The following is a 230,686-nucleotide window of genomic DNA, read 5'->3' as shown; positions in this document are numbered from 1 at the left end:
ACAGGGGCCACCAACAGCACGCCGCGCGCATAGGCCGGCTCGATGCTGACCAGATGCATGGGCTGCGACACCGCCATGGTGCCCAGTTTGTCCGCCCGCTCAAGGGTGGCGCGGCGCATCGGCTGGGCCAGCAAGTCGTACCCCAGCGGCGAGCCCAGTCGACTTTGCGTCTGGCTGTACAGCACCGCCACGTATTCATCGCGCTCGGCGGCCAATTGCAGTTGACCGTTGCCGTCGAGCTCACGAAGGGTGAAATTGCTGAAGCCCTCGTCCCGCACCTTTTGTTCGAATGCCGCGCGCTCGGCACGAGTCACTCGGGCCGCGAAGGAATAGGCCTGGGTTCGGTGCAACAGGGGTTGGGTGTAACCGTCGAACTCCTCGCGGGAGACCGAGTCGGAATTGACGAAGAACCGGCGCAGACCGTCGAGGCGCTGCTCCTGGTCTTCGAAACGTTCTTCAATGCGGCTGTAACGCTCACTGGCCAGCAGTTGAAAGCGTTGTTTGAGTTGATGGTGAAACACATTGACCGTCGACCAGGCCAGTAACCCGGTGAGCACGCCGCCCATGAGCAATACCAGCAACGCGACCAGCCAGGCCGACACATCTTCGCTGATAAAACCCAGGATCTTGGGGCGTACGGCCTGAAACGACATAAAGGCAACTCACAATGCCAGGTGCCGGAAAAGCCCATTGGCCATGAGTGAGTTATAGCCATTAGCCACTAATTTGGCCAGCACTGAAATGACCCAAGAGCCTTTAAAAATCAAGGCTCTGTGGATCCAATCAGCTCAAGTGTCAACGCGCAGTGATTTTCCAGGCACGGTGGATCTTACCGTTACGGGCGAAATCCGGATCGATGGTCTGGGCGGTGATTTCTTCAACGGCGTAACGCTCGGCGAGGTTTTCCTCAAGGGTGAACTTGCGGAAGTTGTTGGAGAAGTACAACACCCCACCGGGTGCCAGACGCGCCATGGCCAGGTCGATCAACTGCACCTGATCGCGTTGCACGTCGAAGATCCCTTCCATGCGTTTGGAGTTGGAGAACGTCGGCGGATCGATGAAGATCAGGTCGTACTCGTCACGGCAGGCCTCGAGCCAGGCCATCACGTCGCCCTGCTCCAGGCGGTTTTTGTCAGAGAAACCGTTCAGCGACAGATTACGACGCGCCCAGTCGAGGTAGGTTTTCGACAGGTCAACGCTGGTGGTGGTGCGTGCGCCGCCCTTGGCCGCGTGAACACTGGCCGTTGCGGTGTAGCAGTACAGGTTGAGGAAGCGCTTGCCGGCCGCCTCTTTCTGAATGCGCATGCGCATTGGGCGGTGGTCGAGGAACAGCCCGGTGTCGAGGTAGTCGGTGAGATTGACCAGCAGCTTCACGCCACCTTCATTGACTTCGACGAACTTGCCCTGCGCAGCCTGACGCTCGTACTGCTTGGTGCCGCTCTGGCGTTCGCGACGCTTGACCACCACACGGCTCTTGTCGATGTTCAAGGCCTGCGGAATCGCGGCCAGGGCATCGAACATGCGGGCCGAGGCTTTTTCCGGATCGATGGATTTCGGCGCGGCGTATTCCTGGACGTGGACCCAATCCTGATACAGGTCGATGGCCATGGAGTATTCCGGCATGTCGGCGTCATACACGCGATAGCAGTCGATGCCTTCACGCTTGACCCACTTGCCCAACGCCTTGAGGTTTTTCTGCAGGCGATTGGCAAACATCTGCCCGCCCTCGCTCAAGCGCGGTTGCTCGATCACCACCGGGGCCGGTTTGATCGGATTGCCGTTCTTGTTGTACTTCTCGTACTTGCCCGGTGCCACGTCGTTGTCGGCGACTTCGACTTCAGCCTGCTCGCGCTCGACCTGACGCTGTTCCGGGGTGCGACGTTCGCCGGTGACGAACTGGTCGGGCGTGACCTTGATCAGCAGCAGCTTGCACGGCAACGCGCCGTTCCAGAACGAATACTGTTTGTGGCTGCGAATGCCCATGCGCTTGCCCAGGTCCGGGGCGCCGGTGAACACCGCGGCTTCCCAGTTCAGGCAGGCCTGACGCAGACGTTCGCCGAGGTTCTGGTAGAGGTAGAGCAAGCTCGCCTCATCGCCCAGACGCTCGCCGTACGGCGGGTTGCAGATGACCAGGCCTTTCTGGTTCTGGTCCGGACGCGGCTCGAACGTACCGACTTCGCCCTGGTAGATCTTGATCCACTCGCTCAGGCCGGCACGCTCGACGTTGTTGCGGCCCGGTTGAATCAGGCGCGGGTCGGCTTCGTAACCGCGAATCCACAGCGGTGGCTTGGCCAGGCCGGCCGCACAGCGCTCGGTGGCTTCTTCGTGAAGTTTTTTCCACAGCGCCGGGACGTGACCGAGCCAGGCGGTGAAGCCCCATTGCTCGCGACGCAGGTTCGGCGCCATGTCGGCGGCGATCATCGCTGCTTCAACGAGGAACGTACCGACACCGCACATCGGGTCAGCCAGCGCGCCGCCTTCGGCCGCAATGCGTGGCCAGCCGGAACGGATCAGGATCGCGGCCGCGAGGTTTTCCTTCAGCGGCGCCGCGCCTTGCTGCAAGCGATAACCACGCTGGTGCAGGCTGTGACCGGACAGGTCGAGGGACAGAATCGCTTCGCCACGGTCCAGGCGCAGGTGAATACGCAGGTCCGGGTTGAGCTTGTCGATCGACGGACGGTCGCCTTGCGGGGTGCGTAGTTTGTCGACGATGGCGTCTTTGACTTTCAGGGCACCAAAGTGAGTGTTGTCGATGCCCGAGCCATGCCCGCTGAACTCGACGGCCAGGGTGCCGTCGTTGAGCATGTGGTCTTGCCACTCGATGTCCAGCACGCCGTGGTACAGGTCTTCAGCGTCTTTCATCGGGAAACGCTTGAGCACCAGCAACACCCGGTTCGCCAGACGTGACCACAGGCACAGGCGATAAGCGGTTTCCATGGTCGCCATGCCGCGCACGGCAGAGGTGTGCTCACGTGCTTCTTCAAGGCCAAGCCCGACGGCTTCCTCGATCAGCAGGCCTTCAAGGCCTTTGGGGCAAGTGAGGAAGATTTCGAATTGATCGGACATTGGAATTTCAGAGCCTTTAGCTAAGTGAACCGACAACGCATTGCCGATCCGGTTTTCAATCAGGCGCTTTTCTAAAAGAGCGCCCGCGTGGCACGAAGGTGTGCCGTCCCACCTGTGCTGCTCAGGTTAGAAGAGCTTAGATGCACAGGCAGATAAAAAAGTTGATGCAACAAAATGTCATAAGTCGACCCTTCGTCGAATAATGCTTCTGCGCAACAGAAGTCATTCTCACTAAAGGATTAACCCCGTCATCCTGCGGGGGGCCGATCATACAGGGCTTTGGCCAATAAACACGGGCAAACATCGTGTTACTTATGGCCATAGCATCTTTATGGTTACGTCCTTATGACAAAACGATCATTCCCTCGATGTGACGCATTGGTTAGAACTCAACACAGGTTGACGCCGCAACGACGTCGACACCTTGGCTCGCGACGCCGGCAGCGGGCCCCAACGGCAGAAGTTTTTTTCTGCCAGACCTCGATTGAGGTCTACGCGATAAATACAGTCAACAAGTGAGGGCAACACCCTATGAGAAGACTTAAGCGTGATCCGTTGGAAAGAGCATTTTTGCGCGGATATCAATATGGCGTTGGTGGCAAATCCCGTGAGCTTTGCCCATTTACTCTACCGTCAGTACGCCAAGCCTGGATTAACGGCTGGCGCGAGGGACGCGGCGACAACTGGGACGGTATGACCGGCACTGCGGGAATCCACAGACTCAACGAACTTCACGCCGTCGGCTAATTTACAGGGCCTAACACTCCGACACGACAATCTGATGACTGAATGAATTAACCACGCACGTCCCATCCGGACGGCGGGCTCCGGCCCAGGGGCTCCTTCGAGGAGCCCTTTTTTATGCCTGTCTTTCGCCGAAACGTGTAGCAGCTGTCGAGCCTGCGAGGCTCGACAGCTGCTACACGTCAGCGCTGGGCGGCTATGGCGTCTACCGACTCACGAATCAGCGCCGGACCTTTGTAGATAAAGCCGGAGTAGATCTGCACCAGGCTCGCACCCGCAGCGATTTTCTCTGCGGCGTGTTTGCCTTCGGTGATCCCGCCCACGGCGATGATCGGCAAGCGACCGGCCAGCTCCGAGGCCAGCACCTTCACGGTGTGGGTGCTCTTGTCACGAACCGGTGCGCCGGACAGACCGCCCGCCTCGTCACCGTGCTCCATACCTTCTACACCGACGCGGCTCAGGGTGGTGTTGGTGGCGATCACCGCGTCCATCCCGGTTTCAATCAGCGCTTGTGCGACCTGCTCGGTTTCTTCGTCGGTCATGTCCGGTGCGATCTTGATCGCCAGCGGGACATGTTTACCGTGACGCAACGCCAACTCGGCGCGGCGCGTGGCCAGGTCAGCGAGCAACTGCTTGAGCGAATCGCCGAACTGCAGGCTGCGCAGGCCCGGGGTGTTCGGCGAGCTGACGTTGACCGTCACATAGCTGGCGTGGGCGTAGACCTTGTCCAGGCAGATCAGGTAATCATCGACCGCGCGCTCGACCGGGGTGTCGAAGTTCTTGCCGATGTTGATGCCCAGCACGCCCTTGTATTTGGCGGCGGCTACACGCGCCAGCAGGTGATCGACGCCAAGGTTGTTGAACCCCATGCGGTTGATGATCGCCTCGGCTTCCGGCAGGCGGAAAATCCGTGGTTTCGGGTTGCCCGGTTGCGGACGCGGGGTGATGGTGCCGATTTCGACAAAACCAAAACCCAACTGGGCGAAACCGTCGATGGCCGCGCCGTTCTTGTCCAGACCCGCCGCCAAGCCCACCGGGTTCGGGAAGTCCAGGCCCATGACCGACACCGGCATTTTCGCCGGGGCCTTGCACAGCAAGCCGTTGAGGCCCAAACGTCCGCCCGCGCCGATCAGGTCCAGAGACAGATCGTGGGAGGTTTCCGGGGAAAGTTTGAACAACAGCTGACGGGCCAGGGTGTACATGGGCGGGTTTGACTCTGGGCTACGAAAAGTGGCGGCAATTATAGCCGCGCATCGGGGCCGCAGGCGAGGCGCGCGACAAAATCAGCGAGCGATGGCATATGCCTTGCACCACCACCGGTATCAGCACTCATGCCAACGGCGGAATGGGTCGAAAGACAACGGCGTCGTCACTGGCCCTTGCTCTGGCAAGGCGCCTGGTACGGCGTTTTTTATGCAAGGTGCTTATCGATGATTGAAGTTCCAGCCAACCCTCTGGCGTGGGTCAATGGCAGCGATGCCCCGGAAAAGACCGACATCAACCTCGGCTTCATGGCCCTGAGCGACTGCGCCTCGGTGGTGGTCGCCGCCACTCAGGGGTTCGCCCAGCCTTACGGCCTGACCCTGAACCTCAAGCGCCAGTCGTCCTGGGCCAACCTGCGGGACAAACTGGTCAGCGGCGAACTCGACGCCGCCCACAGCCTGTATGGTCTTATTTATGCCGTCCATCTGGGCATCGGCGGCGTGGCCTCGACCGACATGGCCGTGCTGATGGGCCTGAACCAGAATGGCCAGAGCATCAATCTCTCCCACGGTTTGCAGGCGCTGAGCGTGACCAGTCCTGATGCACTCGAGCGCCACGTGCACCAATCTCGCCCGAAACTCACCTTCGCCCAGACCTTTCCGACCGGCACCCACGCCATGTGGCTGTATTACTGGCTGGCGAGTCAGGGCATCCACCCGCTGCAAGATGTCGACAGCGTGGTGGTACCGCCCCCGCAAATGGTCGCGCACCTGCAAGCCGGGCGTATCGACGGCTTTTGCGTGGGTGAACCGTGGTCCGCCAGCGCAGTGCAACAGAATCTCGGCTTTACCCTGGCGACGACCCAGACCATCTGGCCCGATCACCCGGAAAAAGTCCTCGGCTGCACCCGTGCGTTTGTCGAGCAGTATCCCAACACCGCGCGGGCCTTGGTGATGGCGATCCTGGAAGCCAGCCGGTTCATTGAACAAAGCACGGAAAACCGCCGCAGCACCGCGCAGCTGTTGAGCGCGCCCGACTACCTCGACGCCCCCCTCGACTGCATCGAACCGCGCCTGTTGGGCGACTACGCCGACGGCCTGGGCCATCGCTGGCAGGACCCGCACGCGTTGCGCTTCCATGCGGGCGGCGAGGTCAACGTGCCGTACCTGTCCGACGGCATGTGGTTCATGACCCAGTTCCGGCGCTGGGGCTTGTTGCGCGACGATCCGGATTACCTCGGCGTGGCCCGTCAGGTCCAGCAACTGGATCTGTACCGCGAAGCCGCCAGTGCCGTCGGTGTCGATATCCGGGGGCAGGACATGCGCAGCAGCCAGTTGATCGACGGCAAAGTCTGGGACGGTTCCGACCCGGCCGGTTATGCCCGCAGCTTCAAGTTACACGCCCTGAGCGACAGCTCGCACCGATTCGCCCAGCGCTGACAGGAGACTGCGAACATGCTGCGTATCCTGCTGATCAACGACACTGCGAAGAAAGTCGGTCGACTGAAAGCCGCCCTGACCGAAGCCGGGTTCGAGGTAATCGACGAATCGGGCCTGACCATCGACCTGCCCGAACGCGTCGAAACGGTGCGTCCGGACGTGATCCTGATCGATACCGAGTCACCGAGCCGCGATGTGCTGGAACAAGTGGTGCTGGTGACCCGTGACCAGCCACGACCGATTGTCATGTTTACCGATGAACACGACCCCGGCGTGATGCGTCAGGCGATCAAGTCCGGGGTCAGTGCCTACATCGTCGAAGGCATTCACGCACAGCGCCTGCAGCCGATTCTCGACGTGGCCATGGCGCGGTTTGAAAGTGACCAGGCCCTGCGCGCCCAGCTGTATGCCCGCGACCAGCAACTGGCCGAGCGCAAGCGCATCGAACTGGCCAAGGGGCTGTTGATGAAGATGAAAAGTTGCAACGAGGAAGAGGCCTACACCCTGATGCGCCGACAGGCGATGAGCCGGCAACAGAAGTTGATCCAGGTTGCCGAGCAGATCATTGCCATGAGTGAGTTGCTCGGGTAACCGATCGTTCCCACGCTCCTCGTTACAGCTTGAAGCGGACGTGGAGCGTCCATGGCGGCATTACCACGCTCCGCGTGGGAACGATCTCCTGAAACTGGCACAAATCTGGCTAAGTAATCACCACAGGTAACCAACGGCGGTTGCCCCACCTACGACAAAGACGTCGCTCACCTCATTTGCCCTTGGCGAATCCGGTAGCGGCGTTTTTTCGTTTTGGCCCCACAGCCCGGGGCCGGTGGTGCGGCCCACAGGCGCCCCACCTGCTAGCTCATGACTCCTTCTCGAGACTCTTCACAGCTGAGGTGCGCGATGAATTCAAGCTTCTGGAAATCCGGCCATACGCCGACACTGTTTGCGGCCTTCCTCTATTTCGACCTGAGCTTCATGGTCTGGTACCTGCTCGGCCCGTTGGCCGTGCAGATCGCCGCCGACCTGCACCTGACCACCCAACAACGCGGGCTGGTGGTGGCCACGCCGATCCTGGCCGGGGCCGTGCTGCGCTTTATCATGGGCATGCTGGCGGATCGTCTGTCGCCCAAAACCGCCGGACTGATAGGCCAGGTGATTGTCATCTGCGCGCTGTTCGGCGCCTGGAAACTCGGGATTCACAGCTATGAGCAAGCGCTGGTGCTGGGCCTGTTCCTCGGCATGGCCGGGGCGTCCTTCGCCGTCGCCCTGCCGCTGGCCTCGCAGTGGTATCCGCCACAGCATCAAGGCAAAGCCATGGGCATCGCCGGTGCCGGTAACTCGGGCACCGTGCTTGCCGCACTGATTGCTCCGGTATTGGCCGCTGCGTTCGGCTGGAGCAACGTGTTCGGCTTCGCCCTGATCCCGCTGATCCTGACACTCATCGTTTTTGCCTGGCTGGCGAAAAACGCGCCGGAACGGCCGAAAGCCAAGTCGATGGCCGACTACTTCAAGGCCCTGGGCGATCGCGACAGCTGGTGGTTCATGTTTTTCTACAGCGTGACCTTCGGCGGCTTCATCGGCCTGGCCAGCGCCCTGCCCGGCTATTTCAACGACCAGTACGGCCTGAGCCCGGTGACGGCCGGTTACTACACGGCGGCCTGTGTGTTCGGTGGCAGCCTGATGCGCCCATTGGGTGGTGCCCTGGCAGATCGCTTCGGCGGGATACGCACGCTGCTGGCGATGTACACGGTGGCGGCGCTCTGCATTGCAGCGGTGGGTTTCAATCTTCCGAATTCCTACGCGGCGCTGGCGCTTTTCGTCTGCACCATGCTCGGTTTGGGTGCAGGCAACGGCGCGGTGTTCCAGTTGGTGCCGCAGCGTTTTCGTCGAGAGATCGGCGTGATGACCGGTTTGATCGGCATGGCCGGTGGTATCGGTGGCTTTGCGCTGGCGGCAGGCATGGGCGCGATCAAACAGAGCACTGGCAGTTATCAACTGGCCCTGTGGTTGTTCGCCAGCCTCGGCGTCCTGGCCTGGTTCGGTCTGCACGGGGTAAAACGTCGCTGGAGAACCACCTGGGGTTCGGCCGCTGTGACGGCGGCGCGAGTCTGAGGCCTCAATGAGCCTGCAACTGAGTTTCGCCGAAGCCAGCGCCATTGGCCCGCGCGAGGAAAACCAGGACGCCCTGCGCCTCGTGACGCCCGCCCCGGCGCTGGCGGCCAGCAAAGGCTACTTATTCGCCATTGCCGACGGCGTCAGCCAATGCGCCGACGGCGGTCTCGCCGCCCGCTCGACCTTGCAGGCGCTGGCGCTGGACTATTACGCCACCCCGGAAACCTGGGGTGTCGCTCAGGCACTGGACCGCCTGCTGCTGGCGCAAAATCGCTGGCTGCAGGCCAATGGTGGCGGGCAACCGCTGCTGACCACGGTCAGCGCATTGGTCATGCGCGGCAGGCGTTTTACCCTGGCCCATGTCGGCGATTGCCGGGTGTATCGCTGGCACGCGGATCAATTGCAGCGCGTCAGCGAGGACCATGTCTGGGACCAGCCGGGCATGCAGCACGTGCTGAAACGGGCACTGGGACTGGATCAGCATCTGGTGCTGGACTTTCTCGATGGCGAATTGCGCCTGAATGAGAGTTTCGTGCTGCTCAGCGACGGCATCTGGGCTGTGCTGGGTGACACCGCGATTGCCGCCATTCTGCGAGATCAGCCCGATCTGGAGAGCGCGGCACAGACCCTCGTCAACGCTGCGCACCTGGCCGGCAGCCAGGACAACGCAAGTGCCTTGCTGGTACGAGTCGATGCCCTGGGTGAAACGAGCATTGGTGATGCGCTGATTCACTTACAGCAATGGCCGTTGCCACCGGCGCTGAAACCCGGTCAATCCTTCGAAGGCTGGCACGTTGACGGGATACTCGGCCAGAGCCAGCAATCGCTGCTCTATCGGGTTCGCGACGGACAACAGCAACCCTGGCTATTGAAAACCTTGCCCGCCGCGCTGCACGACGATCACCTGGCCGGGCAAGCGTTGCTGTCGGAGGAATGGTTTCTCAAGCGCGTGGCGGGACGGCATTTTCCTGAAGTCCATGCCGCCAGTCAGCGTCAGCATTTGTACTACGTGATGCGCGAATATTCCGGAACGACGCTGGCAGCTCTGCACACCCGTGTCGGACCTCTGCCGTTGGCGCAATGGCAAGATCTGGCCGAGCGCCTGCTTCGCGCGGTTGGCCTCCTGCATCGACGGCAGATTCTGCACCGCGACATCAAGCCGGAAAACCTGCTGCTGGGTGACGACGGCGAATTACGTCTGCTGGATTTCGGCCTCGCGTATTGCCCAGGCTTGTCAGAGGATCAAACCTCTGCCCTGCCTGGAACGCCCAGTTACCTTGCGCCGGAAGCCTTTCGCGGGGACATCCCGACGCCGCAACAAGACCTGTACGCGGTGGGCGTGACCCTGTATTTCCTGCTGACCGGGCATTATCCCTACGGTGAAATCGAAGCGTTCCAGCGACCACGGTTTGGTGTACCGGTCAGCGCCAGTCGCTATCGTCCGGATTTGCCGGAATGGATTGCGCAATGCCTGGAACGTGCCGTTGTGGCGGATCCGGGTCAGCGGTTTGAAACGGCGGAAGAATGGTTGCTGCTGCTGGAACAGGGCGAGCGGCGCAGCTTGAGCGTGCGGCCCAGACCGTTGATGGAGCGTGAGCCGTTGAAAGTTTGGCGGACATTGGCGCTGATGTCATTGCTGCTGAATCTGGTGCTGCTGGTTCTTGTATTTCATCGCTGATTCAAATCCCCTGTAGCCGCTGGCGAAGTCTGCTGCTACAGAATCCGCGCCAAATGCGGGCATCGCGCATTGATTCGGTGCGAAAAAACCTATTTCACATTCCAAGTCTTCGACCAAACCCAGTAAATCCGGCCACCTGAAGCACTTGGCACAACCACTGCATTACCCTTTCCACCACACATAAAGCCCAGCCTTCAACGATGAAGACTGCGCTTCCCGAGAGAACGGGACCAGGACAAAGGCGTCCTCGCTAGGCAACTAGCGGGACGCCTTTTTTTGTTTGCGCAAAATTTGTCGAGCCAGACCTGAAGCCCTGATGAGGCGGGTCACCGCTCCCCCGGAGAACCTGATGAAAAAATTAAAACTGGTGATGATCGGCAACGGCATGGCCGGGGTTCGCACCCTGGAAGAACTGCTCAAGTTGAGCAACGAGCTGTACGACATCACGGTCTTCGGCGCCGAACCCCACACCAACTACAACCGCATCCTGTTGTCGCCGGTACTGGCCGGCGAACAAACGTTCGAAGAGATCGTGCTCAACGACCTCGACTGGTACCTGGATAACAACATCAAGCTGCTGCTCAACCGCAAAGTGGTGGAGATCGATCGGGTCAAACGCCGGGTCATCGCCGAAGACGGCACCGAGGCCGAATACGATCGCCTGTTGATCGCCACCGGCTCGACCCCGTTCATCCTGCCGATCCCGGGCAACACCTTGCAGGGCGTGATCGGTTACCGTGACATCGCCGACACCCAGGCCATGATCAACACCGCCAAGACCCACAAGCACGCCGTGGTCATCGGCGGCGGATTGCTCGGTCTGGAAGCCGCAAATGGCTTGATGCTGCGCGGCATGCACGTGACCGTGGTGCACCTCGGTGAATGGTTGTTGGAACGACAACTCGACAAGACCAGCGGCCAGTTGCTGCAAACCGCCCTTGAAGCGCGTGGCCTGCACTTTCGCCTCTGCGAACAAACCCAGGCCCTGCACGATGCCGGCAATGGCCGGGTCGGCTCGGTTGAATTCAAGAACGGCGACATAATTCCCGCCGACCTGGTGGTCATGGCCGCCGGCATCCGCCCCAACACCGAACTCGCGGAAAAATCCGGCATTCCCTGCAATCGCGGGATTCTGGTCAACGACACGATGCAAACCTACGACCCACGGGTCTACGCCATCGGCGAGTGCGCCAGCCATCGCGGCATCGCCTACGGCCTGGTTGCACCGCTGTTCGAGCAAGCCAAGGTTTGCGCCAATCACCTCGCCCAATTGGGCTTCGCCCGTTATCAAGGTTCGGTGACGTCGACCAAACTGAAAGTCACCGGCATTGACCTGTTCTCCGCCGGCGACTTCATGGGTGGCGAAGGCACCGAAACCATCACCCTCTCCGACCCGATCGGTGGCGTCTACAAAAAACTGGTGATCAAGGATGACGTGCTGGTCGGTGCCTGTCTGTACGGCGATACGGCAGATGGCGGTTGGTATTTCCGGCAGATTCGTGAGAATCACGCCATTGGCGAGATCCGCGATCACCTCATGTTTGGTGAAAACGCATTAGGCGACGTAGGACATCAGGGCCAGGACAAGGCCATGAGCATGGCCGACACCGCCGAAGTCTGCGGCTGCAACGGCGTGTGCAAAGGCACCATCGTCAAGGCGATTCAGGAACACGGGCTGTTCAGTGTCGACGAGGTGAAAAAACACACCAAGGCTGCCAGCTCTTGCGGTTCGTGCGCCGGCCTCGTCGAGCAGATCCTGATCAACACCGTGGGCGGCGCGGCAGACGTGAAGCCGAAAAGCGAAAAAGCCATCTGCGGTTGCAGCGACCTCAACCACGGGCAAATCCGCCAGGCCATTCGCGAACAACATCTGCTCACCATCGCCGGCACCCAGAGCTACCTGAACTGGCGCACCCCGAACGGCTGTGCCACCTGCCGCCCGGCGCTGAACTACTACCTGATTTCCACCTGGCCGGGCGAAGCCAAGGATGATCCGCAATCGCGCCTGATCAACGAACGCGCCCACGCCAACATCCAGAAAGACGGCACCTACTCGGTGGTTCCACGGATGTGGGGAGGCGTGACCAACCCTTCGGAATTGCGCCGCATCGCCGACGTCGCCGACAAGTACAACGTGCCGATGGTCAAGGTCACCGGCGGTCAGCGCATCGACTTGCTGGGGATCAAGAAACAGGACCTGCCGGGCGTCTGGAAAGACCTCGACATGCCGTCCGGCCACGCCTACGGCAAATCCATCCGCACCGTGAAGACCTGCGTCGGCAGTGAGTTCTGCCGTTTCGGCACGCAAAATTCCACGCAGCTGGGCATCGAACTGGAGCATGACCTGTTCAACATGTGGTCGCCGCACAAAGTCAAACTGGCCGTCTCCGGTTGCCCGCGCAACTGTTCGGAAGCAGGCATCAAGGACGTCGGCATCATCGGCGTGGATTCCGGCTGGGAGATGTACATCGGCGGCAACGGTGGGATCAAAACCGAAGTCGCCGAGTTTTTCGTCAAATTGAAAACCGCTGAAGAGGTGCGCGAATACAACGGCGCGTTTTTGCAGCTCTATCGCGAAGAAGCCTTCTACCTCGAACGCACCGTGCATTACCTGCAACGGGTCGGCATGGACCACATCAAGAAAGCCGTGCTGGAAGACCCGGAACGGCGCAAGGCGCTCAATGACCGGCTGCAATTCTCGCTGTCGTTCGAACAGGATCCGTGGAAAGAACGCCTGACGCAGCCATTGCTGAAAAAAGAATTCGACGTCATTCCCGTGAAGAACCTGGAGGTGCTGGCATGAACTGGCTGGATATCTGCGCACTGGAAGAAATCAACGCCCTGGGCTCGCGGATCATTGCCGGCCCCAAAGGTGACATCGCGATTTTTCGCACCAGCGATGATGAAGTGTTCGCCCTCGATGACCGTTGCCCACACAAGGGCGGACCGTTGTCCCAAGGTTTGATCTACGGCAAGCGAGTGGCCTGTCCGCTGCACAACTGGCAAATCGACCTGGAAAGCGGCGAAGCCCAGGCCCCGGACATCGGCTGCGCCCATCACCACCCGGCGCGGGTCGAAAATGGCCGAGTGATGCTGGCCCTGCGGGACGCAGGCTGATGGACCGCCAGATCACCGCGTCCACCTGCTGTTATTGCGGGGTCGGCTGCGGCGTGCTGATCGAACATGACGGCGAGCGCATCCTCGGCGTCAGCGGCGATCCGGCGCACCCGGCAAATTTCGGCAAATTGTGCAGCAAGGGATCAACCCTGCATCTGACCGGCGACTTGACGGCACGGGCGCTGTACCCGGAACTGCGCCTGGGCAAAGGCCTGGCGCGCAGCCGCACCGACTGGGACACCGCACTTGATCACGCCGCCAGCGTTTTCGCCAAAACCATTGCCGAACATGGCCCGGACAGCGTGGCGTTCTACATCTCCGGGCAGTTGCTGACGGAGGACTACTACGCCTTCAACAAACTGGCGCGGGCGCTGGTGGGCACCAATAACATCGACAGTAATTCGCGGCTGTGCATGTCGTCGGCGGTGGTCGGCTACAAGCGCAGCCTGGGCGCCGATGCACCACCGTGCAGCTATGAAGACCTGGAATTGAGCGACTGCGTGATGATCGTCGGCAGCAACATGGCCTACGCCCACCCGGTACTGTTTCGCCGCCTCGAAGAAGCCAAATCCCGCCGACCACAGATGAAAGTCATCGTCATCGACCCGCGTCGTACTGACACCTGCGATTTGGCTGACCTGCACCTGGCGATTCTTCCGGGGACCGATGTCGCCTTGTTCCATGGGATTTTGCACCTGCTGCTGTGGGAAGACTGGATCGACCGCGACTACATCAAGGCCCACACCGACGGCTTGCCCGAGCTGAAGACTCTGGTGCGCGACTACACCCCGCAGATGGTGTCGCAACTGTGCGGAATCAGCGTTGAGCAACTGCAGCAATGCGCCGAATGGGTCGGTACTTCACCGAGTTTCCTGTCGTTGTGGTGCATGGGGCTGAACCAGTCCACCGCCGGCAGTGCAAAGAACAGCGCACTGATCAATTTGCACCTGGCGACCGGACAAATCGGCCGTCCTGGTGCAGGACCTTTCTCTTTGACCGGTCAGCCGAACGCCATGGGCGGCCGGGAAACCGGCAGTCTGTCGAACCTGTTGCCGGGCCATCGCGATGCCGCCAATGCCGAGCACCGCGCTGACGTGGCGGCTTATTGGGGTGTCGATCAACTGCCGGAAAACCCGGGGCTGACGGCCATTGAGTTGTTTGAGCAGGTGGGCAGCGGAAAGATCAAAGCCTTGTGGATCGCCTGCACCAACCCCGCTCAGTCGCTTCCCGATCAGACGGCCGTGCGCGCGGCACTGCAAGCCTGCCCGTTCGTGGTGTTGCAGGAGGCCTTTCGCACCACTGAAACCGTGAGGTTTGCCGACCTGTTGTTGCCCGCCGCCAGTTGGGGCGAGAAGGACGGTACGGTAACCAACTCCGAGCGGCGCATTTCCCACGTCCGTCAGGCAATCGTCGCACCGGGTGAAGCACGTCCGGACTGGGCGATCACCGTGGATTTCGCACAGCGTCTGGAAAAACGTCTACGCCCGGAAGCCACCAGCCTGTTCGCCTTTGAAACCCCGGCGCAGGTGTTCGACGAATACAAACAACTGACCCGTGGTCGGGATCTGGATTTGTCCGGGATCAGCCACGCATTGATCGACAAGCTCGGCCCGCAACAATGGCCCTTTCCTGCGGGCGCCAGCGCAGGCACTGCACGTCTCTATCTCGACGGTGTTTTCCCGACTGTCAGCGGCCGCGCGCAGTTCGTGGCTGATCCATATCGCGCCGCCAAGGAACAGCGCGATGCACGTTTCCCGCTGACGCTGATCACCGGTCGCCTGCGCGATCAATGGCACGGCATGAGCCGCACCGGCACTTCGGCGCAGCTGTTCGGTCATGTCAGCGAAGCCGTATTGGGCCTGCACCCGGATGAACTGCGCCGGCATCGCCTGCAATCCGGGGATTTGATCAGCCTGAAAAGCCGCCGCGGCGCGGTGATCGTGCCGGTCGCCAGTGACGACAGCGTGCGCCCGGGCCAAGCCTTTTTGCCGATGCATTTTGGTGACCGTTTCTTCAAGGGGGGGGTGAACAGCCTCACCCTGCCCGCCTTCGACCCGTTGTCGAAACAACCTGAGCTCAAGCACAGTGGCGTGCGCCTCGAGCCAGTGCAGTTGCCCTGGCACCTTTTCGCGCTGGTAGAGGGTGATGTCCAACAGCATTTTGAGACGCTACGACCCCTTTGCCAGGCGTTTTCCTACGTCAGTCTCAGCCTGGCAGGCCGTGAGCGCCCTGCACTGCTGATACGCGCTGCCAACGCCACCGCGCCAGACCCACAACTGCTGCGCGATATCGATCAAGGCCTGGGGCTCAACGACGGTCCGGTGCTGGCCTACGACGATCCACGGCGTTCCATCGGTAAACGCGTGCGGATCGAGAACGGACGGATCACCGCGATCCGCTTGGCGGGTGAAACCCTTGCCCGGCACTGGTTGCAAAACCTCTGGCTCGAAGGTCGCGCCGATGAACAACTGCGACGCTGGCTGCTCGCCCCACTGAGTGCACCGCCGGGCCAGGTCGACGCCGAAGCCATCGGCAACAAAACCCTGTGCAACTGCAAAAACGTCAGCCAAAACGCGGTCTGCGCCGGCATCCGCCGCGGCCTGGACTTGCAGGGTTTGAAACAGGAATTGGGTTGCGGCACGCAATGCGGCTCCTGCGTCCCGGAAATCAAGCGTTTGCTGGCCGCCACCGCGCAGCCGGTCGCCATCATCTCGTGAGGAAAACACAATGAACGCAAAAGTCTGGCTGGTGGGCGCGGGTCCCGGTGACCCTGAATTGCTGACCCTTAAAGCTGTTCGAGCGTTGAGAGAAGCGGATGTGGTGCTGATCGACGATCTGGTCAACGACGCGGTGCTTGAGCACTGCCCCGGCGCGCGCATTATTCCGGTGGGTAAACGCGGTGGCTGCCGCTCTACGCCACAGGAATTCATTCATCGTTTGATGCTGCGTTATGCCCGTCAGGGCAAATGCGTCGTGCGGCTCAAGGGGGGTGACCCGTGCATCTTCGGGCGTGGCGGTGAAGAAGCGCAGTGGTTGCGTGAGCGCGGGGTCGAGGCCGAGCTGGTCAATGGCATCACCGCCGGCCTGGCTGGCGCGACTCAATGCGATATTCCGTTGACCCTGCGCGGTGTCGCGCGAGGCGTGACGCTGGTGACCGCCCACACTCAGGATGGCAGCAGCCTGAACTGGCAAGCACTCGCTCAAGGTGGCACGACGCTGGTGATCTACATGGGTGTTGCGAAGCTCAGCGAGATCCGTGAGCAACTGCTGGCGGGCGCAATGTCAGCAGATACGCCGGTGGCGATGATCGAAAATGCATCGTTGCCGCATCAACGGGAATGTCGGAGCAGCCTGATGGCGATGGAAGAAGATGCCTTGGCCTTCGCGTTGAAAAGCCCGGCCATCCTGGTGATTGGAGCAGTTGCCGGCAACTGTGCGAGCGAGCCTGCTCGCGAAGAGGCCCTGTCCGTCGACATTAACGTCGGATATCAACGCGCCTGACACATCCCGGTTCACCAAATCGCAGACAAAGAAAAGCCCGGCCTAAGCCGGGCTTTTCTCAGAGCGGCGGGTAATTACTTACCTTGGGCTTCAACCTGCGCTTCTACGCGACGGTTTACAGCGCGGCCAGCTTCAGTTTTGTTGTCAGCAACTGGGCGAGTTTCGCCGTAGCCGATCGACTGAACGCGGGACGATTCAACACCGTACTGGTTGGTCAGAACTTGTTTAACGGCGTTTGCACGACGCTCGGACAGTTTCTGGTTGTAAGCGTCAGGACCGACGGAGTCAGTGTGACCTTCAACAGTAGTGGTGGTGGATGGGTACTGCTTCATGAAATCAGCCAGGTTCTTGATGTCGCCGTAGCTGTTTGGCTTGACTACCGACTTGTCGAAGTCGAATTTCACGTCCAGCTCAACACGAACAACTTCAGCAACTGCCGGGCAGCCATCAGCGTCAACAGTTACGTTGGCTGGGGTGTCTGGGCACTTGTCAACGTTGTCGCAAACGCCATCGTTGTCGCTGTCGGAGCAGACTTCTGGAGCTGGAGCAGCAGCGACTGGCTTGTTGCCGCCACCGAAGTTCACGCCCAGACCAACGGATGGGATGTAGTCCCACTTGCCGTTGTCCAGTTTGTAGTCAGCTTCTACGCCAGCACGAGCGTAGACGTTTTCCAGGAAGTAGTACTTCAGACCAGCGCCAGCAGTCAGGAAAGTCGACTGGTCACGACCGGTGTGGCCATCAGCGGCTACGTTGGTCATGCTGCCGTGCTTAACGCCACCTTGAACGTAAGGACGCAGAGCGTCGCCAGCGTTGTTGAAGTGGTACTGAGCGTTCAGACCGAACTGGTCGCCTTCAATTTTCTGAGAACCGGTACCGTTGTTCGAACGGGTGTGGTCGTCAGCATTGTAGGTCAGGTTCAACGATACGTCGTCGGTCAAGAAGTAACCGATGGAGGCGCCAGGAGTGTAGCCGTCTTCAACGTTCTTAACGCTGTCGTTGTACTTCTTCCCGTAGTTGAGCTCGCCTTCAACTGCGCCTTGGCCTTGTGCCAGAACGCCGAACGAAGTAGCGGCAATAAGAGTACCAATGGCCAAGCCCAAGGTGTTTTTCAGTTTCATCCGTTAAATCCCCATCTGGTGATTGTAAAGCAGTCCCTCAAACCGGGGGACAACTCGGCGGCTAGTCTATCAGAACTAGCCTACACGTAAGAGATATTTGCGCTGAACTAAGTTTCAGCAATGCCTGCAAATTTCTCACGCAATTTATCAAGAGCACGTTTGTACCGCATTTTTGTCGCACTCAAACCCATATGCATGATATCCGCGATCTCTTGAAATTCCAGCTCTGCGACAAAACGTAGCACCAGAATTTCACGGTCAATCGGGTTTACATACACCAGCCAGCGATCAAGTCCACCCTTATCCTCGGGTTTCGGCGCCTTTTCTTCAGACGCTTCCTCAAGGGGGTCCAGACTCAAAGCGTCCATCAAGCGACGCTTTCGCCGTTCCTTCCGATACTGTGTGATGCATTCGTTGTACGTGATGCTATATAGCCATGTCTTGAACTTCGATTTCCCCTCGAAGTTCTTCAAGCCGTACAGCACCTTCAACATCACTTCCTGACAGACATCGTCTGCGTCGCGATCGTTCCCAAGGTATCGGGCACAGACGTTAAATAATGTTCGCTGGTAACGCCGCATCAGTTCTTCATAGGCGCGCGTTACGTGAAACAGCTCGGTATGCGAGCGCGCGACCAACTCCTCATCAGAGAGCTCGCGGGGGTCGTAGCGCGTGGAGAGCGATTGAGCTTTATTCAAAACAAGTCGGGCCGACAGTCAGGTCAATGTCCGCCGCTGCCCTTTCGGGGCAATTCGCGGCGGCATACATTAGCAGGGTTTGCCGGGTTAGCGGCTACTCACATGCTGCTCCAAGAGAATCCGATTGGAGAGAGAGACTAGCTCACCCTCATCGGTCAGCAATGTGGTTTTAACCGTGCCGATCTCTTCGATCTGACCTTCGACCTCGCCAACACGCACTTGTTGCCCAACCTGATACAGCTCACGCACATAGATTCCCGCAAGAATCTGACCGGCAATTTCCCGGCTTCCCAGCCCCATGGCCAGCGCAACCGCCAGACCAACGGTGATCAATACGATGACAATCACATGGTTGAGCAGGTCTGTCTTGACCTCCAACTGGCTGATCGCTACCGAGATACTGATGATTATCACCAGGCCCTGAGCAATTCGTCCCAACCCCGAAGCATAGTCCAGCCCTACGCCTTCTGCCGCGCCGCGCACCAGCCCATTGGCCAATTGCGCCAGCAACACACCCACCAGCAACACCAGCGCTGCGCCAAATACCTTGGGCAGATACAAAGCCAGCATATCCAGCGTAGCTGAAACTCGTTCAAGTCCAAGGGATTCTGCTGCAGAAACCAGAAAAATCAGCAGGACGAACCAATAGACGATCTTGCCGATCAAGGTCGATATCGGTACTTGAAGGCCGGCCCGGGACAATAATTTAGTCAGACCGGTGCCGCCCATCAGGCGATCGAGACCCAGCTTGGCGAGCAGCTTGGACAATAAAGTGTCCAAAAGTTTCGCCACGACAAAACCCAACAGCAGCACAACCAATGCGCCGAACAGGTTCGGAATGAAGTTCGCAACCTTTGTCCATAACGCAGTCATTGCAGTGACGAGGCTCTGAGTCCAGAGATCAAGTTCCATATTCAATCAGCCTTATCAGCAGTGCGAACGGTAGGTTTACGGTGGCGGGAGACTGGCGCGACGTGGGCCGAGCCGTTGTTGAGGGCAATCATCAGCGCGGGCAACCAGCGGCCCAGCAGGCTGAACAGATCGCCAGCGCCGACCTGGCGATTGGCGGTTTTCAGTACACGCCCAAGGCACGCATCGTCGTCCCGGGTGGACGGTGATGCATTGAGCATGTCGCGCAAAGACTGTTCAAACGGATCGTGCATACGCACCTCTCGTGATGTCTGTGAAAGACGCGATCAAATTTGCCCGGGTCACATGACGCATGCTCACACCCAACGCAAACGTCGAAATAACCACCACTGCCCGAGCGCCACCGAGACCATCATCAGGCACGCAATCAGGAAGCCATACGGGCTCGCCGAGAACGGAATACCACCGACGTTGATCCCCAAAAGACCGGTCAGGAAACTCATCGGCAAAAAGATCCCGGTGATGATCCCGAAGCGGTACATCGTGCGGTTCATGCGCACGCTCAAACGTCTGTCTTCAGCCTCGAGGACCAGCCCCACCCGCTCCCGGGTCAATTCCAGCTCCTCAAGGTAGCGGGTCAGGCTGTTGTTCAATTCGTTCCAGTAATCGCCATCGTCTTCGACAAACCAGGGCAATTTTATACGCGTCAGTTGCCCGAAAATATCCCGCTGAGGTGCAAGAAAACGTTTCAGCGCCGCTGCCCTGCGACGGATCTGCAATATGGCGCCGTGCTCGGGAGTATACCGTTCGTCGGCATCCAGTTTTTCTTCTTCCTCATCGACCACTTCCGAGAGGCAACTGACCAGATCCTGCACTTTATTGGTGAGGTACTGCGCCATATACAGGACGAGTTCGGACGCGGTTTTCGGCCCTTTGCCGTCGGCGAGTTGCACCAACAATTCATCGGTGGCGCGCAATGGACGCAAACGCAGGGAAATAACCCGCTTGGCCGAGGCGAAAATCCGCACCGAAACCATGTCTTCCGGTTCTGCGCCGGGATTCAAATTGACCCCACGCAAAAATAGCAGCAGTTCGCTGTCCGAAAGCTGTAGAAGACGCGGTCGGGTATTTTCTTCGAGCAGGAGGTCGCAACTGAATTCACTCAGACCGCTGGTTTTACGCAGCCAGGTCTGGGTTTGCGGATGACTGCGATCCCAATGCAGCCACAGGCTCTCATGGGCCTGAAGCTGCAAGTCATCGAGTTCAGTCCGGGCTATCGAACGCGCACTGCCTTTACCGTCCAGTACCAGGGCATGCACCAGGCCCCACTGCGCGTTTTCTTCCTCGAACATCCGCATCCCTTTGTTGGTTTCTGGTTATTCAGGCATTTTCAGCGGGCTTGGCGAGATGATCACGCCGTTGTTGTCCGCGTAAATGTAATGGCCTGGATGGAACGTCACGCCGGCAAAGGTCACCGCGACGTTCAGATCGCCAATGCCGCGCTTGTCGGTTTTCATCGGGTGGCTGGCCAGGGCCTGAACCCCCAGGTCGGTTTGTGCAATGACGTCGACGTCACGGATGCAACCGTAGATCACCAGCCCTTCCCAACCGTTTTTCGCGGCCTTCTCGGCGATCATGTCGCCCAGTAGCGCACGACGCAGCGAACCACCACCGTCGACCACCAACACCTTGCCATTGCCCTTGAGCTCGGCTTGCTCCTTGACCAACGAGTTGTCTTCGAAGCACTTGATGGTCACGATTTCGCCGCCGAAAGAATCACGGCCACCGAAATTGCTGAACATCGGTTCCAGCACCTGCACCAGCTCCGGATAGGCGTCGCACAGGTCAGGCGTGAGGTAATGATTCATCGAGAAACTCCTGTAAAGAGGAAGACAATCGAGGGTGTCGAAACGTGACCAAAACTGCTTAATGCGTCATATCTTAGCCGCAAGCCGATCAGAGCGAAATGCCCTTGTTAGAGCATCAGGCTCAAACTGCCGTCGCCAGATCCGGCTTATCGCCCATCAAGGGCGTCTGTTGATCACCCAACCACCGCGCCACCAACGGCCAGACCTCGGCTTGAGCCGCTTTGCTGACCAGCATCTCTACGTGGCCAAAATTATCGCCAAAGCCCTGTTCGCGGCCAAGGTTGATGAACTGCTTGTGCTCGGAACCGATCTGCTCGAACAATTTACGGCACGCCCACGCCGGGTCCTGATGATCGCCAACAGCGCTCACGGCCAACACTGGCATCGCCACATTGGCCAATCCGGCCCACCAGTCTTTGTCGGCATCGCCAAAACGCCCGAACAATCCGTACCAACGCATGCTTTCCAGGGCCAGGCCAATCGGCTCGTCCTCCGGTCCGCGCTTGAGCCGTGATCCCGACAGTTGCGCAAAACGCTTGAGAATAAAGCGCCCGCTCCACTCCACCGGGGGAATCTTCAACGGCCAATAGGTGCGGCTGACCTGCGTGCCAAAAAACGCCGCAGACGCCACCACAGGTTCACCGATGTACTCACCGCCCAATGCTGCCGCCAACGTAATTCCGCCCAGCGAGTGACCGATCCAGTGCGGGACCTGGCCACTTTGCTCACGCACGAACGCGCCAATGGCGGGCAGATCGTAACGCGCGTAGTCGGCGACACGGTTCTTGCGGTAGTTCTGGTTACGCTGGGACAGGCCATGGCCGCGCATTTCGGGAATCCACACATCGAATCCCAGACGCGTCAGATAGGCGCCCAACCCCAACCCTTTCGGGGAAAACCAGAAGCGGCGATTGGAGAAGCTGCCGTGCAACAGGATCACCGGCACGCCACGTACCGCCGGCTCATCGGCCATGCCCAACCGGGTAACGGCCAGCTCGACGCTGACGTCGGGACTGTTTGCCGGCTTCAAACGGTAAACATCTTCGCTCAGATCACCGCGCCGTTCGGCGCTGATCAGGGCGACAGGAAATAGGTTGCTGCTGCTTTGCATAATGCTCTTGCACAAAAAAGGGCGGCATCCAGAGGAGCCCGCCCTACTCAATTCTTAAAGCCCCGGCCACTTGACCGGGGCTTCATTCACATCACGCCGAGGCTTGACCTTCAGCCAGGAAGAACCAGGTTTCCAGTACGGAGTCCGGGTTCAACGAAACGCTTTCAATGCCCTGCTCCATCAGCCACTTGGCCAGGTCCGGGTGGTCCGAAGGACCCTGACCGCAAATGCCGATGTACTTGCCTGCCTTGTTACACGCGGCAATGGCGTTCGCCAGCAGCTTCTTGACCGCCGGATTACGCTCGTCGAACAGGTGCGCGATGATCCCGGAGTCACGGTCCAGGCCCAGCGTCAGCTGAGTCAGGTCGTTGGAACCGATCGAGAAGCCGTCGAAGAATTCGAGGAACTCTTCAGCGAGGATCGCGTTAGATGGCAGTTCGCACATCATGATGATGCGCAGACCGTTTTCGCCGCGAGCCAGACCGTTTTCGGCCAGCAGATCGATCACCTGGCTGGCTTCGCCCAAAGTACGGACGAACGGCACCATGATTTCGACGTTGGTCAGGCCCATCTCGTTGCGCACGCGCTTGAGGGCACGGCACTCGAGTTCGAAGCAGTCACGGAACGATTCGCTGATGTAACGCGAAGCACCACGGAAGCCCAGCATCGGGTTTTCTTCTTCCGGCTCGTAGAGCTTGCCGCCGATCAGGTTTGCGTATTCGTTGGACTTGAAGTCCGACAGACGCACGATGACCTTTTTCGGTGTAAACGCTGCAGCCAGGGTACTGATGCCTTCGACCAGTTTGTCGACGTAGAAGTCGACCGGGTCGTTGTAACCGGCAATGCGCTTGTCGACGCTGTCCTTGATGTCCTGCGGCAGACCGTCATAGTTCAACAGCGCTTTAGGGTGAACACCGATCATGCGGTTGATGATGAATTCCAGACGGGCCAGGCCCACACCGGCGTTCGGCAGCTGTGCGAAATCGAAGGCGCGGTCCGGGTTGCCGACGTTCATCATGATCTTGAACGGCAGGTCCGGCATGGCGTCAACGGAGTTCTTCTTGATGTCGAAGCCCAGTTCGCCTTCGAAGATGTAACCGGTGTCGCCTTCAGCGCAGGAAACGGTCACGCCCTGGCCGTCTTTCAACAACTGGGTGGCGTTGCCGCAACCGACCACGGCCGGGATGCCCAGCTCGCGAGCGATGATCGCCGCGTGGCAGGTACGACCGCCACGGTTGGTGACGATGGCGCTGGCGCGTTTCATGACCGGTTCCCAGTCCGGGTCGGTCATGTCGGAGACCAGAACGTCGCCTGGCTGGACTTTGTCCATCTCGGACACGTCCTTGATGATGCGGACCTTGCCGGCGCCGATGCGCTGGCCGATGGCGCGACCTTCAACCAGCACAGTGCCGGTTTCTTTCAGCAGGTAACGTTCCATGACGTTGGCCTGGGTGCGGCTCTTCACGGTTTCAGGACGGGCCTGAACGATGTAGAGCTTGCCGTCGTCACCGTCTTTGGCCCATTCGATGTCCATTGGGCACTGGTAGTGCTTCTCGATGATCATCGCTTGCTTGGCCAGTTCGCTGACTTCGGCGTCGGTCAGGCAGAAACGTGCGCGATCAGCCTTGTCGACGTCGATGGTCTTGACCGATTTACCGGCCGTGGCGACTTCGCCGTAGATCATCTTGATGGCTTTGCTGCCCAGGTTGCGGCGCAGGATGGCTGGGCGACCAGCGGCCAGCGTGCCTTTGTGGACGTAGAACTCATCCGGGTTCACCGCGCCTTGTACGACGGTTTCACCCAGGCCGTAGGCGCCGGTGATGAACACCACGTCACGGAAGCCTGATTCAGTATCGAGGGTGAACATCACGCCGGCGGTGCCGGTTTCGGAGCGGACCATGCGCTGAACGCCAGCCGACAGGGCCACCAGCTTGTGGTCGAAGCCCTGGTGCACGCGGTAGGAAATCGCACGGTCGTTGAACAGCGAAGCGAACACCTCTTTGGCGGCGCGAATGACGTTTTCGACACCACGGATGTTCAGGAAGGTTTCCTGCTGACCGGCGAAAGAAGCGTCCGGCAAGTCTTCGGCGGTAGCGGAAGAGCGCACGGCCACGGCCATGTCAGGGTTGCCGGCCGACAGCGTGGCGAACGCGGTGCGGATTTCGGCGTTGAGCTTCTCGGGGAACTCGGCTTCCATGATCCATTGACGAATCTGGGCACCGGTACGGGCCAGGGCGTTGACATCGTCGACATCCAGGGCGTCGAGGGCGGCATGGATCTGATCGTTGAGACCGCTCAGTTCCAGAAAATCACGATAAGCCTGAGCTGTCGTGGCGAAGCCACCGGGCACCGATACACCGGCACCTGCGAGGTTACTGATCATCTCGCCCAGGGATGCGTTCTTGCCCCCCACATGCTCAACATCGTGTTTGCCGAGCTTATCGAGGGAAACTACGTACTCTACCAAGGTGATCTCTCCACTAACTGTGTTGGAAAAGCTCAGAAGCCGGCTGCTCGGGGGAGCGTTTGCCAGCTGTATGGCCTGGACCTGGAAAATAAGTGAGAATGCGGGCCACTGGCGGCCGACAAACCGCGCCTATCATATCCAAGATTCGTCATTAGCTTAAGGCCCAAGGTGCAAATGAAACGATCTGCTTTCTTTATTTCCGACGGTACCGGCATCACGGCCGAAACCCTGGGTCAAAGCCTCCTGGCGCAGTTCGAAAACATTACCTTCAGCAAATTCACGCGACCGTACATCGACAACGTGGATAAAGCGCGGGCCATGGTACAACAAATCAACAAAGCCGCCGAAACCGACGGCTTCCGGCCGATTATTTTCGACACGATCGTCAATCAGGACATTCGTGAGATCCTCGCGACTTCCAATGGTTTCATGATCGACATTTTCTCGACCTTCCTGGCGCCGCTTGAGCAGGAATTGACCGAGCATTCTTCCTACACCGTCGGCAAGTCCCACTCCATTGGTGCCAACACCAATTACATGGAACGCATCGAGGCGGTGAACTTCGCCCTCGACAACGACGACGGCGCCCGCACGCACTACTACGACAAGGCCGATCTGATCCTGGTCGGCGTGTCGCGTTGCGGCAAGACCCCGACCTGCCTGTACATGGCCATGCAATTCGGTATCCGCGCGGCCAACTACCCGCTGACCGAAGACGACATGGAACGCCTGACCCTGCCCAGCGCCCTGCGCGCCCACCAGCACAAGCTGTTTGGCCTGACGATCGACCCGGACCGCCTCACTGCGATCCGCAATGAGCGCAAACCCAACAGCCGTTATTCGAGCTATGCCCAGTGCGAATTTGAAGTGCGCGAGGTGGAGAATCTGTTCCGCCGCGAGAACATTCCGCACATCAACTCCACGCATTTTTCGGTGGAAGAGATTTCGGCGAAGATTCTTGTTGAGAAGGGTGTGGAGCGGCGGTTCAAGTAGCCCCCCAGTGCCTGTGCTGTCGCCATCGCGGGCAAGCCACACCCCCACAGGGGATCTTTGTCGTGCACAAACGTTGTGTTCACTGAAGATCCACTGTGGGAGCGTGGCTTGCCCGCGATGAACGATTACGCGGTCTCGGCCAGCGCCCCGGCCAATGCTTCAAACCCTCGCAGCAACAACCGATCATCCCCCGCCGAATTGCACACACTCGCCCGAATGAACTGCGGCACCGCCCCATGCCCCACCGCAAACGCCTCGGCAGTCGCCACCCGATAATTATTCTCCTTGAGCTCCGCTGCGATCTGCGATGCCCGCCATGGCTCGGGCACTTCGATCCAGAAGTGCGGGCTGTGGGAATGAGTCTTGTAAACCAACCCATCCAGCAATCCCGCGACCAGTGACTTACGTCGACTGATCTCGACCCTCTGCTGCCCCAACAACTGCTCGGCAACGCCGTTTTCGATCCACTGACTCGCCACTTCCAGCGTTAGCGGACTGGCCATCCAGCACGTCCCGCGCACGGCTGCGCTCAAGCGTCCGATCAACGGATGCGGCGCATGCAGATAACCGACGCGCAAACCCGCAGAAACAGCCTTGCTCAAGCTGCCAATCAACACCGAACGCTCCGGGGCAAAATGGCTCAGGGGCAGCGGTCGCTGCGGCGCCAAAACCGCGTGGGCTTCATCCTCAAAAATCAGCAGATTGTGTTGTCGGCAGACCGCTGCAATGGCCTCGCGCCGTGGAACGGACATCACCGCCGCCGTAGGATTCTGGATCGTCGGCGTGCAATACAACGCCGACACACGATGGTTACGGCAAACGTCCCCCAGCGCATCCGGCATCAGCCCTTCATCATCCATCGCGACACCGATCAACTTGATTCCGAGCATGCGCGCGACACTGATCAAACCCGGATACGTCAAATGTTCCGTGACCACGGTATCGCCCGCTTTGAGCAACGCCATCAAGGCACACAACAGACCGTGCTGACCGCCGTTGACGCAAACGATCTGCTCGGCATTCGGCTCGAATGCCTGGTGCCGCAACCAGTGCGCACCCGCGACACGATGACGCGGTAATCCGGCGTCGGCGATGTAGCCGCAGAGGTGTTGCAACGCCCCCGGATCAAGGGCCAACGCTTGCAGGCTCTGACTCAGAAACAGCGCCTCTCGCCCCGGTATCGGCTGGTTGCGGCTCATGTCAAAAAAGCCCTGCGGCTCATCGCTGACATTGCGAAACCCACCGTCACGCGGACGCTCCATTCCGCGCTGACGCACATAGGTGCCGTCACCCACACGAGCGAGGACCAGGCCCACGCGTTCAAGCTCGCCATACGCGCGACTGATGGTACCGATGGTCACGCCCAGGCTGTCCGCCAACAACCGATGAGGCGGCAACTTGCTGCCGGGTTCGATCACCCCCTCGACGATGGCTTTTTCGACGGCATCCGCCAGACGCTTGTACTTCACGCCCACCCCGCTGGCGAGGCCATCGCGCAGGATTGACACCATGGCAATACTTGCTTTGACAGTCATTGAATCCCCGAATAGCGTGCTTGAAACAGGTGCAATCAGGGATAGACCTTTTGCGGTTGCAGGTCAATTTCGACGACAAGGGAGCCGAGTCATGTCCATCGCCATCAGTGCCTCTTCAAGTGTTAGAAAACCCTGGCTGGCGGCATTGGTCACCAGCGTGCTGTTCCTGATCGTGTGCCTGAGCTGGGGCACGACGTGGCTGGGGATCAAGATTGCCGTCGAAACCGTGCCGCCGCTGACGGCTGCCGGCCTGCGCTTTTTGATCGCGTTTCCGTTATTCCTCGGCTTCACCCTGATGCGGCGTGAACCGCTATTGTTTCCCAAGGAAAGCCGCTGGTTTTTTGTGTTCGTCACCCTGTCGTATTTCAGCTTGCCGTATTACTTGCTCAACTACGGCGAGATGCACGTTTCGTCGGGGCTGACAGCGCTGCTGTTCAGTTGTATGCCTGTGTTCATCCTGTTGTTTTCGGCGCTGTTTCTGCGCGAGAAAATCTACCCGTCGCAAGTGCTCGGTATCGCCATCGGCTTTGGCAGTCTGTTCATGATTATCCGCAGCCAGGGCCTGCATCTGGACCATGCCGAATTGTTCGGGGTGTTGGCGATTCTCTGCGCGGCGGTGATGCATGCGTTGTGTTACGTGGTGACCAAAAAACACGGCACCGCGATCAGCGTGATCACCTACAACACGCTGCCCATCGGCATCGCCGGGGTGATGTTGTTTCTCGCTGGTTTGCAGGTTGAGGCGCCGATTTTTACGGCTATCAGCGCGCGGTCGTGGAGTGCCCTGCTCTATCTGGGGCTGGTCGCATCGGTGGGCGGGTTCATCGTTTATTTCCTGCTGCTCAAACGCCTGAGCCCGATCATTTTGTCCTTCGTGTTTATCATCTTTCCGGTGTTCGCCGTGATCATCGGCGCCTGGTACGAGGGGCAACCCTTGTCCCAGGAACTGATGATGTATTCGGCGATTCTGCTGACCGGGTTTGCGATCACCAAATTGCCGATGGAAAAGTGGCTCAGAGCACGAACAGGTCCACGAAGCGATTGACCGGCGTAGCTTCCAGAGCAGCCTGATCTGTGCACAACGCAACAATCTGCGCACTGCGCTGGGCGGTAAAACGCGTGGCCAGGTTGGCCTTGAATTTGTCTTCCAGCAGCGGGATACCGTCGGCGCGACGGCGGCGATGGCCGATCGGGTATTCGACCACCACGTTCTCGGTGCTGGAGCCGTCCTTGAAGAACACTTGCACCGCATTGGCGATGGAGCGTTTGTCGGCTTCGAGGTATTCGCGGGTGAAGCGCGGGTCTTCGACGATGACCATTTTCTCGCGCAGCACATCGATGATCGGATGCGCTGCGTGGAAGTCGTCTTCGTAGTACTCAGCCACCAGATTGCCGAACGCCAGCGGCACGGCGGTCATGTACTGGATGCAGTGATCGCGATCCGCCGCATTGGCCAGCGGACCGACTTTGGAAATGATGCGGATCGCCGACTCGTGAGTGGTGATGACGATGCGGTCGATTTCATGCAGCCGATTGCGAACCTGCGGGTGCAATGTCACGGCTGCTTCGCAGGCGGTTTGCGCATGAAACTCCGCCGGAAAACTGATTTTGAACAGCACGTTTTCCATCACATAACTGCCGTACGGCCGCGAGAAACTGAAGGCCCGTTTGTCTTCGGGTTTGAGCGCCAGATCATTGTTGGTGTGGCTGAACAAAACATCGTAAAAGCCCCACTGCCTGGCCGTCAGCACGCCGGGAATGCCCATCTCGCCCCGCATGGCGATGTCTGCCAATCGGACGCCGCGACTGGTCGCATCGCCGGCGGCCCAGGATTTGCGCGAGCCGGCATTGGGCGCATGCCGATACGTGCGCAGCGCCTGGCCGTCGGCGAACGCATGGGACAACGCCGACAGCAACTGCTCGCGACTGGCGCCCATGAGTTTGGCGGTGACCGCCGTCGAGGCGACTTTCACCAGGATGACGTGATCGAGGCCGACGCGATTGAAGGAATTTTCCAGGGCAATCACGCCTTGAATTTCGTGGGCCATGATCATCGCTTCGAGCACCGCGCGAACGGTCAGCGGCGCCTCGCCATTGGCCAGGCTCTTTTGCGACAGGTGATCGGCCACCGCGAGAATGGCGCCAAGGTTATCCGACGGATGCCCCCACTCGGCGGCGAGCCAAGTGTCGTTGTAATCGAGCCAGCGCACGATGCAGCCGATGTCCCACGCGGCTTTGACCGGATCAAGGCGATAGCTGGTGCCGGGCACGCGGGCACCGAACGGCACGACGGTGCCTTCGACGATAGGGCCCAGGTGTTTGGTGCATTCGGGAAATCGCAGCGCCAGAAGACCGCAGCCCAGCGTGTCCATCAGGCAGTTGCGGGCGGTGTCGAGGGCTTCTTGGGATTGGATGTTGAAGGTGAGGACGTAGTCGGCAATGTCCTGCAGGACACGGTCGTACTCGGGGCGAATGTTCTGGTCGACGTTGGCACTCATGTTCGATTCACTCTTGAAGTGGTTCGTTGATGGGACCTCGGTTCAGGGTCAATCTCAGTCGAGTAAAGCTTTCTTATTTTGAAATGCAGTCAACTGTGGGAGCGACGGTGCGACGATTCGACTTGCTCGCGATAGCGGTGAGTCAGCCAACAAAGATGTTGAATGTGTAAGCCTCATCGCGAGCAAGCTCGCCCCCAACAGGGTTTTCGGTGATTTCTGAATTTACGTCAGAAGGAATCACCTGGTACGCGAACATAACCTTCCATCAACACCCGCGCACTGCGGCTCATGATGGCTTTGTTCACGGTCCACTCACCGTTGACCAGGCTGGCTTCTGCGCCCACACGCAGCGTGCCGGATGGATGACCGAAACGTACGGCATTGCGTTCGACACCGCCCGCGGCGAGGTTCACCAACGTCCCGGTAATCGCTGCTGCCGTGCCGATCGCCACCGCCGCCGTGCCCATCATCGCGTGGTGCAATTTACCCATCGACAACGCCCGAACCAGCAAGTCGACATCCCCTGCTGCAATGGCTTTGCCACTGGACGACACGTAGTCCGCCGGCTTGGCCACGAAGGCCACTTTCGGGGTGTGTTGACGCTTGGCCGCTTCGTCGATGTTCGAGATCAGGCCCATGCGCAATGCGCCGTAGGCACGGATGGTTTCGAACATCAGCAACGCTTTCGGGTCGCTGTTGATCGCGCCCTGCAACTCGGTGCCGGTGTAACCGATGTCTTCGGCATTGACGAAAATCGTCGGGATGCCGGCGTTGATCATGGTCGCCTTGAAGGTTCCGACGCCGGGTACTTCGAGGTCGTCCACCAGGTTGCCGGTAGGGAACATCGAACCACCGCCGCCCTCTTCTTCCGCCGCCGGGTCCATGAATTCGACCTGCACTTCGGCGGCCGGAAAAGTCACGCCATCGAGTTCGAAATCACCGGTTTCCTGCACTTCACCGTTGGTGATCGGCACGTGGGCGATGATGGTCTTGCCGATGTTGGCCTGCCACACGCGAACCACGGCAACGCCGTTGTGCGGAATGCGGCTGGCGTCGACCAGGCCGTTGCTGATCGCGAACGAACCGACCGCTGCCGACAGGTTGCCGCAGTTGCCGCTCCAGTCCACGAAAGGCTTGTCGATGGACACCTGACCGAACAGGTAATCGACGTCGTGATCGGCCTTGAGGCTTTTCGACAGGATCACGGTTTTGCTGGTGCTGGAGGTCGCACCGCCCATGCCGTCGATTTGCTTGTCGTACGGGTCGGGGCTGCCGATCACGCGCAGCAACAAAGCGTCGCGGGCCGGGCCTGGAATTTGTGCGGATTCAGGCAAGTCTTTGAGGCTGAAAAACACGCCTTTGCTGGTGCCGCCACGCATGTAGGTGGCAGGGATTTTGATCTGAGCTGCGTGAGCCATGTGCTCGTTACTCCTTACCTTGAAAACAGACACGGGACTTGAAGTCCCGTGTCTGTACAGCGTGTGTTAGACGGCGACTGCCGACTCTTCGAGGAAGTCCTGGGCAAAGCGTTGCAACACGCCACCGGCTTCGTAGATCGACACTTCTTCGGCGGTGTCGAGGCGGCACATCACCGGCACATCGACGCGTTCGCCGTTCTTGCGATGGATCACCAGCGTCAGCTCGGCGCGCGGTGTGCGCTCGCCGATCACGTCGTAGGTTTCACTGCCGTCGATGGCCAGGGTGTGACGGTTGGTGCCAGCCTTGAACTCCAGCGGCAACACGCCCATGCCCACCAGGTTGGTGCGGTGAATGCGCTCGAAACCTTCGGCGGCAATCGCTTCCACCCCTGCCAGGCGCACGCCCTTCGCCGCCCAGTCGCGGGACGAACCCTGACCGTAGTCGGCGCCGGCAATGATGATCAGCGGCTGCTTGCGTTCCATGTAGGTTTCGATGGCTTCCCACATGCGCATCACTTTGCCTTCCGGCTCGACGCGCGCCAGCGAACCCTGTTTGACCTTGCCGTTTTCCAGAACCATTTCGTTGAACAGTTTCGGGTTGGCAAAGGTGGCGCGCTGTGCAGTCAGGTGGTCACCGCGGTGAGTCGCGTAAGAGTTGAAGTCCTCTTCCGGCAGGCCCATTTTCGCCAGGTATTCACCGGCGGCGCTGTCCAGCATGATCGCATTCGATGGCGACAGGTGATCGGTGGTGATGTTGTCCGGCAGCACCGCCAACGGGCGCATACCCTTGAGCGGACGTGCGCCGGCCAACGCGCCTTCCCAGTACGGCGGACGGCGGATGTAGGTGCTCATCTCGCGCCACTCGTACAGCGGCGCTACTTTCGGGCCGGTGTCTTCGTGGATGGCGAACATCGGGATGTAGACCTGACGGAACTGCTCAGGCTTCACCGAGGCCTTGACCACGGCGTCGATTTCTTCGTCGCTCGGCCAGATGTCTTTCAGGCGGATTTCCTTGCCATCGACCACGGCCAGCACATCTTTTTCGATGTCGAAACGGATGGTCCCGGCGATGGCGTAAGCGACCACCAGTGGCGGCGAAGCGAGGAACGCTTGCTTGGCGTACGGGTGAATCCGGCCGTCGAAGTTGCGGTTACCGGACAGCACGGCAGTGGCGTACAGGTCGCGGTCGATGATCTCTTGCTGGATCACCGGGTCCAGTGCGCCGGACATGCCGTTGCACGTGGTGCAGGCGAAGGCGACGACGCCGAAACCGAGCTGTTCCAGCTCGTCGGTCAGACCGGCTTCATCCAGGTACAGCGCGACGGTTTTCGAACCCGGTGCCAGGGACGATTTGACCCATGGCTTGCGGGTCAGGCCGAGCTTGTTGGCGTTGCGCGCCAGCAGGCCGGCAGCGATCACGTTGCGCGGGTTGCTGGTGTTGGTGCAGCTGGTGATGGCGGCGATGATCACGGCGCCATCCGGCATTTGGCCAGGCACGTCATCCCACTTGCCGGAGATGCCTTTGGCGGCCAGATCGGAAACCGCGACACGGGCGTGCGGGTTGCTCGGGCCAGCCATGTTGCGCACCACGGTGGACAGGTCGAAGGTCAAGCCGCGCTCGTATTGCGCGCCCTTCAGGCTGTCGGCCCACAGGCCGGTGGTCTTGGCATATTGCTCCACAAGCTGCACCTGATCGTCTTCACGACCGGTGAGCTTGAGGTAGTCGATGGTCTGCTGGTCGATGTAGAACATCGCCGCGGTGGCGCCATATTCAGGTGCCATGTTGGAGATGGTTGCGCGGTCCCCGAGGGTCAGCGCAGCGGCGCCTTCACCGAAGAACTCCAGCCATGCGCCCACGACTTTTTGCTTGCGCAGGAACTCGGTCAGCGCCAGCACCATGTCGGTGGCGGTGATGCCCGGTTGCAGCTTGCCGGTCAGCTCGACGCCGACGCTTTCTGGCAGACGCATCCAGGACGCACGACCGAGCATCACGCTCTCGGCTTCGAGACCACCCACGCCGATGGCGATCACGCCCAATGCATCAACGTGCGGGGTGTGGCTGTCGGTGCCGACGCAGGTGTCGGGGAACGCCACGCCGTCACGCACCTGGATCACCGGAGACATTTTCTCCAGGTTGATCTGGTGCATGATGCCGTTGCCTGGTGGGATCACGTCGACGTTCTTGAACGCTTTCTTGGTCCAGTTGATGAAGTGAAAACGGTCTTCGTTGCGACGGTCTTCGATGGCGCGGTTCTTCTCGAACGCCTCAGGATCAAAACCACCGCGTTCGACGGCCAGGGAGTGATCGACGATCAATTGCGTCGGCACCACCGGGTTCACTTGCGCCGGGTCGCCGCCTTGCAGGGCGATGGCGTCACGCAGGCCGGCGAGGTCGACCAGTGCGGTCTGGCCGAGAATGTCGTGGCACACCACACGGGCCGGAAACCACGGGAAATCGAGGTCGCGTTTGCGTTCGATGAATTGCTTCAGGGATTCGGTGAGCGTGGCCGGGTCGCAGCGACGCACAAGGTTTTCCGCCAGCACGCGGGAGGTGTACGGCAGGGTGTCGTAGGCGCCAGGTTGAATGGCTTCGACAGCCGCGCGGACGTCGAAGTAATCCAGATGGCTGCCGGGCAGCTGTTTGCGAAATTCTGTGTTCATCGTCAGGACTCGGGTCACGGTAGTTTCAAAAGGCGGGGCCAGACGCAAGACTTGAACTGAACACAATCCACTGTAGGAGTGAGCCTGCTCGCGATAGCGATGTAACTGCCGACACTGATGTCGCATGTCAGTCCGTCATCGCGAGCAGGCTCGCTCCTACAGGGATCTGCGTTGCATTTAGATCCCTGCGTCGGCCCCCACCATTCAGCGTTGTTCGATTGGCACGAACTTGCGCTGTTCAACGCCGACGTACTCGGCGCTCGGGCGGATGATGCGATTGTTGGCGCGCTGTTCGAACACGTGGGCAGCCCAGCCGGTCAGGCGCGAGCAGACGAAAATCGGTGTGAACAACTTGGTCGGGATGCCCATGAAGTGGTACGCCGAGGCATGGTAGAAGTCGGCGTTCGGGAACAGTTTCTTTTGCTCCCACATGGTCTTGTCGATGGCTTCGGAAACCGGGAACAACACCTTGTCGCCCACTTCGTCAGCGAGTTTTTTCGACCAGCCCTTGATCACTTCATTGCGCGGATCGTTGTCTTTGTAGATCGCGTGACCGAAGCCCATGATCTTGTCTTTGCGCTCGAGCATGCCGAGGGTGCCTTCGATCGCCGCTTGCGGCGAGCTGAAGCGCTCGATCATTTCCATTGCCGCTTCGTTGGCGCCGCCGTGCAGTGGACCGCGCAGCGAACCGATGGCCGCCGTGATGCAGGAGAACAGATCCGACAGTGTGGATGCGCAAACACGTGCGGTGAAGGTCGACGCGTTGAACTCGTGCTCTGCGTAGAGGATCAGCGAAACGTTCATCACCTTGACGTGCAACTCGCTTGGCTTCTCGCCGTGCAGCAGGTGCAGGAAATGACCGCCGATGGTCGGCTCGTCAGTCACGCAGTTGATGCGCTTGCCGTCGTGGCTGAAGCGATACCAGTAGGTCATGATCGCCGGGAATGCGGCCAGCAGACGGTCGGTCTTGTCGTGTTGCTCGGAGAAGTTGTTCTCCGGCTCCAGGTTGCCCAGGAACGAGCAGCCGGTACGCATCACGTCCATCGGGTGGGCGTCGGCGGGGATGCGTTCCAGTACTTCTTTCAACGCTTGTGGCAGGTCACGCAGCTTGCTCAGCTTGCTGACGTAGGCATCCAGTTGCGCTTTGCTCGGCAGTTCGCCGTACAGCAGCAGGTAGGCGACCTCTTCGAACTGCGCGTCAGCCGCCAGTTCGCGAACGTCGTAGCCACGATAGGTCAGGCCTGCGCCCGATTGCCCCACGGTGGACAGTGCGGTTTGCCCGGCAACCTGACCACGGAGCCCGGCGCCACTGAGTACTTTTGCTTCGGCCATTTCTGCCTCCAGTTTCTTGAATTTATTAGGGAGTTATTCGACTTACTTTTTCGCAGCGAACAACGCATCGAGCTTCTGCTCGAAGGTGTGGTAGTCGATGCGATCGTAAAGCTCCATGCGGGTCTGCATGGTGTCGATGACGTTCTGTTGCGTGCCGTCGCGGCGGATGGCGGTGTAGACGTTTTCCGCGGCTTTGTTCATCGCGCGGAAAGCGGACAGCGGATACAGCACCAGCGATACATCGGCACCGGCGAGTTGCTCGGTGGTGTACAGCGGTGTTGCGCCGAATTCGGTGATGTTGGCCAGGATCGGCGCTTTCACACGGCTGGCGAACAGCTTGTACATGTCCAGTTCAGTGATGGCTTCCGGGAAGATCATGTCGGCGCCGGCCTCGATGCACGCAGCGGCGCGATCCAGGGCAGATTCCAGACCTTCGACCGCCAGGGCGTCGGTACGCGCCATGATCACGAAGCTGTCATCGGTACGCGCATCCACCGCGGCTTTGATGCGGTCGACCATTTCCTGCAGCGAGACGATTTCTTTGTTCGGACGGTGGCCGCAACGCTTGGCGCCGACCTGGTCTTCGATGTGAACGGCGGCAGCGCCGAACTTGATCATCGATTTCACGGTACGGGCGACGTTGAACGCCGAGGAACCGAAACCGGTGTCCACGTCCACCAGCAGCGGCAGGTCGCAAACATCGGTGATGCGACGCACGTCAGTCAGCACGTCATCCAGGCCAGTGATGCCCAGGTCCGGCACGCCGAGGGAGCCCGCGGCCACACCGCCACCGGACAGGTAAATCGCCTTGAAACCGGCGCGCTTGGCCAGCAGCGCGTGGTTGGCGTTGATCGCGCCGACCACTTGCAATGGATGCTCGCTGGCGACCGCATCGCGGAAACGCTGGCCTGGAGTGCTCTTGTTCAAACTCATGACTCACCTCGTTTGGCTGTCGGGTTAGCGCCGTCCTGGTAATGACGGGCGATATTGCGTTTGGAGGCGCCGATGTGGCGGCGCATCAACAACTCGGCCAGTTCACCGTCACGGTCGGCGATGGCATCGAGAATTCGGTGGTGCTCGGCAAATGCCTGGTGTGGGCGATTGGGCGTGGTGGAAAACTGGATGCGGTACATGCGCACCAGTTGATACAGCTCGCCGCAAAGCATTTGCGTCAGGGTGCGGTTACCGCTGCCCTGGATAATCCGGTAGTGGAAGTCGAAATCACCTTCCTGCTGGTAGTAGCCTCGGCCAGCCTGGAACGCTTCGTCACGCTCGTGGGTTTCGAGGACGCGGCGCAGTTCGTCGATTTCTTCGAGCGTCATGCGCTCGGCGGCCAGGCGGCAGGCCATGCCTTCAAGGGATTCACGGATTTCGTAGAGCTCAAGCAGCTCGGCATGATTGAGCGAGACCACCCGTGCCCCGACATGCGGAATGCGCACCAGCAGGCGCTGACCTTCCAGGCGGTGGATCGCTTCACGCAGCGGCCCGCGGCTGATGCCGTAGGTGCGCGCCAGCTCTGGCTCGGAGATCTTGCTGCCCGGGGCGATCTCGCCCTTGACGATGGCCGCCTGAATACGCCGGAAGACGTTTTCGGAAAGTGTCTCCGAATCGTCTTGGGTAATGAGTGGGGGATCCAGTTGATCCAACATATTGTCGACACCTTGAAAGCTGATGCCGCAAAAACTAGCGAAAACAGGCGCCGCAGTCAAAGGATAATTCGATATTGTCGACAATCGTCTAATAACCCGCCGCACCATAACAAAGCAGCACAGTGGTTTATAGCCGCCCGCCAGCGGTGGCGCCAGCAAACCACCGTGCTAGAATGCCGCCCGCATTTGTTTGTGACATCTGCACTGTTTGTCACAAATAGCTGATAGGCATACGAGGGAGCTTGCGCAGCAATGCCAGGGCCTTGAATCGACGTACGGACCGCTGCGCGCCAGGATTTATGAGACTCAAGCCCTTCCCGACATTCCTTTATCTACTGTGTCTGCCCGGTTTTGCCGCGGCGGGGGAAAAGACGGTGTACGGCCTCAACGAGTACGCCTCCCTGGATGGCATCGACCTGGAAGTCGCGGCCAAGCTCGACACAGGGGCGAAAACTGCCTCACTGAGTGCCCGCGACATCAAACGCTTCAAACGCAACGGTGAGTCCTGGGTACGCTTTTACCTGGCCATCGACGCCGCCCATTCGCACCCGATCGAACGGCCGCTGGCCCGTGTCAGCAAGATCAAGCGCCGGGCCGGTGACTACGACCCGGAAGAAGGCAAGAAGTACACGGCCCGCCCGGTAATCGAGCTGGACATCTGCATGGGTTCGGCATTACGCAGCATCGAAGTGAACCTGACCGACCGCAGCGCCTTCCAATACCCGCTGTTGATCGGCTCCGAAGCGCTCAAACGCTTCGACGCGCTGGTCGACCCCAGTCTTAAATACGCTGCTGGCAAACCCGCCTGCGCCACCGCCGCTCATACCGCAGAGTAATTCCAATGCGCTCTCTTAACCTCCATCTGAAAATGCTGATCGCCATCCTGGTGGTGCTGGGCATTTCAGTTACGGCCTATCAGATCTTCGTGCTCGGCATTCCCGTGACCGAAGACGCCACCGACGACTTGTGGAACATCGACGCCAAGGTCGAGTTCGTCGCCAGTGCCAAGGACCCGGTCAAGATCCAGATGTTCGTGCCGCCACTGAGTCGCGACTTCGTCAGCCTCAACGAGAGCTTCATCTCCAATAACTACGGCGTGGCAGTGAATCGGGTCGACGGCAACCGCAAGGTCACCTGGTCGGCGCGTCGGGCCAAGGGCAATCAAACCCTTTATTACCGTCTGGTGCTGACCAAGCGTTACTCCGGCGAAAAATCCAAGGTCAAGGGCCCGACCTTCCGTGACAGTATCGCCGTCGAAGGCCCGGAAAAAATCGCCGCCGAAGCCCTGCTCGCACCGATTCGCCAGCACTCGGCTGACGTCGAGACCTTCATTGGCGAAGCGATCAAGCGGGTCAACAATCTAAGCGACGACAATGTGAAACTGCTGCTGGCCGGCGATCCGTCCACCGCGAACAAAGCCAAAATCGTCGAGCTGGTCCTGTCCATCGCCCACGTGCCGGTGGAAAAGGTCCACACCATTCGTCTGGTGGCCGACCAGCCGCAACTGCCTGAACTCTGGTTGCGCAGCTTCAACGGCACTGACTGGCTGTACTTCAACCCGGAAACCGGTGAGCAAGGCCTGCCGACCGATCGCCTGCTGTGGTGGACCGGCGACGAAAACCTGATCACCGTCGATGGCGGCAAAAAAGCCAACGTGACCTTCAGCCTCAACAACAGCGAAATGAACGCCATTCGCCTGGCCAAGCTGACCGACGAAAACACCGACGCCAACTTCCTCGAATACTCGCTGTACGGTTTGCCGCTGCAAACCCAGCAGACGTTCATGATCATGGTGATGATCCCGATTGGCGTGCTGGTGATCCTGATCCTGCGCAACCTGATCGGCATCCAGACCCTCGGCACCTTCACCCCGGTGCTGATCGCCCTCGCCTTCCGCGAAACCGGGCTCGGCTTCGGCATCGTGCTGTTCACGATCATCACCGCGCTGGGGCTGTCGCTGCGTTCCTACCTTGAACACCTGAAGCTGCAAATGCTGCCAAGGCTGTCGGTGGTGCTGACCTTCGTGGTGGTGCTGATCGCGGCGATCAGCCTGTTCAGCCATAAACTTGGCCTCGAACGCGGGCTGTCGGTGGCGCTGTTCCCGATGGTGATCCTGACCATGACCATCGAACGCCTGTCGATTACCTGGGAAGAACGCGGTTCGGGCCATGCCATGAAAGTGGCGATCGGCACGCTGTTCGCCGCGTCCCTGGCGCACTTGATCATGACCGTGCCGGAGCTGGTGTACTTCGTGTTCACGTTCCCGGCGATCCTGCTGATCCTGGTGGGCTTCATGCTGGCAATGGGTCGCTATCGCGGCTACCGCCTGACCGAACTGGTGCGATTCAAGGCGTTCCTGAAGGCGGACGTCTGATGTTCGGTTTCTGGAAGACCTGGAAGGCCCTGGAAGCCCGGGGCATCATGGGCATCAACCGGCGTAACGCCGACTACGTGCTCAAGTACAACAAGCGCAGCCTGTACCCGATTGTCGATGACAAGATCATCACCAAGGAGCGCGCCATTGCCGCTGGCATTCATGTGCCGCAACTGTATGGCGTGATCTCCACCGAGAAGGAAATCGACAACCTCGATTCCATCATCGGCGACCGTACCGACTTCGTGATAAAACCCGCGCAGGGCGCGGGTGGCGACGGCATCATTGTGGTCGCCGACCGTTTCGAGGGCCGCTATCGCACGGTGTCCGGCAAGATCATCAGCCATGAGGAAATCGAGCACCATGTCTCCAGTATCCTCACCGGCCTGTATTCCCTGGGTGGTCATCGCGACCGCGCGCTGATCGAATACCGGGTGATCCCGGACCAGATCTTCAAGAGCATCAGCTATGAAGGCGTGCCGGACATTCGCATCATCGTGTTGATGGGGTATCCAGTGATGGCCATGCTGCGCCTGCCGACCCGGCAATCCGGCGGCAAGGCCAACCTGCACCAGGGCGCCATCGGCGTCGGTGTCGACCTCGCGACCGGGGAAACATTGCGCGGCACCTGGCTGAACAACATCATCACCAAACACCCCGACACCACCAACGCCGTCGATGGCGTGCAACTGCCCTACTGGGACGGTTTCATGAAACTCGCGGCCGGCTGTTATGAGCTGTGCGGGTTGGGTTACATCGGCGTTGATATGGTCCTGGACCAGGAAAAAGGCCCGTTGATCCTCGAGCTCAATGCCCGCCCTGGGTTGAACATCCAGATCGCCAACGATTGCGGGCTGACCTTGCGTACACATGCGGTTGAAGCGCGGTTGGAAGAGTTGAAGGCTCGCGGGGTTACCGAGACGGTGAAAGAGCGCGTGGAGTTTGTTCAGGAGATGTTTGGGCATATTCCGGCGGTTGAGGGCTGATCTGAAACCGAGTCGCGGCCATCGCGAGCTTGCTCGCGATGGCGGACTGACAGTCACTAAAGCACTCAACTTGCCAATCCCCGACATCCCCTCTAGGAGCAAATCCTGCAGAGGACTACAATCGCCACCCCGCCTCGATGGCTGACCCGCCCCGCCCATGTTGACCTGTTCCGTACACCCGCTCCCTTATCGCGCCAACCCCGCCGACTACTTCGCGGCGATTCGTCACGCGCCCGGCGCTGTGCTGCTCGACAGTGGCCGGCCAAGTGCCGAGCGTGGGCGTTTTGATTTGCTCAGCGCCTGGCCGCTGGCGCAACTGGCTGTATTACCCGACGAAAGCGGCAGCGATTTCCTGCAACGCCTGCGCGAAAACCTGACACGACTCGGTAAAGCGCAAGTGCCTGATGAACTGCCCTTCGCCGGCGGCCTGATCGGTTACCTGAGCTACGACTTCGGTCGGCACCTGGAAAACCTGCCGAGCCAGGCGCAAGACGATCTGCAATTGCCCGATGCGCGTTTCGGGTTATATGACTGGGCCTTGATCAGCGATCACCACGTGAAGACCAGTCAACTGGTGTTTCACCCGTCGTTGGTCAATAGCGAACGCCAGCGTCTGATCACACTGTTCAGTCAGCCGCCGGCCGAAACCCTTGAACCTTTCACCCTGAAAGCGCCGATGCGTGCCGACCTGAGCGCCGACCAGTATCGCCAGGCGCTGGAACGCATTCAGAACTACATCCAGGCCGGTGACTGCTACCAGGTCAACTTCGCCCAGCGCTTCCGGGCGGAGTGCCAAGGCGATCCATGGGCAGCGTACGTCGCGTTGCGCGCCGCGTGCCCGACGCCATTTTCCGGTTTCCAGAGCCTGCCCGAGGGCGGCGCGGTGCTGAGCCTGTCGCCGGAGCGCTTCGTCAAAGTCAGCGAACGGCAGGTGGAAACCCGTCCGATCAAAGGCACCCGCCCTCGCGGCCTGACCGCTGCCGAAGACGCGGCGAATGCCGCCGAACTGCTCGCCAGCCCCAAGGATCGCGCGGAAAACCTGATGATTGTCGACCTGCTGCGCAATGACCTCGGGCGCACCTGCCGCATTGGTTCGGTGCGAGTGCCGGAGTTGTTCAGCCTGGAAAGCTATCCGAACGTGCATCATCTGGTGAGCAGCGTGACCGGTGAACTGGCGGATGACCGCGATGCGCTGGACCTGATTGCCGGCAGCTTCCCCGGCGGCTCGATCACTGGTGCGCCGAAGATTCGGGCGATGCAGATTATTGATGAGCTGGAGCCGACCCGGCGTGGATTGTACTGCGGGTCATTGCTGTATCTGGATGTGCGCGGCGAGATGGACAGTTCCATCGCGATTCGCAGCTTGCTGGTCAAGGATGGGCAAGTGTGTTGCTGGGGCGGTGGCGGAATCGTCGCTGACTCCGAGTGGCAGGCCGAGTATCAGGAATCGATAACCAAGGTCAAAGTCCTGCTCGATACCCTGCAAAACCTTTAAAAGCATCGTCGGAACGCCGCCCGGACCCAGCCCGGCTCCCACAGGTTTAGCGCAATACCTGTAGGCGCCGGGCTTGCCCGCGATGGGGCCCTTCCAGACGACTAAAGGCTCAACGCCCGATTAGAAGCCTTGATGAACTCCTGCTTTAGCGCCTCAAACGTATGCACCGCCGGGAACTGTGGAAACTCGCGAATCACATTGTCCGGCGCATGGAACAGAATCCCCGCATCCGCCTCACCCAGCATCGTCGTGTCGTTGTACGAATCCCCCGCCGCGATCACCCGATAGTAGAGGCTCTTGAAGGACAGAACCGACTGACGCTTGGGATCTTTCTGACGCAGCTGATAGCTGGTCACCCGACCGGAATCATCGGTAATCAAGCGATGGCACAGCAACGTCGGAAAACCCAGCTGGCGCATCAACGGCTGCGAAAACTCATAGAACGTGTCTGACAGGATCACCACCTGGAAGCGTTCGCGCAGCCAATTAACGAACTCGATGGCGCCATCGAGCGGCTTGAGCGTGGCAATCACTTCCTGGATATCGGCGAGTTTCAGGCCGTGTTCATCGAGAATTCGCAGGCGTTGCTTCATCAGCACGTCATAGTCAGGAATGTCCCGGGTGGTAGCCCGCAGGGATTCGATTCCGGTTTTTTCGGCAAACGCGATCCATATTTCCGGGACCAGTACACCTTCAAGATCCAGACAGGCAATTTCCACAAGACACTCCCATTTGTATTGATTATTGAGTCGAGCGAGCAAAAAGACTGCCGAACTCTAGCGATTCGGGCTGACCGGCGCAACGCAGAGGGCGCGCCAGCGGCTGCAGGATTTTGTTACCATCGCAGCCATATAGAGCGCCCAGCGCCACCGACCTGTAGGAAGCCGCCCTGATGAGCCCAACGTTCGACGTCGTGGAACTCGCCACGACCTATGCCAATAAGTCCGCCCAGGACATCCTGAAACTCGCCTTTGCCGAGTTTGGCGATGACCTGTGGATATCTTTCAGCGGCGCCGAAGACGTGGTGCTGGTAGACATGGCCTGGAAGCTGAACAAGAACGTCAAGGTGTTCAGCCTCGATACCGGCCGCTTGCACCCGGAAACCTACCGTTTCATCGATCAGGTGCGCGAGCACTACAAGATCGACATCGAACTGGTGTCGCCGGACTACACGAAACTTGAACCCTTCGTGAAGGAAAAAGGCCTGTTCAGTTTCTACAAGGACGGCCATGGCGAATGCTGCGGCATCCGCAAGATCGAGCCGCTGCGCCGCAAGTTGTCCGGCGTCACCGCCTGGGCCACCGGCCAGCGCCGGGACCAGAGCCCGGGTACCCGCAGCGCCGTCGCGGTGCTGGAAATCGACACCGCGTTCTCGACGCCCGAGCGCACCCTGTACAAATTCAATCCGCTGGCGCAAATGACCAGCGAAGAGATCTGGGGCTACATCCGCATGCTGGAGCTGCCCTACAACAGCCTGCATGAGCGCGGGTTCATCAGCATTGGCTGCGAACCGTGCACCCGTCCGGTGCTGCCGAACCAGCATGAGCGCGAAGGTCGCTGGTGGTGGGAAGAGGCGACGCAGAAAGAATGCGGGTTGCATGCAGGCAACATCATCAGCAAATCCAAGGCCTGATCCCGAGCCTTGTGAGATCCCCTGTGGGAGCGGCAGACCGCGATGACAGCAACTCGGCCCCAAGCCGAACTCAAACCGCACTAAACCGCTGCCCCAGCCCCTGCTCCGCAAACTGCTCAATGATGAAATCCACAAACGCCCGGGTCTTGCCCGGCAACAGTTTGTGTTCCGCGTAATAGATCGAAATGTTGCCATCGTCGACATACCAGTCCGGCAGCACCCGCTGTAGCTTCCCGCTCTCCAGAAACCCCGAGGCGAACGGCATGCTGACCAGCGCAATCCCCAGCCCCTGGGCCGCCGTCGCGCACGCGGCTTCCGAATCACTCATGGTCATCCGCGCCTTCAATGTCAGCGGACTGTGTTGCTGCGTGCGACTGGTCAACTGCCAGGAACGCACCCGGCCGGTCTGCGGCGAACGAATCAGAATGCCGTCGTGGTGCTTGAGATCATCGGGCTCGGCGATCGCATCATGCGCCTCCAGATAACCGGCTGACGCCACCAACACCCGATGCGCCGGCGCCAGTTTGCGCGCCACCACCCCTTGGGGCAGTTCGAAACCACCGCCAATGGCCGCATCGAACCCCTGCGCAATCAAATCGACCTGACGGTTATCGAAATGCCAGTCCGGGTTGATCGCGGGGAAGCGCCGCAAAAACTCCCCCAGCAACGGCACGACATACAAGCGCCCAAACACCGTGCCCATGCTGACCTTCAGTGTCCCCGCCGGTCGGCCTTCGGCGCTGGCCAGATTGGCCACCGCATTCTGGATCGTGTGCAGGCTGGAACTGACCTCGCCAAGGAACAGCTGACCGGCCTCGGTCAACGTCAGGCTGCGGGTGCTGCGCTGAAATAGCCGCACACCAAGCCGTGCCTCGAGCTTTGCCACACTCTTGCCTACGGCGGCCGGGGTCAAACTCAAGCGCCGCGCGGCTTCGGCAAAGCTGCCGACCTCTGCACTGCGCACAAAGCATTCGATACTGCTGAAGGTTTCCATAGGTGCCACTATAAACTTTTGGTTTACACAGACTATCGCAATTGCCGGCTACTCATCGCCTGATCCTCAATCGATACTAGGCTCCATCAACCGAGGCATCTCGCCTCGGGATTTTGGAGATCGTTATGACTACTCAGAACCTCAGCGGCAAAGTGGCTTTGATTCAAGGCGGTTCCCGCGGTATCGGCGCCGCCATCGTCAAACGTCTGGCCGCTGAAGGCGCAACCGTTGCCTTCACCTACGTCAGCTCCACGGCCAAAGCCGAAGAATTGCAAAACAGCATCACCGGCAGCGGCGGCAAAGCCCTGGCCATCAAGGCGGACAGCGCCGACGCTGAAGCCATCCGCAACGCCGTGAGCGCTACGGTTAAAGCCTTCGGTCGCCTCGACATCCTCGTCAACAACGCTGGCGTGCTGGCCGTTGCACCACTGGAGGATTTCAAACTCGAAGATTTCGACCAGACCCTGGCCATCAACGTGCGCAGCGTGTTCATCGCCACCCAGGCCGCCGCCAAACACATGACTGAAGGCGGTCGCATCATCAACATCGGCAGCACCAACGCCGACCGCATGCCCTTCGCCGGTGGCGGCCCTTACGCCATGAGCAAATCAGCGCTGGTAGGTCTGACCAAAGGCTTGGCCCGCGACCTCGGCCCGCGCGGCATCACCATTAATAATGTGCAGCCCGGCCCGGTCGACACCGACATGAACCCGGCTGACGGTGACTTTGCGGAAAGCCTGATCCCGTTGATGGCAGTGGGTCGCTACGGCAAAGCCGAAGAGATCGCCAGCTTCGTGGCCTACCTCGTTGGTCCGGAAGCCGGTTACATCACCGGGGCCAGCCTGACCATCGACGGTGGTTTCGGCGCCTGATGCGCTAGACATAAACAAAATGTGGGAGCGAGCCTGTTCGCTCCCACTTTTGCTTACGGGTGCGTTAAGCCCATTCGAGGGCGGGTAAACCACACGCGCTCGGTGTGAACGCTTTCAGCGTACGAAGAATGCCATCGGCATGTGCGTATTTCTCATCCGCCATGGCTGCATCCGGGATCGCTATCGCGGTCATCCCCGCCGCTTTCGCCGCGGTGACGCCAAACGGCGAATCCTCAAACACCAGGCAGTCCTCAGGCGCAACGCCCAGGCGCCGCGCTGCGGTGAGGAAAATATCCGGCGCCGGTTTAGCTGCGCCGACCTCCGGGTCATCGGCCGTCACAACGAAATCGAACAGCGCAAACCAGTCACGGTGCAACGTGGTCTTCTGCCCGAACGACTGACGCGAGGAACTGGTACCCACGGCAATCGGAATGTTGTTGGCCTTCAAGTGCCGCACCAGTTCCTCAGCACCCGGCATCGCCAGCGCGGCAGGAAAACGCTCGCGCATCAATGGTTCGCGGATCACCAGGAACTCTTCGGCAGTGATCGGCAAATCGAGCGCCTCGACCACGTATCGCGCCAGATCACCGGCCCCACGGCCAATGATGTTTTGCTTGATGCTCCAGTCGAAAACCCGACCGTAACGCGCGGCAATCAGCGACGTGACCTCGGTGTAAATGCCCTCGGTGTCCAGCAACAAGCCGTCCATGTCGAAAATCACAGCCTTGATCGGGCCGAACTGATTGAGCGGTGCATTCATCGCATCGGATCCGTTTTCTAATGACATCCCAGAGGCGGCGCAGGTGTGGCCGGGTCCGTGATCGATTAAAGGATTCAGCAGCATAGCGAGCGCGGCTGACATTGAGCAACGGGCAATGCCCGACCGTTACAAAAAGTGCTGACCGTCATTTAGCGACTTTCCCTACATAAAACGCCTCTTTTCCCGACTTCTTTAGCCGCTGATCCCAAGCAAAGTCTCGCGCTCACATCTGATCTGCGCGAGGGACTGCGAATGTTCGAACCTGACAAGGTTCTGGCCTTGAACAACACCATCGGACTGCTGGTGGTCGCTGCCATGGACCCTGAGCAGCCGAATGTCGAAGGGTTGCTGGCTGACTTTCGACTGTGCCTCAACGACTACGATGCCTGGGCGGAGAGTTTCTGGACCGGCAAGGCGCTGGATATCGAGCAGGTGTTCAAGGTCGGCAACGAAGTCCGGCTGGTCGCGCCAAAGCATTCCACTGCGCCTGTCAGCTCCACCGTCGGGGCGTGCCCGGCCAGCGGCTCGTTGACGCTGGTACACATGTTCGACGCGGCGCAATTCGTCCCCATCGGCAATACGCCGGTGATGCTCGAGCCGTTGAATGCTGATGGCACCTATGGCGAGCCGGTCAACCACGAGATCGGCCCCAGCGGCATTCTCGAAATCCCCAAGTGCGAACGCGGCCAACGTTACCGCATCACCTTCTTTCCGAATGTTTCCACCGATCATGTCAAAGCACTCTACGCCTCCTATCAAGGCGTCATCGACGGCCTGGAAGACTGGCTGCGCAATGAGTGGACGACTGAATTCGAAGCGCCATGGGCCGAGTATGCACAAGCCGGATTCCTCAAGCGATACGGCCTGTTGCAACAAGCTGACTGGCTCGGTGTTGAGACGTCGCTAAACGGTTTGTGGGATGACGTGAAGCAGATTTACGAGCTGATCACCGACCTGCAGGCCAACAGCGAAAAACTCCTTGAGTACCTGACCGAAGTAGAACTTGAAACGCTGCTGCAGGCCTCGGCTGAATCGATTGCCAATCTGTTGCTGGTGTTGAGTGACGAGCCGTTGATGTTCATCCATCTGGCGGCGTTCACCAGTTGGCTGCGGATGATGCCACCGCAGCACATCGCCGAAGTTGTGGCAGAAATTCGTACAGGGGTATTGATTGGATTCCTGCTGGCACGCTTCACGGGGCCTGTAGGGCTGAGGTTCGGTATCAGTGCGAAGGTGCTGGGCAAAATCAAATCGGAGCGAGCGCGTAAATGGCTGGCAGCCGCGAGTTTGCGCCTGGCCGCTCTATCCGACTTGACGCCCCATACGGGCGTATTCAAACCCCTCGCGGTCAACATCCGCACTGTTCCGCTGAACCCTGCGCCTGCGGTGCCGCTACAGATCAGTGCAGGCTCTGCACCGGTTGTATGGGTGAACAACCCGGTCGCCATTGCTCGCAACAAATCCGCACCCAAGACTCGCCTGAGCCGGCACGAACAGCGCGACGACGCCCCCGAGCAGGCGAAAAACCCCAACGGCGACAGCGCCGATTGCGGGCCACTGACCTGCACCAATGGCTGTCCGGTGTCGATGGTCACCGGCGAAGAGTTGCTGACCCTGGACGATGGATCGCTCAACGGTTTGTTGCCGTTTGCGTTTACCCGGTTGTACCGAAGCAGCGCGGTGGAAATCGATTGCGGGCTGGGCTGGGGCTGGAGTCATTCGCTGGCGCATCGGCTGGAGCTGAACGCAGAGCACGTCGTCTGGATCGACCATGAAAACCGCCGCACGACATTTCCGCTGCCCAGCCAGAAACGCCCGGCCATTCACAACAGCCTGTCGCGGGCGGCGATTTATTCAGGGGATCAACCAGAAGAACTGGTGCTCGCCCTCGCTGGCGAAACCGCGCGGTTCTATCACTTTCGCAATGGCCGGCTGACCACGATCAGCGATGCCTATAACAACAGGCTGCACATCACCCGTGACCGGCAGGATCGCATTCAGCGCCTCGACAACGGCGCCGGTCGTTCGCTGCTGTTGCGCTACGAGCGCCGGCACATCGTCGCCGTCGAGTACCAGTCGTTTCACCCCGCCGATACGGCGGCTGACGCCTGGCGTACCGAGCAAACGCTGATTGCCTACCGCTACGACGCCCGACAGCGACTGATCGAAGCGACCAATGCCGCCGGGGAAAGCGAACGGTACGACTACGACGACCGACACGTGATTCTCCAGCGGCAATTGGCCGGTGGGGCCAGTTTTTTTTGGGAGTGGGAGCGGTCCGGCAAAGCGGCCCGATGCACAAGGCACTGGGCGACGTTCGCGCAAATGGATACGCGCTATGCCTGGGACGACAACGGCGCAGTGCTGGTTAAAAACGTCGATGGCAGCGAGGAGGTTTACGTCCATGACGATACGGCGCGGTTGGTGCGCCGGGTCGGGCCGGATGGCGCCGAGCACCTCAAGACTTATGACCACAAGGGTCAGCTGATTGCCGAACAGGGGCCGTTGGGGGCCATTACTCAATACCGCTACGACGATCTCGGGCGGCTGATTGCGCTGATTCCACCTGAAGATGAGCCAACGTCCTACGAATACCGCAACGGTTTCCTGCATGCGCGTTATCGCGGTCAGGCGGTATGGAAATATCAACGCAACGCTCAGGGTGATGTCACCGAATCCATCGACCCCGACGGCCAGGTCACTCACTACCACTACGACACTCAAGGACGACTGGCATCGATCCGTTTTCCGGACAGCAGTCGTCATGTTTTCGTTCGGGATGCTATCGGGCAACTGATCGAGGAGACCTTGCCGGACGGCGGTCAGCGGCGGTTTTCCTACGACGCTCTGGGACGGCAGATTACCCGTCAGGATGAACATGGCGCTGTCACTCACTACCAATGGGACGCCGTTGGCCGACTGCTCCAGACGACTCTTCCTACTGGTGCCAGCCGAGCCTTCAGCTACAACGCCTACGGCAAAATCACCGCCGAACGCGATGAATTGGGGCGTGTCACGCGCTTTGAGTACGACGATGACCTGCACCTGGTCAGCCGCCGGATCAACCCCGACGGCACGCATCTGCACTATCGCTATGACAACGCACGGCTTCTGCTGACCGAAATCGAGAACGAGTCCGGCGAACACTATCGACTGGACTACACAGCTAGTGGATTGATCCGACAGGAAGTCGGATTTGACGGTCGACGCACTGCGTATGCCTACGACCTCAATGGTCATCTGCTGGAAAAAATCGAGTTCGGCGATGACGGCTCGCAACTGATGACCCGTTACCAACGGGACTCAACCGGTCGCCTGCTGATCAAAACCCTGCCCGACGGCAACAACGTCGAATACCACTACGACAGCCTGGGCCGCTTGGTCAGTGTCGACGACAACCACGATCACCCACTGGAATTCGAATACGACACTCAGAACCGGCTGATCACAGAACACCAGAGCTGGGCCACATTGCGCTATGGCTACGACGCGTGCGGCCGACTCAACCACCTGCGCCTGCCAGACAACAGCAAAATCGATTACCACCGCGCCAAGGGTGGCGCACTGACAGCCATCGACCTCAACGGCACCCGGCTCACAAGCCACACCTATCAATTCGGCCGCGAACTAAAGCGCCAGCAAGGCTTGTTACACAGCCAGTACGACCACGACGAACAAGGTCGTCTGAAGGCCCATGCCGTCAGCCAACACCCGCAATCGCTGTATCGACGCGATTATGCCTACAGCGCCAACGGCAACCTCGACACCCTCGCGGACACCCGCCATGGCCAACGCAACTACCAATACGATCCGCTCAACCGCCTGATCCGCGTCCGTCACTCCCGCGACCAACAACCCGAAAGCTTCGCCCACGACCCCGCCGGTAACCTGCTGATGCAGGATCGCCCCGGCCCGGCCGCCGTCAAAGGCAATCGCCTGTTGATGCAAGGCGACCGCCACTTCGACTACGACGCCTTCGGCAACCTGATCCGCGAACGCCGCGGCACCGGGCAAAAACTCGTCACCGAATACCACTACGACTGCCAACACCGGTTAATCAGCGCCACGCTGCCCAACGGCACCTGCGCGACCTACCGCTACGACGCCTTCGGCCGCCGCATCCGCAAAACCGTCGACGGCAAAACCACCGAGTTTTTCTGGCAAGGCGACCAGCTCATCGCCGAACACAGCCAGGACCACCACCGCAGCTACCTCTACGAACCCGGCACTTTCCGCCCACTCGCCATGCTCGACGGCAAAGGCCCACGCCAGGCCTGCCCGTTCTACTACCAACTCGACCACCTTGGCACCCCCCAAGAACTCACCGACTACAGCGGCGACATCATCTGGGCCGCGCAATACACCGCCTACGGCCGCCTGACCCGGTTGAATCGCGATACCCATCAGGTGCTGGATCAACCGTTGAGGTTTCAAGGGCAGTATTTCGACGCGGAGACAGGGCTGCATTACAACCGGCATCGTTATTACAACCCGGATCTGGGACGGTATTTGACGCCGGACCCGAGTGGGTTAGCGGGTGGGTTGAACGGGTATCAGTACACGCGGAACCCGACGGGGTGGGTTGATCCGTTGGGGTTGAATGAGTGTCCTGGGGGGGATGGGTGTAAGAGGCCGGCGTTTGGGGAGGAGGATCCGGCCAGTAAGGTAGCGATTAAAAATCGTGAACCCCAATTACCAAAACCCAAAAAAGAGGACGACTTCTTATATCGCGGAGACGAAAGGGAGCCTCACGATGTATTTGAAAATGGTTTTAAAAGCAAAGGAAAAAGCAACGACCTACTACTACACTCATTAGACAGTCGGGATCCACCGAGCAATTTTATTAGCACATCCACTTCTAGGGAAGCCGGGAAATTTTTCGCCACTGAATACAACACAAAACCGGGCTATCTATATACACTCAACAAAATCCCCGGACACGATCTAAATATAGAACTAGGATCTTTGTACGAGTTTGGTAGAGAAAAAGAAATTGCCATTCCAAGCCGCATTGAAAAAGAGGACGTACTTGGAGCAACCCTAATTCTTGATAATGGCAAAGACTTTGGTTATTCCATACCAAACCCTAACAGGAGAATTAAAAAATGATACGGACAGTAGAAATAACGATTGAAAACAATGGACTTAAAGAAACGGCTCGATTGACATGCGACAATAAAGCTGGAAACGGAGATGTAACCATCATATTCACGATGCAAAACGGATTATCTAAAACCTATTCTGACTCTGATTTTTATAGATGCTTCGCTCGCACTAGAGAAGACAACACTGGAATAAAATTCCTATGCAAAGGATCAAAAGTAAATGTTCATACGTCCAGCATGTCATCACAGATGTCTCTTGGATTGAAAGCATACGAATTAACTTTAGGTAAAGCCTCATCATTCGATGACGTGATTTACATATTCGATTACGATGAACACAACTTAACTAACGACTCAGCCAAACAGCGAGCCTTTTATAGAAAATGGATTGAGACTGAAAAAACCCACGATGAGGACTAGTCGTAACTAAATACCAAAAGCCCGGCGCATTACCCGGGCTTTTTACCGCTTTAACTACCAGTCTCTTTCTTTCTCCCATCAGCCTCTTCTCCAGAGCTGTCCGATCCTCCAGCCCCACTCCCACCACTCACCGCCCCACTCCCCTTCCCCGGACTAGTACTACTCCCATTCGCATCCCCCCCATTCCCACCATTAATACTCCCCGGCGGCAACGCATCACCATCAGCAGAATTCGCATTCATTTCAGTCGACGGAGGCATCCCCCCTTTATCCACAGGCGCATCATTCCCATTGGATAGAGCCAGCGCACTCAACGAGCCGACAGACAACAGCCCTGCAATGATCAGGGCTGTGAGTTTTGAACTGACCATGACGCATCTCCTTTAAAAAAGGTGCATACCTGATCTGGCAGCGCTCTGTTTTTAAAGGTGCCACACAACCGACGAGCGGCTTGACTCAGCTCGGCTCGCCTGAGTAATCCTCACCGGCAATGTCCGGATCTTCAGGGTCCGCCTCGACATCACCGCGCCTCACATCATCCTCAGGCACTTGCTCCACCGCCGTATCGTCATCGGGCGGACGTTGATCACGACTCAACGAATCGGTCGGTGACGGCAGCGGATATTCAGGTGTGTCGTCGGTGTCGGTGTCTTTCGGATCAGCGTTCATAAGCACCTCTCAAAGGGCCTGAAAAGCAGGCCCTGATAGTTCGAGGGGTGATGCAGGGTGGTGTTCGATCAGAGAGACGATCGGTTAAACAAAACACATCAATCTACGTCTTCATCCTCTTCTTCGTACTCGAGGTTCCCCACATCGCCCGCGTCATCAGAGTCGTTGAGGGGCACCGTGGCGTCGTCCATGAGTGAACCCGGATCTTCATTGCCAGGGTCGTTGATGAATGGAAGTCCGCTTGGGCCTTTTTGTTCTTTGCCTTCGGTTTCTGGCGTCATGGCATGCCTCGCATTATTGGGGGGTGTATGAAGTTCGAGACCGCCTGTGGCCAATCGTTCCGGTTTGCGAATTGCAGACACAAAAAACCCGGCACCAGGCCGGGTTTCTATTCGAGAGCGTATTAGTGATGCTTGTTTTTGTGCTTATGCTTGTGACCGTTCCCGTGGCCGGAATGTGAGCTGCCATTGTTGCCGTCGTCGCCCAGGTTGTTCCCGACTGCACCACCCGCGGCACCGCCAAGGCCCGCGCCGATGGTCGAACCGGTCGAGCCGCCGAGGCTGTTGCCAACCACTGAGCCACCTGCTGCACCTAAACCACCGCCAATAGCCGCCTCGTTGCGATTGCCTTTACTCGCCCCGACTGCGCTACCGGCCGCACCACCAACGCCCGCGCCAATAGCGGCGCCTGTGCTGCCGCCCAATTGTCCGCCGACGACGTTACCCAACGCACCACCCAGACCGCCGCCCACTGCAGCGGTGCCGTCGCCGGCCGCCATTGCACCTTGAGCCGCGAACAGTCCAACCACAAACGCAGACAGCACCAAACGTCGAGCAATGATGTTTCTACACTTTTTGCCGTTGTTAACCGGAGTCATGGGAAGCCTCTTATTCTACGGGGGTATACGACCTTTGAGGCTTGGGTCAAAGAATCGTTCATTAACGAAAAAGCCCGGCGTTTAGCCGGGCTCTTCGATGCTGATCGATCAGGATCAGTGACGCTTGTGACCGTTGGCCAGGTTGCTGCCAACGCCGCCGCCCAAAGCACCACCCAAACCAGCGCCGATGGTGGAACCGCTCTTGCCACCCAGGCTGTTGCCGATCACCGAACCGCCGGCCGCGCCAACGCCACCACCAATGGCAGCGGAAGTACGGTGGCCTTTGCGTGCTGTAACAGCACTGCCGGCTGCGCCCGCTACGCCCGCACCAATCGCTGCGCCGGTGCTGCCGCCCATGCTTTGGCCGACCACATTACCCAGCGCACCGCCCAGACCGCCGCCAATTGCCGCGGTGCCATCACTGGCAGCCATCGCACCTTGAGCAACCAGAAGCCCAAGAACCAGTGCAGGCAGAGTTAAACGCATGACGAAAACCTCAAAAATAGGGAGATAAATGAAAGGCGGGGATTGAATGCTTTAGCGCACGAAACGTCCACACAAAAACCTCCGCACCTCGCAATTAGCGACGGTTGGACAGCGTTTATGGAAAAGGTTTTATGGCAGGCAAAAAAAAGCCCGCTGGGGAACGGGCCAGGTACTGCTTTCTAACGGATGGTTTGAGCCTACGGGCGATGCTGTGAAAAGTTTGTGAAAAAACAAACGACCAACACCACCGAGCGTCTGCCGCCGGGTTTTCAACCGACAATGGGTGCTGCAACAACGAAAAACCCCGCTGAATGGCGGGGTTTGTGCGGTTAACGGTTACTTCCTGGAAGGCGCTGCCACTCTCGGTAGAAATTTCGACTTCGGCCCTCTGGGCACGGTGGATTTCACTTTGCCGACCTGGACCGGGTCTTCCCCGAAGCCCGCCACATACTCTGTCTGGCCGCATTTAACGCAATTGTTGATTGGAAATTCAGCCCCGTCGTCTTCGATATACGGATCAGCCATACCTCTTCCCCTCTCAAAAAGGGTCGACACCGGCAAAGCCATTTGCCTGAAAAATATCGACCACCAAGGCTTTTGAGACTAGTCGGTCATTACCGGACTTGTAATTCAGATTGTTGCGTGCCCGACGAATGGCCCGCGCTGCGACCGATAAAACACCTCGCGATCAAACAAATCGAATCACTTCAATCTGACCGCTGTCCCCGTCACAAACACCACGACCATCCCGCCCTTGCCAGCCGGCATGCTGATCTCAAAATCGAGCCCTACCACTGCGTCCGCCTGAAGCGCTCGCGCCCGCTCCTTGATCTCGTCAGTCGCCTGAATCCGCGCTTCCTTCAACGCCCGCTCCAACGTCTGGGAACGCCCGCCGAAAAAATCCCGCATCCCGGCAAACACGTCGCGGATAACGTTCACGCCCTGCACTGACTCGGCACTGACGATGTCCAGGTAGGCGGTGATCTGACGGCCTTCGATGGCGTGGGTTGTGGTGGTGATCATAGGAATTCCTTCTTTATAAACAGCGAATCAAGGCAACTTGGACAAAAACGCGGCCAACGCATCAAACGCCGGCAGCGTCACCGGATCATTCGCCGAGTTACTGGCAACCGGGTGCGAGGCATAACGAACAATCACCATCTCGGCTTTCGGATCGACATAGATGCGCTGGCCATGAACGCCGCGCGCCATGAATGCCCCGTCCTCCTTGCCCGTCACCCACCACATCGAGCGGTAACTCCAGCCCTTCAACAAGTCATAACCGGCCTTGGCGAAAACCTGTTTGTCGCCACCACGACGAATGTCATCCACGACGGCTTTGGGCACGATCTGCTGGCCGTTGAACTGGCCGTCATTGCGCAGCATCTCGCCAAACCGGGCGAGGTCTCGCAAGCCGGTGTTCAAGCCACCGCCAGCAAACGGCGTGCCGATGGCGTCCACGGTGAAATAGGCATCCTGCTCGGCGCCCAAACGACTCCAGATGCGCTCCGATAATAACTGCGCAACGTTGCGGCCGGTCGCTCGGGCGATGATCCAGCCGAGGGCGTCGGTGTTGACGGTCTTGTAGCCAAACGCGCTGCCGTGTTCGCCTTGCAGTTGAACGGTCTGCAAAAACTCGTAGTAACTCCGCGGCCCGGTGTAGTCCTTGGGCTTGGGCAATGGACTGCCAGCCTTTGCGTGCGCCCAGACTTCGGCGTTCGGGTCGGCATAGTCTTCGCTGTATTTGAGTGCGGTGGTCATGTCGAGGACCTGACGTACCGTGGCGCTGCCGAACGCGGAGGCCGCCAGTTCGGGAACGTAATCGGCGACAGGCTTGTTCGCATCGATTCGCCCCTCAGCCACCAACATTGCACCCAGCGTGCCGACCACGGATTTGGTCACTGACATCGCCGCGTGCTGACCTTCGGGTTTCAGCACACCGAAGTAGCGCTCATAGACCACCTTGCCCCTGTGCATCACCACAATTCCGTCGGTGTAAGTGGCGGCGAGGGATTGATTCCAGGTCATCGCCTGCGTTGCGCCAAGCGGCGTGAAGCTGACGGCATCGATATCGTTGCGCAGCGCAGAAGTCAGCGGGACCGGGGCGCCGAGGCCTCGTGAAACGTTGATTGTCGGCATGAGCTGCCGGAAGTTCGAAACGCTCCAGCGCATAGCCGGGAACTGGAAGTAACTGCCGTCCTCGAAGCGCACGGTGCGATCGGCAGGAGGTGGCGAACCGACCATCCAGCCCAGTTTGGCGGGGTCACTGGCTTCGGCGTCAGGGAATGTGGTTGCGGTGACGAGTGGTGACAGGGCGCATGCCAACACCGCAGTGAGGGACCTGACAGTGCGGCGGTGAACAGCGCGAAGGTGAGGCATTGTGTCGATTCCATTCGAGGGGTTCGGCAGTCTAGCAGGCCCGACTTATCACTAATGCGACGAAACATAAAAGGACGGCGTGGACGGCGCAGGCAACGCATAGGTCGCCTTCATCCACTCAATCTCAGCCTGGGGCGTTCGGCCGAAGAAGCGTTTGAACTCCCGACTGAATTGCGAGGCGCTTTCGTAGCCCACATTGAACGCCGCAGCCGAAGCGGTCATCGCGTTGTGCAACATCAGCAATCGAGCCTGATGCAAGCGTGTCGACTTGAGGTATTGCATCGGAGACGAGTCCGTCACGCTACGAAAATGCAGGTGAAAGCTGGGCACGCTCATGCTTGCTTCCTGGGCAAGGGACTCCACATCCAGGTGCTCGTGGTAGCAACTGTGGATCTTGCGGATGGCCCGAGTGACCTTGCCAAAGTGCCCCTGGCGATTAAGCGCCGCGCGCATTGAGCCACCCTGCTCGCCCGTCAGGATGCGGTAGTAGACTTCCCGCATCAGCGACGGGCCGAGTATGTGCGCATCACCCGGTCGACTCATGGCGTCAAGGAAACGCAGCGTCGAGGTACGTAACAAGTCGTCCATTGGCGACGCGTACATGCCTTTGGGCTGGGCATCACTGGGTCCTAGTGCTTCATCGACTTGCAGCAGCAACTCGCTGGCCAGCTGGAAGTTCAGGCGCATGTAAACCGCCAGCATCGGCTCCGCTTCGCTGGCATCGGTCTCCATGGTGAACGGAACGGGGACGGAGACCACGAGATAATGCTGGGCGTCGTAAAGGTAGACATCATCGCCCAGATACCCGCGCTTGCGTCCTTGGCACAGGATCACGATGCCGGGGTCGTACAAAACCGGAGTGCGGGTCAGCGGGCGGTTTGAACGCAAAAAGCGCACGTCCTCCAGCGCGCTCAGGTTGTAGCCTTCAACCGGAGCGAGCTTTTCCATCAACTGCACCATGCGCGAGGTGCGTGAGTCGACCTGAGTCATTAATGCTCCCTGTACTTGCCGATCAGCCATCGGTTGAACGGGTCACCGCTTCCCATTGATCTATTTCACTGGCAGCGCTGGCAAGCTTGTCACGCACCAGGCTCAATGCATCGCTACCCAACAACACGTGCGCAGGCGGCGTCGGACTGGCAATGACCTGCAACATCGCTTGTGCTGCTTTTCGCGGGTCGCCCAGCTGTTTGCCGCTCTTCTCTTCGCGTGCCTTACGTACCGGGTCGAAACTGGCGTCATAGTCGGCAATGCTTCGCGGCGTGCGTTGCATCGAACGTCCTGCCCAGTCAGTGCGAAACGAGCCAGGTGCCACCGCCGTGACGAAGATATTGAAAGGCCGTAGCTCTTTGCTGAGTGTGTCCGAGATACCTTCGAGAGCAAACTTGCTGGCGCAATAGTAGGCGATACCCGGCATTGTGATGGTGCCGCCCATGGACGTGATATTGAGAATGTGACCGGCCCGACGCTTGCGGAAATAAGGCAGGAAGGCCTTGATCACCGCTACCGCGCCGAAGACATTGACGTCGAACTGATGACGCATCTCATCCAGCGGCGACTCCTCGAGGATGCCCTCATGTCCGTAGCCGGCATTGTTGACCAATACATCGACCGGGCCGTGGTTTGCTTCAACCTCCGCTATGACGCTGTCGATGCGATCAAAGTCCGTTACATCCAGGATGACCCCATGAACACTGTCCGGGGAAAGAGCCTGAAAAGCTTGCAACGCGCTTTCACTGCGAACGGTGCCGATGACGCGATGGCCCGCTGCAAGCGCTTCTTGCGCCAGGGCGTTGCCGAAGCCGCTGCTGACCCCGGTGATGAAGAGGGTTTTTCTGCTGATCATGGCCATCTCCGACAAGTAGGTGTGGTGCCATGGTAGCTATCGCAAACCAGGCGACCTATGCCGATTTGTCTTCGAGCATTGCCTATTCGTATCAGGGGCAAGAGTGAGGTGAGCGCAGTTAGCCATTCGGCAGTTGTTTGTCGTGCGCTTTCGATGGGGCACTGGCCAGACTCTTTTTCAGCCCCCGGAAACCACAAAACCCCTGATTTCTCTCGAAATCAGGGGTTCTGGTTACATCGAATTTGGCGGTGAAGGAGAGATTCGAACTCTCGATACAATTTCTTGTATACACACTTTCCAGGCGTGCTCCTTAAGCCACTCGGACACTTCACCGTATCTCGTCAAACAAGTTCTGTCTGTCGAGGCGCGCTAATGTAGTCGAAACCATTTCCGATGGCAAACTTTTTTTGCAGAATTTTCATGCGCTTAGCGTTTTAGTCGTTCCACCGGGTTTGGCGTCATGGCAAACCTGCCAATCTCCGGCTTCGCGCCTGCTTCTATATAGAAGGGAACGCGCCGCGGATGTGGCGGGCTACGCTTGTGCGGCGGGGAAAGGGTGACTGGCGGGTCAGTCACGGCGCTTTACCTGGCCTGTCGCGGTGGGTAACGTCTGCCCCAACTTTCATACAAGGAATAGCGTCATGAGTGAGTTGATTTCCTACCATCTCGAAGACGGTATCGCGACCCTGACCCTGAGCAATGGCAAGGTCAATGCCATCTCGCCCGACGTGATTGCCGCGTTTAACGCTGCGCTGGATCAGGCAGTGACTGATCGTGCGGTGGTGATCATTACCGGTACGCCGGGGATTCTGTCCGGTGGTTATGACTTGAAGGTGATGACGTCCGGTCCGAAAGAAGCCGTGGCATTGGTCACTGCCGGTTCGACGCTGGCCCGTCGCCTGCTGTCGCACCCGTTCCCGGTGATCGTGGCGTGCCCTGGGCATGCCGTGGCCAAGGGTGCGTTCCTGCTGTTGTCGGCGGATTACCGCATTGGGGTTGATGGCCCGTTCAGCATTGGTCTGAACGAAGTGCAGATCGGCATGACCATGCACCACGCCGGTATCGAGATTGCCCGTGATCGCCTGAGCAAGGCTGCGCTGCATCGCTCGGTGATCAATGGCGAGATGTTCACTCCGAAGAGCGCCGTAGACGCAGGTTTCCTCGACGTGGTGGTCTCGGCCGAAGAGCTGGAGGGCGCCGCGCTGGCGGCCGCTCGTCAATTGAAGAAGATCAACATGACCGCGCACAAGAACACCAAGTTGAAAGTACGCAAGGCGCTGCTGGAGACGCTGGATAACGCAATCATCCTCGATCAGCAACACTTGGGTTAAGCCCAGACTCGCAGCGTTGAAAAGCCCGACCGTCGAGTCGGGCTTTTTCTTACCCATGATGTTGAAAAGTCTGTAACCGCTCTAGAACGCGTCTGACCCACAAGTCGGAAACATGCGCACAAACATCGCCTATCTCCCTCCTCTATAGCGGCAATTGCCGAAAACAGTGCACATCCGTACACTGCGCCACCTTTTGTCCCGGTGGGGCCTGTAAATGCTGTTTGTGTTTCGTATGTTCTTGATGGGCCTGCACTTTATTCTGGCCGGTGTGCTTGGGGTGATTCTGGGCCTGTGTCGCCCGTTCAACCCGGACAACAGCCGTTTGTGCGCACGTCTCTATGCGTGGCCGGCGATGTGTATTTTGCGTTTACGGGTGAAGGCCGATGTCGGGCCGTTGATGAACAAGCCTGACAGCTGCGTGATCATCGCCAATCACCAATCCAACTACGACCTGTTTGTATTCGGCAACGTGGTGCCCCGCCGTACCGTGTGCATTGGCAAAAAGAGCCTGAAGTGGGTGCCGCTGTTCGGGCAGTTGTTCTGGCTGGCCGGCAACGTGTTGATCGATCGCGGCAATGCGCACAAGGCGCGCCAGTCGATGTTGACCACCACGCACACCTTGCAGCATGAAGACACGTCGATCTGGGTCTTTCCGGAAGGCACGCGCAACCTGGGCGAAGAGTTGCTGCCGTTCAAGAAAGGCGCGTTCCAAATGGCGATTGCTGCCGGCGTACCAATCGTGCCCGTGTGCGTCAGCAGTTACGTCAAACACATGCGATTGAACCGCTGGCGCAGTGGGAAAATTCTGATTCGCTCGCTGCCGGCGATTCCGACAGCAGGATTGAGTCTGGACGACATGCCCCTGCTGATGGCCCAGTGCCGCGAACAGATGCGCGAGTGCATCGCTTCGATGGATCGGCAACTGCAAGCCGCTTAAAAAAGAAACCCGCCTGGTGCGGGTTTTCTTTTGCCTTCGAACTTTCACCTTCGAACTCTGCAGAGTTCGCTCACTCTGAAGCATCAGACAAGGCTAAGCTGAAGATTGCCTGCCACTGCCACCTGCTAATAAGAAGTGAACCTGAATCATGGGTAGAGTTGTTGCTGCTGCGGTTTACAGCGCCGGTAAGAAAGTCACCAACATCACCCTCGACGAGGGCGCAGCCTGGGCCGCAAAACCCGGCCACTTTGTCTGGATCGGCCTCGAAGAGCCGGACGCCCAGGAGCTGGCCAACCTGCAACGCCAGTTCAACCTGCACGAACTGGCCATCGAAGATGCCCTGGAAAAACACAGCCGGCCGAAACTCGAAACCTTTGGCGACGCATTGTTTATCGTCACGTATTCGCCCATTCGTAACGAAGGCAAACTGCAGTTCATCGAGACGCATATCTTTGCCGGTAACGGCTACATCATCACTGCACGCAATGGTCATTCGGCGTCCTATGCCTATGTCCGGCAACGCTGTGAGGCGCGCCCATTGTTGCTTGAACACGGGGAGGACTTCGTTCTCTATGCCCTCCTCGACTTTGTGATCGAAAACTACCAGCCCGTGGGCGAAGCGATCCACGCCGAGATCGATGAGCTGGAGCGCAACGTGTTGTGCAGTGCGTTGAATGAACATGACATCCAGAAACTGCACGGCCTGCGCCGGGACGTATTGCGCCTGCGTCGTTATGCGGCGCCGATGGTGGAGATTGGTGAGGAATTGCAGAAACTGAGCTTCCCGTTCATCGACAAGAACATGCGCCCGTACTTCCGGGATGTGCAGATTCACGTGACGCGGCAGATGGAAGACCTGACGACCCTGGCCGACATTGCCAGCCAGACGATTGAGGTGGGGGTGTTGCTGGAGGCTTCACGCCAGAGCGTGGTGCAGCGCAAATTTGCCGCGTGGGCGGCGATTTTGGCGTTTCCGACGGCGGTGGCCGGGATTTACGGGATGAACTTTCAAAACATGCCGGAGCTGGCGTGGCACTACGGGTACTTCGGGGTGTTGGGGTTTATTGCGGTGGGATGCACAAGTTTGTGGGCGAGTTTCAAGAAGTCGGGGTGGTTGTAGCCACTACCCAGGTGTCAGTGACAATCGCGAGCAAGCTCGCTCCCACAAGGGTATCTCCATTGTGGGTGCGAGCTTGAATCAGGTTTTAAACCGTTTCTGGCTTGTGCGCAACAAACCGCATCATCCACTCCGCTACCGTAGCGCCATGATGCTCATGCTCAAGGCTCTTCACGCCTTTGGAGTAGATCTGCTCGCCCAGCGCTTCCTGACGAATGTCCAGCAGCGCTCGCGAATAGTCGTGAATGAATTCCGGATGACCCTGGAAGCACAGCACTTGATCATTGATGTGATAAGCCGCGAACGGGCAGAAATCGCTGGAGGCGATGACCGTGGCGTTTTCCGGTAGCGACGTCACTTGGTCCTGGTGGCTGATCAACAAGGTCAACTCTTCCCTGACCGGGCTCATCCACGGCGCCTTGGCCGCGAGTTTGTAACTGTGGGTGCCGACACCCCAGCCTTGGGTGGCACGTTCGCTTTTGCCGCCCAGCAACAACGCCAGCAACTGATGGCCGAAACACACGCCCAAGAGTTTGTCGCCGCGTTCGTAGCGGGTCAGCAGGTATTTCCTGAGGGTTTCGATCCACGGGTCGGTGCCGAAGGAATCGGCCTTGCTGCCGGTGACCAGATAAGCGTCGAAGGTCAGGTCATCGCTTGGGTATTCGCCCTGCATCACGTTGTAGACCGTGAACTCGGCCGCGATAGGTTGCTGCGAAAACAGGTGCTTGAACATCTGCCCGTAGCCCTGATATTGGTCGACCAATTCTGGACGCAGGATGTCGGTTTCCAGAATGCAGATGCGTAACGACATAAAAAATACCTGACACGTGATGGGAATAATGCACACCCCAGAGCCTGCCTCGAAACACCGTTCCAAGGCAAGCCCCGCGAAGCGTCACCGGTCCCTTAAAACGTCTCCCCTTTGGCGGCTTTTTCCAGCAACAACGCTGGCGGATTGAAGCGTTCGCCATACTGCGCGGCCAGGTATTGGGCGCGGGCGACGAAGTCTTGCACGCCGTACTGATTGATGAATTGCAGTGCACCGCCGGTCCAGGCCGCGAAACCGATGCCGAAGATCGAACCGACGTTGGCGTCCGCCGTCGACGTCAGCACACCCTCCTCCACACAGCGCACGGTTTCGATGGCTTGCACGAACAGCAGGCGATCACGCACATCCTTGGGCGAAATCTGCCCGTCAGGCTTTTCGAAACGGCTTTTCAGCTCTGGCCACAGATGCTTCTGGCCAGCGGCCGGGTATTCGTAAAAGCCGCCTCCTGCCGCTTTACCGGGGCGTTTGTATTCGTTGAGCAGCAAGTCGATCACCGCAAAGGCCGGATGCTCTGTCAGCGGTTTCCCTTCGGCTTGCAGGTCTTTGGCCGTTTGCTGACGGATATGGCTCATGAGACTGAGGGAAACCTCATCAGAAATCGCCAGCGGCCCGATGGGCATGCCGGCCTTGCGTGCTTCGGTCTCGATCATCGGCGCGCTGACGCCTTCGCCGAGCATGGCGATGCCCTCGTTGGTGAAGGTGCCAAACACCCGCGAGGTAAAGAAGCCGCGACTGTCGTTGACCACGATCGGGGTTTTCTTGATTTGCAGGACGAAATCGAAGCCTCGAGCCAGGGTTTCGTCGCTGGTATTGGCGCCTTTGATGATTTCCACCAGCGGCATTTTTTCCACGGGACTGAAGAAGTGCAGGCCGATGAATTTGCTCTGGTCCGGCACCGCGGTGGCCAGGCCGCTGATCGGCAACGTCGAGGTGTTGGAAGCGATCACCGCATCCGGCCCGACGACTGTTTGCGCAGCCGATGAGACCCTGGCTTTGAGCTCGCGATCTTCGAACACCGCTTCGATGATCAGGTCGCAACCCGCCAGGTCGGCATCGTTTTCCGTGGTACGGATCCGCGCCAGAATCGCCTCACGCTGCTCGGCAATCATCTGGCCGCGCGCGACTTTCTTGTCCAGCAACGCTGCCGAATGGGCCTTGCCCTTCTCCGCCGCCGCCAGCGTGATGTCCTTGAGCACCACCTCGATGCCTGCCGATGCGCTGACAAACGCGATGCCCGCGCCCATCATCCCGGCGCCGAGTACCCCGACTTTTTGCGTCACACAAGGCGCAAAACCTTGCGGCCGCGAACCGCCGGCATTGATCTCGTTGAGTTGGAACCAGAAAGTGCCAATCAGGTTTTTCGAGACCTGGCCCGTGGTCAGCTCAGTGAAGTAGCGAGTTTCGATCAGGTGCGCAGTGTCGAAATCCACCTGGGCGCCCTCAACCGCCGCGCAGAGGATTTTCTCCGGCGCAGGCATGCAGCCTTGGGTCTTGCTGCGCAGGATCGATGGCGCGATGGCGAGCATCTGCGCGACTTTCGGGCTGGACGGGGTGCCGCCGGGGATCTGATAACCCTTCACGTCCCAACGTTGTACCGCCGTCGGATTGGCCAGAATCCAGGCCCGCGCCTTGCTCAGCAGTTCATCAGGATCCTTCGCCAACTCGTCAATCAACCCGGCCTGCAACGCCTGTTGTGGCCGGACTTTTTTGCCTTCGAGCAGATACGGCAAGGCTTTCTCGATGCCCAGCATCCGCACCATGCGCACCACCCCGCCGCCGCCCGGCAGCAAGCCGAGGGTGACTTCCGGCAGGCCGAGTTGCACGGATGGATTGTCCAGCGCCACGCGATGATGACACGCCAGGCAGATTTCCCAACCACCGCCCAATGCGGCGCCGTTGATCGCGGCCACCACCGGTTTGCCGAGGGTTTCCAGGGTGCGCAATTGACCTTTTAGGGTCAGCACCATGTCGTAGAACGCTTTGGCCTCTGGCTTGCCGACCTTGATCAGTTCATTGAGGTCGCCGCCAGCGAAGAACGTCTTCTTCGCCGAGGTGATGATCACCCCGGCGATGCTGTCTTTTTCAGCGACCAGACGGGCGACGCAGGCGGCCATGGCTTCGCGGTAGACCGCGTTCATGGTGTTGGCGCTCTGGCCCGGCATGTCGATGGTCAGGACAACGATCCGGTCCTGACCTTTTTCGTAACGAATGGCTTCAGTCATGAACATGTTTCCTTGGAAGTCGGGGGCTCAGAGGCGTTCGATGATGGTGGCAATGCCCATGCCGCCACCGACACACAACGTCGCCAGGCCATAGCGCAGGCGTCGGGTTTCCAGCTCATCGAGCAGCGTGCCGAGAATCGCGCAGCCCGTGGCGCCCAGCGGATGACCCATGGCGATGGAGCCGCCGTTGACGTTGACCTTGTCCGGATCGATGGCCATGTCCTTGATGAATTTGAGCACCACCGAGGCGAACGCTTCGTTGACCTCGAACAGGTCGATGTCTTCCACCCGCAGCCCGGCCTTGGCCAGCGCTTTACGGGTAGCCGGCGCCGGGCCGGTGAGCATGATGGTCGGATCGGTGCTGGTGACCGCCGTGGCAACGATCCGCGCCCGTGGCTGCAGGCCAAGCGCCCGGCCCTTGGCTTCGGAACCAATCAGCATCAGCGCCGCACCATCGACGATCCCGGAGCTGTTGCCCGGCGTGTGCACGTGATTGATCCGTTCGACATGGCTGTAGACGCGCAACGCCGTGGCGTCGAAGCCCATTTGCCCCATCATCTCGAAACTCGGCTTGAGCTTGCCCAAGCCTTCCAGGGTGGAGTCGGCGCGAATGAACTCATCGTGATCGAGCAAGATGATGCCGTTCTGATCCTGCACCGGCACCAGCGACTTGTTGAACGAACCGTTCGCCCGTGCCCGCGCCGCTTTCTGTTGCGAGTGCAGCGCGTAGGCATCCACGTCCTGACGGCTGAACCCTTCGAGGGTGGCAATCAGGTCGGCGCCCACGCCTTGCGGTGTGAAATGGCTGTGCAGATTGGTTTCCGGGTCCAGCGCCCAAGCCCCACCGTCGCTGCCCATGGGCACGCGAGACATCGACTCGACACCGCCGACCACCACCAGGTCTTCGAAACCGGAGCGCACCTTCATCGCGCCGAGGTTCACCGCTTCAAGCCCCGAAGCGCAGAAGCGGTTGATCTGCACGCCCGAGACGCTGACGTCCCAATCCGCCACTTGGGTCGCGGTTTTGGCGATATCGGAGCCTTGATCACCAATCGGCGTCACGCAGCCGAGCACCACGTCATCGACCTGGCTGGTATCGAGCGACGTGCGCTGTTGCAGCGCCGTGAGCAAGCCGGCCACCAGATTGACCGGTTTGACGCTGTGCAAGGCGCCATCGGCCTTGCCTTTGCCACGGGGCGTGCGTAACGCGTCGAAAATCAAAGCTTGGGTCATGACGTCCTCGAACCTGGGCGGTGAGTAAATACTGAGTGCTCACTCTTATGCCGGGCCGCCGCGGATTCAATGACCGCAGTGCTCACTGACGTTGACTGACGTGCTCAGACGGACGGTAGTGAGCGATGGGATTAACCGATTCAGGACACGGAGCTGTCTAGCAAAAGGGCGCCCAAGAAGCTGGCAATAGGCCTCATGCTTTTTAAGAGCATTTGTCGATAGTTCCATACGAAATGGATCTAAGTCACGAGTGACGCGGGCTCTAAGGTGAAGTGTACGAAGTTGTCGTCGGGTTTTGCCGAGGCACTCGTCTGACAGGAAGTGCAACGCTCTGCCGTCATGGAGATATGCAGGCAGGCATCAGGAAATAACAAAAAAGGCGGTCAAGCCATGTTCAAACATTCGAAAGTACGTCAAGCCGGGCTCATTCTTTTCGCCACCACGCTGTTGTTGATTTTGCCGAATCTGACCAAGGTGATTGGCTAGTCGGTAAAAGAAAACGGTGTCAGGTATTTATATCGTCATTCTAAAAATGTGACTGGCCCGCTACCCGGGCCAGCGTGGGTGTGCCAACCTTTGGGCACTTCCACGACATGGACGGCGATCTATTGAAAACGCTCATTCTGTTCGGGGCCTTGCTGCTCAGCACGCCTCTGTTTGCCGCACAGCTGAACCTCGAGCTGGGCGCGACCACTCGCACCTGGCAGACCGAAGAACTGCTCAAGCACCCGCAAGTCCAGACCCTCCATATTGCCGACGACGTTTCCTACAAACGGGACATGAGTTATCAAGCGGTGCCGCTGGCGGCGCTGTTGACCGGCATCAAGCCCGATGACCATTTGCAAGCCGTGGCGCTGGACGGATTTGCCGCCGAGTTGGCCGCGGCGCCTTTGCTCAACACCCAAGGTGCGCGGGCGTGGCTGGCGATTGAAGACCCGGCCAAACCTTGGCCGGCATTGTCAGAAGGCAAGCCGGGGGCCGGGCCGTTTTATCTGGTCTGGACGGATCCGCAGGCCGGCAATATCAGCCCGGAACAATGGCCGTTTCAGGTGTCCAGCATCAAGCGCCTGGCGCCGGTCGCTGCGCGCTTCCCTGCCCTGCTGCCTGATCCGGCGTTGAAGGCGGGCGATCCGGTGAATCAAGGCTTTGCGTTGTTTCAGAAGAACTGCCTGGCTTGCCATCGATTGAACGGTGCCGGGGATGCGCAGTTCGGGCCGGATTTGAATATTCCGTTTAGTCCGACCGAGTATTTCGGGGCGGAGTTCTTGAAGCGCTATATCCGTGATCCGCAGAGCTTGCGCCAGTGGCCGCAGGCGAAGATGCCGGGGTTTACGGCGCAGGTATTGCCAGATGCGGATCTGGACATGCTGGTGGGGTATTTGAAGCACATGGCCGGGCGCAAAATTAAGCCCTGATACCCATCCCCACTGTAGGAGTGCCTGCTCGCGATAGCGGTGCGTCAGTTACAGATTTGCTGACTGGAAGACCGCTATCGCGAGCAGGCTCACTCCTACAAGGGATTTGTAAGGCGCCTGATTATTGTTGCTGGACGGAGATAACCGGCATCGGCGTCGGCGACACAAACACCTTCGCATGCATCTGCTCACACCCACCGCCCCGGCGCATTCCGCGTACCGGACAGGCGTCCAGATAATCCAGGCCCACGGCAAGCTTCAAATGGCGCTCGGGCCGGGCCAATTCATTGGTCACATCAAAGCTGTACCACGCATCATCGAGCCAGGCTTCCGCCCAGGCGTGACTGGCCAGGTGTTCGCTGTTCTCGCTGTACAGATAACCCGACACATAACGCGACGGAATGCCCAGGCTTCGCGCACAGGCGAGAAACGCATGGGTATGGTCCTGACAGACGCCGGAACGTCCGGCAAAGGCCTGGGCCGCGCTGGTGTCGACTTCGGTCGAGCCTGGCGTGTAGGTCATGTGCTGGTTCAGGCCATGCATCAAGTCGATCAGTGCGGTGCGATCCCGACGGGTCTTGCATTCCTTTTGCGCGAACGCTCGCAAGGCTTCGTCGGCTTCGGTCAGCCGGGTGAAACGCAGGAACGGCAGCGCCGACTGGCTCTCATGTTCGGCTTCGCGCAGTTCATCGATATCCACCTGACCACGGGCGCCAATGATGATCGCCTCGTGCGGCTCGTCCATGGTCAGTACATGCAGGATGTTGCCGAACGGATCGAGTTGCGCGCGCACCGGGCGCGGCAGGTCGAGTTGCCAACTGAGCACGTGCTGACGCTCGCTGTCATGGGGTGTCAGTCGCAAATACTGGATGCTCGCCCGCACCTGATCTTCATAGTGATAGGTGGTTTCGTGGCTTATGGAAAGTCTCATGCAGCCTCCAGGTAAGAACTGTGAATGGCGTTGCCCAACTGGCGCACCAGCGGGATGAATTCGGTCAGCCAGGCATGCAGGCCTTCGTCGAGAATTTCGTTGATGCCGGTGTAGCGCAGGCGTGCGTCGATCTCGGCGGCCAGGCGCTGCGCGGGGCGGCCGTTGGCCCCCGGCAGGCTGGCGAGAATCTGGTCGATTTCTTCGGTGCACGCGCGCAAGGAACGCGGTACATCCGCGCGCAGCAACAGCAACTCGGCCACATGCCGGGCACCGGGGGCGTCGCGGTAGATCTCGGTGTACGCCTCGAACGACGACAGCGCTCGCAACAAGGCGCTCCACTGGTAATAGGCGTGCGCCGTGCTGTCACTGACCGCTTCGGCTTGATCGCCGGCCATTTCGTAGCGTGCATCGAGCAGGCGCAGCGTGTTGTCGGCCCTTTCGATAAACGTCCCCAGACGAATGAAGCGGAACGCATCGTTACGCATGATGGTGCCGTAGGACGCGCCCCGGAACAGGTGGGAACGTTCCTTGATCCACTCGCAAAAACGGCTCATGCCATAGCGGCTCAAGCCCTGTTCGGCGATCCCGCGAATTTCCAGCCAGGTGGCGTTTATGTTTTCCCACATGTCGGCGGTGATTCGCCCACGCACCGCATGGGCACTGGCTCGCGCCGAACCGAGGCAGCTGTAGATGCTCGCCGGGTTGGCCGCATCGAGGGCGAAGAAATGCAACAGCCGTTCGGCATGCAACTCGCCGTGGCGCTCCAGGTAATCGTCCAGGGTGCCGGTGATCAGCAGCGGCATGGCGAGTTCGTGCAGCCCGTTGCCGCGACCATCCTGCGGCATCAGCGACAGCGAATAACTGATGTCGAGCATCCGTGCGAGGTTTTCCGCCCGCTCCAGGTAACGCGACATCCAATACAAATCCGAGGCAGTTCTACTTAACATGGCAGGCTTCCTTCAATCCTCGACCACCCAGGTGTCCTTGGTTCCGCCACCCTGGGAGGAATTCACCACCAGAGAGCCTTCACGCAAAGCAACACGGGTCAAACCGCCGGGCACGACCCGGGTTTCGCGGCCAGACAATACAAACGGACGCAGGTCGATGTGGCGTGGCGCAATGCCGTTTTCGACAAAGGTCGGACAGGTCGACAGGGACAACGTCGGTTGCGCGATGTACGCGTGGGGCTTGGCTTTGATCCGTGCACGGAACGATTCGATTTCCGCCGCCGTCGCCGCCGGCCCCACCAGCATTCCGTAACCGCCAGAGCCCTGGGTTTCCTTGACCACCAGATCCGGAAGATTGGCCAGCACGTGGGACAGTTCGGAGGGATTGCGACACTGGAACGTCGGCACGTTCTTCAGGATCGGCTCCTCGTCGAGGTAGAAACGGATCATGTCGGTGACAAACGGGTACACCGACTTGTCGTCCGCCACCCCGGTGCCGATGGCATTCGCCAGCACGACGTTGCCGGAACGGTACGACGACAGCAGCCCCGGAACACCCAGCATCGAATCCGGATTGAACGCCAGCGGATCGAGGAACGCATCGTCGAGGCGACGGTAGATCACGTCGACAGCTTTCGGCCCGTCCGTGGTGCGCATGAACACCTTGTCATCGCGCACGAACAGGTCCGCGCCCTCCACCAGTTCAACCCCCATTTCCCGAGCCAGAAAGGCATGCTCGAAAAATGCGCTGTTGAAGCGACCCGGCGTCAACACCACCACGCTCGGGTTATCGATCGGGCTGGAGCTTTTCAGGGTATCCAGAAGCAGATTCGGATAGTGATCGATAGGCGCAATGCGTTGCGCCGCAAACAGTTCGGGGAACAGGCGCATCATCATCTTGCGGTCTTCGAGCATGTAGCTGACGCCGCTCGGTGTACGCAGGTTGTCTTCGAGCACGTAGTACGTGCCGTCGCCGTCGCGCACCAGATCGACACCTGAGATGTGCGAATAGATGTCCCGGTGCAGATCCAGCCCTTGCATCGCCAACTGGTATTGCTCGTTGGCCAGCACTTGCTCGGCCGGGATGATGCCGGCCTTGATGATGCGCTGCTCGTGATAGAGGTCGGCAAGGAACATGTTCAGTGCCTTGACCCGCTGAATGCAGCCGCGCTCGACGACCCGCCATTCGCTGGCAGGAATGCTGCGGGGGATGGTGTCGAAGGGAATCAGGCGCTCTGTCCCCTGCTCGTCCCCGTAGAGCGTGAAGGTTATCCCGGCGCGATGAAATAACAGATCGGCCTCGCGTCGCCGTTGTGCCAGAAGCTCGTCAGGCGTTTCGGCCAGCCAACGGGCAAACTCCCGATAATGCGGGCGGACCTGGCCGCCGGCATCGTACATTTCATCAAAATAGGTGCGGATCATGCCGTACTCCTTGTCACCCGGACATCTAGGCTTCGCAAGGCCCGTGCCAGCGGCAGAAACGCTTTGATATCAATCGGTTGGATAATCGCTCCGTTTTCACCGCACCATTCCTGTGCAGCAAACGCCCCAACCTGACAGCCCCCGCTTCATTGCAAGGCGACGTTGTCGCCTATCACCAGCATAGTCAGAGTTGATTTCACTGCCCGGGCGCCGGCGGGGATAATCCGCGCATTCGCTGGATAAACAGCCCGAACTTCCCTTTAGCCGCCTGCTCAGGCGGCTTTTTTTTTGCGCCGGATTCTTGTTTCAGGGTTTTGCCGGACGTGTTTTACGACCCTCCGCAAACTAAAACGGCCAACCCGAAGGTCAGCCGTTAGTGCGTGTCACTGTTCATAGGATTATGCGAGTAGCCCTCGTACCTCCTGCTTGACGCCCCATCCTTCGATGATGCCGCCCAGAGGCTCGACCACCGCCTCGAAGCCTTGCTCGAAATCGCCGATGTCATCGTAAGTGGCGTACATGACTTTGCTCAGTTCGAGCGCCCATGCCCCGTCGTCGCGCACACTGATTTGCGCATTCAGGGATTCGCCACGGTAATGACCTGCTGCTCTGCGGGCCCGCTCCTCGTCGGGAAAAATGGCGTAGAACTCGATGGGGTGGAATCTTGAAAAGTCGAAACCGCCTTCTTTCATGCGGCGCAGCACCGAGCTGCTGATGTCTTCTTGATAGGCTGTGCTCATGAAACGTCCCCCTCATATAGTGATGGATAGACTTTCCGTATTCCCGGCACGCGCAACCGAGTGGTGCGCGCGATGCGGCAACCTCGTTGCCGGTGGGAAGCAAGCATGTAGCTGACAAGACCAGACCTTAGCGATCCGTTCGCTGATCTCGATTGCAGAGTAGCCTCAAGAGAGAGCCGCTGCCAAGGCCTGAATGAGAATGAGACAGGAGAGGTTCAGATTGGCGTGATGCCGAGGATTTGTATGCTGTTCTGGGCTTTGAGACTTTTGACGCTCGCATCAGCAGTTCGCCCTTCCAGATCATTCAGATCCAGTTTGGCAGCGACGGGAAGAAGTCGGGCCTTGATGAGTTTGGCGGCGTGCTCGTTATCCGGACACTCGTTGCACTCAAAGACTTCATCGACTGTTTCACCGTGATCATCCACGAAAGTGATTTTCCACTTTTGCATCAGTGCCTCCTCGATAAAGCCCATGGATGGGCCTACATGCATCTGGACTTTTGCGCTGACTGATCGTTCAAACGAATTGCGATGTTCTGACAGGAAACCGGTTGCCGTTTTTGTAGGAGTGAGCCTGCTCGCGATAGCAATCTGTCAGTCAATAATCATGTGACTGACACACCGCTATCGCGAGCAGGCTCACTCCTACACAGGGGGTGTGTACAACCCTTAGTCGTTGCTTGGCTTGTTCACCGCTTGCAGCACGTATTGCGGCAAGGCGAAGGCGCCGATGTGGATCTCTGGATTGTAGTAGCGGGTGATGATGCCGCTGCCGGCGAAACGCTGTTGCAGGGTTTCACGGGACAATTTGCGATAAGCGGTATCGGTCGCGCCCCAGGCAAATGTCATCGAGCCACCGATGTAGGTCGGCACGGCCGCCTGATAGAAGTGCCAGTCCGGGAACAGGCTGCGCAGACGCCCGGCGGTGGTTTTGACTTCTTCGATCTGCATGAACGGGGTGCCGTTCTGGGTGACCAGGATACCGCCTTCGTTCAGGCAGCGACGGCAGGCCTGGTAGAAGTTTTCCGAGAACAGCACTTCACCCGGACCGATCGGGTCGGTGGAATCAGAAATGATCACGTCGAACTTTTCAGTCGTGGTGGCGACGAAACGCATGCCGTCGTCGATCACCAGGTTCAGACGAGGATCTTCGAACGCACCTTTGGAGTGGTTTGGCAGGAATTCCTTGCACATGTCGACCACGGTGCCATCGATCTCGACCATGGTGATGTGTTCGATGCTGCGGTGCTTGGCCACTTCACGCAGCATGCCGCCGTCGCCGCCACCGATGATCAGCACGCGCTTGGCGCTGCCGTGCGCCAGGATCGGCACGTGGGTGAGCATTTCGTGATAGATGAATTCGTCGGCTTCGGTGGTCTGGATCACGCCGTCCAGCGCCATCACCCGACCCATTCGCGGGTTTTCGAAGATGACCAGGTGCTGGTGTTCGGTGCGCACTTCGTGCAGCAGTTTTTCCATGCGAAAACGCTGGCCATAGCCTTCGTAGAGGGTTTCCAGGTATTCGCTGGCAGGGGTAGTGCTCATGGGAAGTGCTCCGATGAATGCGGGTGGCAACGGACGGTTACCCGCCCATGATGGCCAATCGAGCAGCTCGATTAACCGGGAAAGGCGCGCATTCTACGTCGCGGAAGATGACAGGTCGAACCTCACTTGATAAGTCGACACATTCCTCTGTGGGAGCGGCGGTGCGACGTCTCGACTTGCCTGCGATGCGGACGGCTCGGTCCAGGTAGACCGCAGCGATTCCATCGCAGGCAAGCCGCGCTCCCACTGGTTCAGTGTCGGTTGTGAGGACGCACTCAGATGCGGACGTTGCCCCGTGGCCCGGCGATGGCCCAGATGATCAGGCCCAATACCGGCAGGAACGCGATCAACAGCACCCAGAGGATTTTCATCCCGGTGGTGGCGCCACTTTTTATCACGTTGATGATGGCCCAGATATCCAGCACGAAAATGATCAAGGCGACCAGGCTGTTGAACGTAGAACCCATGGTGACGCTCCCTAAGAGTGATATGCACCCTTAGGATAGCCGGGCCTTGCGAGGGTTCCGCTTTTTAAACGTGAATCGCGATCTTCAGCGCTTCCAGCGACGGCGCAGCGGCGATGCCGAGTTTGGCACACAGCTCAAGCACACGCGGCACATCGTTGCCGTAGACCAGCACCACTTGCAGCTCGTCGTCGAGCAGCTGGCTGAAGTTCATCAGCGTGTAACCACCGTTTTCCTTATTCATGCTACCCATTTGCACCTGAATGCGATTGAGTGCGGTCAGGGCTTCGGTCTTGGCCAGCTGCTTGGGTTTGATATTGAAATCAACGCCAGGGCCGAACGAGGCGACGATCTGGGCGAACAGGTCCATGTAGGTGTCGGCCTGGAACAGCACCGTCTCCGGCAGACTGCCGACCACCACCCATTCACCCAACGGGATCGGGAAGGTGTCGTCGTAGTTGATATCCGGGTTGGCCGTGAGAAAAGCCTGCGGATCGGCGTAGGCTTGAGCCGCTTCGTCAGCAACTTTCAGGATTTCGTCATCGCTCATGCACCCGGAGCTGATTTTGCTGATGAGTTCGACGAGTGCGGCTTTCATGAGGCGGATCCTGTAGCGAGTGAATTTTGAGGGCGCGAAGGATAGCGCATTCGCAGAAAGTTACCGAGCGTGAGGAGACCTGTGGCGAGGGAGCATGCCCCTCACCACAAAGCATCATCCCAGCAGTTTTTCCAGCTGCGCGGTGGTGTCGACGGCGCCCATCGTTTTAGCGGCATCGAGGGCCGACACGCCGTTGGCGTCCTTGGCTTTCGGATCGGCCCCTTTGCTGATCAGGTAGTCGACGATGGCGACGCGGTTGAACATCGCCGCCATCATCAGCGCGGTACGGCCATCAAACGACGAACCTTCCACTTGCGCGCCGCCCTCGACCAAGGCCGTGACCACCGCCAGGTCGCCCTTGAACGCGGCACCGGCAATCGGGCTTTGGCCGTTGTCGTTGCGGATTTCCGGGTCGGCCTTGTGTTCGAGTAGAACTTTCACGGTGTCCACGTGGCCGTGGTAGGCGGCCAGCATCAGCAAGGTGTCGCCCTTGTGGTTACGCAGGTTGGGCGGCAGGCCTTTGGTCAACAGCGCTGCCATCATGGCCGCATCGCCCTCGCGCGCCTTGTTGAATACCTGTTCGGCAAATTCAGCGGCTTCTTCGGGGGTCATCTGGCGGCTTTGATCTGACATCGGGGGCTCCCTGTTCGGTTATTCGTAAAGCCGACAGTTTCCCGAGCAGCCCCCGCGCTGTCACTTGTTTTTTCTCAAGGGCCGCCATAGGCACATTCAATAGCGGTACTTGCCGCTGTGAATATCCGCCAGCACCTGCTCGGTAACCTGCACATAAGTCTGGGTGCCGGGCAACCAGGCGTAGATCGGGTCATCGCCGGTCTTGCCAGGGTCGAAGGCTTCGTCCTTGAGCCGGGTCTTCTGGTATTTGAAGGTCCCGGTGGTCTCCATTTTCACTTTCACCCGCAAAAACAGCGGCACCGCATAGGTCGGCATTTGCTGGCGAGCAAACTCCAGCAGTTCGCTGAAGTCCAGGGTGGCCAGGGATTCGGCCGGAGTAATCGCCGCCATGCCGGCACGCCCGTTGGTGTTGTGGACTTCCACGCCATACGCCACGGCTTCCGCGATGTGCGGGTGTTGCAGGAGGATGTTTTCCACTTCCGTGGTCGAGACGTTCTCGCCCTTCCAGCGGTAGGTGTCGCCCAAGCGGTCGACGAACTGTGCATGGCCAAAACCAATGTTGCGCAGCAAGTCACCGGTGTTGAAGTACCGATCGCCCTTCTTGAACACGTCATGCAGCACGACTTTTTCGGTCTTTTGCGGATCGGTGTAGCCGTCCAGCGGCGCCTTGTCGTCGATTCTCGCCAGCAACAAACCCTGCACGCCCTTGGGCACTTTGTTCATGAAACCCTTGGCGTTGCGAATCGGCTGGCCGCTGTCGTGGTCGTAGGCCACCAGCTCCCAGGCCATCAGCGAGAAACCGATGGTGTGGTCAAAATTGAGAATGTTGGTGAAGCCGATGTTGCCGTCGCTGGCCGCATACAGTTCACAGATATGCTCGACGCCGAAGCGGGTCTTGAAGGCGTCCCACGCGCCGGGGCGCAAACCGTTGCCGATCATCTTCGTCACGCCGTGCTGGCTGTCTTCGGCGCTGGTAGGTTGATCCACCAGATAGCGGCACAACTCGCCCACGTAACCGAGGGTGGTCGCGTGGTATTTGCGTACGTCATTCCAGAACTGGCTGGCGCTGAATTTGCGGCGGATGGCAAAGCCCGAAGCACCGTTGATGGCCGAGCCCCAGCACACGCAGAGCCCGGTGGCGTGATACAGCGGCAAGGTGCAATAGACGATGTCGTGCGGCTGCATGTCCAGGGCGATCAGGCCGAAACTGGCGGAGCTGCGCATCCAGCGTCCGTGCTTGAAGACGCCGGCCTTGGGCAATCCGGTGGTGCCCGAGGTGTAGATATAGAAACAAGGATCGTCGAAAAAAACCTGCTGGCTGCTGACAGGGTTTTCCTCGGACGCGTCGGCACTCGCCGCCATCAGGTTGATGAAACCGTCGGGGGCAACGCCCGGATGGTTGCAGGTGTCTTGATCGGCGACGAACCAGGTTCGCGCCGGCGCGATGGACACCCGCTCGCGGACCTGGGAAAACGCCGGGACCAGTTCGCCGCCGACAATGATCGCCACGGGGGCTACCAAATTCAGGCTGTGCGCGAGGGTATCGCGGGTTTGCGAGGTGTTGAGCAACGCGCTGATCGCGCCGACCTTGGCCACGGCCAGAATCGTCACCAGCAGTTCTGGACGGTTCTCGATGAAGACCGCGACCACGTCACCCTTGCCGATGCCTTGGGCAATCAGATGATGAGCAATGCGATTCGCCCACTGGTTGACCTGCGTATAGGTCAGCGTCACGTCGCCCTGCAGTAACGCGGGGCCATCGGGATTGCGCAACGTCGCCTGTTCGAAACACCAGCCCAGGCCACACGGTTGGGTCGGATCCTTGACGTTGGCGACTTTCAGGCCCTTCACCACACGGGGAATGGTTCTGGCGATCGTCGGCAGTTTGCGGAGCATCATGCCCCAGGTAATCGTGTCGTTTGGCCTGCGTTTCATCTGTGCTCCCGCTGATTTTTTTATTGTCGGGCGGCGTTCCATGAGCTCGAAAATACGTCAGCGGTTCTTGGCCTGTACACGCGGATTTTGCAATGTTTTGTATCCGCAACCCGGATAAACGAACGATGAACCCCGAGGTGCGGATTGGTTCCATCGAAGCAGCAACAATCTTTCAAAATGCAGGATGCACGATGGCCATTCATGCAGATTGCACGAAATCGAAAACCCGACCGAAAATTAACTTATTGATTTATAAGGATTTTATTAAATTCAAATACTGGCACAATCGCTGCAACTACCTCTCCATGCTTGCCAATCTCGTGCAAACGGAGCTGATAGACATGAGCCTGATCCAAGAAAAATTTACCTCCCTGTTCTCCAACTTCGAAGTCACCACCCAAGCGCGTCCTGACGGCGGAATTTTGCTGACCTTGCGCAGCAGCGAAGGCCGTGTGTTCAAGCGTTCGATTTCCTACCAGCAATTGCACGCGGGTGATCAGTTGACTTGGGTGATCAGTGCGATTCGCCGTGACCTTGCCGAACAGGCGAGTGAACTGCCGCAGATCTCCATGCTGCAAAGCCAGCAACGATTTGCCTTGCCGACTTATCACACGGCGTAAATCGTTGCAGTGCTGAAAACAAACAGGCCGTGAGCTTTCGCTTCACGGCCTGAGTTGTTATGTGGTGTGCTTTATAAGGTGGAGGGGTTGATTCGCGCGAAGCTGTCGACGGTCAGATGGCCTGCCAACTCCCCACCCTCTCGCGCCAGCCCGCAGGTCGCCATCCCGGCCGTGCGTGCAGCGTCCAGCTCTTCGACGATGTCGGACAGAAACAGAATCTGCGCAGGCTCAAGCCCGATGGCCTGAGTGATGCGTTGGTAAGACTGCGCTTCCCGCTTGGGCCCCGACGTGGTGTCGAAATAGCCGCTGAACAGTGGCGACAAATCCCCAGCCTCGGAACAACCGAAGATCAGTTTTTGCGCCTGGATCGAGCCCGAGGAGTACACAAACAGTTGATAGCCTTCCTGATGCCAGCGCTTGAGCGCTTCAACGGCGTCCAGGTAAACGTGGCCCTTCAACTGCCCGGTCTGATAACCCTGCTCCCAGACCATGCCTTGCAACGCCTTGAGCGGCGTGGCTTTGCGGTCTTCGGCGATCCAGCTCAGCAGAATGGCGATCACCCGCTCAACGTCGGCATCCGGCTCGGCGCTGTCGCGACGCACGGCCGACAGTTGCTCCGCCACATCGGCGCGCGCGGCGTGCTGACGGACAAACTCCGGCAGGTGTTTCGCGGCGTAGGGAAACAGCACGTCGAACACAAAACTCACCGCGCTGGTGGTGCCTTCGATGTCGGTGAGAATCGCTTTGATCGGCATCGGTTCAGTCCTCAAGACGCGGGAAGCGGCTGGCGATGTCTTCGCCGGTGAAATTGGCCACCCAGCCTTCAGGGTTGTTGAACAGGCGGATCGCGACGAAATGCGGATGCTCGCCCATGTCAAACCAGTGCGGCGTGCCGGCCGGGACCGAGATCAGGTCGTTCTTTTCGCACAGCACCGCGTAGACGTAATCGTCGATGTGCAGGGTAAACAGGCCACGACCCGCCACGAAAAATCGCACTTCATCTTCGCCATGACGGTGTTCGTCGAGGAACTTGGCGCGCAGTTCGGCTTTTTGCGGGTGATCGCTGTTCAGGCTGATGACGTCGACCGTGATGTAACCGCGCTCGGTCATCAGCTTGTCGATCTGCTCCTGATACGCGGCGATCACTTCTTCCTGACTGGCGCCGGGCTGGATCTTCGCCGCCGCTTGCCAGCGGTCGAAACGCACGCCCTGTTCGGCCAGGGTCGAGGCGATGTCTTCAAAATGGGTCAGCACCTTGTTCGGCAGTTCAGGGCTTGAGACGTGGTAAACGGACAGGCTGCTCATCAGGGCAACTCCTTAACGGTTCATGCGTTACGGTTGAAGAGCGCGCGCGTCTTCAACTCGCACTCGAACAAAAATTCAAAGGCCTCGATCTGCCGCAGCGCATCACTCATGCGCGCGCCCCAGGTGTAGAGGCCATGGCCGCGAATCAAGTAGCCGACGCATTCGGGATGGGCGTCCAGCCAAGGCTGAACCTTGGCGGCGAGGCGCGCAATATCCTGATCGTTGTCGAAAATCGGCACGCGCACCCGGGATTCGTGGGTCGATACGCCACTGAAGGCTTTTTGCAGTTCGTAGTCTTCGAACTCGATGAAATCTTCCGGGGTCAGGCGCGACAGCACCGTGGCGTTCACCGAATGGGTGTGCAGCACCGCGCCGATGTCCGCGCGCCAGCTGTAGAGCTGGGTGTGCAGCAGGGTTTCGGCGGACGGCTTTTTACCCGGTTCCAGGCTGTTGCCCGACAAATCGGTGGCGAGCACATCGTCGAGCCCCAACTGACCTTTGTGCTTGCCGGACACCGTCAGCAGCGCTTCGCTCGGCGACAGACGCGTCGAGTAGTTGCTGCTGGTGGCCGGTGACCAGCCGCGGCCATACAGAAAACGCCCGGCGTCGATGATTTCCTGGGCGAGGTGTTCACGGGTAAGGCTCATGGCCTGTCCTCTTGCAGTCGTGTGGCAATGATAACGGCAGCCGCCAGGGCTGCGAGGCTTGCAATACTAAAGGTCAACGGTGCGCCGAGGGCATTCCAGCTGTAACCGGAATACAACGCGCCCAATGCGCCGCCGGTGCCGGCCAGCGCGGCGTAAAGCGCCTGGCCCTGCCCTTGCTGGCGTGCGCCGAAACTACGTTGCACGAACTGGATGGCAGCCGCGTGAAAGCTGCCGAACGTGGCCGCGTGCAGCACCTGGGCAAACAGCAACACCCAGAGAAATTCGGCAAACGAACCAAGCAGCACCCAACGCAGGGCGGCCAACAGGAAACTCGCCAGCAGCACCCGGCGCACCGAGAAGCGCGCGAGGATTTTACTCATGGCCAAAAACATCAGCACTTCAGCAACCACACCAACTGCCCAGAGCATGCCGATCACGCCGCGGCTGTAGCCCAACCGTTCAAGGTGCAAGGTCAAAAACGTGTAATACGGGCCATGGCTCATCTGCATCAGCGCCACGCAGCCATAAAACGCCAATACACCGGGGCTGCGCAATTGCTTGAGAAACCCGTCCCCCGCTTCACGAAGGCCCTGAACTGGTTGGGCATTCGGCACCCACAGGCTGCTGACGACGATACCGGCCATGATCAACACCAACGCCACCGGATAGATGTCGAGGCTGAGCCATTCGAACAATCGGCCCAGTAACACCACGGTGATGATGAAACCGATGGAGCCCCAAAGGCGAATCTGACTGTAGCGCGAGGTCTGGCCTTTCAAGTGCGCCAGGGTTATGACTTCGAACTGCGGCAATACCGCGTGCCAGAAGAACGCGTGCAACGCCATGACCATCGCCAGCCAGGCGTAGGTCTTACTGACAAAAATCAGCGAGAACGTCAGCAGCGTACACACCGCGCCGAAGCGCACGATGGCCAGGCGCCGGCCGGTGTAATCCCCCAGCCAGCCCCAGATGTTCGGCGCGACGCAGCGCATCAGCATCGGGATTGCCACCAGTTCGCCGATGCGCGCACTGGAAAACCCCAGGTGATCGAAGTACAGCGCCAGAAACGGCGCCGTCGAACCGAGCAAGGCGAAATAGAACAGATAGAAACTGGAGAGCCGCCAGTACGGGAGCGCCGCCACGCTCGTCAGACCGCAGCGGCGTTAAGGTCAGCCATTAAAGCTGACCCAGCACCGGTGTGCTCACGCGCACATCGGCGTTCTGACCACGGTGACGCAACAGGTGATCCATCAACACGATGGCCATCATCGCTTCAGCGATGGGCGTAGCGCGGATGCCGACGCATGGGTCGTGACGGCCCTTGGTGATGACGTCCACCGGGTTGCCATGAATGTCGATGGAACGGCCCGGCGTGGTGATACTCGACGTTGGCTTCAGCGCCAGGTGCGCGACGATCGGCTGGCCGGACGAAATACCACCGAGAATGCCGCCGGCATTGTTGCTGAGGAAACCTTCCGGGGTCATTTCATCGCGGTGTTCAGTGCCGCGCTGGGCAACACTGGCGAAACCGGCGCCGATTTCCACGCCTTTCACCGCGTTGATGCTCATCAGCGCATGGGCCAGCTCGGCATCGAGGCGGTCGAAAATCGGCTCGCCGAGGCCAGGCATCACGCCTTCAGCCACCACCGTGATCTTCGCGCCGACCGAATCCTGGTCGCGACGCAACTGGTCCATATAGGCTTCCAGCTCCGGGACTTTGTCCGGGTCAGGACTGAAGAAAGCGTTCTCTTCCACCGAATCCCAGGTCTTGAACGGAATTTCAATCGGGCCGAGCTGGCTCATGTAGCCGCGAATGACGATGCCCTGGGTGGCCAGGTATTTCTTGGCAATTGCACCAGCCGCTACGCGCATCGCGGTTTCCCGGGCCGAGCTGCGACCGCCGCCACGGTAATCACGCTCACCGTATTTATGGTGGTAGGTGTAGTCGGCGTGGGCCGGGCGGAACAGATCCTTGATCGCCGAGTAGTCCTTGGACTTCTGGTCGGTGTTGCGGATCAGCAGACCAATGGAGCACCCGGTGGTGCGACCTTCGAACACGCCAGAGAGGATTTCGACTTCGTCGGCTTCCTGGCGTTGCGTGGTGTGACGGCTGGTGCCCGGCTTGCGGCGATCCAGGTCACGCTGCAAATCCTCCAGAGAAATCTCCAGCCCCGGCGGGCAGCCGTCGACAATGGCGACCAACGCCGGACCATGGCTTTCGCCCGCGGTGGTGACAGTGAACAGCTTGCCGTAGGTATTGCCGGACATGCAGGACGCTCCGTGAAATAGAACCTGAATACGAATGCGCGCCAGTATACGCAGGCTACCCAAGTAGTTCATCCTCGAACCTTATGGGTGCCCGCGAGTCCAACCGGCACCTTTGTGAATGATGGCGTGATGATGCTGCGAGTTTTAGCCTTGAGCCTGACCTTGTTTACCGGCTACGTGCAGGCCACCGTCCTGCAACGACCTATTACGCTGGATACCGGCACCGGTGAGCTTTTCGGCTCGCTGTTGCTGCCAAAATCCGACAATCCTGTGCCAGTCGTCCTGATCATTTCCGGCTCCGGTCCTACAGATCGTGACGGCAATAACACCGACGGCGGACGCAATGACAGCCTCAAACGGCTCGCCTGGGTGCTGGCCAAACACAACATCGCCAGCGTGCGTTACGACAAACGCGGTGTGGCAGCGAGCCTTGCCGCCACGCCGGATGAACGCAATCTGTCGGTAGAGGCCTATGTGGCCGATGCCGAAGCCTGGGGCCAGAAGCTGAAAAGTGATCCGCGTTTCGGCCCGCTGATTCTGCTCGGCCACAGCGAAGGCGCCTTGATCGCCACCCTGGCGGCGCCAAGTGTAAACGCCGCGGCGGTCATCTCGCTGTCCGGCAGCGCTCGCCCGGTTGATCAGGTGTTGCGTCAACAGTTGAGCAATCAACTGCCACCGGCGCTGATGCTGCGCAGCAATGAGCTGCTCGACAGCCTCAAGGCCGGTCACACCGACGACAACGTGCCGCCGCAGCTTCAGACGATTTTCCGTCCGAGTGTGCAGCCATACCTGATTTCTCTGTTCCGGCAGGACCCGGCGGCAGCGTTCGCCAGGTTGAAGATGCCGGCGTTGATCATTCAGGGCAGCAACGACATTCAGGTTGGAGTCGGTGACGCCAGGCTGCTGAAAGCCGCCAAACCGGACGCCGAGCTGGCGCTGATCGAAGGCATGAACCACGTCATGCGCATTGTGCCCAACGACGTCAAACGGCAATTGGCCTCTTATAAAGACCCGCAATTGCCACTGGCGGCCGAGCTTGGCACCCGCATCCTCGGGTTTATTGACGGACTTCGCCCCAGTTAAGCGCTGTTGGCCCTCCAGTCCTGTCAAAAACGGCCGATAAGCCTTTGTCGCCAGCGCAATGGCTGGCGGCAGGGCTTGGACAGGATCTCGCCGTTATGACTGATACCCAGACTTCACCCGACACCACCGCTGAAAAAGACGCACCGCCAGCGGTTGAGCTGCCGTGGGCGGACGTCCACGTCGAGCACCACAAGATGCTCCGTCTGGCGCCGCTGAAAACAGACCGCAACACCGGCGGGCGACCGCAGCGCTTTGTCGAATTCGGCTATGCCGAACGCAACAGCAAGGAGCAGAGCCTGATGCGCATGAGCATCACCTTGCCCGGTCAGCGCGTGCGCAAAGAACAGAATCACCTCGACGTGTGGGTCGATCACACCGCCAAGCGTGTGCATTTCGGCCCCGACAGCGGCTTGCAGATTGAACCGATGAACCGTGGCATCGGCCGCTTCATGGCCGCTCAAGGCATCACGTGGGCGAAGAAGCGCTGGTCCGGTTACACCGTCGACGGCACGGACCTGAACAATAAAGATGCGCTGAACGAAGACACCCGCCTGCGCCGCGATCACTTCCTCAAGGCCCATGGTTTTGAGGTGGTGTATGCCGATGCCCAGCATTTGAAGGGCAGCGTCAAAGACGTGCAGGTCGGTGACCTGTCGGGCGAGTGGAACACTGAAAAGCTGCAACTGGTGGAAATTCTCGAAGCGGCGCAGATGCTTCAGCAGGCCGAGCAAAACCTGGCCGAGCAAGAAGTAAAGCTGAAGACGCACGAAGAAAAAGTCAGCAAGTACAAGCGGGAAGACGCCGGGCTGCGCTTTACCATTACGTGTCTGGTGGCGTTTGCGATGTTTCAGGCGGGGTTGTTGATCTGGATTGCTACGCATCGGTAAACGTCTGAGACCGACGTGCGGCCATCGCGGGCAAGCCACGCTCCCACAGGTTCTGTGTCGTACCCGAATGGTGCGACACATTCTGAACCTGTAGGAGCGAGGCTTGCCCGCGATGGCTTTCTAAAGTCAGACGCGAGAAGCGAACAGTGCCTGATGATCGCGGCACTGTTCAGCCGTCAACATGAACACCCCATGCCCGCCGCGCTCGAAATCGAGCCACGCAAAATCGACTTCCGGGTACAGTGCGTCGACGTGAACCTGACTGTTGCCCACTTCGACAATCAGCAAGCCCTTCTCGGTCAGATGATCCGCCGCTTCCGCCAGCATGCGGCGCACCAGGTTCAAACCGTCATCGCCACAGGCCAGGCCCAGCTCCGGCTCGTGCTGATACTCGTCCGGCATATCGGCGAAATCTTCCGCATCGACGTAGGGCGGGTTCGACACGATCAGGTCGAAACGTTGACCCGGTAAACCATCAAAGCCATCGCCCTGAACCGTGTACACCCGTTCATCGACACCGTGACGCTCGATGTTCTGGTTGGCCACTTCCAGCGCTTCAAACGACAGATCGGCCAGCACTACTTCGGCGTTCTGGAACTCGTAGGCGCAGGCGATACCGATGCAACCGGAACCGGTGCACAGGTCGAGAATGCGCGCTGGCTCGGCCCCCAACCATGGCTCGAAGCGTTTTTCAATCAGTTCGCCAATCGGTGAACGCGGGATCAGCACGCGCTCGTCGACGATGAAGGACATGCCGCAAAACCACGCTTCGCCCAACAGGTAAGCGGTCGGAATGCGTTCTTCGATGCGGCGCTTGAGCAAGCGCTGCAGATTGACCAGCTCATCATCTTCCAGCGCACAGTCGAGGTAGCTGTCGGCGATTTCCCACGGCAAGTGCAAGGCACCCAACACCAGTTGACGGGCTTCGTCCCAGGCGTTGTCGGTCCCATGGCCGAAAAACAGATCCTCCCCATGGAAGCGGCTGACGGCCCAACGGATATGGTCACGCAGGGTACGAAGGCGGGAAGTGATCACGACGGCAAACTCCAGAAAAAACGACTGGCGATTCTAACAGCCAAAACGCGCCACGACGACGCAGGAAAAACACCGGGCCGAATGTAGGATCGATCCCTTTTTGCCGCTGGCTATTGAACAAAACCCGCAACTTGACAAGGCTGAGAGCCAGTAATGACGGCGTCTACGATAGTAGCGATTCACAGAACCGCTCAGCCAGAGGACAATGTCGCAAAAGCCCCACTCCAAGGAGCCCCAGAATGTCCGTTCCAAAAACGATGTTTCAACTCAGCGGCCGCGGTTACGCAGCAGCCAATCTGAGCCATGCGACCCTCGTCATCATCGATGCCCAGAAGGAATACCTCAGCGGTCCACTGGCCCTGAGCGGCATGGACGCTGCCGTCGCGAACATCAAGCAATTGCTGGCGGCTGCCCGTGCGGCCGGCCGCCCCATCGTGCATGTACGCCACCTCGGTACGGTCGGCGGGCTGTTCGACCCACAAGGCGAGCGCGGTGAGTTCATCCCCGGCCTTGAACCACAGGCCGACGAAACCATCCTCGGCAAATTGCTGCCAAGTGCGTTCCACGGCACCGAACTGGCCAAACGCCTGGAAGACCTCGGCGCCCTTGACCTGATCGTCTGCGGCTTCATGAGCCACTCCAGCGTCAGCACCACAGTGCGTGCCGCCAAGAACCTGGGTTTCCGTTGCACGCTGGTGGAAGACGCCTGCGCCACGCGCGACTTGCCTTACAAGGGCGGCGTACTGAGTGCCGAGCACGTTCAGCAGACCGAAATGGCGATCATGGCGGACAACTTCGCCACCCTCGCGCTCACTCACGATCTGATTTGATCGGCCCGTGATGAGCGGCCAATAGCGCCGCTCATCTGCAAAAGCCTCTCGTTTGCCGCAATTGTCTTAGCCTCAGGAACATCCCGGTCAACTCCCGGTCGAAGGGCCGATACCCATTGAGGAAGGTCGGAATGAAGTTATCCGATGGTTTTGACGCTCGCCGCTTGCGGCCCAAAGGCCAACGCAACTGGCGTTTTCGTATTGGCGCGGCGTTTGCCGCGTTGCTGGCAACGTGCGGTGTATTGCTCGCCATGGCCGCTGCCGCCAGCCTGCTCGGCCACGCACCTGCGCTGGGCGAACTGAATACCAGCCGCACCGGTGCGGCAGTGGTCCTGGCGGTCGGCCTGTTCGTGCTGTACCTCGGCGTGTGGCTGTGGCGTCGCTGCCGACGCCGGTCGCGTCAGTCGCGTGAGCTGAACATGTCCCCGCACCTGATGAAAAAACACGATTGAACCGAGGCCTGGCATCTGCCGGGCCTCAATTGTTATGGATAGCGCCTCGACTTGGGTAAACTGGCCGACCTTCGCGGAGGCTGACATGCAAGACGACGATTTTTCCCTGTTCAAAAGTGCGATCCAAGGCGTCAAGCCGATCAAGCACGATCGCGCCGAAACCGGCAAACCCAAGGCCGACCGCGCGCAAATCGCCAAGCTGCGTCAAGCCGCAACCATTCGTACCGATGCCACCACCGTGGATGGGCTGTCCGATCAGTTCGTCATCGATGTCGGCCCGGAAGACGAATTGATGTGGGCCCGTGACGGTGTCCAGGAAAGCCAGATGCGCAAGCTCAAGATCGGGCAGATTCCGTTCGAGGGCAGCCTCGACCTGCACGGCATGAGCGTGGAAAAGGCCCGGGAAACCCTCTGGGCGTTTCTGGCCGAAGCGACCAGGTTCGAAATTCGCTGCGTGCGCGTCACTCACGGCAAAGCCGTGCGTCTGGACGGCAAGCGGCCGATGATCAAGAGTCACGTCAACACGTGGTTGCGCCAGCATTCACAGGTGCTCGGCTTCACCTCGTGCCAGGCTAAACATGGCGGCGCCGGGGCGGTTTATGTGATGCTCAAACGCACCATGATGGAAGGTCGCGACGAGTAAAGCTGTCGCGTCATGCTTGCAGCGCCGTGTTTGCCACCGTACCCTTGCCCTTTGCGAAAATCCCCACAGGTAGTTTCATGTCCCTGGAACAGAATTACACCGCGATTCTCGGCCAACTGGGCGAGGACGTCTCCCGCGAGGGCCTGCTCGACACGCCAAAACGTGCCGCCAAAGCCATGCAGTACCTCTGCCGCGGTTATGAACAGACGCTCGAAGAAGTCACCAACGGTGCCTTGTTCAGCTCCGACAACAGCGAAATGGTGCTGGTCAAGGACATCGAGTTGTACTCGTTGTGCGAACACCACCTGCTTCCGTTCATCGGCAAGGCACACGTCGCTTACATCCCGAGCGGCAAAGTATTGGGCCTGTCGAAAGTGGCGCGAATCGTCGACATGTACGCTCGCCGCCTGCAGATCCAGGAAAACCTCAGCCGCCAGATCGCCGATGCGGTCCAGCAAGTCACCGGCGCCCTGGGCGTTGCGGTGGTGATCGAGGCCAAGCACATGTGCATGATGATGCGCGGTGTGGAGAAACAGAATTCGTCGATGATCACTTCGGTGATGCTCGGTGAGTTCCGCGAAAACGCCGCCACCCGCAGCGAGTTTCTCAGCCTGATCAAGTAACGTGCGGCACGAAGAAAACCGGCATTCATCGCCGGTTTTTTTTCGTCTGAAAAAATCAGGTAAGCTGCGCGCCCTTCTTCATTCGCACCGTGAGGCTTTCAACGTGTTCGTAAAAGCGCTTCGTGTCGGCCTTGGCCAACTGATCATCTTCATCGACTTCATCACCCGTCCGGGCAAGAAGCAGCGCCCCGCCGAGGCTCAGGCCAAGGTCAACTCCGCTGCCAAGGACCTGACCCTGTACCAATTCCACGCCTGCCCGTTCTGCGTGAAAACCCGCCGCAGCCTGCGTCGCCTGAATGTGCCGGTGACACTGCGTGATGCAAAGAACAACGAACAGGATCGCCAGGCCCTGCTGGAGCAAGGTGGCAAGATCAAGGTGCCGTGCCTGCGCATTGAAGAAAATGGCCAGACCACTTGGATGTATGAGTCCAAGGTGATCATTGATTATCTGGACAAGCGGTTTGCGGCTGCTTGATGGCTTTGTGGTGAGCTGACTGACGCCATCGCGAGCAGGCTCGCGATGGCGCCGATACAGTCACCACAACCCCCAGTCAAAAATAAACCGGCCCTTGCGCCGGTTTATTTGTTTCTGCCCTCCCCTCAGACCGCTTCAGCCGCCCACTTTTAGTGGCGGGTCTGGCCCCTTCGCGAGCAGGCTCGCTCCCACAGGTGACCGAGTTCTTTCAGGGAAATGCAATTAACTGTGAGAGCGAGCCTGCTCGCGAAGGGGTCCGCACAGGCGATATATCCCTATCGCCAACATTTTCGTAAACAAAATCAAAAACATTATTTGCTTTCTTTGTATACAAAAGCATAATCCACTTCGTGCGAGTTCCTGACCAGCCGGTCAACATATTCGCAAGTGCCTCAAAGGTCCGCTGCCACCCTCATGGGTCCGGTCCTGGAAATAACAATAAAACTCTTGAGGAGTACTCGCTGTGGAAAGCCGCAAATCCGAAGCATCGACGCTGGAACTCTCGCCGCCGTTACGCAATGGCTTGCTTGAGCGCATCTTCAAACTCACCTTGCATGGCACCACGGTGAAGACCGAGCTGATTGCCGGTCTGACAACCTTCATCACCATGGCTTACATCATCTTCGTCAACCCTAACATCATGGCCGACGCCGGGATCGATCACGGCGCCGCATTTGTGGCGACCTGCATCGCCGCCGCACTGGGTTGCCTGTTGATGGGCCTCTACGCCAACTGGCCCGTCGGCCTGGCACCAGGCATGGGCCTGAACGCTTTCTTTACCTACACCGTGGTCGGCACCATGGGCTACAACTGGGAAACCGCCCTCGGCGCGGTGTTTGTCTCCGGTGTGTTGTTCATGATCCTGACCTTTTCCAGGATTCGCGAATGGCTGCTGAATAGCATTCCCGTGAGCCTGCGCTTCGCCATGGGCGCCGGCGTCGGTTTGTTCCTGGGACTGATCGGCCTGAAGACTGCGGGCATCGTCGTCGATAGCCCGGCCACCCTGATCAAACTCGGCTCCCTGCGCGAACCCGGCCCGTTGCTCGCCGCCATCTGCTTCCTGATGATCGCCATTCTCAGCTACCACAAAGTGTTCGGCGCGATCCTCATCAGCATCATCACCGTGACCCTGGCCGGTTGGGGCCTGGGCCTGGTGCACTACGAGGGCATCATGTCGGCCCCGCCGAGCCTGGCCCCGACCTGGATGGCGATGAACCTGGCCGGCGTGTTCAACGTCAGCATGATCAGCGTGGTCCTGGCGTTCCTCTTCGTGCACATGTTCGACACCGCCGGCACCCTGATGGGCGTAGCCCAGCGCGCCAACCTGGTCGGCGCCGACGGGCGGATCGAAAACCTCTCCCGCGCCATGAAAGCCGACAGTGCATCCAGCGTCTTTGGTGCGATTGTGGGTGTTCCGCCGGTCACCAGTTATGTTGAAAGTGCCGCGGGTGTTGCCGCGGGTGGTCGGACAGGTCTTACCGCCGTGACCGTGGGTGTGCTATTTATTGCGGCGATGTTCTTCGCACCACTGGCCGGCATGATTCCCGCCTATGCCACCGCCGGCGCGCTGATTTATGTGGCGATGCTGATGATGGGCGGTATGAAGCACATCGAATGGGACGAAGCAACCGACAGCATTCCGGCCATCGTGACCGCGATCATGATGCCGCTGACCTTCTCGGTCGCTGACGGTATTGCGCTGGGTTTCATCACCTACGTGGCGTTGAAGGCCGGCACCGGTAAGTACAAGGAAATCTCCGTCAGCTTGTGGGTGCTTTGCGCGATCTTCATCGCCAAGTTCATTTTCTTGTAAGCCGCCTACGTTTCACAAACAGTGTTTCAAAACAGCCTCACTCCACCGGGTGGGGCTTTTGCACAAATGGAGGAAAGTGATGAGTCTGGAAACCTGGCTGCTGTTCAGCGGCGCTGCGCTGGTGGTAATCCTGATCCCTGGGCCCCTGTCATTGCTAATGATCAGCAACAGTCTGAATTACGGTTTGCGCCGTTCTTACCCAGCATTTCTCGGTGGCGTGATTGCTTCGATCTGCTTGCTCAGTGCTTCCGCGCTGGGTCTGGGCGCCTTGCTGCTGGCGTCGGAACAGTTGTTCAGCGCGTTGAAAATCGTCGGCGCGCTCTACCTGTTCTACCTCGCCTGGCAGAGCTGGCAACAATCGCGTCAGCCATCGGTGGGTGCCGAAGTGCCTCAGGCGGCGCCGGTGCCACGTTTTCGTGCGCTGTTCGGCCGAGCGTTTGTGCTGGGTGCGAGCAATCCGAAAGACATTCTGTTTTTTGCCGCTTTCTTACCGCAGTTTTTGAACGCGGAACAAGCGTTTTTGCCGCAGTTGCTGGTGATGATTGCGACCTGGACCGTGCTCGATCTGTTGTGCAAATTGGCTTATGGGCTGGGCGCTCATGGTGCAGCCAGGTATTTACGCAGTGGCAAAGGACAAAGTTGGTTTAACCGGGTGAGCGCAGGACTTTTCAGTGGAGCGGGCGCGGCCTCCTTATTAAGCAACCACTGATCGGATCGTATTAACCCGGCGATTCAACTCAACAGGCGTTTATTAACACCACCGCACTAAGAATTGATTGCCAAGGATGGCAACACTTCAACCACGCCCCGCAACAAACCGCAACACGCGATATACATATATATCGTTGTCTTTTCAGAACTCCTCCTACCATGGCACTGCGATTTTGCACACAACGCCAGGAAAAGGAAGTTCCTATGGCAATGGTTTTCCAATCCCCCGATCCCGATCACTACAATGCTGTCGAAGTGACGGATATTAACCTGCAGGCCAATGAGCACTCCCCAACCACTATTGATTTCGACAAAGTAAGCATCGCCTCCGCCCCGCAACAAACAAACGCCAATAAAAGCCAGCTACGCGTCATTGATGAGTTGTTCGGCCCTATAAAAATAGGCGCCCATTCGATCACCCGGTGCGCACTGGATGCACTGGGCGCGACCTCAAATGGTCAGGGATTGAACGGTCAAAACACGTTCTTTCGGCACCCCAAGCGGTCTTTTATCAACGCCTTGCAATTTGACCCTGTGTTTATTGAAGCGCGTATGCGCTTCACCGGCGCCAGGGATGATTACGCCCTGCCTTCCTTGCTGTTTGAAATGGCGTCTCAACGCCCACTAACGGCTCCGCCCCTGTTAAGAGAATTACCTGATCTACTTGCCGATCCTGAACAGTACCGCCAGAAACTGGACAAGCTGCTGAACGCGGCGCAGAGGCTTGATATACGCCACGCGCACTTGTCCAAAACCACACCTCCCTGGGTGAATCGGATCAAAAGTAGCAGCATGGTCAGCATGGGGACCGGGCTTCAGGCCTTCGGCATTTACAGCGGTCTGCGCGGCCTGCAAGACGCCATTGCAAGAAAAGATCATGGCGAAGTCGTATTCAACAGCCTCAGCACTTCAGCGGAAGTCACTTCATTAGCCGTCGAAGTGGCGGTCACCAAGCAAGCAAAATACATGATCGACGCTGGGCAAAAAGCCTACGGGGATTTTGCCAAAACCAGCTTCGGCGTTCGACTGGGGCGTAGCGCGGGTCTGATCGCGAGCGCACTGACATTGCCCTTCGATGTCATGTCCGCCATCAAATCCTTTAATAGCGCCGCGGCAACCACAGGCAAAGAAGCCATTGATCACTATGTCGCCGCTGGCTTGAGCGTGACCAGCGCGGCCATGACGTTGATTCTGGGTGCTGCCGCATTGGCAGGCTTCTCCTTTATCGGCCCGGTGGGGCTGACGGCCGGACTTCTGCTGGTGGCAGGTTCTCAGGTCTATGCGGCGGTACGCGTTGTCGACGATATCGATGATTACATTGAACTTACTACCCATGAGCGCCTGCGCACGGGCTGGTTCGCCTTTTGGGGAATCACCCCGGACGACAACATACAAACCCGCCATGCAATTGCCAAATCAACCGTTGAGCATTCGAGACTGTTACAAGCGACCGCTCGAAAATTACTGGAAGGAAAATTAAAAGACAGTACAGAAGTCATTGTAAACGGCAAGTTCAAGGTCGAGTTAAAGCCGACACAGGTGCCTAGCTTCGATTGGGAGGCGCAACAGTACCTATATAAAACCGTACAGAAACCGCACGTCATTCATAGTAACGACACGATTGATGCTCGGGACGGTGTGACTGACGACATGCCCGGCGCCGAGTTCGGAACGCCAGGAGAAAACAAAGGTGCGGTGTGGTTTATGGGGGGCGGCGACGACACCATCGTGGGTGTTGAAAAAAAGCCAAACAGATTCTATTACGGCGCAGGCATCAAGCAACTGACCGGGGGTGAGAAAGACGATGAGTTCATCTTCGAAGGCGCCGCCGAACTTCTCAAAAACGGTCCAAAAGACCCTCTGCCCACGCTTCTGAAAGGTGGTTTGGGCAGCGATACGCTAGTCGTTACCGGAAGCTACCTTGAGGGCAACCGGCAAAGATTCGGGTATTTCATCGATCTGAACGATGGACGACTGTCCATCATTACCCGTGACCAGGCCAACGAGGGCCATTTCAACTATCGGCACACGCTTCTGGAGAGCATCGAGAACGTTGAAACCCTGGCCGGTGCGCAAAACAGGGTCATCGGTACAGGCGGTCCGAATGTCATCAAATCGCGCGGGCGCGACACCATTGAGGCGGGCGCCGGGGATGACAAAATCTATCTCCTGAACAATGAAGGTAGTGCCTCTGGTGGTCCCGGAAAGGATCACTACACGGTGTCCCATAAGTCCGGCAACGTATTCATTACTGAAGATGGCGTGGACGAGAGCGTCATTGCACTTGACTGGAGAATGGACCTGATAAAAAGCTGGAAAATCGACAATCACGAACTGGTCATCACTTCAGGCTTTGATCTCGACGATCTTAAAGAGAGGGATGTCTACATCAAGGGCGTCTATAAAACAGCCAACAATCGACGGCAACTGCAGAACAGGAAACTGACGTTCGTTACAAAGGACGGGTTTCATTTGATGCCTGAACTCCCCGAAACCATCGAGACTGCTGGCTCCCTCGAAATTGAAACAGTCATTACCCAGCAGGGAAAAACTCAAAACCCGGTGATACTTTACAACCGCGAATACACGATCGCACATGACGAGAACACGAGTTATTTTGTTTCGCGACTCAATAACCATACGGTCCTGACAGTAAAACAACGAAGCATAAATACGCTGGCAACCCTTTATCTGGAATATGCCAGCCATGAACTGACGCGGGTCGAGGCTTACTTCAAGGTAGACCTGATACGCCAACGTGACTTTGATCGCATCCTGTATAAAGAATGCGCTGTGACCTTTCACTTTGACAGTCAGCGATTGACTATCAACAACCTCGCCAGTTCTATCGGGGGCGGCGACCAGAGAATCACAAGCCGACTGACGCGCCCCTCCAACGTGTTGAACCAACCTGTTCTTCTGATCATGAATGACGGTGTTTCGTATAGAGTCGCCCCCCCCTCCCTGCCCGATTCGGTTTTTTCCAACGATCAGTTCGAGATAAACGGTCCAATGGAGCGCACCCGTCAAGTGCCGCTGCCACTGGCGGCCAGAGATGGAACGTCTATTTATTGTCAGCCCCTGGACAACGAAGCCCATCAGCTGGGCGACCGAGAGAAGTGCGTCAAACTGGTCGCTTACCCTGAACAAACAACCATCGAACATCTGGAGGGTGGCGGCTCGACGTACCTTGTCCACCTCAGCTCCGAAATGACGCTAGGCATTTCAACGCCAGGTGCTCGAGCGAACGCCATCCTCAAATCGCCTTCGGCGTCTACCTGGGAATTCGATGCAACGAGCCTCGCTTACACCAGAATCAAACGAGTGGACGACTGTTTGCTGATCGGACATACCGTTATCCACCTTCCGCGCTACAACGACCCACAAGATTTGATCGATCAGATACGGGTCATCACGCCCGATGGCGTTGTCTATAAAATCGATCTGGATTTCGACGAGGTCTACATTGACTCACTGGATGGCCGGTACTTCAAAGGTGACGTTCTGAACGAAGGCGCCCTATTGGCAGAACTGAGGGCCTTGGAAATGGAAGACCTCGTCGTTCGAAACATAGCCCTGAGAGACGGTACTGCCGGCAGTCTGTCTTACAACGTGACGGACCGTCGCTGGATACTTGATACAGACAAGTCCCGCACGATCCTTTACGCCGACCTGGTGCCTTTACACCGGTGCGCCCACCAACTCGCACACTGTTATGAGTTGATAGAGTTAGGCACCCGTTCCACCCCTCCGGTAAGCGCCGCCGATCTGCGGATACTTTTAGACAACTGCAAACGTTTATAGCACTAGCACAAGACATCAAACCTCAGGATCAGGCGGACGTCTTTTGTAGCAAATACCGCCACACCCTATACATATCTATAGCCTCTCGACGGCTGATCCAATCAAAACTAACCACCGTGTTTTCCGGGGCCGTGCCTTCTCAAGAGAGAAAATCCCCAGCCCCAATACGCCTGGCACTTCATCGTCCTCCCCCAGACGCGCTCCTGAGGATGATGTGGCCAGGGTCGGCCGGCCCCCATTATCAAACGCCCGGTATCGGGCCTCCGATACTTATTGTTTAAACATTACCCACTTATATAAACATCCAGGAATACGTCCGATGGCCAAACCGCCAAAAAGAGTTTCAACGTCCAATACGCCTGACTCCTCGACAACACTTCCAAGGTCTTCGTCAGAAGACAGCCGGGTACGAGGAGACAATCACGCCGCAACGGTTGGCACATCGCGGGGAGACGCCAATCCCGTTTCCGACGTCAACGTGCCAGGTTCGTCGCACAGTACCTTGCCTCGTCAGCCTGTCGTCGTTCACGACATGCCGGCTAACGCTACAAGCGATGCCGAGATGGCTACCCGCATGATTTCCTGGCCTCGGAACAAGGTCGACGAACTATTCAACATCGCCGACACCGGGCTTTTCATGAGCCGCCAGCAACAGCTTTACGCCGATATTGGAGAGGAAGGCATTTTTCTGATCAGGGCAAACGCGAGGGGCGACTACCAGGTGCCCCTTCCATTTGCCCCGGGCCAACCCGGCCCGGTCCTCACGAAGGTGCCTGGCCAGCCACAGTGGAGAATCACTCGCGAGGGCATGGTCCTTCCCATCGCAAGCGTACCCGCGAGGTCGGAAACGCTGGAGATCATTCCTCGGCACCTGGCCGACAAACTGACGCAGCCCGACGCCAAAGGCCTTCGTTACGACAAGCTGAAAAGAACCTATGTCGACGTGACGGAAGAAGGCGCGGTCATGGTCCGCAAAAATACGGACGGCCACTATCAGGCCTCCTCGACGAGCGAATTGATCCCTTCGGGCCCGTTACTCGAAAATATTGAAGGGATGACACTTTGGCAACGCAAGGCAACCAACACCCCAGCCTCAGACGCCGAAGATTCAGGCCCCATGCCAGGCAAGCGTCCTCGCCTGGGCGAACAGGTCGAGGCGGCCAATCCCGTGGCCGATAACAACCCTCCTGCTGCCACCTTGAATGACAACCCGTATTTATGGGCCTCCTGGGGGAAAATAACCAAGCCTGATTCGGTGGAATCCATAATGATCGGCCAACTGCATTATCCGATCGTGCCAAAGGGGCCGATGGCCGATCAGCTCCCCCTCGTTTTCATTCAACACCCGGGATTTGCGCCCTCGCGCTTCGAGGCCTTCGAGCGCATGTTGCAGGAAGCACCTTCGTTGCAACCCGTCGCCACCAGCTACCACGCCGGTACAAATACCCGGAAAGTCGACGGTGCTGCTCGGCTCTTCGAAAAAACACTGACGCAACAGGTTGCGGATGTTTACAAAGGCTTCACCGAGCCGACATCCCGCGCTGTCGCCAAGCGACTATTCGAGCTATCCAGCGAGTCGGCGGAGTTCAACGGCAGCGGTTTGGCCCGAATGAAGCAGACCTTTCGCTACTGGGAGGGCAACTCGACACTGGGCGTGCCGCGGCTCGGCGACCCTTTGGACATGTTGCCTGTGGCGTCCGGCAATGATGGCGCCAGACGAATCGTCGAATTACACACTCCGGATTCCGTGACGCCCTTACAGCAGTTGAACTTCAACCCCGAGGGCACTCATGCCTGGCAGTTCTACGTCGAGTTGCCCAACGCGCCGGGGCGACTTTCGTTGTTGCTCGCTTCGATACTGGGCCACAGCGGTTACAAGGTCTTTCTTCCCGCACACGTAGAGAGTGTTCAGCTCACGCCCCCAACACTGGTATTTAAAAGGCCTAATCACGACAAGGTGTACTTTTTGAAACTGGGACGTGTGGAGACCGATGCGATTGAAATCCTGCCGCCGTCCATTCCAGAGCTTGACGACCCTCTGCTGAAGACGCGAGTCGGCGCCGAAGCCCACCAGTCGCTGGTTGCCGCCGATGCGAAGGGTGATGTGGTATGGCTCATAGGCGGTGTCCAGCACCTGCTCGCTGGACGTCCTTCGGTGTTTATCATCAAGGAACGCTGATAGCGAAACGTGCGCACCTCGCCTTCCGACAGCGGGGTGCAGCCCAAAGGTATCCGTGCCGAACACAAGATAAAAAAAGCCCGCAGTGTGAGCGGGCGAAAGACCAAAGAAGCTATATGCGCAGTCGCTTCCAGGTTGAGGCAGCTGCTTGGGGGATCAGCTGCCGCGATACGTGGAATAGCTGTATGGCGAAATCAGCAGCGGCACATGGTAGTGATCCTGTTCCGCAGAGATGCCGAAACGCAGCACCACTACATCGAGAAACGCCGGCTCGGGCAACTGAACGCCACGGGCGCGATAGTAATCGCCCGCATGGAACTGAACCTGATAGACCCCGGTGCGGTAGTCATCGCCTTGCAGCAGCGGTGCATCGACACGGCCATCGCTGTTGGTTGTCGCGCTGGCGACCAATTCCAGGTGCGAACCTTCAACGCGGTACAGCTCGACCTTGATCGAGCTGCCCGGGCAACCGTGTGCAGCGTCTAAAACGTGTGTAGTCAAACGTCCCATTGATTCTGCGCGCCTGCCTGCGTGGAGCAGTCAGGCCTCGCGCCTCCCGAAGTCAGTTGAAAAGGAGACCGCACCGATTCGGAGCACGAATCACTGCGGCGAGCGACTGATTAAGACACTTTTAAAAAAAATTGTACACAATAAAAACGACATATTTCCCGCCATGCCCGCCAGTCGGGAATCTGCGGCAAATTTATGGCCACGCCATACGATCAGCGGAGCTTCTTTCCTATAGCTGACCAGTCAGGCAGGTTTCTTGCAATACCAGCTATTCATGACAGTTCGCGAAAAATGCAGAAATTCAGGCTTACAAATCGAATATAAAGTTGTATACAATCAGCCCATCGCTGTGACGCCAGCCTGTCATTTCACCGCCAGGCGCCACACAACCTGTCAACGAACAAGAAGGAAGACTGCAGTGAGCGCTGACTACCCACGCGACCTGATCGGTTACGGCAGTAACCCTCCTCACCCACACTGGCCGGGCAATGCCCGCATCGCTCTGTCTTTCGTGCTCAATTACGAGGAAGGTGGCGAACGCAATATCCTGCACGGCGACAAAGAATCTGAAGCCTTCCTCTCCGAGATGGTTTCGGCGCAGCCGCTGCAAGGCGCGCGCAACATGAGCATGGAATCCCTTTACGAGTATGGCAGCCGTGCCGGCGTCTGGCGGATTCTGAAACTGTTCAAGGAATTCGATATTCCGCTGACCATCTTCGCCGTCGCCATGGCCGCCCAGCGCCACCCGGACGTGATCCGCGCGATGGTCGATGCCGGCCATGAAATTTGCAGCCACGGTTACCGCTGGATCGACTACCAGTACATGGACGAAGCGCAGGAACGCGAGCACATGCTTGAAGCGATCCGCGTCCTGACCGAAATCACCGGTGAACGCCCGCTGGGCTGGTACACCGGCCGCACCGGACCGAACACCCGTCGCCTGGTGATGGAAGAAGGCGGTTTCCTCTACGACTGCGACACCTACGACGACGACCTGCCCTACTGGGAACCCAACAATCCGACCGGCAAGCCGCACCTGGTGATCCCGTACACGCTGGACACCAACGACATGCGTTTTACCCAGGTTCAGGGTTTCAACAAGGGCGACGACTTTTTTGAATACCTCAAGGACGCCTTTGACGTCCTGTACGCCGAAGGCGCCGAAGCACCGAAGATGCTGTCGATCGGCCTGCACTGCCGCCTGATCGGCCGTCCGGCGCGTCTGGCTTCGCTCAAACGCTTTATCGAATACGCTAAAAGTCATGAACAGGTGTGGTTCAGCCGTCGCGTCGACATCGCTCGCCACTGGCACGAAACCCACCCGTACCAAGGGGCTGCCCAATGAGCACCTTTCAAACGCTGAAGCCATCGAGCCTGAGCCGCGATGCATTCGTCGCCGCCTTCGCCGACATCTACGAACATTCGCCATGGGTGGCCGAAAAGGCCTTCGACCTGGGCCAGGACGCCTCGATCGACGAAATCGAAACCCTGCACCAGCGCATGAGCGACATCCTGTTGAGCGCCGATCATCAAAGCCAACTGGCCTTGATCAACGCTCACCCGGACCTGGCCGGCAAAGCCGCCGTCCAGGGCCAACTGACCGAAGCCAGCACCAACGAACAGGCTGGCGCCGGTATTCACCAATGCACGGCCGAAGAGTTCCAGCGCTTCACCGAGCTGAACGACGCCTACAAAGCCAAGTTCAAGTTTCCCTTCATCATGGCGGTAAAAGGCAGCAACCGGCATCAGATCCTCGCGGCGTTCGAAACGCGCATTCACAACTCGGCAGAGACCGAATTCAAATGCGCGCTGGCAGAGATCAACAAGATTGCGTTGTTCCGTTTACTGACCCTATAGCGAGCAGCCCTTGTAAAAAGCCCGGGCGAAATTGAACGCAGCAATCGCCCAAGGCGCTGCAAGCATCCCAAGCCAACTTATTAAAGGCAGACAAGAAGAATGAAAGCTTACGCCGTACCTTTCGAGAAGTTCGTCAACCTGGCCGACGCCCGCCTGGGCACCAAAATCATCTCGGTCACCGATGACTGGTTCGCTGATGCCAACCGCCTGTTCCAGCCGACCCCGGCTGTGTGGAAAGAAGGCGTGTTCGATGACAACGGCAAGTGGATGGACGGCTGGGAGTCGCGCCGCAAGCGCTTCGAAGGCTACGACAGCGCCGTGATTCGCCTCGGTGTACCGGGCTCGATCAAAGGCGTGGACATCGACACTTCATTCTTCACCGGCAACTTCCCGCCGTCGGCCTCCCTGGAAGCCTGTTTCCTGGCTGAAGGCGAGCCGACTGAAAACACCCAGTGGGTTGAAGTGCTGTCGGCCGTCGAGCTGCAAGGCAACAGCCACCACTTCCACGAAATCAACAACGATCAGGCGTTCAGCCACCTGCGTTTCAACATCTACCCGGATGGCGGCGTGGCCCGTCTGCGCGTGTACGGCGTGCCGCACCGCGACTGGTCCGCGGTGGGCGACAATGAGCAAATCGACCTGGCCGCCGCCCTGAATGGTGGCCGCGCCCTCGCCTGCTCCGACGAACACTTCGGTCGCATGAGCAACATCCTCAACCCTGGCCGTGGCATCAACATGGGCGACGGCTGGGAAACTGCACGTCGTCGTACCCCGGGCAATGACTGGGTGATTGTCGCATTGGGCCATGCCGGTGAAGTCGAGAAAGTCATCGTCGACACCCTGCACTTCAAGGGCAACTACCCGGACACCTGCTCGATCCAAGGCGCATTCGTCAAAGGTGGCACCGACAGCCAGATCGAAACCCAATCGTTGTTCTGGCGCGAACTGCTGCCAGCGCAGAAACTGGAAATGCACGCCGAACACACCTTCGCCGAGCAGATCAAGGCGCTGGGCCCGATCACCCACATTCGCCTGAACGTGTTCCCGGATGGGGGTGTGAGCCGCCTGCGTATTCTCGGCAAGGTCGCTAAATAAGCGCCGCCTCTAATCGCGGGCAAGCCCGCTCCCACAAGGAGTTGTGGTGTACACACAACCTGTGGGAGCTGGCTTGCCAGCGATGACGATAGAACCAACAACACAGAATTCGGATAAGAACAGCATGCGCACACTGACGATTGAACCGCTGACCAAAGAAGCCTTCGCCCCTTTCGGTGACGTGATCGAAACCGACGGCAGCGATCACTTCATGATCAACAACGGTTCGACCATGCGCTTCCATAAACTGGCCACGGTGGAAACCGCGAAACCAGAGGACAACGCGATCATCAGCATCTTCCGCGCCGACGCGCAGGACATGCCGCTGACCGTCAGCATGCTGGAGCGTCACCCGCTGGGCAGCCAGGCGTTTATTCCGCTGCTCGGCAACCCTTTTCTGATCGTGGTCGCGCCACTTGGCGATGAACCTGTATCAGGCTTGGTCCGCGCCTTCGTCACCAACGGCAGGCAGGGCATTAATTACCATCGCGGCGTCTGGCACCACCCGGTGCTGACGATCGAAAAGCGGGATGACTTCCTGGTGGTTGATCGCAGTGGCACAGGCAATAACTGCGATGAGCATTTTTTCAAAGAGGATGAGCGTTTGATCCTCGCCCCCCACCAATAAGAGAAGGTCTGATCACTCGACAACAGAGTGACAGGCGAGAGGTAAAGACTGTGGAAGCACATCTGTTGGAATGGCTGAACCTGAGCGTGCGCTGGGTTCACATGATTACTGGCGTGGCCTGGATCGGTGCGTCGTTCTATTTCGTCTGGCTGGAAAACAACCTCAATCGGGTCAACCCGAAAAGTGGTCTGGCGGGCGATCTGTGGGCGATCCACGGCGGCGGTATCTATCACCTGGAAAAATACAAACTGGCTCCACCGACCATGCCGGACAACCTGCACTGGTTCAAATGGGAAGCCTACTTCACCTGGATGTCAGGCATCGCGCTGCTGTGTGTGGTGTTCTACTCCAACCCGACGCTGTACCTGCTGGCACCGGGCAGCAGCCTGACCGGCCCTGAAGGGGTCCTGCTGGGTATCGGTTCGTTGTTCGCCGGCTGGTTCATTTACTCCTTCCTGTGCGACTCGGCCCTGGGCAAACGCCCTGCCCTGCTAGGCGCAATCCTGTTCGTGCTGATCATCGGTGCGGCCTACGGCTTCAGCAAAGTGTTCAGCGGTCGTGGCGCGTACCTGCACGTCGGCGCGATCATCGGCACCATCATGGTCGGCAACGTGTTCCGCATCATCATGCCGGCGCAACGCGCACTGGTCGCGGCGATTGCCGAGAACCGCACGCCGGATCCGGCACTGCCAGCCAAAGGCTTGCTGCGTTCGCGTCACAACAACTACTTCACCTTGCCGGTGCTGTTCATCATGATCAGCAACCACTTCCCGAGCACCTACGGCAGCCAATACAACTGGCTGATCCTGGCCGGGATCGCAGTGCTGGCGGTGTTGGTGCGTCACTACTTCAACACCCGCCACGACAGCCACAAATTTGCCTGGACCTTGCCCGTGGCAGCGGTCGGCATGATCAGCCTGGCTTACGTCACCGGCCCTGCGCCGATGACCAGCCCGGACGTGGCCAAGGCGCCTGCGAAGATCGAATACCAACCGCTGCCGGAAACGGCTGTGGGCGGTGGCTTGAAACCCGCTGAAGCCAAACCCGCAGAAGCACCCGCCGCGGCACCGGCTCAGGCCTCTAACGCCGGCCCTGGTTTCGACAAGGTCCACAGTGTGATTCAGGAGCGTTGCGCGGTTTGCCACTCGGCCAAACCGACCAGCCCGCTGTTCAGTGCCGCCCCTGCCGGTGTGATGTTCGATACCCCCGAGCAGATCCGCCAGAACGCGCCGCGCATCCAGGCTCAGGCTGTCACCAGCCAGATCATGCCACTGGGCAACATCACGCAGATGACCCAGCAGGAACGTGACCTGATCGGTGCGTGGATTGTGCAGGGAGCCCAGACCAATTAATCGTTGAAAAGCTTCGCGAGCAGGCTCGCTTCCACATGGGTAGTGCAATACCTGTGGGAGCGATCCTGCTCGCGAATAGCCGCAACGCGGTTTCCCTGATGCAAAAACAGCTGTGAGCAACCCGGCAGCTGTTCAATCACAAGAATAAAAAAGATCCGAGGTGTTGCATGTCCGAGCTATCCGAAGCGCGCATCCCCGACGCACCCGCCATTCAGCGTTTGCCCCTTTTGCAGCTGATCCTGGTCGGTCTGCAACATGTTTTGCTGATGTACGGCGGCGCCATCGCGGTGCCGCTGATCATCGGACAGGCCGCAGGCCTGAGTCGTGAAGAAATCGCCTTTCTGATTAACGCCGACTTGCTGGTGGCCGGGATCGCGACCATCGTGCAATCGCTGGGCATCGGCCCGATGGGCATCCGCATGCCGGTGATGATGGGCGCCAGTTTCGCCGCCGTCGGCAGCATGGTCGCCATGGCCGGCATGCCCGGGATCGGTCTGCAAGGGATCTTCGGCGCGACCATCGCCGCGGGGTTCTTCGGCATGATCATCGCGCCGTTCATGTCCAAAGTCGTGCGCTTCTTCCCGCCTCTGGTGACCGGCACGGTCATCACCTCCATCGGTTTGTCGCTGTTCCCCGTGGCCGTCAATTGGGCTGGTGGCGGTGCGGGCGCCACACAATTCGGTTCACCTATTTACCTGACCATTGCCGCGCTGGTGCTGGGCACCATTTTGCTGGTGCACCGTTTCATGCGCGGGTTCTGGGTCAATATTTCAGTGCTGATCGGCATGTGCCTGGGCTACGTGCTCTGCGGCCTGATCGGCATGGTCGACCTCAGCGGCATGGCGCAAGCGCCGTGGCTGCAATTCGTCACCCCGCTGCATTTCGGCATGCCCAGGTTTGAACTCGCGCCGATTTTGTCGATGTGCCTGGTGGTGGTGATCATCTTTGTCGAGTCCACCGGGATGTTCCTCGCCCTTGGCAAGATTACCGGCCAGGAAGTCTGCCCACGGATGCTGCGTCGCGGCTTGCTGTGTGATGCCGGCGCCTCGTTCTTCGCCGGGTTCTTCAACACCTTCACCCACTCCTCTTTCGCGCAGAACATCGGCCTGGTGCAGATGACCGGCGTGCGCTGCCGTTCGGTGACCATCGTCGCCGGTGGCTTGTTGATCGTCTTGAGCCTGCTGCCCAAAGCCGCCTTCCTGGTGGCGTCGATTCCGCCAGCGGTCCTCGGCGGTGCGGCGATTGCGATGTTCGGCATGGTTGCCGCGACCGGGATCAAGATTCTTCAGGAAGCCGACATCGGTGATCGGCGGAATCAACTGTTGGTGGCCGTCAGCATCGGCATGGGGTTGATCCCGGTGGTGCGCCCCGAGTTCTTTGCCCACCTGCCGGTATGGATGAGCCCGATTACCCACAGCGGTATCGCCATGGCCACGATCAGCGCCCTGACGCTGAACCTGCTGTTCAACATTCTGGGTGGCGCCGAGCGCGCGGCCATGAACGACTGCACCGCACACACGCACTGATCAACCCCCATGAACAGGGCTGCCTTCTGGCAGCCCATGGCTGCCTGCGCCTCAACAATAAAAACAAGAGGAAGCAACAGATGGTTTTTAACGACTCAAGCCGCTCGTTTTGCGACGAGCGACCAACCTCCGCCAACCGTGCCCCACACCTGTCGTCGGTGCGCTGTTGCGGGGCACTTGAGACCTGGCCGAGTAGTCAGTATTCTCCGCGGCCGCCTGAATCCGCTTTAAAAAAAAGCCCGGATTTAATTCCTGACCAGAAAGCCAGTTTATCCCGGCTCTGGACGGTACCAAGGCACTCCACACCCCCTCTCAATCGACTGTTTTTGAGCAGCCGAGCGGGCGTTTTTTTGCTTTTTGAAAGCCTTGGCGCAGCTCTTGCTAACAGCATTAAAGCTGACCGATTGGATGATTTTTTACCGCTACAGAAACAGGCGCCACACCAGAGCGCCGATCTTAAAAAAATAACGTGGAACCACCTACTTTTTGGGAGCAACCGAATGAAACGTACGTGCACCAGCCTGATGCTCGCGGGATCTTTACTGGCCGGCGGCCAGGCCATGGCCGGCGACCTGCTGCAATGGCAGACCAACAGCCTGACTTACCTGTACGGTAAGGATTTCCAGGTCAACCCGAACATCCAGCAGACAGTGACCTTCGAGCACGCCGATGGCTGGAAGTACGGCGACAACTTCTTCTTCATCGACAAAATCTTCTACAACGGCAAGGAAGACGCCTTCGCGGGGAAGAACACCCACTACGGTGAATTCAGCCCGCGTTTGTCGTTCGGCAAGATTTTCGACCAGAAGCTGGAGTTCGGCCCGATCAAGGACGTCCTGCTGGCGATGACCTATGAGTTCGGCGAAGACGACACCGAGTCGTACCTGATCGGTCCGGGTTTCGACCTGTCCATCCCGGGCTTCGACTACTTCCAGTTGAACTTCTACAACCGTCACACCGAAGGCGGCCGCGCGGGTGACAACGTCTGGCAGATCACTCCGGTCTGGTCCTACACCATCCCGATGGGCAGCTCGGACGTCGTGATCGACGGGTTCATGGACTGGGTGGTCGACAACGACGTGAACAAGGAAGGTCAGTACCACGCCAACCTGCACTTCAACCCACAGATCAAATATGACCTGGGCAAGGCACTGAAGCTGGGCGAGAAGCAGTTGTACGTCGGCGTCGAGTATGACTACTGGAAAAACAAATACGGTATCGAAGACAGCCAGGGCTTCAAGACCGATCAGAGCGCGACCAGCTTGCTGGTCAAGGTTCACTTCTGATCCGGCTGTAAGTGGCGTCTGCAAGGACGCCATCGCGGGCAAGCCACGCTCCCACAGGGTTTCAGGTCGTTCTCAAATGATGTAAACGACACAAAACCCTGTGGGAGCGTGGCTTGCCCGCGATAGCCGCACCGCCAATCTCAAGCTGTAACCACAGACTCCGCCAACCCGAGAAACCGGCAAAGCTCTTCACGCTTGGCCAACGCATCCCGCCGCCCCAGATCGATCAATTCGCTGCAATACCCCGCCTCGAACAGCAGGTAACTCAACACCCCCGCCCCGCTCGTCTTCGTTGCCCCCGGCCCACGCAGAAACAGGCGCAACGCTGCCGGCAATTCCTGCCGATGCCGCGCCGCAATCTCATCGATCGGCTGACTCGGCGAAATCACCAACACCTCCACCGGCGCCACGCCCAGCGCACGGGTCGGCGTACCCGCGGGCATCAAGTGGCTGAACTGGTTCAGACGCTGCAACAACTCGATATCGCTTTCCAGGCTGTCAATGAATGTACTGTTGAGCAGGTGCCCACCGATCTGCGCCAGCGTCGGCTGTTGCCCGGTGTAGGCGCGTTGCAGCGGCTGCTGCGGGTCGACACCACGCGGGTTGCCGCTGACACCCACCACCAGCACGCGACTGGCGCCCAGGTGCAGGGCCGGGCTGATCGGCGCGGATTGGCGCACCGCACCGTCGCCGAAGTATTCCTCGCCAATTTTCACCGGGGCGAACAACAACGGAATGGCCGAACTGGCCAGCAAATGCTCGACGCTCAATTGAGTCGGAACGCCGATGCGGCGATGGCGCAGCCACGAATCGATGGTGCCGCCGCCCTGATAGAAAGTGACCGCCTGACCGGACTCGTAGCCGAACGCCGTCACCGCGACCGCCTGTAATTGCTTGTGGGCAATGGATTCGGCAATGCCGGCCATGTTCAGTTTGTCATTGAGTAAACCGCGCAGCGGCGAACTGTTGAGCAACGCCACCGGCACATGAGCGCCCAGCCCGAGCAAACTGTGACTGACAAACCGGCTGGCCTGATGGATGACGCCGGGCCAGTCACTGCGCAACACCAGATGGCTGCGAAAGCCCTGCCAGAACGCGGTCAAACGCTCGATGGCGCCACGAAAATCCATCGCGCCACTGGCGAGGCTGACCGCGTTGATCGCCCCGGCCGAAGTACCGACGATCACGGGAAACGGGTTCGCCGCGCCCATCGGCAGCAACTCGGCAATCGCCGCCAGCACGCCCACCTGATACGCCGCTCGAGCCCCGCCGCCGGAAAGAATCAACCCTGTAACCGGTTCAGCAGGACTCATCGCAACACTCCATGGCGCTTAAAGGGGTCAACCGCGTTTTTTGTACAACTTGGGCTCGCCGGGTGGCCGGCTCTTGAAGCGGCGATGGGCCCAGAGGTATTGCTCCGGACATTCACGCAAGGCACCTTCGACCCACTGATTGATGCGGATGCAATCGGCCTCTTCGGTCTCGCCGGGGAAACCTTCGAGCGGTGCATGGATCACCAGTCGATAGCCACTGCCGTCCGCCAGGCGCTCCTGAGTGAACGGCACCACCAACGCCTTGCCCAGCCGCGCAAATTTGCTGGTAGCGGTCACGGTAGCCGCCTGAATGCCGAACAGCGGCACGAAAATACTTTGCTTGGCGCCGTAGTCCTGATCCGGTGCGTACCAGATCGCGCGGCCGGCGCGCAGCAGCTTGAGCATGCCGCGCACATCGTCGCGCTCGACCGCCAGCGAATCGAGGTTGTGCCGTTCGCGCCCCCGGCGCTGGACGTAGTCGAACAGCGGGTTCTTGTGCTCACGGTACATGCCGTCGATGGTGTGCTGCTGCCCCAACAGTGCCGCGCCGATTTCCAGCGTAGTGAAATGCAACGCCATCAGGATCACGCCCTTGCCGTCGTGCTGGGCCTTTTTCAGGTGTTCCAGGCCTTCGACATGGGCCAGTCTGGCCAGGCGCTGACGCGACCACCACCAGCTCATGGCCATTTCGAAGAAGGCGATGCCGGTGGAGGCAAAGTTTTCCTTGAGCAAGCGCTTGCGCTCGGCAGCCGACTTTTCAGGGAAACACAGCTCAAGGTTGCGTTTGGCGATGCGCCGTCGGTCGCCGGCCACCCGATACATCAAGGCACCGAGCAGGCGACCGATGAACAGCAACGCCGGATACGGCAACTGAACAATCAGCCACAACAGCCCCAAGCCACACCACAGCGGCCAGAAACGCGGCATTAGAAATGTTTTTCGAAAACGCGGGCGATCCATTAAAGGTTCCGGAAAGACAATGGCCGCGCATTCTACATCGTTCGACCCGGCTTGCGGCTTGCGGGCGTTCTCGTTATAAGTCTCGGCACTTTTAGTGACAAGCCGTTGTATGCCGACCATGAGCCAAACCGAACCGCAAGACCAGGATCCCGTGTTCCAGTTGAAGGGCAGCATGCTCGCCATTACGGTGCTGGAACTGGCCCGCAACGACCTCGAGAACCTTGATCGGCAATTGGCCGCCAAGGTCGCACAGGCGCCTAACTTTTTCAGCAATGCCCCGCTGGTGCTGGCCCTGGACAAGCTCCCGGCCAGCGAAGGCTCGGTGGATTTGCCGGGGCTGATGCGCGTCTGTCGCCAGCATGGCTTGCGCACCCTGGCCATCCGCGCCAGCCGCATCGAAGACATCGCGGCCGCCATTGCCGTCGATCTGCCGGTGCTGCCGCCGTCCGGCGCCCGTGAGCGTGCGCTGGATCCTCTCGAAGGCCAGGTGAAGAAAAAACCGGAAAAACCGCCGGAACCGACCATCAAACCGACGAAAATCATTACGTCGCCAGTACGGGGTGGCCAGCAGATTTATGCCCAGGGTTGCGATTTGGTGGTGATCTCCTCGGTCAGCCCGGGCGCGGAACTTCTCGCCGATGGGAACATCCATGTATACGGCCCGATGCGCGGTCGAGTGCTGGCCGGCGTCAAGGGCGACACGAAAGCCAGGATTTTCTGTCAGCAAATGAGCGCTGAACTGGTGTCCATCGCAGGCCACTACAAGGTCTCCGAGGATCTGCGTCGCGACCCGTTGTGGGGCGCGGGTGTACAAGTCAGCCTGTCCGGCGACGTGTTGAACATCATTCGGCTTTAACGGATACTGCCGCATTTTCCAAGCATCTCTAAAACGTAGCGAAAACGGCTCAAACGAAGTAGGAAAACGGCCAAAAGCAGTGTTTACCGGAGGTAAGCCCCGCCCAGGACCGGATTCCAGCCAAGGCTGTCCGACTGCAGTAGTTTTTCAAGAGATGTTTTTCAGGGGCTAAAAGTCCTTTTTCCTTAGGGGTGAAACACCTTGGCCAAGATTCTCGTGGTTACATCCGGCAAGGGTGGTGTGGGTAAGACCACCACCAGCGCCGCTATCGGTACCGGCCTCGCTCTGCGTGGTCACAAAACAGTGATCGTCGACTTCGACGTCGGCCTGCGTAACCTCGACCTGATCATGGGTTGCGAGCGTCGCGTGGTGTATGACTTCGTCAACGTGGTAAACGGCGAAGCCAACCTGCAACAGGCCCTGATCAAAGACAAGCGCCTGGAAAACCTCTACGTCCTGGCCGCCAGCCAGACCCGCGACAAAGACGCGCTGACGGTGGAAGGCGTGGAAAGAGTCCTGATGGCGTTGAAAGAAGACTTCGAATTCGTGGTCTGCGACTCTCCGGCCGGCATCGAGAAAGGCGCCCACCTGGCCATGTACTTCGCTGATGAAGCGATTGTCGTGACCAACCCGGAAGTGTCCTCGGTACGTGACTCGGACCGTATGCTGGGCCTGCTGGCCAGCAAATCCCGTCGCGCCGAACGTGGCGAAGAGCAGATCAAGGAACACCTGCTGATTACCCGCTACCACCCGGAGCGGGTCGAGAAAGGCGAGATGCTCAGCGTTGAAGACGTCAAGGAAATCCTCTCGATCAAATTGCTCGGCGTGATCCCGGAATCCCAGGCGGTCCTCAAAGCCTCCAACCAGGGTGTGCCAGTGATTCTCGACGACCAAAGCGACGCGGGCCAGGCCTATAGCGATACGGTTGATCGCCTCCTGGGCAAAGAAAAGGAACATCGTTTCCTCGATGTCACGAAGAAGGGATTCTTCGAGCGCCTGTTTGGAGGTAGGTAATGAACATTTTTGACTTCTTTCGTGCCAACAAGAAGCCAAGTACCGCATCGGTAGCGAAAGAGCGTCTACAGATCATCGTGGCGCATGAACGCGGCCAACGCAGTACGCCGGACTACCTGCCAGCCTTGCAGAAGGAACTGGTTGAAGTGATCCGCAAGTACGTCAATATCGGGTCCGATGACGTGCACGTCGCTCTGGAAAACCAGGGCAGCTGCTCGATTCTGGAACTCAATATCACCCTGCCGGATCGTTAATCGATCCGGTCGGAGCCACGGCGGCTCAGGGCCCTTCTAACACTGGAAGGGACTTGAGCCGCCGTTGGCGTTTGTTACGAGGCTGTTTTAATGCCGTTGTCCAATGTCCACATCCTTCATCAGGACGCCGCCGTACTGGTGGTGAACAAACCGACCCTGTTGCTCTCCGTCCCTGGCCGGGCCGATGACAACAAGGACTGCCTGATTACCCGCCTGCAAGAAAACGGCTACCCGGAAGCGCGAATCGTCCATCGCCTGGACTGGGAAACCTCCGGCATCATTCTTCTCGCCCGAGACCCGGACACTCATCGCGAGTTATCTCGGCAATTTCACGACCGCGAAACCGAAAAAGCCTACACAGCGCTGTGCTGGGGTCAGCCGGAACTGGACAGCGGCAGCATCGACCTGCCCTTGCGCTATGACCCGCCGACCAAGCCACGCCATGTGGTCGACCACGAATTCGGCAAGCATGCCCTGACGTTCTGGCGTGTGCTGGAACGCTGTGGCGACTGGTGCCGTGTCGAGCTGACGCCGATCACCGGCCGCTCGCACCAACTGCGCGTACACATGCTTTCCATCGGCCACCCGCTGCTGGGTGACGGGCTCTACGCCCACGAGCAGGCCCTGGCCGCCTGGCCGCGCCTGTGTCTGCACGCCAGCATGCTCAGCTTCACCCACCCGCAAACCGGTGAACGCTTGCGTTTCGAGTGCCCTGCACCGTTCTAAGTGATTGAGCGCAAAACCTGTGGGAACGGGCAAGCCCGCTCCCACAGGGTTCTCCGACAAATCCAATATCGGAGCCTACCCCAACATCAGTCACCGCCAATTCTCCGACCAATACGTTAAACTGGCGCCATTGCTGTCTGGAGCTTCTTATGCGCGAAGAGTTGAACCAAGGCCTGATCGACTTCCTCAAGGCCTCCCCTACCCCGTTCCATGCCACTGCCAGCCTCGTCCAGCGCCTGGAAGCGGCCGGTTTCGTGCGACTCGATGAGCGCGAGCCCTGGACCACCGAAGCCAATGGCCGTTACTACGTCACCCGTAACGACTCCTCCATCGTCGCGATCAAGATGGGCCGTCATTCGCCGCTGCATGGCGGTATTCGCCTGGTGGGCGCGCACACAGACAGCCCGTGCCTGCGGGTCAAGCCCCAGCCTGAACTGCAGCGCCAGGGTTTCTGGCAATTGGGCGTCGAAGTCTACGGCGGTGCATTGCTGGCGCCGTGGTTCGACCGTGACTTGTCCCTCGCCGGCCGCGTGACCTTCCGCCGAGATGGCAAGGTCGAGAGCCAGTTGATCGACTTCAAGGCGCCCATCGCGACCATTCCCAACCTGGCGATTCACCTTAACCGTGAAGCCAACATGGGCTGGGCGATCAACGCACAGACCGAATTGCCGCCGATCCTCGCGCAATTCGCCGGTGACGAGCGCGTGGATTTCCGCGCTGTGCTCACCAACCAGTTGGCGCTGGAACACGGTTTGAACGCCGACGTCGTGCTGGATTACGAACTGAGTTTCTACGACACCCAAAGCGCTGCGATCATCGGCCTGCACGGTGATTTCATCGCCGGTGCGCGCCTGGACAACCTGCTGTCGTGCTACGCCGGCCTGCAAGCGTTGCTGACTGCAGAAACCGACGAAACCTGCGTGCTGGTGTGCAACGACCACGAAGAAGTCGGCTCCTGTTCGGCGTGCGGCGCTGATGGCCCGATGCTCGAGCAGACGCTGCGCCGCCTGTTGCCTGAAGGTGACGAGTTCGTGCGCACCATCCAGAAATCCCTGTTGGTTTCCGCCGACAACGCCCACGGCGTGCACCCCAACTACGCGGAAAAGCATGACGCCAACCACGGCCCGAAACTCAACGCCGGCCCGGTGATCAAGGTCAACAGCAACCAGCGCTACGCCACCAACAGCGAAACCGCCGGTTTCTTCCGTCATCTGTGCATGGCCGAAGAAGTGCCCGTGCAAAGCTTTGTGGTGCGCAGCGACATGGGCTGTGGCTCGACCATCGGTCCGATCACCGCCAGCCACCTGGGCGTGCGCACCGTGGACATCGGCCTGCCGACGTTCGCCATGCACTCGATCCGTGAACTGTGCGGCAGCCACGACCTGGCGCACCTGGTCAAAGTGCTGAGCGCGTTCTACGCCTGCCAGGAATTGCCGTAATTCCCGACAGCTTCGCGAGCAGGCTCGCTCCTACAGTTGGAACGCATTTCAATTGTAGGAGTGAGCCTGCTCGCGAAGTACTTTGCTTGATTCACATCACTCTCGGTCACCCAAAGCCATCTAAACTTTAATTATTCCTTTAGACAAGGCAGTCTCCATGATCTCGATGTCTTCGTTTCACGCCATGCTGATCCCGATCCTCGTCGGGATGATCATGCTGGCCATCGGCTTCAACTTTCGCGACAAAAACGCCGGTGTATTCGCCATGTGGATTGGCATGCTGATCATTTTCGGCACCGTGGTTTTCAAGATCCTCGCCAAACTCAACGAATAAATCCGACCTCCGACTCGCATTGATTTAGACGGGCTCGTACACTCGGTCGATCCGCTCATCCCGAGGTTGACCGCCTAGTGCTCGCTCGTCTGTTCGCCCTGCCGTGTTTCTTCCTTGTCTGCCTCATGACGTTGCTGCCGATGGCGCCTGCCCAGGCAGTCGGTTTGCCAAGCTTGCTCAGCGGCTCGACGAAAGCCCAGCCAGAGGCGCAAGAACCGTTGGGGCAATCGCTGGACGAAGTGATCAAGTCGCTGGAAAACGACCAGCAGCGCAGCAAACTGCTGGCCGACCTGAAGAAGTTGCGCGACGCCACCAAAAAGGCTCAGCCGGCCGCCGAAGAAGGCGTGCTCGGCTTGATCGGCGGCACGCTGGCCTCGTTCGAAAAACAATTCTCCGGGGCCGACAGCCCGATCAATCGCTGGTCTGAAGAGTTTGGACTGGCGAGAGACGAACTGTCAGCCTTGATCATGCCGGCCAGCGAGTGGCTGCCGATCATCTTCGCGTTCGCCATGATCCTGATGGTCTGGAGCCTGCTGGCAGCGGCGCTGATTTGGGTCGGTCATCGGGTGCGCATGCGCTTTGGCCTGACCGAAGAACTGCCGCAACACCCCAAGGCCGTGGACATGTTGCGCTTCGCCCTGCGCAAGCTCGGGCCCTGGCTGATCGCCCTGGTGATCACGGTCTATATGAGCTACGCCCTGCCCTCGTCGCTGGGCAAAAGCCTGGCGATGGTGCTGGCTTACGCGCTGGTGGTCGGCACGTGCTTCTCGGCGATCTGCGTGATCGCGTTCTCCCTGCTCGATGGTCCGCATCGTCACCGCGCCTTGTATATCCTGCGCCACCAGGCGTTTCGGCCGTTGTGGCTGATCGGCAGTTTCGCCGCATTTGGTGAAGCGCTGAGCGATCCGCGACTGGTCGCCGGGCTTGGCAGCCACCTGGCGCATACGGCGGCGACGGCGGCCAATGTGCTGGCGGCGATTTCTACCGGGTTGTTCATCTTGCGGTTCCGCCGGCCAATCGCGCACTTGATCCGCAATCAGCCGTTGTCCCGGCGCCTGACCCGCCGCGCCCTCAGCGACACCATCGACATTCTCGGCACCTATTGGTACCTCCCGGCACTGGTGCTGGTGGGCGTCTCGCTGTTCGCCACGTTCGTTTCGGCCGGCGACACCAGCACTGCCCTGCGACAGTCGCTGATCTGCACCGTGTTGCTGGTGTTGTGCATGGTCATCAACGGACTGGTCCGCCGTCACGCCCTTAAACCGCAACGCGGTGTGAAGCGCCATGCGCTGTACTCGGAACGCCTGAAAAACTTTTTCTACACCCTCGCTCACTTGCTGGTGTGGCTGGCGTTCATTGAGCTCGGTCTGCGCGTCTGGGGCATGTCGCTGATCACGTTCACCGAAGGTGAAGGCCATGAGGTCAGCGTCAAACTGTTCAGCCTTGCCGGCACGCTGATTTTCGCCTGGCTGATCTGGATCCTCAGCGACACCGCCGTGCACCACGCACTCACCCGCTCACGCAAAGGCCTGGCCAATGCCCGTGCGCAGACGATGATGCCGCTGATCCGCAACGTGCTGTTCGTGGCGATTTTCATTGTCGCGCTGATCGTCGCGCTGGCGAACATGGGCATGAACGTCACGCCACTGCTGGCCGGTGCGGGTGTAATCGGTCTGGCCATCGGTTTCGGTGCGCAGTCATTGGTCGCGGACTTGATCACCGGTTTGTTCATCATCATCGAAGACTCCCTGGCCATCGACGACTACGTGGACGTCGGCGGCCACCTGGGCACCGTCGAAGGGTTGACCATCCGCACCGTGCGCCTGCGGGACATCGACGGCATCGTCCACACCATTCCGTTCAGCGAAATCAAAAGCATCAAGAACTACTCCCGGGAATTCGGCTACGCGATCTTCCGGGTGGCGGTGCCGTCCGACATGGACATTGATAGCGCGATCAAACTGATGCGCGAAGTCGGTCAGAAGATGCGCACCGACCCGCTGCAACGGCGCAATATCTGGTCGCCGCTGGAGTTCCAGGGGGTCGAGAGTTTCGAGTCGGGTAATGCGATCCTGCGCGCGCGGTTCAAGACTGCACCGATCAAGCAGTGGGAGGTTTCGCGGGCGTTCAACCTGTCGCTGAAGCGGCATCTGGATGAGGCGGGGCTGGATCTGGCGATGCCACGCATGAGTGTTCAGGTGGCTACGGCGGCGGGTGACGCGCAGAAGGAAAAATAGCCCCGAGAGAATGGGGGTTTGTAAGGCCGCCATCGCGGGCAAGCCCGCTCCCACAAGGAAGTCATTGAACTCTGTGGGATCGGGCTTGCCCGCGATAGGATCGAAGCGGTTTCAGCGAGCTAAACCACATCCACCCCGACATGAATCGCATCATGCCGCCAAAACTCCAGGTCACAATCGATCAACCGTTCATGCTGATCATAATTGACCCGCGCAATCCGCAACCCCGGGCTACCCACCGACACCCGCAGCGCCGCTGCCGCATCCACCGACAGCGACGTCGGCACAATTTCGAACCGCACCCGCCCGTAATGCAAATCGTAATGCCGTGCGTACAACTCGGTAATCGACTGATTCAAATCAAACTCGAGAATCCCCGGAAAATACTGCGGATTCAAATAGTGCTCCACGTACAACACCAGCCGCTCATCAATGCGCCGCGCGCGGCAGATCTGGATCACGCTCGACAGCGCCGGCAATTGCAACCACGCGCACACCGCCGCCGAGGCGGGTTGCAACCGCGCTGAAATCACCTCGGTCGACGGCACCCGCCCCTGCGCGCTGACCATCGCGTGAAAATGGCTGCGCTGCATCAGGTTGTAAGCCAGGCGCGGTGGCGAAACGAACCAGCCGCGGCGCTCTTCGCGATAAATCTGCCCTTGCGCCTCCAACTGTAACAACGCCTCGCGCACGGTAATCCGTGTGGTCCCGAACAACTCACTGAGCTTGCGCTCGGCCGGTAGCTTGCTGCCGGGCGCCAACAGGCCGTGGTCGAGCTGTTCCTGCAGGACCTGACCGATGGCTGTCACCGCTTTCGTTGCCTCATCACGCATCAACGTTACCTATCTGGACTAGACCAGCACTGTTTCGGGGCAGAACCGCGCTGAAAACCGGCTCTTTTTTCATCCTGCAAGCGTAGGCAGTGCAGATGACTGATAGATGACAAAGCTACCCAACGGTCATCCGATCGTTCGCCTCAAACCCTGCAATACATCGGCCAAGTCCCTTGTGTGCCGGGCCTTTGCCCATGGTCTACGCTTACCGGGCACCTGCCAATACCGGGCAAATAATTGTGCTGCCGGGCGACGACCGACATGAAAGTGTCATCGAGCCCGCCTAAATTGGCTCAGGTATTGCTGACCTAGACCAACACAACCGCAATCGCAGCGTTGAAAACGCCCAAAGGAGCTTCGGATGAAAAAGCTTTTCCTGGCATCACTGTTAGGCTCGACCATCGCCATGTGCACCGCCGCCATGGCGGCTGATGATTTGAAAACCCTCGAAGCCGCTGCGAAAGCGGAAGGCGCAGTCAACAGCGTCGGCATGCCCGATGACTGGGCCAACTGGAAAGGCACCTGGGAAGACCTGGCTAAAACCTACGGCCTCAAGCACATCGACACCGACATGAGCTCGGCCCAGGAAATCGCCAAATTCGCCGCTGAAAAAGACAACGCCAGCGCTGACATCGGCGACGTCGGCGCAGCCTTCGGCCCGATCGCGGTCAAGCAAGGCGTGGTGCAACCGTACAAGCCGACGACCTGGGCGCAGGTGCCAGACTGGGCTAAAGACAAGGACGGCAACTGGGCTTTGGCCTACACCGGTACCATCGCGTTTATCGTCAACAAAAAGCTGCTGCACGGTTCGGAAGCACCCACCAAGTGGGCAGACCTCAAGACCGGTAAATACAAGGTGTCCATCGGTGACGTGAGCACCGCGGCCCAGGCGGCCAACGGCGTACTGGCGGCGGCCCTGGCCAATGGCGGCGACGAGAAAAACCTGCAACCGGCCCTGCTGCTGTTCGCAGACATCGCCAAACAGGGTCGCCTGTCCATGGCCAACCCGACGATTGCCACCATGGAAAAGGGTGAAATCGAAGTCGGCGTGGTCTGGGACTTCAACGGTCTGAGCTACAAAGCGAAGATGGCCAATCCGGATGACTACGTCGTGCTGATTCCATCCGATGGTTCGGTGATCTCCGGCTACACCACCATCATCAACAAGTACGCGAAAAACCCGAACGCCGCCAAGCTGACCCGCGAATACATCTTCAGCGACGCCGGCCAGATCAACCTGGCAAAAGGCAACGCGCGCCCGATCCGTGCAGAGCACATCAAACTGCCAGAAGACGTGAAGGCCAAGCTGCTGCCGAACGAGCAGTACAAAAAAGTCACGCCGATCAAAGACGCCGATGCATGGGAAAAGACCTCCAAAGCCCTTCCTCAGAAGTGGAACGAAGAAGTCATCGTCAACATGCAGTAACCCGGTAGATCCCTACATTGGATAACCCAACGGAAATCCAATGCAGGAGTGAGCCTGCTCGCGATAGCGGTTGAGCATTCAGCATCAATGTTGACTGGCCCACCGCTATCGCGAGCAGGCTCACTCCTACAAGGGGGAATGGGTTTGTATTTGAAATAACTGTTCGCGGAGTTTTTGCCCCTATGAAGCACAACGTCATCCTTGTCGTGCTCGACGGCCTCAATTACGAGGTCGCGCGCCACACCATGGGGCACCTGCAGGCCTACGTCGGCGCAGGACGCGCGGCACTCTACAAACTGGAGTGCGAACTGCCGTCCCTGTCCCGTCCCCTTTATGAATGCATTCTCACCGGCGTCCCGCCCATCGAGAGCGGCATCGTTCACAACAACGTCTCGCGTCTGTCCAATCAGCGCAGCATTTATCACTACGCCACGGACGCCGGTCTGAAAACCGCTGCGGCGGCGTATCACTGGGTCAGCGAGCTGTACAACCGCTCACCGTTCGTGGCGGCCCGGGATCGTCACACCGACGATGAAGCCTTGCCGATCCAGCACGGTCACTTCTACTGGAACGACCACTACCCGGATTCACACCTGTTCGCCGACGCCGAAAGCCTGCGCCTGCGGCATGCGCCGAATTTTCTGTTGATCCACCCGATGAACATCGACGACGCCGGGCACAAGCACGGTCTCGACACCCCGCAATACCGCAACAGTGCGCGCTCGGCCGATATCATCCTTGCCGATTACCTGCGCACCTGGCTCGACGCCGGTTATCAGGTGCTGGTGACTGCCGACCACGGCATGAACAACGACCGCTCCCACAACGGCTTGTTGTCGGAAGAACGCGAAGTGCCGTTGTTTGTCCTCGGTGACGCGTTCAGCTTCAACGCCAGTGCTGCGCCGAAACAGATTGAAATCTGCGGCACGGTCTGCGAACTGTTGGGCGTGGCCCACGACAAACCTGTGTGCCGGGAGCTGCTCAAGTGAATGCCAATACCCGTAGCAAGTGGCTGGCAGCCTTGTGCCTCGTACCGTTCGCCCTGTTCTTTATCGTGTTCGAAATCGCCCCGCTGGTCTGGGTGATGATCAACAGCCTGCAATCGGAAGAGTTCGGCTGGGGGTTGGCCAACTTCACCAAAATCTTCAATTCGAAGTTCTACTTGCAGGCGATCCAGTACAGCCTCGAGATCAGTTTCTGGTCCAGTGTATTCGGGATCATTATTGCGGTGCTCGGCGCTTACTCCTTGCGCCGGGTCGACTCGAAACTGCGCAACTTCGTCAACGCCTTCGCCAACATGACCAGCAACTTTGCCGGCGTGCCCCTGGCCTTCGCCTTCATCATCCTGCTGGGCTTCAACGGCAGCTTCACCATCATGCTCAAGCAGGCCGGGATCATTCAGGATTTCAACCTGTACTCGAAGACCGGGCTGATCATTCTCTATACGTACTTCCAGATTCCACTTGGCGTGTTGCTGCTCTACCCCGCCTTCGACGCCCTGCGCGAAGACTGGCGCGAGTCTGCCGAGCTGCTCGGTGCCAACGGCTGGCAGTTCTGGCGGCACATCGGTTTGCCGGTGCTGACACCGGCGCTGCTCGGTACGTTCGTGATCCTGCTGGCCAACGCCCTTGGCGCCTACGCGACGGTGTATGCGTTGACCACCGGCAACTTCAACGTGCTGCCGATCCGCATCGCGGCGATGGTGTCCGGTGATATTTCCCTCGACCCGAACCTCGCCAGTGCCCTGGCCGTGGTGCTGGTGGCGTTGATGACCCTGGTGACCATCGTGCATCAGTTGCTGTTGAAGAGGAGCTACCATGTCTCGCGCTGAACTGGGCCCCGCCGGTGTCTACCACCGCGTCGTGGTGTACCTGCTGTTTGCCATTCTGTTGTTGCCGCTGTTCGGGACGTTGATCTACTCGATTGCCAGCAGTTGGTCGGCGACCATCCTGCCCAGCGGCTTTACCTTCAAGTGGTACATCCAGCTGTGGAGCGATCCGCGCTTTCTCAACGCGTTTGGCCAGTCACTGCTGGTCTGCGTCGGCGCATTGATTTTGTCGGTGGTGCTGATTCTGCCGCTGCTGTTCGTGGTGCATTACCACTTCCCGAAACTCGATGCGCTGATGAATATCCTGATCTTGCTGCCCTTTGCGGTGCCGCCGGTGGTGTCGTCGGTGGGGCTGTTGCAGCTCTACGGTTCCGGGCCGTTCGCGATGGTCGGCACGCCGTGGATTCTGATTGGTTGCTACTTCACCATTGCGCTGCCGTTCATGTACCGGGCAATCACCAACAACCTGCAAGCGATCAACCTGCGCGACCTGATGGACGCCGCCCAACTGCTCGGCGCCAGCACCTTTCAAGCGGCGTTCCTGGTGGTGCTACCGAACCTGCGCAAGGGCTTGATGGTGGCGCTGCTGCTGTCGTTCTCGTTCCTGTTCGGGGAGTTCGTGTTCGCCAACATCCTCGTCGGCACCCGCTACGAAACCCTGCAGGTCTACCTCAACAACATGCGTAACAGCAGCGGCCACTTCACCAGTGCGCTGGTGATTTCCTATTTCTTCTTTGTGCTGGTTCTGACCTGGGCGGCCAATATCTTGAACAAGGACAAAAGCGAATGAGCTATGTCAGCGTCCAACATCTGCAAAAAAATTACGCGGGTACAACAGTATTCAGCGACATCAACTGCGAGATCCAGAAGGGCGAATTCGTCACCCTGCTCGGTCCGTCCGGTTGCGGTAAATCCACGCTGCTGCGCTGCATCGCGGGCCTGACCTCGGTCGATGGCGGCAAGATCCTGCTGGAGGGTGTCGACCTGGTGCCAATGAGCCCGCAAAAGCGCGGCATCGGCATGGTGTTCCAGAGCTACGCACTGTTCCCCAACATGACCGTGGAGCAGAACATCGCCTTCGGATTGCGCATGCAAAAGGTCAACGCCGACGACAGTCACAAACGTGTCGCCGAAGTGTTGAAACTGGTGGAGCTGAACGACTTCGCCTCGCGTTATCCGCATCAACTCTCTGGCGGCCAATGCCAGCGTGTAGCCCTCGCCCGTTCACTGGTCACCCGGCCACGGCTATTATTGCTGGACGAACCGCTGTCGGCCCTGGACGCGCGGATTCGCAAGCACTTGCGCGAACAGATCCGTGCGATCCAGCGTGAACTGGGCCTGACCACAATCTTCGTCACACACGATCAGGAAGAAGCGCTGACCATGTCTGACCGAATTTTCCTGATGAATCAGGGAAAAATCGTACAGAGTGGCGACGCCGAAACCCTGTATACCGCGCCAGTCGACGTGTTTGCCGCCGGTTTTATCGGCAACTACAACCTGCTGGACGCCGACAGCGCTTCGAAGCTGCTGCAACGGCCGATCAGCCACCGCATCGCGATTCGCCCGGAAGCCATCGAGCTGAGCCTCAACGGCCAACTCGACGCGCAAATCCGCAGTCACAGCCTGCTGGGTAATGTGATTCGCTACCGGGTCGAAGCCCGCGGCGTGGAATTGGTGGTGGATGTGCTCAACCGCTCGGCGGCCGACCTGCACCCCGATGGTCAGCGTCTGGCGCTTTCCATCGATCCGACGGCCCTCTGTGAGGTAGCCTGATGCCTTTGCTGATGTTGAAGAGAGAACTGCACTGATGGCCCTGGCAATTTTTGATCTGGACGAAACCCTGATCCACGGCGACTGCGCCACCCTCTGGAGCGAGCAAATGGGCCGCCTGGGCTGGGTCGACCCTGAGTCGTTCATGCGTCAGAACAACGAACTGATGGACGCCTACAGTCACGGCAAGCTGCGGATGGAGGAGTACATGACCTTCAGCCTGGAGCCGATGATCGGGCGCACACCGGAAGAGATCGAGCATTTGGTCGGGCCCTGGGTGGAAGACTTCATCGAGCCGATCATCTTCAGTGACGCCACCAAAGCCATCGCCGCCCATCGCAAGGCCGGAGACAGGATTTTGGTGATCTCGGCCTCGGGCACTCACCTGGTCAAGCCGATTGCCGACCGTCTGGGCATCGACGAGATTCTCGGCATCGAACTGGAAGTGATGCACGGCGTTTATAGCGGTCAGACCGTCGGCACCCTGACCTACCGCGAAGGCAAGATTGCCCGGTTGCTGGAATGGCTGGATGCGGAAGAGGAAAACCTCGAAGGCGCGAGTTTTTATTCCGACTCACGCAATGATCTGCCGTTGTTGCTGAAGGTGGATTTCCCACACGTGGTGAACCCGGATCCGGTGCTGCTTGAGCACGCCGAAACGGCCGGCTGGCCGATCCATCTCTGGAAGTAACGCATTGCGCCTGTAGGCGCATGGCTTGCCCGCGATGAACGATGACGCGGTCTGACTGATACACCGCGTCGCCTGAATCGCGGGCAAGCCACGCTCCCACAGGTTTTGTGTTGTCAGATCAGGCTTTCGTCAATCACCAACACCAGTTTCCCCGCCACGGTATTGCTCGCCAACTCGGCAAACGCCGCTTCGGCATCCTTGATCGGGAACGTCCTGGCCAACTGCGGGCTCAGTCGCCCCTCGGCAAACAGCGGCCAGACGTGCTGGCTCAAATCACTGAACAAATCCGCCTTGAACTGATCGTCGCGGCTGCGCAAGGTCGAACCCAATAGCTGCACGCGCTTGGCCAGCACCTGCGCCAGGTCCAGCTGTGCCTCACGGCCGCCCATCAGGCCGATCAGCACCCAACGACCATCAGGGGCCAGCAACTTCAGATTCAACGCGGCGTACTGACCGCCCACCGGGTCGAGGATCACATCGAATGGCCCAAGGTCATTCAAACTGTCCAGATCGCCCTTTCGCACCACCCCACCCTGCGCGCCCAGAGCTTCACAGTAAGCCAATCGCTCGGTGGAACCGACGCTGACCCAGCACGGGTTGCCAAACGCCTTGCACAGCTGAATGGCAGCTGAACCAATTCCACTTGCTCCGGCGTGCAGAAGAACTTTCTCACCCGGTTTGAGCGCAGCGAGTTGAAACACATTCAGCCAGACGGTCGCATACACTTCCGGCAGCGCTGCCGCCTCGACCAGCGACAAACCTTCAGGAACCGGCAACACATGCCGTCCGTCGACAACTACCTCTTCGGCCATCCCGCCCCCGGCCAGCAAGGCGCAAACTCGATCACCGACCTGCCAGGAAGACCCCGCGCCTACCTCGCTGATCACCCCTGAACACTCAAGACCCAGTACGTGACTGGCTCCCGGCGGTGGCGGATAGAGGCCCGCTTTCTGTAATAAATCGGCGCGATTGAGCCCCGCTGCCGCCACTCGGATACGAACTTGTCCTACATCACATGTAGGACCGGGCTCTTCAAGCCACTCCACTTGACCTTCAACGCCTTGCAATGCTTTCACAGTGCCTCCATAGTGAGTCTGGACTGAGCCCGTAGCTGTAGCGCCGGGCTTTCTTGCATTATGCGACCGGCCCTCGTGGATCCGGCGACTTCAAAGACGGCCTAATATGCGTGATCAATTGTCCCCGCGTCGAATCAGCATGAAGCATTTTTTCCCTGGCACCGCCCTAGCCCTTTTCATCGGTATCGGTCTGTTACCGATATCGACCAATACGTTTGCAGCCAATAGCTGGGACAAGCTTCAGCCTGATCGTGACGAAGTAATCGCCAGTCTGAACGTCGTCGAATTGCTCAAGCGCCACCACTACAGCAAGCCGCCGCTCGATGACGCGCGCTCCGTGATCATCTACGACAGCTACCTCAAGCTGCTGGACCCGTCGCGCAGCTACTTCATGGCCAGCGACATTGCGGAATTCGACAAGTGGAAAACCCAGTTTGACGACTTCCTCAAAAGCGGCGACCTGAACGCCGGGTTCACCATCTACAAGCGCTACCTGGACCGCGTCAAGGCGCGTCTGGACTTCGCCCTTGCCGAGCTGAACAAAGGCGTCGACAAGATCGACTTCACCACCAAGGAAACCTTGCTGATCGATCGCAAGGACGCCCCTTGGCTCAAGTCCACCGCTGAACTCGACGACCTGTGGCGCAAACGCGTCAAGGACGAAGTGCTGCGGCAGAAGATCGCGGGCAAGGATTCCAAGCAGATCCAGGAAACCCTGACCAAGCGCTACAAGAACCAGTTGGCGCGCCTGGACCAGACCCGTGCGGAAGATATCTTCCAGGCGTACATCAACACCTTCGCCATGTCCTACGACCCGCATACCAACTATCTGTCGCCAGATAACGCGGAAAACTTCGACATCAACATGAGCCTGTCCCTGGAGGGCATCGGCGCCGTGTTGCAGAGCGATAACGACCAGGTGAAAGTCGTGCGTCTGGTGCCGGCAGGCCCGGCCGACAAGACCAAGCAGGTTGCACCGGCCGACAAGATCATCGGCGTTGCCCAAGGCAACAAAGAGATGGTCGACGTGGTCGGCTGGCGCCTGGACGAAGTGGTCAAGCTGATCCGCGGTCCGAAAGGCACCGTGGTGCGTCTGGAAGTGATTCCGGCCAGCAATGCGCCAAACGACCAGACCACCAAGATCGTGCCGATTACCCGCGAAGCGGTGAAGCTTGAAGATCAGGCCGTGAAGAAGTCGGTCCTCAACCTGAAACAGGATGGCAAGGACTACAAGCTCGGCGTCATCGAGATCCCGGCCTTCTACCTCGACTTCAAGGCATTCCGTGCCGGCGATCCGGACTACAAGAGCACCACGCGTGACGTCAAGAAACTGCTGACCGAGTTGCAGAAAGACAAGGTCGACGGCGTGGTCATCGACCTGCGCAACAACGGCGGCGGCTCCTTGCAGGAAGCCACCGAGCTGACCAGTCTGTTCATCGACAAGGGCCCTACCGTTCTCGTGCGTAACGCCGATGGCCGGGTTGATGTGCTGGAAGATGAGAACCCAGGCGCGTTCTACAAAGGCCCGATGGCGTTGCTGGTCAACCGCCTGTCCGCCTCGGCTTCGGAGATTTTTGCCGGCGCCATGCAGGACTACCACCGTGCGCTGATCATCGGCGGCCAGACCTTCGGTAAAGGCACCGTGCAGACCATTCAGCCGCTGAACCACGGCGAACTGAAACTGACCCTGGCCAAGTTCTACCGGGTTTCCGGCCAGAGCACCCAGCATCAGGGCGTGCTGCCGGACATCGATTACCCGTCGATCATCGACACCAAGGAAATCGGCGAAAGCGCCCTGCCTGAAGCCATGCCATGGGACACCATCCATGCGGCCATCAAGCCTGCGGTAGATCCGTTCAAACCGTACCTGGCGCAGCTCAAGTCAGAGCACGATACGCGCTCGTCCAAGGATGCGGAGTTCGTGTTCATCCGCGACAAGCTGGCCCTGGCGCAGAAACTGATGGAAGAAAAAACCGTCAGCCTCAATGAAGCCGACCGTCGGGCGCAGCACACCGATATCGAAGCCAAGCAGCTGGTGATGGAAAACCTCCGTCGCAAAGCCAAAGGCGAAGAACCGCTCAAAGAGCTGAAGAAAGAAGACGAAGACGCCCTTGCGGCCGAACCGGACAAGACCAAGCCAGAAGACGACGCTTACCTGAGCGAGACCGGTCGGATTCTGCTGGACTACCTGAAACTCAACACCGCGGTTGCCAAGCACTAAGTGGTGACACGCAACATGATGGCAATTTAATGCTGACGCTCCCCGGAGCGTCATCAAACAGTCATCATTCTGTCGTGAAATAAAGGACTGGGAGCACCTCTGACAAGAGGCTGCTCCCAGTCCTTTTTTATCGCCCCGAGATTGCCATGACCACGACAGAACAGCTGAGTGCCTTGAGTTCCATTCTGGCTCAAAGCGGCTTGCACAGCCTGTTCCAGCCGATCATTTCCCTCTCCGAGCGACGCATTGTCGGCTATGAAGCCCTCACCCGCGGCCCGTCCAACAGTCCGCTGCACTCCCCTATCGCATTGTTCTCCGTGGCCCGCCAGGCCGGTCGCTTGAGCGAGCTGGAAATTGCTTGCCGCGAAAGCGCTTGCCGACGTTTCAACGAACAGCAACTGCCGGGCAAACTGTTCCTCAATGTCTCCCCGGAATCCCTGCTTGAAGCGGCCCATCAACCCGGCCGCACCCTGCAACTGCTGCAGGATTTCGGCATTCCGCCGAGCCAGGTAGTGATCGAACTCACCGAACAAACCCCGACCGATGACTTCCAGTTGCTGCAAAACGCGCTGCATCACTATCGGGCGATGGGATTTTCCATTGCGCTGGATGATCTGGGCGCGGGATATTCCAGCTTGCGGTTGTGGTCGGAGCTGCGCCCGGATTACGTGAAGATTGATCGTCACTTCATCGACGGTATTCACCAGGACGCACTCAAGCGAGAGTTTGTCGGTTCAATCCTGCAGATTGCCAAAGCCTCACGAGCTCAAGTGATTGCCGAAGGCATTGAATTGCAGGAAGAGCTCGCGGTGCTGACCGAGATGGGCGTTGATCTGGTCCAGGGCTATCTGCTGTGCCGTCCTCAGGAACATCCGCCCCGGGATGCTCGCGCCCTGATGCCCAAACACGACAGCACCGCCGTTGCGCTGAATGACGAAGGCAGCGACCTCTGCCCCCTGCTCAACGACCAACCGGCCGTTGCGCACGACACACCGACCGCCACCGTGCTCGAAGCGTTCCGCCGCCAGGCCAATCTGAACTCCCTGGCAGTGCTCGACAATCAAGGCCACCCCTGTGGCATCGTTCACCGGCATTCGCTGTCGGACGCGCTGCTGAAACCGTTTGCCACCGACCTGTTCGCCCGCAAACCGATCAGTCGCTTGATGAACGATGACTTTCTCGCCGTGGAAATGAGCCAGTCGCTGCAACAGGTCAGCCGCCTGATCACCAGCCGCGCGCGCCAACGCATTGAAGAAGACTTCATCATCACCCTCAATGGCAGCTATCTGGGACTGGGTCGGGTGATGGATGTCCTCAAGCTGATTACCGAGCTGAAAATCCAGCAGGCCCGCTACGCCAACCCGTTGACCCTGTTGCCCGGCAACGTACCGATCCAGCAATGCCTGACACGTTTGCTGCAACAGGAACGGGAGTCGGTGATCTGTTATGTCGACATCGACAGCTTCAAGCCCTTCAACGACATTTACGGCTACGGCCGAGGGGATGAAGTCCTGCTCTGCCTGGCGCAATGCCTGAATGATCGCGTCGACCCTTCCCGTGATTTCGTCGGCCATATCGGCGGTGACGACTTCCTGCTGGTGCTCGGCCCGGAAGACTGGCGTAAACGGTTGAACCAGTTGCTGGACGACTTCCAGAGCCAATGCCGACGCTTTTACCGCAGCGAACACCTGGAAGCCGGGTGCTTTATCGCGCCGAACCGTCAGGGGGTGCGACAGGAGTTTCCGTTGTTGTCATTGTCGATCGGCGTAGTGCATTTGCATCCACAGGCCTGTGGACAACTCGATGCGAGCCAGTTGGCGGAGATGGCATCGCAGGCTAAACACCATGCGAAGAATGTGCAGGGGTATAGCGTGCATGTGATTGATAGTCTGGCGGTGTCTGGGGCAGAGAATGCATTGCTGGAAGGGCAGCGCTGAATATTCTGGCTCGCGATAGCGTCCGCTCAGTCAACACAGGTTGGGGTTATTGCCCCTCACCCCGAGCCGCCAATTCTTTCAACTTGAGCTCTGCCAATGGATGCCCCGCCTTCACGGCCATGCCCCACCAGCGCGCAGCTTCAACCAGGTCCGGCGCCTTGCTCGGCGTTCCTGCCAGACAGATCACCCCAACCTGATACGCCGCCTTGCCATCCCCCGCCAACGCCGCCAGGCGCAGCAATCGCACGCCCTCCTCGCGAGCCCCAAGGCCGACGCCGCGAAAGGTCAGGATGTGGCCATAGAAGCTCTGGGCACCGACGTCACCCAAATTCGCCATGCGCGCGAACTGGCCTTCGAGCCAGCTCCAGCCGCGCGGTTGGCGCACGAACCATGACCAATGAAACAACCGGCGGGCCAGCCAGTAACCAGCCCGGGCCTTGAGTTTTAAAAACACTCAGGCCTCGGCCGATTCGGGGTATTCGTATTCGAACACACGCACCACTTCCGAAGCATGCCAGGACGCGGCGGCGACACCGTCAGATGGCCCGGAGAAACGCCCCAGACGCTCGACACATTCAAAGAAGCCGGTGCGCGGCAAACGACTGGCGCCCTGGCTGATCACCAGCGAGCTGCGCAACGGTTGCTCGGCCCTGGCATCCAGAGCAGCCAGATGTTCGAGCGCAGCGGTCAGGGTTTGCATGGCTGGCGTGGGCAATTGCAAACGCTCCAGCAACGCTCGATAGGTCAGAAGATGACGCTGACGACGCGCCTGATCCAGTTCACCCAGCAACCCGTCCCAATGTTGACGACTGATGCGTACGCTCACGATTCATCCCTCCACCCTGGCACCGTCAATTCCCAGGCCAGGCTGCGGCGAATCGCAGCGTCGGGCAGACGCTCGCCACTTTCGATCAAGGCCAGATAAGACGGGCTGATGCCTACCGTGCGGGCCAGCGCCTCGATGGCGATGCCCTTCCCTTCGCGCAAACTGCGTAGTTGATCCAGACCTGGAAGAATCTGGTCTGGTGTTGCCGTGCGATGCACTGGCGCGTCTGGCGCCGGTTTCTCGTTGATGCCTGCTGCTTTCAGTAGAGCCTGGTACTGAGCCCACGGTAAAACTGCATACTCGGGCTCGCCTTCGCGTGTGATTATCTGAATATCCATGACTTCCCCGTAGGACAACGACACTTTGCGAGTCGGCACTTTTCCCTAGAAGTGTAATCCTAACAGCGGCCAAGGTCGCGCGGGGGTATCAATAAATTGGATCCTCAGTCGCCCTTATGCCAATGAGTCAAGCCAAGACGCGATCGGTAGCAGTTGGCGAAGCCTGCGTTCGGCTGCGTAGCAGTCGTGAAATCAGGCGACGCAGTGTTTCAGAAAGACCATAAATACAGATATTACGACTGCTGCGCAGCCGAATGCAGGCTGCTCCAGCTGCTAGAGGAATTGCGTTGCGGCAAAAACGGGTTGGCTGATCTGCATCCTTCAATCACCCCGTATTTTTTGGGGGCCCTGGAGCTGAAGTTTCTCCGGGGTATCGGGCAGGCGTTCGACCACCGCCAGCTTCTCCGGCACCTGTCGCCTGCGCCAGGCGCGGAAGGCATTGAGTTCGTCGTCGAGGACTTTCATCAGCCAGGCCAGCACCGCGATGTCATCGAGCATGCCGAACACCGGAATGAAATCCGGGATGGCATCCACCGGGCTGAGGAAATACATCAGGCCGGCGACCACCGAGACCAACGCCTTCGGGCTGACGGCACGGTACTCCCCACGCCAGTAGGCCAGGCACAGCGCCTGCAACAGGCGCAAATCGTCTTTGACCTTGCCCAGGCGATTGCCTTGGCTGGCGCCTTTGCTGGCGACGGCAAACAGCAACGTCGGCAAGCGCCCGCGCGCGAGCAGGCGCCCGGCGAGGGGTAAGAATCGAGCGAAATTCCAGGGTGCTTTCATCATTCCTCCCACTGAAATGTTATCCACACAAATTGTGGATAACCTTGTGAACAGAGCTGCTTTTCACGGCTGAAAGCCCCGTTTCATAAGGGTCCGGCTCAGATCGGGCGTTTTTTACTCACATAAAAAAACCCAAGATTTCATTGACTTGGCGCGCCGGCGCGGCTAGCACGGGCGTCTTCAATGGCTATGACTCCAGCGTACAGCAACCGTTCGCTTTGTTTACCTGCGCCGAACCCCGGATGCAACAACGCCCCGCATAAGCGAGGCGTTGTTGTCAAAGCAGAAGCTGATTACTTGGCGGCGTCTTCTTTGGCTGGATCTTTGATCCCCAGCAGCTCCAGGTCGAATACCAGCACCGAGTTGGCTGGGATCGCCGGGCTTGGGCTTTGGGCGCCATAAGCCAGTTCGCTAGGGATGTACAACTTGTACTTCTCACCAACGTGCATCAGTTGCAGGCCTTCGACCCAACCCGGAATCACACCGCTGACCGGCAGATCAATCGGGCTGCCGCGCTCGACGGAGCTGTCGAAGACGGTGCCGTTGGTCAGCTTGCCGGTGTAGTGAACAGTCACTACGTCGGTCGGCTTAGGCTGTGGGCCATCGGCTTTCTTTTCCACTTCGTATTGCAAGCCCGAGGCGGTGGTCACTACGCCGGCTTTCTTGGCGTTTTCTTCGAGGAATTTCTTGCCGGCAGCCGCCGACTCTTCGCTCATCTTGGCCATACGCTCTTCCGCACGCTTCTGCAGTGCGGCGAAGGCTTCGACCAGTTCCTCGTCTTTGAGCTTCTGCTCTTTCTTGCCAACGGCATCTTCGATGCCTTGGGCTACGGCTTTGGAATCCAGGTCATCCATGCCTTCCTGAGCCAGGCTTTTGCCCATGTTCAGGCCAATGCCGTAGGAAGCTTTTTGCGCCGGAGTTTTCAGCTCTACACTGGTCTGCGAATCACAACCCGCAAGTACCAGGCTAACCAGGGCTACCGCCGCCGCCAACCGATGCTGTTTCATGCTATTTCCTTGTTCATGCGCCTAAAGGGCAATCGAGTAAAGCCGCGAGCTTATCAGGCGGCCACGACCAATGGCTACCGGCATGAGAGCTGGAAACTTCTGATAAGTTCAGGTGTTTTAACGCATTTCAGGATTGGCATCATGAAGCATCTGTCATCTGGCACCTACAGCAGCTGATCCTATATCCCACAACATCTGGCGTAATGGCCACTTGCCGCACCCCGTCCCCTGCGGCATAAGAGAGCCACAACTCGACAAGGATGTTTATCTTGCGCCTCTTATTTCGCCTGCTGATGCTGGTGGCTGTGCTGCTGGGACTCGGCCTGGCCGTGGTTCTGTATTACGTCGCCAATCCGAAACTGCCGACCTGGTCGCCCGCGCAACAGGTGCATTACCTGGAACAATGGAGCGCCGAAGATCGCCAGACTTACTACTTCACGCCTCAGGGAACCCAGGTCAAAGGCTTGCGCTATGCCTGGTTCAACGCCCTCGAACTGCCCTTCTCGCAACAACGATTCGCATCGCCCGAGTACCTCGCCCGCTTTGGTTTCCTGATCGATCCCGGGCAGAAAGCCACGCCAGACAACCCTGGGAATTTGCCGGTAGGTTTTGCCCGCCACCAAAATCCCGGCAGTCAGGACGAATTTCTCGACATCTCGTGCGCCGCTTGCCACACCGGTGAGTTGCGCTTCAACGGCCAGGCGATCCGCATTGACGGCGGTTCGGCGCAGCACGTTTTGCCTTCCAGTGTTCCTACGTTGAAAGGGGGCAGTTTCGGACAAGCGTTGGTCGCCAGTCTGACCTCGACTTACCTCAACCCGTGGAAATTCGAACGCTTCGCCCGCAACGTGCTGGGCGATGACTACGACGCCCGGCACCCACAATTGCGTGAAGAGTTCAAAGCGTCCCTCGTTACCTTCGTCAAAGTTGCCTGGAACGATACCCATCGCGGGCTCTACCCCACCGAGGAAGGACCGGGCCGTACCGACGCCTTCGGACGCATTGCCAACGCCACGTTCGGTGATGCGATTTCAGCCGACAACTACCGTGTGGCCAATGCCCCGGTGGATTACCCGCAATTGTGGGACATGTGGACGTTCGACTGGGTGCAGTGGAACGGTTCGGCGCAACAACCCATGGCTCGCAACATCGGCGAATCCCTGGGTGTGGGCGCCACACTGAGTTTCTTCGATGCCAACGGCCAACCGCTCAAAGGTGACGGACGTTATCCGTCGAGTGTGCGATTACGCGACCTGCACCAGATCGAGGAAACCCTGCAACGGCTCAAACCACCCGCATGGCCTGAAGAGTTACTCGGCGCTGTCGACAAGCCGTTGGCAGCCAAAGGTCGCGAGTTGTTCCGCGAAAACTGCGCCGGTTGCCATTTGCCACGCACAGTCGAGAGTGACGGGCGCTGGGTGCAACATTTGAAAATGCTACCGGTCGATTTCATTGGCACCGACCCGGGCGCCGCCAACAACATTGCCGACCATCGCTTCGACCTCTCCGCCTTGCAATGGGACCTGGCGGAACTCAAGCAGCTGGACGTGCACTTGCAGCCAGCACCCGCTGAACCGCTGGATTTGAGCCAGCTGTCATCGGCCAAGGGGCTGGCATACATCACGGCTTTCGTCGGAAACCGCGCTTACCGTGACGCGAACATTCCTGCCGCCGAACAACCGGCCATGAATGGCTTCGGCCTGCCAATTGGCGTGCGTGAGCTGCGGGCCTATAAGGCACGGCCACTGGCAGGCGTCTGGGCCACTGCGCCGTTTCTGCACAACGGTTCGGTACCGAGCATTTATCAGCTGCTCTCACCTCAAGATGAACGCGCAACGACCTTCTATAAAGGTACGTTCGAGTACGACCCGCAACATCTTGGCTATCGTACCGAGGCCTTTACCAATGGCTTTGTGTTCGACACGCGCATCACCGGCAATCACAACAGCGGCCACGAGTTCCGTGCCGGCCAGCGCGGCAACGGCGTGATTGGCCGCTTGCTGCAACCGCAGGAGCGCTGGGCACTGCTGGAATATCTGAAGGTATTGGGCGGCCCGCTGGAGGCGCAATTGCCATGAGCAGACTCTGGATGCGCCTTGGCGCTTTTCTTGGCAAGACCCTCCTGTGGTTGATCGGCCTGGGTGTGCTCGGTTATGCGCTAGCCATGGCGTGGTTCGCCTGGCAGCACAGCGGACCTGTTTCAGCGCAAGAAGTGATACCGGATGGCGAAGCCGCCATGACTCAGGACGTCATTCAGACGGCGGTGCGCATCGTCGATCAACACCGTGAGAACACCCGCTACCTGCGCGATGCACATGCCAAGGCCCATGGCTGCGTGAAGGCCGAGGTTCAAGTGCTGGCGGATCTGACCGAGGAACTGCGCCAGGGCGTGTTCAGCCAACCCGGCAAAACCTGGCAAGCGACAATGCGCCTGTCCAATGGCAATGCGTATCCGCAATTCGACAGCATTCGAGACGCCCGGGGCATGGCAATCAAATTGCTCGATGTGCCCGGCAAACAGCTGCTCGCCGATCAACAGACTCGTGGCGAACAGGATTTTGTGATGTTCAGCCACGCGAATTTCTTCGTCAGCGATGTCGCCGAGTACCGTCAGAATGTAGCGGCCCAGGCTGACGGCAAAAAGCTGATGGCGTTTTTCCCGGGTTGGGACCCACGGACCTGGCAGGTTCGGCACCTGTTTATCGCCTTGGCAACCCTGTCACCCGCCCCGGAAAGTCCGACGAAGACCACTTACTTTTCGGTTTCGCCCTACAAGTTTGGTGCCACCAATGCCAAATTCCGAGTGATGCCGGACCCTGATAGCTGCCCGGCCTACACCCTGCCCGCGCAGAACCAGAAGTTGCCAAACTTCCTGCGCAATGCGCTGAACCAGCAATTGTCGACCGACCGGGTGCCGGCCTGCTTCGTCCTGCAAATTCAGCGTCAGGACCCAAGCCAGTACATGCCCATAGAAGACACCAGCATCGAATGACGTGAAAACGCGGCGCCATTCCAGACCGTGGCGCGAATCAAAGTACCCGCGCAAGATTTCGACACGCCGGCATTGAATATCCAATGCGACAACCAGTCGTTCAATCCATGGTTTGGTCTTGAGGCTCATCGGCCAATTGGCGGCATCAACCGACTTCGCAAAGCGGTGTATGAAGCCGTAAGCGACTACCGACACAGTCGTAACGCCGAGCAATAAACGCAATTGCCAAACGCCAGACAGCAAAAAGCCCGCATTAAGCGGGCTTTCTGTGTGGTACCTGGCGTTCAGCGTTCCAGGTAACCGAATATGGCGCAGCGGACGGGACTCGAACCCGCGACCCCCGGCGTGACAGGCCGGTATTCTAACCGACTGAACTACCGCTGCGCGTAGCGTTGAAAGTGGTGGGTGATGACGGGATCGAACCGCCGACATTCTGCTTGTAAGGCAGACGCTCTCCCAGCTGAGCTAATCACCCTTTACCTTCGTTGCGGGGCACATTATGCCACAGGTTTTCGTAAAGTGTTGATTTAATTGAATTATTTTTCAAATAAATCCGAAAACCGGTGAAACGATGCAACCTGCAGGAACAACGGACAATCTACAGACAGAAAAAAACCCGCGTGAGCGGGCTTTTCCGTGGTGACCTGGCGTTCAGCGTTCCAGGTAACCGAATATGGCGCAGCGGACGGGACTCGAACCCGCGACCCCCGGCGTGACAGGCCGGTATTCTAACCGACTGAACTACCGCTGCGCGTAACACTGAATGCGAATGGTGGGTGATGACGGGATCGAACCGCCGACATTCTGCTTGTAAGGCAGACGCTCTCCCAGCTGAGCTAATCACCCTTCACGTTCGGTGTGGCGCGCATTCTACGGAGCGACCTCACCTCTGGCAAGCACTTTTTTAAATAATTTTCTCAGGCCTTCCAAAGGCTTAGCGAAGGGTTGGCCTATGGCGCCGCTAAGAGAATAATGCCCCCCTTTGTATATAAGGAGAGACTTACCCCATGTGGTTCAAAAACCTGCTTATCTATCGCCTGACCCAAGATCTGCCTGTTGATGCCGAGGCGTTGGAAACTGCACTGGCCACCAAACTGGCGCGTCCATGTGCAAGCCAGGAGTTGACCACCTACGGTTTCGTCGCGCCATTCGGCAAGGGCGAAGATGCACCGCTGGTCCACGTCAGCGGCGACTTCCTGCTGATTTCTGCGCGTAAAGAAGAACGCATCCTGCCGGGCAGCGTCGTGCGTGACGCCGTAAAGGAAAAGGTCGACGAGATCGAAGCCGAGCAAATGCGTAAGGTCTATAAGAAAGAACGCGACCAGATCAAGGATGAAATCATCCAGGCGTTCCTGCCGCGCGCCTTTATTCGTCGCTCGTCGACCTTCGCCGCCATTGCGCCGAAACAAGGCCTGATCCTCGTCAACTCGGCCAGCCCGAAACGTGCCGAAGACCTGCTGTCCACCCTGCGTGAAGTGATCGGCACCCTGCCGGTACGTCCACTGACCGTAAAAATGTCGCCAACCGCCACCATGACCGAATGGGTCACCACCCAGAAAGCCGCAGACGACTTCTTTGTGCTGGACGAATGCGAGCTGCGTGATACCCACGAAGACGGCGGCATCGTGCGATGCAAGCGTCAGGACCTGACCAGCGAAGAAATCCAGCTGCACCTGAGCACCGGCAAAGTGGTCACTCAGCTGTCCTTGGCCTGGCAAGACAAACTGTCTTTCGTCCTCGACGACAAGATGGTGGTCAAGCGTCTGAAGTTCGAAGACCTGCTGCAAGATCAGGCGGAACAGGACGGCGGCGAAGAGGCCCTGGGCCAACTGGACGCCAGCTTCACCCTGATGATGCTGACCTTCGGCGACTTCCTGCCGGCGCTGGTTGAAGCGCTGGGCGGCGAAGAGACTCCGCAGGGGATCTAAAGCAAAACCGATTTCCCCTGAAGAAACCGGATCAACTGTGGGAGCCGGGCTTGCTCCGGGCGGCGTTCCGACGATGGCGCTATGTCAGTCTACAGATCAGCTGACTGACACACCGCCATCGCAGGCAAGCCGGCTCCCACATTGATTGGATTCCACCTTGGGATCGTTACTCATAATAAGGATCAAGCCATGCGTGCATTGGCAGCATTGAGTCGTTTTGTCGGGAACACCTTCGCTTACTGGGTACTGATTTTCGCGGTTCTGGCCTTCCTGCAACCGGCGTGGTTCATCGGCCTCAAGGGCGCAATCGTGCCACTGCTCGGGTTGGTGATGTTCGGCATGGGCCTGACCCTCAAACTTGAAGACTTCGCCGAAGTCGCCCGCCATCCGTGGCGCGTTGCGTTAGGCGTGGTTGCCCATTTCGTGATCATGCCCGGCGTGGCGTGGTTGCTCTGCCAGGCGTTTCACCTGCCGCCGGAAATTGCCGTCGGCGTGATTCTGGTCGGGTGCTGCCCAAGCGGCACCTCGTCGAACGTGATGACCTGGCTGGCACGCGGCGATCTGGCCCTGTCGGTGGCCATCGCCGCCGTCACCACCCTCCTCGCTCCGCTGCTGACTCCAGCGCTGATCTGGCTGTTGGCCTCGGCCTGGTTGCCGGTGTCGTTCATGGAGCTGTTCTGGTCGATTCTGCAAGTGGTGCTGTTGCCGATCATCCTCGGCGTGGTGGCGCAACGCGTGCTCGGTACCAAGGTTCGCCACGCGGTAGAAGTGTTGCCACTGATTTCGGTGGTGAGCATCGTGATCATCGTCACCGCCGTGGTCGCCGCCAGCCAGGCGAAGATTGCCGAGTCCGGCCTGCTGATCATGGCCGTGGTGATGTTGCACAACAGCTTCGGTTATCTGCTGGGCTACTTCACCGGCCGCCTGTTCAAGCTGCCTTTGGCCCAACGCAAATCGCTGGCGCTGGAAGTCGGCATGCAGAATTCCGGGCTGGGCGCCGCGTTGGCCAGTGCCCACTTCTCGCCGCTGGCGGCGGTGCCGAGTGCGTTGTTCAGCGTGTGGCACAATATTTCCGGGGCGCTGCTCTCGACGTATTTCCGTCGAATGAGCGAGAAACAAGACCGGGAAACCGCTGCGCGACAGGCCACCGAATAAGCCGCAAACTTGATCCCCGGATTAATGATGGGCACTCTATGGCGCAACGCGAGGACGACCTCGCGGCTCGATCGAGTCATTAATCTGGGGACGACCCCGTCAATCGATGGAGGTCTTTCATGTCCTGGATCATCCTGTTTTTCGCCGGCCTGTTCGAAGTCGGCTGGGCCGTTGGCCTGAAGTACACCGACGGTTTCAGCCGTCCCCTGCCCACCGCATTGACTGTTGCAGCCATGGCCATCAGCCTTGGCTTGCTGGGCCTTGCGATGAAGGAATTGCCGCTGGGCACGGCGTATGCGATCTGGACGGGGGTGGGTGCAGTCGGCACGGTGATTGCCGGGATCATTCTGTTTGGTGAGTCGATGGCGCTGTTTCGGCTGGCCAGTGTGGCGTTAATCATCGCTGGGTTGGTTGGGCTCAAAGTCAGCGCCTGACTTTAGACCGCCATCGCGAGCAGGCTTACTCCTACAGGTGATCTATGTTGGTCACAAATCACCTGTAGGAGTTAGCCTGCTCGCGATGCGGCCAGCACATTCACCCACTATCTGACGGTGCCGCGCAACTCGCCAACCAGCGCTTGCAACTTGGCCGGCTCCGCCGCTTCAACCGCCACTGCCGGCCCCGCCACCAACGTTACCCGCGACCACAACCGGCGAAACAGCCCCTTGCCCGGATCACGACTGAAGAAACTCCCCCACAACCCCTGCAACGCCAGTGGAATCACCGGCACCGGCGTTTCTTCCAGTATTCGCGTCAGCCCCCCCTTGAACTCATTGATCTCCCCGTCAGCCGTCAATTTGCCTTCCGGAAAGATACACACCAACTCGCCATCCTTTAGATACTGCGCAATCCGCTTGAAGGCTCTTTCGTAGATTTGAATGTCTTCCTGACGCCCCGCGATCGGAATCGTCCCGGCCGTGCGAAAGATAAAGTTCAGCACCGGCAGGTTGTAGATTTTGTAGTACATCACAAAGCGAATCGGCCGACGCACCGCGCCGCCAATCAGCAGCGCATCGACAAAGGACACGTGATTGCACACCAGCAGCGCCGCGCCTTCATCGGGAATCAGCTCCAGATTGCGATGCTCCACGCGGTACATGGAGTGGCTGAGCAGCCAGATCATGAAGCGCATGCTGAATTCGGGGACGATCTTGAAGATGTAGGCGTTGACGCCGATGTTCAGCAGCGACACCACCAGGAACAGCTGCGGAATCGACAGTTTGACCAGGCTCAACAAGATGATCGAGACAATCGCCGACACCACCATGAACAACGCATTGAGAATGTTGTTGGCGGCAATCACCCGCGCCCGCTCGTTCTCGGCGGTGCGCGACTGGATCAGCGCATACAGCGGCACGATGTAGAAACCACCAAAGATCCCCAGGCCAAGGATGTCGATCAACACCAGCCAGGTGTGACCAAAGCCGAGAACTTCAACCCAGCCGTGGCCGGTCGCGCTGTCCGGAATACCGCCCGAATGCCACCACAGCAGCAAGCCAAACACCGTCAGACCGAACGAGCCGAACGGCACCAGGCCAATCTCGACTTTGCGTCCGGAGAGCTTTTCACAGAGCATCGAGCCGAGCGCGATCCCCACCGAGAACACCGTCAGAATCAGAGTCACCACGGTTTCGTCGCCGTGCATCCACTCTTTGGCATAGGCCGGGATCTGGGTCAGGTAAATCGCCCCGACAAACCAGAACCACGAGTTACCGACGATCGAACGCGATACCGCGGGCGTCTGTCCAAGGCCCAACTTCAACGTGGCCCAGGACTGGCTGAAAATGTTCCAGTTCAGGTGCATTTCCGGCGAAGCGGCCGCCGCCCGTGGAATGCTGCGACTGGCCAGGTAGCCGAGCACGGCAACGCCGATGATCGCGCTGGAAACGATAGGCGCGTAGTGACTGGATGACATCATGATCCCGGCGCCAATGGTCCCGGCGAGAATCGCCAGGAAGGTGCCCATTTCCACCAGCCCGTTACCGCCGACCAGCTCTTCTTCACGCAGGGCCTGGGGCAGGATCGAGTATTTCACCGGCCCGAACAGCGCCGAATGTGTGCCCATGGCGAACAGCGCCACCAGCATCAACGACAGATGATCAAAGACGAAACCCACCGCGCCGACCGCCATGATGACGATTTCGCCGAGCTTGATCAGGCGGATCAGGCGGTCCTTGGCGAACTTCTCGCCGAACTGTCCGGCCAGCGCCGAGAACAGAAAGAACGGCAGGATGAACAGCAGCGCACAGAGGTTGACGTAGATCGAGCGGTCACCGTCGATGGTCAATTTGTACAGAATGGCGAGGATCAACGACTGCTTGAAGATGTTGTCGTTGAACGCCCCGAGGGACTGGGTCACGAAAAACGGCAGGAAGCGCCGGGTGCGGAGCAAGGTGAACTGCGAGGGGTGACTCATCTTCCATGTGTCCCTGATGTTAGGTAGCGAGTGGCGTGGATACGGTTATTGGAATGCCGAACGTCGATCCAGGCCACACATTACCTAATCTTTGCAGGTTATTTCTTTAATCCTGCAATGCACGGCGAGACAAACAGTTCACCGCGCCACGCGCCTTGCAACGTGCGCCGGGCAACGATCAGCCACATCATCGCCAGCAACGCCACCAGCACGCAGCCAAACACACTGAAAAACGTCAGGTTCAAGGTGCTGGCCAGTTTCAACGTCGCCAGCGAGTAGACGCCCAACGGGAAGGTAAACCCCCACCAGCCGAGGTTGAACGGGATGCTGGCGCGCAGGTAACGCAAGGTAATCAGCACCGCAATCAGCATCCACCACAAACCGAAGCCCCACAGGGTGATCCCGGCTACCAGCCCCAGGCCGGCGGCGATTTCACCCATGCCCGGCAGACCGTTGGCGGCGAAGATGGCTGGCGCGTCCGCCCCCAGCAGCAACATGCCCAGTGCCCCGGTGCCAATCGGACCCAACGCGAGCCAGCTCGAAGCGGCCATATTTTCATGGGGCAATTTATGCAGCGCCATACGCAGCAACAGGATGGTCAGAATGCTGAAGGCCACCGGCAGGGAAAACGCCCAGAGCACGTAACTCGTCACCAGCACCACCAGTTGCGAATGCGCATCCGCCAGGTGCGGCGCCAGCAGGCCACCGCTGGCCGCCGCGACTTCCGCGGCCACCACCGGCAACAGCCAGACGGCGGTCATCTGGTCGATACTGTGTTCCTGACGGGTGAACATCATGAAGGGAATCAGCACGCCGCACGCCAGCGACATCGCCACATCCAGCCACCAGAGCATTTCGGCGATAGGAATCACGCCGTCACCCCAGCGCGGCAGACCGAACACCAGAAAGCCGTTGATGATGGTCGCCAGGCCCATGGGAATGGTGCCGAAGAACATTGAGACCGTGGAATGGCCGAAGATTCGCCGCGCTTCGTCGAAGAACAGCACCCAACGCGCGGTGTACACGGCGGTGAAGACGGCGAACAGGACAATATTGAACAGCCACACCCCTTCGGCGAGCGCGCGCAAACCGGGAATGGCGAGGGGCAATTGCGCCAGCGCCAGCGCGAGCACCCCGGTGCCCATGGTCGCGGCGAACCAGTTGGGCGTGAATTGACGGATGACCTCACGCGGGTGCTGCAAATGGCTGAACGGTTTGATACCGGTTGTGACGCTGTTAGGGCATGTCATGGCGAACTCCTCTCCTCTGGTGAGGTGGAGCCCATGGTAGAACTGAATCGAATATCTATATAACGGGTAATATCTCTATAACTTATCTGTTTTGCAGATATAGATTCAGACACTGCCTTGCGATTCGATCACCAGAATTCGCGCCGCACCCTGCGGATGCGCCACATGCTCGGTGCCGACAGAGGCATAAAAGATGTCGCCAACATCCAACAGCGCCTGCTTCTCGATGCCCTCTTCGCGATAACGCATCTGCACCTGCCCATCCAGCACCACGAACACTTCCTGGCCATCGTTGACGTGCCATTTATAAGGCTGATCGGTCCAGTGCAAACGGGTGGTGATGCCGTTCATGTTGGCGATATCGAGTGCGCCCCAGGCGCGATCAGCGGTGAAAGATTTGCTGCGGATGATCTTCATGGGGCGGTCCGTCGAAATGAATGAAGAGGCCAAGGCTAGCGATCAACGCACATCTGTGCCACAGACTTTCAACGAGCGCTGACGGATCAACGCCAGCAAAGCGCCAACGGAGAGCACGATCAGCACGGCACTGTAGCCGTCGGTCGTCGCGACCAGGCCGAAGCTTCGCGTCAGGTTCCCGGCCAACAGCGATGGCAGACAGAATGCCAGGTAACTGAGTACATAAAACGCCGACATCAGCCCCGCGCGCTCATGGGGTAGAGCCAATGGCACCAGACTGCGCACGGCAGCCAGAAAACCGGCGCCGAAACCACAGCCAGCGACGAGCGTGCCGAGGAAAAACAACGGCAGGCTGGCGCTGTGCACGCCCAGTAGAACCAGGACGATACCGGTTGGCAGCAAGCTTGCTCCCAACTGCAGCGCCAGAGCAGCGGGACGATTGCGCAGGGTGAAAATCATCAAGGCCCCTGTCACCGTCAGCGCCGCGACGGTCGACCCGGCAATCAGGTTCGAAGTGGAACCGGTGGCCGTGCGCACCAACGAGGGTGCCAGGGACGCATAAAAACCGCCGAGCGCCCACGTTGCCGTATTCAGCGGCAGTACCCGCCATAAGGTCGAGCGCGCTTGAACCGGCACATGCAAGGTCGGCCGCAGCGAAGCCCAAGCCCCCGGTTGACGCGACACACTTTCCGGCAAACGCCAGATATAGAGCGCCTGCAACGCAAACAGGACGAACAGCAGCCAATACGTCAGGTGCAACGGCGCGGGTGCGAATTCGGCCAGCAAACCACAGCCCAATCCGCCCAGGGCCATGCCAAGCAGCGGCGCAACGCTGTTGATCAGCGGCCCCTGTTGGCGGTCGGTGTCCAGCAGTGTGGCGCTCAGCACGGCGGTCGCCATGCCGGTGGCAAACCCTTGCAGCACTCGAGCACTGATCAGCCAGGCGACGCTGTCAGCATTGATAAACAGCAACATCGCCAGGGCATTCAACACCACGGCGGTGAAAATCACCGGCTTGCGCCCAAGGTGATCCGACAGCGAACCAACCGTCAGCAGCGCCGCCAGCAGGCTGAAGGCGTAGACACCGAAAATCAGGGTCAGGGTCGCGGCCGAGAAGTGCATCTGCTCTTGGTACAAGCGATACAACGGTGTCGGCGCCGTGGAAGCCGCGAGAAAACTGAGTAAAGTGATCGCCAGAAACCACAGGCTTGCACGATTTGAACGAGAACTGGACATCGGCATACTCCGCAAAAGCTAATTTTTCGCTTTTGCGGAGTGTGCTACTGGCTGGCGCTTAAAGCAAATTCTTTGTGTTAAGGTCCGATGCATGGCTTTTAGAGCCAAGGCGTTTGCCTGACGGCAAGTCTCGGCGAGAACAGGAAACAGGTAATGACAGGCCCCACCTTACGTCCCGGCGGCCGCAGTGCCCGGGTGCAGGAATCGATTCACAAGGCCGTGCGCGAATTGCTCGAAGAGCAGGAGCGCGCCAGCGTGACCGTGCCGCAAATCGCTGCGCGTGCAGGAGTTACACCGTCGACGATCTATCGGCGCTGGGGTGATTTGTCGGCATTGTTGGCGGACGTCGCCCTCGCCCGCATGCAGCCGGAAACCGCATCGGCCGATACCGGCAGCCTGCGCGGTGATGTGCAGGCCTGGGCGGAACAGTATCTGGACGAGATGAGTTCCGAACCCGGCCGCAACATGCTGCGCGACGTGCAAGCGAGCCTCAAGCCGAGCTATTGCGCCACGATCATTGGCGGGCAGTTGCAGATGATTCTGGATCGTTATCCGAATGAGCCAAAACCGAGTGTCGATCGGCTGATTAACATGGTGGCGGCGCCTATCGTGTTTCGCATCCTGTTTTCCGAGGCGCCGTTGGAGGTTGAGGAGTTGCATCGGTTGATCGGGATTGCGTTGAATCAGTAAGGGCCCAGACAACCAACATCCGCCTGATACGCCGCCTGCGACACCCCGCCACGCCACGACCTTGGTCGACACTGACTAACCGGGGCGGTCGTGCGAGACTGTCTGACCGGGCGGGAGTCCCGGGTGTCTTTCGTCGGGAGTTCCCATGTCGCTGTCCAGCGGGCTGATCGCCGCCGTCGCCCTGGCCTATATGGCCATCATGTTCGCCATTGCCTTCTACGGTGACCGTCGCAGCACGCCGTTGCCACCGCGCGTGCGTGCGTGGGTGTACAGCCTGTCGCTGGCGGTCTATTGCACGAGCTGGACATTCTTTGGCGCCGTGGGCCAGGCGGCGGAACAGCTCTGGTCGTTCCTGCCGATCTACCTCGGACCGATTCTGCTGCTGGTGGGCGCGCCGTGGGTCCTGCAAAAAATGGTGATGATCAGCAAACAGGAAAACATCACCTCCATCGCCGACTTCATTGCCGCCCGCTACGGTAAATCCCAGTCACTGGCGATTGTGGTGGCGTTGATCTGTCTGGTCGGCGTGCTGCCCTACATCGCCTTGCAGCTCAAGGGCATTGTGCTCGGGGTAAACCTGCTGATTGGCGCGGGCGCCGACGCGATGGGGGTTCGCGCCCAGGACACCGCCTTGATTGTGTCGCTGGTGCTGGCGCTGTTCACCATTGTCTTCGGTACCCGCAACCTTGATGCCACAGAACACCACCGTGGCATGGTGCTGGCCATCGCGTTTGAGTCACTGGTCAAGCTGTTCGCGTTTCTCGCCGTCGGTGCGTTCGTGACCTTTGGGCTGTACGACGGTTTCGACGACCTGTTCAACCAGGCCATGCTCGCCCCGCGCCTCGAAGAATACTGGAAGGAAACCATCAACTGGCCGTCGATGGTGGTGCAGACGGGCGTCGCGATGATGGCGATCATCTGCCTGCCCCGGCAGTTCCACGTGACGGTGGTGGAGAACATTGATCCTCAGGATTTGCGTCTGGCCAAATGGGTGTTTCCGGCCTACCTGGCATTGGCCGCGCTGTTTGTCGTCCCGATCGCCCTCGCCGGTCAGATGATGCTGCCCAGTTCGGTGTTGCCGGACTCGTTCGTCATCAGCCTGCCGCTGGCCCAGGCGCACCCTGCCCTCGCCTTGCTGGCGTTTATCGGCGGCGCCTCAGCGGCGACCGGCATGGTGATTGTCGCCAGCGTGGCGCTGTCTACCATGGTGTCCAACGACATGCTGTTGCCGTGGTTGCTACGCCGAAACAACGCCGAGCGACCGTTCGAAGTGTTTCGCCAGTGGATGCTCTCGGTACGCCGGGTGAGCATCGTGGTGATTTTGCTCCTGGCCTACGTCAGCTATCGCCTGCTGGGCTCGACCGCCAGCCTGGCAACCATCGGCCAGATCGCCTTCGCCGCCGTGACGCAACTGGCCCCAGCCATGCTCGGCGCGCTGTACTGGAAGCAGGCCAACCGTCGCGGCGTATTCGCCGGGCTCGCCGCCGGAACATTCCTGTGGTTCTACACGCTGATCCTGCCGATTGCGGCGCGTAGCCTCGGCTGGCCGCTGGAGAGCTTCCCGGGCCTGGCCTGGCTGCACAGCAACCCGATGAACCTGCCGATCACCCCACTGACCCAAGGCGTGGTGCTGTCGCTGGCCGGAAATTTCACGTTGTTTGCCTGGGTCTCGGTGTTGTCCCGGACGCGGGTTTCCGAGCACTGGCAGGCGGGTCGTTTCATCGGCCAGGAAATCAGCGCACGCCCCAGCGCCCGTTCGATGCTCGCCGTGCAGATCGATGATTTGCTGCAACTGGCCGCGCGTTTCGTCGGCGAAGAACGGGCGCGTCAGAGCTTCATCCGTTTCGCCTACCGCCAAGGCAAAGGTTTCAACCCGAATCAGAACGCCGACGGTGAATGGATCGCCCACACCGAACGCCTGCTGGCGGGTGTACTCGGTGCTTCCTCGACGCGGGCGGTGGTGAAAGCCGCCATCGAAGGCCGGGAAATGCAGCTGGAAGACGTCGTGCGCATCGCCGACGAAGCGTCGGAAGTGTTGCAGTTCAACCGCGCCCTGCTGCAAGGCGCGATCGAAAACATCACCCAGGGCATCAGCGTGGTCGACCAGTCACTGAAACTGGTGGCCTGGAACCGGCGTTATCTGGAGCTGTTCAACTACCCGGACGGCCTGATCAGCGTCGGACGCCCGATTGCCGATATCATTCGCCACAATGCCGAACGCGGCCTGTGCGGCCCCGGTGAAGCCGAAGTGCACGTCGCCCGCCGCCTGCACTGGATGCGTCAGGGCCGCGCCCACACCTCGGAACGACTGTTCCCCAACGGACGGGTAATCGAGCTGATCGGCAATCCGATGCCCGGTGGTGGTTTCGTCATGAGCTTCACCGACATCACCGCGTTCCGCGAAGCCGAACAAGCGCTGACCGAAGCCAACGAAGGCCTGGAGCAGCGGGTGGCAGAGCGCACCCACGAGTTGTCGCAACTCAACGTTGCATTGACAGAAGCCAAGAGCACTGCCGAATCTGCCAACCAGTCGAAAACTCGCTTTCTGGCGGCCGTCAGCCATGACTTGATGCAACCGCTGAACGCTGCGCGCCTGTTCTCCGCCGCGTTGTCTCACCAGGACGATGGTCTGTCGGGCGAGGCGCAAAAACTGGTCCATCACCTGGACAGTTCGTTGCGTTCGGCCGAGGACTTGATCAGCGACCTGCTGGATATTTCTCGCCTGGAAAATGGCAAGATCAACCCCGACCCGAAGCCCTTCGCACTCAACGAATTGTTCGACACCCTTGGCGCCGAATTCAAGGCGCAGGCTCAGGAACAAGGGCTGAGCTTCCGGGTTCGGAGCAGCACGTTGCGGGTCGACAGCGACATCAAACTGCTGCGACGGATCCTGCAAAATTTCCTGACCAATGCGTTCCGCTATGCCAAGGGGCCGGTGCTGCTCGGCGTCCGGCGGCGCAAGGATGAATTGTGCCTGGAGGTCTGGGACCGCGGGCCGGGCATTGCGCAGGACAAACTGCAGGTGATCTTCGAAGAATTCAAACGCCTCGACAGTCATCAGACCCGCGCGGAGAAAGGCCTGGGATTGGGCCTGGCGATTGCCGATGGGCTGTGCCGCGTCTTGGGACACACGCTGCAAGTTCGCTCCTGGCCGGGGCGCGGCAGTGTGTTCAGCGTCAGCGTGCCGCTGGCTCGGGCACAAACCGTGGTGGCGCCCAAGACCGCTGAACTCAACGGCCACGTATTGAGCGGCGCACAGGTGCTGTGCATCGACAATGAAGACAGCATTCTGATCGGCATGAACAGCCTGCTGACGCGCTGGGGTTGTCAGGTCTGGACCGCGCGTAACCGAGAGGAATGTGCAGCGCTGCTCAACGACGGCGTTCGTCCGCAACTGGCGCTGGTGGATTACCACCTGGACCATGGCGAAACCGGGACCGAGCTGATGGCGTGGCTGCGCACTCAACTGGGGGAACCCGTGCCGGGGGTGGTGATCAGCGCCGATGGCCGGCCGGAGACGGTGGCGCAGGTGCATGCGGCGGGGCTGGATTATCTGGCCAAGCCGGTGAAGCCGGCGGCGTTGAGGGCGTTGTTGAGTCGGCATTTGCCGTTGTAGCGCGGCGGGTTTTAGCTTTGCAGGGAGGCTTCTGCCGCCATCGCGAGCAAGCTCGCTCCCACAGGGTTTAGCGCTGTTCCTGTAGAAGTGAGCCTGCTCGCGATGCTTTTCCGGTTATTCCGGTAACTCGGCCAAGCCATCCACATCGGTCATCGCCCGCTCCAGCAAGTCCGCCGGCAAGCTCTTGCTGGCTCGCGCGCCGAGCAACTTCAGCTGCTCGCTGCGACTGACCAGATTCCCCCGGCCTTCTGTCAGCTTGTTGCGCGCAGAGCTGTAGGCTTTGTCCAGTTGCTGCAAGCGATTGCCGACTTCGTCCAGATCCTGGATGAACAACACAAACTTGTCGTACAGCCACCCGGCACGCTCGGCGATTTCCCGGGCGTTCTGGCTCTGGCGCTCTTGCTTCCACAGGCTGTCGATCACACGCAAAGTCGCCAGCAACGTGGTGGGGCTGACGATCACGATGTTGCGGTCGAAGGCTTCCTGGAACAACGTTGGCTCCGCCTGCAAAGCCGCGGAAAACGCTGCTTCGATTGGCACGAAGAGCAAGACGAAATCCAGGCTGTGCAAGCCGTCGAGCCGTTTGTAATCCTTGCCGGACAGGCCTTTGACGTGATTGCGCAGCGACAGCACGTGTTGCTTGATGGCGATCTGGCCGATGGCGTCGTCTTCGGCCGCCACGTATTGCTGATAGGCCGTCAGGCTGACCTTGGAGTCGACCACCACTTGCTTGTCGCCCGGCAGGTAAATAATCACATCCGGCTGGAAGCGCTCGCCATCCGGGCCTTTGAGAGTGACCTGGGTCTGGTACTCGCGGCCCTTCTCCAGCCCCGCGTGTTCAAGCACTCGCTCGAGAATCAGTTCGCCCCAATTGCCCTGGGTTTTCTGCCCTTTCAAGGCGCGAGTGAGGTTGGTGGCTTCGTCGCTCAGGCGCAGGTTCAGCTGTTGCAGGCGTTCCAGTTCCTTGGCCAGCGAGAAACGCTCGCGCGCTTCGGCCTGATAACTTTCCTCGACGCGTTTTTCGAAGGACTGAATGCGCTCTTTCAACGGATCGAGCAACTGGCCCAACCGCTGTTGACTGGTTTCGGCGAAGCGCTGCTCACGCTCGTCGAAAATCTTGCCCGCCAGTTCGGCGAACTGCGCTCGCAACTCGTCTCGCGAACCCTGCAGGTCACTGAGGCGTTGCTGATGGCTTTCCTGTTGCTCGCGTAGTTCGGCGTTAAGTGACGCCGCCAGCGTGTCCAGGCGACGTAGCTCTGCCTCTTTACCGGCGCGCTCGAGGTTCCAGGCGTGAGAGGCATCGCGAGCGTCGTCGCGCTCGATTTGCAGCAGTTCGACTTCACGGCGCGTGGCAGCGAGGTCCGCTTGCTTGGCGGCGTTGGCCTGGCTCAGGTCACCGATTTCATCGCGACAGGCGTCGAGTTGGGCATTCAGGCCGTCCTGCGCCAGTTGGGCCATGGCCAGGCGCTCTTCCAGCAGAGCCGCCTCGGCTTGCGAGCCGCTCGCACGGCGTTGAATTTGCCAGGCCAGTACCAGCAATGGCAGGCCCGCGCCTGCCAGACCGAGTAATAGGCTGGTCAAGTCCATAGCCATAAAGATTCCTGCCGATGAGATAAAGCTTGAAGGTTAACCAAGGCCACCTGACTTGGACAGCTCAGTCTTCAATCAGACCCAGTTCCTGCTGGGCCCGCGTATCCCCTGCTCGCGCGGCCTGACGCAGCAGGTCCTGACCAATGCGCCGATCACGGGCATTGCCGCATTCACGGCACATCAATTGCCCGAGGCGGCTTTGCGCAGCCACCACGCCTTCACGGGCAGGCTGCTTGAGCAAGCGCCCGGCGAAGTGCTTGATGTTGGGGTTATCCCCAAGACGCGGACTGTCCAGCAGCCATTCGGCGACACGCATCGAAAAACGCTTGGGTGGGGTAACACGTGAAGGTGTGGAGGTAGCGGAGATTGATACTGAGCGAAACTTCATAAAGCACTGTGGGACAGATCGGAAGGCGCGCAACTGTACTCTTTTTTTCTTACAGGTAAAGCCTAAAAAAACCCGGCACGCCCGTGCTAGAGCAAGCGCTCGGGACAATCCACAGAAGCTGTGGATAACTCAGTGGACAACCGCCCTTGAACTCGCGCAAAGCCCTGTGGAATGGGGCTCGCAGTCAAACTGACGATTTTTTCACCAGTAAAAAAAAGCGATGTTTTTCATTGACTTAAATTTTCAATACAGGCACCCACTGCGGGTGGGGCCTGGATGACAGTGGGGTTACAGTCTGCGCAACTTATGTGCACAAGTACCTTGGCGGCGGTTATATGGATGCACTTTTTCGGCGCGTTTTTGCATGACCTCTGGGGATAAATCGGCAAAACCCTTGATCCAGGCAGTTCGCGAGCCGATGAATGACAGCCACCACCGGTCGGAATGTGAGCGATTGCGGGGTGCGCTGGCCAGGCTCATCGATCTTTTTTGCTAACACACTTCCATTCTAAAATTCAATCCGTTACTATCCGCGGCGTTAGTACCAAGCTGAAAGTCAATTCTGGTCGAACAAATCCTCGCGGTCAGCCTTCCCTCAAGAGAAGCCTCCACCGACAAAACAGGATCGACCACCTCGATGGTTTCCAGGTAAACCTTGCGCCAACACAGCCTTCGAACAAAGCGAAGGGTGTTGCGAAGCTCACTTACTCTGGCCGAACCAGCCTGCAAATTGATCAGGATCTTCACCCCGGGCCCAGAACCTTTGCCCTTGATGTGTTGCCTGCCCTCCTAAGTACCTACCTGCCAGCCCAAGCGCGCCAATTATCAGCGCTTCAAACTGGCTGCTTTGTTCCAGTCGGGTTCTTCGTTCGACCAATGGTGGTCGTCGTCACTGGAACGTTTAAATTTTGCACGGCTCTTATCCGTGTCGCTTGTAGGAACACCAACACTATGTCTACTCAAATCCACACTCAGGATGCCATTCGCACCCTAACCAACGCTTTTGCTCCAATGAACTGCCTGATCATGGCGGCTCGCAAAGGCTGCTTCAGTTTCACTCTGGTCAACGAACACGGCATCGCTCGTCACAGCGAACGCCTGTACCCCGATCAATACTCCAGCGCAGAGCCGCTGCAGGCCGTGATCGAGCGTACCCGCCAGGCATTGATTGCCTGAGACGCCAGTAAGACTGAAAAACCAAAAGCCCTGCTCAAAAAGCGGGGCTTTTTATTGCCTGATATTTCCCTTTTCGCTGCAACTCGTTAAGCACAAAGCGATATAACGGTTATAACTCGAAGCTGGAAATATTTTAAAAACAGTCCTTTACAGCGCGAATATGACACTACACTTCAACTCAAGCGGCTTGATCCGCTTCCGGCGAGCCTGATTCGATCCACCGCTGCCAAGGCCCCCTTCAGGTATCGCCGCCCACTTCGTGTTTCGAGGGCTTTATGGGTATCGCTGCCAGCGAACTGTGCCGTTATGTGATTCGTCCGACCTTGATCTACCTGGGACGCCATAGCGCAACTGCCGAATCCTTGCTGCTGGGCATCGCCGCCAGTCAGTCAGCCCTTGGTTCCGCCCTGCATGACCGCCGTGGACACGGCCTGTACCGAATCGCCGAACCCCGCCACCAGGCACTTTGGGATCACTATCTGGCGCTGGACCCGGAACGGGCAAGTCTCGTCCGCGGCCTGGCCAGCCAACATGCGTTTCTCAGTGGGCCGCATCTGGAATTGACCGTTAACCTGCGTTACGCCACCGCCATTGCCTGGCTGCTGGTCGAAGAACAAAACACGCCCCTCCCCGCCGCCGATGATGTGTTGGGCATGGCCCGAATCTGGCGCCAGACCTTTCAGCCTCAAGGACGCCTGCGCGACTTCACTTGCGCCTGGCAAACCTGTGTTTCACCGCTGAATCAGGTCGCCTGCTGACCCATCGGTTTCACAAGTTCGTGCATCCGACCGCGAACCTGGTCGGATTGTCCTACAAAACCGCTCTAACTCAAGCCATACAGCCTATAGCGCTGGGACGAAAATGTTGGTAATTTTCGCCCCGGTGATCACCAGGAGTTCTAATAATGAAAAAAGTAATGCTCAAAACCACCCTTAGCCTCGCCGTTACCCTGGCATCCACCCAGCTCTTTGCAAGTGGCTTTGCCCTTAACGAACAAAGCATCAGCGGGATGGGAACAGGTTTTGCCGGGCGATCTTCTTCTGCCGACGACGCATCCACTATTGTTGGTAACCCTGCCGGTATGTCGCGCATCAAGCGCGAACAAGTGACCGGCGGTGTTGCATTCATCGACGCACACACTGACATCAGCAACGCCAGCTCCAGCCCGAATGGCGGCACCAACAAAGGTGACATGGTCCCTTTCATGGGCGTGCCGATGGGCTACTACGTCAAGCCAATCGATGACCACTGGGCATTCGGTATCGGTGTGTACGCACCGTTCGGTCTGGTAACCGACTACGAAAACGGCTTTGCCGGTCGTTACTTCGGCAGCAAGAGCGAAGTTAAGATCGTCACCCTGCAACCGACTGTCAGCTACGCCTTCAACGACAAGGTGTCCATCGGTTTCGGCCCGACCATCAACCGCATCGACGGCACCCTGGAATCGAACCTGTCGATCACCCAGGCCGCGCCAGACGGCAAGGTCAAGATCAAGGGTGACGACACCGCGCTGGGCTACAACATCGGCGTACTGGTTCAAGCCACCGACAGCACCCGCGTCGGCCTGACCTACCACTCGAAAGTGAAGTACAAGCTCGACGGCGACACCAAGGTCAACTACAACGTGCTGGGCCTGATCGGCCAGAACCCAAGCCAGAAATACGACGCGTCGCTGGACCTGACCACGCCTGAATCGGTGGACTTCTCGGTCACTCACCAGCTCGACGACAAGTGGACTCTTTACGCAGGCAGTACCTGGACTCGCTGGAGCCGCCTGAAAGACATCACCGTCGAAAGCAAAGGTGTTCCGGCCGTACTGAACGGTCAGTTCGGTACCATCACCGAAGAACAGAACTGGCACGACACCTGGGCTCACGCCATCGGCGCGTCTTACCAGTTGAACAAGGAATGGGTACTGCGTACCGGTTTGTCCTTTGACCAGGCGCCGACCAACAACGCCGACCGTTCCCCACGCATCCCGACTGGCGATCGCAAGATTTTCAGCCTGGGCGCTGGCTGGAGCCCGACAGACGACCTGACCATCGACGTGGCGTATTCGTACCTGCACGAAGAGTCGGTCAAGGTCAACAACGTCAACGACCGTGGCCAAACCTACAACGCCAAGTATGAAAACTGGGCGAACGGTTTCGGTGTCGGCGCGACCTACCGCTTCTGATGATTCAAGGCGAGGCTGAACCGCTCGCCTGCTGAATCAAAAAAAGCCCCGCTCTCTTATACAGAGGCGGGGCTTTTTGGTGGGCGCGAATCAGGGTTGGGAAGCCAGGGCTTTCTGCACCGAGGCAATGAACTCGGGATCATCGGGTTTGGTCAGGCTGGAGAAACTGGCGATCACCTGGCCTTTGCGATCGACCACGTATTTGTAGAAATTCCACTTCGGTGCGCTGCTCTGCGCGGCCAGGACCTTGAACAGGTGCGTCGCGTCCTCACCTCGCACTGCTTGCGGTTCGGTCATGGTGAAGGTCACGCCGTAATTCACGTAACAGACCTTGGCCGTCTCGGCGGTGTCCTTGGATTCTTGCTTGAAATCGTTCGACGGAACGCCAATCACCTCCAGCCCCTCTTCCTTGAAACGCTGATTGAGCGCCTCAAGGCTTTTGAACTGCGGGGCGAAACCGCAGTGGCTCGCAGTATTGACCACTACCAGCGGTTTACCTTCGAACCGTTGGCACAGGTCGATCGATTCCTTGGCCCGCAGTTTTTGCAATGAGCCTTGTAACAGTTCAGGGCACTCAGCCTGAGCCAGTCCGGTCATTGCCATCAGCAACGCGGGGACTGCAATCCAGCGCATCAGCATGTCGGTGCATCCTTGAGAAGTCGTCAAAAACGAAGTTACTCGCCCCCGCCGCTCCCTAGCAAGCACCCATGCCCAATTGCATCAGCGCCAGACCGCCCTGATGCCACCCCCACCACGACAATGCCAGCAGCAAGGCGCAGACAGCGGCTACAGCGATTCGCGGCCAAAGACTGTTCATATCGCACTCATCTGTGTTTGCAGGCGCGCCACCGGCCGCTCGCGCACCGGCCAGTTCAGGGCAGCAGCCAACAGGCTCAAGAGAATTGCCACTTGCCAGATCAAGTCATAGCTCCCGGTCCGGTCATACACCACCCCGCCCAGCCAGCCGCCAAGAAACGAACCGAGCTGATGAAACAGGAACACAATCCCGCCGAGCATGGACAGGTTGCGCACACCGAACAGGGTCGCCACGGTGCCGTTGGTCAGCGGTACGGTCGACAGCCATAAGAACCCCATGGCCATACCGAACAGGTAGGCCGTGGTCGTCGTGACCGGGGCCCACAGGAACAGCGCGATCACCACCGCCCGCAACAGGTACAAACCGGTGAGCAAACGCGGTTTGGACATGCGTCCGCCAAGCCATCCGGCGGTGTACGTGCCGAAGATGTTGAACAACCCGATCAGCGCCAGCACCGTGGTGCCGACCGTGGCCGGAAGGTGTTGATCCACCAGATACGCCGGCAAATGCACGCCGATGAATACCACTTGGAAACCGCAGACGAAAAAGCCGAACGCCAACAGCCAGAACCCCGAATGGGAGCAGGCTTCGCGCAGCGCTTCGGAGAGGGTTTGTTCGTGACCGAGCGTCGGCAGCGGTTTGTCCTTGAGCATGCTCACCAGCGGCACGATCAACGCCACCAACAGGCCCAGCACCAGCAACGCGGCGGACCAGCCGAGCCAACCGATCAAGCCCAACGTGCCCGGCAGCATCGCGAACTGGCCGAACGAGCCGGCCGCACTGGCGATGCCCATGCCCATGCTGCGCTTCTCCGGTGGCACCGCACGGCCGACCACTCCGAGGATCACCGAGAACGAAGTGCCGGACAGACCGATGCCGATCAACAGGCCGGCGCTCAACGACAACGTCACGGCGGAATCTGACAGTCCCATGAACGCCAGGCCCAGCGCATACAGCACACCACCGACCAGCACCACTTTCGCCGCGCCGAAGCGATCGGCCAGTGCGCCGGTGAAGGGCTGCGCCAGGCCCCAGATCAGATTCTGCAAGGCGATGGCAAACGCAAAGGTCTCACGCCCCCAGCCGAACTCGGCACTCATCGGCGCCAGAAACAGTCCGAAGCCGTGGCGCACGCCCAACGACAACGCGAGGATCAGCGCACTCCCCACCAACACCCAACCGCACGTACGCCACATCGATGTCATTTCTTATTCTCCGGTAGCGGGTATATACCCGCTTAAGATCGGAAAAACCGGCTTCAGGCCAGTTCGTCCAGCAGTCGCAACAAGGTTTCGCGTTTTTCGGCGCCCAGTCGGTCAATCAACCGTTGTTGAGCCGCTTCCCAGGCCGGCAGGGCCGCTGCCAAGCGCTCGGCACCGGCCTCGGTCAGGCGGACAATGCGATTGCGCATGTCCTCGCCCTCGACCAGCTTCACCAGCCCCTCCCCCTCCAGCACGCGCAAATTGCGTCCGAGGGTGCTGCGGTCCAGGCCCATGGCTTCGGCGAGGGTGGAAATACTCGGTTGATCCAGGCGCTGCAAATTGCACAGCAAAGAATACTGGGCAACGTTGATCCCGAAGCCGTCGAGAGCGCCGTCGTAATGCCTGCTGACGCCACGTGCGGCGCGACGCAGATTGATACATAAACATTGGGAGTCGAGCATGGTGCGTGTATATACCCGCGGTTGTGTTAAATCAAGTTATGGATAGATATAGAAATGGCAGTGCTTGAAAGACCGCTATCGTGAGCAGGCTCGCTCCTACAGCGGAATGCGATCAACTGTAGGAGTGAGCCTGCTTGAGAAGAGGCCAGCACATCCTGCACAAAAGCCATCAGATCAACGCCAATCCTACCAGCACCACCATCTCCAGCAATTCCAGCAATGCCCCGGCCGTGTCCCCCGTCGTCCCGCCCAATCGACGCACCATCACCTGGCGCAACCACACAAAAACCACTGCCGCCAGCACCACCGCCCAAACACCGCTGAGCCCCGCAATCAGCACACACGCCACCGCACTGACCGCCAACACCTGCTGACCCGCCAATCGCGGCAGATGATCCGCCAACGCCTGCCCCAGCCCGCCTGCACGCACATACGGCGTGGTCAGGAACAAGCCCAGCATCGCGCTGCGGCCAATCAACGGAACGATGATCAGGACAATACCGTGCTGCTGCTCGATCAACGCCAACAACGCCGCGAATTTCAGCAACAACACCAACACCAGCGTCACCACGGCAATCGGCCCGCTGCGCGGGTCTTTCATGATCGTCAGCGTGCGTTCCCGATCACCAAAACCACCGAGCCACGCGTCGGCGCTATCGGCCAGACCGTCCAGGTGCAACCCGCCGCTGAGCAAGACCCAAACCGTCAGCAACAACGCCGTATGCAATAACAACGGCGTTCCCAGTAAAAACCCATTCAGCGCCCACAGAATCGCGCCGAACAGCAGTCCCACCAGCGGATAAAACAGCAGCGACCGGCCCAGCTCCTGAGGCGTCGGCATGCCGGGCAGGCGAATCGGCAGACTGCTCAGAAATTGCAGGGCGATCCAGAATGGCAGCATGGTCAAATCGCTTCCTTGAGAATGACGCCGGGTTCGACACGCAATGAAAACAACGACCCATGACCGACTTCAACATTGAGCAACTGCTCACGCGGCATCCCCCGCGCTTGAGCCAGCAATAAACGCATGACCCCACCATGGCTGATCAACAGGACCCGCTCGCCCGCGTAAGCAATAACCAGTCGCTCAATGGCCGCCCGTACCCGAACGGAAAAGTCGGCCACCCGCTCGCCGCCCGGCGGCGTAAACGAATAGGGATCAGCCCAGAACAGCCCCAATGCCTCGGCATCGGTGTCCATCAACGCCGCTGCGCTCTGCCCTTCCCAGGCACCGAAGTGCAGTTCTTGCAGGTCTTTGTCCAACTGCACCGGCAAACCCAGTTGCACACCGAGCTCTTCAGCGAAACGCGCACAACGCTGCAACGGCGAACTGACCAATCGATCCCACGGCCCCTGCTCGATCACCGCCGCGCGCATCTGCGCCCAGCCTTTTTCGGTCAGCGCGTCATCGAGACTGCCACGCAATCCGCCACCGAGCTCGGTCTCGCCATGACGCAACAGGTCCAAGTGCAACGTCATGCCGGACGGTCCGCAACCGCCGCTTCGGCGAAGGTTGCCATCTGCCCGTGAAGGTCGCAGGCCAGACGCAACAACGGCACGGCCAATGCGGCACCGCTGCCCTCGCCCAGTCGTAAACCAAGGTCCAGCAACGGTTCCGCGTTCAGGGTTTCCAGCACATGACGATGACCCGGCTCGGCACCGCGATGGCCGAACAGCAGCCAGGCACGGCATTCAGGATTCAAGCGCACCGCCACCACTGCCGCGACGCTGCAAATAAACCCGTCGACCAGCACCGCCACGCCTTCTTGCGCACACGCCAGATAGGCCCCCACCAGCGCAGCAATTTCAAAACCACCCAGATTGAACAACGTCTGCAACGCGTCCTCGCGCTGCACACCGTGCAGCGCCAACGCGCGCTCGATGACCCGAGCCTTGTGGCTGACACCCGACACATCCAGACCGGTGCCCGGCCCGGCCAGATGCACCACCGGACAATCGAGCAAGGCACAGGCCAATGCACTGGCGGCGGTGGTGTTGCCGATGCCCATTTCGCCACCGATGTACAACTGCGCCCCGACGGCGATGGCACGCTGCACACTGTCGCGACCAGCCTGCAAGGCGAGTTCGCCCTGGGCCGTCGTCATGGCCGGGCCTTTGACGAAATTCGTCGTGCCGGGGCCAACGTTCAAGTGACGCACACCGGGTAGATTCAAGGTCGGGGTCACCGTGCCCAGATCCACCACTTCCAGGGAGGCGCCCAACTGCCGCGCCAACACGCTGATCGCTGCGCCGCCAGTGACGAAGTTGTGCAACATCTGCCCGGTGACTTCCTGAGGAAACGCCGACACGCCTTCAGCCACGACACCATGGTCACCGGCAAAAATCGCGATCCACAGATGGTCCAGGCTCGGCTTGACCTGCCCCTGTAACCCGGCCAATTGCACCGCCACCGATTCCAGTCGACCGAGGGAGCCGGCGGGTTTGGTCAGTTGCTGTTGACGCGCCTGCGCCTGTTCGACGGCTTGCGCATCGATCGGCTTGCACGGGTTCAGCCACCAGGATTGAGTCATAACGCAGTTCCTTTCAGAGTCAGGGGCAGGCCGGCGACGGTCAGGACGACGCGTTGGCAGCGCTCGGCCAGGGCTTGATGCAGCCAACCGGCTTCATCGACGTAGCGGCGAGTCAATTCGCCCAGCGGCACGACACCCATTCCGGTTTCGTTGCTGACAAAAATGATTTCACCCGGCAACGCGGCCAGGCAGTCCAGCAGGGCTTCACGTTCAGCGTTGAGGCGTTCGGTATCGTCGAGCATCAGCAGATTGGTCATCCACAGCGTCAGGCAATCCACCAGCAGGCAACGATTGGCACTGGCGGTTGCGCGCAGGACGCGGGCGAGCTCAATCGGTTCTTCGATCAATCCCCACTCGACGGGACGACGGGCGCGATGATGGGCGACGCGGTCGTTCATTTCGCCGTCCAGCGGTTGGCTGGTGGCGATGTAGGTCACGGCCAGCTGGCTGTCGGTGGCGAGTTTTTCGGCCAGTCGACTTTTGCCGGAGCGGGCGCCGCCGAGGATCAGTTGGAGCATGGTTCATTACCTTTTAATTGTCGGCGTGGCGACTGCCTCATCGTGGGCAAGCCCGCTCCCACAAGGATCGGGACTGTTCACAGTCTTGGGCACAAATACGGCCCCTGTGGGAGTGGGCTTGCCCGCGATGGCGGCCTCTAAGCCACCTCAAATCCCGCAGAGTTGACGCAGCAGCCCGGTATCCAGATGCTTCTCCACCAGATCCGCCAACCGTTCGATATCCCGCTCGCGCAATGCGTGGTAATCGACCTCCTGTACATTCTGCAACCCCGCCCAGCGCAGCAACGCACTGCACGCCGCCGGCGATTCAAACAAGCCATGCAGGTACGTGCCGAAAATCTGCCCATCCACACTTTGCGCGCCATCGCAGCGACCATCGTCCAACTGCACAGCGGCGTTTTCCAACGCCGGCCCGGTGGTCACGCCGGCATGAATTTCGTAGCCGCTGACAGCCGCATCTTCCAATGCCAGACGACCGCGCACATTGCGCAGTTGCTTCTCTTCTTCGAGCTGCGTTTCAAACGCCAGCAACCCCAGACCAGCGCTTGAGCCCGGTGCGCCTTCCAGGCCCAACGGGTCGTGTACGTGCTCGCCGAGCATTTGCAAACCACCGCAAATCCCGAGGACTTTGCCGCCGTAGCGCAGATGACGACTGATCGCCGAATCCCAGCCATTGGCCCGCAAATACGCGAGGTCGCTGCGTACGCTCTTCGAGCCGGGCAGGATGATCAGGTCGGCCGGCGGGATCGCCTGGCCGGGACCGATGAACTGCAGATCGACTTGCGGATGCAAACGCAGCGGATCGAAATCGGTGTGGTTGCTGATGCGCGGAAGCACCGGCACCACGACTTTCAGTACCTGGTCGGCCTTGTCAGTCTGGCGCTGATCGATGCCATCCTCAGCCTCAAGATGCAGATCCATCACATACGGCAGGACACCGATCACCGGTTTGCCGGTGCGCTCTTCGAGCCAGTCGAGACCGGGTTGAAGCAAGGCGATATCGCCGCGAAAACGATTGATGATGAAGCCCTTGATCCGTGCCTGCTCCGTCGGCGACAGCAACTCCAGCGTGCCCACCAGATGCGCGAACACCCCGCCGCGATTGATGTCGGCGATCAATACCACCGGGCAATCCACCGCTTCGGCAAAGCCCATGTTGGCGATATCGCCGGCCCGCAGATTGATCTCGGCGGGTGAGCCCGCGCCTTCGACCATCACCACCGGATAGGCCGCGCTCAAGCGTTCGTGAGAGGCCAGCACCGCTTGCATGGCGATGGTTTTGTAGTCGTGATAGGCAACCGCGTTCATGGTCGTGACCGCGCGCCCGTGAATGATCACTTGGGCGCCGGTGTCGCTGTTGGGTTTGAGCAGCACCGGGTTCATGTCGGTGTGCGGTTCAAGGTTGGCGGCCTGGGCCTGCACGGCTTGCGCACGACCGATCTCACCACCATCGGCCGTCACCGCGCTGTTGAGCGCCATGTTCTGCGGTTTGAACGGCACGACGTTTACGCCCTGGCGCACCACCCAGCGACACAGCGCCGTCACCAGCGTGCTTTTGCCGGCATCGGACGTGGTGCCCTGCACCATTAACGTGGTCATTGGGCTTCCTTGGCATAGGCTTCAAAGGCTTGCGCCAGGCGAGTCCAGTCCGCTTCGTCAGCGGGCAGACCCAAACGCAGGCTGCTGTTGTGTGGGAACAAGCGCAACAAGATGCCCTGACGGGCCATGAACTCATGCAACTGCTCGGCTTGATCGGTGATCAACCACTGGAACAAGGCACATCCGCCCTGCGGCTTGAACCCGAACTGCTCCAGCAGCCGCGCCAGACGTTCGCTGGCCTCTTCACTGCGCTGACGTTGGCGGACGTGACCTTCGGTGTCCAGCAGGCAGGTCCGACCAATCACTCGGGTCGGCCCACTGACCGCCCACGGCCCGACTTGCTCGGCGAGCAGTTTGAGCAGCTTGCGCTCCGCCAGCACGAAACCCAGCCGTACGCCGGCCAGACCAAAAAACTTGCCGAACGAACGCAACACAATCAAGCCGACCAGATGGGTAAACGGCGCCACACTCAACTGCGGCGTGTTGTCCATGAACGCCTCGTCCACCACCAGCCAGCCGCCACGCGAGGCCAGGCGAGTGTGCCAGTCGAGCAGCCGACTCGGGGTCAGGCTCAGGCCGGTCGGGTTGTTCGGGTTGACCACCACCAGCACGTCGAGGCTGTCGATAAAGAAGTCGACTTCCTGCTCCAGCACTTCACGCACGATATAGCCGCAGCGCCGCCAGGCTTCGGCGTGCTCGGCATAACACGGCGACAGCACGCCGACCTTGCCGGCACGGCGCAAACGCGGCAGCAACTGGATGGCCATTTGCGAACCGGCCACCGGCAGCACTTGTGCCGCGCTGTAATAGTCGCAGGCCGCCTGCTCCAGGCCGTCATCGGTTTCCGGCAAGCGTGCCCAGGCGCGCAGCGGGATGTCCGGGACCGGAAATGGCCAGGGCGCCAGGCCGCTGGACAGGTCGAGCCAATCGGCTTCTGCAATGCCGTATTCGAGCGCCGCCTTGCGCAACCGGCCACCGTGCTCAAGCATAGAATTCAGCCCCCACGCAGAGAATCAGCAACCATAACCATACCCCGCGCTGGACCAATTGCCAGCCGCGATCAATGGAGTCGGCATCCGCCGGCACACCTTCGCCCAGTTGCGGACGCTGATGCAGCTCGCCGTGATAAATCGCCGCCCCGCCCAACTCGACGCCTAATGCACCGGCGCCTGCCGCCATCACCGGGCCGGCATTCGGGCTGTCCCAGGTCGGGCCTTGGGTCCGCCAGCATTTCAACGCCAGCCGGGTTTTTCCCAACAGCGCGTAAGTCAACGCCACCAGCCGTGCAGGAATGTAATTGAGGACATCGTCGATCTTCGCCGCGGCCCAGCCGAAGCGTTCGAAGCGTTCGTTGCGATAGCCCCACATCGCATCCAACGTGTTGCTCAATCGGTAGAGCACCACGCCGGGCGCGCCGGCCACGGCAAACCAGAACAGTGCGGCGAACACGGCATCGCTGCCGTTCTCCAGCACCGACTCGGTGGCCGCGCGGGCGACTTCGGTTTTATCCAGTTCGCTGGTCTGGCGACTGACCAGATAACCGACACGCTTGCGCGCCTCGTCCAGGTCATCACTGCGCAGCGCCTTGGCCACCGGCTCGATGTGTTCGCCGAGGCTGCGCATGCCGAGGGCGCAGTACAGCGCGAGGATCTCGACAACCCAACCGACATAAGGCGCCCAGGACAATGCCGTGGCGAGCAAGGTCAGCGGCACCACCGCCATCACCCACGCGGTGACGCCATGGCTGCGCCAGCCGCGACCTTCCCCATTGAAACGTTGCTCGATGCGCTCGGCAAAACGACCGAACGCCACCAGCGGATGCCAGCGTTTGGGTTCACCCAGCAGCGCGTCCAGCGCCACGGCGGCGACACTCAATAACGCCACACTCATTGACTCACTCCCCAATAATTTTCGTACAGCAACTCACTGAGTGGACGCGCTTGCGCCCAGCCTTCGAGTACCAGCATCGGCGCCGGATAGAATTCCTTGACCGGGCCCAGGCAAAGTACCGCCAACGGCTTGGCCCCGGCCGGCAAACCCAGCAGGTCCGCCAGCGCTTGCGGCTCGAACAGCGACACCCAGCCCATGCCCAGACCTTCGGCGCGGGAGGCCAGCCAGAGGTTCTGGATCGCGCAGGACAACGAGGCCATGTCCATCTCCGGCAAGGTGCGACGGCCGAAGATGTGACGCTCGCGATCATCCATCAGCGCGGCGACCAGCACCTCGGCGCAGTCGTTGATGCCCTCGACCTTGAGCTTCATGAATTCGTCGGTGCGCTCGCCGAGGGCTTCGGCGGTGCGGATGCGTTCCTCCTCCACCAGCGACTGGATCTTGCCGCGCAGGGCTCGGTCGCTGATGCGAATGAAACGCCAGGGCTGCATCAGGCCGACGCTAGGCGCCTGGTGCGCGGCTTCGAGTAGGCGTCGCAACAGCTCGGGCTCGACCGTGCCGCCGCTGAAGTGACGCATGTCGCGGCGCTCGCCGATGGCGCGGTAGACCGCGGCGCGTTCGGCTTCGGAGAATGCGTTGTCAGTCATGGCCTCTTCGCGAGCAAGCTCGCTCCCACAGGGTTGAGGTGATCCAATGCAGGAGTGGGCCTGCTCGCGATGGCGTCCTGATGATCAGGCACGAACAGCGCGGCAACCGCCGATGGATTGGACGGAAAATAAAAGTGCACATAAGAAGCCGTCATCCGCCCCTCACGATAAACCGCCTCCGCCCCGCGCCCGCCATTCGGGCTCAGGCCACGCGCAATCGGCTCAAGCTCGGTACTGGTCAGCGAATGGTGATACGTGTGGCCACGCAACGAACCTTCCGGCAATTCCACTGCTTGCAACGCCAACGCGGCCAGACGCTTTTGCATCACCGCATCGCCCTTCAGCAAGCCCACCAGTTCGGCACGAGTGCCGTCGACATCGGTCAGCGAGTCGAGCAAATACAACATGCCGCCACACTCGGCCAACAGCGGTTTACCGGCCGCATGATGCGCGCGGATCGCGTCGAGCATCGGGGTGTTCTGCGACAGTGCGACATGGTGCAACTCCGGATAACCGCCCGGCAGATACAGGCTGTCTGCCTCGGGTAATTGGCGGTCACGAATCGGCGAGAAAAACCGCAACTCGGCGCCCATGGCTCGCAGTAAATCCAGGCTCGCGCCGTAGGTGAACGCAAACGCTTCATCACGGGCCACGGCAATTCGTACACCCGCGAGCAACGGCTCGGCAGGGATCACATCCGGGGCGGCAAATTCCACCGCAGGTGGTAGCGCCACCTCGCAACTGTTGGCCAACGCATCGGCCGCCGCATCCAGGCGCAGATCGAGGTCATTCAGCTCACTGGCCTGAACCAGGCCCAGATGACGGCTCGGCAATTCGATCCCGGTTTCCCGCGACAACGCGCCGTACCAGCGCAAGCCTTCGGTGAGGCTGCCTTCAAGCAGTTGCGCATGACGCAACGTGCCGACGCGATTGGCCAACACGCCGGCAAACGGCAAGTCCGGCTGATACTTCGCCAGGCCCAATGCCAACGCACCAAAGGTCTGCGCCATGGCGGTGCCGTCGATCACCGCGAGCACCGGCACACCAAAGTGCCGCGCCAGGTCGGCGCTGGACGGCGTGCCGTCGAACAAGCCCATGACGCCTTCGATGAGGATCAAGTCGGCTTCAGCGGCGGCTTCCCACAACAGTCGACGACTTTCCTGCTCGCCGACCATCCACATGTCCAGTTGATACACCGGCGCACCGCTGGCGCGTTCGAGAATCATCGGGTCGAGAAAGTCCGGGCCGCATTTGAATACGCGCACCTTGCGCCCCTGATTGCGATGCAAACGGGCCAGCGCGGCGGTGACGGTGGTCTTGCCCTGACCGGAGGCCGGCGCGGCAATCAGTACCGCCGGGCAATGACGAGGTTGACTCACAGCTCGACGCCTTTTTGCGCTTTGATCCCGGCCTGGAACGCGTGCTTGATCACACCCATTTCGGTGACGGTGTCGGCGAGCTCGATCATTTCCGGTTTGGCGCCACGACCGGTCACCACCACGTGCTGCATCGGCGGACGTGCCTGCAAATCGCTGAGCACTTGATCGAGGTCGAGGTAGCCGTGTTTGAGCGCAATGTTCAGTTCATCCAGCACCACCAGGCCGATGGACGGATCGCTGAGCAATTCACGGGACACCGCCCAAGCGGCTTCGGCGGCGGCAATGTCACGCTGGCGGTCCTGGGTTTCCCAGGTGAAGCCCTCGCCCATGACATGGAAGCGCACTTGCTCCGGGAAGCGACGGAAGAACAGCTCTTCGCCGGTGCTGTTACGGCCCTTGATGAACTGCACCACACCGCACTGCATGCCGTGGCCCATGGAGCGGGCGAGCATGCCGAACGCCGAACTGCTTTTGCCTTTGCCGTTGCCCGTCAGCACCAGCAGCAAGCCGCACTCGTTCGGGGAATTGGCAATGCGTTCGTCGATCACGGCTTTTTTGCGCTGCATGCGCGCCAAATGGCGTTCGTCACGATCTGGGGTATCGGTCATGGGGGAGCTCTCCGTTGAGGCTGGATAACGGCGGGCAGGCACAAGAATAGACGGCAAGAAGCCTGGCATCGCCCACCGTGATGCCGCTGGATGAATCAGGCCGGTCTCCGGGCTCATGAGCGGCTTTGGCCGGACTGCGCGCCTTCCCATGTCGACAACAGACACAGTGGCTCAAGGCGCAGTCTTCACTCATTTACCGTTGCGGGGGCAGCGCCGGGATCGTGACGCTTCGTCGCTTGACGATAGTCACTCACCGGCTTCCCTGTTTCACTCTGTCGGCCACTGCCACAGAGCACCTGAAACAAGCCGCGAAGGTTAGAGGGTTGGGGGTGGAGCGTCAAATGAAGACAAAGCCCCGGCGAGCGATATACTGCCGCCGCTCAATTTACTGACGCCAATCTTGCACCACACGGTCAGCAGTGATATCAAAGAGCCACAAACCCAACAACACAATTACAAGGGTGAGCAACATGCAAGGCATGATTATCAGCAATCCGAAGCTGGAATTCCTGCGACCGGTGCTGGAACGCTGGTTTGACTGTATCGACCGCTACAACTCGGTTCGCGGCGATAACGAAGCGCCTTACTGGCATGACGAAAAGGCTAACCTTGGCCTGCTCAATGCCGCTGCGTGGATGGCGGAAATGGTCACTCTGCAAAATACAACGACGCGTAAACAGAACGAAGAAGGCGAGCGCAATGCCCGTGCCGATCTGTTTATTGCGACTGCTGAAGAGCGCGCCTACTTTCAGGCCACTCAACGCTGGCCCAAGGTCAACAGCCTGAACCTGACCCAGGCGCTGCAAGACATCACCAGCGATGCCAAACGCATCAGCTACGCCAGCGACCTGAAACTCGGCTGCCTGTTCGTGGCTCCGCAAAAAGCCCAGCAGAGCGCGACCCCAGAAGAACTTCAGGACATGGTCGACGACCTGCAAAAGGAACACTGCTGCGCCGTGGCCTGGTACTTCCCTTACGCCTACCGCAAATTGCGCAATGAAGCCGGCAACTATCACCCCGGCATTGCGGTGCTGCTCAAGGAAGCTCGCGGCTGACCGGTTGAACCATCGCTCTGTTTAACTTCTCTATGAATTAAGACACTGCATTCATAGGGAAGACCAGCATGCGCAAACCCCCGCTCGTTCTCGTCATCGTGCTCGCCGGAGGGCTTGCCGCCTGTGGTGAAACCTCCAGCCTGCAAGTCTCCGACGGCACCGGCCCGTCACCCAAGTTGCCCGAACCGAATAAAACCCTGATCCCGACGGTGAACATCGCCCCGGCGGTCGGCTGGCCGGCCGGCGCGAAACCCACCGCTGCCGCCGGCACCCAAGTGGCGGCCTTCGCTGAAGACCTCGATCACCCGCGCTGGCTCTACGTGCTGCCCAACGGTGACGTGCTGGTGGCCGAAACCAACGCGCCAGCCAAACCCGATGACGGCAAAGGGATTCGTGGCTGGGTCATGAAGAAAACCATGGGCCGCGCCGGCGCCGCCGTCCCCAGCCCGAATCGCATCACGCTGCTGCGAGACAAGGACCATGACGGCATCGCCGAAACCCGCACGGTGTTCCTGGAAAATCTCAATTCACCATTCGGCATGACGCTGGTCGGCAGTGACCTGTACGTGGCCGACACCGACCGCTTGTTGCGCTTTCACTATGAAAGCGGCGACACCGCGATCAAGTCGCCGCCGATCAAGGTGGTCGATCTGCCGGGGGGCACGCTGAATCATCACTGGACCAAAAACGTCATCGCCAGCAAGGACGGCAGCAAGCTGTACGTCACGGTGGGCTCAAACAGCAACGTCGGTGAAAACGGCCTGGACAAGGAAGAAGGCCGCGCGGCGATCTGGGAAGTGGACCGCGCCACCGGTAATCACCGGATATTCGCCTCAGGCATTCGCAACCCCAACGGCCTGGCTTGGGAGCCTCGCAGCGGCGCGCTGTGGACCGCAGTCAACGAGCGGGACGAGATCGGCAGCGACCTGGTGCCGGACTACATTACTTCGGTCAAGGATGGCGCGTTCTACGGCTGGCCATTCAGCTATTACGGCCAGCACGTCGACATTCGCGTCGAACCGCAAAACCCGGACCTGGTGGCCAAGGCCATTGCACCGGACTACGCGGTCGGCCCGCACACCGCCTCGCTGGGCCTGACGTTCGCTGAAGGCAACACCTTGCCCGCGCAATTCAAGGAAGGCGCCTTCATTGGCCAGCACGGCTCGTGGAATCGCAATCCGCATAGTGGCTATAAGGTGATTTTCGTGCCGTTCTCGGGTGGCAAACCGACCGGGCAACCGGTGGATGTGCTGACGGGATTCCTCAATAAGGACGAGGACGCCATGGGCCGTCCAGTGGGCGTGGTGATTGATCAGCAGGGAGGCTTGCTGGTGGCGGATGATGTAGGGAACAAGGTGTGGCGCGTGTCTGCAACCCAATAACCGCAACCCCCAATCCCCCGCAGGAGCGAGCCTGCTCGCGATAGCGTTGGATCTGTCACGCTGATGTTGGCTGACTCACCGCTATCGCGAGCAGGCTCACTCCTACAGGGGTACAGCGGTGTGTCAGGGGTTACGCGCCAGGTGCTCAGGCTGCAGAACGCGCTTGGCGCTCAGGTACGCCTTCTGCCAATAAGCCTTGGACAGACTGTCGAGCTTCACCGTGCCGCCCGTGGCTGGGGCATGAACGAAGCGCCCTTCGCCGACGTAAATCCCGGCATGGCTGACCTGAGAGCCGCCATTGGTGGCGAAGAAAATCAGGTCACCGGTTTGCAAACCTTCCTTGCCCACGTTGGCCGCTTGCATGCTGATCATTTCGCGCGTGGTGCGCGGCAGGGAAATGCCGGCGGCATCCCGATAGACGTAACCGATCAGCCCACTGCAATCGAACCCCGAATCGGGGGTATTGCCGCCCCAGCGGTAAGGTGTGCCCACGAGCCCCAACGCACGGAACAATACCTCTTCCGCTTCGGGCGAGAATGCTTGAGAAGAACCAAAGACGATGGGCGCGCGAACCACCGGCGCAGGAGGCGGTGTGCGGCTGGCGCAGGCACTGAGCAGCGCTGCGAAGAACATGAGTGCGAGGCGGGCCGACATCGTCATAAGCAGAACATCCTGATCTGGCTGCGGCTTTTTCTGCCAGGAAGACAGAAAAGAAAACCGCCTGCGTTGGACGCAGGCGGTTTGCCATCAATATTAGATCTGGATTCTAGCGGCTATGCGGCAAAGTTCAAGTAAGACTTTAACTTCACCTTACAAGTTGTAGGTTTACTTGCGAGCGGTGACCACAGTCGGGGCCATTGCAAGAGCGCGCTTGGCCTCGATGAAGGTTTTGCTCCAGTAGCTGTCGCCCAGGCTATCGACCCGGACACCACCGCTTTTGCGGCTGCTGGAGTGGATGAACTGGTTGTCACCCAGGTAGATCCCGGCGTGACTGACGCGACCACGACGACCGTTGGTGGCGAAGAACAGCAGGTCGCCCGGCTTCAGCGCGCTGCGAGCTACCAGAGGTGCGTCCACGTTGATCATTTCGCGAGTGGAGCGTGGCAGGTTCATGCCCGCCTCTTCACGGAACAGATAACCGATGAAGCCGCTGCAATCGAAACCGGCTTCAGAGGTACCGCCGAAACGGTAACGGGTACCGATCAGGGACATGCCACGTTCGAGGATGCTGTCGGCCAGAACCGGAAGCTGGTACGACTTGCCGTCGGCGAAGTCAGCCAGTTCTTTATCGGTGGCCAGCTCTTCCTGGAAAAGAACGGAAGAGGATTGCGCGGTAACTGAATTTTTAACCTGCTGTTGTTGCTCTTGCTGGGACACTGGAGAGTGAGCAGCGCAACCGAACAACAGGGTGACGAGTGCGAGAGGCACGAGGGGTGCGAAGCGCTTTAGCATGGGCACGACCGTGGCTGATAGTTGTAAAGAAGTCGAGACTATGCCCGCTATCATCCTCATTTGCAAATTCAATCGAACTTTATGTGACTTATCGGTTTCTCGTTAACATCTAAGCGCTTAAGCCCACTTTAGACGCTTGCGCCGCCTGCAACCCTGTAGGAAAGCGCATTTCCTGGCGCCTGAAATATGCCGAAACCCCTGCCAGGCTTAGGTTTTACCAGCCCAGCGTTTCTTTCAGGAAGGGAATGGTCAGCTTGCGCTGAGCTTGAAGAGAGGCCTGATCGAGGCGTTCAAGCAGCTCGAACAGCGCACTCATGCTGCGAGTACCGCGGGTCAAAATAAAATGCCCGACTTCATCGGTCAGGTGCAGGCCACGACGCGACGCACGCAACTGCAAGGCACGTAATTTGTCTTCGTCGGAGAGCGGCCGCATCTGAAAGATCAGGGCCAGGGTCAAGCGCGATTTCAAGTCCGCCAGCTTCACCGGCAGTTCACGCGGCGAGGTCGACGCGGCGATCAGCAGGCGCCGACCGCTATCGCGCAGGCGATTGAACAGATGGAACAGCGCCTCTTCCCAATCCGCCCGACCGGCAACCGCCTGCAAATCATCCAGACAGACCAGTTCGTATTGTTCGAGGTTATCGAGAATCGAGATGCCACGGTCCAGCAGTTCGGCCAATGGCAGGTAAACCGCCGGCTCCCCCAACTGCTCGAAGCGCAGGCAGGCCGCTTGCAACAAGTGCGTACGCCCTACCCCGTCCTTGCCCCAGAGATAAATCAGGCTTTCGGTCCATCCGGCGTCGGCTTCGCATAGCCGCTCGACATAGCCGAGTGCAGCGGCATTGGCGCCTGGGTAGTAATTGATAAAGGTAGCGTCGTCACGCAGACGCACACCTAGGGGCAGCTGAATCGGTTTCATGCTGACTGAACAGTTCCAAAGGAACCGTTAGTGGCCTCTGTGTAAAGTTTGCGAAGTTTATACCCGTGACGCTGGTCGCACAATGCGACAGACCACAAGCAAAATCAAAGGTTTGCGTTAACGCACTGGTTTTATGACAGTTTTGTTGGCGGTGCATGTGACAGTCATGCGAGGGATGCAGGCCAACCCGGCAATGATCCGGGTTGGCCGAGACGACCTTTCAACGAACCTTATAACTGCGGTTCATCCTCACCACTGTACATCTCAGAATCTTTATACAAATCATGCACATGGCGCACCAGCACCATGATTACGGCCGCCACCGGCAACGCCAGCAACACGCCGGTGAAACCGAACAGCTCGCCGCCCGCCAGAATGGCGAAAATCACCGCCACCGGGTGCAGGCCGATCCGGTCCCCGACCAACAATGGTGTCAGCACCATGCCTTCGAGTGCCTGCCCGACCATGAACACCGCGACAATGCCCAACATTGGATAAAGGTCGCCGCCGAACTGGAACAGACCGGCAATCAGCGCCGCGCCTATCCCGATGACGAAGCCCATGTACGGCACGATCGCGGCCAAACCGGCGATCAGGCCGATCAACAGTCCCAATTCCAACCCGACCAGCATCAGGCCCGACGCGTAGATCACGCCCAGCGCCACCATCACCAGTAATTGACCACGCACAAACGCACCGAGCACTTCATGACATTCACCAGCGAGCTCGACCACGCGTTCTTCGCGATCACGTGGCAGCAGACTGCGGATCTTCGCCATCATCAGGTCCCAGTCCCGCAACAGGTAAAAACTCACCACCGGGATCAACACCAGATTCGCCAGCCAGCCAATCAACGCAAGACCGGACGCCGTGGCCTGACTCAACACCACACCGACAATGTCGCTGGTCTGACCCATGTGCTCACTGATCGCGGCCTTGAGCTTGTCGAACTTCCAGAAGCCCTCGGACAACCCGAATTTCGATTGTGCCCACGGCAATGCGGTGTGCTGCAGCCAGTCGAGCATCTGCGGTGCCAGCTCATATAAACGAAACAACTGCCTGGCCAGCAGCGGCACCAACACCAGCATCAGCGTGGTGAAAATCAGGGTGAACAGCGCAAACACCGCCACCACGCCCCACGTCCTTGAAAGCCCGGCCTTCTCCAGCCGATCCACCAGCGGATCGAACAGATAGGCCAGCAGCAGCGCCACCAGAAATGGCGTCAGGATCGGATGCAACAGCCAGACAAACGCGCAGAGCAGAACCACTCCACCCAACCAGAACCAACGGCGCGTATCGGCCATGTACCACTCCATATGCATCTATATAAAGAAAGAAAACCCTACCAGCGGAATCGCAACTGCGGCGTCGGTGCCACGGCCGGCGCTACGACAGGCGCCGAACCTTGCGCCGCTGGCTGAACCGGGGCGACGGGCGCAGGCGCCTCACCGGCCGGCACTTCCTGCAACTTGGCCAGAGACAACTGCGAGCGCAGTTGCTCGGCGCTGCCGTTCACCCGATAAAGGATGCGATCACCGTCAACACTTTGCAGACGCGCGCCAAATGGGTCGAGCAAGCGCCCCAGCGCCGCGTAGCGCTCCAGGTTCATGCCCTGCACTTCCAGCAATTGCTCGCCCGAAGCCCCGGCCTTGACGACGAACCGCGGCGCCAGTCGCTCGCTGACCGCTAGCATCACAGCATCGGCCACAGCGGCCTGATCGGCGCCTTGCACGCTGCCTGCTTCCTTCTTGTCGCCCAGCCACAAATTCCACTTCGCCTGCCACTGCCCGCCCTCTTCCTTGGCATGCACCGCGAGCAAGGCGTCAGCGTTGTAACGCTCCGAGGCATTGTGCAGCGGCGTCGCATCCGTGCCTTCAAGCGTCGGCGCGGTCGCCACCAATTGCTCGCTCAAATCCGCCAGCGGCAAGCGCAACGGCAAACCACGATGCTGCGCCGCACGACGCAATGGCGCAGCGCTGGCCTGACCATCACCCACCAGGCTCGAACCTTCGGTGGAGTCGTTCAACCACCAGCCAAGGATCGACGGCCGATTCACGCCCCACAACGACAACCCCGCCCGACGCAGCGCCTGCTCGGTGGTGGCCGGGTCGAAATCGACTTTCAACACTTCCGGCGGCCCGGCATCAAAGCCGTACTGACTGATGATCTGCTGAGGATCTTTGCGCAAGGCCGCCAACCCCGGGCTCTGCGCGGCCTTCGGATCGCCGGTCAGGCGCAGCACCAGCGTGTCCAGTGCCCGCTGGGTCGCTTGATCACGCTCCTCGGTCGACTGACTGGTGACAGGCTCGCGCACCTGATAAAGACCTTTCACGTTCTCGGCATGGCTCGCGAGGCTGAAAAGGGAAAAACAGCTCAGACACAAAAATTTAGAAAGAAAACGCATGGAAGATTCCTGACGACAAGAGCGGCTGGAACAGACCGCATGAAGACGATCGAACAGGGCTGTGACCACATCCCTGCGCAAAACATTCACACGGCCGCGATAAGTTTTCGCACTGTCATAACGATAGACGGTTAATCGGGATACCTTATACAGCCATGCGAGAGGCCACTAACACGGCCAATATCAATTTTTTTAATGGGATATGCCCCTGCCGTCGGCGTGAGGATGGCCGCTGCCCCTCAAGCCTGATAAAATCGCGCGCCTTCGCAGACCGGCAACAGCCGGGCGGCTCGAATTTCGCGTGAGGCAATCGCCCCCGTCGAATTCGGCGTCCCCGCTGGACTCGGTCGTTACCCCTGAATCCCCCCTAAAGGCCTGGATCATGAGCAAGCAACCCTCCCTGAGCTACAAGGACGCCGGTGTAGACATCGACGCCGGTGAAGCATTGGTCGAACGCATCAAGAGCGTCGCCAAGCGCACTGCGCGCCCGGAAGTCATGGGCGGCCTGGGCGGTTTCGGCGCCCTCTGCGAAATCCCGGCTGGCTACAAGCAGCCTGTGCTGGTTTCCGGCACCGACGGCGTGGGCACCAAGCTGCGCCTGGCCCTGAACCTGAACAAGCACGACAGCATCGGCATCGACCTGGTGGCCATGTGCGTGAACGACCTGGTGGTCTGCGGCGCCGAGCCGCTGTTCTTCCTCGACTACTACGCCACCGGCAAGCTCAACGTCGAAACCGCGACCCAGGTCGTGACCGGCATCGGCGCGGGCTGCGAACTGTCCGGCTGCTCCCTGGTCGGCGGCGAAACCGCTGAAATGCCTGGCATGTACGAAGGCGAAGACTACGACCTGGCCGGCTTCTGCGTTGGCGTCGTGGAAAAATCCGAAATCATCGACGGTTCGAAAGTCGCTGCCGGCGATGCCCTGCTCGCCCTGCCGTCTTCCGGCCCGCACTCCAACGGCTACTCGCTGATCCGCAAGATCATCGAAGTGTCGGGTGCCGACATCGAAAACATCCAGCTCGACGGCAAACCGCTGACCGACCTGCTGATGGCCCCGACCCGTATCTACGTGAAGCCGCTGCTCAAGCTGATCAAGGACACCGGCGCGGTCAAGGCCATGGCTCACATCACCGGTGGTGGCCTGCTGGACAACATCCCGCGCGTTCTGCCAAAAGGCGCCCAAGCCGTGGTTGACGTGGCAAGCTGGAACCGCCCTGCCGTGTTCGACTGGCTGCAAGAGAAAGGCAACGTCGACGAAAACGAAATGCACCGCGTGCTGAACTGCGGTGTCGGCATGGTTATCTGCGTGGCTCAAGAGCACGTTGAAACCGCGCTGAATGTATTGCGTGAAGCGGGCGAGCAGCCTTGGGTCATCGGTCAGATCGCCACCGCTGCCGAAGGCGCGGCCCAGGTTGAACTGAAGAACCTCAAGGCTCACTGATGTCAAAGACCTGTGATGTCGTGGTGCTGTTGTCCGGCACCGGCAGTAACTTGCAGGCCTTGATCGACAGCACGCGGACCGGCGACAGCCCGGTCCGCATTGCTGCGGTGATTTCCAACCGTGCCGACGCCTACGGCCTGCAACGCGCCAGGGACGCGGGTATCGACACCCGCTCCCTGGATCACAAGGCTTTCGAAGGCCGCGAGGCCTTTGATGCTGCGCTGATCGAACTGATCGACGCCTTCAATCCCAAACTCGTGGTACTGGCCGGTTTCATGCGCATTCTCAGCGCTGATTTCGTGCGCCATTACGCCGGTCGCCTGCTCAATATCCACCCGTCGCTGCTACCCAAATACAAAGGGTTACACACTCATCAGCGCGCGCTGGAGGCCGGTGACACCGAGCATGGCTGCTCCGTGCACTTTGTCACCGAGGAACTCGATGGCGGACCACTGGTCGTACAGGCAGTAATACCGGTAGAGTTGCACGATTCGCCGCAGAGTCTGGCGCAGCGAGTCCATGCCCAGGAACACCTGATCTACCCGTTGGCTGTACGCTGGTTTGCCGAAGGTCGTTTATCACTCGGCGAACAAGGTGCTTTACTGGATGGGAAGTTACTCGCGGCCAGCGGCCACTTGATTCGAAACTAGGAGATATTATGCGTCGCGCCCTGCTCTTCGCTTGCGCTCTGTTTGCCTTGCCTCTGGCACAGGCTTCGGAACTTCAACCTTTCTCCGCCAGCTACACCGCCGACTGGAAACAGCTGCCCATGAGCGGCACGGCTGAACGCAGCCTGACCAAGGAAGCCAACGGCGTCTGGAAACTCAGTTTCAAGGCATCGATGATGATTGCCAGCCTGACTGAAGAAAGCACCCTGACCCTGGACAAGGACACCCTGCTGCCTCAGTCCTATCACTTTGAACGTGGCGGCCTGGGTAAAGCGAAAAAGGCTGATCTGGATTTCGACTGGACCACCAAAATGGTCACTGGCACCGATCGCGGTGACCCGGTCAAAGTGCCGCTGAACCGTGGCATGGTCGACAAGTCCACGTATCAACTGGCCCTGCAACACGACGTTGCCGCTGGCAAAAAAAGCATGAGCTATCAGGTTGTCGACGGTGGTGAAGTCGATACCTATGACTTCCGCGTACTGGGTTCGGAAAAAGTCGACACCAAGGCCGGTCAGATCGATGCGATCAAGGTCGAGCGCGTGCGCGACCCGACACAAAGCAAGCGCATCACCGTCCTGTGGTTCGCCAAGGACTGGGATTACCTGCTGGTCCGCCTGCAACAGGTTGAGACCGACGGCAAGGAGTACAACATCATGCTCCTCGACGGTACGGTCAACGGTAAGTCTGTCAAAGGCAGCTGATCCGCGATCGAAATGAAAATCCGGAATCCACTAAGGGTTCCGGATTTTTTTTGCCTGCTGAACCGTCAGATCCGCGCCAGTGCCTGCGCCAGATCGGCGCGCAAGTCTTCGACGTCCTCAACCCCCACGGACAACCGCACTAGCGCATCACCGATGCCGAGCTCCGCACGGGTATCGACGGGAATCGTGGCGTGGGTCATGATCGCCGGGTGCTCAATCAGGCTTTCCACCCCGCCCAGACTTTCTGCCAGCGCAAAGATCTGCACACCTTCCAGAAAGCGCTTGGCACCCGCCAGATCAGTGTTCAGATCGAGTGAAATCATCCCGCCGAAACCGCGCATCTGCTGCCGCGCCAACTCGTGCTGCGGATGTGACGGCAACCCCGGGTAGTAGACCCGCGCGACCTGCGACTGCTGTTCCAGCCATTGCGCCAGCGCCAATGCGTTGCTGCAATGACGCTCCATGCGCAATGCCAGGGTCTTCACACCACGCAGGGTGAGGAACGCGTCAAACGGCCCGGCAATCGCGCCCACCGCGTTTTGCAGAAAGCCCAGGCGTTCGGCCAACTCGGCGTTCTGCCCAACCACCGCGATGCCGCCGATGACGTCGGAGTGTCCGTTCAAATACTTGGTGGTCGAGTGCACCACGACATCGAAGCCCAGTTCCAGCGGACGCTGGATCCACGGGCTGGCGAAGGTGTTGTCGGCCACGCAGATGATGCCGCGCTGGCGGCAAATGCGCGCGATGGCGGCAAGGTCCGTGAGGCGCAGCAACGGATTGCTCGGCGTCTCGACGCAGACCATGCGCGTATCGTCCTGCAGCGCCGCTTCGAAGGCCGACAGGTCCGTCAGGTCGACAAAGCTGAAGCGGTGCCCGGCGCTGCGCCGACGCACCTTGTCGAACAGGCGAAATGTGCCGCCATACAAATCATTGCCCGAGACGATATGCGAATCGGCATCGAGCAGTTCGAGCACCGTGGAAATCGCCGCCAGCCCGGACGCAAACGCGAACGCCTGGGTGCCGCCTTCAAGATCCGCCACGCAACGCTCCAGCGCAAAGCGCGTCGGGTTGTGCGAGCGACCGTAGTCGAGGCCTTTGTGCACGCCCGGGCTTTGCTGCAAATAGGTGGAGTTGGCGTAAATCGGCGGCATCAACGCGCCGGTGGAAGGGTCCGGCGCCTGCCCGGCATGGATCACGCGAGTGGCGAAGCCATGGGGCGCAGCATCTTTATCGTGACTCATGCCAGGGATCTCCGTAGATGATTGAGTAGGTCGACGCGGGTAATCAGGCCATGGAAGCCCGAGGCATCGGCAATGATCGCCACCAGCCCACGATCAAGCTCCGCCTGCAGCTCAGCCAGGCTGGCAGCGGCCGGCAGGGTTTGCAGTTTGTCGGTCATCGCGCTGGCCACCGTCAAGCGAAAGTGCGAGGCGTCCTGATGCACCCGCAGCAGAATGTCGGACTCGTCGATCACCCCGACCAACCGCTGGCCGTCCACCAGCACCGGCAGTTGCGACACGTCCGCCAGACGCATGCGCTGGAAAGCGGTCAGTAACGTGTCGTCCGGGCCGACGCTGATCACCCGGCCATCCTCGAAACGGCGCGAGATCAGGTCGCGAAGATCGCCGTAGCGTTTGTATTGCAGCAGACCCTGATCGTTCATCCACTGGTCGTTGTACACCTTCGACAGGTAGCGGGTGCCGGTGTCGCAGACAAAACTCACAACCCGTTTCGGCTCGGTTTGCTCGCGGCAATAGCGCAGCGCCGCCGCCAGCAAGGTGCCGGTCGACGAACCGCCGAGAATGCCCTCGGCGCGCAGCAGTTGGCGGGCATGATCGAAGCTTTCTTCGTCGCTGATCGAATACGCGTGGCGCACGCTGGACAGGTCGGCAATCGAGGGAATGAAGTCTTCGCCAATGCCTTCCACTGCCCACGAACCGGGTGTTCCGAGGGTGCCGCTGCGGCTGTATTCGGCCATCACCGAGCCAACCGGGTCGGCCAGGACCATGTCCAGGTTCGGCTGCACGCGTTTGAAAAACCGGGTCAAGCCCGTCAGCGTCCCGGCCGAACCGACGCCGACGACGATGGCATCGACATCATGCTGGGTTTGCGCCCAGATCTCCGGTGCGGTGCTGCATTCGTGGGCCAGCGGGTTGGCCGGGTTGTTGAATTGATCGGCAAAGAACGCGTCGGGAATTTCCTTGGCCAGCCGCGCGGCGACATCCTGGTAGTACTCGGGATGGCCCTTGCCGACATCGGAGCGGGTGATATGCACCTCGGCGCCCATCGCCTTGAGGTGCAGGACTTTTTCGGTGGACATCTTGTCGGGCACCACCAACACGACGCGATAGCCCTTGGCCCGGCCGACCAACGCCAGGCCCAGGCCGGTGTTGCCAGCCGTGGCCTCGACGATGGTGCCGCCGGGTTGCAGGCGACCGTCGCGCTCGGCGGCGTCGATCATCGCCAGGCCGATGCGGTCCTTGATCGAACCGCCGGGGTTTTGTGATTCAAGTTTGAGAAACAGCGTGCACGGGCCGGTATCGAAGCGGCTGACGCGCACCAGCGGCGTGTTGCCAATCAGTTCGAGTACGGCGGGGCGGGAGTCGTTTGGCATGTCTTCACCTTGCTAGGGTTTTCGCACTGGATGGACACCAACCTGCGGCGCGTCATTGTGTGACAGTCGCAGGCAATACCTCGCTTGGACCATAGGCCGCGATCGCCTCATTCGCAACCGCGCACGGCCGGCCGGTAATCCGGTTCCCCTTCAGCGAACGAGGATCAGCCCGCAAGAAAGTGGAACGCGACCGCAGAGGAATGCTCTATAACTTCAAGGTCATTTTTGATCGAACGACTTTTCCAGCCTGGGAGGCTTTCCATGACCGTTACCGTCAATACCGTTTCCGCCGAAGGTTTTCGCCACAGCGTTCAAATCGATGACCACGAACTGTTTGCCGATGTGCCGACCGCATCCGGCGGCGAGGGCTCGGCGCCAGAGCCCCACGATTATTTCGATGCGGCCCTGGGCGCATGCAAAGCCTTGACCCTGAAGCTGTATGCGAAGAAAAAGGACATCCCGCTGACCGGCGTCACCGTCGAGGTCAAACGCGACAACAGCGAAGAGCTGAAAGGCAAATACGCCCTGCACGTCAAATTGACCCTCAAGGGTGTGCTCACCGATGCGCAGCGCGAAGAATTGCACCGCGTAGCCGACCGCTGCCCGGTCCACAAACTGATGACCACCACCGACGTCAGCATCGAAACCCACCTGTCCGAAGGTGCATTCAGCCAATAGCGGCAAGGGCTGCGCAAGCGGGTTATGCTCCACGCATCACCCGCTCAGCCTGGAATGCAGCATGAACACTCCGCTCGTGATCCGCCCCCGCGCCGAAGATGTCGAAGGTCAGCCGATTCTTCGCCCGTTGCCGTCTGCCAAATGCCGCAGTGTCGGGCCTTTTGTGTTCTTCGACCACATGCTGCAAACCCGCTATCCGGCGGGCAAAGGCATGAACATCCGCCAGCATCCGCACATCGGCCTGTCGACCCTCACCTATCTGTTTGAAGGGCAAATCCAGCACAAGGACAGCCTCGGTTCCGATCAGGTGGTCAATGCCGGCGATGTCAGCTGGATGACCGCCGGCAGCGCGATTGCCCATGTCGAGCGCACACCTGAAGCGTTGAAAGGCAGTGGCTTTACGATGCACGGCTTGCAGATCTGGCTGGCCTCGCCCAAGGAACATGAACAGGGTCCGGGGCACTACAGCCATCATCCGGCGAGCACCTTGCCGGTCAGCGATAACCTTGGCGTGAAGATCCGCATGATTGCCGGGTCAGGCTTTTGCCTGGAATCGCCGGTGCCGGTGCTTTCTCCTACGTTGTACGCGGAATTGAACCTGCAGACGGCGACCACGCTGCTGATTCCCACCGAGCATGAAGAACGCGCGTTGTATGTCTTGAGCGGTGAAGCGCAGCTGGATGGCGAGGCGCTGGAACCGAATGCGCTGGTGGTGTTGCCAGCGGGGGAAGAGATGACGCTGTTTGCCGAGAGCGACTGTCACGCCGTGTTGTTTGGCGGCGCGCCACTGGACGGGCCACGGCGGATCAACTGGAATTTTGTCGCGAGTGATCCGGCGGTTATCGATGAGGCGCGGCGGCGCTGGGCGGCCGGGGATTGGCCGACGGTGCCGGGGGAAAGTGAGCGGATCGAATTGCCGTAGCCTCTTCGGTGAACCTTACACCGCCTGCTCGCGAAGCACCGTGCAGTACCAACACCGAGCCCTTGATGTTTTTGGCGTCCGCCGGATCAGGTGAATCCAGCGTGCCGTGGAACGACACTGCCGCTTTCAACGGCGCACCCGTGCGGGCCAGGTCCAGTGCGCAGGCTCATGATTCACTCCTGCTTAAAAACACCAGAATGAAAAAAACCCGCCGAAGCGGGTTTTTTTTACAACGCAGTTAAACCGACAGTTCAACCAACAGCTTATTCAGACGGCGCACATACGCGGCCGGGTCCTTCAAGCTGTCACCGGCAGCCAGTGCCGCCTGATCGAAGAGAATGTGCGACAGGTCGCCGAAACGCTCTTCGCTCTGCTCGTTGTCGAGCTTCTCGATCAGCGGGTGAGCCGGGTTGAACTCGAAGATCGGCTTCGACTCCGGAACCTTCTGGCCACTGGCTTCCAGGATCTGACGCATTTGCAGGCCCAGGTCCTGCTCGCCGATCGCCAGGATCGCCGGAGAATCGGTCAGACGGTGGGAAACCCGTACTTCAGCCACCGAGTCGCCCAGTGCAGTTTTCAGACGTTCAACCAGACCTTCTTTGGACTTGGCGACTTCTTCCGCAGCTTTCTTGTCCTCTTCCGAGTCCAGATTGCCCAGGTCCAGGTCACCCCGTGCCACGTCGACGAAGCTCTTGCCGTCGAAATCGTTGAGGTAGCTCATCAGCCACTCGTCGATACGATCGGTCAGCAGCAGCACTTCGATGCCTTTCTTGCGGAAGACTTCCAGGTGCGGGCTGTTTTTGACTTGCGCGTAGGTTTCGCCGGTCAGGTAGTAGATCTTGTCCTGACCTTCCTTGGCGCGAGCCAGGTATTCGGCCAGGCCAACCACTTGCTCGCCTTCATCGCCGTTGGTCGATGCGAAACGCAGCAGGCCAGCGATCTTCTCTTTGTTGGCGAAGTCTTCTGCCGGGCCTTCTTTCATGACCTGACCGAAGTTCTTCCAGAAGCTCTTGTATTGCTCAGGCTCGCTCTTCGCCAGTTTTTCCAGCATGTCCAGAACGCGCTTGGTCAGCGCCGACTTCATCGAATCGATGATCGGGTCTTTCTGCAGGATTTCGCGCGACACGTTCAGCGACAGGTCGTTGGAATCGACCACGCCTTTGATGAAGCGCAGGTACAGCGGCAGGAACGACTCGGCCTGGTCCATCACGAACACGCGCTGCACGTACAGCTTCAGGCCTTTCGGCGCTTCACGCTGGTACAGGTCGAACGGAGCACGGGCCGGCACGTACAGCAGCGAGCTGTATTCAAGCTTGCCTTCGACCTTGTTGTGGCTCCAGCTCAGCGGGTTCTCGAAATCGTGAGCAACGTGCTTGTAGAACTCCTGGTATTCCTCGTCCTTCACTTCGGTGCGAGGACGGGTCCACAGGGCACTGGCGCGGTTGACGGTTTCCCATTCGGCGGCAGGCTGCTCTTCACCTTCGGCAGCGGCCACTTCTTTTGGCAACTCGATCGGCAGGGCAATGTGGTCGGAGTACTTCTTGATGATGTTGCGCAGACGCCAGCCATCAGCGAATTCGTCTTCACCGGACTTCAGGTGCAGGACGATGCGAGTGCCGCGCTCGGCTTTCTCGACAGTGGCGACTTCGAAATCGCCTTCGCCCTTGGACGACCAGTGCACGCCCTCGCTGGCCGAATCACCGGCACGACGGCTGAACACGTCGACTTTGTCGGCGACGATGAATGCAGAATAAAAACCCACACCGAACTGACCGATCAGGTGCGAATCTTTCTTCTGATCGCCAGACAGGTGTTTCATGAAATCGGCAGTGCCGGATTTGGCGATGGTACCCAGGTGGGTGATCGCTTCTTCACGGTTCATGCCAATGCCGTTGTCTTCGAGGGTGACGGTTTTGGCGTCCTTGTCGAAGCTCACACGGATTTTCAGTTCGGCGCCGCCTTCCAGCAGCTCAGGCTTGGACAGGGCTTCGAAACGTAATTTGTCGACAGCGTCAGAGGCGTTCGAGATCAATTCGCGAAGGAAAATTTCCTTGTTGGAATACAGCGAATGGATCATGAGGTGCAGCAATTGCTTCACCTCGGTCTGGAAGCCCAGGGTTTCCTTTTGAGTTTCCACACTCATGGTCATCAAACTCCAATCAGATGGCTAAGCCGCGACCTTGAGGGTCGGCGGCGGGATGTCATCAAAGTTGGGGGCTGTGTTCAGGATTTCAAGGGCTCTTCGATTTTGAAATGGGCGCGAGCCGTCGCAATGGGCTCGGCTTCGGTGCTTTGCCAGGCGGTAACGGCCACGTTGGCGACCCGGCGCCCCTGGCGGCACACCTGACATTTGGCCCAGGTATCGCGAAACTGCCCGGCGCGCAGGTAGTCGAGGGAGAAGTCGATGATTTTCGGCACGCCCGGTGAACCGGTGAAAATCAGCAGGTGCAGCGCCGCCGAGAGTTCCATGAACCCGGCGATCACACCGCCATGAATCGCCGGCAGTAAAGGGTTACCAATGTTGTCCTTGTTGGCTGGCAGGCGAAACAGCAGATCATCCCCCACCCGCGAACATTCGACGCCGATCAGTTTGGCATAGGGAATCAGGTGCAACAGCGAGGCGTAGTCGCCCTTCTCGTGGGCCTGTTGCAGTTGTTCCTTGAAGGAATAGGTCATTGCGCACCTCCGGCGATGACGCCGCCAAAGCCTTTGGTGCCTTTGATGGCTTTGCCCATGCGCATGAACGTGCCGACGACGTGGGCGATGGGGTGCTCGGGATCGTCCTGATAGGCAAAACCACGGGCGAAAATCACGTCAGTGGTCACTCGATAGCATTGGGCGAAGCCATAGACGTCCTTATGCGGCTCGGCGGCGTGCATGTAATCGATGCGCAAATCAAGGGTCGGGCAAACCTCGAATTCGGGCAGCACGCACAGGGTCGACATGCCGCACGCGGTATCCATCAGCGATGTCAGCGCACCGCCATGAATGACGCCGGTTTGCGGGTCGCCGACGATTTGCGGGCTGTAGGGCAAGATGACCGTTAGTCCGTCATTACTGGCGCTGTGAACTCGCAGTCCGAGGACCTGACAATGACGCAACGCCGACATGAATCGCGTCGCACGCTCAAAAACGGGGTTTTCGGCCATTTCAAAAAACTCTTCTTAGTGCTCGATCAAAGTAGCTCGTCTGCGGGCAAAAGTTCCATCGCATCACAAAACTATATATCTGAACGAATTGAGGAACTTAACGCTGTGGGCTGTGCTCGAAAGGCCAGTAGTTATATCCATAAGGAGAAACACCCCATGCGTAAGACTTTAGCTATTGCCTTGATGTTGACCGCTTCCCTCGGTCTCGCTGCCTGCGATAAAAAATCCGAGGACAAAGCTCAAGATGCGACTAAACATGCTGAGCAAGCTCAGCAAGACATGAGCAAAGCTCAGGATAAAGTGAACGACGCTGCGAAAGAAAACGCCGAAGCTGCCAAAGCTCAGGCTGAATCGAACGAAGCCGCCGTAAAAGAAGCACCTAAAAACTAAATCAGTTTTTAGCGTGATAAAGAAAACCCGCCAAGTGCGGGTTTTCTTTTGCCTGTGATTGGCGCCGTTAGAGTAAAACGGTTCTAAAAGTCGGACTAATCATCAACAACAATGAACAGACGAAACCGACAACCCAGACGAGACTGCGCTGCCAGGGCAAATCGCCCCAGTAACACAGTAAGTAAATAACGCGCGTGATCACAAAGATGATCGCCAGCAGGTCGATCAGCCACCCCGCCGTTTGCGTGGTGTGCGCCATCAACACCCCCACCGCAAACAATATAAAGGCCTCGAAACAGTTCTGATGCGCGGCCACGGCACGGGCGCCGAAGCCCGTGAGGTGCGCCTGTTGCTCGCGCGGGGCGTGGTTGTTGTAACCGCCCTGCTCTTTCATCGCCTTGGCCACCGGTATGCGGGCCACGTAAATCAGCAATGCGCTGATAAACACACACCAGAACGGAATACTCATCAAACGGCCTCTCTGTTCGCCTCGGGCAAGGGTGCCTCTGTAGGGGTATAGACCATCACGTCGAGAACGTCGGAATGAAACTCCCGGCGATACAACACCAGCACGACGCCGGCACTCATCAGCATGAACAGCCACGGGCTGACAAACCAGGCCAACATGGTCATGCCGAAATAATAGGAACGCAGGCCGAAGTTGAACTGGTTGGCCGCCATCGAGATGACCCGAGCCGCACGAGCCGCAAAGGCTTTGCGTTCCTGTTCGGACACGTGGCGCTCACCCACCATCGGCGCGGAGCCCACCAGAATCGCCGCGAAGTTGTACTGGCGCATGCACCAGCTGAACGTGAAGAACGCGTAGACAAACACCAGCGCCAGGCACAGCAATTTGATCTCCGACATCCCTTGGGACGCCTGTTGCACCATCGGAATGTCCGCCAGCAACGACACCGCCCTTTCGGACGCCCCGAGCACGGTGAGGATGCCAGCCAGGATGATCAAGGTGCTGGAAGCGAAAAACGAGGCGTTGCGCTCCAGGTTGCCGATCACACTGGCGTCAGCGATGCGGTTGTCGCGTAGCAGCATGCGGCGCATCCAGTCTTCGCGGTACAGGTGCAACACGCTGGCCAGGCACGCGGTGTCGCGACCCTTCCATGAGGCGTACCGGGTGTAACCGCCCCAGCAGATGACAAACCAGAGCGCGGCGAGGATGTGGATCAGGTTGGCGTGGATGAACGACATGCAGGTCCTTGTGATGTAAGGGCGAAATACTCGAAACCTTGTAGGCGTGAGCCTGCTCGCGATAGCGGTAGATCAGTCAACATCTCTGCTGAGCGTAAAATCGCCATCGCGAGCAGGCTCACTCCTACATTGGAAACTTGCAACCCTTCGACGTTAGCTCAAGGGAAAAGACACTGCATCACGCCCATAAAAAATGCCCCGTATCGATTGATACGGGGCATTTCAGTTTCAGCTTGATGGCCCGCTTGTGACCGGCCGTTCAGCGACTCAAGCCAGCGCTTCTTCGCGCTTGCCCAGCAGACGATCGCAAACCACCGCGACCACCAGGGTCATGACCGAAGGCACCAGCCATGCCAGGCCCTGCTCGCTCAGCGGCAGGTGCGACAACTGAGTCGGCATCCAGTCCGCCAGACCTGCGCCCTTGAGCGCGTCGATCAGGCCGAAGATGAACGACACCAGCATCACTGGACCGACAATGCGGCCCTGCTCGTGCCAGAAGTCCTTGCAGAAGCTCAGGGCTACCAGAGCGATGCAGGGCGGGTAAATCGCGGTCAGTACCGGGATCGAGAACGCAATCAGCTTGGTCAGGCCCAGGTTGGACACAAACAAGGAGAACACCGCCAGGATGATCACCAAGGTCTTGTAGGACAGTGGCAGCACGCGGCTGAAGTACTCGGCGCAGGCGCAGGTCAGACCGACCGCCGTCACCAGGCAGGCCAGCGAGATCAATACCGCAAGGAAACCGCTGCCCAACGAACCGAAGGTGTGTTGAACGTAGGCGTGCAATACCGCCGCACCGTTGGTTGCACCGGCGGCCACTTCATGGCTACCCGAACCGAGACGGAACAGGCTGACGTAAACCAGCGCGAGGCCTACGCCGGCAATCAGCCCGGCAATGATCGCGTAGCGGGTAATCAGCACCGGCGATTCCACGCCTCGGGAGCGGATCGCGTTGACGATGACGATGCCGAACACCAAGGCGCCCAAGGTATCCATGGTCAGGTAACCATTAATGAAGCCTTGAGAAAACGGTGCTGCTACGTACTCAGGCGTGGCCTGGCCAATATCACCGGCCGGCAACGCGAACGCGGCGATGCCGAGCGCGGCCAGGGCGATGATCTTCATCGGTGCGAGGAAACGCCCTACGGTATCCAGCAAACGGCCCGGATACAGCGAGATGAAGAACACCAGCAGGAAGTACACCGAACTGTAGAGGAACAGCGCCAATGGGCTCTCGCCGGTCAGCGGCGCCAGGCCTACTTCGAACGATACGGTCGCGGTACGCGGGGTGGCGAACAGCGGGCCGACAGCGAGGTAGCACGCGGCAGCCAGCAGGCCCCCGGCGATTTTACCGATCGGGCTGCTCAGGGCATCCATCGCACCACCGACTTTCGCCAGCGCGACAACCGTGATCACCGGCAAACCGACTGCGGTGATCAAAAAGCCCAGCGCCGCCATCCAGACATTAGGCCCGGACTGCAAACCGACGATAGGCGGGAAGATGATGTTGCCAGCCCCGACAAACAGGGCAAACGTCATAAAACCAAGTGCCAGGATGTCCTGGCCTTTCAACACTTTCATTAAGGAAATACCACACTACTGAATCGGAATTTAGAGAGGGATTTCCCTGTGGGGTGAGGGAAATGCTGTCGGTCCGTATGAGACTGACCCTTTAGCGCGTAGCAACCTTGTGGGTCGCGCACGCAAAAATGGCGGCTAGCCTAACGAATTTGACTTGAAAACGCACTGTTAGAGGGCGAACTATCCGATACGCGACGTTTCTGTGTCGCGTTTACGTATATAAATTTCATCCTTCAGGACAGATGCTCCCACGCTCTGCGTAGGAACGATCACCTGGAAACGACAAAGGCCACCCGAAGGTGGCCTTTGTTTGGTGAAGCGTGAATTAAGCGCGAGGCTTACTTCATCGCCCAACCGGTCAGCTCGGACAAAGCCTTGCCGATGTCTGCCAGCGAACGCACGGTTTTAACGCCTGCGTCTTCCAGGGCAGCAAACTTCTCGTCTGCAGTGCCCTTGCCGCCAGAGATGATTGCGCCAGCATGGCCCATGCGCTTGCCTGCAGGGGCAGTCACACCAGCGATGTAGGAAACAACCGGCTTGGTCACGTGTGCCTTGATGTAGGCAGCCGCTTCTTCTTCAGCCGAACCGCCGATCTCACCGATCATCACGATCGCTTCGGTCTTCGGGTCTTCCTGGAACAGCTTCAGGATGTCGATGAAGTTCGAACCCGGGATCGGGTCACCGCCGATGCCGACGCAAGTCGACTGACCGAAACCGGCGTCAGTAGTCTGCTTAACAGCTTCGTAGGTCAGGGTGCCGGAACGGGAAACGATACCGACCTTGCCTGGCAAGTGAATGTGACCTGGCATGATGCCGATCTTGCATTCGCCTGGAGTGATCACGCCTGGGCAGTTAGGGCCGATCAGGACTACGCCCAGCTCGTCGCACTTAACTTTAGCGTCCAGCATGTCCAGGGTAGGAATGCCTTCAGTGATGCAAACGATCAGCTTGATGCCGCCGAAGGCTGCTTCCAGGATCGAGTCTTTGCAGAAAGGAGCCGGAACGTAGATCACGCTGGCGGTGGCGCCAGTGGCAGCTACAGCGTCTTTCACGGTGTTGAACACTGGCAGACCCAGGTGCTCGGTGCCGCCTTTGCCCGGAGTTACGCCGCCAACCATCTTGGTGCCGTATTCGAGCGCTTGCTGGGTGTGGAAACTACCTTGCGAACCGGTAATACCCTGGCAGATAACTTTGGTGTCTTTATTGATCAGGACGCTCATTATTTGCCCTCCGCAGCTTTAACGACTTGTTGAGCAGCGTCGGTCAGGCTGGTAGCAGCGATGATGTTCAAACCGCTTTCTGCCAGTACTTTAGCGCCCAGCTCAGCGTTGTTGCCTTCAAGGCGAACAACAACCGGGATTTTCACGCCGACTTCTTTCACTGCGCCGATGATGCCTTCGGCAATCATGTCGCAACGAACGATGCCGCCGAAGATGTTGACCAATACTGCAGCGACGTTAGTGTCGGACAGGATGATCTTGAACGCTTCGGTAACGCGTTCTTTGGTAGCACCGCCGCCCACGTCGAGGAAGTTGGCTGGTTTGCCGCCATGCAGGTTGACGATGTCCATGGTACCCATGGCCAGGCCAGCACCGTTGACCATGCAACCGATGTTGCCTTCCAGTGCTACGTAGTTCAGTTCGAACTTGGCAGCGTGCGCTTCGCGCGGATCGTCTTGCGACGGATCGTGGAAAGTCTTCAGCTTAGGCTGACGGTACATGGCGTTGGCGTCGATGTTGATCTTGGCGTCGAGGCAATGCAGATCGCCGTCAGCCTTGATCACCAGCGGGTTCACTTCCAGCAGAGCCAGGTCGTGATCCTTGAACAGCTTGGCCAGACCTACGAAGATCTTGGCGAACTGAGCAACTTGCTTGCCTTCCAGACCCAACTGGAATGCCAGCTCGCGACCCTGGAATGGCTGAGCGCCAACCAGTGGATCGATAGTGGCTTTCAGAATTTTTTCTGGAGTGTCGTGAGCGATTTTCTCGATGTCCACGCCACCTTCGGTGGAAGCCATGAACACGATACGACGGCTCGAACGGTCAACGACAGCGCCCAGGTACAGCTCTTTAGCGATATCAGTGCACGATTCAACCAGGATCTTGGTGACTGGCTGACCATTGGCGTCAGTCTGGTAAGTCACCAGACGCTTGCCCAGCCACTGCTGTGCGAATGCCTTAGCGTCTTCTTTGCTGCGAACCAGCTTAACGCCGCCCGCTTTACCGCGACCACCAGCGTGAACCTGGGCTTTGACAACCCACTCGGTGCCGCCGATTTTGTCGCAAGCTTCTGCTGCTGCTTCCGGGGTGTCTACTGCGTAACCGGTGGAAACTGGCAGGCCGTATTCAGCGAACAGCTGCTTACCCTGATACTCGTGAAGATTCATGCTTATTACCGTCTTCGTTAGGTACTGCGCATTCGGTGCTGCACTTGTTCAAGTGCCGCACCACCTGTGACTGCTGCTTGCGTAGCCTTTCCGGACAACCGGTGCAGCTACGCAAGACTGCGTCCAGCGGATATTCCGCGGTGAGACTTGCATGCAAGGCTCACGACGGGCCATACCGCCGTGGTTTCTTATTGTGTCTTAACGCTTCTTGCGGTTGGCGATGTGAATGGCGCCGCCATTCACTGCCAGAGCAGCTTCGTGCAAGGCTTCAGACAGGGTCGGATGGGAGAAAACCATCATGCCCAGGTCTTCAGCGCTGGTGCCGAATTCCATACCGATCGCGCCCTGCTGAACCAGTTCTGCAGCGCTCGGGCCAATCACGTGGACGCCCAATACGCGATCAGTCTTGGCATCGGCGATGACTTTGACGAAACCGCCGGTATCGTTGGCTGCCATGGCACGGCCACTGGCTGCGAACGGGAAGGTGCCAACGTTAACTTCAACGCCTTCAGCCTTCAAGGCCTGCTCGGTTTTACCCACCCACGCGATTTCCGGGTGAGTATAAATAACCGAAGGGATCAAATCATAGTTCATCTGGGCTTTGTGGCCCTTGATGCGCTCGACGACCATGATGCCCTCTTCCGAGGCCTTGTGTGCCAGCATCATGCCGCGAACCACGTCGCCGATGGCGTAGACGCCCGGTACGGTGGTGGCGCAGTGATCATCAACGTGCACGAAACCGCGCTCGTCCAGGGTCACGCCGCAATCAGCGGACAGCAGATCAGTGGTCACCGGACGGCGACCAACGGCTACGATCAGCTTGTCGAACGTGATGTTCTGTTCGCCGTTGGCATCGGTGTAGTTCACAACGACTTCGTCGCCGTTCACTTTGGAACCGGTCACGCGAGCGCCCAGCTTGATGTCCAGACCCTGTTTGGTCAGGGTTTTCAGCGCTTCCTTGGAAACGGCAGCGTCAGCGGCCATCAGGAAGGTGTCCAGCGCTTCAAGAACGGTCACTTCTGCGCCCAGACGGGACCAGACCGAACCCAGTTCCAGACCGATCACGCCAGCGCCGATCACGCCCAGACGCTTAGGTACGGACTGGAATTCCAGCGCGCCAGTCGAATCGACGATCACATTCTGGTCAACCGGAGCGGGTGGAATGTCGATCGGACGCGAACCTGGAGCCAGAATAACGTTCTCGGCTTCAATGATTTCTACCGAACCGTCAGGCTTGGTGACTTCGACTTTCTTGCCAGCCAGCAGTTTGCCGTGGCCCTGGATCGAGGTCACGCCGTTAGCCTTGAACAGGGTGGCAACACCCGAAGTCAGGCCTTTGACGATGTTGGCTTTACGGCCGACCATTGCTGGCACGTCCATGGTCACGCCAGCGTGGTTGATACCGTGGATCGCGAAGCCGTCTTGGGCTTCGTGGAACTTCCAGGAGCTGTCCAGCAGCGCCTTGGATGGAATGCAGCCGACGTTCAGGCAAGTACCGCCGAGGGCCAGTTTGCCCTCTTTGTCGGTGTACTTCTCGATGCAGGCGGTGGTGAGACCCAGCTGAGCTGCTTTGATGGCAGCTACGTAGCCGCCAGGGCCCGCGCCGATCACTACTACGTCAAATTTCTGCGACATTCAAAAAATCCTCTTTAGCGAAAAGCTTCAAGCCGCAAGCTACAAGCCAAACTGCCATTTCTTGCAGCTTGAAGCTTGCAGCTCGCGGCTGCTTCTATCAGATATCCAGCAACAAACGAGCCGGGTCTTCCAGCAGGTTCTTGATGGTAACCAGGAAGGTCACAGCTTCTTTGCCATCGATCAGACGGTGATCGTAGGACAGAGCCAGGTACATCATCGGACGGATAACGACCTGACCGTTGATCGCCATCGGACGCTGCAGAATGTTGTGCATGCCCAGGATAGCCGCTTGCGGCGGGTTGACGATCGGGGTCGACATCATCGAACCGAAGGTACCACCGTTGGTGATGGTGAACGTGCCGCCGGTCATTTCGTCCATCGACAGTTTGCCATCACGGGCTTTCTTGCCGAAGGTAGCGATGCCGCCTTCGATTTCAGCCAGGCTCATCAGTTCGGCGTTACGCAGAACCGGTACAACCAGACCACGGTCGCTGGAAACAGCAACACCAACGTCGGCGTAGCCGTGGTAAACGATGTCAGCACCGTCGATCGACGCGTTGACAGCCGGGAAGCGTTTCAGCGCTTCGGTGGCCGCTTTCACAAAGAACGACATGAAGCCCAGGCGTACGCCGTTGTGGGACTTCTCGAACAGGTCCTTGTACTTCGAACGCAGGGCCATGACTTCGGTCATGTCGACTTCGTTGAAAGTGGTCAGCATCGCCATGTTCGACTGAGCTTCTACCAGGCGCTTGGCCACGGTAGCGCGAACGCGGGTCATCGGAACGCGCTTCTCGATGCGGTCGCCAGCGGCGAACACAGGAGCAGCGGCAGCAGGTGCAGCAGCCTTGGCTGGCGCGGCAGCCGGAGCGGCTTTCTTGGCAGCAACCGCTGCAACCACGTCTTCCTTGGTCACACGACCGCCTTTGCCAGTACCGGCAACGGAAGCGATGTTGATGCCGTTTTCTTCAGCCAGCTTGCGAGCAGCCGGTGCAGCAACAGGATCGTCTTCGCCTTCAGCGGCTGGAGCAGCAGCTTGTGCAGCGGCCGGAGCAGCAGCGGCAGCCGGGGCAGCAGCAGCGCCGCCCGCTTCGATGGAGCCCAGGACCTCGTCGGACAGAACGGTGTCGCCTTCGTTCTTGACGATAGCGCCCAGTACGCCGTCAGCAGTCGCCAACACTTCCAGCACAACCTTGTCGGTTTCGATGTCGACGATCAGGTCGTCACGCTTTACAGCGTCGCCCGGCTTTTTGTGCCAGGTGGCAACGGTGCCATCGGCAACCGATTCCGGGAAGGTGGGGGCTTTGATTTCGATAGCCATTATCTGTGGGTCCTTAAATTCGGTTTCAGGTGCGCGAAGGCGTTAAACAGTAAAGGCGTCTTGCAGCAGTTTTTCCTGCTGCTCAGCGTGCATCGACGCATAACCACAAGCAGGTGCAGCAGAAGCCTCACGGCCCGCGTACTCGAGTACGAGAGACTTGTTGAGATTGCTGATGCTACGACGCAAGTGGTGTTGGCTGCAGTACCAGGCACCCTGGTTCATCGGCTCTTCCTGACACCAGACGGCATGTTTGGCGTTGGTGTAAGGAGCCAGGACTTCTTTCAAGTCGTCCTCAGGGAATGGGTACAGCTGCTCGATACGCACGATGGCGATGTCGTCACGACCTTCGGCACGGCGTTTTTCCAGCAGGTCGTAGTAGACCTTGCCGCTACACAGAACAATGCGCTCGACCTTGGACGGGTCCAGGGCGTCGATTTCCGGGATCACGGTCTGGAACGAACCTTCGGCCAGATCTTCCAGGGTCGAAATAGCCAGTTTGTGACGCAGCAGCGACTTCGGAGTCAGAACGATCAATGGCTTGCGCAGCGGGCGAATCACCTGACGGCGCAGCAAGTGGTAGATCTGAGCCGGCGTGGTCGGTACGGCTACCTGAATGTTGTGCTCGGCGCACAGTTGCAGGTAACGCTCCAGACGAGCCGACGAGTGCTCCGGCCCCTGACCTTCATAACCGTGCGGCAGCAGCATGGTCAGACCGCAGAGACGGCCCCACTTGTGCTCGCCACTGGTGATGAACTGGTCGATAACCACCTGGGCACCGTTGGCGAAGTCGCCGAACTGGGCTTCCCAGATCACCAGCGCCTCAGGCGTGGTGGTCGAGTAACCGTATTCGAACGCCAGCACGGCTTCTTCGGACAGGAACGAATCGTACAGGTCGAAACGTGGCTGGCCCTTGTACAGGTTTTGCAGCGGGATGTAGGTGCCCGCGTCTTTCTGGTTGTGCAAGACAGCGTGACGGTGCGAGAACGTACCGCGACCGATGTCCTGACCCGTCATGCGAATCGGGTGACCTTCGAACGCCAGGGTCGCGTACGCCATGGTTTCGGCGTAACCCCAGTTGATCGGCAGGCCGCCGGCTTGCATTTTCTGACGGTCTTCGTAGATTTTCGAGACCTGGCGCTGAACCACGAAGCCTTCCGGAATTTCCAGCAGCTTGGCGGACAGTTCCTGCAAGGTTTTCAGATCGAAACGCGTGTCGTGACGCGCGGTCCAGGCGTGGCCCAGATACGGACGCCAGTCCACGAACAACTCTTTGTTCGGCTCTTTGACCAGGCTTTTTACCACGTGCAGACCGTTGTCCAGCGCGTTGCGGTATTCGTCGACTTTCGCCTGAACACGCTCAACGTCCAGCACGCCGGCCTGGGTCAGACGATCGGCATACAGCTCACGGGTGGTGCGCTGTTTGGTGATCTGCTGATACATGATTGGCTGGGTGCCACTTGGCTCGTCGGCCTCGTTGTGGCCACGACGACGGTAGCAGACCAGGTCGATCACCACGTCACGCTTGAATTGCATGCGGTAGTCGATGGCCAGCTGGGTCACGAACAATACGGCTTCCGGATCATCACCATTCACATGGAGGATCGGCGCCTGGATCATTTTCGCAACGTCGGTCGCGTACTCGGTGGAGCGCGAGTCCAGCGGGTTGCTGATGGTGAAACCCACCTGGTTGTTGATCACGATGTGAACAGTACCGCCGGTCTTGAAACCACGGGTCTGCGACATCTGGAAGGTTTCCATGACCACGCCCTGACCTGCGAATGCAGCGTCACCGTGGATGGAGATCGGCAGAACCTTCTCACCGGTAGGGTCGTTACGACGATCCTGACGGGCGCGAACCGAACCTTCAACCACCGGGGAAACGATTTCCAGGTGGGACGGGTTGAACGCCATGGCCAGGTGAACTTCACCGCCGGCGGTCATCACGTTGGACGAGAAGCCCTGGTGGTATTTAACGTCACCGGAACCCAGCTCGACCTTCTTCTTGCCTTCGAACTCGTCGAACAGCTCGCGCGGGTTCTTGCCGAAGGTGTTGACCAATACGTTCAGACGACCACGGTGGGCCATGCCGATGACGATTTCCTTGGTGCCGTAGGAACCGGAACGCTGGATCAACTCGTCGAGCATTGGAATCAGGCTCTCGCCGCCTTCCAGGCCGAAACGCTTGGTACCCGGGTATTTGGTGCCCAGGTATTTTTCCAGACCTTCGCCGGCGGTGACGCGCTCGAGCAAGTGGCTCTTGATGTCGGCGGAGTAAGTCGGACGGCCGCGTACGCTTTCCAGACGCTGCTGGAACCACTGGCGCTGCTCGGAATCGGTGATATGCGTAAATTCAGCGCCGATGGTGCGGCAATATGTCTGCTGCAACGCTTCGTGAATTTCGCGTAGGCTCGCCTCCTCTTTGCCGATGAACAGGTCGCCGGCACGGTAGGTCGTATCAAGATCGGCATTGGTCAAGCCGTAATGATTGATTGACAGGTCTGCAGGTGCAGGACGCTGCCACAGCCCCAGCGGATCAAGCTGGGCTGCCTGGTGGCCACGCATACGGTAGGCCTGGATCAATCGCAGCACTTCAACTTGCTTCTTCTCGTGCTCACTGCTCACGCTGCCGGCGGAAACCGGTTGTGCGCGGCGCTGGTTCTTTGCCAGCAAGACGAAATGATCGCGAATTGTGGAGTGCGAAACATCGGTGGCAGTGTTGCCGTCAGCCGGCAACTTCTGGAAGTAGGTGCGCCACTCTTCTGGCACAGCGTTAGGGTCGTGCAGGTAGAGCTCGTAGAGCTCTTCCACATAGGCAGCGTTACTACCGGATAGGTAGGCGCTGTTCCACATGCGCTGCATCACGCTTTCTTGCATGCTTGGTCACCCTCGGTTAGGGGAACACCACCGGCGTCGACACCGAGCAAACTTGCAGAAGTCCGAATGCAGCGACCAAAACAAGCCACTTAGGATCACGCTGATAGTCCGGGTACCAGCCCGGATGCCCCTGCTTGTCTCATTTCTTCAAAATAAGAGCCGCAGCTTTATGGGCTGCTGCTCAGGTTAAGACTACGGCGCCGGTTGAAGCCTGCGCCGTAGCATCTTCGGTACAACGGTCTTGCAGTTACAGCAGCTGAATCACACGCCGCTTTGCAGCAGCATGTTACGTACGTGACCGATGGCCTTAGTCGGGTTCAGGCCTTTCGGACAGACGTTGACGCAGTTCATGATCCCGCGGCAGCGGAATACGCTGAACGGGTCATCCAGCGAAGCCAGACGCTCGGCAGTCTTGGTGTCGCGGCTGTCGGCCAGGAAGCGATACGCTTGCAGCAGAGCAGCTGGACCCAGGAACTTGTCCGGGTTCCACCAGAAGGACGGGCAAGAAGTCGAGCAGCAAGCGCACAGGATGCACTCGTACAGACCGTCAAGCTTTTCACGCTCTTCTGGGGTCTGCAGACGTTCGATGGCCGGAGCCGGCGTGTCGTTCTGCAGGTATGGCTTAACCTTCTCGTATTGCTTGTAGAAGATGCTCATATCGACGACCAGGTCACGGATAACCGGCAAACCTGGCAGCGGACGAACGATCAGCTTGTTACCTTTTACGACAGAAGACAGCGGCGTGACGCAGGCCAGACCGTTTTTGCCGTTGATGTTCATGCCGTCGGAACCGCAAACACCTTCACGGCAAGAGCGACGATAGGAGAAACCTTCGTCCTGCTCTTTGATCAGGGCCAGCACGTCCAGCACCATCAGGTCTTTACCACCGGTATCGACCTGGAATTCCTGCATGAACGGCGCGGCGTCCTGATCAGGGTTGTAGCGATAAACACTGACTTGCAACATGGCGGCCACCCTTAATAAGTCCGAATCTTAGGTTCAAAAGTCGGAACAGTCTTCGGCGAGAAGTTCACAGCACGCTTGGTTACGCGCTTGTCACCCGGGAAGTACAGGGTGTGGCACAGCCAGTTTTCGTCGTCGCGGTCTTCGTAGTCTTCACGGGCGTGAGCGCCGCGGGACTCTTTGCGGATCTCTGCAGCGATGGCAGTAGCTTCGGCCACTTCCAGCAGGTTCTGCAGTTCCAGCGCTTCGATACGAGCGGTGTTGAACGCCTGGCTCTTGTCGTTGATCTTGACGTTGGCGATACGGCCACGCAGGTCAGCGAGCTGGGCGATACCCTTCTGCATGTATTCGCCGGTACGGAACACACCGAAGTAGTTCTGCATGCAGCTTTGCAGTTCTTTACGCAGGGTAGCGACGTCTTCACCTTCGGTACGCGAGTTCAGGCCATCGAGACGCGCCAAGGCTGCGTCGATGTCGGACTGACGAGGGCGAGCGTAGTCGACGCCTTCTTTCAGGGTCTGCTCCAGGAACAGGCCGGCGGCACGACCGAATACCACCAGGTCGAGCAGCGAGTTGCCGCCCAGACGGTTGGCACCGTGAACCGATACGCACGCCACTTCGCCTACAGCGAACAGGCCAGGAATGATCTGGTCCTTGCCGTCAGCGTCTTGAGTGATTGCCTGGCCATGAATGTTGGTGGCCACGCCGCCCATCATATAGTGGCAGGTTGGAACGACCGGAATCGGCGCCACGGCTGGATCGACGTGGGCGAAGGTCTTGGACAGTTCCATGATGCCTGGCAGACGGCTGTGCAGAACTTCTTCACCGAGGTGATCGAGTTTCAGCATTACGTGGTCGCCATCCGGACCGCAACCGTTGCCGGCGATGATTTCTTTAACCATCGAACGGGCAACAACGTCACGACCTGCAAGGTCTTTGGCGTTCGGAGCATAACGCTCCATGAAACGCTCGCCGTGCTTGTTGATCAGGTAACCGCCTTCACCGCGGCAGCCTTCAGTCACCAGTACACCGGCGCCGGCGATGCCGGTTGGGTGGAACTGCCACATTTCGATGTCTTGTACCGGCACGCCAGCACGCAGAGCCATGCCGACGCCGTCACCGGTGTTGATCAGGGCGTTGGTGGTGGACGAGTAGATACGGCCTGCACCGCCAGTCGCCAGAACGGTGGCGTTAGCGCGGACGTAGGAGGTTTCGCCGGTTTCGATGCAGATGACGATCATGCCGACAAAGGCACCGTCTTCGTTCTTCACCAGGTCGACGCCGTAGTATTCGTTGAGGAATACGGTGCCGGCCTTCAGGTTGGCCTGGTACAGGGTGTGCAGCAGCGCGTGACCGGTACGGTCAGCAGCGGCGCACGTACGGGCAGCCTGGCCACCCTTACCGAAGTCTTTCGACTGACCGCCGAACGGACGCTGATAGATGCGACCCTGTTCGGTACGGGAGAACGGCAGACCCATGTGCTCGAGCTCGAACACCGCTTCCGGGCCTACGGAACACATGTATTCGATAGCGTCCTGGTCACCGATATAGTCGGAACCCTTGACGGTATCGTACATGTGCCAGCGCCAGTCATCGTTCGGATCTGCCGAGGCGATGGCGCAGGTGATGCCACCCTGGGCGGATACAGTGTGCGAACGAGTCGGGAAAACCTTGGTAACGACGGCAGTCTTGTGACCACCTTGTGCCAGCTGCAGCGCAGCGCGCATGCCAGCACCGCCGCCGCCAATGATGATGGCGTCGAACGAAAGCGTATTAACTGTAGTAGACATGAATCAGATACCCCAAAGAATCTGCACACCCCAGACGAAGTACGCGAACATCGCGACGCCGCATACTGCCTGGAAGAGGAAACGTATTGCAGTCGCGGACTTGCCGAACGCCATTGGCGTCAGGTAGTCGGTCGCGATGGTCCACATGCCGACCCAGGCGTGAGCGCCAAGGGCAACGAGGGCCAGGAGACTGAAAATACGCATCCAGTTGCTTGCGAACAGTTCATGCCATTGGGCGTAGCCGATGCCTGGATGGGCAACGACGTATCCGATCAGGAAAATGAAATAAGCCGCGAGAACGACCGCAGACACACGTTGTGCCATCCAGTCATAGAGGCCCGAACGCGACAGGTTCGTGACGTTAGTTACCATATCCAAACTCCTGCCAGAACGATTACCACCACGGAAACGGCGATAACGATTTTCGAGCCCAGTTTGCCGCCTTCAAGCGACTCGCCGATGCCCATGTCCATGATCAAATGGCGCACACCGGCTACCAGGTGATACAGCAAGGCGGACAGGATTCCCCAAATCACTAGCTTGGCTAGCGGACTGGTCAGACACGCTTTCACCTGACCGAAGCCTTCCTCGGAGCTCAGCGACTTGTCCAATGCATAAAGCATGATGGCCAGGCTGACAAAGAGGATGACACCGGAGATTCGGTGAAGAATGGACGTGTAAGCAGTGACTGGGAGTTTGATGGTCCTTAGGTCTAGGTTTACAGGTCGTTGGCTATTCACGGCTTTTTTTCACACTGAAGAGCCCCTAACAATCAGGGCAAAGTTGTTGGGGAGTGCACTGGTCAGGTACCCACCACCCAGGGAGTGCGACCCCCAATAAAGCAGGCCCAAAAGCCCCTGGCGGTCGGAGGCCGAGTATAGACAGTTAGGCTACTAATGACAACGCGTTCACCTTCCCCTAATAGCTGATTGCACAAGTTGGATAAAAGGCGTAAATGGCAGTCAATTTCGAGGAAAAAGTCCGGTTAAAGCCTTCTGGAGCAAGACTTTAGGCAAATTGACATTCGAATTTATCTCACTATAGTGGTGCGGGCCCTGCGTGGGGGGTCTGTCTGATGATTTCAAGCATAAATAGGAGGCCACATGGCTGACAAAAAAGCGCAGTTGATCATCGAGGGCGCAGCCCCCGTCGAGCTGCCCATTTTAACCGGCACCGTTGGTCCCGATGTTATCGATGTTCGGGGCCTGACGGCCACGGGCCGTTTCACCTTTGACCCTGGTTTCATGTCGACAGCTTCCTGCGAGTCGAAGATCACCTATATCGACGGCGACAACGGCATTCTGTTGCACCGCGGCTACCCGATCGAACAGCTGGCTGAAAAGTCGGACTACCTGGAAACCTGCTATCTGCTGCTCAACGGCGAACTGCCGACCGCAGAACAGAAGGCCCAGTTCGTCAGCACCGTGAAGAACCACACCATGGTTCACGAGCAGCTGAAGACCTTCTTCAACGGCTTCCGTCGCGACGCCCACCCAATGGCCGTCATGTGCGGCGTAGTCGGCGCCCTCTCGGCCTTCTACCACGACTCCCTCGACATCAATAACCCGCAGCATCGCGAAATCTCCGCGATCCGCCTGGTTGCCAAGATGCCGACCCTGGCAGCGATGGTTTACAAGTACTCCATGGGTCAACCCATGATGTACCCGCGCAACGACCTGACGTACGCGGAAAACTTCCTGCACATGATGTTCAACACCCCGTGCGAGATCAAACCGATCAGCCCGGTGCTCGCCAAGGCCATGGACCGGATCTTCATCCTCCATGCCGACCACGAGCAAAACGCATCGACCTCTACCGTTCGTCTGGCCGGCTCTTCGGGTGCCAACCCGTTCGCCTGTATCGCCGCCGGCATCGCCGCACTGTGGGGCCCTGCCCACGGCGGTGCGAACGAAGCCGTTCTGACCATGCTCGATGAAATTGGCGATGTCTCGAACATCGACAAGTACATCGCCAAGGCCAAGGACAAGAACGATCCGTTCAAACTGATGGGCTTCGGTCACCGGGTTTACAAAAACCGCGATCCACGCGCTACCGTCATGAAGCAGACCTGCGACGAAGTGTTGAAGGAACTGGGCATCAAGAACGACAAGCAACTCGAACTGGCCATGCGCCTGGAAGAGATCGCCCTGACCGACCCGTACTTCATCGAACGCTCGCTGTACCCGAACGTCGACTTCTACTCGGGGATCATCCTCAAGGCGATCGGCATTCCAACCAGCATGTTCACCGTGATCTTCGCGCTGGCGCGGACTGTCGGCTGGATCTCCCACTGGAAAGAAATGCTCTCCAGCCCGTACAAGATTGGCCGCCCGCGCCAGCTGTACACCGGCTACGAGTCGCGTGACATCACCAAGCTGGAAGACCGCAAATAAGACCCGTCTTGCGATAACGTCTTAAGCTGCACCGGAAACGGCCTCTATTTATATAGAGGCCGTTTTTGTTTGTGCCTGCACTATCGCCATCGCGAGCAGGCTCACTCCTACAGGAGTTAGGTGTCGTACACACATCCCCTGTAGGAGCGAGCCTGCTCGCGAAGGTGTCAGCCCTGACACCACGCCTCCCAACCTGCGGACAAACAAAAATGCCCCGATCTCTCGACCGGGGCATTTCTGTTTAACGCAACTTACATAACCCAACCTGAAGCCTTAGTGGGAAACCGCCCCGCTCGACCCCAACCCTGTCTGCGAACGCACAAACTGAGGGAAGAACAGCGCGCGCTCGTTATCAGCCGCGGTCGACTTGTCAGTGATCGAGAAGAACCAGATCCCGACAAAGGCAATCGCCATCGAGAACAACGCCGGGTATTCATACGGGAAGATAGCCTTCTCGTGATGCAGGATCTGCACCCAGATGGTTGGCCCGAGCACCATCAAACCGACGGCACTCACCAGACCCAACCAGCCACCAATCATCGCACCGCGAGTGGTCAGCTTCTTCCAGTACATGGAAAGCAGCAGCACCGGGAAGTTGCAGCTCGCCGCGATGGAGAACGCCAGGCCCACCATGAACGCGATGTTCTGGCTTTCGAACAGAATGCCCAGGCCAATCGCCAACACGCCCAGGGCGATGGTGGTGATCTTCGAAACGCGGATTTCATCCTTGTCGTTAGCCTTGCCCTTCTTGATCACACTGGCGTACAGGTCGTGAGACACCGCCGTAGCACCTGCCAGCGTCAGGCCAGCCACGACCGCCAGGATGGTTGCAAACGCGACCGCCGAGATGAAGCCCAGGAAAATACTGCCACCCACCGCGTTGGCCAGGTGCACCGCCGCCATGTTGTTGCCGCCCAACAGCGCGCCCGCCGCATCTTTGAAGGCCGGGTTGGTGCTGACCAGCAGGATCGCGCCGAAGCCGATGATGAAGGTCAGGATGTAGAAGTAACCAATGAAGCCGGTTGCATACAGCACGCTCTTGCGCGCTTCTTTTGCGTCACTCACGGTGAAGAAGCGCATCAGAATGTGCGGCAGGCCAGCGGTACCGAACATCAATGCCAGGCCCAGGGAGAACGCCGAGATCGGGTCTTTCACCAGACCGCCGGGGCTCATGATCGCCTCACCTTTAGGGTGAACCTTGATCGCCTCGGAAAACAGCATGTTGAAGTCGAAGTTGACGTGTTTCATCACCATCAGCGCCATGAACGAGGCACCGGACAGCAACAGCACAGCCTTGATGATCTGCACCCAGGTGGTCGCCAGCATGCCGCCGAACAACACATACATGCACATCAGGATACCGACCAGGATCACCGCAACGTAGTAGTCGAGACCGAACAGCAGCTGGATCAGCTTGCCGGCACCGACCATTTGCGCAATCAGGTAGAACGCCACCACCACCAGCGAACCACACGCGGACAGCGTGCGAATCTGGGTTTGCCCAAGGCGGTAGGACGCCACGTCGGCAAAGGTGTATTTGCCCAGGTTGCGCAGGCGTTCGGCGATCAGGAACAGAATGATCGGCCAGCCCACCAGGAAGCCGATCGAGTAGATCAGGCCATCGTAGCCGGAGGTGAACACCAGGGCGGAAATACCCAGGAAGGACGCCGCGGACATGTAGTCACCGGCAATCGCCAGACCGTTCTGGAAACCGGTGATCTTGCCGCCCGCCGCATAGTAGTCAGCGGCCGAGTTGTTGCGCTTGGAAGCCCAATAAGTGATGCACAGGGTCAAGCCGACAAACGCCACGAACATCAGGATCGCGGAAACGTTGAGCGGTTGTTTGTGCACTTCACCCGTCAGGGCTTCAGCCGCCCACGCACCCGGCGCAAACGCCGCAATGCTCAATAGAGCCATCAGACGCCGGATCATTGCTGAGCCTCCTTGAGAATCGCATTGTTCAGGTCGTCGAATTCGCCATTGGCGCGTCGTACGTAGATTGCAGTCAGGATAAAGGCCGAGAGAATCAGCCCGACACCAATCGGTATCCCCCAGGTAATCGAAGACTCAGGGCCGATTTTCGCCCCCAGCACATGCGGCCCGTATGCAATCAAAAGAATGAATCCGGAGTAAAGCCCAAGCATGATCGCCGAAAGAATCCAGGCGAACTTTTCTCGCTTGCTAACCAGCTCCTTGAAGCGCGGGCTGTTTTGAATCGAGAGGTAAATGCTGTCGTTCATTGTTTTTATCCTCGCAGCACAGATTAAAGTTGGAACGTTATCCACTCTATGCGGCTGCGGAACAGGTTCCAGACGACCTTAGTATTAGAACGACATGACAGAATCGCCATTTTCCAGCAGACACGCCCGCAGAGAAACGCAAAAGGCCGCTTGGCGGTGATGCCAAGCGGCCTTCAGAGGTGCTGACCAGACACGTCAGCTCAAATTATTTGGTCCACTCGGCCACACGCTCCGGGTGTTTGGCTACCCAATCTTTCGCCGCGGCTTCCGGCTTGGCGCCATCCTGGATCGCCAACATGACTTCGCCGATTTCGTCTTTCGACGCCCACTGGAAGTTCTTCAGGAACTTGGCCACTTCCGGTGCCTTGGTGGCGAGTTCTTTGCTGCCGATGCTGTTTACAGTTTCAGCAGCGCCATAAACGCCTTTCGGATCGTCGAGGAAGCGCAGTTTCCACTTCGCGAACATCCAGTGCGGCACCCAACCGGTCACGGCAATGGATTCGTTTTTCTTCTCGGCACGGGTCAGCTCGGCAATCATGCCGGCGCCGGAACTGGCCTTGAGTTGATACCCGGTCAGATCGTAATCCTTGATGGCCTGTTCGGTCTTGAGCATCACGCCTGAACCGGCGTCGATGCCGACGATGCGTTTTTTGAAGCTGTCGTCGGTTTTCAGATCGTCGATGGTCTTGGCTTTGACGTACTCAGGCACGATCAAACCGATTTTTGCATCTTTGAAGTTCGGACCGTAATCGACGACCTGGTCCTTGTTCTTGGCCCAGTATTCACCGTGCGTCACTGGCAGCCAGGCCGACAGCATGGCGTCGAGTTTGCCGGTGGCCACGCCTTGCCACATGATCCCGGTGGCGACGGCTTGCAGCTTAACGTCATAACCGAGTTTCTGTTTGATCACTTCGGCCGCTACGTGAGTGGTCGCGACGCTGTCGGACCAACCGTCAACGTAACCGATGCTCAGGGTCTTGCTCTCGGCGCTGGCCATGGTGGAGCCAATCGCAAGTACCAGAGCGGCACCTGCGCCTAAAAGTCGTCGCATCTTCATCGTTACTTCCCCGAAAGTGCTGCGCTCGACGGATGCCGAGTCGCGTCAACGTATTGTTATGGTGCACAGCGCCCCCATCACGCCCACCGCAAACTCGTCCGACCATCAGCGTGATTTATCTATGGGTGCACTGATGCGTCGATCATCAACCTGACGACAACCGCGACCTGCTCTGTCAGCGACCTCAAGGCATCGAGAAACGACATCAGAACGCCATTAATCTTGAGCGGCGGAAACGCCCCGGCCAGTCCGCCCGAACTTTGCATGTCAAAATTATGCAAGCCTCCTGACCCGGGACAAATGCAGGTAACATGCGCGGCTTTGCTCCCAGACGGCCTGACCATGCCCGCGACATCACGCTTTCCTTTTTTTGCTTATCTATTCGCCTGTCTTCTGGGGTTGTTTGCCTTCGGCGGCTTCTGGTACGGCCTCGGCAAACCGGTGATCCTGCCAGACGTGGCCAGCGCGACGCACAAGCTGCAATGTGCCTCTTACACCCCGTTCGACAAGGATCAATCGCCGTTCGACCAGCCGTTCAAATTGCGCCCGGAGCGCATGGACGCCGACCTCGCACTGCTGGCGAAAAGCTTCGAATGCATCCGCACCTACTCCATGACCGGCCTGGAGGCGCTGCCTGATCTGGCGCGCAAGCATGGTTTGAAGTTGATGATCGGTGCCTGGGTCAACAGCAACCCGGTCGATACCGAGAAAGAAGTCGACCTGTTGATCGCCTCGGCAAATGCCAACGCTGACGTGGTGACCGCCGTCATCGTCGGCAACGAGACCTTGCTGCGCAAAGAGGTCACCGGCGCGCAACTGGCCAAGCTTATTAACAAGGTCAAAAGCCAGGTCAAACAGCCTGTCACTTACGCCGACGTCTGGGAGTTCTGGCTCAAGCACCCGGAAATCGCCCCGGCAGTGGATTTCCTGACCATCCATTTGCTGCCGTACTGGGAAGATGATCCCTCGAACATCGACGCAGCCCTGCAACATGTGGCGGAAGTGCGTCAGGTGTTCGGCAACAAATTCGCGCCCAAGGACGTGATGATTGGCGAAACCGGCTGGCCGAGCGAAGGCCGTCAACGTGAAACCGCCCTGCCGAGCCGGGTCAATGAAGCCAAGTTCATTCGTTCTTTTGTGATCATGGCCGAGCAACAAGGCTGGCACTACAACTTGATCGAAGCGTTTGACCAGCCGTGGAAGCGTGCCAGCGAAGGTGCGGTCGGCGGTTACTGGGGGCTGTTTGACGCGGATCGTCAGGACAAAGGCGTGCTGGCCGGACCGGTGTCGAACGTGCCGTACTGGTCGCAATGGCTGGCCGTGGGCGGCGTAATCTTTCTCGTGACGCTGATGCTCGGTGGCCGCGTTCGCAGCACTCGCGCGGCGCTGGTGCTACCACTGCTCGGCGCATTGGCGGCGTGCTCGATTGGCGCCTGGGGTGACCTGGCTCGCGTCACCACGCGGTTTGCCAGCGAATGGTTGTGGGTGGCGCTGCTGACGGCGTTGAACCTGTTAGTGCTGGCCCACGCCGCGCTGACGTTGAGCGCTCGCACCGGTTGGCGTGAGCAGGCATTCAATATGCTGGAACGTCAGGCGGGCTGGTTGCTCGCGACGGCGGGGTTCGCCGCAGCGGTGATGATGCTGGAACTGGTATTCGATCCGCGTTATCGCAGCTTCCCGAGCGTGGCATTCATCCTGCCGGCACTGGTTTACCTGTGCCGTCCGGTGAGCGTGCCACGTCGGGAGATTGCATTGCTGACCTTCATCATTGGTGCAGGCATTGCGCCGCAACTGTACCGTGAAGGCTTGCAGAACCAGCAGGCCTGGGGCTGGGCGCTGGTGAGTGTGTTGATGGTTGCGGCGTTGTGGCGCAGCTTGCGGGTTCGCAAGGCTTAATCTTCAGAGAAGCTACTGGCCCATCGCGGGCAAGCCACGCTTCCACAGGGTTTTCTGTCGTATACAAATGCTGTATTCGCCGGAGAACCCTGTGGGAGCGTGGCTTGCCCGCGATGACCATTAATCAGGCGCTACGAGACGCCCGGACCAACCGAAGCCCCGCAATCACCACCGCAAAAACCGCCAAAGTCGTGTTGTACAACGCCAACGCCGGAAACCCGAACACCAGCGCCAGCACCGCCAGCCACCACCCGGCCCGGCCCGGAAGGACGAAGCCGAGCACCGCCGCCGCAATCGCCGCCCAACCCAACACGGCGAAGTGAATCATCAAGCCCAGGTTCGAACGAACCCCACATTCCCAACGGCTCGCCTCGTCCACGCAGATGCCGACCCACTGCGCATCCTCCATGAAGCCATAACGCGCGCCGTAACTGGCGGCCAGCCATAACGGCAGCAAAACGAGCAGTAAAACCACGGGCAGACGGCGGGACATGAAACACTCCAATAAGCGAAAACGGCGGCCAGCTTAATCCCCCGCCAGCGGGATGCAAACGCGGGTAACAGAAAACTGGTAACGAAATGGCTGCAAAGTGTATCGTCCAGCGACTATTATCCGGAAATACGCCTCTTTGGTGCCGCTGCGTGGCACTTTGGCGCAACACCGATGGTCATAGCCTGCGAACTTCATTCGGCACCTTCCTCTAAGGGATCTAGTCATGCTCCGCTTCTTGCGCTTCGCCGCCCTCTTTGGCGGCCTTATTTTGAGTGCGTCCGCACTGGCGGTCGATATCGACGCCGCCAGCTATGGCTACCCCTTGAGCAATCCGTTCGAGGCGACCATCGCCACGACGCCTCCGGACCTGCGTCCGAAATTGCCGCTGGACGAGGACATCAATCAGAGCGACCGCAGCATCACGCTGCGCCCGGAGCGTGCATTCGAACTGCCAGACAATTTCTGGCCTGTGAAGAAGCTCACCTATCGCATCGCCACACAAGACAAAGCCGCACCGCTGATCTTCCTGATTGCCGGTACCGGCGCGCGCTATGACAGCAGCCTCAACGAGTACCTGAAAAAGCTCTACTACCAGGCCGGCTACCACGTGGTGCAACTGTCGTCGCCGACCAGTTTCGACTTCATCAGCGCCGCTTCACGCTTCGCCACACCGGGCATCACCAAGGAAGACGCCGAAGACATGTACCGGGTGATGCAGGCCGTGCGGGCACAAAACCCGAAAGTGCCGGTCACCGACTACTACCTGACCGGCTACAGCCTCGGTGCACTGGACGCCGCCTTCGTTGCGCACCTGGACGAGACCCGCCGCAGCTTCAACTTCAAGAAAGTCCTGCTGCTCAACCCGCCGGTGAACCTGTACACCTCGATCACCAACCTGGACAAGCTGGTCCAGACCGAGGTCAAGGGCATCACCAGCAGCACCACGTTCTATGAGCTGGTACTGAACAAACTGACCCGCTACTTCCAGCAAAAAGGCTACATCGACCTCAACGATGCCCTGCTCTATGACTTCCAGCAGTCCAAGCAGCACCTGACCAACGAACAGATGGCCATGCTGATCGGCACCTCGTTCCGCTTCTCGGCGGCCGACATTGCCTTCACCTCGGACCTGATCAACCGTCGCGGCCTGATCACCCCGCCGAAATTCCCGATCACCGAAGGCACCAGCCTCACGCCGTTCCTCAAGCGTGCGCTGCAGTGCGACTTCGACTGCTACATCACCGAACAGGTCATCCCGATGTGGCGCGCCCGCACCGACGGCGGCAGCCTGCTGCAACTGATCGACCAGGTCAGTCTTTATGCACTCAAGGACTACCTGCACGACAGCCCGAAAATCGCTGTGATGCACAACGCCGACGACGTGATCCTGGGCCCTGGCGACCTCGGTTTCCTGCGCAAGACCTTCGGCGATCGCTTGACCGTTTATCCACTCGGCGGCCATTGCGGCAACCTTAACTACCGCGTCAACAGCGACGCCATGCTGGAGTTCTTCCGTGGCTAAATATCTCCTGCTAATCGCTGCGTTACTCTGTGCAGGCGTCGCCAATGCCGACAACAGCAAGGCCAACGCCCCCGTCGTGATCGACAATGACGGCTTCAAGGAGCCGTTGAGCAAACTCAAGTTCAACCCGGGGCTGGACCAGCGCGAGTTCGAACGCTCGACACTCAACGCACTGGCCGTCTATGACCCGCTGGAAGAATGGAACCGCCGGGTGTACCACTTCAACTACCGCTTCGACCAATGGGTGTTCCTGCCCGTAGTCGATGGCTATCGCTACGTCACGCCAAGCTTCCTGCGTACCGGCGTGAGCAACTTCTTCAACAACCTCGGCGACGTGCCGAACCTGGTGAACAGCCTGCTGCAGCTCAAGGGCAAGCGTTCGATGGAAACCTCGGCGCGCCTGCTGCTCAACACCACCATCGGCATCGCTGGCCTGTGGGACCCAGCCACCGCCATGGGCCTGCCGCGCCAGAGCGAAGATTTCGGTCAGACACTTGGCTTCTACGGTGTACCCGGCGGTGCCTACTTCGTCCTGCCGATCCTCGGCCCGTCGAACATCCGCGACACCGGTGGCCTGGCGGTCGACTTCACCGTCGAGTCGGAGATCAACTACCTGAACGTCTCTGAAGTCAGCTCCAACCATCCGGAAGTCTGGATCCTGCGCGGCATCGATAAACGCAACCAGACCAACTTCCGTTATGGCCAGCTGAACTCGCCATTCGAGTACGAAAAAGTGCGGTTCGTGTACACCGAGGCGCGCAAGTTGCAGATCGCCGAGTAAATCCGGCGGCAACAAAAAAGGCCATTCGATGCGAGTCGAATGGCCTTTTTACATTCCCGCCACACCACAAATCCCCTGTAGGAGTGAGCCTGCTCGCGATGAGGTCAGCACAGTCAAAATCTCTACTGACTGACCCAGCGCTATCGCGAGCAGGCTCACTCCTACAGTTGGACAGCGTTTGGCTTTAGCCTTTCAGCGCTTTCCAGACCTTGCTGGCAACCATCACGCCCGCCAACACCACCGCACCCGCGACAATCCCCGCCACCGCGTTCAACAACGTCGGCACGATAAACCCGGCACCGCCCGCCCCGGCGCTGACGCTTTCGATCCAGTGATGAACCACCGGCACGCCGTGGGTCAGGATCCCGCCACCGACCAGGAACATCGCCGCCGTACCGATCACCGACAGGCTTTTCATCATGTAAGGCGCGGCTCGCAAAATGCCGCCGCCGATGCTTTTCGCCATCTGCCCAGGCTTTTGGGTCAGCCACAAACCGAGGTCGTCGAGTTTGACGATGCCCGCCACCAGGCCATACACGCCGATGGTCATGACAATGGCAATGCCCGAGAGCACGATCACTTGTTGGGTCAGCGAGGCATCTGCCACGGTGCCGAGGGTGATGGCGATGATTTCTGCCGACAGGATGAAATCGGTGCGTACCGCGCCTTTGATCTTGTCCTGTTCGAACGCCACCAGATCGACCGCCGGATCAGCGACAGCCTCGACCAGTTCCGCATGTTCGGCCTGGTCTTCAGCCTTGCTGTGCAGGAATTTGTGCGCGAGCTTCTCGAAACCTTCGAAACACAGGTAAGCGCCGCCGACCATCAACAACGGCGTCACCAGCCACGGAATGAACGCGCTGATGGCCAAGGCCGACGGCACCAGGATCAGTTTGTTGCGAAACGAGCCCTTGGCCACGGCCCAGACCACCGGGATTTCCCGCTCGGCCCGCACGCCGCTGACCTGCTGGGCGTTGAGCGCCAGATCGTCGCCGAGCACACCGGCGGTCTTCTTGGCGGCCATTTTGGTCATCAATGCCACATCGTCGAGTACCGCGGCGATGTCATCGATCAGCACCAGCAAACTGCTTCCTGCCATGAATCAGGTTTCCTTCTTGAATGAATGCTGCGCAGCATAGCGCGGCCGAGTGCCACACGGGGCATTCTTGAGCGCCGCGCGAGGCCGGTGATACCATGCGCAACCGCCAGAACAGGCAAGGAACCCCCTGGTTTATGAGCACTATCCGCGAGCGCAACAAAGAACTGATCCTGCGTGCCGCCAGTGAAGAATTTGCCGACAAGGGCTTCGCTGCGACCAAAACCAGTGACATCGCAGCCAAGGCGGGATTGCCCAAGCCCAACGTCTACTACTACTTCAAATCCAAGGAAAACCTCTACCGCGAGGTCCTGGAAAGTATCATCGAGCCGATTCTGCAGGCCTCGACACCGTTCAATCCTGAAGGCGAGCCCAGCGAAGTACTGAGCGGCTACATTCGCTCGAAAATTCGCATCTCCCGCGACTTGCCGTTCGCCTCGAAAGTGTTCGCCAGCGAAATCATGCACGGCGCCCCGCACCTGAGCGCCGACCTGGTGGAACAGCTCAACAGCCAGGCCAAGCACAACATCGACTGCATCCAGACCTGGATCGACCGCGGCCAGATCGCCGCCATCGACCCCAACCACCTGATGTTCAGCATCTGGGCCGCGACCCAGACCTATGCCGACTTTGACTGGCAAATCACGGCGATTACTGGCAAGGCCAAGCTGGATGAGGCCGATTATGAGGCGGCAGCGCAGACGATCATTCGGTTGGTGTTGAAGGGGTGTGAGCCGGACTGACCACCGCGCTGCGGCCATCGCTGGCAAGCCAGCTCCCACAGAGTTTTGCGTCGTTCACACTATTTGTGTCCAACGCAAAAATTTGTGGGAGCTGGCTTGCCAGCGATGGAGGCAACTCAGTGTCAGATCAAATCCAAATGGCATCCCAAAGCGGATAGTCGCCAATCTTTTCGACCAACCCCGCCCGTAATGGGTTAGCCACCACATATCGCGCCATTTTCACCAGATCCTCTTCCCGCCGCAGTGCCCGGTCGTGATAACCCTGCTGCCAAAGCGGTCCTTTCCTGTTGATGGAAATATTCACTTCTCGCGCAATCAATGACTTGGTTTCGCGCATCAGTTTTTTGAGCGAGCAATTTTCCAGTTCGACCAACCAGTGAAAATGATCAGGCATGACAACCCAAGCCAGTGAGTTCGCTAATTCGAGTTCTTGCGCCCGCCGAAATTGATGAGCCACCAATCTGCCCAAAGCGAAACCGGCAAAGATCGGGTCTCGATCAAGTGTGTTGGTGGTCAGTAGATAGATTCTATTGGGCTCGGCATAGCGGCCGGCTCGCAGGTGATGTGATGCGGGAAGATCAGGCAATCCATTGCCCCTTCACGATGAGTTCATTAGAAGGCTAGACCTCAGTGATCCATCTGGCTGGTTGGGTCTTTTTCTTGATGTGTCCGTCAGGCCACCATCGCTGGCAAGCCAGCTCCCACAGTGGTTGGTATCGTTCAAAAATCTTTGTTCAACACAAAACCTTGTGGGAGCTGGCTTGCCAGCGGTGACTATCGATCAGGCGCGAGAAATCAGGAAGCCACCCCTGCATCCGCCTTCAACTCCAACGCCTCCACCGCCTTAATAGCCACCTGCTCATCGATATCCGACAGATCGCCGCTAATCCCGATTGCTCCCAGCACATTCCCCGCCTGATCCCGAATCAACACACCGCCCGGTGCCGGCACGACGCTGCCCTGGCCCATGCTATTGAGCGCGGCAATAAAGGCCGGGCGTTGTTGGGCGTCGAGTGCCAGAAGGCGTGAGCCCTTGCCCAGGGCGATGGCGCCCCAGGCTTTGCCGATGGCGATATTCGGGCGCAGCAGGCTGGCGCCGTCTTCGCGTTGCAGTGTAATCAGGTGGCCGCCGGTATCGAGTACCGCGACGGTCAGCGGCGCGGCGTTGATGCCCCGCCCTGCATTGATGGCTTCGTTGACCAGTTTGACTGCAACTTTCAAGGTTAAAGCGCTCATGGTGCCGTCCTCATTTTGTTTTTCGGAAAGGCGTTGGGCTGCGCCGTTGTGCCGCAGGCCGATGCAACAAATAGAACACAATGAGTTATTTTTTTGTATACAATAATTATCGAAAAGCGCCACATGCGACGAAAAGCCACACTAGATAAGGCTTTCGACGAATGAAACGGTCGCTTGAGAAAATGGATTGACCTGCGCCGTCCGCCGTGAATACACTCTGCGCAAAGCCACTTGTATACAATTACAAAACGTAAGAGGCACAAAACCATGAGCAAAATGAGAGCAATCGAAGCCGCCGTTCTGGTGATGCGCCGTGAAGGGGTTGATACCGCTTTTGGCATCCCGGGCGCCGCGATCAACCCGCTGTACTCCGCCTTGCAGAAGGTCGGTGGCATCGATCACGTCCTCGCTCGCCACGTTGAAGGCGCCTCGCACATGGCCGAGGGTTACACCCGCACCAAGGCTGGCAACATCGGCGTGTGCATCGGTACCTCCGGTCCTGCCGGTACGGACATGGTCACCGGGCTCTACAGCGCCTCGGCCGACTCGATCCCGATTCTCTGCATTACCGGCCAGGCCCCCCGCGCCCGTATGCACAAGGAAGACTTCCAGGCCGTCGACATCACCACCATCGTCAAGCCAGTGACCAAGTGGGCAACCACCGTCATGGAACCGGGCCAGGTGCCTTACGCGTTCCAGAAAGCCTTCTACGAAATGCGCTCCGGCCGCCCAGGCCCGGTGCTGATCGACCTGCCGTTCGACGTGCAGATGGCGGAAATCGAATTCGATATCGACGCTTACCAACCGCTGCCGCTGGCTAAGCCCACCGCTAACCGCGTGCAAATCGAGAAGGCCCTGGCCATGCTCGATCAGGCTGAGCGTCCATTGCTGGTGGCCGGTGGTGGCATCATCAATGCCGACGCCAGCGACTTGCTGGTCGAGTTCGCCGAGCTGACCGGCATCCCCGTCATTCCGACCCTGATGGGCTGGGGCACCATTCCGGACGATCACCCTTTGATGGTCGGCATGGTCGGCCTGCAAACCTCGCACCGCTACGGCAATGCGACGATGCTCAAATCCGACGTGGTGCTGGGCGTGGGTAACCGTTGGGCCAACCGTCACACCGGTTCGATCGACGTCTACACCGAAGGCCGCAAGTTCATTCACGTTGATATCGAACCGACCCAGATCGGCCGCGTGTTCAACCCGGACCTGGGCATCGTCTCCGACGCCGCGGCCGCACTGACCGTGTTCATCGAAGTCGCCCGTGAATGGCAAGCCGCCGGCAAGCTGAAAAACCGCAGCGCCTGGCTGCAAGACTGCCAGCAACGCAAAGCCAGCCTGCAGCGCAAAACGCACTTCGACAATGTGCCGGTCAAGCCGCAGCGCGTTTACGAAGAGATGAACCAGGTGTTCGGCAAAGACACGTGCTACGTCAGCACCATCGGTCTGTCGCAGATTGCCGGCGCGCAGTTCCTGCACGTCTACAAGCCGCGTCACTGGATCAACTGCGGCCAGGCCGGCCCGTTGGGCTGGACCATTCCGGCGGCACTGGGCGTGGTCAAGGCTGATCCGACCCGCAAGGTCGTGGCGCTGTCGGGCGACTATGATTTTCAGTTCATGATCGAAGAGTTGGCGGTGGGCGCGCAGTTCAAGCTGCCGTACATCCACGTTGTGGTCAACAATTCGTACCTGGGGCTGATTCGTCAGGCCCAGCGCGGTTTCGACATGGACTACTGCGTGCAGCTGTCCTTCGATAACCTGAACGCTCCGGAACTCAATGGTTACGGTGTCGATCACGTCGCGGTCGCCGAAGGCCTCGGCTGCAAGGCATTGCGTGTGTTTGAACCGGGTCAGATCCAGCCTGCCCTGCGCAAGGCCCAGGAACTGATCGAAGAGTTCAAGGTGCCGGTGATTGTCGAGATTATTCTGGAGCGTGTGACCAACATTTCCATGGGCACCGAGATCAACGCCGTCAACGAATTCGAAGACCTGGCGCTGGTCGGCAACGACGCACCGACGGCGATTTCGTTGCTTGATTAACAGCTGATCGTTCCCACTGTGGGAGCGCGCCTGTGTGGCGAGGGAGCTTGCTCCCGCTGGGTCGCGAAGCGGCCCCAAAAGCTTTGCGACTGCTTCGCAGCCGAGCGGGAGCAAGCTCCCTCGCCACACAGGCTCGCACCCACAGGGGCCTGCACATATTTATGGGAGACCACCATGCCGCGTTTCGCAGCCAACCTGTCCATGCTGTTCACTGAGCAGGATTTTCTTGCCCGTTTTGAAGCGGCCGCCAAGGCCGGTTTCAGTGGTGTCGAGTACCTGTTCCCTTACGATTTCAGCTCCGCCGAGATCAAGGCCAAGCTCGATGCCAACGGTCTGACCCAGGTGCTGTTCAACCTGCCGGCCGGTGACTGGGCCAAGGGCGAACGCGGTATCGCGTGCCTGCCGGACCGCGTTGAAGAATTCCGCGCCGGTGTCACCCTGGCTATCGCCTACGCGCAAGTGCTGGGCAACACCCAGGTCAACTGCCTGGCCGGTATTCGTCCACAAGGTGTCGACGATGCCACCGTGGAAAAAACCTTCGTCGCCAACCTCAAGTACGCGGCCGACAAGCTGCAAGCGGCGGGTATCAAACTGGTGATGGAAGCGATTAACACCCGCGACATCCCGGGCTTCTACCTGAACAACACGGCGCAAGCCCTGTCGATCCGCGAACAAGTGGGCAGCGCCAACCTGTTCCTGCAATACGACATCTACCACATGCAAATCATGGAGGGCGACCTGGCCCGCACCATGGCTGCGCACCTGGGCGAGATCAACCATATCCAGTTGGCCGACAACCCAGGACGCAACGAACCGGGCACCGGTGAAATCAACTACCGCTTCCTGTTCGAACACCTGGACCGCATCGGTTATCAGGGTTGGGTTGGCTGCGAATACAAGCCGCTGACCACGACCGAAGCGGGCCTGGGCTGGTTGAAAACCCATAACGCGATCTGAACGAACAACACAAAACTCTGTGGGAGCGGGCTTGCCCACGATGGCGGCAGCACACAAAACAAATAGCTTGCCTGACCCACCGCCATCGCTGGCAAGTCGAATCGTCGCACCGCAGCTCCCACAATGAATCTGCTGCGTCTCTAAGACTGCATTGCAGCATCGAAATAAAACGAGGATTTTCTCATGGCTAAAATCGGATTTATCGGCACCGGCATCATGGGCCACCCAATGGCGTTGAACCTGCAGAAAGCCGGTCACAGCCTGTTCCTGTCGGCGCACCACGACGCCGCGCCTGCCGACCTGATTGCCGCTGGCGCCGTCGCCCTGGCCAACCCGAAAGAAGTCGCGCAAGAAGCCGAATTCATCATCGTCATGGTGCCGGATACCCCACAGGTAGACGACGTGCTGTTCCGCGCAGACGGCGTTGCAGCCGGCGTGGGCAAAGGCAAAATCGTTATCGACATGAGCTCGATCTCGCCGACCGCGACCAAAGCGTTCGCGGCCAAGATCAACGAAAAAGGCGCGCAGTACCTCGACGCGCCAGTGTCTGGCGGTGAAGTCGGCGCCAAGGCGGCGAGCCTGAGCATTATGGTCGGCGGCGATGCCGATGCCTTTGAACGCGCCCTGCCGCTGTTCCAGGCCATGGGCAAGAACATCACCCTGGTCGGTGGTAACGGCGACGGTCAAACCGCGAAAGTGGCGAACCAGATCATCGTTGCGCTGAACATCCAGGCCGTCGCAGAAGCCCTGCTGTTCGCCTCGAAAAACGGCGCCGATCCGGCCAAGGTTCGTGAAGCACTGATGGGCGGTTTCGCTTCGTCGAAGATCCTCGAAGTACACGGCGAGCGCATGATCAAAGGCACTTTCGATCCGGGCTTCCGCATCAGCCTGCATCAGAAGGATCTGAACCTGGCCCTGCAAGGTGCCAAGGAACTGGGCATCAACCTGCCGAACACCGCCAACACCCAGCAAGTGTTCAGCACCTGCGCGGCCATTGGTGGCAGCAACTGGGACCACTCGGCATTGATCAAGGGCCTGGAACACATGGCGAATTTCTCGATTCGCGATAAGTAACATTCGCCGCAATACCTGTGGGAGCGGGCCTGCATCGCTGGCAAGCCAGCTCCCACAGGGACCGAGTCGAAACACCTGCTTTCGCCCTACTCCAATAACAAGAATTCCGGGAGCCCGCCATGTCGGTCGATCCGCAACAATTCCTGCGCGAGCTGTTCGCCACAGCCATCGACGCCGCCCATCCGCAGCAAGTCCTCGAAGCCCATTTGCCCAAAGATCGCAGCGGTCGGGTAATCGTCATCGGCGCCGGTAAAGCCGCGGCCGCCATGGCGCAAGTCGTCGAGCGTTGCTGGCAGGGTGAAGTCTCCGGTCTAGTGGTGACGCGTTACGGTCACGGCGCCCCGTGCGAAAAAATCGAAGTGGTCGAAGCGGCCCATCCGGTGCCGGACGCTGCCGGCCAGGCTGTCGCCAAGCGAGTCTTTGAGCTGGTCAGCAACCTGACCGAAGACGACCGCGTGATCTTCCTGCTCTCGGGTGGCGGCTCCGCCCTGCTCGCATTGCCCGCCGCCGGTATCACCCTCGCCGACAAGCAATCGATCAACAAAGCCCTGCTCAAATCCGGCGCCACCATCGGCGAGATGAACTGCGTGCGCAAGCACCTCTCGGCGATCAAGGGCGGCCGTCTCGGCAAAGCCTGCTGGCCGGCCACTGTGTATACCTATGCGATTTCCGATGTGCCGGGCGACCTCGCCACGGTCATCGCTTCCGGCCCGACCGTGGCCGACCCAAGCACCTGCGCCGAAGCGCTGGCGATCCTCAAGCGCTATGGCATCGAAGTTCCGGCCTCAGTGCGTAACTGGCTGCAAAGCCCGGAATCGGAGACGGTCAAACCCGGAGATCCGAGCCTCGCGCGTAGTCATTTCCAGTTGATCGCCCGTCCACAACAATCGCTTGAAGCCGCCGCCGTGAAAGCGCGGCAGGCCGGTTTCAGCCCGCTGATCCTCGGCGATCTGGAAGGCGAATCCCGCGACGTGGCCAAGGTCCACGCCGGCATCGCCCGTCAGGTCGTGCTGCACGGTCAGCCACTGGCCGCGCCATGCGTAATCCTTTCGGGCGGTGAAACCACCGTGACCGTACGCGGCAACGGCCGTGGCGGGCGCAACGCCGAGTTCTTGCTGAGCCTGACCGACAGCCTCAAAGGCCTGCCCGGCGTCTACGCCCTGGCCGGGGACACCGATGGCATCGACGGCTCCGAAGACAATGCCGGCGCAATCATGACCCCGGACAGCTACGCCCGTGCCGCCGCCCTCGGTTTGAGCGCCAGCGACGAACTCGACAACAACAATGGCTACGGCTATTTCGAGGCGCTGGACGCACTGATCGTCACCGAGCCGACCCGCACCAACGTCAACGACTTCCGCGCCATCCTGATCCTCGAGAGCCCTAAACATGACGCCTGACAAGAAGGTTAAGATCCTCGCCACCCTCGGCCCAGCCATCGACGGGATCGACGACATCCGCGAACTGGTGCAGGCCGGGGTCAATATTTTCCGCCTGAACTTCAGCCACGGTGATCACGCCGACCACGCTCAGCGCTACCACTGGATTCGTGAAGTCGAGCGCCAGCTGAATTACCCGCTGGGCATTCTGATGGACCTGCAAGGCCCGAAACTGCGGGTCGGCAAGTTCGCCGAAGGCAAGGTGCAACTGCATCGCGGTCAGGCCTTGCGCCTGGACCTGGACCCGACGCCGGGTGACGAGCGCCGCGTTAACCTGCCTCACCCGGAAATCATCGCCGCGCTCGAGCCAGGCATGGACCTGCTGCTGGACGACGGCAAATTGCGTCTGCGCGTGGTGACCAAGTATTCCGACGCCATCGACACCACCGTGCTCAATGGCGGCGAACTGTCGGACCGCAAAGGCGTGAACGTACCGCAAGCGGTGCTGGAACTGAGCCCGCTGACCGCCAAGGATCGCCGTGATTTGAGCTTCGGCCTGGAGCTGGGTGTGGATTGGGTCGCGCTGTCATTTGTGCAACGTCCGGAAGACATCCGCGAAGCCCGCGAGTTGATCGGCGACAAAGCATTTTTGATGGCCAAGATCGAGAAACCATCGGCGGTGACTCAGCTGCGGGAAATCGCTGAATTGAGCGACGCGATCATGGTCGCTCGCGGTGATCTGGGCGTGGAAGTGCCGGCCGAAAGCGTGCCGCAGATTCAGAAAAACATCATCACCCTCTGCCGTGAGCTCGGCAAACCGGTGGTGGTGGCGACGCAGATGCTCGAGTCGATGCGCTTCTCCCCGGCCCCGACCCGCGCCGAGGTCACCGACGTGGCCAACGCCGTCGCTGAAGGTGCGGACGCGGTGATGCTGTCGGCGGAAACCGCCTCCGGTGAATACCCGCTGGAAGCGGTGCAGATGATGAGCAAGATCATCCGCCAGGTGGAAAACGGTCCGGACTATCAGGCGCAACTGGACGTGAGCCGGCCGAAAGCCGAGGCGACGGTTTCAGATGCGATCAGCTGTGCGATTCGTCGAATCAGCAATGTGCTGCCAGTGGCGGTGCTGGTGAACTACAGCGAGTCCGGCACCTCGAGTTTGCGCGCGGCGCGGGAACGGCCGACGGTGCCGATCCTCAACCTCACGCCGAACCTGCAGACCGCTCGCCGCCTGACCGTGGCGTGGGGCGTGCACTCGGTGGTCAATGATCGGCTGCGGCAGGTGGATGAAGTGTGTTCGACAGCGCTGGAGATTGCCCAGGCCCAGGGCATGGCTCAGCGGGGCGACACGTTATTGATCACTGCGGGTGTGCCGTTTGGGCAGCCGGGGTCGACTAACTCATTGCGCATCGAAACCCTGATTTAACCCCATACCATGATCGTTCCCACGCTCTGCGTGGGAATGCGGCCCGGGACGCTCTGCGTCCCAAGAGCAGACGCAGAGCGTCCATCGAGGCATTCCCGCGCAGAGCGTGGGAACGATCTGCACTGAATGACCCTTAAAATGCCTGCCAATCACTTCAACACCCACTGCCCCGACTGGGCGACAGCCCTGCTCAACGGTTTCAGTCAGATCTTCCTCCAGCGAAATCCGCTGTGCGGCCTGCTGTGCCTGTTGGCGATTCTGTTTACCGCGCCCACCCTGCTCGGCGGTGCGCTGCTGGGCGGTGTCGCCGGGTTGCTCACCGCGCAACGTCGCAACTACGCCAAAGAGGATCGACAGGCCGGACTGTTCAGCTACAACGGCGTCTTGCTCGGCTTGCTGCTGAGCCTCTATTTCCCCTGGTCTGCCCTGCTGCCGCTGATGATCATCGCCTGCGGTGGCCTGAGCGCGATGCTGACTCAACAGTGGCTAAAACGCTCCCGGGTCAGCCAATACCTGCCCGCCTACACCGCGCCCTTCGTGGGATTGGGCTGGTTGCTGCTGTGCTTCGCCACGCCGTCGACCCAGGCGCACCTGATCGAAATCAACACCCTGAACATGCTCGCCGCCCCCCTCAAAGGCCTCGGCCAGGTGATGTTCCTCGGTCATCCGCTGGCCGGTGCGCTGATTGCCGCCGGATTGCTGATTGCTGACCGCCGCGCCTTTTGCTGGGCGATGTTCGCGTCTGTCGCGGGCATGGGCTGGAGCCTGCTGAACCATGACTTCTACACCGCCCTGATCGGCCTCGGTGGCTATAACGCCGTGCTTGCCGCCCTCGCCTTCAGCTCGCAACGCCAGCAACTGTGGCTGCCTCCGCTCGCTATTGCACTCGCGTTGCTGCTGACACCCGTGTTTGCCGCGATCGGCCTGCCCACGCTGACCGCGCCGTTCATCCTCGGTTGCTGGCTGATCCGTTCGATTGTTCAAGTGCTCGGCAAAGCCACGATGACCACTGCGCCTTGCGCTCCTGGGGAGAATCAACCTAGGCTGCGCTGATCATTGGTTCAGGCGGTATCCATGGACAGCAGCAAAAACTGGCGTGAAGAGCTTTACGTCATGGTTTTCCAGAGCGACACCAAGGCGGGGCGACGCTTCGACGGCATCCTGCTGTTGATCATCCTCGCCAGCATCGTCATCGTGATGCTCGACAGCATCGACGCGGTTCACCAGAACTACGCCGATCTGCTGGCGTATATCGAGTGGGGCTTCACCTTCGTTTTCGCCGTCGAATACATCCTGCGGCTGTACTGCTCGCCCAAGCCTTTGCGTTACGCGTTCAGCTTCTATGGGCTGGTGGACTTGCTGGCCATCGTGCCCGGCATCCTCGCGCTGTATTACGCCGATGCGCAGTACCTGCTGATCATCCGGATCATTCGGATGCTGCGGATTTTCCGCGTGCTCAAGCTCGGCCCGTACCTCAAGCAAGCCAATTACCTGATGTCAGCGCTGCGCGGCAGCAAACAGAAAATCGTGGTGTTTCTGGTCAGCGTCTGCACCCTGGTGACGGTGTTCGGCACCTTGATGTACGTGATCGAAGGTCCGGAACACGGCTTCACCAGCATTCCCAAAGGCATCTATTGGGCGATCGTTACGCTGACCACCGTGGGCTTCGGCGACATCGTGCCGAAGACGCCGTTGGGCCAGGTGATTTCGTCACTGGTGATGATCACCGGTTACTCGATCATCGCCGTGCCCACCGGGATTTTCACCGCCGAACTGGCTAACGCGATGCGTGGCGAACAGCTGCAACATGACTGCCCGGTGTGCAAGAAAAACAGCCACGAACACGGTGCGGCATTCTGCTCGCGATGTGGCAACGCACTGTTTAAGAAACTGGAATAAGCAAAGAGCTTTTTAATCTTTAAAGGCCTATGCGAGCCCGGCTATAGTCGCTGGCAAATTGCCTCACTTTTAAATTAGAACAAGGACTGCGCAGTGAAAAAACTCTTTGGCGCCTCACTTCTGGCCGCTGGCCTGGCATTGACCAGCATGGCTCAAGCCGCCCCGACCCTGCTTAACGTTTCCTACGACGTGATGCGCGATTTCTACAAGGACTACAACACTGCCTTCCAGAAACACTGGCAAGCCGAGCACAACGAAAACATCACCCTGCAGATGTCCTTCGGCGGTTCCAGCAAACAGGCGCGCTCGGTGATCGACGGTCTGCCGGCTGACGTCATCACCATGAACATGGCGACCGACATCAACGCCCTGGCGGACAACGGCAAACTGGTGCCGGACAACTGGGTCACGCGCCTGCCGAACAACAGCGCGCCGTTTACCTCCGCCACGGTTTTCATCGTGCGTAAAGGCAACCCGAAAGCCCTGAAAGACTGGCCGGATCTGCTCAAGGATGGCGTTCAGGTGATCGTGCCGAACCCGAAAACCTCGGGCAACGGTCGCTACACCTACCTGTCGGCCTGGGGCTATGTGCTGAAGAATGGCGGTGATGAGAACAAGGCCAAGGAGTTCGTTGGCAAGCTGTTCAAACAAGCCCCGGTACTGGACACCGGCGGCCGCGCAGCCACGACCACGTTCATGACCAACCAGATCGGCGACGTGCTGGTGACCTTCGAAAACGAAGCGGAAATGATTGCCCGCGAGTTTGGTCGTGACCAGTTTGAAGTGATCTACCCGAGCGTTTCCGCCGAAGCCGAACCGCCGGTGACGGTGGTCGACAAAGTCGTCGACAAGAAAGGCACTCGTGCTGCGGCCGAGGAATACCTGAAGTACCTGTGGTCGCCGGAAGGTCAGGAAATTGCGGCGGCGAACTACCTGCGTCCGCGTGACCCGGCGGTGTTGGCCAAGCACACCGATCGTTTCCCGAAAGTGGACTTCCTGTCGGTTGAGAAGACCTTTGGTGACTGGCGCACGGTGCAGAAGGCCCACTTCAATGATGGCGGGATCTTTGATCAGATTTACACCGGTCAGTAATTCCTGAGCAAAATGAAAAAGGCGACCTGAGCAGGTCGCCTTTTTTTGCCGGACACAAACCCAAAGTTCACCGGGATTGGGACTTGCCTTCACATCGGTGGTGTCACGCCATCCTTGCCCGCCGAGATCGATTGCGCCGTCAGCGTCCCGTCCGCACTCTGCGTCACAAACGTCACGATCTTCACCCCCACCTTCAGCAAACTGCGATCCCCCGGCACCAGATTCACAATCGGCACGTCCATCGGCACCAGGATTTTCTGCTGCCCGCCCTTGTAGTTAACCGTCAACACCCGGCCATTGCTGACCACCAGATCACCGACGCTGCCATTGGTCATGCTGCTGCCCTTGACCAGGTCGAAGGGCCGATGTCCGTCGCCACTGCCGGCCAGTTCCGGCGGGAAGACGTGGACTTCCAGCGCCTTGAGGGTCCCATCTTCCTGAGGAATCGCCGCCGAGCCGATGTAGCTGCCGGGTTTGATGTCTTCGATGTTAGCCAAAGTGACGGCGCGGATTTTGGTGTCGTTGGTCAGGTGGATGACCACGTTTTCCCCACTGTTGGCGTGGACATTCAACGCGTCGGAGCTGACCCCGGTGATCTCGCCGCGAACACCGATGCGCAAACCCGGCGCGTCGGCGGCCTCGGCCAGGCCAGTGGTCAACAAGGTCATCAGTGTCAGGGCTGAAGCGCCGCGAATCAGGTGGCGAATCATCGCATTCATGGCAGTGCCTTCCGGTTATGAAACGTGAGAGAGAACATAAGCACGCTATCGAACAGGATGTAAGTGAATGTATCATCGGACCTCACATTTTTGGGACGCAAGGTGCATCGGCAAACAGCACATGGCCAGCGTCACTCATTCCGCAATGGAATGATTACTATCACTTCAACCTCTCTTCCGCCGTTTGGGCTTGCCGCTTAGCCTTCGCGCATTCCCTTTTGTCCAGCGAGACCCGTTATGAATCCAACGACCCAGGCGCCCCACGGTGCCGCGACAATGACCAAAGGCATGGTGCTGCTCTTCGCCTTCTGCTGCGGCGCCATCGTCGCCAATATTTACTATGCCCAGCCGATCATTGGCCTGATCGCGCCGGACATCGGCCTGACCAGCACCATGGCCAGCTTCATCGTTTCGTTGACGCAAATTGGCTACGCGCTGGGGTTGTTCTTCCTGGTGCCGCTGGGCGATCTGCTGGAGAACCGTAGATTGATGATCATCACCACCGTGGTGGCGATTGCCAGTTTGCTGGGCGCTGCGTTCACCGATCAGCCCAATGTGTTTTTGCTGATCTCGTTGCTGGTAGGCTTCAGTTCAGTATCGGTGCAGATCCTGATTCCACTGGCCGCGCATCTTGCACCGGAAGAATCTCGCGGCCGGGTGGTCGGCGGAATCATGGGCGGTTTGCTGCTGGGTATTCTGCTGGCACGACCGGTGTCCAGCGTGGTGGCTGACCACTTCGGCTGGCGCGCGATGTTCATGATTGCGGCCGCGTTGATGGCGGCGATCAGCATCGTGCTCGCGCTGACCATTCCCAAGCGCCAGCCTGATCACAGTGCTTCTTACGGGCAGTTGCTGGGGTCGCTGTGGACACTGTTGCGCCAACAACCGGTCTTGCGTCAGCGGGCGTTTTATCAGGGTTGCATGTTCGCCACGTTCAGCCTGTTCTGGACCGCCGTGCCGCTGGAACTCGCCCGCAATCATGGCCTGTCGCAAACCCAGATCGCGATCTTCGCCCTGGTCGGTGCCATCGGCGCCATCGCCGCGCCCATCGCCGGTCGCCTGGCTGATGCCGGTCACACCCGCATCGCGTCTTTGCTGGCCCTGATATTCGCCAGCCTGAGCTTCCTGCCGGCGTTCATCCATCCGCTCTACAGCGTCATAGGCCTGGCCGTGACCGGCGTGGTACTCGACTTCTGCGTTCAGATGAACATGGTCCTCGGCCAACGCGCGGTCTACGCCCTCGACGCCAAAAGCCGCAGTCGCTTGAACGCGCTGTACATGACCAGCATCTTCATCGGCGGCGCGTTTGGTTCGTCGGTGGCCAGTGCGGTGTATGAACACGGCGGCTGGTTGTGGATCGTGATTGTGGGGAGTACGTTTCCGCTGTTGGCGTTGCTGCGGTTTTTGAGTGCTTCGCAGAAGGCTTCGCTGGCGACGGCTTAAGCTTTTTAAACCCTCGCGAGCTCGCTCCCACAGGTAATCGCCCAACCTGTGGGAGTGAGCCTGCTCGCGATGCGATTTGACGGCAATCGCCTGATTCAAACGTTCAACATTCCCCATCCCCTGCCTGCGAATTCCGGATTGTCCCGATGCGTGCTTACTGACGTTGGTGTTGGAACAATAAACCCCTCCTCCACCATTTTTTGCAGCAGGATCCGTGCGACTTCGACAGCAGCGTTGTATGCCTCCTCAAACGTATCCCCGGCGGTCACCGCGCCAGGGATGTCAGGTATTTGAATACCGATTGCCGTTCTCTCGTCTCCCCACTCGATAATGATGGGATGGTGCACAGGCGTTCCTCCCGCAAAACATCACCTTAATAAAGCGTCACTGGACCATAGAATCCGGACAGGATCTGTTCACGTTGTTTTTCAGGATGTGAGCTCACTCATTCCCCCAAGAGTGTCGATGCCGGCACGATTATGTGATCGATCAGGATGGTGTGAGTCGTTACGCCGAGGTCAACCCGGATTACACTCAGCGTCCTGAGCCTGAAGCGATGCTGGATGCGATTCGCGGCTGCCCCTTTCACTGCCGCCCGCCCCGGCGGCAGGTTCTTTTCAAGGAGTGTGAAATGACCCGTCGTACTTTTCTCATCACAGGCGCCAGCAAAGGCATCGGTCGCGCGGTGGCCGAGCATCTGGATCGCGCCGGGCACCGGGTGGTCGGGATCGCACGAACCCCTGACCTGACGTTCCCCGGCATTCTGTTTCCACTGGATTTGAGCGACCGGGTGCTGACCCAGGAAGTCCTGGCGGATCTGGCCAGGACGTACGAGTTTGATGGGCTGGTGAACAACGTCGGTCTGGTACGCCCGCAGGTGTTGGGCGAGATCGATCTGGATACGTTCGACGATGTGATGCGGGTCAACCTCCATTCGGCGTTGCAGGCCACCCAGGCACTGCTGCCGAATATGCGTGCCAAGGGCTGGGGTCGGGTGGTGAATATTTCCAGTTTGACCGTGCTGGGGATCACCCAACGCACGGCGTATGCGGCGGCGAAAGCGGCGCTGATCAGCTTCACGCGATCGTGGGCGCTGGAGCTGGCGAAAACTGGCGTGACAGTGAATGCCGTGGCACCGGGGCCGACTGAAACCGAATTGTTCCGCACCAACAATCCACCGGGCAGTGAGGGTGAAGCGCGGTATCTGGCGGGCGTGCCGATGGGCCGTTTGGGGCAGCCGCAGGAGATTGCGGCGGCGATCGCGTTTTTGCTGTCCGAGCAGAGCGGGTTTATCACCGGGCAAACGCTGTTTGTCGATGGCGGCTCCTCCATCGGCAAAGCCGCGTTCTAACCAACAATACAACCCCCCTATAGGAGTGAGCCTGCTCACGATGAGGTCCTGACAGCCAACATCGTTGTTGAATGTCAGGCCGCCATCGCGAGCAGGCTCACTCCTACAGGGGAATTCCTAAAGGCATCAGACTGCACAAGGGTTTCGAATGGACCGCCTCGCCGCAATGGAAACCTTCGTCTACGTCGTGGAAACCGGCTCGTTTTCCGCCGCCGCCCGGCGCCTGAATATCGGCCAGCCCGCCGTGTCGAAAGCCATTGCGCAACTCGAATCACGCCTGGCCGTGCGACTGTTGTTGCGTTCGACCCGAGGCCTGACGCCCACCGAGGCCGGCCTGGCCTTTTTCGAACGCGCCAAACGTGCCATCGAAGAAGTTGACGAGGCCGACAACGCCGCGCGCGGTGCCGCCAGCGGGCTGACCGGCAACCTGCGCATTTGCGCCGCCGTGACCTTCGGCCGAATCCATATCGTGCCGCACCTCGGGCCGTTCCTCGATCAGAATCCAGACCTGAACATCGACCTGCTGCTCGACGACCGTAACCTCAATCTGGTCGAAGAAGGCGTCGACGTCGCACTGCGCATGGGCGCCCTGAGCGACTCCGGCCTCACCGCCCGCAAGATCGCCGAATGCCGACGTGTTGTACTCGGCACACCGGCTTACTTCGACAAACACGGCGAACCCACCTGCCCGGCTGACCTGTGCAAACACCAGGCAGTGGTCTACGCCTTGGGCGGCGGCGCCAACTGGCAATTTCGCAACGCGAGCGAAGAACAGTCCGTGATCATCAATGGCCGAATTCGCGTCAGCGCCGCGGAAGGTTTGCGTGAAGCGGTCCTCGCCCATCTGGGATTGACCATGGCCTCCGAATGGATGTTTGCTCCGGAGCTGGCCAGCGGTGCCGTCAGGGAAGTGATGACGGATTGGACCCTGCCGAACCAGGATTTGTGGGCGGTGTTTCCCACCGGAAGAATGGCCAGCGCGAAGGCTCGGGCGTTTGTGGAGTATGTGCAGGGGTTGTTGGTGAATAGAACCTGAACAGGACTCAAGCGGCAAAACGGCGATCCTCAGATCGCCGTTTTCATTTACTGCCCGAATTGCCGTCCCAACCCGCCCGGAACGCCATGGATATCCGTGTCTTCCCAAGGCCCGTCGGGGCTGACCGAACGGCTCCAGCCGTTGTTCCAGCGGTAGTAGGTGCGCTGGCGGTAGAAGGTGTTGGTCTGATCCTCCAGCACATAGACGCCAAGCTTGGCGTCCCAATGGCTATTACCACCCGGTGGCGGTGCGAAGCTGGCGGAGGTGCGCGGCATCGGTTTGGCCGGCTTGGCGGGGATGCCCGGTTTGCCCGGCGAGGGTGTCGTGGACGGTGTCGGCCTTGGCTGCGATGGCGGGATCGGTGGTGGTGTCGTGGGCTCTGGCCGCTGGACCGCACATGCACTTAACCCCAAAACCAGACTGAGCAGGGTGATACGAGCAATAGCGGTCATGGCGGTGCTTCCTGTTATTTGTCCGGGCTGTCGATGGTCAGTGTCTGCGTCGCGGTGGTGCTGCTGGCCAGAGGCTGGCTGCGACCGACCCATTCACCGGCAGTCGGTTGGCCGGCACGGGAGACGCGCGCAACCAGTTGGACTTCAGGGAAGTTCGACAGTTTCAACTGCGGCATCATTGCGTCGGCATCACCCAGTTCGACAGTCACCGGCAAGTCGGCCACGGTCAGGCGTTTGGCCGCCAACGGCGCAGGTGGACCTGAGGTGGCGCGGGCGAAGATGAAGACAGTGTCACCCGGCTGGACCTTGGCTTTGAGCGCTGGCGCCAGGTCTACGGTGACTTTCAGCAACGCTGCCGCCTTCGCCGCAGGTGCCTGGACAACCTTGCCACCGCTGGCTTCCAGCTTCTCGGTGGCCCGGCTGATACCGCCTTGCAGGGCGGCGCGGGAGCTGTCCTCGGGCGGCAGTTGCGCCAGCAGGCGATTCCAATAGTCGATAGCGTCCTGATAACGCTGGGCTTCGAAAGCTGCGATGCCAAGCAGTCCAAGGCTGGTGACTTCTTTGGGATCGGCTTTCAGCGCTTCATCAGTCAGGGCCTGAATCTTGTCCGACCACTTCTTGCCATCGGCAAAGTATTGGGCCTGCGCCCATTGGCCGAGCAGTTCCGGTTGACGCCCGGCCAGGTTCACCGTGCGCTCAAAGATCTTCGCTGCATCGCCAGGACGGTCCTGGGCCATGTAGGTGCGACCAAGGAAATACAAGCCTTCAGCCGATTCCGGCTGAGCGGCGACGGCGCGTTCCAGGCGACGGGTCATCTCTTCCATCGACTGCGGTGCCTGGGAAAATTCGCGGGTCAGTTCGACTTTGTCGCTGGCACCGAAATGCAGGTACAAGCCAAGACCGAGCACCGGAACCAGCACTGCCGCCAACAACGGCAACGGCTTGCCCAGGCGACCCACGCGAGGCGCTGCAACGCCTTCGGTATCGGCGAGTAGCTCACGGGCCGCTTCGGCGCGGCCGGCGTCCATTTGCCCGGCGTCGAGCACACCCTCTTCCTGCTGAGTCTGCAACTCAGCCACGCGCTCTTGGTACAGCGCAACGTTCAGGGCGGTACGATCCTCTTCAAGTTGAGCACGACGACCGCGCAAAACCGGGATCAACAGAAAACTCAGGGCAACCAGAAGCAGCAGACCTGCAGCGAGCCAGAAATCAATCATTCTTGGTTTTTATCCAACAGGTGGTCGAGGCGCTCACGCTCCTCGGCAGAAAGCGCGTCCGGGGTTTCGGCGCGTTGCACGCGACGACGGCGGACGATCACGGCGATGATCACGAAACCGCCCAGCAGGAGGCCGGCCGGGCCGAACCAGAGCAGTGCAGTCTTGGCGTTGAGAGCCGGTTTGTAGCGGACGAAGTCACCGTAGCGGTCGACCATGAAGTCGATGATCTGCTGGTTGTCCTTGCCCTCGCCGAGCATGCGGAAAATCTCTTTGCGCAGGTCGGCGGCAATCGGTGCATTGGAATCGGCGATGTCCTGATTCTGGCACTTGGGGCAACGCAGTTCCTTGGTCAGCTCGCGAAAACGCTCGCGATCACCTTCTTTGGCGAACTCGTAGGTATCGATGGCGGCGTGGGCCACGCCGGCCATGCTCAAGCCCAGTACCGCCGCTGCTATCCAGCGCTTCATGGCTTGGCCTCATCGACCAGCGCCTGATACTTGGCAGCCAGTTTTTCACGCCAGACCTGCTCGTCGATCACACCGACGAACTTGTCGCGGATGATGCCCTTGGCGTCGATGAAAAAGGTTTCCGGCGCGCCATACACACCGAGGTTCAGGCCCAGGGTGCCGGCGTCGTCACGGATGTCCAGTTGATACGGGTTGTGGAACTCCACGAGCCACTTCAAGGCGTCGGCGTTGACGTCCTTGTAGTTGATGCCGTAAATCACCACGCCCTGCTGGGCCAGTTTGTTCAGCACCGGGTGCTCGACCCGGCAGGAAATGCACCAGGTGCCCCAGACGTTGACCAGCGCTGGTTTGCCCAGAATATCGGCCTTGGTCAGGGTCTTGTCGCCCTGCACGGCCGGCAGGGAAAACTCCGGGAACGGCTTGTTGATCATCGCCGAAGGCAGCTCGGCCGGGTCCAGGTACAGACCGCGGTAAAGGAAAACAGCCACCACCAGAAAAATCATCAGTGGCAACAGCATCAACCAACGTCTCATGCAGTCGCTCCCGTCATGCCCAGTGCTTCACGCACCCGGCTTTTCACCTTGACCCGATAACGCCGATCCAGCGCCGCCAGCAACCCGCCGAAGCCAGTCAGCAGACCGCCGAACCAGATCCAGCGCACGAACGGTTTGACGTGAACGCGCACAGCCCAGGCGCCATCGCCCAGCGGTTCGCCGAGGGCGACGTAGAGGTCACGGGTGAAACCGGCGTCGATCCCGGCTTCGGTCATCACCGAGTTCTGCACGGTGTACAGGCGTTTTTCCGGGTGCAGCACGCTGACTTCCTTGCCATCGCGGATCACCCGAACGGTGCCCTTGTCGGAGGTGAAGTTCGGGCCTTCGAAGTGCTTGGCGCCTTCGAACACGAAGTGATAACCGGCCAGGTCCATGGACTCGCCCGGCGCCAGGCGCAAGTCGCGCTCGGCACTGTTCTGGCTCGACAACACGACGCCCAGCGCACACACGGCAATGCCCAGGTGAGCGATCTGCATGCCCCAATAACTGCGGGTCAGGGTCGGCAGGCCTTTGATCAGGCCTTTGTGGCGAGTCTTGTCGAGGATATCCCGGACACCGGCGAGCAATACCCACGCTGCCAGCATGAAGGTTGCAATCACCGCCCAGTTGAAATCGCCATAAGCGACGCCGGCCACAACCGCCAGCGCAGCACTGCCGAGCAGTACCGGGGTCAGCATGCTCATCAGCCATTTGACCGGGGTGTCTTTCCAGCGCACCAGCATGCCGACTGCCATCACCACCATCAGCAACGCCATCAACGGAATGAACAGCGCATTGAAGTACGGCGGGCCGACCGACAGTTTGGCGCCGGTCATCGCATCGAGAATCAGCGGGTACAAGGTGCCGAGCAGGATCATCGAAGCCGCCACCACCAACACCAGGTTGTTACCCAGCAGCAGGGTTTCCCGGGACCAGAGGTTGAAGCCGACCTGGCTCTTGACCACCGGCGCGCGCAGGGCGAACAGCGTCAGCGAACCGCCGACCACGAACAGCAGAAAAATCAGGATGAACACACCGCGCTCAGGGTCGGACGCAAACGCGTGAACCGACGTCAGCACGCCGGAACGCACGAGGAACGTACCGAGCAAGCTCAGCGAGAATGCGGCGATGGCCAGCAACACGGTCCAGCTCTTGAACACGCCACGTTTTTCCGTGACGGCCAACGAGTGAATCAGCGCCGTACCGACCAGCCAAGGCATGAAAGAGGCGTTTTCCACCGGGTCCCAGAACCACCAGCCGCCCCAGCCGAGTTCGTAATACGCCCACCACGAACCGAGGGTGATGCCGATACCAAGGAAAGCCCAGGCGACGATGGTCCACGGACGCGACCAGCGCGCCCACGCCGCATCAAGGCGACCGCCCATCAGCGCCGCGATGGCGAAGGCGAAAGCCACGGAGAAACCGACGTAACCCATGTACAGCATCGGCGGGTGAACGATCAGGCCGATGTCTTGCAGCAACGGATTGAGGTCGGCGCCATCGCTGGGCACTTGCGGCAGGATGCGCTTGAACGGGTTGGACGTGAGGATCAGGAACAGCAGGAAACCGGTGCTGATCATGCCCATCACCGCCAGCACGCGGGCCAGCATGTCCCGCGGCAACTGCCGGGAGAACACCGATACCGCGAAGGTCCAGCCACCGAGGATCAACGCCCACAACAGCAATGACCCTTCGTGTGCCCCCCAGACTGCGCTGAATTTGTAGTACCAAGGCAAGGCACTGTTGGAGTTGCTCGCGACGTAGGCGACCGAGAAGTCGTCGGTCATGAACGCGTAGGTCAGGCAACCAAAAGCGAACACCAGGAAAGTGAACTGACCCCAGGCGGCTGGCTGAGCCAGGCTCATCCACAGTCGATCACCGCGCCAGGCACCGAGCAATGGCACCACGGCCTGAACCAGCGCGAAACACAGCGCCAGGATCATGGCCAGGTGGCCAAGCTCAGGGATAAAGATTCCGGATGTCATCAATTAACCCTCTTTGGCTTGTGTGGGTGCCGACTGGCCGCTGTCTTTCAGGGCTTTGGTCACTTCCGGCGGCATGTATTTTTCGTCGTGCTTGGCCAGCACTTCGTCGGCCACCACCACGCCGTCGGCGTTGATTTTGCCCAGGGCAACGATGCCCTGCCCTTCACGGAACAGGTCCGGAAGAATGCCGCGATAGGTGATGGTCACGGATTTGTTGAAATCGGTGACGACGAATTTGACGTCCAGCGAATCGCCGGAACGTTGCAACGAACCTTTCTCGACCATGCCGCCCGCCCGAATACGCGTGTCTTGCGGCGCTTCGCCGTTAGCGATCTGGGTCGGGGTGTAAAACAGATTGATGTTCTGCTGCAAGGCGCTCAGGGCCAGGCCGACGGCAGCGCCGACACCCACCAGGATCGCGAGAATGATGATAAGACGCTTTTTGCGCAGCGGATTCACTTGCCGTTCTCCCGGCGCAGACGACGCGCCTCTTGTTGCAGATACCGCTTGCGGGCCAGGATCGGCGCCGCCACGTTGAGGACCAGCACTGCCAGGCAGATGCCATAGGCGGACCAGACATACAGGGCATGATGGCCCATGGCGAGGAAGTCGCCGAATGAAGCAAAACTCATCGAGCGGCCTCCAGGCTGTTTTGTACTTCGGCCTTGACCCAGCTGGCCCGCGCTTCGCGCTTGAGCACTTCAAGGCGCATGCGCAGCAACAGGACCGCGCCGAAGAAACAGTAGAAACCCAGCACCGTCAGCAGCAATGGCAGCCACATCTCGGCCGGCATCGCCGGTTTTTCGGTGAGGGTGAAGGTCGCGCCCTGGTGCAGGGTGTTCCACCACTCCACCGAGTACTTGATGATCGGGATGTTGATCACGCCGACAATCGCCAACACCGCACAGGCCTTCGCGGCGCTGTCACGATTACTGATGGCGTTGCCCAGCGCAATAAGACCGAAGTACAGAAACAGCAGAATCAGCATGGACGTCAGTCGCGCATCCCAGACCCACCACGAACCCCAGGTCGGTTTGCCCCAGATCGCGCCGGTGACCAGCGCCACAGCGGTCATCCAGGCCCCGATGGGCGCCGCGCATTGCAGGGCGACGTCGGCCAGTTTCATCTTCCAGACCAGCCCGACGATGCCACACACGGCCAGCATCACATAGCAGGACTGCGCCAGCATGGCGGCCGGAACATGGATATAGATGATGCGAAAGCTGTTGCCTTGCTGGTAGTCGGGCGGCGCGAAGGCCAGGCCCCAAACGACACCAACGCCGATCAGCAGCAACGCCGCAACGCTCAGCCAGGGCAGCAGTTTGCCGCTGATGCCGTAAAACCATTTGGGCGAGCCGAGCTTGTGAAACCACGTCCAGTTCATACTGTTTCCATCACGGTTGCCCTTCGCTGTGAAGGGCTGGGTCTTTACTGATTAAATTTTAACCAGACCTCATTATTCGCCGACGCTGATCTTCAGGCCAGCAGCTATTGCAAAAGGTGTCAGGGTTATCGCCAGGGCGGTCAGGCTACCAAGCCACAAGAGATAACCGGTCGCCGGCATGCCCTGCAAGGCTGCCTGCAAGGCGCCACTGCCGAGAATCAACACCGGGATGTACAGCGGTAGAATCAGCAGTGCCAACAACAGGCCACCGCGCTTCAATCCGACCGTCAGGGCTGCGCCCACCGCACCGAGCAGGCTCAGCACCGGTGTACCCAGCAATAAGGAAAGCAGCAACACCGGCAGACAAGCGGCAGGTAAACCGAGCATCAACGCCAGCAGTGGCGCGAGCAAAACCAGTGCCAGGCCTGAGAAGGCCCAGTGTGCCAGTACCTTGGCCAAAACCAGAAGAGGCAGGGGGTGCGACGAAAGGACCCACTGTTCGAGGGAACCGTCTTCGAAATCACTGCGGAAAAGCCCGTCCAGCGAGAGCAGAACCGATAAAAGCGCTGCCACCCAGACCAGTCCCGGAGACAAGGTTTGCAACAATTGAGCCTCGGGGCCGACCGCCAGCGGGAACAGCGCCACGACGATAGCGAAGAACACCAGCGGATTAGCCAGTTCCGCAGGACGGCGGAACAATAAACGGGCCTCACGGGCGACCAACAGGCCGAAAACACTCATACGGCCCAATTCCCCAGGTCAATGTCGCGATAGCCGGCCGGCATCCGGGTCAGCGTGTGGTGCGTGGTCAACACGACCATGCCGCCCCGCTCGCAGTGCGCGGCCAGGTGTTCTTCGAGTTGCGCCACGCCTTGTTTATCGAGCGCGGTGAACGGTTCATCGAGAATCCACAGCGGCGGGCTGTCCAGGTACAACCGCGCCAACGCCACGCGACGATGCTGGCCAGCAGACAGGGTGTGGCAGGGAACATCCTCGAAACCGCGCAGTCCGACAGCCGCCAAGGCTTGCCAGATGGCCTCATGGGACGCCGGATGATGCAAGGCGCAAAGCCAGCTGAGGTTTTCCTCGGGGGTCAGCAGTTCCTTGATGCCGGCGGCATGACCGATCCACAGCAGGTTGCGCGCCAGCTCAAGACGTTGCTCATTGAGCGGCTGGCCGTTGAGCAGCACCTGACCGGCGGTCGGCTGCATCAGCCCGCACAGCAGACGCAACAGGCTGGTCTTGCCACTGCCGTTGGGGCCGCTGATTTGCACCATTTCGCCACTGGCCAGTCTCAAATCGAGATTTTCGAAGAGCAGCCGAAGGTCTCGCTCACAAGCGAGGGCAACGGTTTGCAGGACTGGGCTGGTCAAGGGATCACGGGCCTTTTGCGGTTCAAGTCGGCGGCGAAGCGGCCGCTAAAGAGATGCAGCATAGATGCATTGGCGGTCTGTTCTAGAGAGCTGCGTCAAACAATTGCAATGTTTTCGCCACTCCCCGAAAGACGGGCGGCATTATACATGCCATGCCCTACTCTAAAGAGTGCATTTTCCTCAGGTTGTGACCGCGTATGACAGGCGAAATGAACATCCTCCCGCTACCCCAGACCACGCCCGCGACTTCGCGGCCGCTGGTGATGAGTGGCGACCTGCTGCAGTTGCTAAAGCCAATGGAGGGCCTGATCGACGTCGGGCAGACCGCCAAGGCTGAAGTGCTGTCACTCAAGCAGACGGATCAGACTTTTCAACTGTTGCTCAAAGTCACCCTCGACAGCGGTCGCCAGACCACGGTGCAGGCCACCAGCACCCAGCCGCTGCCTCAAGGCACCAGCCTGGCGATCACGCAGCCGTCGGCGAGCAATCTGGCAATCACTGTGCAACAGGCCATCGCTTCCAGCATTGCCACCCTTACCCGCATCGACACCGCGCAACTGCCGGTCGGCACCTTGCTGCAAGGCAAAGTACTGACCTCGCAGGTGCTGCCGCAGGTGCCAGGGCAACCGACGGTGTTTCGCTCGATGGTGAGCTTGTTAAACACCGTGCTGAGCGGGAGCACCTTGAGTATCGACAGCCCGACGCCGCTGCGCATCGGCACGTTGTTGAGCGCCATGGTGCAAGACACCCAGACGCTGAAATTCGTCCCGCTGAGCAGCCGCCAGGAACAATTGGCGGTGACCCAGCAACTGGTCAGCCAACAAAGCCGCCAAGGCTCGCTGGATGGCTTGATTAAAGTTCTGCAAAACCTGCCGTTGCCTCCACCGTCGTCGGATCCGACTTCCAACGACCTGCGTGTTGCCGTGGAAAGACTCCTCGCTGGCCTCCCGGACGTTCAGCAATTGAGCACGCCAAAGGGTCTTGCTCAAGCGTTGGCCAACAGCGGCCTGTTCCTCGAAGCGAAATTGCTGACCGGACAGAATCCGACGCTGGCTCCAGACATGAAGGGCGATTTGCTCAAGCTGATCGCACAACTGACACCGGGGCTGCCGGCCAACACCAACCTCAACGCACTGATCGCCGCCAACACATTGGTGCAGGCGATGCCGAGTTTCGTGCGCAGCGCCCTCGGCATGCTCGGCCAGGTCAGCGCCAAACCGCTGCCGACCAGTTTCCCGCTGCCCGAGCGCCTGCTGCAAAGCCAGGACGGTGAAGGTGATCTGGAGCACTTGCTGCGTTTGGCAGCGGCGGCGGTTTCGCGCCTGCAAAGCCATCAACTGTCGAGCCTGGAACAAACCGGTCTGACGGATGATGGGCGGCTGGTCAGCACCTGGCAGCTGGAAATCCCCATGCGCAACCTGCAGGACATCGTGCCATTGCAGGTCAAGTTCCAGCGCGAAGAAGCCCCAGAGAAAGAACAGCCGCACGAACGTCGCGACGAACGCGAGCCCAAGCAGCCACTGTGGCGCGTCGACCTGGCGTTCGACATGGAACCGCTAGGCCCGTTGCAGATTCAGGCGCAGCTGATCAAGGGCAGCCTGTCCAGCCAACTCTGGGCCGAACGCCCGTACACCGCGAGCCTGATCGAAAGCAACCTGGCCGGGCTGCGCGAACGCCTGCTGGCGTCGGGACTGAACGTCGGCGATCTGGATTGCCACCTCGGCAAACCGCCACAAGGCCCGCAAACCCGTCTTGAACAACGCTGGGTCGACGAAACCGCATGAAAACCCCCAACGCCCCACGCCAGGCCATCGCCCTCAAATACGACGGCAGCCACGCCCCTACCCTCACGGCCAAGGGTGACGAAGCGCTGGCGGAAGAGATTTTGCGGATCGCTCGCGACTACGAAGTGCCGATCTACGAAAACGCCGAGCTGGTAAAGCTGCTGGCGCGGATGGAGCTGGGCGAGAGTATTCCGGAGGAGTTGTACCGCACGATTGCCGAGATTATTGCGTTTGCATGGAACCTGAAGGGCAAGTTTCCGGCGGGGCATGATCCCGATGCGGTCATGCTGGAGAAGGACATCACCGAACGCGGTGACAATTACTGAGGCTTCAAGGACGCCATCGCGGGCAAGCCCGGCTCGCATAGGGTTCGGCGGCGTTCACATACTTTGTGCGCGACCGCAATACCTGTGGGAGCGAGGCTTGCCCGCGATGAGGGCGGCACTTTCAAATCTACGGTGACTGACGCACCGCCATCGCGAGCAAGCTCGCGAAAGCAATTTCAGCCGAGTTGCAAAAATCAGTTCTTGTGAAGCTTGCGCATCAACTCCGCTTCAGCCTGGGTCAAGCCGCAGGACTGCGTGAGTTCATCCACCGTAGCGCCCATCCCGACCAGTCGCGCCGCCTGGGCAAACGATAGGCTCGACGGGTCGCGCTGTTCCAGTTGCGCCAGTTTGTCCGGCAGCGGGCCGACCACCGCGCGCAGCTCGTGCAGGTCTTCACCCATGCGCACGTTGCCGCGCTGGTAGTCGTCCACGCGTTTGGCCAGGTCCTTGATGCGCTGATCCCGCAGCGCATCGCCCTGAGCCTGTTGCGCGGCGATCAATCGTTGACCGCGTATGTACGCCAGAAACATCGCCAGCGTGCCTGCCCAGAAAAGGAACAGGACAATGACCGCTACCTCAAGAATCAATCAGATGCTCTCCAGGTCCGACCATTCTTCTTCGCTCATCATCTTGTCCAGCTCGACCAGGATCAGCAGTTCGTTGTTCTTGTTGCATACGCCTTGGATGAACTTGGCGGATTCTTCGTTACCGACGTTTGGCGCGGTTTCGATTTCCGACTGACGCAGGTAAACCACTTCGGCCACGCTGTCGACCATGATCCCGACTACTTGCTTGTCGGCTTCAATGATGACGATACGGGTGTTGTCGCTGATCTCGGCATTCATCAGGCCGAAACGCTGACGGGTGTCGATTACAGTAACCACGTTACCGCGCAGGTTGATGATGCCCAGCACGTAGCTCGGAGCACCCGGTACCGGGGCGATTTCGGTGTAGCGCAGGACTTCCTGAACGCGCATCACGTTGATGCCGTAGGTTTCGTTGTCCAGCTTGAAGGTTACCCATTGCAGGATCGGATCTTCGGAACCCTTTGCAGCCGTCGCCTTATCATTCATACCCTGACCCCTCGAAAAACCGCCCTGGCGGTGTGTGTTCTGTGCATCGGCAGTGACTGCCGATGCGTGTTTGTTATGTCGGTTTGTGAGCCGGTTTCTTGATGCTGCTCATGTGCTTTGCCCCGCCACTGGCGATCAGTTCGGCCAGTGCGGAAACGTCGAGCAAGGCACACATGTGTTCAATCACGGTGCCCGCCAGCCAAGGTCGTTGACCCCGGTGGCTGCGC

At 59.3% G+C, this 230,686-nt stretch carries 214 protein-coding genes, 5 tRNA genes, 3 pseudogenes and 1 riboswitch (2 of these 223 only partly in view); of the genes and pseudogenes, 93 read left to right on the top strand and 129 right to left on the bottom strand.

The genetic code is table 11. The annotated features are described in order from the left end of the window. Together D882_RS0107000 and rlmKL are read right to left on the bottom strand one after the other, a co-directional pair. A protein-coding gene (locus D882_RS0107000; RefSeq protein ID WP_027922569.1) for a GGDEF domain-containing protein crosses the window boundary here: on the bottom strand, positions 1 to 653 show its beginning. It extends 1,747 nt beyond the left edge of the window; the window shows 653 of its 2,400 coding nt (coding positions 1-653); the start codon lies at positions 651 to 653; its stop codon lies off the left edge, out of view. A 142-nt stretch (positions 654 to 795) separates the two neighbouring features. Beyond that, positions 796 to 3,066 (bottom strand): bifunctional 23S rRNA (guanine(2069)-N(7))-methyltransferase RlmK/23S rRNA (guanine(2445)-N(2))-methyltransferase RlmL, encoded by a 2,271-nt coding sequence (gene rlmKL, locus D882_RS0106995; protein WP_027922568.1) that lies wholly within the window; start codon positions 3,064 to 3,066, stop codon positions 796 to 798. A 531-nt stretch (positions 3,067 to 3,597) separates the two neighbouring features. Here rlmKL and rmf point away from each other — a divergent pair. After that, on the top strand, positions 3,598 to 3,813 hold the full coding sequence (gene rmf / locus D882_RS1000000131880; RefSeq protein WP_003223300.1) for a ribosome modulation factor: 216 nt from the start codon (positions 3,598 to 3,600) through the stop codon (positions 3,811 to 3,813). A gap of 179 nt (positions 3,814 to 3,992) precedes the next feature. Here the strand turns inward: rmf and D882_RS0106990 are convergent, their stop codons facing one another. Beyond that, a complete protein-coding gene (locus D882_RS0106990; RefSeq protein ID WP_027922567.1) occupies positions 3,993 to 5,012 on the bottom strand; it encodes a quinone-dependent dihydroorotate dehydrogenase in 1,020 nt (339 codons plus the stop codon). Between the two features lie 228 nt (positions 5,013 to 5,240). On the opposite strand from D882_RS0106990, the gene D882_RS0106985 reads away from it, so the two are divergent. The 8 genes from D882_RS0106985 (at position 5,241) to cobA (ending at position 16,860) form a co-directional block, all read left to right on the top strand. Next, complete coding sequence (locus D882_RS0106985) at positions 5,241 to 6,452, top strand: CmpA/NrtA family ABC transporter substrate-binding protein (RefSeq protein ID WP_027922566.1); 1,212 nt, start codon at positions 5,241 to 5,243, stop codon at positions 6,450 to 6,452. Positions 6,453 to 6,467: 15 nt separating this feature from the next. Beyond that, positions 6,468 to 7,043: an ANTAR domain-containing response regulator gene (locus tag D882_RS0106980; protein ID WP_027922565.1), complete on the top strand. Its 576-nt coding sequence runs from the start codon at positions 6,468 to 6,470 to the stop codon at positions 7,041 to 7,043. 309 nt (positions 7,044 to 7,352) lie between these two features. Continuing rightward, positions 7,353 to 8,564, top strand: coding sequence for a NarK/NasA family nitrate transporter (locus D882_RS0106975; protein ID WP_027922564.1), 1,212 nt, complete (start codon positions 7,353 to 7,355; stop codon positions 8,562 to 8,564). Positions 8,565 to 8,571: 7 nt separating this feature from the next. Beyond that, positions 8,572 to 10,242, top strand: a complete 1,671-nt coding sequence (locus D882_RS0106970; RefSeq protein ID WP_027922563.1) for a bifunctional protein-serine/threonine kinase/phosphatase — start codon at positions 8,572 to 8,574, stop codon at positions 10,240 to 10,242. A gap of 349 nt (positions 10,243 to 10,591) precedes the next feature. After that, entirely contained in the window at positions 10,592 to 13,045 is a 2,454-nt protein-coding gene (nirB, locus tag D882_RS0106965; RefSeq protein WP_027922562.1) for a nitrite reductase large subunit NirB, read from the top strand. After that, the gene (gene nirD / locus D882_RS0106960; protein ID WP_027922561.1) at positions 13,042 to 13,359 is read left to right on the top strand and encodes a nitrite reductase small subunit NirD; all 318 of its coding nucleotides are present in this window, start codon (positions 13,042 to 13,044) and stop codon (positions 13,357 to 13,359) included. Before nirB ends, nirD begins: the two co-directional genes overlap by 4 nt. Further along, positions 13,359 to 16,076 carry a nitrate reductase gene (locus tag D882_RS0106955; RefSeq protein ID WP_027922560.1) on the top strand — a complete coding sequence of 906 codons (2,718 nt, stop codon included), beginning with the start codon at positions 13,359 to 13,361 and terminating at the stop codon, positions 16,074 to 16,076. Before nirD ends, D882_RS0106955 begins: the two co-directional genes overlap by 1 nt. A 10-nt stretch (positions 16,077 to 16,086) precedes the next feature. Continuing rightward, positions 16,087 to 16,860 (top strand): uroporphyrinogen-III C-methyltransferase, encoded by a 774-nt coding sequence (gene cobA / locus D882_RS0106950; protein ID WP_027922559.1) that lies wholly within the window; start codon positions 16,087 to 16,089, stop codon positions 16,858 to 16,860. Positions 16,861 to 16,934: 74 nt separating this feature from the next. On the opposite strand, the gene D882_RS0106945 is transcribed toward cobA, so the two are convergent. The 8 genes from D882_RS0106945 to ppsA all read right to left on the bottom strand — a co-directional run bounded on the left by D882_RS0106945 (position 16,935) and on the right by ppsA (position 24,992). Next, entirely contained in the window at positions 16,935 to 17,978 is a 1,044-nt protein-coding gene (locus D882_RS0106945; RefSeq protein ID WP_027922558.1) for an OmpA family protein, read from the bottom strand. Positions 17,979 to 18,085: 107 nt separating this feature from the next. After that, positions 18,086 to 18,676 carry an RNA polymerase sigma factor SigX gene (gene sigX / locus D882_RS0106940; RefSeq protein WP_008146300.1) on the bottom strand — a complete coding sequence of 197 codons (591 nt, stop codon included), beginning with the start codon at positions 18,674 to 18,676 and terminating at the stop codon, positions 18,086 to 18,088. An 87-nt stretch (positions 18,677 to 18,763) separates the two neighbouring features. Then, entirely contained in the window at positions 18,764 to 19,588 is an 825-nt protein-coding gene (locus D882_RS0106935) for a mechanosensitive ion channel domain-containing protein (protein WP_008048604.1), read from the bottom strand. 2 nt (positions 19,589 to 19,590) lie between these two features. Continuing rightward, positions 19,591 to 19,839: a hypothetical protein gene (locus D882_RS0106930; RefSeq protein WP_027922557.1), complete on the bottom strand. Its 249-nt coding sequence runs from the start codon at positions 19,837 to 19,839 to the stop codon at positions 19,591 to 19,593. A 63-nt stretch (positions 19,840 to 19,902) separates the two neighbouring features. Beyond that, entirely contained in the window at positions 19,903 to 20,898 is a 996-nt protein-coding gene (locus D882_RS0106925) for a zinc transporter ZntB (RefSeq protein ID WP_027922556.1), read from the bottom strand. Between the two features lie 24 nt (positions 20,899 to 20,922). Continuing rightward, complete coding sequence (gene rraA, locus D882_RS0106920; protein WP_027922555.1) at positions 20,923 to 21,414, bottom strand: ribonuclease E activity regulator RraA; 492 nt, start codon at positions 21,412 to 21,414, stop codon at positions 20,923 to 20,925. 121 nt (positions 21,415 to 21,535) lie between these two features. Then, the gene (locus D882_RS0106915; RefSeq protein ID WP_027922554.1) at positions 21,536 to 22,525 is read right to left on the bottom strand and encodes an alpha/beta fold hydrolase; all 990 of its coding nucleotides are present in this window, start codon (positions 22,523 to 22,525) and stop codon (positions 21,536 to 21,538) included. Between the two features lie 91 nt (positions 22,526 to 22,616). Further along, positions 22,617 to 24,992 (bottom strand): phosphoenolpyruvate synthase, encoded by a 2,376-nt coding sequence (gene ppsA, locus D882_RS0106910; protein WP_027922553.1) that lies wholly within the window; start codon positions 24,990 to 24,992, stop codon positions 22,617 to 22,619. Positions 24,993 to 25,166: 174 nt separating this feature from the next. On the opposite strand from ppsA, the gene D882_RS0106900 reads away from it, so the two are divergent. After that, complete coding sequence (locus D882_RS0106900; protein ID WP_027922552.1) at positions 25,167 to 25,985, top strand: pyruvate, water dikinase regulatory protein; 819 nt, start codon at positions 25,167 to 25,169, stop codon at positions 25,983 to 25,985. A gap of 125 nt (positions 25,986 to 26,110) precedes the next feature. Here the strand turns inward: D882_RS0106900 and D882_RS0106895 are convergent, their stop codons facing one another. Further along, positions 26,111 to 27,520 carry a PLP-dependent aminotransferase family protein gene (locus D882_RS0106895; protein ID WP_050590150.1) on the bottom strand — a complete coding sequence of 470 codons (1,410 nt, stop codon included), beginning with the start codon at positions 27,518 to 27,520 and terminating at the stop codon, positions 26,111 to 26,113. Positions 27,521 to 27,656: 136 nt separating this feature from the next. Here D882_RS0106895 and D882_RS0106890 point away from each other — a divergent pair, with 136 nt between their 5' ends. Then, on the top strand, positions 27,657 to 28,565 hold the full coding sequence (locus tag D882_RS0106890; protein WP_371258939.1) for a DMT family transporter: 909 nt from the start codon (positions 27,657 to 27,659) through the stop codon (positions 28,563 to 28,565). Here the strand turns inward: D882_RS0106890 and prpD are convergent. The 6 genes from prpD to D882_RS0106860 all read right to left on the bottom strand — a co-directional run bounded on the left by prpD (position 28,534) and on the right by D882_RS0106860 (position 37,075). Next, positions 28,534 to 30,018, bottom strand: coding sequence for a 2-methylcitrate dehydratase (gene prpD / locus D882_RS0106885; protein WP_027922549.1), 1,485 nt, complete (start codon positions 30,016 to 30,018; stop codon positions 28,534 to 28,536). The two genes, D882_RS0106890 and prpD, sit on opposite strands and share 32 nt — an antisense overlap. A gap of 227 nt (positions 30,019 to 30,245) precedes the next feature. Continuing rightward, entirely contained in the window at positions 30,246 to 31,436 is a 1,191-nt protein-coding gene (gene prpF, locus D882_RS0106880) for a 2-methylaconitate cis-trans isomerase PrpF (RefSeq protein WP_027922548.1), read from the bottom strand. Between the two features lie 66 nt (positions 31,437 to 31,502). Continuing rightward, on the bottom strand, positions 31,503 to 34,097 hold the full coding sequence (acnD, locus tag D882_RS0106875; RefSeq protein WP_027922547.1) for a Fe/S-dependent 2-methylisocitrate dehydratase AcnD: 2,595 nt from the start codon (positions 34,095 to 34,097) through the stop codon (positions 31,503 to 31,505). Positions 34,098 to 34,301: 204 nt separating this feature from the next. Then, positions 34,302 to 35,429, bottom strand: coding sequence for a 2-methylcitrate synthase (gene prpC, locus D882_RS0106870; RefSeq protein WP_027922546.1), 1,128 nt, complete (start codon positions 35,427 to 35,429; stop codon positions 34,302 to 34,304). Between the two features lie 42 nt (positions 35,430 to 35,471). Continuing rightward, positions 35,472 to 36,362 carry a methylisocitrate lyase gene (gene prpB / locus D882_RS0106865; protein ID WP_027922545.1) on the bottom strand — a complete coding sequence of 297 codons (891 nt, stop codon included), beginning with the start codon at positions 36,360 to 36,362 and terminating at the stop codon, positions 35,472 to 35,474. Further along, the gene (locus D882_RS0106860; protein ID WP_172825947.1) at positions 36,359 to 37,075 is read right to left on the bottom strand and encodes a GntR family transcriptional regulator; all 717 of its coding nucleotides are present in this window, start codon (positions 37,073 to 37,075) and stop codon (positions 36,359 to 36,361) included. The genes prpB and D882_RS0106860 overlap by 4 nt, the downstream gene beginning before the upstream one ends. A gap of 302 nt (positions 37,076 to 37,377) precedes the next feature. On the opposite strand from D882_RS0106860, the gene D882_RS0106855 reads away from it, so the two are divergent. The 4 genes from D882_RS0106855 to pabB all read left to right on the top strand — a co-directional run bounded on the left by D882_RS0106855 (position 37,378) and on the right by pabB (position 41,933). Then, positions 37,378 to 37,914 carry an ATP-dependent zinc protease gene (locus D882_RS0106855; protein ID WP_027922543.1) on the top strand — a complete coding sequence of 179 codons (537 nt, stop codon included), beginning with the start codon at positions 37,378 to 37,380 and terminating at the stop codon, positions 37,912 to 37,914. A 5-nt stretch (positions 37,915 to 37,919) separates the two neighbouring features. Further along, positions 37,920 to 39,452 carry an inactive transglutaminase family protein gene (locus D882_RS0106850; protein WP_027922542.1) on the top strand — a complete coding sequence of 511 codons (1,533 nt, stop codon included), beginning with the start codon at positions 37,920 to 37,922 and terminating at the stop codon, positions 39,450 to 39,452. Further along, positions 39,452 to 40,438, top strand: coding sequence for an alpha-L-glutamate ligase-like protein (locus D882_RS0106845; RefSeq protein WP_027922541.1), 987 nt, complete (start codon positions 39,452 to 39,454; stop codon positions 40,436 to 40,438). The genes D882_RS0106850 and D882_RS0106845 overlap by 1 nt, the downstream gene beginning before the upstream one ends. Positions 40,439 to 40,595: 157 nt before the next feature. Next, a complete protein-coding gene (gene pabB / locus D882_RS0106840) occupies positions 40,596 to 41,933 on the top strand; it encodes an aminodeoxychorismate synthase component I (RefSeq protein WP_027922540.1) in 1,338 nt (445 codons plus the stop codon). Between the two features lie 101 nt (positions 41,934 to 42,034). On the opposite strand, the gene thrH is transcribed toward pabB, so the two are convergent. After that, entirely contained in the window at positions 42,035 to 42,652 is a 618-nt protein-coding gene (thrH, locus tag D882_RS0106835; RefSeq protein ID WP_027922539.1) for a bifunctional phosphoserine phosphatase/homoserine phosphotransferase ThrH, read from the bottom strand. A gap of 173 nt (positions 42,653 to 42,825) precedes the next feature. Between thrH and D882_RS0106830 the strand changes: the two genes are divergently transcribed. Beyond that, positions 42,826 to 43,566 (top strand): phosphoadenylyl-sulfate reductase, encoded by a 741-nt coding sequence (locus tag D882_RS0106830; RefSeq protein WP_008027340.1) that lies wholly within the window; start codon positions 42,826 to 42,828, stop codon positions 43,564 to 43,566. A gap of 70 nt (positions 43,567 to 43,636) precedes the next feature. Here D882_RS0106830 and D882_RS0106825 read toward each other — a convergent pair whose 3' ends face one another. Continuing rightward, complete coding sequence (locus D882_RS0106825; RefSeq protein WP_027922538.1) at positions 43,637 to 44,560, bottom strand: LysR family transcriptional regulator; 924 nt, start codon at positions 44,558 to 44,560, stop codon at positions 43,637 to 43,639. A gap of 125 nt (positions 44,561 to 44,685) precedes the next feature. On the opposite strand from D882_RS0106825, the gene D882_RS0106820 reads away from it, so the two are divergent. Continuing rightward, complete coding sequence (locus D882_RS0106820; protein ID WP_027922537.1) at positions 44,686 to 45,432, top strand: 3-oxoacyl-ACP reductase family protein; 747 nt, start codon at positions 44,686 to 44,688, stop codon at positions 45,430 to 45,432. 64 nt (positions 45,433 to 45,496) lie between these two features. On the opposite strand, the gene D882_RS0106815 is transcribed toward D882_RS0106820, so the two are convergent. Continuing rightward, a complete protein-coding gene (locus tag D882_RS0106815) occupies positions 45,497 to 46,192 on the bottom strand; it encodes an HAD-IA family hydrolase (protein WP_027922536.1) in 696 nt (231 codons plus the stop codon). 252 nt (positions 46,193 to 46,444) lie between these two features. On the opposite strand from D882_RS0106815, the gene D882_RS0106810 reads away from it, so the two are divergent. Next, positions 46,445 to 51,301, top strand: coding sequence for an RHS repeat-associated core domain-containing protein (locus D882_RS0106810; RefSeq protein WP_027922535.1), 4,857 nt, complete (start codon positions 46,445 to 46,447; stop codon positions 51,299 to 51,301). Then, positions 51,298 to 51,717 carry a hypothetical protein gene (locus D882_RS0106805; protein ID WP_032833448.1) on the top strand — a complete coding sequence of 140 codons (420 nt, stop codon included), beginning with the start codon at positions 51,298 to 51,300 and terminating at the stop codon, positions 51,715 to 51,717. Before D882_RS0106810 ends, D882_RS0106805 begins: the two co-directional genes overlap by 4 nt. Positions 51,718 to 52,173: 456 nt before the next feature. On the opposite strand, the gene D882_RS0106795 is transcribed toward D882_RS0106805, so the two are convergent. The 10 genes from D882_RS0106795 to D882_RS0106750 all read right to left on the bottom strand — a co-directional run bounded on the left by D882_RS0106795 (position 52,174) and on the right by D882_RS0106750 (position 58,307). Then, positions 52,174 to 52,386, bottom strand: coding sequence for a hypothetical protein (locus tag D882_RS0106795; RefSeq protein WP_027922532.1), 213 nt, complete (start codon positions 52,384 to 52,386; stop codon positions 52,174 to 52,176). A gap of 98 nt (positions 52,387 to 52,484) precedes the next feature. Further along, entirely contained in the window at positions 52,485 to 52,667 is a 183-nt protein-coding gene (locus tag D882_RS0106790) for a hypothetical protein (protein WP_027922531.1), read from the bottom strand. 122 nt (positions 52,668 to 52,789) lie between these two features. Further along, the gene (locus D882_RS0106785; RefSeq protein WP_050590149.1) at positions 52,790 to 53,263 is read right to left on the bottom strand and encodes a glycine zipper domain-containing protein; all 474 of its coding nucleotides are present in this window, start codon (positions 53,261 to 53,263) and stop codon (positions 52,790 to 52,792) included. Positions 53,264 to 53,377: 114 nt separating this feature from the next. Further along, on the bottom strand, positions 53,378 to 53,749 hold the full coding sequence (locus D882_RS0106780; RefSeq protein WP_027922529.1) for a hypothetical protein: 372 nt from the start codon (positions 53,747 to 53,749) through the stop codon (positions 53,378 to 53,380). 336 nt (positions 53,750 to 54,085) lie between these two features. Next, positions 54,086 to 54,274: a hypothetical protein gene (locus tag D882_RS1000000133120; RefSeq protein ID WP_027922528.1), complete on the bottom strand. Its 189-nt coding sequence runs from the start codon at positions 54,272 to 54,274 to the stop codon at positions 54,086 to 54,088. A gap of 177 nt (positions 54,275 to 54,451) precedes the next feature. Next, entirely contained in the window at positions 54,452 to 54,772 is a 321-nt protein-coding gene (locus D882_RS0106770; RefSeq protein ID WP_027922527.1) for a YbjQ family protein, read from the bottom strand. A 27-nt stretch (positions 54,773 to 54,799) separates the two neighbouring features. Further along, positions 54,800 to 56,128, bottom strand: a complete 1,329-nt coding sequence (locus D882_RS0106765; RefSeq protein ID WP_027922526.1) for a serine hydrolase — start codon at positions 56,126 to 56,128, stop codon at positions 54,800 to 54,802. A gap of 51 nt (positions 56,129 to 56,179) precedes the next feature. After that, positions 56,180 to 57,118, bottom strand: coding sequence for an AraC family transcriptional regulator (locus tag D882_RS0106760; RefSeq protein WP_027922525.1), 939 nt, complete (start codon positions 57,116 to 57,118; stop codon positions 56,180 to 56,182). A 22-nt stretch (positions 57,119 to 57,140) separates the two neighbouring features. Then, the gene (locus tag D882_RS0106755) at positions 57,141 to 57,974 is read right to left on the bottom strand and encodes an oxidoreductase (RefSeq protein ID WP_027922524.1); all 834 of its coding nucleotides are present in this window, start codon (positions 57,972 to 57,974) and stop codon (positions 57,141 to 57,143) included. Positions 57,975 to 58,217: 243 nt separating this feature from the next. Continuing rightward, positions 58,218 to 58,307 (bottom strand) — tRNA-Ser (locus D882_RS0106750). Positions 58,308 to 58,615: 308 nt separating this feature from the next. Between D882_RS0106750 and D882_RS0106745 the strand changes: the two genes are divergently transcribed. The 3 genes from D882_RS0106745 (at position 58,616) to D882_RS0106735 (ending at position 61,362) form a co-directional block, all read left to right on the top strand. Beyond that, a complete protein-coding gene (locus D882_RS0106745; RefSeq protein WP_027922523.1) occupies positions 58,616 to 59,305 on the top strand; it encodes a crotonase/enoyl-CoA hydratase family protein in 690 nt (229 codons plus the stop codon). 214 nt (positions 59,306 to 59,519) lie between these two features. Further along, positions 59,520 to 60,242, top strand: coding sequence for a 1-acylglycerol-3-phosphate O-acyltransferase (locus tag D882_RS0106740; RefSeq protein ID WP_027922522.1), 723 nt, complete (start codon positions 59,520 to 59,522; stop codon positions 60,240 to 60,242). Between the two features lie 148 nt (positions 60,243 to 60,390). After that, complete coding sequence (locus tag D882_RS0106735; RefSeq protein ID WP_027922521.1) at positions 60,391 to 61,362, top strand: magnesium and cobalt transport protein CorA; 972 nt, start codon at positions 60,391 to 60,393, stop codon at positions 61,360 to 61,362. An 85-nt stretch (positions 61,363 to 61,447) separates the two neighbouring features. Here the strand turns inward: D882_RS0106735 and D882_RS0106730 are convergent, their stop codons facing one another. The 3 genes from D882_RS0106730 to D882_RS0106720 all read right to left on the bottom strand — a co-directional run bounded on the left by D882_RS0106730 (position 61,448) and on the right by D882_RS0106720 (position 65,643). Then, on the bottom strand, positions 61,448 to 62,170 hold the full coding sequence (locus tag D882_RS0106730) for an amidotransferase (protein ID WP_027922520.1): 723 nt from the start codon (positions 62,168 to 62,170) through the stop codon (positions 61,448 to 61,450). A 95-nt stretch (positions 62,171 to 62,265) separates the two neighbouring features. Further along, positions 62,266 to 64,410: a 3-hydroxyacyl-CoA dehydrogenase NAD-binding domain-containing protein gene (locus D882_RS0106725; protein ID WP_027922519.1), complete on the bottom strand. Its 2,145-nt coding sequence runs from the start codon at positions 64,408 to 64,410 to the stop codon at positions 62,266 to 62,268. 27 nt (positions 64,411 to 64,437) lie between these two features. Beyond that, on the bottom strand, positions 64,438 to 65,643 hold the full coding sequence (locus tag D882_RS0106720) for an acetyl-CoA C-acetyltransferase (protein WP_027922518.1): 1,206 nt from the start codon (positions 65,641 to 65,643) through the stop codon (positions 64,438 to 64,440). A gap of 593 nt (positions 65,644 to 66,236) precedes the next feature. Here D882_RS0106720 and D882_RS0106710 point away from each other — a divergent pair. Further along, the gene (locus D882_RS0106710; protein WP_027922517.1) at positions 66,237 to 67,058 is read left to right on the top strand and encodes a cytochrome c; all 822 of its coding nucleotides are present in this window, start codon (positions 66,237 to 66,239) and stop codon (positions 67,056 to 67,058) included. Between the two features lie 121 nt (positions 67,059 to 67,179). Here D882_RS0106710 and D882_RS0106705 read toward each other — a convergent pair whose 3' ends face one another. The 10 genes from D882_RS0106705 to D882_RS0106660 form a co-directional block, all read right to left on the bottom strand. Beyond that, on the bottom strand, positions 67,180 to 67,989 hold the full coding sequence (locus tag D882_RS0106705; RefSeq protein WP_027922516.1) for a transglutaminase family protein: 810 nt from the start codon (positions 67,987 to 67,989) through the stop codon (positions 67,180 to 67,182). After that, entirely contained in the window at positions 67,986 to 68,936 is a 951-nt protein-coding gene (locus D882_RS0106700; protein ID WP_027922515.1) for an alpha-E domain-containing protein, read from the bottom strand. Before D882_RS0106700 ends, D882_RS0106705 begins: the two co-directional genes overlap by 4 nt. Positions 68,937 to 68,948: 12 nt before the next feature. Next, positions 68,949 to 70,358: a circularly permuted type 2 ATP-grasp protein gene (locus D882_RS0106695; RefSeq protein ID WP_027922514.1), complete on the bottom strand. Its 1,410-nt coding sequence runs from the start codon at positions 70,356 to 70,358 to the stop codon at positions 68,949 to 68,951. Positions 70,359 to 70,756: 398 nt separating this feature from the next. Further along, complete coding sequence (locus D882_RS0106690) at positions 70,757 to 71,098, bottom strand: ribonuclease E inhibitor RraB (RefSeq protein WP_027922513.1); 342 nt, start codon at positions 71,096 to 71,098, stop codon at positions 70,757 to 70,759. A 215-nt stretch (positions 71,099 to 71,313) separates the two neighbouring features. Next, positions 71,314 to 71,547 (bottom strand): hypothetical protein, encoded by a 234-nt coding sequence (locus tag D882_RS1000000131875; protein WP_059181336.1) that lies wholly within the window; start codon positions 71,545 to 71,547, stop codon positions 71,314 to 71,316. A gap of 219 nt (positions 71,548 to 71,766) precedes the next feature. Then, the gene (gene speE, locus D882_RS0106680) at positions 71,767 to 72,642 is read right to left on the bottom strand and encodes a polyamine aminopropyltransferase (RefSeq protein WP_027922511.1); all 876 of its coding nucleotides are present in this window, start codon (positions 72,640 to 72,642) and stop codon (positions 71,767 to 71,769) included. Between the two features lie 275 nt (positions 72,643 to 72,917). Beyond that, positions 72,918 to 73,109, bottom strand: coding sequence for a PLDc N-terminal domain-containing protein (locus D882_RS0106675; RefSeq protein WP_027922510.1), 192 nt, complete (start codon positions 73,107 to 73,109; stop codon positions 72,918 to 72,920). Positions 73,110 to 73,173: 64 nt separating this feature from the next. Further along, complete coding sequence (locus D882_RS0106670) at positions 73,174 to 73,704, bottom strand: hypothetical protein (RefSeq protein ID WP_027922509.1); 531 nt, start codon at positions 73,702 to 73,704, stop codon at positions 73,174 to 73,176. A 114-nt stretch (positions 73,705 to 73,818) separates the two neighbouring features. After that, entirely contained in the window at positions 73,819 to 74,337 is a 519-nt protein-coding gene (locus tag D882_RS0106665) for an ankyrin repeat domain-containing protein (protein ID WP_027922508.1), read from the bottom strand. A gap of 96 nt (positions 74,338 to 74,433) precedes the next feature. Continuing rightward, positions 74,434 to 76,272 carry a long-chain-acyl-CoA synthetase gene (locus D882_RS0106660; protein WP_027922507.1) on the bottom strand — a complete coding sequence of 613 codons (1,839 nt, stop codon included), beginning with the start codon at positions 76,270 to 76,272 and terminating at the stop codon, positions 74,434 to 74,436. A gap of 341 nt (positions 76,273 to 76,613) precedes the next feature. On the opposite strand from D882_RS0106660, the gene D882_RS1000000133475 reads away from it, so the two are divergent. Then, the gene (locus D882_RS1000000133475) at positions 76,614 to 76,892 is read left to right on the top strand and encodes a DUF3509 domain-containing protein (RefSeq protein ID WP_027922506.1); all 279 of its coding nucleotides are present in this window, start codon (positions 76,614 to 76,616) and stop codon (positions 76,890 to 76,892) included. A 71-nt stretch (positions 76,893 to 76,963) separates the two neighbouring features. Here the strand turns inward: D882_RS1000000133475 and mtnC are convergent, their stop codons facing one another. Genes mtnC through aroC form a run of 5 tightly spaced genes read right to left on the bottom strand, consistent with a single transcriptional unit; the run spans position 76,964 to position 81,112 of the window. Further along, on the bottom strand, positions 76,964 to 77,647 hold the full coding sequence (gene mtnC / locus D882_RS0106650) for an acireductone synthase (protein ID WP_027922505.1): 684 nt from the start codon (positions 77,645 to 77,647) through the stop codon (positions 76,964 to 76,966). 4 nt (positions 77,648 to 77,651) lie between these two features. Further along, positions 77,652 to 78,197 carry an acireductone dioxygenase gene (locus tag D882_RS0106645; RefSeq protein ID WP_027922504.1) on the bottom strand — a complete coding sequence of 182 codons (546 nt, stop codon included), beginning with the start codon at positions 78,195 to 78,197 and terminating at the stop codon, positions 77,652 to 77,654. Between the two features lie 20 nt (positions 78,198 to 78,217). After that, positions 78,218 to 78,844 carry a methylthioribulose 1-phosphate dehydratase gene (locus tag D882_RS0106640; RefSeq protein WP_027922503.1) on the bottom strand — a complete coding sequence of 209 codons (627 nt, stop codon included), beginning with the start codon at positions 78,842 to 78,844 and terminating at the stop codon, positions 78,218 to 78,220. Continuing rightward, entirely contained in the window at positions 78,841 to 79,986 is a 1,146-nt protein-coding gene (locus tag D882_RS0106635; RefSeq protein ID WP_027922502.1) for an MFS transporter, read from the bottom strand. The genes D882_RS0106640 and D882_RS0106635 overlap by 4 nt, the downstream gene beginning before the upstream one ends. 34 nt (positions 79,987 to 80,020) lie before the next feature. Beyond that, positions 80,021 to 81,112 carry a chorismate synthase gene (aroC, locus tag D882_RS0106630; protein ID WP_007914036.1) on the bottom strand — a complete coding sequence of 364 codons (1,092 nt, stop codon included), beginning with the start codon at positions 81,110 to 81,112 and terminating at the stop codon, positions 80,021 to 80,023. Between the two features lie 129 nt (positions 81,113 to 81,241). On the opposite strand from aroC, the gene D882_RS0106625 reads away from it, so the two are divergent. Beyond that, the gene (locus tag D882_RS0106625; RefSeq protein ID WP_027922501.1) at positions 81,242 to 82,195 is read left to right on the top strand and encodes an alpha/beta hydrolase; all 954 of its coding nucleotides are present in this window, start codon (positions 81,242 to 81,244) and stop codon (positions 82,193 to 82,195) included. 95 nt (positions 82,196 to 82,290) lie between these two features. Next, complete coding sequence (locus D882_RS0106620; RefSeq protein ID WP_027922500.1) at positions 82,291 to 83,082, top strand: hypothetical protein; 792 nt, start codon at positions 82,291 to 82,293, stop codon at positions 83,080 to 83,082. Positions 83,083 to 83,208: 126 nt separating this feature from the next. Here the strand turns inward: D882_RS0106620 and prmB are convergent, their stop codons facing one another. Beyond that, positions 83,209 to 84,117: a 50S ribosomal protein L3 N(5)-glutamine methyltransferase gene (prmB, locus tag D882_RS0106615; RefSeq protein WP_027922499.1), complete on the bottom strand. Its 909-nt coding sequence runs from the start codon at positions 84,115 to 84,117 to the stop codon at positions 83,209 to 83,211. A gap of 239 nt (positions 84,118 to 84,356) precedes the next feature. Here prmB and D882_RS0106610 point away from each other — a divergent pair, with 239 nt between their 5' ends. The 9 genes from D882_RS0106610 (at position 84,357) to D882_RS0106570 (ending at position 95,647) form a co-directional block, all read left to right on the top strand. After that, on the top strand, positions 84,357 to 84,947 hold the full coding sequence (locus tag D882_RS0106610) for a cysteine hydrolase family protein (protein WP_027922498.1): 591 nt from the start codon (positions 84,357 to 84,359) through the stop codon (positions 84,945 to 84,947). A 131-nt stretch (positions 84,948 to 85,078) separates the two neighbouring features. After that, positions 85,079 to 85,399: a hypothetical protein gene (locus D882_RS0106605; protein WP_027922497.1), complete on the top strand. Its 321-nt coding sequence runs from the start codon at positions 85,079 to 85,081 to the stop codon at positions 85,397 to 85,399. 85 nt (positions 85,400 to 85,484) lie between these two features. Beyond that, entirely contained in the window at positions 85,485 to 86,042 is a 558-nt protein-coding gene (locus D882_RS0106600; protein WP_027922496.1) for a Smr/MutS family protein, read from the top strand. Between the two features lie 77 nt (positions 86,043 to 86,119). Beyond that, positions 86,120 to 86,665: a GTP cyclohydrolase I FolE gene (gene folE / locus D882_RS0106595; RefSeq protein ID WP_003204506.1), complete on the top strand. Its 546-nt coding sequence runs from the start codon at positions 86,120 to 86,122 to the stop codon at positions 86,663 to 86,665. 103 nt (positions 86,666 to 86,768) lie between these two features. Beyond that, positions 86,769 to 87,140: a glutathione S-transferase N-terminal domain-containing protein gene (locus D882_RS0106590; RefSeq protein WP_027922495.1), complete on the top strand. Its 372-nt coding sequence runs from the start codon at positions 86,769 to 86,771 to the stop codon at positions 87,138 to 87,140. Between the two features lie 463 nt (positions 87,141 to 87,603). Next, positions 87,604 to 88,953: an NCS2 family permease gene (locus D882_RS0106585; RefSeq protein ID WP_027922494.1), complete on the top strand. Its 1,350-nt coding sequence runs from the start codon at positions 87,604 to 87,606 to the stop codon at positions 88,951 to 88,953. A gap of 79 nt (positions 88,954 to 89,032) precedes the next feature. After that, entirely contained in the window at positions 89,033 to 89,662 is a 630-nt protein-coding gene (locus tag D882_RS0106580; protein ID WP_027922493.1) for a LysE family translocator, read from the top strand. A gap of 206 nt (positions 89,663 to 89,868) precedes the next feature. Further along, a complete protein-coding gene (locus D882_RS0106575; RefSeq protein WP_027922492.1) occupies positions 89,869 to 93,468 on the top strand; it encodes a calcium-binding protein in 3,600 nt (1,199 codons plus the stop codon). A gap of 319 nt (positions 93,469 to 93,787) precedes the next feature. Next, positions 93,788 to 95,647: a hypothetical protein gene (locus tag D882_RS0106570; RefSeq protein ID WP_027922491.1), complete on the top strand. Its 1,860-nt coding sequence runs from the start codon at positions 93,788 to 93,790 to the stop codon at positions 95,645 to 95,647. Positions 95,648 to 95,803: 156 nt separating this feature from the next. On the opposite strand, the gene uraH is transcribed toward D882_RS0106570, so the two are convergent. Further along, entirely contained in the window at positions 95,804 to 96,157 is a 354-nt protein-coding gene (gene uraH, locus D882_RS0106565) for a hydroxyisourate hydrolase (protein ID WP_007944445.1), read from the bottom strand. A gap of 418 nt (positions 96,158 to 96,575) precedes the next feature. On the opposite strand from uraH, the gene puuE reads away from it, so the two are divergent. The 7 genes from puuE to D882_RS0106530 all read left to right on the top strand — a co-directional run bounded on the left by puuE (position 96,576) and on the right by D882_RS0106530 (position 103,901). Next, positions 96,576 to 97,502, top strand: coding sequence for an allantoinase PuuE (puuE, locus tag D882_RS0106560; RefSeq protein ID WP_008031461.1), 927 nt, complete (start codon positions 96,576 to 96,578; stop codon positions 97,500 to 97,502). After that, entirely contained in the window at positions 97,499 to 98,014 is a 516-nt protein-coding gene (gene uraD / locus D882_RS0106555; protein ID WP_027922490.1) for a 2-oxo-4-hydroxy-4-carboxy-5-ureidoimidazoline decarboxylase, read from the top strand. The genes puuE and uraD overlap by 4 nt, the downstream gene beginning before the upstream one ends. Before the next feature lie 99 nt (positions 98,015 to 98,113). Continuing rightward, the gene (alc, locus tag D882_RS0106550; protein ID WP_027922489.1) at positions 98,114 to 99,109 is read left to right on the top strand and encodes an allantoicase; all 996 of its coding nucleotides are present in this window, start codon (positions 98,114 to 98,116) and stop codon (positions 99,107 to 99,109) included. Positions 99,110 to 99,233: 124 nt separating this feature from the next. Beyond that, positions 99,234 to 99,737 carry an ureidoglycolate lyase gene (locus D882_RS0106545; protein WP_008146154.1) on the top strand — a complete coding sequence of 168 codons (504 nt, stop codon included), beginning with the start codon at positions 99,234 to 99,236 and terminating at the stop codon, positions 99,735 to 99,737. Positions 99,738 to 99,787: 50 nt separating this feature from the next. Then, the gene (locus D882_RS0106540) at positions 99,788 to 101,089 is read left to right on the top strand and encodes a urate hydroxylase PuuD (RefSeq protein ID WP_027922488.1); all 1,302 of its coding nucleotides are present in this window, start codon (positions 99,788 to 99,790) and stop codon (positions 101,087 to 101,089) included. Between the two features lie 167 nt (positions 101,090 to 101,256). Beyond that, the gene (locus tag D882_RS0106535) at positions 101,257 to 102,615 is read left to right on the top strand and encodes a nucleobase:cation symporter-2 family protein (RefSeq protein ID WP_027922487.1); all 1,359 of its coding nucleotides are present in this window, start codon (positions 101,257 to 101,259) and stop codon (positions 102,613 to 102,615) included. Between the two features lie 500 nt (positions 102,616 to 103,115). Further along, the gene (locus tag D882_RS0106530) at positions 103,116 to 103,901 is read left to right on the top strand and encodes an outer membrane protein OmpK (protein WP_027922486.1); all 786 of its coding nucleotides are present in this window, start codon (positions 103,116 to 103,118) and stop codon (positions 103,899 to 103,901) included. Positions 103,902 to 104,041: 140 nt separating this feature from the next. Here the strand turns inward: D882_RS0106530 and D882_RS0106525 are convergent, their stop codons facing one another. Both D882_RS0106525 and D882_RS0106520 read right to left on the bottom strand, forming a co-directional pair. Next, the gene (locus D882_RS0106525) at positions 104,042 to 105,214 is read right to left on the bottom strand and encodes a patatin-like phospholipase family protein (RefSeq protein ID WP_027922485.1); all 1,173 of its coding nucleotides are present in this window, start codon (positions 105,212 to 105,214) and stop codon (positions 104,042 to 104,044) included. A 27-nt stretch (positions 105,215 to 105,241) separates the two neighbouring features. Continuing rightward, the gene (locus D882_RS0106520; RefSeq protein WP_027922484.1) at positions 105,242 to 106,174 is read right to left on the bottom strand and encodes a lipid A biosynthesis lauroyl acyltransferase; all 933 of its coding nucleotides are present in this window, start codon (positions 106,172 to 106,174) and stop codon (positions 105,242 to 105,244) included. A 118-nt stretch (positions 106,175 to 106,292) separates the two neighbouring features. Between D882_RS0106520 and minC the strand changes: the two genes are divergently transcribed. The 7 genes from minC (at position 106,293) to D882_RS0106485 (ending at position 113,034) form a co-directional block, all read left to right on the top strand. Continuing rightward, positions 106,293 to 107,030, top strand: a complete 738-nt coding sequence (gene minC, locus D882_RS0106515) for a septum site-determining protein MinC (protein ID WP_027922483.1) — start codon at positions 106,293 to 106,295, stop codon at positions 107,028 to 107,030. A gap of 201 nt (positions 107,031 to 107,231) precedes the next feature. Further along, the gene (gene minD / locus D882_RS0106510; RefSeq protein WP_027922482.1) at positions 107,232 to 108,044 is read left to right on the top strand and encodes a septum site-determining protein MinD; all 813 of its coding nucleotides are present in this window, start codon (positions 107,232 to 107,234) and stop codon (positions 108,042 to 108,044) included. Continuing rightward, entirely contained in the window at positions 108,044 to 108,298 is a 255-nt protein-coding gene (minE, locus tag D882_RS0106505; RefSeq protein WP_007944431.1) for a cell division topological specificity factor MinE, read from the top strand. The genes minD and minE overlap by 1 nt, the downstream gene beginning before the upstream one ends. Before the next feature lie 90 nt (positions 108,299 to 108,388). Next, positions 108,389 to 109,024 (top strand): RluA family pseudouridine synthase, encoded by a 636-nt coding sequence (locus D882_RS0106500; RefSeq protein WP_027922481.1) that lies wholly within the window; start codon positions 108,389 to 108,391, stop codon positions 109,022 to 109,024. Positions 109,025 to 109,173: 149 nt separating this feature from the next. Then, complete coding sequence (locus D882_RS0106495) at positions 109,174 to 110,463, top strand: M18 family aminopeptidase (RefSeq protein WP_027922480.1); 1,290 nt, start codon at positions 109,174 to 109,176, stop codon at positions 110,461 to 110,463. A 157-nt stretch (positions 110,464 to 110,620) separates the two neighbouring features. After that, on the top strand, positions 110,621 to 110,797 hold the full coding sequence (locus D882_RS1000000132850; RefSeq protein WP_172825912.1) for a hypothetical protein: 177 nt from the start codon (positions 110,621 to 110,623) through the stop codon (positions 110,795 to 110,797). Between the two features lie 77 nt (positions 110,798 to 110,874). Beyond that, positions 110,875 to 113,034 (top strand): mechanosensitive ion channel family protein, encoded by a 2,160-nt coding sequence (locus D882_RS0106485; protein ID WP_027922479.1) that lies wholly within the window; start codon positions 110,875 to 110,877, stop codon positions 113,032 to 113,034. A gap of 119 nt (positions 113,035 to 113,153) precedes the next feature. On the opposite strand, the gene D882_RS0106480 is transcribed toward D882_RS0106485, so the two are convergent. Continuing rightward, entirely contained in the window at positions 113,154 to 113,867 is a 714-nt protein-coding gene (locus tag D882_RS0106480) for a UTRA domain-containing protein (RefSeq protein WP_027922478.1), read from the bottom strand. Positions 113,868 to 114,228: 361 nt separating this feature from the next. On the opposite strand from D882_RS0106480, the gene D882_RS0106475 reads away from it, so the two are divergent. The 6 genes from D882_RS0106475 (at position 114,229) to D882_RS0106450 (ending at position 119,585) form a co-directional block, all read left to right on the top strand. After that, the gene (locus D882_RS0106475; protein WP_027922477.1) at positions 114,229 to 115,293 is read left to right on the top strand and encodes an ABC transporter substrate-binding protein; all 1,065 of its coding nucleotides are present in this window, start codon (positions 114,229 to 114,231) and stop codon (positions 115,291 to 115,293) included. A 182-nt stretch (positions 115,294 to 115,475) separates the two neighbouring features. Continuing rightward, the gene (locus D882_RS0106470) at positions 115,476 to 116,282 is read left to right on the top strand and encodes an alkaline phosphatase family protein (RefSeq protein WP_027922476.1); all 807 of its coding nucleotides are present in this window, start codon (positions 115,476 to 115,478) and stop codon (positions 116,280 to 116,282) included. Beyond that, on the top strand, positions 116,279 to 117,124 hold the full coding sequence (locus tag D882_RS0106465; RefSeq protein WP_027922475.1) for an ABC transporter permease subunit: 846 nt from the start codon (positions 116,279 to 116,281) through the stop codon (positions 117,122 to 117,124). The genes D882_RS0106470 and D882_RS0106465 overlap by 4 nt, the downstream gene beginning before the upstream one ends. Then, positions 117,111 to 117,911, top strand: coding sequence for an ABC transporter permease (locus D882_RS0106460; protein ID WP_027922474.1), 801 nt, complete (start codon positions 117,111 to 117,113; stop codon positions 117,909 to 117,911). The genes D882_RS0106465 and D882_RS0106460 overlap by 14 nt, the downstream gene beginning before the upstream one ends. After that, positions 117,908 to 118,897, top strand: coding sequence for an ABC transporter ATP-binding protein (locus D882_RS0106455; RefSeq protein ID WP_027922473.1), 990 nt, complete (start codon positions 117,908 to 117,910; stop codon positions 118,895 to 118,897). The genes D882_RS0106460 and D882_RS0106455 overlap by 4 nt, the downstream gene beginning before the upstream one ends. Before the next feature lie 34 nt (positions 118,898 to 118,931). After that, positions 118,932 to 119,585, top strand: a complete 654-nt coding sequence (locus D882_RS0106450; protein ID WP_027922472.1) for an HAD family phosphatase — start codon at positions 118,932 to 118,934, stop codon at positions 119,583 to 119,585. 113 nt (positions 119,586 to 119,698) lie between these two features. Here the strand turns inward: D882_RS0106450 and D882_RS0106445 are convergent, their stop codons facing one another. Continuing rightward, positions 119,699 to 120,661, bottom strand: coding sequence for a zinc-binding dehydrogenase (locus D882_RS0106445; RefSeq protein WP_027922471.1), 963 nt, complete (start codon positions 120,659 to 120,661; stop codon positions 119,699 to 119,701). A 139-nt stretch (positions 120,662 to 120,800) separates the two neighbouring features. On the opposite strand from D882_RS0106445, the gene D882_RS0106440 reads away from it, so the two are divergent. Continuing rightward, entirely contained in the window at positions 120,801 to 122,882 is a 2,082-nt protein-coding gene (locus tag D882_RS0106440; protein WP_177327594.1) for a carboxy terminal-processing peptidase, read from the top strand. A gap of 146 nt (positions 122,883 to 123,028) precedes the next feature. Beyond that, positions 123,029 to 124,819 (top strand): bifunctional diguanylate cyclase/phosphodiesterase, encoded by a 1,791-nt coding sequence (locus D882_RS0106435; RefSeq protein WP_027922469.1) that lies wholly within the window; start codon positions 123,029 to 123,031, stop codon positions 124,817 to 124,819. 46 nt (positions 124,820 to 124,865) lie between these two features. Here D882_RS0106435 and D882_RS0106430 read toward each other — a convergent pair whose 3' ends face one another. The 5 genes from D882_RS0106430 to D882_RS0106410 form a co-directional block, all read right to left on the bottom strand. After that, entirely contained in the window at positions 124,866 to 125,273 is a 408-nt protein-coding gene (locus D882_RS0106430) for a sel1 repeat family protein (RefSeq protein ID WP_027922468.1), read from the bottom strand. Then, positions 125,274 to 125,645, bottom strand: a complete 372-nt coding sequence (locus tag D882_RS0106425; protein WP_007898892.1) for a hypothetical protein — start codon at positions 125,643 to 125,645, stop codon at positions 125,274 to 125,276. Beyond that, on the bottom strand, positions 125,642 to 125,983 hold the full coding sequence (locus D882_RS0106420; protein WP_027922467.1) for a helix-turn-helix domain-containing protein: 342 nt from the start codon (positions 125,981 to 125,983) through the stop codon (positions 125,642 to 125,644). Before D882_RS0106420 ends, D882_RS0106425 begins: the two co-directional genes overlap by 4 nt. Positions 125,984 to 126,304: 321 nt before the next feature. After that, the gene (locus D882_RS0106415) at positions 126,305 to 126,769 is read right to left on the bottom strand and encodes a YkvA family protein (protein WP_027922466.1); all 465 of its coding nucleotides are present in this window, start codon (positions 126,767 to 126,769) and stop codon (positions 126,305 to 126,307) included. A gap of 293 nt (positions 126,770 to 127,062) precedes the next feature. Further along, positions 127,063 to 127,776 carry an FKBP-type peptidyl-prolyl cis-trans isomerase gene (locus D882_RS0106410; protein WP_027922465.1) on the bottom strand — a complete coding sequence of 238 codons (714 nt, stop codon included), beginning with the start codon at positions 127,774 to 127,776 and terminating at the stop codon, positions 127,063 to 127,065. Between the two features lie 269 nt (positions 127,777 to 128,045). Between D882_RS0106410 and D882_RS0106405 the strand changes: the two genes are divergently transcribed. Beyond that, positions 128,046 to 129,854 (top strand): di-heme-cytochrome C peroxidase, encoded by a 1,809-nt coding sequence (locus tag D882_RS0106405; RefSeq protein ID WP_027922464.1) that lies wholly within the window; start codon positions 128,046 to 128,048, stop codon positions 129,852 to 129,854. Then, positions 129,851 to 130,984 (top strand): annotated as a pseudogene (locus D882_RS01000000130850) (catalase family protein). The gene D882_RS0106405 and the pseudogene D882_RS01000000130850 overlap by 4 nt, the downstream one beginning before the upstream one ends. A 91-nt stretch (positions 130,985 to 131,075) precedes the next feature. On the opposite strand, the gene D882_RS0106395 reads toward D882_RS01000000130850, so the two are convergent. From D882_RS0106395 to D882_RS0106380, 4 genes are all read right to left on the bottom strand, one after another. Next, positions 131,076 to 131,152: transfer RNA gene (locus D882_RS0106395), tRNA-Asp, on the bottom strand. Positions 131,153 to 131,167: 15 nt separating this feature from the next. Further along, positions 131,168 to 131,243, bottom strand: a tRNA-Val gene (locus tag D882_RS0106390). 199 nt (positions 131,244 to 131,442) lie between these two features. Beyond that, a tRNA-Asp gene (locus tag D882_RS0106385) sits at positions 131,443 to 131,519 on the bottom strand. Positions 131,520 to 131,538: 19 nt separating this feature from the next. After that, a tRNA-Val gene (locus D882_RS0106380) sits at positions 131,539 to 131,614 on the bottom strand. A 161-nt stretch (positions 131,615 to 131,775) separates the two neighbouring features. On the opposite strand from D882_RS0106380, the gene rdgC reads away from it, so the two are divergent. From rdgC to sugE, 3 genes are all read left to right on the top strand, one after another. Next, the gene (gene rdgC / locus D882_RS0106375; protein ID WP_007945202.1) at positions 131,776 to 132,696 is read left to right on the top strand and encodes a recombination-associated protein RdgC; all 921 of its coding nucleotides are present in this window, start codon (positions 131,776 to 131,778) and stop codon (positions 132,694 to 132,696) included. A 189-nt stretch (positions 132,697 to 132,885) separates the two neighbouring features. Continuing rightward, positions 132,886 to 133,851, top strand: a complete 966-nt coding sequence (locus D882_RS0106370; RefSeq protein ID WP_027922463.1) for a bile acid:sodium symporter family protein — start codon at positions 132,886 to 132,888, stop codon at positions 133,849 to 133,851. 119 nt (positions 133,852 to 133,970) lie between these two features. Then, on the top strand, positions 133,971 to 134,285 hold the full coding sequence (sugE, locus tag D882_RS0106365; protein ID WP_027922462.1) for a quaternary ammonium compound efflux SMR transporter SugE: 315 nt from the start codon (positions 133,971 to 133,973) through the stop codon (positions 134,283 to 134,285). 107 nt (positions 134,286 to 134,392) lie between these two features. Here the strand turns inward: sugE and D882_RS0106360 are convergent, their stop codons facing one another. The 4 genes from D882_RS0106360 to D882_RS0106345 form a co-directional block, all read right to left on the bottom strand. After that, complete coding sequence (locus tag D882_RS0106360) at positions 134,393 to 136,267, bottom strand: MFS transporter (protein WP_027922461.1); 1,875 nt, start codon at positions 136,265 to 136,267, stop codon at positions 134,393 to 134,395. Positions 136,268 to 136,365: 98 nt separating this feature from the next. Beyond that, on the bottom strand, positions 136,366 to 137,517 hold the full coding sequence (locus tag D882_RS0106355; protein ID WP_027922460.1) for a TDT family transporter: 1,152 nt from the start codon (positions 137,515 to 137,517) through the stop codon (positions 136,366 to 136,368). Between the two features lie 105 nt (positions 137,518 to 137,622). After that, on the bottom strand, positions 137,623 to 137,934 hold the full coding sequence (locus D882_RS0106350) for a cupin (RefSeq protein ID WP_027922459.1): 312 nt from the start codon (positions 137,932 to 137,934) through the stop codon (positions 137,623 to 137,625). Between the two features lie 42 nt (positions 137,935 to 137,976). After that, positions 137,977 to 139,170, bottom strand: a complete 1,194-nt coding sequence (locus D882_RS0106345; RefSeq protein ID WP_027922458.1) for an MFS transporter — start codon at positions 139,168 to 139,170, stop codon at positions 137,977 to 137,979. Positions 139,171 to 139,323: 153 nt separating this feature from the next. Here D882_RS0106345 and D882_RS0106340 point away from each other — a divergent pair, with 153 nt between their 5' ends. Continuing rightward, on the top strand, positions 139,324 to 139,860 hold the full coding sequence (locus D882_RS0106340) for a TetR/AcrR family transcriptional regulator (RefSeq protein ID WP_027922457.1): 537 nt from the start codon (positions 139,324 to 139,326) through the stop codon (positions 139,858 to 139,860). Positions 139,861 to 140,005: 145 nt separating this feature from the next. Beyond that, a complete protein-coding gene (locus tag D882_RS0106335; protein ID WP_027922456.1) occupies positions 140,006 to 143,476 on the top strand; it encodes a PAS domain-containing hybrid sensor histidine kinase/response regulator in 3,471 nt (1,156 codons plus the stop codon). A 114-nt stretch (positions 143,477 to 143,590) separates the two neighbouring features. Here the strand turns inward: D882_RS0106335 and rmuC are convergent, their stop codons facing one another. Both rmuC and D882_RS0106325 read right to left on the bottom strand, forming a co-directional pair. Beyond that, positions 143,591 to 144,955: a DNA recombination protein RmuC gene (gene rmuC, locus D882_RS0106330; protein WP_177327595.1), complete on the bottom strand. Its 1,365-nt coding sequence runs from the start codon at positions 144,953 to 144,955 to the stop codon at positions 143,591 to 143,593. Between the two features lie 175 nt (positions 144,956 to 145,130). Beyond that, the gene (locus D882_RS0106325) at positions 145,131 to 145,454 is read right to left on the bottom strand and encodes a sel1 repeat family protein (RefSeq protein WP_081743915.1); all 324 of its coding nucleotides are present in this window, start codon (positions 145,452 to 145,454) and stop codon (positions 145,131 to 145,133) included. A gap of 951 nt (positions 145,455 to 146,405) precedes the next feature. On the opposite strand from D882_RS0106325, the gene D882_RS0106320 reads away from it, so the two are divergent. The 3 genes from D882_RS0106320 (at position 146,406) to D882_RS0106310 (ending at position 148,806) form a co-directional block, all read left to right on the top strand. Then, a complete protein-coding gene (locus D882_RS0106320; RefSeq protein ID WP_019407963.1) occupies positions 146,406 to 146,630 on the top strand; it encodes a hypothetical protein in 225 nt (74 codons plus the stop codon). Positions 146,631 to 146,905: 275 nt separating this feature from the next. Further along, complete coding sequence (locus D882_RS0106315) at positions 146,906 to 147,388, top strand: hypothetical protein (RefSeq protein WP_027922453.1); 483 nt, start codon at positions 146,906 to 146,908, stop codon at positions 147,386 to 147,388. 146 nt (positions 147,389 to 147,534) lie between these two features. Further along, complete coding sequence (locus D882_RS0106310; protein ID WP_027922452.1) at positions 147,535 to 148,806, top strand: OmpP1/FadL family transporter; 1,272 nt, start codon at positions 147,535 to 147,537, stop codon at positions 148,804 to 148,806. Between the two features lie 90 nt (positions 148,807 to 148,896). Here the strand turns inward: D882_RS0106310 and D882_RS0106305 are convergent, their stop codons facing one another. The 14 genes from D882_RS0106305 to cobO form a co-directional block, all read right to left on the bottom strand. Beyond that, entirely contained in the window at positions 148,897 to 149,445 is a 549-nt protein-coding gene (locus tag D882_RS0106305) for a glutathione peroxidase (RefSeq protein ID WP_027922451.1), read from the bottom strand. 55 nt (positions 149,446 to 149,500) lie between these two features. Then, a complete protein-coding gene (locus tag D882_RS1000000133110; RefSeq protein WP_007977581.1) occupies positions 149,501 to 149,623 on the bottom strand; it encodes a hypothetical protein in 123 nt (40 codons plus the stop codon). Next, positions 149,620 to 150,828, bottom strand: a complete 1,209-nt coding sequence (locus D882_RS0106295; RefSeq protein ID WP_027922450.1) for an MFS transporter — start codon at positions 150,826 to 150,828, stop codon at positions 149,620 to 149,622. Before D882_RS0106295 ends, D882_RS1000000133110 begins: the two co-directional genes overlap by 4 nt. 53 nt (positions 150,829 to 150,881) lie before the next feature. Beyond that, a complete protein-coding gene (locus D882_RS0106290; protein WP_027922449.1) occupies positions 150,882 to 151,286 on the bottom strand; it encodes a MarR family winged helix-turn-helix transcriptional regulator in 405 nt (134 codons plus the stop codon). Positions 151,287 to 151,455: 169 nt separating this feature from the next. After that, on the bottom strand, positions 151,456 to 152,187 hold the full coding sequence (locus D882_RS0106285) for an adenosylcobinamide-GDP ribazoletransferase (RefSeq protein WP_027922448.1): 732 nt from the start codon (positions 152,185 to 152,187) through the stop codon (positions 151,456 to 151,458). 2 nt (positions 152,188 to 152,189) lie between these two features. Further along, positions 152,190 to 152,765 (bottom strand): alpha-ribazole phosphatase family protein, encoded by a 576-nt coding sequence (gene cobC / locus D882_RS0106280; protein WP_027922447.1) that lies wholly within the window; start codon positions 152,763 to 152,765, stop codon positions 152,190 to 152,192. Then, positions 152,762 to 153,817, bottom strand: coding sequence for a nicotinate-nucleotide--dimethylbenzimidazole phosphoribosyltransferase (gene cobT / locus D882_RS0106275; RefSeq protein WP_027922446.1), 1,056 nt, complete (start codon positions 153,815 to 153,817; stop codon positions 152,762 to 152,764). Before cobT ends, cobC begins: the two co-directional genes overlap by 4 nt. Then, on the bottom strand, positions 153,814 to 154,335 hold the full coding sequence (gene cobU / locus D882_RS0106270) for a bifunctional adenosylcobinamide kinase/adenosylcobinamide-phosphate guanylyltransferase (RefSeq protein WP_027922445.1): 522 nt from the start codon (positions 154,333 to 154,335) through the stop codon (positions 153,814 to 153,816). The genes cobT and cobU overlap by 4 nt, the downstream gene beginning before the upstream one ends. Positions 154,336 to 154,482: 147 nt before the next feature. Beyond that, the gene (locus D882_RS0106265) at positions 154,483 to 155,934 is read right to left on the bottom strand and encodes a cobyric acid synthase (protein WP_027922444.1); all 1,452 of its coding nucleotides are present in this window, start codon (positions 155,932 to 155,934) and stop codon (positions 154,483 to 154,485) included. Beyond that, positions 155,931 to 156,923: a threonine-phosphate decarboxylase CobD gene (cobD, locus tag D882_RS0106260; protein ID WP_027922443.1), complete on the bottom strand. Its 993-nt coding sequence runs from the start codon at positions 156,921 to 156,923 to the stop codon at positions 155,931 to 155,933. The genes D882_RS0106265 and cobD overlap by 4 nt, the downstream gene beginning before the upstream one ends. After that, a complete protein-coding gene (gene cbiB / locus D882_RS0106255) occupies positions 156,916 to 157,824 on the bottom strand; it encodes an adenosylcobinamide-phosphate synthase CbiB (RefSeq protein ID WP_027922442.1) in 909 nt (302 codons plus the stop codon). The genes cobD and cbiB overlap by 8 nt, the downstream gene beginning before the upstream one ends. After that, positions 157,821 to 158,471, bottom strand: a complete 651-nt coding sequence (gene bluB / locus D882_RS0106250; protein WP_027922441.1) for a 5,6-dimethylbenzimidazole synthase — start codon at positions 158,469 to 158,471, stop codon at positions 157,821 to 157,823. Before bluB ends, cbiB begins: the two co-directional genes overlap by 4 nt. Beyond that, positions 158,468 to 159,850: a cobyrinate a,c-diamide synthase gene (locus D882_RS0106245; protein ID WP_027922440.1), complete on the bottom strand. Its 1,383-nt coding sequence runs from the start codon at positions 159,848 to 159,850 to the stop codon at positions 158,468 to 158,470. Before D882_RS0106245 ends, bluB begins: the two co-directional genes overlap by 4 nt. Next, on the bottom strand, positions 159,847 to 160,458 hold the full coding sequence (cobO, locus tag D882_RS0106240) for a cob(I)yrinic acid a,c-diamide adenosyltransferase (RefSeq protein ID WP_027922439.1): 612 nt from the start codon (positions 160,456 to 160,458) through the stop codon (positions 159,847 to 159,849). The genes D882_RS0106245 and cobO overlap by 4 nt, the downstream gene beginning before the upstream one ends. An 80-nt stretch (positions 160,459 to 160,538) precedes the next feature. Then, positions 160,539 to 160,773: riboswitch (cobalamin riboswitch) on the bottom strand. Between the two features lie 155 nt (positions 160,774 to 160,928). Between cobO and D882_RS0106230 the strand changes: the two genes are divergently transcribed. Then, positions 160,929 to 161,513 carry a hypothetical protein gene (locus D882_RS0106230; protein ID WP_027922438.1) on the top strand — a complete coding sequence of 195 codons (585 nt, stop codon included), beginning with the start codon at positions 160,929 to 160,931 and terminating at the stop codon, positions 161,511 to 161,513. Between the two features lie 68 nt (positions 161,514 to 161,581). Next, positions 161,582 to 162,895, top strand: a complete 1,314-nt coding sequence (locus D882_RS0106225; RefSeq protein ID WP_027922437.1) for a sorbosone dehydrogenase family protein — start codon at positions 161,582 to 161,584, stop codon at positions 162,893 to 162,895. Positions 162,896 to 163,018: 123 nt separating this feature from the next. Here the strand turns inward: D882_RS0106225 and D882_RS0106220 are convergent, their stop codons facing one another. From D882_RS0106220 to D882_RS0106200, 5 genes are all read right to left on the bottom strand, one after another. After that, on the bottom strand, positions 163,019 to 163,555 hold the full coding sequence (locus D882_RS0106220) for a C40 family peptidase (protein ID WP_027922436.1): 537 nt from the start codon (positions 163,553 to 163,555) through the stop codon (positions 163,019 to 163,021). 165 nt (positions 163,556 to 163,720) lie between these two features. Then, positions 163,721 to 164,347, bottom strand: coding sequence for a C40 family peptidase (locus D882_RS0106215; RefSeq protein ID WP_027922435.1), 627 nt, complete (start codon positions 164,345 to 164,347; stop codon positions 163,721 to 163,723). A 214-nt stretch (positions 164,348 to 164,561) separates the two neighbouring features. Then, positions 164,562 to 165,266, bottom strand: coding sequence for a DnaA regulatory inactivator Hda (gene hda / locus D882_RS0106210; protein ID WP_010456804.1), 705 nt, complete (start codon positions 165,264 to 165,266; stop codon positions 164,562 to 164,564). Positions 165,267 to 165,496: 230 nt separating this feature from the next. After that, positions 165,497 to 166,570, bottom strand: a complete 1,074-nt coding sequence (locus D882_RS0106205; RefSeq protein ID WP_027922434.1) for an AI-2E family transporter — start codon at positions 166,568 to 166,570, stop codon at positions 165,497 to 165,499. 38 nt (positions 166,571 to 166,608) lie between these two features. Further along, positions 166,609 to 167,670, bottom strand: a complete 1,062-nt coding sequence (locus D882_RS0106200; protein WP_027922433.1) for a DUF2066 domain-containing protein — start codon at positions 167,668 to 167,670, stop codon at positions 166,609 to 166,611. Between the two features lie 382 nt (positions 167,671 to 168,052). Between D882_RS0106200 and purM the strand changes: the two genes are divergently transcribed. Genes purM through D882_RS0106180 form a run of 3 tightly spaced genes read left to right on the top strand, consistent with a single transcriptional unit; the run spans position 168,053 to position 170,483 of the window. Beyond that, positions 168,053 to 169,111: a phosphoribosylformylglycinamidine cyclo-ligase gene (gene purM / locus D882_RS0106190; protein ID WP_027922432.1), complete on the top strand. Its 1,059-nt coding sequence runs from the start codon at positions 168,053 to 168,055 to the stop codon at positions 169,109 to 169,111. Beyond that, complete coding sequence (gene purN, locus D882_RS0106185) at positions 169,111 to 169,761, top strand: phosphoribosylglycinamide formyltransferase (protein WP_027922431.1); 651 nt, start codon at positions 169,111 to 169,113, stop codon at positions 169,759 to 169,761. Before purM ends, purN begins: the two co-directional genes overlap by 1 nt. Before the next feature lie 8 nt (positions 169,762 to 169,769). Then, the gene (locus D882_RS0106180) at positions 169,770 to 170,483 is read left to right on the top strand and encodes a DUF3108 domain-containing protein (RefSeq protein WP_027922430.1); all 714 of its coding nucleotides are present in this window, start codon (positions 169,770 to 169,772) and stop codon (positions 170,481 to 170,483) included. 65 nt (positions 170,484 to 170,548) lie between these two features. Here D882_RS0106180 and D882_RS0106175 read toward each other — a convergent pair whose 3' ends face one another. Together D882_RS0106175 and D882_RS0106170 are read right to left on the bottom strand one after the other, a co-directional pair. Next, positions 170,549 to 171,724: a PLP-dependent aspartate aminotransferase family protein gene (locus tag D882_RS0106175; RefSeq protein WP_027922429.1), complete on the bottom strand. Its 1,176-nt coding sequence runs from the start codon at positions 171,722 to 171,724 to the stop codon at positions 170,549 to 170,551. Beyond that, a complete protein-coding gene (locus tag D882_RS0106170) occupies positions 171,721 to 173,097 on the bottom strand; it encodes a cystathionine beta-synthase (protein WP_027922428.1) in 1,377 nt (458 codons plus the stop codon). The genes D882_RS0106175 and D882_RS0106170 overlap by 4 nt, the downstream gene beginning before the upstream one ends. A gap of 261 nt (positions 173,098 to 173,358) precedes the next feature. On the opposite strand from D882_RS0106170, the gene D882_RS0106165 reads away from it, so the two are divergent. Both D882_RS0106165 and D882_RS0106160 read left to right on the top strand, forming a co-directional pair. After that, positions 173,359 to 173,775 (top strand): OsmC family protein, encoded by a 417-nt coding sequence (locus tag D882_RS0106165; RefSeq protein WP_027922427.1) that lies wholly within the window; start codon positions 173,359 to 173,361, stop codon positions 173,773 to 173,775. Between the two features lie 61 nt (positions 173,776 to 173,836). Then, positions 173,837 to 174,697 (top strand): pirin family protein, encoded by an 861-nt coding sequence (locus D882_RS0106160; protein ID WP_027922426.1) that lies wholly within the window; start codon positions 173,837 to 173,839, stop codon positions 174,695 to 174,697. Between the two features lie 31 nt (positions 174,698 to 174,728). Here the strand turns inward: D882_RS0106160 and D882_RS1000000131865 are convergent. From D882_RS1000000131865 to D882_RS0106145, 4 genes and pseudogenes are all read right to left on the bottom strand, one after another. Then, positions 174,729 to 174,860, bottom strand: a pseudogene (locus D882_RS1000000131865) (dienelactone hydrolase family protein); the annotation flags it as partial. Positions 174,861 to 174,935: 75 nt separating this feature from the next. Next, positions 174,936 to 176,840, bottom strand: coding sequence for a molecular chaperone HtpG (htpG, locus tag D882_RS0106155; RefSeq protein WP_027922425.1), 1,905 nt, complete (start codon positions 176,838 to 176,840; stop codon positions 174,936 to 174,938). A gap of 80 nt (positions 176,841 to 176,920) precedes the next feature. Further along, positions 176,921 to 177,373 carry a PaaI family thioesterase gene (locus D882_RS0106150; protein ID WP_027922424.1) on the bottom strand — a complete coding sequence of 151 codons (453 nt, stop codon included), beginning with the start codon at positions 177,371 to 177,373 and terminating at the stop codon, positions 176,921 to 176,923. Continuing rightward, positions 177,370 to 177,846, bottom strand: a complete 477-nt coding sequence (locus D882_RS0106145; protein WP_027922423.1) for a PaaI family thioesterase — start codon at positions 177,844 to 177,846, stop codon at positions 177,370 to 177,372. The genes D882_RS0106150 and D882_RS0106145 overlap by 4 nt, the downstream gene beginning before the upstream one ends. Positions 177,847 to 178,002: 156 nt before the next feature. On the opposite strand from D882_RS0106145, the gene D882_RS0106140 reads away from it, so the two are divergent. Then, the gene (locus D882_RS0106140; protein ID WP_027922422.1) at positions 178,003 to 178,236 is read left to right on the top strand and encodes a hypothetical protein; all 234 of its coding nucleotides are present in this window, start codon (positions 178,003 to 178,005) and stop codon (positions 178,234 to 178,236) included. Between the two features lie 67 nt (positions 178,237 to 178,303). On the opposite strand, the gene D882_RS0106135 is transcribed toward D882_RS0106140, so the two are convergent. The 12 genes from D882_RS0106135 to sdhC form a co-directional block, all read right to left on the bottom strand. After that, positions 178,304 to 178,705 carry an MAPEG family protein gene (locus D882_RS0106135; protein ID WP_027922421.1) on the bottom strand — a complete coding sequence of 134 codons (402 nt, stop codon included), beginning with the start codon at positions 178,703 to 178,705 and terminating at the stop codon, positions 178,304 to 178,306. Beyond that, a complete protein-coding gene (locus D882_RS0106130; protein ID WP_027922420.1) occupies positions 178,705 to 179,442 on the bottom strand; it encodes a DUF599 domain-containing protein in 738 nt (245 codons plus the stop codon). The genes D882_RS0106135 and D882_RS0106130 overlap by 1 nt, the downstream gene beginning before the upstream one ends. 267 nt (positions 179,443 to 179,709) lie before the next feature. Further along, positions 179,710 to 181,023 (bottom strand): branched-chain amino acid transport system II carrier protein, encoded by a 1,314-nt coding sequence (brnQ, locus tag D882_RS0106125; protein ID WP_027922419.1) that lies wholly within the window; start codon positions 181,021 to 181,023, stop codon positions 179,710 to 179,712. 338 nt (positions 181,024 to 181,361) lie between these two features. After that, positions 181,362 to 182,243, bottom strand: coding sequence for a succinate--CoA ligase subunit alpha (sucD, locus tag D882_RS0106120; RefSeq protein WP_027922418.1), 882 nt, complete (start codon positions 182,241 to 182,243; stop codon positions 181,362 to 181,364). After that, complete coding sequence (sucC, locus tag D882_RS0106115; protein WP_007898980.1) at positions 182,243 to 183,409, bottom strand: ADP-forming succinate--CoA ligase subunit beta; 1,167 nt, start codon at positions 183,407 to 183,409, stop codon at positions 182,243 to 182,245. The genes sucD and sucC overlap by 1 nt, the downstream gene beginning before the upstream one ends. A gap of 198 nt (positions 183,410 to 183,607) precedes the next feature. After that, a complete protein-coding gene (gene lpdA, locus D882_RS0106110) occupies positions 183,608 to 185,044 on the bottom strand; it encodes a dihydrolipoyl dehydrogenase (protein ID WP_027922417.1) in 1,437 nt (478 codons plus the stop codon). A 97-nt stretch (positions 185,045 to 185,141) separates the two neighbouring features. Further along, on the bottom strand, positions 185,142 to 186,362 hold the full coding sequence (gene odhB, locus D882_RS0106105) for a 2-oxoglutarate dehydrogenase complex dihydrolipoyllysine-residue succinyltransferase (protein WP_010456848.1): 1,221 nt from the start codon (positions 186,360 to 186,362) through the stop codon (positions 185,142 to 185,144). A 42-nt stretch (positions 186,363 to 186,404) separates the two neighbouring features. After that, positions 186,405 to 189,236 carry a 2-oxoglutarate dehydrogenase E1 component gene (locus D882_RS0106100; RefSeq protein ID WP_027922416.1) on the bottom strand — a complete coding sequence of 944 codons (2,832 nt, stop codon included), beginning with the start codon at positions 189,234 to 189,236 and terminating at the stop codon, positions 186,405 to 186,407. A gap of 261 nt (positions 189,237 to 189,497) precedes the next feature. Then, positions 189,498 to 190,202, bottom strand: a complete 705-nt coding sequence (locus D882_RS0106095; protein ID WP_010456852.1) for a succinate dehydrogenase iron-sulfur subunit — start codon at positions 190,200 to 190,202, stop codon at positions 189,498 to 189,500. An 11-nt stretch (positions 190,203 to 190,213) separates the two neighbouring features. Next, complete coding sequence (gene sdhA, locus D882_RS0106090; RefSeq protein ID WP_027922415.1) at positions 190,214 to 191,989, bottom strand: succinate dehydrogenase flavoprotein subunit; 1,776 nt, start codon at positions 191,987 to 191,989, stop codon at positions 190,214 to 190,216. Between the two features lie 3 nt (positions 191,990 to 191,992). Then, entirely contained in the window at positions 191,993 to 192,361 is a 369-nt protein-coding gene (gene sdhD, locus D882_RS0106085) for a succinate dehydrogenase, hydrophobic membrane anchor protein (RefSeq protein WP_027922414.1), read from the bottom strand. Next, entirely contained in the window at positions 192,355 to 192,729 is a 375-nt protein-coding gene (gene sdhC / locus D882_RS0106080; protein ID WP_027922413.1) for a succinate dehydrogenase, cytochrome b556 subunit, read from the bottom strand. The genes sdhD and sdhC overlap by 7 nt, the downstream gene beginning before the upstream one ends. A gap of 363 nt (positions 192,730 to 193,092) precedes the next feature. Here sdhC and gltA point away from each other — a divergent pair, with 363 nt between their 5' ends. After that, positions 193,093 to 194,382, top strand: coding sequence for a citrate synthase (gltA, locus tag D882_RS0106075; RefSeq protein WP_007945132.1), 1,290 nt, complete (start codon positions 193,093 to 193,095; stop codon positions 194,380 to 194,382). A gap of 273 nt (positions 194,383 to 194,655) precedes the next feature. Here gltA and D882_RS0106070 read toward each other — a convergent pair whose 3' ends face one another. From D882_RS0106070 to D882_RS0106060, 3 genes are all read right to left on the bottom strand, one after another. Next, entirely contained in the window at positions 194,656 to 196,314 is a 1,659-nt protein-coding gene (locus D882_RS0106070; RefSeq protein WP_027922412.1) for a cation acetate symporter, read from the bottom strand. Further along, positions 196,311 to 196,622, bottom strand: a complete 312-nt coding sequence (locus D882_RS0106065) for a DUF485 domain-containing protein (protein ID WP_027922411.1) — start codon at positions 196,620 to 196,622, stop codon at positions 196,311 to 196,313. Before D882_RS0106065 ends, D882_RS0106070 begins: the two co-directional genes overlap by 4 nt. Before the next feature lie 205 nt (positions 196,623 to 196,827). After that, on the bottom strand, positions 196,828 to 197,679 hold the full coding sequence (locus D882_RS0106060) for a glycine betaine ABC transporter substrate-binding protein (RefSeq protein ID WP_027922410.1): 852 nt from the start codon (positions 197,677 to 197,679) through the stop codon (positions 196,828 to 196,830). 300 nt (positions 197,680 to 197,979) lie between these two features. On the opposite strand from D882_RS0106060, the gene D882_RS0106050 reads away from it, so the two are divergent. Then, complete coding sequence (locus tag D882_RS0106050) at positions 197,980 to 199,575, top strand: beta-1,6-glucan synthase (protein WP_027922409.1); 1,596 nt, start codon at positions 197,980 to 197,982, stop codon at positions 199,573 to 199,575. 124 nt (positions 199,576 to 199,699) lie between these two features. On the opposite strand, the gene D882_RS0106045 is transcribed toward D882_RS0106050, so the two are convergent. After that, positions 199,700 to 200,068, bottom strand: coding sequence for a hypothetical protein (locus D882_RS0106045; protein ID WP_027922408.1), 369 nt, complete (start codon positions 200,066 to 200,068; stop codon positions 199,700 to 199,702). 223 nt (positions 200,069 to 200,291) lie between these two features. Here D882_RS0106045 and D882_RS0106040 point away from each other — a divergent pair, with 223 nt between their 5' ends. Further along, entirely contained in the window at positions 200,292 to 201,590 is a 1,299-nt protein-coding gene (locus D882_RS0106040; protein WP_027922407.1) for a serine/threonine protein kinase, read from the top strand. Further along, positions 201,583 to 202,371: a VacJ family lipoprotein gene (locus D882_RS0106035; RefSeq protein ID WP_027922406.1), complete on the top strand. Its 789-nt coding sequence runs from the start codon at positions 201,583 to 201,585 to the stop codon at positions 202,369 to 202,371. The genes D882_RS0106040 and D882_RS0106035 overlap by 8 nt, the downstream gene beginning before the upstream one ends. 184 nt (positions 202,372 to 202,555) lie before the next feature. On the opposite strand, the gene D882_RS0106030 is transcribed toward D882_RS0106035, so the two are convergent. Further along, positions 202,556 to 203,470, bottom strand: a complete 915-nt coding sequence (locus tag D882_RS0106030) for a DUF808 domain-containing protein (protein WP_027922405.1) — start codon at positions 203,468 to 203,470, stop codon at positions 202,556 to 202,558. Positions 203,471 to 203,604: 134 nt separating this feature from the next. Between D882_RS0106030 and D882_RS0106025 the strand changes: the two genes are divergently transcribed. Further along, positions 203,605 to 204,210: a TetR/AcrR family transcriptional regulator gene (locus D882_RS0106025; RefSeq protein WP_027922404.1), complete on the top strand. Its 606-nt coding sequence runs from the start codon at positions 203,605 to 203,607 to the stop codon at positions 204,208 to 204,210. Between the two features lie 127 nt (positions 204,211 to 204,337). Here the strand turns inward: D882_RS0106025 and D882_RS0106020 are convergent, their stop codons facing one another. Further along, complete coding sequence (locus D882_RS0106020; RefSeq protein WP_027922403.1) at positions 204,338 to 204,796, bottom strand: transposase; 459 nt, start codon at positions 204,794 to 204,796, stop codon at positions 204,338 to 204,340. Between the two features lie 209 nt (positions 204,797 to 205,005). Next, positions 205,006 to 205,446 carry a heme-binding protein gene (locus D882_RS0106015; RefSeq protein WP_027922402.1) on the bottom strand — a complete coding sequence of 147 codons (441 nt, stop codon included), beginning with the start codon at positions 205,444 to 205,446 and terminating at the stop codon, positions 205,006 to 205,008. A gap of 267 nt (positions 205,447 to 205,713) precedes the next feature. Here D882_RS0106015 and gcl point away from each other — a divergent pair, with 267 nt between their 5' ends. The 8 genes from gcl to D882_RS0105975 all read left to right on the top strand — a co-directional run bounded on the left by gcl (position 205,714) and on the right by D882_RS0105975 (position 215,316). Next, positions 205,714 to 207,489, top strand: coding sequence for a glyoxylate carboligase (gcl, locus tag D882_RS0106010; RefSeq protein ID WP_027922401.1), 1,776 nt, complete (start codon positions 205,714 to 205,716; stop codon positions 207,487 to 207,489). Between the two features lie 174 nt (positions 207,490 to 207,663). After that, positions 207,664 to 208,446, top strand: coding sequence for a hydroxypyruvate isomerase (hyi, locus tag D882_RS0106005; RefSeq protein WP_027922400.1), 783 nt, complete (start codon positions 207,664 to 207,666; stop codon positions 208,444 to 208,446). A gap of 183 nt (positions 208,447 to 208,629) precedes the next feature. Then, a complete protein-coding gene (locus D882_RS0106000; protein WP_027922399.1) occupies positions 208,630 to 209,520 on the top strand; it encodes a 2-hydroxy-3-oxopropionate reductase in 891 nt (296 codons plus the stop codon). Positions 209,521 to 209,639: 119 nt separating this feature from the next. Continuing rightward, complete coding sequence (locus tag D882_RS0105995) at positions 209,640 to 210,920, top strand: glycerate kinase (RefSeq protein WP_027922398.1); 1,281 nt, start codon at positions 209,640 to 209,642, stop codon at positions 210,918 to 210,920. After that, complete coding sequence (gene pyk, locus D882_RS0105990) at positions 210,910 to 212,325, top strand: pyruvate kinase (RefSeq protein WP_027922397.1); 1,416 nt, start codon at positions 210,910 to 210,912, stop codon at positions 212,323 to 212,325. Before D882_RS0105995 ends, pyk begins: the two co-directional genes overlap by 11 nt. A 138-nt stretch (positions 212,326 to 212,463) precedes the next feature. Then, the gene (locus D882_RS0105985; protein WP_027922396.1) at positions 212,464 to 213,378 is read left to right on the top strand and encodes an urea transporter; all 915 of its coding nucleotides are present in this window, start codon (positions 212,464 to 212,466) and stop codon (positions 213,376 to 213,378) included. Positions 213,379 to 213,399: 21 nt separating this feature from the next. Continuing rightward, positions 213,400 to 214,224: an ion transporter gene (locus D882_RS0105980; protein WP_027922395.1), complete on the top strand. Its 825-nt coding sequence runs from the start codon at positions 213,400 to 213,402 to the stop codon at positions 214,222 to 214,224. A gap of 93 nt (positions 214,225 to 214,317) precedes the next feature. After that, a complete protein-coding gene (locus D882_RS0105975; protein WP_027922394.1) occupies positions 214,318 to 215,316 on the top strand; it encodes a sulfate ABC transporter substrate-binding protein in 999 nt (332 codons plus the stop codon). A gap of 89 nt (positions 215,317 to 215,405) precedes the next feature. Here the strand turns inward: D882_RS0105975 and D882_RS0105970 are convergent, their stop codons facing one another. Then, on the bottom strand, positions 215,406 to 216,035 hold the full coding sequence (locus tag D882_RS0105970) for a DUF5666 domain-containing protein (protein ID WP_027922393.1): 630 nt from the start codon (positions 216,033 to 216,035) through the stop codon (positions 215,406 to 215,408). 237 nt (positions 216,036 to 216,272) lie between these two features. Between D882_RS0105970 and D882_RS0105965 the strand changes: the two genes are divergently transcribed. Then, the gene (locus tag D882_RS0105965; RefSeq protein WP_027922392.1) at positions 216,273 to 217,478 is read left to right on the top strand and encodes an MFS transporter; all 1,206 of its coding nucleotides are present in this window, start codon (positions 216,273 to 216,275) and stop codon (positions 217,476 to 217,478) included. A 98-nt stretch (positions 217,479 to 217,576) separates the two neighbouring features. Here D882_RS0105965 and D882_RS01000000130845 read toward each other — a convergent pair. Next, a pseudogene (locus D882_RS01000000130845) lies at positions 217,577 to 217,825 on the bottom strand (type II toxin-antitoxin system HicB family antitoxin); the annotation flags it as partial. Positions 217,826 to 218,109: 284 nt separating this feature from the next. Here D882_RS01000000130845 and D882_RS0105955 point away from each other — a divergent pair. Continuing rightward, a complete protein-coding gene (locus D882_RS0105955; protein ID WP_027922391.1) occupies positions 218,110 to 218,829 on the top strand; it encodes an SDR family oxidoreductase in 720 nt (239 codons plus the stop codon). Positions 218,830 to 218,977: 148 nt separating this feature from the next. Next, positions 218,978 to 219,865 (top strand): LysR family transcriptional regulator, encoded by an 888-nt coding sequence (locus D882_RS0105950; protein WP_027922390.1) that lies wholly within the window; start codon positions 218,978 to 218,980, stop codon positions 219,863 to 219,865. Positions 219,866 to 219,912: 47 nt separating this feature from the next. On the opposite strand, the gene D882_RS0105945 is transcribed toward D882_RS0105950, so the two are convergent. From D882_RS0105945 to ccmA, 10 genes are all read right to left on the bottom strand, one after another. Then, positions 219,913 to 220,317: a hypothetical protein gene (locus D882_RS0105945; RefSeq protein ID WP_027922389.1), complete on the bottom strand. Its 405-nt coding sequence runs from the start codon at positions 220,315 to 220,317 to the stop codon at positions 219,913 to 219,915. A gap of 14 nt (positions 220,318 to 220,331) precedes the next feature. Further along, positions 220,332 to 221,534, bottom strand: a complete 1,203-nt coding sequence (ccmI, locus tag D882_RS0105940; RefSeq protein WP_027922388.1) for a c-type cytochrome biogenesis protein CcmI — start codon at positions 221,532 to 221,534, stop codon at positions 220,332 to 220,334. After that, the gene (locus D882_RS0105935) at positions 221,531 to 222,001 is read right to left on the bottom strand and encodes a cytochrome c-type biogenesis protein (protein ID WP_027922387.1); all 471 of its coding nucleotides are present in this window, start codon (positions 221,999 to 222,001) and stop codon (positions 221,531 to 221,533) included. The genes ccmI and D882_RS0105935 overlap by 4 nt, the downstream gene beginning before the upstream one ends. Next, on the bottom strand, positions 221,998 to 222,534 hold the full coding sequence (locus D882_RS0105930) for a DsbE family thiol:disulfide interchange protein (RefSeq protein ID WP_027922386.1): 537 nt from the start codon (positions 222,532 to 222,534) through the stop codon (positions 221,998 to 222,000). Before D882_RS0105930 ends, D882_RS0105935 begins: the two co-directional genes overlap by 4 nt. Then, a complete protein-coding gene (locus tag D882_RS0105925; RefSeq protein ID WP_027922385.1) occupies positions 222,531 to 224,519 on the bottom strand; it encodes a heme lyase CcmF/NrfE family subunit in 1,989 nt (662 codons plus the stop codon). The genes D882_RS0105930 and D882_RS0105925 overlap by 4 nt, the downstream gene beginning before the upstream one ends. A 3-nt stretch (positions 224,520 to 224,522) precedes the next feature. Further along, the gene (gene ccmE / locus D882_RS0105920; protein ID WP_027922384.1) at positions 224,523 to 224,978 is read right to left on the bottom strand and encodes a cytochrome c maturation protein CcmE; all 456 of its coding nucleotides are present in this window, start codon (positions 224,976 to 224,978) and stop codon (positions 224,523 to 224,525) included. Continuing rightward, positions 224,975 to 225,151 carry a heme exporter protein CcmD gene (gene ccmD / locus D882_RS0105915; protein WP_027922383.1) on the bottom strand — a complete coding sequence of 59 codons (177 nt, stop codon included), beginning with the start codon at positions 225,149 to 225,151 and terminating at the stop codon, positions 224,975 to 224,977. Before ccmD ends, ccmE begins: the two co-directional genes overlap by 4 nt. After that, on the bottom strand, positions 225,148 to 225,903 hold the full coding sequence (locus D882_RS0105910; RefSeq protein ID WP_007946756.1) for a heme ABC transporter permease: 756 nt from the start codon (positions 225,901 to 225,903) through the stop codon (positions 225,148 to 225,150). Before D882_RS0105910 ends, ccmD begins: the two co-directional genes overlap by 4 nt. Before the next feature lie 72 nt (positions 225,904 to 225,975). After that, entirely contained in the window at positions 225,976 to 226,644 is a 669-nt protein-coding gene (gene ccmB, locus D882_RS0105905) for a heme exporter protein CcmB (RefSeq protein WP_007946758.1), read from the bottom strand. After that, a complete protein-coding gene (gene ccmA, locus D882_RS0105900; RefSeq protein ID WP_027922382.1) occupies positions 226,641 to 227,276 on the bottom strand; it encodes a cytochrome c biogenesis heme-transporting ATPase CcmA in 636 nt (211 codons plus the stop codon). The genes ccmB and ccmA overlap by 4 nt, the downstream gene beginning before the upstream one ends. 197 nt (positions 227,277 to 227,473) lie before the next feature. Between ccmA and D882_RS0105895 the strand changes: the two genes are divergently transcribed. Both D882_RS0105895 and D882_RS0105890 read left to right on the top strand, forming a co-directional pair. Continuing rightward, a complete protein-coding gene (locus tag D882_RS0105895) occupies positions 227,474 to 229,060 on the top strand; it encodes a flagellar hook-length control protein FliK (RefSeq protein ID WP_027922381.1) in 1,587 nt (528 codons plus the stop codon). Then, entirely contained in the window at positions 229,057 to 229,386 is a 330-nt protein-coding gene (locus D882_RS0105890) for an EscU/YscU/HrcU family type III secretion system export apparatus switch protein (RefSeq protein ID WP_027922380.1), read from the top strand. Before D882_RS0105895 ends, D882_RS0105890 begins: the two co-directional genes overlap by 4 nt. 194 nt (positions 229,387 to 229,580) lie before the next feature. Here the strand turns inward: D882_RS0105890 and D882_RS0105885 are convergent, their stop codons facing one another. The 3 genes from D882_RS0105885 to D882_RS0105875 form a co-directional block, all read right to left on the bottom strand. Next, positions 229,581 to 229,973: a DUF2802 domain-containing protein gene (locus D882_RS0105885; RefSeq protein WP_027922379.1), complete on the bottom strand. Its 393-nt coding sequence runs from the start codon at positions 229,971 to 229,973 to the stop codon at positions 229,581 to 229,583. After that, entirely contained in the window at positions 229,974 to 230,459 is a 486-nt protein-coding gene (locus D882_RS0105880; RefSeq protein ID WP_027922378.1) for a chemotaxis protein CheW, read from the bottom strand. Between the two features lie 73 nt (positions 230,460 to 230,532). Next, positions 230,533 to 230,686, bottom strand: the 3' end of a protein-coding gene (locus D882_RS0105875; protein ID WP_027922377.1) for a CheW domain-containing protein. 707 nt of this gene lie beyond the right edge of the window; 154 of the gene's 861 nt are visible here — the last part of the coding sequence; its start codon lies beyond the right edge, outside the window; its stop codon occupies positions 230,533 to 230,535.

The organism is Pseudomonas sp. URMO17WK12:I12, assembly GCF_000514395.1.
Classification (GTDB): domain Bacteria; phylum Pseudomonadota; class Gammaproteobacteria; order Pseudomonadales; family Pseudomonadaceae; genus Aquipseudomonas; species Aquipseudomonas mucoides.
This window is presented reverse-complemented; position numbering and strand designations above follow the sequence as displayed.

Coding starts and splice junctions, on each gene's coding strand:
- D882_RS0105880 (WP_027922378.1), bottom strand. CDS start 230,459: ATGAATGATAAGGCGACGGCTGCAAAGGGTTCCGAAGATCCGATCCTG.
- D882_RS0106285 (WP_027922448.1), bottom strand. CDS start 152,187: ATGCTGCCATTCTGGATCGCCCTGCAATTTCTGAGCAGTCTGCCGATT.
- D882_RS0106600 (WP_027922496.1), top strand. CDS start 85,485: ATGCAAGACGACGATTTTTCCCTGTTCAAAAGTGCGATCCAAGGCGTC.
- D882_RS0106030 (WP_027922405.1), bottom strand. CDS start 203,470: ATGGCAGGAAGCAGTTTGCTGGTGCTGATCGATGACATCGCCGCGGTA.
- D882_RS0106845 (WP_027922541.1), top strand. CDS start 39,452: ATGTTCGGTTTCTGGAAGACCTGGAAGGCCCTGGAAGCCCGGGGCATC.
- D882_RS0105935 (WP_027922387.1), bottom strand. CDS start 222,001: ATGAAGCGCTGGATAGCAGCGGCGGTACTGGGCTTGAGCATGGCCGGC.
- D882_RS0106495 (WP_027922480.1), top strand. CDS start 109,174: ATGCGCGAAGAGTTGAACCAAGGCCTGATCGACTTCCTCAAGGCCTCC.
- D882_RS0106480 (WP_027922478.1), bottom strand. CDS start 113,867: ATGCGTGATGAGGCAACGAAAGCGGTGACAGCCATCGGTCAGGTCCTG.
- cobA (WP_027922559.1), top strand. CDS start 16,087: ATGAACGCAAAAGTCTGGCTGGTGGGCGCGGGTCCCGGTGACCCTGAA.
- D882_RS0106345 (WP_027922458.1), bottom strand. CDS start 139,170: ATGTCCAGTTCTCGTTCAAATCGTGCAAGCCTGTGGTTTCTGGCGATC.
- D882_RS0106130 (WP_027922420.1), bottom strand. CDS start 179,442: ATGTCGTTCATCCACGCCAACCTGATCCACATCCTCGCCGCGCTCTGG.
- cobT (WP_027922446.1), bottom strand. CDS start 153,817: ATGACTCAATCCTGGTGGCTGAACCCGTGCAAGCCGATCGATGCGCAA.
- D882_RS1000000133475 (WP_027922506.1), top strand. CDS start 76,614: ATGAGCCTGATCCAAGAAAAATTTACCTCCCTGTTCTCCAACTTCGAA.
- sucD (WP_027922418.1), bottom strand. CDS start 182,243: ATGAGCGTCCTGATCAATAAAGACACCAAAGTTATCTGCCAGGGTATT.
- htpG (WP_027922425.1), bottom strand. CDS start 176,840: ATGAGTGTGGAAACTCAAAAGGAAACCCTGGGCTTCCAGACCGAGGTG.
- D882_RS0105895 (WP_027922381.1), top strand. CDS start 227,474: ATGACAGGCGAAATGAACATCCTCCCGCTACCCCAGACCACGCCCGCG.
- D882_RS0105910 (WP_007946756.1), bottom strand. CDS start 225,903: ATGAACTGGACGTGGTTTCACAAGCTCGGCTCGCCCAAATGGTTTTAC.
- D882_RS0106805 (WP_032833448.1), top strand. CDS start 51,298: ATGATACGGACAGTAGAAATAACGATTGAAAACAATGGACTTAAAGAA.
- D882_RS0106360 (WP_027922461.1), bottom strand. CDS start 136,267: ATGAGTCACCCCTCGCAGTTCACCTTGCTCCGCACCCGGCGCTTCCTG.
- D882_RS0106725 (WP_027922519.1), bottom strand. CDS start 64,410: ATGACTGAAGCCATTCGTTACGAAAAAGGTCAGGACCGGATCGTTGTC.
- D882_RS0106785 (WP_050590149.1), bottom strand. CDS start 53,263: ATGACTCCGGTTAACAACGGCAAAAAGTGTAGAAACATCATTGCTCGA.
- D882_RS0106955 (WP_027922560.1), top strand. CDS start 13,359: ATGGACCGCCAGATCACCGCGTCCACCTGCTGTTATTGCGGGGTCGGC.
- D882_RS0106455 (WP_027922473.1), top strand. CDS start 117,908: ATGAGCTATGTCAGCGTCCAACATCTGCAAAAAAATTACGCGGGTACA.
- D882_RS0106045 (WP_027922408.1), bottom strand. CDS start 200,068: ATGTCCCGCCGTCTGCCCGTGGTTTTACTGCTCGTTTTGCTGCCGTTA.
- D882_RS1000000131875 (WP_059181336.1), bottom strand. CDS start 71,547: ATGCAAAAGTGGAAAATCACTTTCGTGGATGATCACGGTGAAACAGTC.
- cbiB (WP_027922442.1), bottom strand. CDS start 157,824: ATGAGTGTGGCGTTATTGAGTGTCGCCGCCGTGGCGCTGGACGCGCTG.
- D882_RS0105945 (WP_027922389.1), bottom strand. CDS start 220,317: ATGACCGCTATTGCTCGTATCACCCTGCTCAGTCTGGTTTTGGGGTTA.
- D882_RS0106605 (WP_027922497.1), top strand. CDS start 85,079: ATGAAGTTATCCGATGGTTTTGACGCTCGCCGCTTGCGGCCCAAAGGC.
- D882_RS1000000133120 (WP_027922528.1), bottom strand. CDS start 54,274: ATGGCTGATCCGTATATCGAAGACGACGGGGCTGAATTTCCAATCAAC.
- D882_RS0106720 (WP_027922518.1), bottom strand. CDS start 65,643: ATGACCCAAGCTTTGATTTTCGACGCGTTACGCACGCCCCGTGGCAAA.
- D882_RS0106135 (WP_027922421.1), bottom strand. CDS start 178,705: ATGAGTATTCCGTTCTGGTGTGTGTTTATCAGCGCATTGCTGATTTAC.
- cobU (WP_027922445.1), bottom strand. CDS start 154,335: ATGCTCCAACTGATCCTCGGCGGCGCCCGCTCCGGCAAAAGTCGACTG.
- D882_RS0106580 (WP_027922493.1), top strand. CDS start 89,033: ATGAGTCTGGAAACCTGGCTGCTGTTCAGCGGCGCTGCGCTGGTGGTA.
- D882_RS0106140 (WP_027922422.1), top strand. CDS start 178,003: ATGCGTAAGACTTTAGCTATTGCCTTGATGTTGACCGCTTCCCTCGGT.
- D882_RS0106450 (WP_027922472.1), top strand. CDS start 118,932: ATGGCCCTGGCAATTTTTGATCTGGACGAAACCCTGATCCACGGCGAC.
- prpC (WP_027922546.1), bottom strand. CDS start 35,429: ATGGCCGAAGCAAAAGTACTCAGTGGCGCCGGGCTCCGTGGTCAGGTT.
- D882_RS0106370 (WP_027922463.1), top strand. CDS start 132,886: ATGCGTGCATTGGCAGCATTGAGTCGTTTTGTCGGGAACACCTTCGCT.
- D882_RS0105980 (WP_027922395.1), top strand. CDS start 213,400: ATGGACAGCAGCAAAAACTGGCGTGAAGAGCTTTACGTCATGGTTTTC.
- gltA (WP_007945132.1), top strand. CDS start 193,093: ATGGCTGACAAAAAAGCGCAGTTGATCATCGAGGGCGCAGCCCCCGTC.
- D882_RS0106050 (WP_027922409.1), top strand. CDS start 197,980: ATGCAGGTAACATGCGCGGCTTTGCTCCCAGACGGCCTGACCATGCCC.
- pyk (WP_027922397.1), top strand. CDS start 210,910: ATGACGCCTGACAAGAAGGTTAAGATCCTCGCCACCCTCGGCCCAGCC.
- D882_RS0106570 (WP_027922491.1), top strand. CDS start 93,788: ATGGCCAAACCGCCAAAAAGAGTTTCAACGTCCAATACGCCTGACTCC.
- D882_RS0106145 (WP_027922423.1), bottom strand. CDS start 177,846: ATGGCCGAAAACCCCGTTTTTGAGCGTGCGACGCGATTCATGTCGGCG.
- D882_RS0106915 (WP_027922554.1), bottom strand. CDS start 22,525: ATGCAAAGCAGCAGCAACCTATTTCCTGTCGCCCTGATCAGCGCCGAA.
- D882_RS0106170 (WP_027922428.1), bottom strand. CDS start 173,097: ATGCCAAACGACTCCCGCCCCGCCGTACTCGAACTGATTGGCAACACG.
- D882_RS0106980 (WP_027922565.1), top strand. CDS start 6,468: ATGCTGCGTATCCTGCTGATCAACGACACTGCGAAGAAAGTCGGTCGA.
- D882_RS0106810 (WP_027922535.1), top strand. CDS start 46,445: ATGTTCGAACCTGACAAGGTTCTGGCCTTGAACAACACCATCGGACTG.
- uraD (WP_027922490.1), top strand. CDS start 97,499: ATGAGCACCTTTCAAACGCTGAAGCCATCGAGCCTGAGCCGCGATGCA.
- D882_RS0106545 (WP_008146154.1), top strand. CDS start 99,234: ATGCGCACACTGACGATTGAACCGCTGACCAAAGAAGCCTTCGCCCCT.
- D882_RS0106755 (WP_027922524.1), bottom strand. CDS start 57,974: ATGATCAGCAGAAAAACCCTCTTCATCACCGGGGTCAGCAGCGGCTTC.
- acnD (WP_027922547.1), bottom strand. CDS start 34,097: ATGAACACAGAATTTCGCAAACAGCTGCCCGGCAGCCATCTGGATTAC.
- D882_RS0105955 (WP_027922391.1), top strand. CDS start 218,110: ATGACCCGTCGTACTTTTCTCATCACAGGCGCCAGCAAAGGCATCGGT.
- brnQ (WP_027922419.1), bottom strand. CDS start 181,023: ATGAAAGTGTTGAAAGGCCAGGACATCCTGGCACTTGGTTTTATGACG.
- D882_RS0106985 (WP_027922566.1), top strand. CDS start 5,241: ATGATTGAAGTTCCAGCCAACCCTCTGGCGTGGGTCAATGGCAGCGAT.
- D882_RS0106855 (WP_027922543.1), top strand. CDS start 37,378: ATGAGACTCAAGCCCTTCCCGACATTCCTTTATCTACTGTGTCTGCCC.
- D882_RS0106530 (WP_027922486.1), top strand. CDS start 103,116: ATGAAACGTACGTGCACCAGCCTGATGCTCGCGGGATCTTTACTGGCC.
- D882_RS0106325 (WP_081743915.1), bottom strand. CDS start 145,454: ATGAAGTTTCGCTCAGTATCAATCTCCGCTACCTCCACACCTTCACGT.
- D882_RS0105930 (WP_027922386.1), bottom strand. CDS start 222,534: ATGAGACGTTGGTTGATGCTGTTGCCACTGATGATTTTTCTGGTGGTG.
- D882_RS0105995 (WP_027922398.1), top strand. CDS start 209,640: ATGTCGGTCGATCCGCAACAATTCCTGCGCGAGCTGTTCGCCACAGCC.
- D882_RS0106215 (WP_027922435.1), bottom strand. CDS start 164,347: ATGCTAAAGCGCTTCGCACCCCTCGTGCCTCTCGCACTCGTCACCCTG.
- D882_RS0105965 (WP_027922392.1), top strand. CDS start 216,273: ATGAATCCAACGACCCAGGCGCCCCACGGTGCCGCGACAATGACCAAA.
- D882_RS0106670 (WP_027922509.1), bottom strand. CDS start 73,704: ATGAAAGCCGCACTCGTCGAACTCATCAGCAAAATCAGCTCCGGGTGC.
- ccmD (WP_027922383.1), bottom strand. CDS start 225,151: ATGAGTTTTGCTTCATTCGGCGACTTCCTCGCCATGGGCCATCATGCC.
- rlmKL (WP_027922568.1), bottom strand. CDS start 3,066: ATGTCCGATCAATTCGAAATCTTCCTCACTTGCCCCAAAGGCCTTGAA.
- D882_RS0106180 (WP_027922430.1), top strand. CDS start 169,770: ATGCGTCGCGCCCTGCTCTTCGCTTGCGCTCTGTTTGCCTTGCCTCTG.
- D882_RS0106970 (WP_027922563.1), top strand. CDS start 8,572: ATGAGCCTGCAACTGAGTTTCGCCGAAGCCAGCGCCATTGGCCCGCGC.
- D882_RS0106815 (WP_027922536.1), bottom strand. CDS start 46,192: ATGAATGCACCGCTCAATCAGTTCGGCCCGATCAAGGCTGTGATTTTC.
- hda (WP_010456804.1), bottom strand. CDS start 165,266: ATGAAACCGATTCAGCTGCCCCTAGGTGTGCGTCTGCGTGACGACGCT.
- D882_RS0106745 (WP_027922523.1), top strand. CDS start 58,616: ATGAGTGAGTTGATTTCCTACCATCTCGAAGACGGTATCGCGACCCTG.
- rmf (WP_003223300.1), top strand. CDS start 3,598: ATGAGAAGACTTAAGCGTGATCCGTTGGAAAGAGCATTTTTGCGCGGA.
- sucC (WP_007898980.1), bottom strand. CDS start 183,409: ATGAATCTTCACGAGTATCAGGGTAAGCAGCTGTTCGCTGAATACGGC.
- D882_RS0106040 (WP_027922407.1), top strand. CDS start 200,292: ATGCTCCGCTTCTTGCGCTTCGCCGCCCTCTTTGGCGGCCTTATTTTG.
- D882_RS0106625 (WP_027922501.1), top strand. CDS start 81,242: ATGATGCTGCGAGTTTTAGCCTTGAGCCTGACCTTGTTTACCGGCTAC.
- D882_RS0106620 (WP_027922500.1), top strand. CDS start 82,291: ATGACTGATACCCAGACTTCACCCGACACCACCGCTGAAAAAGACGCA.
- D882_RS0106165 (WP_027922427.1), top strand. CDS start 173,359: ATGACCGTTACCGTCAATACCGTTTCCGCCGAAGGTTTTCGCCACAGC.
- D882_RS0106420 (WP_027922467.1), bottom strand. CDS start 125,983: ATGGATATTCAGATAATCACACGCGAAGGCGAGCCCGAGTATGCAGTT.
- D882_RS0106660 (WP_027922507.1), bottom strand. CDS start 76,272: ATGAAACGCAGGCCAAACGACACGATTACCTGGGGCATGATGCTCCGC.
- D882_RS0105890 (WP_027922380.1), top strand. CDS start 229,057: ATGAAAACCCCCAACGCCCCACGCCAGGCCATCGCCCTCAAATACGAC.
- D882_RS0106975 (WP_027922564.1), top strand. CDS start 7,353: ATGAATTCAAGCTTCTGGAAATCCGGCCATACGCCGACACTGTTTGCG.
- D882_RS0106780 (WP_027922529.1), bottom strand. CDS start 53,749: ATGCGTTTAACTCTGCCTGCACTGGTTCTTGGGCTTCTGGTTGCTCAA.
- D882_RS0105950 (WP_027922390.1), top strand. CDS start 218,978: ATGGACCGCCTCGCCGCAATGGAAACCTTCGTCTACGTCGTGGAAACC.
- D882_RS0106520 (WP_027922484.1), bottom strand. CDS start 106,174: ATGGATCGCCCGCGTTTTCGAAAAACATTTCTAATGCCGCGTTTCTGG.
- D882_RS0106415 (WP_027922466.1), bottom strand. CDS start 126,769: ATGAAAGCACCCTGGAATTTCGCTCGATTCTTACCCCTCGCCGGGCGC.
- D882_RS0106320 (WP_019407963.1), top strand. CDS start 146,406: ATGTCTACTCAAATCCACACTCAGGATGCCATTCGCACCCTAACCAAC.
- D882_RS0106690 (WP_027922513.1), bottom strand. CDS start 71,098: ATGAGCACAGCCTATCAAGAAGACATCAGCAGCTCGGTGCTGCGCCGC.
- D882_RS0106500 (WP_027922481.1), top strand. CDS start 108,389: ATGCCGTTGTCCAATGTCCACATCCTTCATCAGGACGCCGCCGTACTG.
- alc (WP_027922489.1), top strand. CDS start 98,114: ATGAAAGCTTACGCCGTACCTTTCGAGAAGTTCGTCAACCTGGCCGAC.
- mtnC (WP_027922505.1), bottom strand. CDS start 77,647: ATGCCGATCAAAGCGATTCTCACCGACATCGAAGGCACCACCAGCGCG.
- D882_RS0106150 (WP_027922424.1), bottom strand. CDS start 177,373: ATGACCTATTCCTTCAAGGAACAACTGCAACAGGCCCACGAGAAGGGC.
- D882_RS1000000132850 (WP_172825912.1), top strand. CDS start 110,621: ATGATCTCGATGTCTTCGTTTCACGCCATGCTGATCCCGATCCTCGTC.
- D882_RS0106665 (WP_027922508.1), bottom strand. CDS start 74,337: ATGTCAGATCAAAGCCGCCAGATGACCCCCGAAGAAGCCGCTGAATTT.
- D882_RS0106070 (WP_027922412.1), bottom strand. CDS start 196,314: ATGATCCGGCGTCTGATGGCTCTATTGAGCATTGCGGCGTTTGCGCCG.
- D882_RS0106895 (WP_050590150.1), bottom strand. CDS start 27,520: ATGACTGTCAAAGCAAGTATTGCCATGGTGTCAATCCTGCGCGATGGC.
- pabB (WP_027922540.1), top strand. CDS start 40,596: ATGTTGACCTGTTCCGTACACCCGCTCCCTTATCGCGCCAACCCCGCC.
- D882_RS0106735 (WP_027922521.1), top strand. CDS start 60,391: ATGGGTAGAGTTGTTGCTGCTGCGGTTTACAGCGCCGGTAAGAAAGTC.
- odhB (WP_010456848.1), bottom strand. CDS start 186,362: ATGGCTATCGAAATCAAAGCCCCCACCTTCCCGGAATCGGTTGCCGAT.
- cobO (WP_027922439.1), bottom strand. CDS start 160,458: ATGACCGATACCCCAGATCGTGACGAACGCCATTTGGCGCGCATGCAG.
- D882_RS0106225 (WP_027922437.1), top strand. CDS start 161,582: ATGCGCAAACCCCCGCTCGTTCTCGTCATCGTGCTCGCCGGAGGGCTT.
- D882_RS0106015 (WP_027922402.1), bottom strand. CDS start 205,446: ATGAGCGCTTTAACCTTGAAAGTTGCAGTCAAACTGGTCAACGAAGCC.
- folE (WP_003204506.1), top strand. CDS start 86,120: ATGTCCCTGGAACAGAATTACACCGCGATTCTCGGCCAACTGGGCGAG.
- cobC (WP_027922447.1), bottom strand. CDS start 152,765: ATGACGTTGCACTTGGACCTGTTGCGTCATGGCGAGACCGAGCTCGGT.
- D882_RS0106065 (WP_027922411.1), bottom strand. CDS start 196,622: ATGAACGACAGCATTTACCTCTCGATTCAAAACAGCCCGCGCTTCAAG.
- bluB (WP_027922441.1), bottom strand. CDS start 158,471: ATGACTGACAACGCATTCTCCGAAGCCGAACGCGCCGCGGTCTACCGC.
- D882_RS0106990 (WP_027922567.1), bottom strand. CDS start 5,012: ATGTACACCCTGGCCCGTCAGCTGTTGTTCAAACTTTCCCCGGAAACC.
- D882_RS0106695 (WP_027922514.1), bottom strand. CDS start 70,358: ATGATCCGCACCTATTTTGATGAAATGTACGATGCCGGCGGCCAGGTC.
- D882_RS0106230 (WP_027922438.1), top strand. CDS start 160,929: ATGCAAGGCATGATTATCAGCAATCCGAAGCTGGAATTCCTGCGACCG.
- D882_RS0106440 (WP_177327594.1), top strand. CDS start 120,801: ATGAAGCATTTTTTCCCTGGCACCGCCCTAGCCCTTTTCATCGGTATC.
- D882_RS0106350 (WP_027922459.1), bottom strand. CDS start 137,934: ATGAAGATCATCCGCAGCAAATCTTTCACCGCTGATCGCGCCTGGGGC.
- gcl (WP_027922401.1), top strand. CDS start 205,714: ATGAGCAAAATGAGAGCAATCGAAGCCGCCGTTCTGGTGATGCGCCGT.
- D882_RS0106945 (WP_027922558.1), bottom strand. CDS start 17,978: ATGAAACTGAAAAACACCTTGGGCTTGGCCATTGGTACTCTTATTGCC.
- aroC (WP_007914036.1), bottom strand. CDS start 81,112: ATGTCCGGCAATACCTACGGCAAGCTGTTCACTGTCACCACCGCGGGC.
- D882_RS0106205 (WP_027922434.1), bottom strand. CDS start 166,570: ATGGCCGATACGCGCCGTTGGTTCTGGTTGGGTGGAGTGGTTCTGCTC.
- prpF (WP_027922548.1), bottom strand. CDS start 31,436: ATGGCTCACGCAGCTCAGATCAAAATCCCTGCCACCTACATGCGTGGC.
- ccmB (WP_007946758.1), bottom strand. CDS start 226,644: ATGAGTGTTTTCGGCCTGTTGGTCGCCCGTGAGGCCCGTTTATTGTTC.
- D882_RS0106310 (WP_027922452.1), top strand. CDS start 147,535: ATGAAAAAAGTAATGCTCAAAACCACCCTTAGCCTCGCCGTTACCCTG.
- D882_RS0106200 (WP_027922433.1), bottom strand. CDS start 167,670: ATGCGTTTTCTTTCTAAATTTTTGTGTCTGAGCTGTTTTTCCCTTTTC.
- D882_RS0106790 (WP_027922531.1), bottom strand. CDS start 52,667: ATGACGCCAGAAACCGAAGGCAAAGAACAAAAAGGCCCAAGCGGACTT.
- nirD (WP_027922561.1), top strand. CDS start 13,042: ATGAACTGGCTGGATATCTGCGCACTGGAAGAAATCAACGCCCTGGGC.
- D882_RS0106610 (WP_027922498.1), top strand. CDS start 84,357: ATGTCCGTTCCAAAAACGATGTTTCAACTCAGCGGCCGCGGTTACGCA.
- D882_RS0106220 (WP_027922436.1), bottom strand. CDS start 163,555: ATGACGATGTCGGCCCGCCTCGCACTCATGTTCTTCGCAGCGCTGCTC.
- D882_RS0106640 (WP_027922503.1), bottom strand. CDS start 78,844: ATGAGCCTTACCCGTGAACACCTCGCCCAGGAAATCATCGACGCCGGG.
- D882_RS0105970 (WP_027922393.1), bottom strand. CDS start 216,035: ATGAATGCGATGATTCGCCACCTGATTCGCGGCGCTTCAGCCCTGACA.
- D882_RS0106935 (WP_008048604.1), bottom strand. CDS start 19,588: ATGGAACTTGATCTCTGGACTCAGAGCCTCGTCACTGCAATGACTGCG.
- D882_RS0106355 (WP_027922460.1), bottom strand. CDS start 137,517: ATGACATGCCCTAACAGCGTCACAACCGGTATCAAACCGTTCAGCCAT.
- D882_RS0106060 (WP_027922410.1), bottom strand. CDS start 197,679: ATGAAGATGCGACGACTTTTAGGCGCAGGTGCCGCTCTGGTACTTGCG.
- D882_RS0105925 (WP_027922385.1), bottom strand. CDS start 224,519: ATGACATCCGGAATCTTTATCCCTGAGCTTGGCCACCTGGCCATGATC.
- D882_RS0106160 (WP_027922426.1), top strand. CDS start 173,837: ATGAACACTCCGCTCGTGATCCGCCCCCGCGCCGAAGATGTCGAAGGT.
- D882_RS0106770 (WP_027922527.1), bottom strand. CDS start 54,772: ATGATCACCACCACAACCCACGCCATCGAAGGCCGTCAGATCACCGCC.
- sdhD (WP_027922414.1), bottom strand. CDS start 192,361: ATGGTAACTAACGTCACGAACCTGTCGCGTTCGGGCCTCTATGACTGG.
- D882_RS0106645 (WP_027922504.1), bottom strand. CDS start 78,197: ATGAGCAGCCTGTCCGTTTACCACGTCTCAAGCCCTGAACTGCCGAAC.
- nirB (WP_027922562.1), top strand. CDS start 10,592: ATGAAAAAATTAAAACTGGTGATGATCGGCAACGGCATGGCCGGGGTT.
- D882_RS0106820 (WP_027922537.1), top strand. CDS start 44,686: ATGACTACTCAGAACCTCAGCGGCAAAGTGGCTTTGATTCAAGGCGGT.
- D882_RS0106765 (WP_027922526.1), bottom strand. CDS start 56,128: ATGCCTCACCTTCGCGCTGTTCACCGCCGCACTGTCAGGTCCCTCACT.
- sugE (WP_027922462.1), top strand. CDS start 133,971: ATGTCCTGGATCATCCTGTTTTTCGCCGGCCTGTTCGAAGTCGGCTGG.
- D882_RS0106470 (WP_027922476.1), top strand. CDS start 115,476: ATGAAGCACAACGTCATCCTTGTCGTGCTCGACGGCCTCAATTACGAG.
- D882_RS0106830 (WP_008027340.1), top strand. CDS start 42,826: ATGAGCCCAACGTTCGACGTCGTGGAACTCGCCACGACCTATGCCAAT.
- D882_RS0106000 (WP_027922399.1), top strand. CDS start 208,630: ATGGCTAAAATCGGATTTATCGGCACCGGCATCATGGGCCACCCAATG.
- sdhA (WP_027922415.1), bottom strand. CDS start 191,989: ATGTCTACTACAGTTAATACGCTTTCGTTCGACGCCATCATCATTGGC.
- D882_RS0106930 (WP_027922557.1), bottom strand. CDS start 19,839: ATGCACGATCCGTTTGAACAGTCTTTGCGCGACATGCTCAATGCATCA.
- D882_RS0106025 (WP_027922404.1), top strand. CDS start 203,605: ATGAGCACTATCCGCGAGCGCAACAAAGAACTGATCCTGCGTGCCGCC.
- prpD (WP_027922549.1), bottom strand. CDS start 30,018: ATGAGTGCCAACGTCGACCAGAACATTCGCCCCGAGTACGACCGTGTC.
- D882_RS0106700 (WP_027922515.1), bottom strand. CDS start 68,936: ATGTTAAGTAGAACTGCCTCGGATTTGTATTGGATGTCGCGTTACCTG.
- D882_RS0106175 (WP_027922429.1), bottom strand. CDS start 171,724: ATGAGTCACGATAAAGATGCTGCGCCCCATGGCTTCGCCACTCGCGTG.
- cobD (WP_027922443.1), bottom strand. CDS start 156,923: ATGCTTGAGCACGGTGGCCGGTTGCGCAAGGCGGCGCTCGAATACGGC.
- speE (WP_027922511.1), bottom strand. CDS start 72,642: ATGAGCACTACCCCTGCCAGCGAATACCTGGAAACCCTCTACGAAGGC.
- D882_RS0106575 (WP_027922492.1), top strand. CDS start 89,869: ATGGCAATGGTTTTCCAATCCCCCGATCCCGATCACTACAATGCTGTC.
- minC (WP_027922483.1), top strand. CDS start 106,293: ATGAGCCAAACCGAACCGCAAGACCAGGATCCCGTGTTCCAGTTGAAG.
- uraH (WP_007944445.1), bottom strand. CDS start 96,157: ATGGGACGTTTGACTACACACGTTTTAGACGCTGCACACGGTTGCCCG.
- D882_RS0106825 (WP_027922538.1), bottom strand. CDS start 44,560: ATGGAAACCTTCAGCAGTATCGAATGCTTTGTGCGCAGTGCAGAGGTC.
- D882_RS0106295 (WP_027922450.1), bottom strand. CDS start 150,828: ATGACATCGATGTGGCGTACGTGCGGTTGGGTGTTGGTGGGGAGTGCG.
- ccmI (WP_027922388.1), bottom strand. CDS start 221,534: ATGATTGATTTCTGGCTCGCTGCAGGTCTGCTGCTTCTGGTTGCCCTG.
- D882_RS0106100 (WP_027922416.1), bottom strand. CDS start 189,236: ATGCAAGAAAGCGTGATGCAGCGCATGTGGAACAGCGCCTACCTATCC.
- D882_RS0106760 (WP_027922525.1), bottom strand. CDS start 57,118: ATGACTCAGGTCGACTCACGCACCTCGCGCATGGTGCAGTTGATGGAA.
- D882_RS0106710 (WP_027922517.1), top strand. CDS start 66,237: ATGGACGGCGATCTATTGAAAACGCTCATTCTGTTCGGGGCCTTGCTG.
- D882_RS0105985 (WP_027922396.1), top strand. CDS start 212,464: ATGCCTGCCAATCACTTCAACACCCACTGCCCCGACTGGGCGACAGCC.
- D882_RS0106410 (WP_027922465.1), bottom strand. CDS start 127,776: ATGAAACAGCATCGGTTGGCGGCGGCGGTAGCCCTGGTTAGCCTGGTA.
- D882_RS0106730 (WP_027922520.1), bottom strand. CDS start 62,170: ATGTCGTTACGCATCTGCATTCTGGAAACCGACATCCTGCGTCCAGAA.
- D882_RS0106335 (WP_027922456.1), top strand. CDS start 140,006: ATGTCGCTGTCCAGCGGGCTGATCGCCGCCGTCGCCCTGGCCTATATG.
- D882_RS0106525 (WP_027922485.1), bottom strand. CDS start 105,214: ATGAGTCCTGCTGAACCGGTTACAGGGTTGATTCTTTCCGGCGGCGGG.
- D882_RS0106675 (WP_027922510.1), bottom strand. CDS start 73,109: ATGGGTTCTACGTTCAACAGCCTGGTCGCCTTGATCATTTTCGTGCTG.
- D882_RS0106435 (WP_027922469.1), top strand. CDS start 123,029: ATGACCACGACAGAACAGCTGAGTGCCTTGAGTTCCATTCTGGCTCAA.
- D882_RS0106740 (WP_027922522.1), top strand. CDS start 59,520: ATGCTGTTTGTGTTTCGTATGTTCTTGATGGGCCTGCACTTTATTCTG.
- D882_RS0106460 (WP_027922474.1), top strand. CDS start 117,111: ATGTCTCGCGCTGAACTGGGCCCCGCCGGTGTCTACCACCGCGTCGTG.
- D882_RS0106535 (WP_027922487.1), top strand. CDS start 101,257: ATGTCCGAGCTATCCGAAGCGCGCATCCCCGACGCACCCGCCATTCAG.
- D882_RS0106795 (WP_027922532.1), bottom strand. CDS start 52,386: ATGAACGCTGATCCGAAAGACACCGACACCGACGACACACCTGAATAT.
- D882_RS0106290 (WP_027922449.1), bottom strand. CDS start 151,286: ATGCTCGACTCCCAATGTTTATGTATCAATCTGCGTCGCGCCGCACGT.
- D882_RS0106265 (WP_027922444.1), bottom strand. CDS start 155,934: ATGACCACGTTAATGGTGCAGGGCACCACGTCCGATGCCGGCAAAAGC.
- hyi (WP_027922400.1), top strand. CDS start 207,664: ATGCCGCGTTTCGCAGCCAACCTGTCCATGCTGTTCACTGAGCAGGAT.
- lpdA (WP_027922417.1), bottom strand. CDS start 185,044: ATGTCGCAGAAATTTGACGTAGTAGTGATCGGCGCGGGCCCTGGCGGC.
- D882_RS0106475 (WP_027922477.1), top strand. CDS start 114,229: ATGAAAAAGCTTTTCCTGGCATCACTGTTAGGCTCGACCATCGCCATG.
- rdgC (WP_007945202.1), top strand. CDS start 131,776: ATGTGGTTCAAAAACCTGCTTATCTATCGCCTGACCCAAGATCTGCCT.
- D882_RS0106095 (WP_010456852.1), bottom strand. CDS start 190,202: ATGTTGCAAGTCAGTGTTTATCGCTACAACCCTGATCAGGACGCCGCG.
- D882_RS0106305 (WP_027922451.1), bottom strand. CDS start 149,445: ATGCTGATGCGCTGGATTGCAGTCCCCGCGTTGCTGATGGCAATGACC.
- D882_RS0106315 (WP_027922453.1), top strand. CDS start 146,906: ATGGGTATCGCTGCCAGCGAACTGTGCCGTTATGTGATTCGTCCGACC.
- D882_RS0106850 (WP_027922542.1), top strand. CDS start 37,920: ATGCGCTCTCTTAACCTCCATCTGAAAATGCTGATCGCCATCCTGGTG.
- D882_RS0106900 (WP_027922552.1), top strand. CDS start 25,167: ATGAAACGATCTGCTTTCTTTATTTCCGACGGTACCGGCATCACGGCC.
- D882_RS1000000133110 (WP_007977581.1), bottom strand. CDS start 149,623: ATGAACAGTCTTTGGCCGCGAATCGCTGTAGCCGCTGTCTGCGCCTTG.
- purN (WP_027922431.1), top strand. CDS start 169,111: ATGTCAAAGACCTGTGATGTCGTGGTGCTGTTGTCCGGCACCGGCAGT.
- rraA (WP_027922555.1), bottom strand. CDS start 21,414: ATGAATCATTACCTCACGCCTGACCTGTGCGACGCCTATCCGGAGCTG.
- minE (WP_007944431.1), top strand. CDS start 108,044: ATGAACATTTTTGACTTCTTTCGTGCCAACAAGAAGCCAAGTACCGCA.
- D882_RS0106925 (WP_027922556.1), bottom strand. CDS start 20,898: ATGTTCGAGGAAGAAAACGCGCAGTGGGGCCTGGTGCATGCCCTGGTA.
- prpB (WP_027922545.1), bottom strand. CDS start 36,362: ATGAGTTTGAACAAGAGCACTCCAGGCCAGCGTTTCCGCGATGCGGTC.
- purM (WP_027922432.1), top strand. CDS start 168,053: ATGAGCAAGCAACCCTCCCTGAGCTACAAGGACGCCGGTGTAGACATC.
- D882_RS0106340 (WP_027922457.1), top strand. CDS start 139,324: ATGACAGGCCCCACCTTACGTCCCGGCGGCCGCAGTGCCCGGGTGCAG.
- D882_RS0106705 (WP_027922516.1), bottom strand. CDS start 67,989: ATGAGACTTTCCATAAGCCACGAAACCACCTATCACTATGAAGATCAG.